215 protein-coding genes and 1 tRNA gene (2 of these 216 only partly in view) are annotated in these 230,686 nt (G+C 35.6%); 88 read left to right on the top strand and 128 right to left on the bottom strand.

Translation table 11 applies throughout. From position 1 onward, the window contains the following. Positions 1–97 carry the 5' portion of an APC family permease gene (locus FW780_RS04290; RefSeq protein WP_149832362.1) on the bottom strand. The gene continues 1,316 nt to the left of window position 1, outside the view, so 97 of the gene's 1,413 nt are visible here — the first part of the coding sequence; the start codon lies at positions 95–97; its stop codon lies off the left edge, out of view. 142 nt (positions 98–239) lie between these two features. Here FW780_RS04290 and FW780_RS04295 point away from each other — a divergent pair, with 142 nt between their 5' ends. Further along, the gene (locus FW780_RS04295; protein ID WP_149832363.1) at positions 240–737 is read left to right on the top strand and encodes a DUF4920 domain-containing protein; all 498 of its coding nucleotides are present in this window, start codon (positions 240–242) and stop codon (positions 735–737) included. 112 nt (positions 738–849) lie between these two features. Here FW780_RS04295 and FW780_RS04300 read toward each other — a convergent pair whose 3' ends face one another. Beyond that, positions 850–1,959: a M14 family zinc carboxypeptidase gene (locus FW780_RS04300; RefSeq protein ID WP_149832364.1), complete on the bottom strand. Its 1,110-nt coding sequence runs from the start codon at positions 1,957–1,959 to the stop codon at positions 850–852. A gap of 961 nt (positions 1,960–2,920) precedes the next feature. On the opposite strand from FW780_RS04300, the gene FW780_RS04305 reads away from it, so the two are divergent. After that, positions 2,921–3,457, top strand: a complete 537-nt coding sequence (locus FW780_RS04305; RefSeq protein WP_149832365.1) for a helix-turn-helix domain-containing protein — start codon at positions 2,921–2,923, stop codon at positions 3,455–3,457. A 465-nt stretch (positions 3,458–3,922) separates the two neighbouring features. Here FW780_RS04305 and FW780_RS04310 read toward each other — a convergent pair whose 3' ends face one another. From FW780_RS04310 to FW780_RS04475, 34 genes are all read right to left on the bottom strand, one after another. Next, positions 3,923–5,089 carry a proline dehydrogenase family protein gene (locus FW780_RS04310; RefSeq protein WP_142717986.1) on the bottom strand — a complete coding sequence of 389 codons (1,167 nt, stop codon included), beginning with the start codon at positions 5,087–5,089 and terminating at the stop codon, positions 3,923–3,925. A 64-nt stretch (positions 5,090–5,153) separates the two neighbouring features. Continuing rightward, positions 5,154–6,083 carry a UbiA family prenyltransferase gene (locus FW780_RS04315; RefSeq protein ID WP_149832366.1) on the bottom strand — a complete coding sequence of 310 codons (930 nt, stop codon included), beginning with the start codon at positions 6,081–6,083 and terminating at the stop codon, positions 5,154–5,156. Positions 6,084–6,093: 10 nt separating this feature from the next. After that, positions 6,094–7,020 carry a mevalonate kinase family protein gene (locus FW780_RS04320; RefSeq protein ID WP_149832367.1) on the bottom strand — a complete coding sequence of 309 codons (927 nt, stop codon included), beginning with the start codon at positions 7,018–7,020 and terminating at the stop codon, positions 6,094–6,096. 134 nt (positions 7,021–7,154) lie between these two features. Further along, positions 7,155–9,317 carry a M12 family metallo-peptidase gene (locus FW780_RS04325; RefSeq protein ID WP_241676845.1) on the bottom strand — a complete coding sequence of 721 codons (2,163 nt, stop codon included), beginning with the start codon at positions 9,315–9,317 and terminating at the stop codon, positions 7,155–7,157. A gap of 177 nt (positions 9,318–9,494) precedes the next feature. Beyond that, positions 9,495–10,985: an MFS transporter gene (locus tag FW780_RS04330; RefSeq protein WP_149832368.1), complete on the bottom strand. Its 1,491-nt coding sequence runs from the start codon at positions 10,983–10,985 to the stop codon at positions 9,495–9,497. Positions 10,986–11,091: 106 nt separating this feature from the next. Continuing rightward, positions 11,092–12,270: an acetyl-CoA C-acyltransferase gene (locus FW780_RS04335; protein ID WP_149832369.1), complete on the bottom strand. Its 1,179-nt coding sequence runs from the start codon at positions 12,268–12,270 to the stop codon at positions 11,092–11,094. A gap of 57 nt (positions 12,271–12,327) precedes the next feature. Then, on the bottom strand, positions 12,328–12,738 hold the full coding sequence (locus FW780_RS04340) for a hypothetical protein (RefSeq protein WP_149832370.1): 411 nt from the start codon (positions 12,736–12,738) through the stop codon (positions 12,328–12,330). 2 nt (positions 12,739–12,740) lie between these two features. Next, a complete protein-coding gene (locus tag FW780_RS04345; RefSeq protein ID WP_149832371.1) occupies positions 12,741–13,145 on the bottom strand; it encodes a hypothetical protein in 405 nt (134 codons plus the stop codon). Positions 13,146–13,294: 149 nt separating this feature from the next. After that, complete coding sequence (locus FW780_RS04350; protein WP_149832372.1) at positions 13,295–14,386, bottom strand: hypothetical protein; 1,092 nt, start codon at positions 14,384–14,386, stop codon at positions 13,295–13,297. 75 nt (positions 14,387–14,461) lie between these two features. Further along, positions 14,462–15,169, bottom strand: a complete 708-nt coding sequence (locus FW780_RS04355; RefSeq protein ID WP_149832373.1) for a hypothetical protein — start codon at positions 15,167–15,169, stop codon at positions 14,462–14,464. Beyond that, the gene (locus FW780_RS04360; RefSeq protein WP_149832374.1) at positions 15,135–15,689 is read right to left on the bottom strand and encodes an RNA polymerase sigma factor; all 555 of its coding nucleotides are present in this window, start codon (positions 15,687–15,689) and stop codon (positions 15,135–15,137) included. The genes FW780_RS04355 and FW780_RS04360 overlap by 35 nt, the downstream gene beginning before the upstream one ends. A 113-nt stretch (positions 15,690–15,802) precedes the next feature. Further along, positions 15,803–17,185, bottom strand: coding sequence for a nucleoside permease (locus tag FW780_RS04365; RefSeq protein ID WP_149832375.1), 1,383 nt, complete (start codon positions 17,183–17,185; stop codon positions 15,803–15,805). Between the two features lie 22 nt (positions 17,186–17,207). After that, positions 17,208–17,807, bottom strand: coding sequence for a bifunctional nuclease family protein (locus tag FW780_RS04370; RefSeq protein WP_149832376.1), 600 nt, complete (start codon positions 17,805–17,807; stop codon positions 17,208–17,210). Positions 17,808–17,996: 189 nt separating this feature from the next. Further along, the gene (locus FW780_RS04375; protein ID WP_149832377.1) at positions 17,997–18,944 is read right to left on the bottom strand and encodes an electron transfer flavoprotein subunit alpha/FixB family protein; all 948 of its coding nucleotides are present in this window, start codon (positions 18,942–18,944) and stop codon (positions 17,997–17,999) included. Between the two features lie 99 nt (positions 18,945–19,043). Continuing rightward, a complete protein-coding gene (locus FW780_RS04380) occupies positions 19,044–19,790 on the bottom strand; it encodes an electron transfer flavoprotein subunit beta/FixA family protein (protein ID WP_065398045.1) in 747 nt (248 codons plus the stop codon). A 198-nt stretch (positions 19,791–19,988) separates the two neighbouring features. Next, on the bottom strand, positions 19,989–20,696 hold the full coding sequence (locus FW780_RS04385; protein ID WP_047374432.1) for an SDR family oxidoreductase: 708 nt from the start codon (positions 20,694–20,696) through the stop codon (positions 19,989–19,991). 80 nt (positions 20,697–20,776) lie between these two features. Then, positions 20,777–21,700 (bottom strand): T9SS type A sorting domain-containing protein, encoded by a 924-nt coding sequence (locus FW780_RS04390; RefSeq protein ID WP_149832378.1) that lies wholly within the window; start codon positions 21,698–21,700, stop codon positions 20,777–20,779. Between the two features lie 209 nt (positions 21,701–21,909). Then, positions 21,910–22,830, bottom strand: coding sequence for a T9SS type A sorting domain-containing protein (locus FW780_RS04395; protein WP_149832379.1), 921 nt, complete (start codon positions 22,828–22,830; stop codon positions 21,910–21,912). Positions 22,831–23,040: 210 nt separating this feature from the next. Next, positions 23,041–24,420 carry a dipeptidase gene (locus FW780_RS04400; protein ID WP_149832380.1) on the bottom strand — a complete coding sequence of 460 codons (1,380 nt, stop codon included), beginning with the start codon at positions 24,418–24,420 and terminating at the stop codon, positions 23,041–23,043. A 157-nt stretch (positions 24,421–24,577) separates the two neighbouring features. Next, the gene (locus FW780_RS04405; protein WP_149832381.1) at positions 24,578–24,847 is read right to left on the bottom strand and encodes a hypothetical protein; all 270 of its coding nucleotides are present in this window, start codon (positions 24,845–24,847) and stop codon (positions 24,578–24,580) included. Positions 24,848–24,984: 137 nt separating this feature from the next. Next, positions 24,985–26,133: a class I SAM-dependent methyltransferase gene (locus tag FW780_RS04410; protein WP_167510642.1), complete on the bottom strand. Its 1,149-nt coding sequence runs from the start codon at positions 26,131–26,133 to the stop codon at positions 24,985–24,987. Positions 26,134–26,166: 33 nt separating this feature from the next. After that, positions 26,167–26,547, bottom strand: coding sequence for a GxxExxY protein (locus tag FW780_RS04415; RefSeq protein WP_149832383.1), 381 nt, complete (start codon positions 26,545–26,547; stop codon positions 26,167–26,169). Positions 26,548–26,622: 75 nt separating this feature from the next. Beyond that, complete coding sequence (locus FW780_RS04420) at positions 26,623–27,786, bottom strand: methylmalonyl-CoA mutase family protein (protein ID WP_149832384.1); 1,164 nt, start codon at positions 27,784–27,786, stop codon at positions 26,623–26,625. A gap of 82 nt (positions 27,787–27,868) precedes the next feature. After that, positions 27,869–28,225 (bottom strand): FtsB family cell division protein, encoded by a 357-nt coding sequence (locus FW780_RS04425; RefSeq protein WP_047374422.1) that lies wholly within the window; start codon positions 28,223–28,225, stop codon positions 27,869–27,871. 5 nt (positions 28,226–28,230) lie between these two features. Then, a complete protein-coding gene (gene udk / locus FW780_RS04430) occupies positions 28,231–28,845 on the bottom strand; it encodes a uridine kinase (protein WP_149832385.1) in 615 nt (204 codons plus the stop codon). A 209-nt stretch (positions 28,846–29,054) separates the two neighbouring features. After that, positions 29,055–29,360 (bottom strand): ATP-dependent Clp protease adaptor ClpS, encoded by a 306-nt coding sequence (locus tag FW780_RS04435; protein WP_099049883.1) that lies wholly within the window; start codon positions 29,358–29,360, stop codon positions 29,055–29,057. Between the two features lie 10 nt (positions 29,361–29,370). After that, complete coding sequence (locus FW780_RS04440; RefSeq protein WP_149832386.1) at positions 29,371–30,729, bottom strand: hemolysin family protein; 1,359 nt, start codon at positions 30,727–30,729, stop codon at positions 29,371–29,373. Between the two features lie 269 nt (positions 30,730–30,998). After that, positions 30,999–31,862: an ATP synthase F1 subunit gamma gene (gene atpG / locus FW780_RS04445; protein WP_149832387.1), complete on the bottom strand. Its 864-nt coding sequence runs from the start codon at positions 31,860–31,862 to the stop codon at positions 30,999–31,001. Positions 31,863–31,947: 85 nt separating this feature from the next. After that, positions 31,948–33,525 carry a F0F1 ATP synthase subunit alpha gene (gene atpA, locus FW780_RS04450; protein WP_149832388.1) on the bottom strand — a complete coding sequence of 526 codons (1,578 nt, stop codon included), beginning with the start codon at positions 33,523–33,525 and terminating at the stop codon, positions 31,948–31,950. A 16-nt stretch (positions 33,526–33,541) separates the two neighbouring features. Then, on the bottom strand, positions 33,542–34,081 hold the full coding sequence (gene atpH, locus FW780_RS04455) for an ATP synthase F1 subunit delta (RefSeq protein WP_149832389.1): 540 nt from the start codon (positions 34,079–34,081) through the stop codon (positions 33,542–33,544). Positions 34,082–34,083: 2 nt separating this feature from the next. After that, positions 34,084–34,581, bottom strand: coding sequence for a F0F1 ATP synthase subunit B (locus FW780_RS04460; protein WP_047374409.1), 498 nt, complete (start codon positions 34,579–34,581; stop codon positions 34,084–34,086). A gap of 84 nt (positions 34,582–34,665) precedes the next feature. After that, positions 34,666–34,860, bottom strand: coding sequence for an ATP synthase F0 subunit C (gene atpE, locus FW780_RS04465; RefSeq protein WP_002979108.1), 195 nt, complete (start codon positions 34,858–34,860; stop codon positions 34,666–34,668). A gap of 47 nt (positions 34,861–34,907) precedes the next feature. After that, positions 34,908–36,005 (bottom strand): F0F1 ATP synthase subunit A, encoded by a 1,098-nt coding sequence (gene atpB, locus FW780_RS04470; RefSeq protein WP_149832390.1) that lies wholly within the window; start codon positions 36,003–36,005, stop codon positions 34,908–34,910. A gap of 59 nt (positions 36,006–36,064) precedes the next feature. Next, positions 36,065–36,436 carry a hypothetical protein gene (locus FW780_RS04475; protein WP_047374405.1) on the bottom strand — a complete coding sequence of 124 codons (372 nt, stop codon included), beginning with the start codon at positions 36,434–36,436 and terminating at the stop codon, positions 36,065–36,067. A 157-nt stretch (positions 36,437–36,593) separates the two neighbouring features. Here FW780_RS04475 and ffh point away from each other — a divergent pair, with 157 nt between their 5' ends. Then, positions 36,594–37,955, top strand: coding sequence for a signal recognition particle protein (gene ffh / locus FW780_RS04480; protein ID WP_047425397.1), 1,362 nt, complete (start codon positions 36,594–36,596; stop codon positions 37,953–37,955). A 68-nt stretch (positions 37,956–38,023) separates the two neighbouring features. Here the strand turns inward: ffh and FW780_RS04485 are convergent, their stop codons facing one another. The 6 genes from FW780_RS04485 to FW780_RS04510 all read right to left on the bottom strand — a co-directional run bounded on the left by FW780_RS04485 (position 38,024) and on the right by FW780_RS04510 (position 43,002). After that, positions 38,024–38,689, bottom strand: coding sequence for a porin family protein (locus FW780_RS04485; RefSeq protein ID WP_149832391.1), 666 nt, complete (start codon positions 38,687–38,689; stop codon positions 38,024–38,026). Between the two features lie 73 nt (positions 38,690–38,762). Further along, positions 38,763–39,425 carry an outer membrane beta-barrel protein gene (locus FW780_RS04490; RefSeq protein WP_149832392.1) on the bottom strand — a complete coding sequence of 221 codons (663 nt, stop codon included), beginning with the start codon at positions 39,423–39,425 and terminating at the stop codon, positions 38,763–38,765. A 75-nt stretch (positions 39,426–39,500) separates the two neighbouring features. Further along, a complete protein-coding gene (locus tag FW780_RS04495) occupies positions 39,501–40,157 on the bottom strand; it encodes an outer membrane beta-barrel protein (RefSeq protein ID WP_149832393.1) in 657 nt (218 codons plus the stop codon). 458 nt (positions 40,158–40,615) lie between these two features. Further along, positions 40,616–41,116, bottom strand: coding sequence for a hypothetical protein (locus FW780_RS04500; RefSeq protein ID WP_149832394.1), 501 nt, complete (start codon positions 41,114–41,116; stop codon positions 40,616–40,618). 145 nt (positions 41,117–41,261) lie between these two features. After that, positions 41,262–41,924, bottom strand: a complete 663-nt coding sequence (locus FW780_RS04505) for a porin family protein (RefSeq protein WP_149832395.1) — start codon at positions 41,922–41,924, stop codon at positions 41,262–41,264. 118 nt (positions 41,925–42,042) lie between these two features. Further along, complete coding sequence (locus FW780_RS04510) at positions 42,043–43,002, bottom strand: PhoH family protein (RefSeq protein WP_149832396.1); 960 nt, start codon at positions 43,000–43,002, stop codon at positions 42,043–42,045. Positions 43,003–43,135: 133 nt separating this feature from the next. On the opposite strand from FW780_RS04510, the gene FW780_RS04515 reads away from it, so the two are divergent. The 6 genes from FW780_RS04515 (at position 43,136) to rplI (ending at position 48,567) form a co-directional block, all read left to right on the top strand. Beyond that, positions 43,136–43,963, top strand: coding sequence for an SAM hydrolase/SAM-dependent halogenase family protein (locus tag FW780_RS04515; protein WP_149832397.1), 828 nt, complete (start codon positions 43,136–43,138; stop codon positions 43,961–43,963). A 63-nt stretch (positions 43,964–44,026) separates the two neighbouring features. After that, the gene (locus FW780_RS04520; RefSeq protein WP_149832398.1) at positions 44,027–45,334 is read left to right on the top strand and encodes a dihydrolipoamide acetyltransferase family protein; all 1,308 of its coding nucleotides are present in this window, start codon (positions 44,027–44,029) and stop codon (positions 45,332–45,334) included. A gap of 417 nt (positions 45,335–45,751) precedes the next feature. Further along, complete coding sequence (locus FW780_RS04525) at positions 45,752–47,104, top strand: chloride channel protein (protein ID WP_149832399.1); 1,353 nt, start codon at positions 45,752–45,754, stop codon at positions 47,102–47,104. A gap of 170 nt (positions 47,105–47,274) precedes the next feature. Beyond that, entirely contained in the window at positions 47,275–47,616 is a 342-nt protein-coding gene (gene rpsF / locus FW780_RS04530; protein ID WP_047374382.1) for a 30S ribosomal protein S6, read from the top strand. 32 nt (positions 47,617–47,648) lie between these two features. Then, complete coding sequence (gene rpsR, locus FW780_RS04535; RefSeq protein ID WP_002979091.1) at positions 47,649–47,951, top strand: 30S ribosomal protein S18; 303 nt, start codon at positions 47,649–47,651, stop codon at positions 47,949–47,951. 112 nt (positions 47,952–48,063) lie between these two features. Next, positions 48,064–48,567, top strand: coding sequence for a 50S ribosomal protein L9 (gene rplI, locus FW780_RS04540; protein ID WP_149832400.1), 504 nt, complete (start codon positions 48,064–48,066; stop codon positions 48,565–48,567). Positions 48,568–48,870: 303 nt separating this feature from the next. Here the strand turns inward: rplI and FW780_RS04545 are convergent, their stop codons facing one another. Then, a complete protein-coding gene (locus FW780_RS04545; protein WP_149832401.1) occupies positions 48,871–49,674 on the bottom strand; it encodes a helix-turn-helix domain-containing protein in 804 nt (267 codons plus the stop codon). Between the two features lie 214 nt (positions 49,675–49,888). Here FW780_RS04545 and FW780_RS04550 point away from each other — a divergent pair, with 214 nt between their 5' ends. From FW780_RS04550 to FW780_RS04565, 4 genes are all read left to right on the top strand, one after another. Then, positions 49,889–51,145, top strand: a complete 1,257-nt coding sequence (locus FW780_RS04550) for a TolC family protein (protein WP_149832402.1) — start codon at positions 49,889–49,891, stop codon at positions 51,143–51,145. A gap of 5 nt (positions 51,146–51,150) precedes the next feature. After that, positions 51,151–52,197, top strand: a complete 1,047-nt coding sequence (locus FW780_RS04555) for an HlyD family secretion protein (RefSeq protein WP_149832403.1) — start codon at positions 51,151–51,153, stop codon at positions 52,195–52,197. A gap of 319 nt (positions 52,198–52,516) precedes the next feature. Further along, a complete protein-coding gene (locus tag FW780_RS04560) occupies positions 52,517–54,079 on the top strand; it encodes an MFS transporter (RefSeq protein WP_149832404.1) in 1,563 nt (520 codons plus the stop codon). 704 nt (positions 54,080–54,783) lie between these two features. Then, complete coding sequence (locus FW780_RS04565) at positions 54,784–56,145, top strand: aldehyde dehydrogenase (RefSeq protein ID WP_149832405.1); 1,362 nt, start codon at positions 54,784–54,786, stop codon at positions 56,143–56,145. Positions 56,146–56,198: 53 nt separating this feature from the next. Here the strand turns inward: FW780_RS04565 and FW780_RS04570 are convergent, their stop codons facing one another. Beyond that, complete coding sequence (locus FW780_RS04570; protein ID WP_149832406.1) at positions 56,199–56,771, bottom strand: thioredoxin family protein; 573 nt, start codon at positions 56,769–56,771, stop codon at positions 56,199–56,201. Positions 56,772–56,851: 80 nt separating this feature from the next. Between FW780_RS04570 and FW780_RS04575 the strand changes: the two genes are divergently transcribed. From FW780_RS04575 to FW780_RS04585, 3 genes are all read left to right on the top strand, one after another. Further along, on the top strand, positions 56,852–57,736 hold the full coding sequence (locus FW780_RS04575) for a lysophospholipid acyltransferase family protein (protein ID WP_149832407.1): 885 nt from the start codon (positions 56,852–56,854) through the stop codon (positions 57,734–57,736). A gap of 6 nt (positions 57,737–57,742) precedes the next feature. Further along, entirely contained in the window at positions 57,743–58,720 is a 978-nt protein-coding gene (locus FW780_RS04580) for a glycosyltransferase family 2 protein (protein ID WP_149832408.1), read from the top strand. 138 nt (positions 58,721–58,858) lie between these two features. After that, on the top strand, positions 58,859–59,413 hold the full coding sequence (locus FW780_RS04585; RefSeq protein ID WP_149832409.1) for a 3'-5' exonuclease: 555 nt from the start codon (positions 58,859–58,861) through the stop codon (positions 59,411–59,413). A gap of 48 nt (positions 59,414–59,461) precedes the next feature. Here FW780_RS04585 and apaG read toward each other — a convergent pair whose 3' ends face one another. From apaG to glgB, 7 genes are all read right to left on the bottom strand, one after another. Then, a complete protein-coding gene (apaG, locus tag FW780_RS04590) occupies positions 59,462–59,851 on the bottom strand; it encodes a Co2+/Mg2+ efflux protein ApaG (protein WP_002979078.1) in 390 nt (129 codons plus the stop codon). Positions 59,852–59,930: 79 nt separating this feature from the next. Next, positions 59,931–61,184: a 2-oxoglutarate dehydrogenase complex dihydrolipoyllysine-residue succinyltransferase gene (gene odhB, locus FW780_RS04595; RefSeq protein ID WP_149832410.1), complete on the bottom strand. Its 1,254-nt coding sequence runs from the start codon at positions 61,182–61,184 to the stop codon at positions 59,931–59,933. 39 nt (positions 61,185–61,223) lie between these two features. After that, the gene (locus FW780_RS04600) at positions 61,224–64,040 is read right to left on the bottom strand and encodes a 2-oxoglutarate dehydrogenase E1 component (protein ID WP_149832411.1); all 2,817 of its coding nucleotides are present in this window, start codon (positions 64,038–64,040) and stop codon (positions 61,224–61,226) included. Between the two features lie 125 nt (positions 64,041–64,165). After that, the gene (locus FW780_RS04605; protein WP_149832412.1) at positions 64,166–65,206 is read right to left on the bottom strand and encodes an SRPBCC domain-containing protein; all 1,041 of its coding nucleotides are present in this window, start codon (positions 65,204–65,206) and stop codon (positions 64,166–64,168) included. A 211-nt stretch (positions 65,207–65,417) separates the two neighbouring features. Further along, a complete protein-coding gene (locus FW780_RS04610) occupies positions 65,418–66,686 on the bottom strand; it encodes a glucose-1-phosphate adenylyltransferase (RefSeq protein WP_149832413.1) in 1,269 nt (422 codons plus the stop codon). A gap of 89 nt (positions 66,687–66,775) precedes the next feature. Further along, the gene (locus FW780_RS04615) at positions 66,776–68,182 is read right to left on the bottom strand and encodes a glycogen synthase (RefSeq protein ID WP_149832414.1); all 1,407 of its coding nucleotides are present in this window, start codon (positions 68,180–68,182) and stop codon (positions 66,776–66,778) included. Between the two features lie 4 nt (positions 68,183–68,186). Next, positions 68,187–70,133: a 1,4-alpha-glucan branching protein GlgB gene (gene glgB, locus FW780_RS04620; protein WP_174774442.1), complete on the bottom strand. Its 1,947-nt coding sequence runs from the start codon at positions 70,131–70,133 to the stop codon at positions 68,187–68,189. A 198-nt stretch (positions 70,134–70,331) separates the two neighbouring features. Here glgB and FW780_RS04625 point away from each other — a divergent pair, with 198 nt between their 5' ends. The 9 genes from FW780_RS04625 (at position 70,332) to FW780_RS04665 (ending at position 80,156) form a co-directional block, all read left to right on the top strand. Next, positions 70,332–71,453 carry an alpha/beta hydrolase gene (locus FW780_RS04625; RefSeq protein WP_149832416.1) on the top strand — a complete coding sequence of 374 codons (1,122 nt, stop codon included), beginning with the start codon at positions 70,332–70,334 and terminating at the stop codon, positions 71,451–71,453. Positions 71,454–71,543: 90 nt separating this feature from the next. Then, positions 71,544–72,959: a leucyl aminopeptidase family protein gene (locus tag FW780_RS04630; RefSeq protein ID WP_149832417.1), complete on the top strand. Its 1,416-nt coding sequence runs from the start codon at positions 71,544–71,546 to the stop codon at positions 72,957–72,959. A gap of 141 nt (positions 72,960–73,100) precedes the next feature. Then, positions 73,101–74,315 carry an ATP-grasp domain-containing protein gene (locus FW780_RS04635; RefSeq protein WP_149832418.1) on the top strand — a complete coding sequence of 405 codons (1,215 nt, stop codon included), beginning with the start codon at positions 73,101–73,103 and terminating at the stop codon, positions 74,313–74,315. Positions 74,316–74,611: 296 nt separating this feature from the next. Further along, complete coding sequence (locus FW780_RS04640) at positions 74,612–75,325, top strand: alpha/beta hydrolase-fold protein (RefSeq protein WP_149832419.1); 714 nt, start codon at positions 74,612–74,614, stop codon at positions 75,323–75,325. 44 nt (positions 75,326–75,369) lie between these two features. Further along, positions 75,370–76,323 carry an ATP-grasp domain-containing protein gene (locus FW780_RS04645; RefSeq protein WP_149832420.1) on the top strand — a complete coding sequence of 318 codons (954 nt, stop codon included), beginning with the start codon at positions 75,370–75,372 and terminating at the stop codon, positions 76,321–76,323. 29 nt (positions 76,324–76,352) lie between these two features. Next, positions 76,353–77,471, top strand: coding sequence for a carboxylate-amine ligase (locus tag FW780_RS04650; protein ID WP_149832421.1), 1,119 nt, complete (start codon positions 76,353–76,355; stop codon positions 77,469–77,471). A gap of 33 nt (positions 77,472–77,504) precedes the next feature. Then, a complete protein-coding gene (locus FW780_RS04655; RefSeq protein ID WP_149832422.1) occupies positions 77,505–78,338 on the top strand; it encodes a type 1 glutamine amidotransferase in 834 nt (277 codons plus the stop codon). 158 nt (positions 78,339–78,496) lie between these two features. Continuing rightward, positions 78,497–79,675, top strand: coding sequence for a hypothetical protein (locus tag FW780_RS04660; protein WP_149832423.1), 1,179 nt, complete (start codon positions 78,497–78,499; stop codon positions 79,673–79,675). A 22-nt stretch (positions 79,676–79,697) separates the two neighbouring features. Then, a complete protein-coding gene (locus FW780_RS04665; protein ID WP_149832424.1) occupies positions 79,698–80,156 on the top strand; it encodes a hypothetical protein in 459 nt (152 codons plus the stop codon). A 344-nt stretch (positions 80,157–80,500) separates the two neighbouring features. On the opposite strand, the gene cphA is transcribed toward FW780_RS04665, so the two are convergent. Continuing rightward, entirely contained in the window at positions 80,501–83,131 is a 2,631-nt protein-coding gene (gene cphA, locus FW780_RS04670; RefSeq protein WP_149832425.1) for a cyanophycin synthetase, read from the bottom strand. Positions 83,132–83,332: 201 nt separating this feature from the next. Between cphA and FW780_RS04675 the strand changes: the two genes are divergently transcribed. From FW780_RS04675 to FW780_RS04685, 3 genes are all read left to right on the top strand, one after another. Further along, entirely contained in the window at positions 83,333–84,220 is an 888-nt protein-coding gene (locus tag FW780_RS04675; RefSeq protein WP_149833807.1) for a cyanophycinase, read from the top strand. Positions 84,221–84,407: 187 nt separating this feature from the next. Next, complete coding sequence (locus FW780_RS04680; RefSeq protein ID WP_149832426.1) at positions 84,408–85,250, top strand: isoaspartyl peptidase/L-asparaginase; 843 nt, start codon at positions 84,408–84,410, stop codon at positions 85,248–85,250. Between the two features lie 99 nt (positions 85,251–85,349). Next, positions 85,350–85,586: a YtxH domain-containing protein gene (locus FW780_RS04685; RefSeq protein ID WP_149832427.1), complete on the top strand. Its 237-nt coding sequence runs from the start codon at positions 85,350–85,352 to the stop codon at positions 85,584–85,586. Between the two features lie 94 nt (positions 85,587–85,680). Here FW780_RS04685 and FW780_RS04690 read toward each other — a convergent pair whose 3' ends face one another. The 10 genes from FW780_RS04690 to FW780_RS04730 form a co-directional block, all read right to left on the bottom strand. Continuing rightward, the gene (locus tag FW780_RS04690) at positions 85,681–86,472 is read right to left on the bottom strand and encodes a class I SAM-dependent methyltransferase (protein WP_149832428.1); all 792 of its coding nucleotides are present in this window, start codon (positions 86,470–86,472) and stop codon (positions 85,681–85,683) included. Between the two features lie 58 nt (positions 86,473–86,530). Further along, positions 86,531–87,067: a PH domain-containing protein gene (locus FW780_RS04695; protein ID WP_149833808.1), complete on the bottom strand. Its 537-nt coding sequence runs from the start codon at positions 87,065–87,067 to the stop codon at positions 86,531–86,533. Between the two features lie 64 nt (positions 87,068–87,131). Beyond that, complete coding sequence (locus FW780_RS04700) at positions 87,132–87,779, bottom strand: GNAT family N-acetyltransferase (RefSeq protein ID WP_149832429.1); 648 nt, start codon at positions 87,777–87,779, stop codon at positions 87,132–87,134. Between the two features lie 21 nt (positions 87,780–87,800). Next, positions 87,801–88,646, bottom strand: coding sequence for a PH domain-containing protein (locus FW780_RS04705; protein ID WP_149833809.1), 846 nt, complete (start codon positions 88,644–88,646; stop codon positions 87,801–87,803). A gap of 226 nt (positions 88,647–88,872) precedes the next feature. Next, the gene (hisS, locus tag FW780_RS04710) at positions 88,873–90,222 is read right to left on the bottom strand and encodes a histidine--tRNA ligase (protein ID WP_149832430.1); all 1,350 of its coding nucleotides are present in this window, start codon (positions 90,220–90,222) and stop codon (positions 88,873–88,875) included. Between the two features lie 123 nt (positions 90,223–90,345). Next, positions 90,346–90,654, bottom strand: a complete 309-nt coding sequence (locus FW780_RS04715) for an HRDC domain-containing protein (protein WP_241676846.1) — start codon at positions 90,652–90,654, stop codon at positions 90,346–90,348. 9 nt (positions 90,655–90,663) lie between these two features. Continuing rightward, positions 90,664–90,801, bottom strand: coding sequence for a hypothetical protein (locus tag FW780_RS22625; protein WP_241676847.1), 138 nt, complete (start codon positions 90,799–90,801; stop codon positions 90,664–90,666). 15 nt (positions 90,802–90,816) lie between these two features. Beyond that, positions 90,817–91,149 (bottom strand): single-stranded DNA-binding protein, encoded by a 333-nt coding sequence (locus FW780_RS04720; protein WP_105682085.1) that lies wholly within the window; start codon positions 91,147–91,149, stop codon positions 90,817–90,819. Positions 91,150–91,583: 434 nt separating this feature from the next. Beyond that, a complete protein-coding gene (locus FW780_RS04725; protein WP_149832431.1) occupies positions 91,584–92,609 on the bottom strand; it encodes a methyltransferase in 1,026 nt (341 codons plus the stop codon). A gap of 125 nt (positions 92,610–92,734) precedes the next feature. Then, a complete protein-coding gene (locus FW780_RS04730; protein WP_149832432.1) occupies positions 92,735–93,526 on the bottom strand; it encodes a hypothetical protein in 792 nt (263 codons plus the stop codon). Positions 93,527–93,858: 332 nt separating this feature from the next. On the opposite strand from FW780_RS04730, the gene FW780_RS04735 reads away from it, so the two are divergent. The 8 genes from FW780_RS04735 to FW780_RS04770 all read left to right on the top strand — a co-directional run bounded on the left by FW780_RS04735 (position 93,859) and on the right by FW780_RS04770 (position 100,086). Then, positions 93,859–94,764 carry an arginase family protein gene (locus FW780_RS04735; RefSeq protein ID WP_149832433.1) on the top strand — a complete coding sequence of 302 codons (906 nt, stop codon included), beginning with the start codon at positions 93,859–93,861 and terminating at the stop codon, positions 94,762–94,764. Next, entirely contained in the window at positions 94,765–95,367 is a 603-nt protein-coding gene (locus tag FW780_RS04740; protein WP_149832434.1) for an HPP family protein, read from the top strand. A gap of 4 nt (positions 95,368–95,371) precedes the next feature. Continuing rightward, positions 95,372–95,716 carry a hypothetical protein gene (locus tag FW780_RS04745; protein ID WP_149832435.1) on the top strand — a complete coding sequence of 115 codons (345 nt, stop codon included), beginning with the start codon at positions 95,372–95,374 and terminating at the stop codon, positions 95,714–95,716. Between the two features lie 28 nt (positions 95,717–95,744). Further along, positions 95,745–96,650 carry a TIGR01777 family oxidoreductase gene (locus FW780_RS04750; RefSeq protein WP_149832436.1) on the top strand — a complete coding sequence of 302 codons (906 nt, stop codon included), beginning with the start codon at positions 95,745–95,747 and terminating at the stop codon, positions 96,648–96,650. A 46-nt stretch (positions 96,651–96,696) separates the two neighbouring features. Continuing rightward, complete coding sequence (gene nudK / locus FW780_RS04755) at positions 96,697–97,278, top strand: GDP-mannose pyrophosphatase NudK (protein ID WP_149832437.1); 582 nt, start codon at positions 96,697–96,699, stop codon at positions 97,276–97,278. Positions 97,279–97,384: 106 nt separating this feature from the next. Further along, entirely contained in the window at positions 97,385–98,059 is a 675-nt protein-coding gene (locus FW780_RS04760) for a DUF2306 domain-containing protein (RefSeq protein ID WP_149832438.1), read from the top strand. Between the two features lie 566 nt (positions 98,060–98,625). Continuing rightward, the gene (locus FW780_RS04765; RefSeq protein ID WP_149832439.1) at positions 98,626–99,390 is read left to right on the top strand and encodes a hypothetical protein; all 765 of its coding nucleotides are present in this window, start codon (positions 98,626–98,628) and stop codon (positions 99,388–99,390) included. A 249-nt stretch (positions 99,391–99,639) separates the two neighbouring features. Next, on the top strand, positions 99,640–100,086 hold the full coding sequence (locus FW780_RS04770) for a KTSC domain-containing protein (protein ID WP_149832440.1): 447 nt from the start codon (positions 99,640–99,642) through the stop codon (positions 100,084–100,086). Positions 100,087–100,551: 465 nt separating this feature from the next. Here FW780_RS04770 and FW780_RS04775 read toward each other — a convergent pair whose 3' ends face one another. The 5 genes from FW780_RS04775 to FW780_RS04795 all read right to left on the bottom strand — a co-directional run bounded on the left by FW780_RS04775 (position 100,552) and on the right by FW780_RS04795 (position 107,945). Further along, positions 100,552–103,740, bottom strand: a complete 3,189-nt coding sequence (locus FW780_RS04775) for an efflux RND transporter permease subunit (protein ID WP_149832441.1) — start codon at positions 103,738–103,740, stop codon at positions 100,552–100,554. Between the two features lie 7 nt (positions 103,741–103,747). Beyond that, positions 103,748–104,809, bottom strand: a complete 1,062-nt coding sequence (locus FW780_RS04780) for an efflux RND transporter periplasmic adaptor subunit (RefSeq protein WP_149832442.1) — start codon at positions 104,807–104,809, stop codon at positions 103,748–103,750. A gap of 9 nt (positions 104,810–104,818) precedes the next feature. Then, positions 104,819–106,171, bottom strand: coding sequence for a TolC family protein (locus FW780_RS04785; RefSeq protein WP_149832443.1), 1,353 nt, complete (start codon positions 106,169–106,171; stop codon positions 104,819–104,821). Positions 106,172–106,261: 90 nt separating this feature from the next. Next, positions 106,262–106,855, bottom strand: a complete 594-nt coding sequence (locus FW780_RS04790) for a TetR/AcrR family transcriptional regulator (protein ID WP_149832444.1) — start codon at positions 106,853–106,855, stop codon at positions 106,262–106,264. A 265-nt stretch (positions 106,856–107,120) separates the two neighbouring features. Further along, positions 107,121–107,945, bottom strand: coding sequence for a CvfB family protein (locus tag FW780_RS04795; protein WP_149832445.1), 825 nt, complete (start codon positions 107,943–107,945; stop codon positions 107,121–107,123). Between the two features lie 136 nt (positions 107,946–108,081). On the opposite strand from FW780_RS04795, the gene FW780_RS04800 reads away from it, so the two are divergent. After that, positions 108,082–108,528 carry a hypothetical protein gene (locus FW780_RS04800; RefSeq protein ID WP_149832446.1) on the top strand — a complete coding sequence of 149 codons (447 nt, stop codon included), beginning with the start codon at positions 108,082–108,084 and terminating at the stop codon, positions 108,526–108,528. A gap of 28 nt (positions 108,529–108,556) precedes the next feature. Here the strand turns inward: FW780_RS04800 and FW780_RS04805 are convergent, their stop codons facing one another. The 11 genes from FW780_RS04805 to recQ all read right to left on the bottom strand — a co-directional run bounded on the left by FW780_RS04805 (position 108,557) and on the right by recQ (position 119,118). Then, positions 108,557–109,348: an SDR family NAD(P)-dependent oxidoreductase gene (locus FW780_RS04805; protein ID WP_149832447.1), complete on the bottom strand. Its 792-nt coding sequence runs from the start codon at positions 109,346–109,348 to the stop codon at positions 108,557–108,559. A 44-nt stretch (positions 109,349–109,392) separates the two neighbouring features. Beyond that, positions 109,393–109,974 (bottom strand): TetR/AcrR family transcriptional regulator, encoded by a 582-nt coding sequence (locus tag FW780_RS04810; RefSeq protein WP_149832448.1) that lies wholly within the window; start codon positions 109,972–109,974, stop codon positions 109,393–109,395. 58 nt (positions 109,975–110,032) lie between these two features. After that, the gene (locus tag FW780_RS04815) at positions 110,033–110,953 is read right to left on the bottom strand and encodes an AraC family transcriptional regulator (protein ID WP_149832449.1); all 921 of its coding nucleotides are present in this window, start codon (positions 110,951–110,953) and stop codon (positions 110,033–110,035) included. Positions 110,954–110,970: 17 nt separating this feature from the next. Further along, positions 110,971–111,795 carry an SDR family NAD(P)-dependent oxidoreductase gene (locus FW780_RS04820; protein WP_149832450.1) on the bottom strand — a complete coding sequence of 275 codons (825 nt, stop codon included), beginning with the start codon at positions 111,793–111,795 and terminating at the stop codon, positions 110,971–110,973. A gap of 126 nt (positions 111,796–111,921) precedes the next feature. Further along, positions 111,922–112,773: a DUF4476 domain-containing protein gene (locus tag FW780_RS04825; protein ID WP_149832451.1), complete on the bottom strand. Its 852-nt coding sequence runs from the start codon at positions 112,771–112,773 to the stop codon at positions 111,922–111,924. 119 nt (positions 112,774–112,892) lie between these two features. Further along, positions 112,893–114,296 carry a dihydrolipoyl dehydrogenase gene (gene lpdA, locus FW780_RS04830; protein ID WP_149832452.1) on the bottom strand — a complete coding sequence of 468 codons (1,404 nt, stop codon included), beginning with the start codon at positions 114,294–114,296 and terminating at the stop codon, positions 112,893–112,895. A gap of 130 nt (positions 114,297–114,426) precedes the next feature. Continuing rightward, positions 114,427–114,813, bottom strand: a complete 387-nt coding sequence (locus tag FW780_RS04835; RefSeq protein ID WP_149832453.1) for a cupin domain-containing protein — start codon at positions 114,811–114,813, stop codon at positions 114,427–114,429. Between the two features lie 46 nt (positions 114,814–114,859). Next, positions 114,860–115,204, bottom strand: a complete 345-nt coding sequence (locus FW780_RS04840; protein ID WP_149832454.1) for a hypothetical protein — start codon at positions 115,202–115,204, stop codon at positions 114,860–114,862. A 66-nt stretch (positions 115,205–115,270) separates the two neighbouring features. Next, a complete protein-coding gene (locus tag FW780_RS04845) occupies positions 115,271–116,350 on the bottom strand; it encodes a glycosyltransferase (protein WP_149832455.1) in 1,080 nt (359 codons plus the stop codon). Between the two features lie 10 nt (positions 116,351–116,360). After that, positions 116,361–116,912 (bottom strand): hypothetical protein, encoded by a 552-nt coding sequence (locus FW780_RS04850; protein ID WP_149832456.1) that lies wholly within the window; start codon positions 116,910–116,912, stop codon positions 116,361–116,363. 1 nt (position 116,913) lies between these two features. Beyond that, entirely contained in the window at positions 116,914–119,118 is a 2,205-nt protein-coding gene (recQ, locus tag FW780_RS04855; RefSeq protein ID WP_149832457.1) for a DNA helicase RecQ, read from the bottom strand. 158 nt (positions 119,119–119,276) lie between these two features. Here recQ and FW780_RS04860 point away from each other — a divergent pair, with 158 nt between their 5' ends. The 6 genes from FW780_RS04860 (at position 119,277) to FW780_RS04885 (ending at position 128,685) form a co-directional block, all read left to right on the top strand. Beyond that, on the top strand, positions 119,277–120,236 hold the full coding sequence (locus tag FW780_RS04860) for a KpsF/GutQ family sugar-phosphate isomerase (RefSeq protein WP_142718065.1): 960 nt from the start codon (positions 119,277–119,279) through the stop codon (positions 120,234–120,236). A gap of 113 nt (positions 120,237–120,349) precedes the next feature. Next, the gene (gene tatC, locus FW780_RS04865) at positions 120,350–121,177 is read left to right on the top strand and encodes a twin-arginine translocase subunit TatC (RefSeq protein ID WP_174774443.1); all 828 of its coding nucleotides are present in this window, start codon (positions 120,350–120,352) and stop codon (positions 121,175–121,177) included. A 229-nt stretch (positions 121,178–121,406) separates the two neighbouring features. Further along, positions 121,407–124,367 (top strand): reprolysin-like metallopeptidase, encoded by a 2,961-nt coding sequence (locus tag FW780_RS04870; protein WP_149832458.1) that lies wholly within the window; start codon positions 121,407–121,409, stop codon positions 124,365–124,367. Positions 124,368–124,502: 135 nt separating this feature from the next. Beyond that, a complete protein-coding gene (locus FW780_RS04875) occupies positions 124,503–126,134 on the top strand; it encodes a M1 family metallopeptidase (protein WP_149832459.1) in 1,632 nt (543 codons plus the stop codon). 133 nt (positions 126,135–126,267) lie between these two features. After that, complete coding sequence (locus FW780_RS04880) at positions 126,268–128,124, top strand: M61 family metallopeptidase (protein ID WP_149832460.1); 1,857 nt, start codon at positions 126,268–126,270, stop codon at positions 128,122–128,124. A 348-nt stretch (positions 128,125–128,472) separates the two neighbouring features. Beyond that, entirely contained in the window at positions 128,473–128,685 is a 213-nt protein-coding gene (locus tag FW780_RS04885; protein WP_149832461.1) for a hypothetical protein, read from the top strand. Here FW780_RS04885 and FW780_RS04890 read toward each other — a convergent pair. The 4 genes from FW780_RS04890 to pepE all read right to left on the bottom strand — a co-directional run bounded on the left by FW780_RS04890 (position 128,677) and on the right by pepE (position 132,872). After that, complete coding sequence (locus tag FW780_RS04890) at positions 128,677–129,849, bottom strand: sensor histidine kinase (protein WP_149832462.1); 1,173 nt, start codon at positions 129,847–129,849, stop codon at positions 128,677–128,679. The two genes, FW780_RS04885 and FW780_RS04890, sit on opposite strands and share 9 nt — an antisense overlap. Positions 129,850–129,855: 6 nt before the next feature. Further along, the gene (gene dacB, locus FW780_RS04895) at positions 129,856–131,229 is read right to left on the bottom strand and encodes a D-alanyl-D-alanine carboxypeptidase/D-alanyl-D-alanine endopeptidase (protein WP_149832463.1); all 1,374 of its coding nucleotides are present in this window, start codon (positions 131,227–131,229) and stop codon (positions 129,856–129,858) included. 96 nt (positions 131,230–131,325) lie between these two features. Continuing rightward, positions 131,326–132,180, bottom strand: a complete 855-nt coding sequence (locus FW780_RS04900; RefSeq protein WP_149832464.1) for a hypothetical protein — start codon at positions 132,178–132,180, stop codon at positions 131,326–131,328. Further along, a complete protein-coding gene (gene pepE / locus FW780_RS04905) occupies positions 132,180–132,872 on the bottom strand; it encodes a dipeptidase PepE (protein ID WP_149832465.1) in 693 nt (230 codons plus the stop codon). Before pepE ends, FW780_RS04900 begins: the two co-directional genes overlap by 1 nt. A gap of 189 nt (positions 132,873–133,061) precedes the next feature. Here pepE and FW780_RS04910 point away from each other — a divergent pair, with 189 nt between their 5' ends. Next, a complete protein-coding gene (locus FW780_RS04910) occupies positions 133,062–133,604 on the top strand; it encodes a tetratricopeptide repeat protein (RefSeq protein WP_149832466.1) in 543 nt (180 codons plus the stop codon). A 161-nt stretch (positions 133,605–133,765) separates the two neighbouring features. Here the strand turns inward: FW780_RS04910 and FW780_RS04915 are convergent, their stop codons facing one another. Further along, on the bottom strand, positions 133,766–134,254 hold the full coding sequence (locus FW780_RS04915; protein WP_149832467.1) for a YdeI/OmpD-associated family protein: 489 nt from the start codon (positions 134,252–134,254) through the stop codon (positions 133,766–133,768). 249 nt (positions 134,255–134,503) lie between these two features. Here FW780_RS04915 and fsa point away from each other — a divergent pair, with 249 nt between their 5' ends. Beyond that, positions 134,504–135,157: a fructose-6-phosphate aldolase gene (gene fsa, locus FW780_RS04920; RefSeq protein WP_047374243.1), complete on the top strand. Its 654-nt coding sequence runs from the start codon at positions 134,504–134,506 to the stop codon at positions 135,155–135,157. 71 nt (positions 135,158–135,228) lie between these two features. Here the strand turns inward: fsa and FW780_RS04925 are convergent, their stop codons facing one another. The 5 genes from FW780_RS04925 to FW780_RS04945 all read right to left on the bottom strand — a co-directional run bounded on the left by FW780_RS04925 (position 135,229) and on the right by FW780_RS04945 (position 140,069). Continuing rightward, on the bottom strand, positions 135,229–136,095 hold the full coding sequence (locus FW780_RS04925; RefSeq protein WP_149832468.1) for a GLPGLI family protein: 867 nt from the start codon (positions 136,093–136,095) through the stop codon (positions 135,229–135,231). Between the two features lie 20 nt (positions 136,096–136,115). Next, on the bottom strand, positions 136,116–136,682 hold the full coding sequence (locus tag FW780_RS04930; RefSeq protein ID WP_149832469.1) for a sugar O-acetyltransferase: 567 nt from the start codon (positions 136,680–136,682) through the stop codon (positions 136,116–136,118). 97 nt (positions 136,683–136,779) lie between these two features. Beyond that, a complete protein-coding gene (locus FW780_RS04935; protein WP_149832470.1) occupies positions 136,780–137,670 on the bottom strand; it encodes a GLPGLI family protein in 891 nt (296 codons plus the stop codon). A 69-nt stretch (positions 137,671–137,739) separates the two neighbouring features. Continuing rightward, the gene (locus tag FW780_RS04940) at positions 137,740–139,698 is read right to left on the bottom strand and encodes a M56 family metallopeptidase (protein WP_149832471.1); all 1,959 of its coding nucleotides are present in this window, start codon (positions 139,696–139,698) and stop codon (positions 137,740–137,742) included. Between the two features lie 5 nt (positions 139,699–139,703). Beyond that, positions 139,704–140,069: a BlaI/MecI/CopY family transcriptional regulator gene (locus FW780_RS04945; protein ID WP_047385363.1), complete on the bottom strand. Its 366-nt coding sequence runs from the start codon at positions 140,067–140,069 to the stop codon at positions 139,704–139,706. Positions 140,070–140,404: 335 nt separating this feature from the next. Here FW780_RS04945 and FW780_RS04950 point away from each other — a divergent pair, with 335 nt between their 5' ends. Beyond that, complete coding sequence (locus FW780_RS04950; protein WP_149832472.1) at positions 140,405–140,986, top strand: hypothetical protein; 582 nt, start codon at positions 140,405–140,407, stop codon at positions 140,984–140,986. Between the two features lie 311 nt (positions 140,987–141,297). Here the strand turns inward: FW780_RS04950 and FW780_RS04955 are convergent, their stop codons facing one another. Continuing rightward, positions 141,298–141,744, bottom strand: coding sequence for a GNAT family N-acetyltransferase (locus FW780_RS04955; protein WP_149832473.1), 447 nt, complete (start codon positions 141,742–141,744; stop codon positions 141,298–141,300). A gap of 177 nt (positions 141,745–141,921) precedes the next feature. On the opposite strand from FW780_RS04955, the gene FW780_RS04960 reads away from it, so the two are divergent. Together FW780_RS04960 and FW780_RS04965 are read left to right on the top strand one after the other, a co-directional pair. After that, positions 141,922–142,635 (top strand): 2OG-Fe(II) oxygenase, encoded by a 714-nt coding sequence (locus tag FW780_RS04960; RefSeq protein WP_149832474.1) that lies wholly within the window; start codon positions 141,922–141,924, stop codon positions 142,633–142,635. 30 nt (positions 142,636–142,665) lie between these two features. Continuing rightward, a complete protein-coding gene (locus FW780_RS04965) occupies positions 142,666–142,920 on the top strand; it encodes an Ada metal-binding domain-containing protein (RefSeq protein ID WP_149832475.1) in 255 nt (84 codons plus the stop codon). A 119-nt stretch (positions 142,921–143,039) separates the two neighbouring features. On the opposite strand, the gene FW780_RS04970 is transcribed toward FW780_RS04965, so the two are convergent. Then, positions 143,040–143,112 (bottom strand) — tRNA-Met (locus tag FW780_RS04970). A gap of 101 nt (positions 143,113–143,213) precedes the next feature. On the opposite strand from FW780_RS04970, the gene FW780_RS04975 reads away from it, so the two are divergent. From FW780_RS04975 to FW780_RS05010, 8 genes are all read left to right on the top strand, one after another. Further along, positions 143,214–143,825: an L-threonylcarbamoyladenylate synthase gene (locus tag FW780_RS04975; RefSeq protein ID WP_034696488.1), complete on the top strand. Its 612-nt coding sequence runs from the start codon at positions 143,214–143,216 to the stop codon at positions 143,823–143,825. A 36-nt stretch (positions 143,826–143,861) separates the two neighbouring features. Beyond that, complete coding sequence (locus FW780_RS04980; protein WP_149832476.1) at positions 143,862–144,563, top strand: CPBP family intramembrane glutamic endopeptidase; 702 nt, start codon at positions 143,862–143,864, stop codon at positions 144,561–144,563. A gap of 4 nt (positions 144,564–144,567) precedes the next feature. Continuing rightward, positions 144,568–145,326: a peroxide stress protein YaaA gene (gene yaaA, locus FW780_RS04985; RefSeq protein WP_149832477.1), complete on the top strand. Its 759-nt coding sequence runs from the start codon at positions 144,568–144,570 to the stop codon at positions 145,324–145,326. Next, complete coding sequence (gene prmC / locus FW780_RS04990; RefSeq protein WP_149832478.1) at positions 145,327–146,175, top strand: peptide chain release factor N(5)-glutamine methyltransferase; 849 nt, start codon at positions 145,327–145,329, stop codon at positions 146,173–146,175. Between the two features lie 27 nt (positions 146,176–146,202). Next, entirely contained in the window at positions 146,203–147,216 is a 1,014-nt protein-coding gene (locus FW780_RS04995; protein WP_149832479.1) for a serine hydrolase domain-containing protein, read from the top strand. Between the two features lie 5 nt (positions 147,217–147,221). Then, positions 147,222–147,581 carry a DUF4180 domain-containing protein gene (locus FW780_RS05000; protein ID WP_149832480.1) on the top strand — a complete coding sequence of 120 codons (360 nt, stop codon included), beginning with the start codon at positions 147,222–147,224 and terminating at the stop codon, positions 147,579–147,581. 554 nt (positions 147,582–148,135) lie between these two features. After that, on the top strand, positions 148,136–148,708 hold the full coding sequence (locus FW780_RS05005) for a hypothetical protein (protein WP_149832481.1): 573 nt from the start codon (positions 148,136–148,138) through the stop codon (positions 148,706–148,708). Between the two features lie 7 nt (positions 148,709–148,715). Continuing rightward, positions 148,716–150,248 carry an L-type lectin family protein gene (locus tag FW780_RS05010; protein ID WP_149832482.1) on the top strand — a complete coding sequence of 511 codons (1,533 nt, stop codon included), beginning with the start codon at positions 148,716–148,718 and terminating at the stop codon, positions 150,246–150,248. Positions 150,249–150,301: 53 nt separating this feature from the next. Here the strand turns inward: FW780_RS05010 and FW780_RS05015 are convergent, their stop codons facing one another. The 7 genes from FW780_RS05015 to FW780_RS05045 form a co-directional block, all read right to left on the bottom strand. Continuing rightward, on the bottom strand, positions 150,302–151,324 hold the full coding sequence (locus tag FW780_RS05015; protein WP_241676848.1) for an NAD-dependent epimerase/dehydratase family protein: 1,023 nt from the start codon (positions 151,322–151,324) through the stop codon (positions 150,302–150,304). Further along, complete coding sequence (locus FW780_RS05020; protein WP_149832484.1) at positions 151,270–152,055, bottom strand: SDR family NAD(P)-dependent oxidoreductase; 786 nt, start codon at positions 152,053–152,055, stop codon at positions 151,270–151,272. Before FW780_RS05020 ends, FW780_RS05015 begins: the two co-directional genes overlap by 55 nt. Before the next feature lie 159 nt (positions 152,056–152,214). Next, positions 152,215–153,303 (bottom strand): helix-turn-helix domain-containing protein, encoded by a 1,089-nt coding sequence (locus tag FW780_RS05025; RefSeq protein ID WP_149832485.1) that lies wholly within the window; start codon positions 153,301–153,303, stop codon positions 152,215–152,217. 31 nt (positions 153,304–153,334) lie between these two features. Continuing rightward, positions 153,335–153,988 carry a rhomboid family intramembrane serine protease gene (locus FW780_RS05030; protein ID WP_149832486.1) on the bottom strand — a complete coding sequence of 218 codons (654 nt, stop codon included), beginning with the start codon at positions 153,986–153,988 and terminating at the stop codon, positions 153,335–153,337. A 5-nt stretch (positions 153,989–153,993) separates the two neighbouring features. Further along, positions 153,994–156,582 (bottom strand): DNA gyrase/topoisomerase IV subunit A, encoded by a 2,589-nt coding sequence (locus tag FW780_RS05035; RefSeq protein ID WP_149832487.1) that lies wholly within the window; start codon positions 156,580–156,582, stop codon positions 153,994–153,996. Continuing rightward, positions 156,557–157,066 (bottom strand): hypothetical protein, encoded by a 510-nt coding sequence (locus FW780_RS05040; protein ID WP_241676849.1) that lies wholly within the window; start codon positions 157,064–157,066, stop codon positions 156,557–156,559. Before FW780_RS05040 ends, FW780_RS05035 begins: the two co-directional genes overlap by 26 nt. Before the next feature lie 104 nt (positions 157,067–157,170). Then, positions 157,171–159,057, bottom strand: a complete 1,887-nt coding sequence (locus FW780_RS05045) for a DNA topoisomerase IV subunit B (RefSeq protein WP_149832488.1) — start codon at positions 159,055–159,057, stop codon at positions 157,171–157,173. Between the two features lie 355 nt (positions 159,058–159,412). On the opposite strand from FW780_RS05045, the gene FW780_RS05050 reads away from it, so the two are divergent. Next, positions 159,413–160,561, top strand: coding sequence for a methionine aminotransferase (locus FW780_RS05050; protein ID WP_149832489.1), 1,149 nt, complete (start codon positions 159,413–159,415; stop codon positions 160,559–160,561). A gap of 81 nt (positions 160,562–160,642) precedes the next feature. Here FW780_RS05050 and FW780_RS05055 read toward each other — a convergent pair whose 3' ends face one another. After that, complete coding sequence (locus FW780_RS05055; RefSeq protein ID WP_149832490.1) at positions 160,643–161,407, bottom strand: SDR family NAD(P)-dependent oxidoreductase; 765 nt, start codon at positions 161,405–161,407, stop codon at positions 160,643–160,645. Between the two features lie 89 nt (positions 161,408–161,496). Then, positions 161,497–162,435 carry a helix-turn-helix domain-containing protein gene (locus FW780_RS05060; RefSeq protein WP_149832491.1) on the bottom strand — a complete coding sequence of 313 codons (939 nt, stop codon included), beginning with the start codon at positions 162,433–162,435 and terminating at the stop codon, positions 161,497–161,499. A 289-nt stretch (positions 162,436–162,724) separates the two neighbouring features. On the opposite strand from FW780_RS05060, the gene FW780_RS22315 reads away from it, so the two are divergent. Beyond that, positions 162,725–162,883 (top strand): hypothetical protein, encoded by a 159-nt coding sequence (locus tag FW780_RS22315; RefSeq protein ID WP_167510643.1) that lies wholly within the window; start codon positions 162,725–162,727, stop codon positions 162,881–162,883. Between the two features lie 454 nt (positions 162,884–163,337). On the opposite strand, the gene ychF is transcribed toward FW780_RS22315, so the two are convergent. From ychF to FW780_RS05095, 6 genes are all read right to left on the bottom strand, one after another. Beyond that, on the bottom strand, positions 163,338–164,429 hold the full coding sequence (ychF, locus tag FW780_RS05070; RefSeq protein ID WP_149832493.1) for a redox-regulated ATPase YchF: 1,092 nt from the start codon (positions 164,427–164,429) through the stop codon (positions 163,338–163,340). A gap of 179 nt (positions 164,430–164,608) precedes the next feature. Next, positions 164,609–165,160, bottom strand: a complete 552-nt coding sequence (locus FW780_RS05075; protein ID WP_149832494.1) for a ferritin — start codon at positions 165,158–165,160, stop codon at positions 164,609–164,611. A gap of 241 nt (positions 165,161–165,401) precedes the next feature. Next, positions 165,402–167,018 carry a glycoside hydrolase family 10 protein gene (locus tag FW780_RS05080; protein WP_149832495.1) on the bottom strand — a complete coding sequence of 539 codons (1,617 nt, stop codon included), beginning with the start codon at positions 167,016–167,018 and terminating at the stop codon, positions 165,402–165,404. Positions 167,019–167,148: 130 nt separating this feature from the next. Then, positions 167,149–168,954 (bottom strand): translational GTPase TypA, encoded by a 1,806-nt coding sequence (typA, locus tag FW780_RS05085; RefSeq protein WP_047377475.1) that lies wholly within the window; start codon positions 168,952–168,954, stop codon positions 167,149–167,151. Between the two features lie 137 nt (positions 168,955–169,091). Next, positions 169,092–169,298 carry a bacteriocin-like protein gene (locus FW780_RS05090; RefSeq protein WP_149832496.1) on the bottom strand — a complete coding sequence of 69 codons (207 nt, stop codon included), beginning with the start codon at positions 169,296–169,298 and terminating at the stop codon, positions 169,092–169,094. Positions 169,299–169,407: 109 nt separating this feature from the next. After that, positions 169,408–169,659, bottom strand: coding sequence for a DUF1294 domain-containing protein (locus FW780_RS05095; protein WP_149832497.1), 252 nt, complete (start codon positions 169,657–169,659; stop codon positions 169,408–169,410). Positions 169,660–169,788: 129 nt separating this feature from the next. On the opposite strand from FW780_RS05095, the gene FW780_RS05100 reads away from it, so the two are divergent. Then, complete coding sequence (locus tag FW780_RS05100; RefSeq protein ID WP_149832498.1) at positions 169,789–170,145, top strand: hypothetical protein; 357 nt, start codon at positions 169,789–169,791, stop codon at positions 170,143–170,145. Positions 170,146–170,234: 89 nt separating this feature from the next. On the opposite strand, the gene FW780_RS05105 is transcribed toward FW780_RS05100, so the two are convergent. Next, positions 170,235–170,912 (bottom strand): YceI family protein, encoded by a 678-nt coding sequence (locus FW780_RS05105; RefSeq protein WP_149832499.1) that lies wholly within the window; start codon positions 170,910–170,912, stop codon positions 170,235–170,237. 210 nt (positions 170,913–171,122) lie between these two features. Between FW780_RS05105 and FW780_RS05110 the strand changes: the two genes are divergently transcribed. From FW780_RS05110 to FW780_RS05125, 4 genes are all read left to right on the top strand, one after another. Then, entirely contained in the window at positions 171,123–173,510 is a 2,388-nt protein-coding gene (locus FW780_RS05110; protein WP_149832500.1) for a hypothetical protein, read from the top strand. A 119-nt stretch (positions 173,511–173,629) separates the two neighbouring features. Then, on the top strand, positions 173,630–175,753 hold the full coding sequence (locus FW780_RS05115) for a Tex family protein (RefSeq protein WP_149832501.1): 2,124 nt from the start codon (positions 173,630–173,632) through the stop codon (positions 175,751–175,753). 42 nt (positions 175,754–175,795) lie between these two features. Next, positions 175,796–176,434, top strand: coding sequence for an HAD family hydrolase (locus tag FW780_RS05120; protein WP_167510644.1), 639 nt, complete (start codon positions 175,796–175,798; stop codon positions 176,432–176,434). A gap of 9 nt (positions 176,435–176,443) precedes the next feature. After that, positions 176,444–177,010 carry an RDD family protein gene (locus FW780_RS05125; protein WP_149832503.1) on the top strand — a complete coding sequence of 189 codons (567 nt, stop codon included), beginning with the start codon at positions 176,444–176,446 and terminating at the stop codon, positions 177,008–177,010. Between the two features lie 35 nt (positions 177,011–177,045). Here FW780_RS05125 and FW780_RS05130 read toward each other — a convergent pair whose 3' ends face one another. Then, on the bottom strand, positions 177,046–178,617 hold the full coding sequence (locus FW780_RS05130) for a M28 family peptidase (protein WP_149832504.1): 1,572 nt from the start codon (positions 178,615–178,617) through the stop codon (positions 177,046–177,048). A 256-nt stretch (positions 178,618–178,873) separates the two neighbouring features. Further along, positions 178,874–179,050 carry a histone H1 gene (locus tag FW780_RS05135; protein WP_047377485.1) on the bottom strand — a complete coding sequence of 59 codons (177 nt, stop codon included), beginning with the start codon at positions 179,048–179,050 and terminating at the stop codon, positions 178,874–178,876. Between the two features lie 380 nt (positions 179,051–179,430). Between FW780_RS05135 and FW780_RS05140 the strand changes: the two genes are divergently transcribed. The 4 genes from FW780_RS05140 (at position 179,431) to FW780_RS05155 (ending at position 183,976) form a co-directional block, all read left to right on the top strand. Then, the gene (locus tag FW780_RS05140; RefSeq protein WP_149832505.1) at positions 179,431–180,918 is read left to right on the top strand and encodes a M1 family aminopeptidase; all 1,488 of its coding nucleotides are present in this window, start codon (positions 179,431–179,433) and stop codon (positions 180,916–180,918) included. 136 nt (positions 180,919–181,054) lie between these two features. After that, a complete protein-coding gene (locus tag FW780_RS05145) occupies positions 181,055–181,570 on the top strand; it encodes a hypothetical protein (protein ID WP_149832506.1) in 516 nt (171 codons plus the stop codon). A gap of 194 nt (positions 181,571–181,764) precedes the next feature. Beyond that, positions 181,765–182,679 (top strand): helix-turn-helix domain-containing protein, encoded by a 915-nt coding sequence (locus FW780_RS05150; RefSeq protein WP_149832507.1) that lies wholly within the window; start codon positions 181,765–181,767, stop codon positions 182,677–182,679. Positions 182,680–182,767: 88 nt separating this feature from the next. Next, a complete protein-coding gene (locus FW780_RS05155; RefSeq protein ID WP_149832508.1) occupies positions 182,768–183,976 on the top strand; it encodes an MFS transporter in 1,209 nt (402 codons plus the stop codon). 97 nt (positions 183,977–184,073) lie between these two features. Here the strand turns inward: FW780_RS05155 and sph are convergent, their stop codons facing one another. Continuing rightward, entirely contained in the window at positions 184,074–185,648 is a 1,575-nt protein-coding gene (gene sph / locus FW780_RS05160; RefSeq protein WP_149832509.1) for a sphingomyelin phosphodiesterase, read from the bottom strand. Between the two features lie 245 nt (positions 185,649–185,893). On the opposite strand from sph, the gene FW780_RS05165 reads away from it, so the two are divergent. After that, positions 185,894–186,370, top strand: coding sequence for a MarR family winged helix-turn-helix transcriptional regulator (locus FW780_RS05165; RefSeq protein WP_149832510.1), 477 nt, complete (start codon positions 185,894–185,896; stop codon positions 186,368–186,370). Beyond that, positions 186,367–187,209 carry a universal stress protein gene (locus FW780_RS05170; protein ID WP_149832511.1) on the top strand — a complete coding sequence of 281 codons (843 nt, stop codon included), beginning with the start codon at positions 186,367–186,369 and terminating at the stop codon, positions 187,207–187,209. Before FW780_RS05165 ends, FW780_RS05170 begins: the two co-directional genes overlap by 4 nt. Positions 187,210–187,234: 25 nt before the next feature. On the opposite strand, the gene FW780_RS05175 is transcribed toward FW780_RS05170, so the two are convergent. Next, on the bottom strand, positions 187,235–187,831 hold the full coding sequence (locus FW780_RS05175; protein WP_149832512.1) for a Crp/Fnr family transcriptional regulator: 597 nt from the start codon (positions 187,829–187,831) through the stop codon (positions 187,235–187,237). A 102-nt stretch (positions 187,832–187,933) separates the two neighbouring features. Further along, positions 187,934–188,290 carry a winged helix-turn-helix transcriptional regulator gene (locus FW780_RS05180; protein ID WP_149832513.1) on the bottom strand — a complete coding sequence of 119 codons (357 nt, stop codon included), beginning with the start codon at positions 188,288–188,290 and terminating at the stop codon, positions 187,934–187,936. A gap of 117 nt (positions 188,291–188,407) precedes the next feature. Between FW780_RS05180 and FW780_RS05185 the strand changes: the two genes are divergently transcribed. Together FW780_RS05185 and FW780_RS05190 are read left to right on the top strand one after the other, a co-directional pair. Further along, complete coding sequence (locus FW780_RS05185) at positions 188,408–189,010, top strand: FMN-dependent NADH-azoreductase (protein WP_149832514.1); 603 nt, start codon at positions 188,408–188,410, stop codon at positions 189,008–189,010. Positions 189,011–189,164: 154 nt separating this feature from the next. Next, entirely contained in the window at positions 189,165–189,581 is a 417-nt protein-coding gene (locus FW780_RS05190) for a RidA family protein (RefSeq protein WP_149832515.1), read from the top strand. Here the strand turns inward: FW780_RS05190 and FW780_RS05195 are convergent. Then, positions 189,578–190,897: a M20 metallopeptidase family protein gene (locus FW780_RS05195; protein ID WP_149832516.1), complete on the bottom strand. Its 1,320-nt coding sequence runs from the start codon at positions 190,895–190,897 to the stop codon at positions 189,578–189,580. The two genes, FW780_RS05190 and FW780_RS05195, sit on opposite strands and share 4 nt — an antisense overlap. A 468-nt stretch (positions 190,898–191,365) precedes the next feature. On the opposite strand from FW780_RS05195, the gene FW780_RS05200 reads away from it, so the two are divergent. From FW780_RS05200 to FW780_RS05215, 4 genes are read left to right on the top strand one after another with little or no spacing between them, the layout of a single operon-like run. Next, on the top strand, positions 191,366–191,812 hold the full coding sequence (locus FW780_RS05200) for a hypothetical protein (protein ID WP_149832517.1): 447 nt from the start codon (positions 191,366–191,368) through the stop codon (positions 191,810–191,812). Then, complete coding sequence (locus FW780_RS05205; RefSeq protein WP_149832518.1) at positions 191,809–193,887, top strand: GMC oxidoreductase; 2,079 nt, start codon at positions 191,809–191,811, stop codon at positions 193,885–193,887. The genes FW780_RS05200 and FW780_RS05205 overlap by 4 nt, the downstream gene beginning before the upstream one ends. Before the next feature lie 4 nt (positions 193,888–193,891). Next, a complete protein-coding gene (locus tag FW780_RS05210) occupies positions 193,892–195,343 on the top strand; it encodes a ferritin-like domain-containing protein (RefSeq protein ID WP_149832519.1) in 1,452 nt (483 codons plus the stop codon). Between the two features lie 18 nt (positions 195,344–195,361). After that, a complete protein-coding gene (locus tag FW780_RS05215) occupies positions 195,362–196,888 on the top strand; it encodes a peroxidase, FMP-type (RefSeq protein ID WP_149832520.1) in 1,527 nt (508 codons plus the stop codon). 67 nt (positions 196,889–196,955) lie between these two features. On the opposite strand, the gene FW780_RS05220 is transcribed toward FW780_RS05215, so the two are convergent. From FW780_RS05220 to gndA, 5 genes are all read right to left on the bottom strand, one after another. Beyond that, positions 196,956–197,594, bottom strand: a complete 639-nt coding sequence (locus FW780_RS05220; RefSeq protein WP_149832521.1) for a TetR/AcrR family transcriptional regulator — start codon at positions 197,592–197,594, stop codon at positions 196,956–196,958. A 708-nt stretch (positions 197,595–198,302) separates the two neighbouring features. Further along, positions 198,303–198,941, bottom strand: a complete 639-nt coding sequence (locus FW780_RS05225) for a TetR/AcrR family transcriptional regulator (RefSeq protein ID WP_149832522.1) — start codon at positions 198,939–198,941, stop codon at positions 198,303–198,305. A gap of 659 nt (positions 198,942–199,600) precedes the next feature. Continuing rightward, positions 199,601–200,311 (bottom strand): 6-phosphogluconolactonase, encoded by a 711-nt coding sequence (pgl, locus tag FW780_RS05230; protein WP_149832523.1) that lies wholly within the window; start codon positions 200,309–200,311, stop codon positions 199,601–199,603. 28 nt (positions 200,312–200,339) lie between these two features. Continuing rightward, positions 200,340–201,821: a glucose-6-phosphate dehydrogenase gene (gene zwf, locus FW780_RS05235; RefSeq protein ID WP_149832524.1), complete on the bottom strand. Its 1,482-nt coding sequence runs from the start codon at positions 201,819–201,821 to the stop codon at positions 200,340–200,342. 11 nt (positions 201,822–201,832) lie between these two features. After that, the gene (gndA, locus tag FW780_RS05240) at positions 201,833–203,251 is read right to left on the bottom strand and encodes an NADP-dependent phosphogluconate dehydrogenase (RefSeq protein WP_149832525.1); all 1,419 of its coding nucleotides are present in this window, start codon (positions 203,249–203,251) and stop codon (positions 201,833–201,835) included. A 251-nt stretch (positions 203,252–203,502) separates the two neighbouring features. On the opposite strand from gndA, the gene FW780_RS05245 reads away from it, so the two are divergent. Then, positions 203,503–203,862: a hypothetical protein gene (locus tag FW780_RS05245; protein ID WP_047385417.1), complete on the top strand. Its 360-nt coding sequence runs from the start codon at positions 203,503–203,505 to the stop codon at positions 203,860–203,862. A gap of 164 nt (positions 203,863–204,026) precedes the next feature. Here the strand turns inward: FW780_RS05245 and FW780_RS05250 are convergent, their stop codons facing one another. After that, positions 204,027–204,779, bottom strand: coding sequence for a response regulator transcription factor (locus FW780_RS05250; RefSeq protein WP_149832526.1), 753 nt, complete (start codon positions 204,777–204,779; stop codon positions 204,027–204,029). Positions 204,780–205,497: 718 nt separating this feature from the next. Here FW780_RS05250 and FW780_RS05255 point away from each other — a divergent pair. Both FW780_RS05255 and FW780_RS05260 read left to right on the top strand, forming a co-directional pair. Continuing rightward, the gene (locus FW780_RS05255; RefSeq protein WP_149832527.1) at positions 205,498–208,320 is read left to right on the top strand and encodes a T9SS type B sorting domain-containing protein; all 2,823 of its coding nucleotides are present in this window, start codon (positions 205,498–205,500) and stop codon (positions 208,318–208,320) included. 45 nt (positions 208,321–208,365) lie between these two features. Continuing rightward, the gene (locus FW780_RS05260; protein ID WP_149832528.1) at positions 208,366–208,803 is read left to right on the top strand and encodes a hypothetical protein; all 438 of its coding nucleotides are present in this window, start codon (positions 208,366–208,368) and stop codon (positions 208,801–208,803) included. 87 nt (positions 208,804–208,890) lie between these two features. Here FW780_RS05260 and FW780_RS22765 read toward each other — a convergent pair whose 3' ends face one another. Continuing rightward, positions 208,891–209,040, bottom strand: a complete 150-nt coding sequence (locus FW780_RS22765) for a helix-turn-helix transcriptional regulator (RefSeq protein ID WP_149833812.1) — start codon at positions 209,038–209,040, stop codon at positions 208,891–208,893. 262 nt (positions 209,041–209,302) lie between these two features. Between FW780_RS22765 and FW780_RS05270 the strand changes: the two genes are divergently transcribed. After that, positions 209,303–210,442: a T9SS type A sorting domain-containing protein gene (locus FW780_RS05270; RefSeq protein ID WP_149832529.1), complete on the top strand. Its 1,140-nt coding sequence runs from the start codon at positions 209,303–209,305 to the stop codon at positions 210,440–210,442. A gap of 189 nt (positions 210,443–210,631) precedes the next feature. Here FW780_RS05270 and FW780_RS05275 read toward each other — a convergent pair whose 3' ends face one another. Further along, positions 210,632–212,071, bottom strand: a complete 1,440-nt coding sequence (locus FW780_RS05275; RefSeq protein WP_149832530.1) for a helix-turn-helix transcriptional regulator — start codon at positions 212,069–212,071, stop codon at positions 210,632–210,634. 423 nt (positions 212,072–212,494) lie between these two features. On the opposite strand from FW780_RS05275, the gene FW780_RS05280 reads away from it, so the two are divergent. Beyond that, positions 212,495–214,756, top strand: a complete 2,262-nt coding sequence (locus FW780_RS05280; RefSeq protein WP_149832531.1) for a T9SS type B sorting domain-containing protein — start codon at positions 212,495–212,497, stop codon at positions 214,754–214,756. 102 nt (positions 214,757–214,858) lie between these two features. Here the strand turns inward: FW780_RS05280 and FW780_RS22695 are convergent, their stop codons facing one another. After that, positions 214,859–215,095, bottom strand: a complete 237-nt coding sequence (locus FW780_RS22695; RefSeq protein WP_149833813.1) for a helix-turn-helix transcriptional regulator — start codon at positions 215,093–215,095, stop codon at positions 214,859–214,861. Continuing rightward, positions 215,011–216,309, bottom strand: coding sequence for a hypothetical protein (locus tag FW780_RS05290; protein ID WP_149832532.1), 1,299 nt, complete (start codon positions 216,307–216,309; stop codon positions 215,011–215,013). The genes FW780_RS22695 and FW780_RS05290 overlap by 85 nt, the downstream gene beginning before the upstream one ends. A 193-nt stretch (positions 216,310–216,502) precedes the next feature. Between FW780_RS05290 and FW780_RS05295 the strand changes: the two genes are divergently transcribed. Further along, on the top strand, positions 216,503–219,508 hold the full coding sequence (locus FW780_RS05295) for a reprolysin-like metallopeptidase (RefSeq protein ID WP_149832533.1): 3,006 nt from the start codon (positions 216,503–216,505) through the stop codon (positions 219,506–219,508). A gap of 551 nt (positions 219,509–220,059) precedes the next feature. Then, positions 220,060–221,295, top strand: coding sequence for a PKD domain-containing protein (locus FW780_RS05300; RefSeq protein ID WP_149832534.1), 1,236 nt, complete (start codon positions 220,060–220,062; stop codon positions 221,293–221,295). A gap of 56 nt (positions 221,296–221,351) precedes the next feature. Here FW780_RS05300 and FW780_RS05305 read toward each other — a convergent pair whose 3' ends face one another. Both FW780_RS05305 and FW780_RS05310 read right to left on the bottom strand, forming a co-directional pair. Next, complete coding sequence (locus tag FW780_RS05305; RefSeq protein ID WP_149832535.1) at positions 221,352–221,681, bottom strand: helix-turn-helix domain-containing protein; 330 nt, start codon at positions 221,679–221,681, stop codon at positions 221,352–221,354. Positions 221,682–221,816: 135 nt separating this feature from the next. After that, on the bottom strand, positions 221,817–223,250 hold the full coding sequence (locus tag FW780_RS05310) for a tetratricopeptide repeat protein (RefSeq protein ID WP_149832536.1): 1,434 nt from the start codon (positions 223,248–223,250) through the stop codon (positions 221,817–221,819). Between the two features lie 584 nt (positions 223,251–223,834). On the opposite strand from FW780_RS05310, the gene FW780_RS05315 reads away from it, so the two are divergent. The 6 genes from FW780_RS05315 to FW780_RS05340 all read left to right on the top strand — a co-directional run bounded on the left by FW780_RS05315 (position 223,835) and on the right by FW780_RS05340 (position 228,892). Further along, on the top strand, positions 223,835–224,533 hold the full coding sequence (locus FW780_RS05315) for a hypothetical protein (protein ID WP_149832537.1): 699 nt from the start codon (positions 223,835–223,837) through the stop codon (positions 224,531–224,533). Between the two features lie 92 nt (positions 224,534–224,625). After that, on the top strand, positions 224,626–225,048 hold the full coding sequence (locus tag FW780_RS05320) for a transposase (RefSeq protein WP_149833814.1): 423 nt from the start codon (positions 224,626–224,628) through the stop codon (positions 225,046–225,048). A gap of 300 nt (positions 225,049–225,348) precedes the next feature. Further along, a complete protein-coding gene (locus FW780_RS05325) occupies positions 225,349–225,936 on the top strand; it encodes a TetR/AcrR family transcriptional regulator (RefSeq protein WP_149832538.1) in 588 nt (195 codons plus the stop codon). A gap of 94 nt (positions 225,937–226,030) precedes the next feature. Then, positions 226,031–226,837, top strand: a complete 807-nt coding sequence (locus tag FW780_RS05330; protein WP_149832539.1) for an SDR family NAD(P)-dependent oxidoreductase — start codon at positions 226,031–226,033, stop codon at positions 226,835–226,837. 253 nt (positions 226,838–227,090) lie between these two features. Beyond that, positions 227,091–228,389: an epoxide hydrolase family protein gene (locus tag FW780_RS05335; protein WP_149832540.1), complete on the top strand. Its 1,299-nt coding sequence runs from the start codon at positions 227,091–227,093 to the stop codon at positions 228,387–228,389. A 44-nt stretch (positions 228,390–228,433) separates the two neighbouring features. Then, positions 228,434–228,892 (top strand): organic hydroperoxide resistance protein, encoded by a 459-nt coding sequence (locus tag FW780_RS05340; RefSeq protein ID WP_149832541.1) that lies wholly within the window; start codon positions 228,434–228,436, stop codon positions 228,890–228,892. A gap of 419 nt (positions 228,893–229,311) precedes the next feature. On the opposite strand, the gene FW780_RS05345 is transcribed toward FW780_RS05340, so the two are convergent. From FW780_RS05345 to FW780_RS05360, 4 genes are all read right to left on the bottom strand, one after another. Further along, positions 229,312–229,641: a helix-turn-helix domain-containing protein gene (locus tag FW780_RS05345; protein WP_149832542.1), complete on the bottom strand. Its 330-nt coding sequence runs from the start codon at positions 229,639–229,641 to the stop codon at positions 229,312–229,314. Then, positions 229,617–230,036 carry a transposase gene (locus tag FW780_RS05350; protein WP_149832543.1) on the bottom strand — a complete coding sequence of 140 codons (420 nt, stop codon included), beginning with the start codon at positions 230,034–230,036 and terminating at the stop codon, positions 229,617–229,619. The genes FW780_RS05345 and FW780_RS05350 overlap by 25 nt, the downstream gene beginning before the upstream one ends. A 42-nt stretch (positions 230,037–230,078) precedes the next feature. Then, positions 230,079–230,504: a hypothetical protein gene (locus tag FW780_RS05355; RefSeq protein ID WP_149832544.1), complete on the bottom strand. Its 426-nt coding sequence runs from the start codon at positions 230,502–230,504 to the stop codon at positions 230,079–230,081. A gap of 150 nt (positions 230,505–230,654) precedes the next feature. Continuing rightward, positions 230,655–230,686 carry the 3' end of a hypothetical protein gene (locus tag FW780_RS05360; RefSeq protein WP_149832545.1) on the bottom strand. Its footprint extends 856 nt past the window's final position, so the window shows 32 of its 888 coding nt (coding positions 857–888); its start codon lies beyond the right edge, outside the window; it ends in the stop codon at positions 230,655–230,657.

Here is a 230,686-nt window from a genome sequence, read left to right on the forward strand (position 1 = left end):
TTCGCGTCATATCAGCACTTACAATAAAGATCCCGCTTCCGATCATGGATCCCATCACCAGCATAATGGCATCCCATAGTTTCAGTTTTTTTTGCATAGTCAAGTATAGGGGTCAAATATAATCAAATCTGTCTTTGATTTTGAATTTTATTAAAAATTCCTTGAAACAGCTGTTTTTTATCATTTTTAAATCAGTTATGATTCAATATTAATTAGTATTTTTGGGAAAAATATTAAACATGAAATTTAAAGTGATATTATTGGGAGCAGCTTTAACGGCTTCTTCATTAGCATTTGCTCAATCCGGACCACCAGAAGGGAAAGCTTTGGTAGGTGATACTTACGGAGATCAGGTAAATTCTTCTGCTGAATCCAAGGCGATTACAGTAGATAAACTGAATAAGCAACTGAAAAAAGACAATAAAAAAGTTGAAAATGTAGCCGTTAAAGGAAAAGTAACGGATGTTTGCGATAAAAAAGGTTGCTGGCTTACCATTCAAACGGAGGACAATTCTAAGTTTTTTGTAAAAATGAAAGACTATGCTTTCTTTGTACCTACAGCTTTAAAAGGTAAAAATGTAGTATTGGAAGGTAATGCAGAAAGAAAAGTAACTTCTGTGAATGAGCAGAAACATTATGCAGAAGATGCTAAAAAACCACAGGCTGAAATTGATGCGATTACTCAGCCTAAAGAGGAAATCAGATTTGTAGCAAACGGAATTAAAGTAGTTAACTAACTTTAATCATTGAATACAATCTTAATTCTAAATTTCTAAGGTTTGGCCTTAGTCCATTCCTATTAAATATAAAAAAATAAAATCGGCTGTCCTTTGGGACAGCCGATTTTTATTAATCTTCAATCTTAAAATCCACTACGGAATCAAGTTTCGGATATTTAGTTGCAGAAATAAATTTCTTTCCGGTACAGTCTATTTCCAGCCAGCCTTTTCTCTTCTTGACATCTCCTGCCTCCATTACAAAAGGAATAAAAGAGATTTCATCTTTCCCCTCTTCTTTGATTTCTCTGTACTGAACCGCTATATCCAAAATACATTCATGCTCTGTATTCAGTTTTACATTTCTGTAAATAATATCATAATGCGTTTCCTGATTTTCAGGGATCTCTAAGTAAGTTTCCCAGCCTGTAATATCAGAATTCAGTTCACTGATAGCCTTTAGTGCATAATAAAGAGCAATAGTATAATATTTTCTTGTTCCTTTTCTGGTATAATCATCTACAAAATGTCCGCCTTCAAATAAAATAGTAGGCATTCCGGCTTTGATAAAATTATCTCCTGTGGAAGTAGGATAAAATTCATCAGAATATCTCCCGATCTGGTTCGGGATCATTTCCTTTAAATGGCTATATATATTTCCGATCACTGCCATACATTTCTTTCTGTTTTCAGTAACGGTACGTTCTACATTTTCAGAAGGTGCCAAAAAGGAAAGTGTAGCAGGATGAATACCGTCAGTGGTAAATATGGTTCTCTGCTCATGAAGGTTTAGTGCATAATCATATTTCTTTGAAGCCGCTGCATTTTTCAGAAACTTAATCTCTTTACTGGCTTCATTATGAAAATCTCTGTTCAGATCAATATCGGCAGCATTCAGTCTCGTCCATCTTTCAGATCCGTCCGGATTAAGCATGAATATAAAATCAAGCTGTATTTTACTGAACAAATCCTCTTTCATTTCAGGTGCTTTATCAAGACTTATTAAAAGGTCCAGCATGGCATGAGTTGCATTAGATTCATTTCCGTGCATTTGTGACCAGGCCAGTACCTGAATTTTTCCGGTTCCTACAGTTAACCGATAAATAGGTTTATCTAAATAGGATCTTCCGATCTCCTGAATATAATCGCTGAGATTGGTCTGTAGGTAAGAAAATAATTTTTCAGGGGAAATATAGCGATTTGAGAAATCGGGTGTCTGAGAATAGATCTGTTCAAAATTCATCTTGAGAAATAATTTACAAGAATCAAATTTAGCCATTTTTAGGCAAAAACTTTAATTAACATTTGTAAATAATGCAAAAATTCGCAAATTTACATTTGACACACGCATGAAAAGCAATTTACAAATATTAAATCTTATCTGTTTTCAATCTTTATAATAGATTAACACTTGTAACATTGTTAAACACCATCGAATGACATATTGTCTGTTGATAAAATTGTGGATTGCGAATAATTTAATTTATATAATTTAAAATGCATTAAATCAGTTATTTACAAAATTTATCTAAATGATATTTATAATGCTACTTGAAGTGTGAAAACAGCTGTTTTAGCCTATTTGATAGTTATTTTATTAAACATAATAATTGTGGAAAACTTTGTTGTTTACTATGATATACAAATGTAAATGACACAAAATACCAAAATCATCGTAAAAATTTTACTCTACTCTTGTTTTTCGTGATCAATTTAACAGACCCTAAAAATAGTTGTTTAACATTGATCTAATTTTCCCTCAAAAAAGAGATATATCGGCTTAAATTAAGGTATTTACATCAGTAATTTACCATTGTAATATCTATAAAATAGCCATTATACTGTTTAAAACAGACATTTATCAGTCTCTTGATACTGAAAAAAGGAATTAGGTGGATTAATTATGTAAACAGTAAAAAAGAAGTCATTTAAGGAACAAAATCGCCTTTGAAAATACTCCAATTTACATTTATAAACTATGATAAAAGGGTAAATAACGGAACAGTATTAATGCAGAAGAGTTTCTCAGGCAGATTAATATAATTATTAAGTACAATTGTAATTTAGCTATAATCTATTGATTTAAAATTATTTATTCTCTATTTACAAATGTATACGTATGATAATTTCAAATATTTACATTTGTATTTTGCATTTGTAAATTATATGAGTTACATTTGTAAAATAATTAAAGGCTTATTTTTATGAGTTTAAATGAAAGAATTTCCAAAATTATAGAGTATTCTAATCTTACTCCTTCTGAGTTTGCTGATGAGATTGATGTACAGCGTTCATCCATTTCGCATATCACGTCAGGAAGAAACAAACCGTCTCTTGAGTTTATCATAAAAATAAAATCCCGTTTCCCGGAACTTCTGTGGGACTGGCTTGTTACCGGTGAAGGTGAGATGCTGAAATCCCAGTTGCCAGAAACGGAAATTCCTGTGGAATATCCTGAAGAGGAAAAAATAAAAACAACTCCTCTCCCCGATTTGTTCACCATGATGAATGATGACGATGAATTCGGGAGTGATGAAGCAGAAATAGAAACTCCAAAAACAAGTCCTGGAGAATCGTTTATACCTGCCCAGGATAAAGTCCCGGAAAAAATATCCGATTCTCAGCGATTAGAAAATCCCAGTGATCAGATACTTGGCCAAATACTTGGTAATCAAGCCAATAAAATAAAACGTATTGTTTTGTTCTATGAAAACGGAAAATTTGAAAGTTTTGAACCTTAAAAATAAAAACCTGATCAAAGAGAATGATCAGGTTAAAAAATATTTGAAGAAGAAAACTAAAGCTATTGCTTTATTTTGTTTTTTGAAATTGAATAGGATATTCTGCTGATAGAATTTTATCATCTATCCCATTCTATTTTTTATAATTTAGGCTATTTATAAGGGTGATATTTTGCTTATGTATTTAAAGAGATTCTGTCACAGAGGGCAGTAAGTGAAAACATTTTCATGCATTGGTTTTTTATGGCTCTATCAAATATAAATATTTAAAATCAAATCAACAATAAAAAACATATTATTTTAACATATAATTAATGTAAATAATAATTGTATTAATTATCATTAATTCCGATTTATAATCCAAAGATCTATTTTCTCCTGAATAATGAGCTTCTATATTGAAGTTGACAGCAACAAAAAGGCCCGCAAATCTGCAGGCCTGATAGGTTTTTATTAGAAATATTATTATTTCTTTCTTCTTTCCAGTTCTTTTTTGATAAGTCCCAGCTCTCTTCCGGTTTGTCCGGCTACAGAAGTGTTTTCTCTGGCTCTTCTCGTCAGATATGGTACAACATCCTTTACAGGTCCATATGGAAGATATTTAGCCACATTATAGCCTTTATCAGACAAATAGAATGTAATATTATCACTCATTCCGTAAAGCTGCCCGAAATAAACGTGTGGATTATCAGTATCTAAAGATTTTGCTTTCATTTTATCCATAATTAACTCTGAAGAGATTTCGTTATGGGTTCCAAAGAAGGCAGACACTTTATCAAGATGATTCATAACAAAGTCAATTCCTGCATTGTAGTTCTTATCTGAAGCATCTTTGCTTGGCTGGATAGGATCTGCATATCCTTTTTCTGCTGCTCTGGCTCTTTCTTTTTCCATATAAGCACCACGAACAATTTTGTAACCGATAAAGTAGTTTTTCTCTCTTGCTCTCTGAAGATTAGCTTCCATATATTCCAGTCTTCCTGTTCTGTACATCTGGATGGTATTCCAAACGATAGGCTTTTGCTGGTTATATTTCTCCATCATTTCTTCACAAAGGTGGTCAGCTGCATCCTGCATCCAGGTTTCTTCAGCATCTACCATTACCTTTTTATCATTTTCGTGGCAAAGACTGCATACTTCATCAAACCTTTTTACCACTCTTTCCCATTCTTCTTTCTGGCTGGTAGTAAGCTCTGCTCCTTTTCCAACGGCTTCATAAAGATCAATTCTTCCGAAAGCCGTAGGTTTGAATACAATAAAAGGAATGGCCGGATTTCCCACTGAGAATCTAACAATATCTTTAATTTCTTTGCAAACGGCATCAAAAGTTTCTTCATCTTCTTTTCCTTCAATAGAGTAATCGAAAATACTTCCAACTCCTCTTTTGAACAGCTGTTTCACAGCCTTCATACTTTCTTCACGCGTTTCACCACCGCAGAACTGTTCAAATAAGGTATTTTTTACAATTCCGTTAACGAAAGGAAAATTGTTGTGTACTGTAAAATTCAGGATAGATGTTCCAAGGCTTGTAAGAGTGGGCTGTTCAATCATTTTAAACATCCAGTAAGCCTTTCTCAATTGTGCATCAGATTTGTCTGCAAATGCAACTTTAGTATCGTTAAAAATGGGCATTCCTATTTATTAAATTTAGTTATGCAAAGGTAATAATAACCTCAGCTTATTTAAAGATTTTTTTTTATAATTTATGCTCTATTCCGTTTAAAAGCATTGCAATAATTCCTACGAAAACCCAGAATCGTAATATATTCAGTGTAAAGAAGTTACTTCTCCGGGAATCATTGATAAGAAGATAAATACAGAGTATCATGATAAAAAGTCCTCCTGCAAAATAATAGGCCATGAATCCGGTAATGCCGGTTTTGGTAATGAGTTTCATTGAAACGGCCATGGTAACCATGAGTAAAGAAGTCAGGATAAGTTTTGTATTTCTGCTTTTAAAATAATTGGGAATTGTAGTATATCCAAACGTTTTGTCTACACTTTTGGTAAGAGTATCTTTCACAATATCAATGCATAACAAAATAAGGAACAGAAAAACAGCCATCAGGAATACTTTTTTTGAAAAAGTTTCGTAATATACCATCATTCCAAAGAACGGATATAAGGTAAGGCTGACGAAGGTAAGGTTGTTTACAATGAGTATTCTGCTCAATTTATGACTGTAAAACCACATAAAGAATTGATAGACCACAAAAAAAACAAATACATTATGGGATATCATCCATGCCACTCCCAAAGAAATAGCACTGAGCGCAAGATAAGCATATAAAAAATATTTCTGTTTGATAAAGCTCTGAACCCTTGTTCTGAATGGTTTTACGACATGGTCTTTCTCCAGATCATAGAACTGATTGATAATGCCGCCAGCCAGAATGGTAAGAACCGTACAGAAAATGATACCGTGTACTTTGAAATCAAAGACGAATTTTCTGAAGGATTCATCCTGATTAAACAGGAAAAAAGTGGAAACATAGAGGGCAAATGTCAGCAGAGCAGCTACAAAAAACCTTGCTCCGAGCAGAAAGCCTACGAATTGTGAAAATCTGTGTAATAAAGATTTTGGTACATAATTTTTAGATTGGAAAGTTTCCTTTTCAGAATTCATTCCAACCTGTTTAAAATCTGTAAATCACTTCTTTTTGGAAGCCTTCAAGCATTTTTTCTGCTTTTGCATAATCTTTGGTAAATCCTAAGATATAACCGCCTCCACCGCTTCCGCAGAGTTTAAGATAATAAGCGTTAGAATCCAGTCCTTTTTTCCAGATATTAAAAATACTTTCAGGAATCATAGGACGGAAGTGTTCATAGGCCCAGTGAGAAAGCTTTTTAAGGTTTCTGAAGAAAGGATTCATATCTTTTTTAAGGAAAGATTCAATGCATGCGTTGTTGTAACGGATAAATTCTTCTTTCAGGGTTTTGCGGAAACCTTCTGTTTTCATTTTTTCAAAGAAAATCTGAATCATAGGACCTGTTTCCCCTGTTATTCCAGAATCAATAAGGAAAATAGCTCCTTTTCCTTCTTCTCCTTCGGGAATATTTACCTTGTCTAAATTTTCTTTATTTTCGATAAGGATTGGCAGATTCATGTAACAGATCAGAGGATCCATTCCTGAACTTTTCCCATGGAAATAGCTTTCCATTTCACCGAAAACAGCTTTTAATTTTTTAAGATTATCTTTTGAGATGTTCTCAGGATTCAGCTTACTGATTGAATATTTTTCAAAAATAGCAGCTACCAAAGCTCCCGAACTTCCCACTCCGTATCCCTGAGGAATATTAGAATCAAAGAAAAGTCCGTTTGAAATATCATTTTTGAAGCTCTCAATATCCAACTTAAAATCGTCGGAAAGATCAAGTGCTGTAAGAAATTCAGAATATTTCTGCAGATGTCTGTTGGATTTAAGTTCAAATTCAGAACTCAGGTCTGAAAATTTCAAAGTTCCTTTATAGAAGCTGTAAGGTACTACAAGCCCCTGGGAATCTTCGATCATTCCATATTCTCCAAACAGGATTATTTTTGCATAAAATAGAGGGTTGGTCATATCGACAATAAATCTTTTTGCAAAGTTAAAAATTATTCCGCTGAATATAAGCAAAACTCAGGCCGAATTTTTTCTATATAAAGATAAGAAAAAAGCCTGATAATATCAGGCTTTTGCAAAGATTTATTTAAAAATTACTGTTTGATTAGCTTCTTATTAACCGTCTGCTTCTCTGTTTCTACAGTGATTACATAGTTTCCTGTCTGAATTGAGGAAAGATTTATTTCCTGTTTATAACCTTTCAGGGAAGAATCCGAAGCTAGCAGTCTTCCTGCTTCATCATAGATTTTATATCCTTTTAACCTTTCTTTAGAAGAGATCGTTATCATATTTTTGGCAGGATTCGGATAAATATCTATTGAATTATTTTTTGTACTGATATCTTCTACTGCTAAGACACTGCAAGAGAAATTCACATTCCATCCATTCCCTGTAGCGGCTCCATCTGAAACAAATTTCACTGTTATTGCTCCTGAAGGATCTGTTGATGTAAACGGACCTGGCACTGTATTTCCACTCAGATTATTTCCGTTAGCAAATAATGGTGAAGCTGTAGAAGGACCATTATACACATACATAAAGTCATAACCCTGTTCAAGATCAAATACTGTAAATGTCATTGTCATAGCGGAACCAGGAGTAGGATAAAATGTTTTTACAATTTCCTCATTATCTCCATACTGGCCAGTAGAACCTCCTGTATCTAAAAACTGAGTTCCATCACACCAAGCTCCATCAGTCAAAAAGATTTGTGATAGCTGGAACGCATTAGGTCCGCTGCAGTCTGTTCCTACATTTAATCTATAATAAGTGGCTGGCTGAAGGTTTGTAAAGTTAACAGATGGTGTAGTTGTATTTCCTGAAGATACTGCTGCTCCATTAGCTGTAGTTAATTTATACTTCCATGAGGTTGAGGATGCATCTGTAAAACTAGCATTGGCTGAAGTCTGCGTGATGTTATTAACTTTAAAGTTTGTGATGGATGTAAGACAAGATGTTGTACAGTTGGTACCAAGACATCCTTTTGAATCTACCGTATTTTTGATCAATGTTCCTGGCTGTACCCCAAATCCATTTGCAAAGTTAATTCCTACACTGCTTACCAAATGGCAATAACTCATAATAGTACCACCGCCCGCAGGAGGAAGAGCTGCTGTACATCCTTCGTTATTTCCTGAAGCAGGTCCACAGCCATCAATTGCTGTATTATTTCCGTTCCAGAAGCAAGAGTGAGTATGAGGTGATCCTAAATTATGTCCAAGTTCATGCGTCATAGCTTCAATATTCCATGAATAGGTTGGCACATTCTGATAGTTGAAATTCATACCACAATAAGAATATTTGTAATTGGTACATAATGAGTTTACATAAGCAATACTTGTTGTAGCAGGATTTCTTAATAATTGTGCCACATCACCATTAAAAGTAGTTCTGGTGGTTCTAAACTGGCTCAGAATTGCGCTTGGTGAGCCTGTATAGGGATCGGTACTTGTCCAGACAAAAACTTCACTTAAAGCTACATTAACATTCTCATTGGCGTACAAGGTTGCAACATTATTATGCATTGCAGTCACCCAATTAGTTGTAGTAGTGGTATTGCTTCCATTTTGGGTATAAGGACCGAAGCCTGCTTCATAGTATATTCTTACGCAATTATCTGTTTTTTTACTGGTGGTATTATTAGGATTAAAAACAGGTCTCTGAGTTTGGTTTTCCTTCAATCCGTCTACCTCACAGGCAAATGGATTAGCTCCTGTTAATTTAGAATCTGAATAGTTCACAAAATCTTCAGAATTTTTAGCTTTTCCCAGTACTATATTTCCTAATTCAAGAGTAGAAGCAACTCCTACGATATCGTTATTAAAAAAGCTAAATGCTACAATTGAGGCATTATCTCCTTTTACAATTCCCTGATAATAAACTCCCGGTGTATATTCTACTGTTTTGCCCTTGTCTGTTACAACTTTAAAATCGTTGGTTAAGATCTGATGTCTGTACATTTCAACCGTGATCTGCCTCCCGCCATCAAAGGGAAAAGATATTTCAAGAAAATCAGGTTTTTCTCTGATTAATCTTTTCAATTCTGCTGATTTCAAAGACATAACAGTAATATCTGTTGCTGCCTTTTTGTATTCAGCCAGTTTATCAGGATTTTTATTGATATCAAACAGATCATAGCTTTTAAGCTCTGTTTTTCCATTATGATATTCCGAAACTTTTTGAGCAATAGGTTTTAATTTCTGAGAAAAACCGAGAGCAAAACATTGTAAAAAACAAATTAATAGAAAATTTTTCATTATTTTGATAATTTTGTCATTTTTGCAAATAAACAAAAAAAATCAACATATAGTGAAAAAAAGCCAATACATTCTAATATTTGTCACAACCATATAAATAAATTAAATCAAATAGCTAAATGAATGTTTTTTATTCATTAAAATAAAAAAAGACGTTAAAAATAACGTCTTTCAATTTTATAAAGTTTCTCTGTCGGTTCTCATTTTAACCTTCAGGAATCTGATTAGAACTAATCCTGCTGCAAAGAATATGGTCATGGACAGTGCCGCAATACGCATATTATTAAAATGCTCAATCAATGTTGCAAAGATAAATGTTCCGATGATGATGGCAATTTTCTCCAATACATCATAGAAACTGAAGTAGGTGGTATTTTCCATAGAGTTTTCCGGAAGCAATTTTGAATAGGTTGATCTAGACATCGCCTGAAGACCACCCATTACAAGACCTACTACTGCTGCTACTCCATAAAATTGATATTCTACAGTTGGGTTTTCTTTATTAAGGAAATAAGCCCAAAGACAAGCTACAATCCATAGGATGATGGCAATTGAAATAACATTTTTGTTCCCGATTCTCTTAGATAGTCTTGAGAAAATAACTGCACCGATAATCGCTTCGATCTGAATTACCAAAAGGGTTCCGATCAGTTTATCTTGAGCCAGGTTGATTTCACTTTTCCCAAATAAAGTAGCCATCAGGAAAATTGTCTGCATTCCTACACTGTAAAAGAAGAAACTTGACAGGAAGAATTTCAGGTTTTTATCTTTGAAAAGCTCTCCTCCAACTTTAAAAAGCTCATGGAAACTTTCTTTTGCAATGTCTTTGTAAAAGCTCAGGTTATCTTTCAATACTTCAAAAAAGCCTCCCTGTTCTTCATGTTTTTTGAAGATATTCTTGTAGTTAAGTAATACAAGATCTTTAGGAAGTTTATCTTTCACATCCCCAAACTGAGGAAGGTGTTTGAATGTATATTGAGAGAAACCAAACCACCATGCTCCTGTTAAAAGGAAACTGATTCTGGTAAATAATAACTGCTGAGCTGCCCCTTTTGCAAAAACCTGAATCAATACTAAACAGATTACTACTAAAACTACAGAACCGATATATCCGTAGACATATCCTCTTGCAGAAAGTGCATCCTGCCTGTCCGGTGTAGCAATATCCGGAAGAAAGGAGTTATAGAACACCAAACTTCCCCAAAAACCGACACTGGCCGTTATACTGAAGAGAAGCCCCAGAAATACATTATGCATTCCCGTAAACATGGCTAAGCCCATACATGATGTTGCTCCCAGATAACAGAAAAACTGCAGGAAAGATTTTTTGTTTCCGATTGTATCTGCCAAAGAAGATAAAAACGGAGACAGCAATACTACAATAAAGAATGATATGGTAAGTGAATATCCGTAAACAGCATCCGGCTGATATCCTTCTCCAAAAATTTTGATTGTATGTCTTACAGGTACATCAATCCATGTTTTTGTTTCTGCTACATATTCCTTTTTCTCGTACGCTGTGGTAAGGATAGAGTAATAAATAGGGAAAATAGTAGAGGTAATAACCAGGGAATACACGGAGTTTGCCCAGTCATATACAGCCCAGGCTTTCATAATCTTCGGATTATTCTTTATGTTTTTAGGCTGTCGATTCTCAGTTTCAGACATTTCAAATATATATTAGTAGCACAAAAATAAAAAAACCATTAAGAAATGGATAAGTTTTTAAAAAAATTATCGATTCCTTAATGGTAATATATTCTTAAACAGAATATTAGATATTCTCAATAACGATAGCAGAAGCTCCACCACCTCCGTTGCAGATTGCTGCTGCACCGTATTTAGCGTTATTTTGCTTCAATACGTTAATTAATGTAACGATGATTCTTGAACCTGAACTTCCCAGTGGGTGTCCCAATGCAACAGCTCCTCCGTTTACATTTACTTTAGCAGCATCTAATCCTAAGATTTTGTTGTTTGCTAATCCTACTACAGAGAAAGCTTCGTTGAATTCAAAGAAATCAATATCTGAAACTTCTAATCCTGCTTTTTTAAGAGCGATTGGTAACGCTTTTGCCGGAGCAGTTGTAAAGTTTTCAGGCTCATGGGCTGCATCAGCGTAAGAAACGATTTTTGCAAGAGGCTTCAGTCCAAGTTCTTCCATTTTTTCTTTGGAAACAAGGATTAATGCAGAAGCACCATCATTCAACGTAGATGCGTTAGCTGCTGTTACTGTTCCTTCTTCTTTTTTGAATACAGTTGGAAGAGTTGAGATTCTGTCGAAGTTTACTGCTTTGTATTCTTCATCTTCAGCAAAGATTACAGGCTCTCCTTTTCTCTGAGGAATAGAAACCGGTACAATTTCTTCGCTGAATTTCCCTTCGCTCCAAGCTTTTGCAGATCTTTTATAAGATTCTACCGCGAAGTTATCCTGATCTTCTCTTGTGATATTATAGTCTACTGCACATTTTTCTGCACATACTCCCATATGTACTTTGTTGTATACGTCAGTAAGACCGTCAAGTACCATCCCATCAAGCATTTTGATATCGCCTAATTTTGTAGCCACTCTTGCATTGTAATAATGAGGAACTAAAGACATATTTTCCATACCTCCTGCAACAATTACGTCTGCATCACCAGCCTTGATCGCCTGGGCAGCCATTGTTACAGCCTTCATTCCTGAAGCACAAACTTTATTGACTGTAGTAGAAGGTGTATTGATTGAAAGACCTGCTCCTAAAGCTACCTGACGAGCCGGTGCCTGGCCTTCTCCTGCCTGTAGAACATTCCCCATATAAATTTCCTGAACAGCATTAGGATCTAAACCAATTTTATCTAGCGCTCCTTTTACAGCAGTTGCTCCCAGTTTTGTAGCCGGAACTGTTGACAAACTTCCCATAAAACTTCCCATAGGTGTTCTTACTGCGGAAACGATGAATACTTCTTTCATGTATATAATTTTTATTTTTAGCTAAACGGAATAAAGATTCCGTTTTATAGGTTAAATTTATTTCACTTTTACATAGACCACATCAAACTGAGTTCCTTCAATTTTAATATTAACTTTCAGAAGATTATCCTGAGTTGCCAATACTTTATTATTGAAGACATCCCCTATCTGTACGGGATTGTTTTTATCGGATTTCTCCATAATGATTGCTTTGTAGTTGCAGTCATCCACAAAAACCAATGTTGATTTGATATAGTCTTTTCCATTATTGAAATATTCAGTCTGAACATTATCTTTAATGGTCATATGCCATATTCCTTCCGGATAATTGGGTCTTACAAATTTACCTTCTTTTATATTGGCACATTTAGCCGGATTGTCCGGTTTTTTCTGATCTGCTGTCTGAGCGTTAGCCTGTACGGCTGCCACCAGCAAAATTCCTGCGGAAAATATTTTTAAAAGGTTCATTTTTATAATTGTGTGCGATTATTTACTTTTTTGTTTCCTCCTGCAAAAACCAAAAGGAAAGCACCTAAAAATTCTACAGCCCAGCCCCATTTCAGTTTAACGATTCCGGCAAAAGTTTCCTGCCAGGATTTGAAGGGTAAAAAGCTAAAGTATTGCAAAGACTGCATCTTCACAGCAAATAAGGTAAATGCAAATAAAAGGATAAGCAGAATACCAAAAAACCTTACGATTTTCACGCTGTTATTGACAATTCCAAAAACTGCACATGCAGCAAATATCCAGCACGCAATAGCCAGATAATGATCAAGTTTCCAATAGTTCCAGTTCCCGATGACAGGCACATGCACCAAGGGTAAAAAACTGCCTACAATTACCAACAGTAATCCTAATAACTGAATATTTTTCATATTTACTAAAGTGCCAAAATACAAAAAAAAACACACTTTTAAATAGTGTGTTTTAAAAATAGGATTTCTTTACCCGAACACTCGTTAGTTGCAAAAAAGCCCTAATATTATTATTTATTACACAAAGAAAAATAACATTTATTATCAAATTAAAAATTAACATTTGCGATCTCTATCCCGATCTGAAGTCCATATTTTTTCTTCAGCAAAGCATTGTCATTGAAAGCTGGCGTAAAGTCTTTCTGTACAAACAGATTAAACCCGGCATAACTGATTCCGAATTTCCCTCCGAAAACAAAATCGTTCACTCCATGCATTACTTTTTCTCTTTCAACAATTCTATCAGAAAATTCATTGGAATATTTGGTGGAATTCACACTTCCTACTTTAACTCCTCCATAAACTCCCAGAATAATACACAACTGATTCTTATTGTTATCCAGGTATTTAACACCCTCATAGTCTTTATATTTTGGATTTAAAACAAATTTCAGATCTACAGGAACTGTTAAATAGGTATTGTAAAGAATACTCTTTTTAAGGGTTCCACGGTCAAAATCACCAACAAATAAGTTGTATTTATCCTGTTTAAATGCCTGCCCGTATTTGGGTGTAAGCTGGTCTGATCGTAACCCCAACCCGAAACGATAGAAAAAAGGACTGGTATAGCTTCCGATCTGATTACCGTACCATAATGTCAGCTGCCAGGAGTTGATAACACTGTTTTTTATATCAGAATTCTTGCTGTAAAAATCGAAAGGCTTATTCTTTGAAGTTAATCCTGCTCCTCCCATGCTCACGGAAAGTTCCAGAGTTTCAAGATAGTTTTTCGGATTGTTCTTTTTCTTCTTCTCATTGAGTTTCATATTAAATCCATTGAGTCCCAGCCAAAGTTGGTTTCTTCCATTTTTTACGGAATCTTCAGATTTAAAAACAGCGTCTTTAACGAGTTCTTTGGTTGCCATTTCAAGATCCTGCTTTTGGGAATCTATTTTTTCATTAATAATCTGCTCATATTTGGAAGCGATTGCTGTACGCTGTTTTTGCTTTTCATCAGGAGTAATTTTCTTTTCTTTAAAACTTTTATCAATCTGATCCAGTTCTACATTCATTTTACCTTTTTCAGACATTACTATGCTGTCAATTTTTTTTGAATAGACATTCAGATTATTGGGAGTTTCCTGGCCAAACCCATAGCTAAAAGCTATTATAGCAGCCATCAATGGTAATTTTGGTTTCATATTTGATTAATTTTAAGACAATATTTGGTCGCTGTCCATGTTTCGGGGCAGTTTTTCTATGATATAAAAGTTTGCTTATTTGCTTTCTAATGAGTCTGTGTAGACTGTTACTCCAAAGATTTTAAGAGAATTGGGGCTTTTAACCTTAATTTTGGTCATATCAAGCGCTCCGAATTTTCTTGTATCTGTTCTGTTTTCTTCCCGCTTTTTCTGAAATTCTCTTCCCTGAAGAAGCTCATCTGCATTGATATATTCAGTCTTTTTATGCTCTACAAGGACGGGGTTATCTACTATGGAAATTATATTTTTATCCAATACCGGGGCTTTAATTTCATAATCAGCAACTATAATCTGTTGTTCTTTCCCCCTACTTATTCCTTCTTTCTGCAAAATTTCTTTCTGTTGATACATTGGGGGATTATCTGAAATTGTTTTTATACTCTCTTGGCTGGCATTGCTTTCTTTTATGTTATGCTGAGTAACCTCTATTTTCTGGCTCGTTAAAGAGGATTTTACATGTTTTTTTGATGATTTTGTGTGAACGATTGGATTGTCAGTATTGACGGGATGATTTCTATTAAAATACAGCAATATTCCTACTGAAACCAACAGAACTAATACAGCAGCATATTTCCACCACTGAAAAGCTTTTTTAGGACTCATAACAGCGCTTTTTTCTTCTTGTGGATCTATTTGTTCTATTCTGCTCCAAAGATCTGCGGAAGGCTTTATTTCAAGCTCTTCGTAATCAGATTTTAACTGTTTCAGTATTTCTCTTTTCATTTTCTTTTGCTTTTAAAAATTCAGCAAGCCATTTTTTTGCCTTGCTCAACTGGCTTTTGCTTGTTCCTTCAGAGATATTAAGAATTTCCGCAATTTCACTGTGCTTTTTATCTTCAAAGACGTATAGATTAAAAATCAATCTGTATCCTACCGGCATTTGGGAAAATATTTCTTCAATATTTATTTCCTCAGGATATTCTTCATCGGTTGATTCTCCATAGTCATCTGCAATTTCTACATCTGCGTAGAGGATATTTTTATTCTTCCGAATGAAGGAGATAGAATCATTAACAATAATTTTTCTAAGCCAAAACGGAAAGCTTTTCCAGTCTCTGCATTCATCTATTCTGGTAAAACATTTCATAAATACACTCAGCAGGATATCTTCCGCATCATGAAGGTTATTGACATAAGAATTTGCAATGGCCAGCATTTTGGGAGCAAACATCTCGTAAAGAGCTTTCTGCCCTCTCCGGTCTTGCTTTTTAGCCAATAAAAAATTCTCTTCGATGTTCTTCATGTTTCAGTTTCTATCTATAAGACAGTATATTTTACAAAAGGTTGCCTGAAAATAAAAAAAAATTGCATTTTTTTCAAAAATGCAATTTAATATCTAAAGAATGTTAGTTTTAATTAATGTTTTACTGACGAAACATCTTCCGGGTTGTGTTTGTGTTTAAACAATACAGCAAAGAATATAGCCAGTACCAGCGAATAAATAGCAAATGAAAGCCATATCTGCTGCCAGTCTTTTACCATTACCACAGATGAAAGGGTCCCATCTGAATTAATCACTGTATTGAAACTATTTTTAAGAATTTCCAGGAAAGTAGGATTATCTGGTGTAGTTTCCAAATAAGTAGATAATTCTGAAGCGGTTGCAAATTTATGGGTAAAGAATTTATCAATAGCCCAACCTGCAATATAACTTCCAAAAACAGCTCCGAAACCGTTGGTCATCATCATAAATAACCCCTGAGCTGAAGAACGTATTTTTTTATCGGTAGTTGTTTCTACGAAAAGTGATCCTGAGATATTAAAGAAATCAAATGCCATTCCGTATACAATACATGAAAGGATGATCAGAGAAAGTCCGAATCCATCCGGAACTCCATATGCAAAGAATCCGAATCTTAAAACCCAAGCCAACATAGACATCAGCATTACTTTTTTAATTCCGAATTTCTTTAAAAAGAAAGGAATTGCCAAAATAAACAAGGTTTCTGATACCTGAGAAATTGACATGATGATGGTGGATCTTTGCACTACAAATGAGTCAGCATATTTAGGGAAATGGGCAAATTCACTTAAGAAAACATCTCCATATGCATTGGTAAGCTGAAGTGCAGCTCCTAAAAGCATTGAAAATAAAAAGAACAAGGCCATTTTATAGTTTCCAAAAAGCTTGAATGCATTCAATCCTAATTGTTCGGATAGTGGCGAATTTTTGTCAATCAGCTTTTGTGGCGGACATTTTGGTAAGGTAAGAGCATAGATTCCTAAGAATATTGCTACAGCCCCACCAATATAGAACTGTCCTTCTGTGGCTTTGTTTCCACTAAGGTTAGTAATCCACATAGCCACAATAAAACCAATGGTACCCCATACACGAATCGGTGGAAAATCTTTTACTACATCCATATTATTATTTTTCAGGATCGTATAAGAAATAGAGTTCGCAAGTGCAATGGTAGGCATATAGAAACACATAGCCACAAGCATTACCGAAAAGAAAGAATTTGGGTCTGCAGAATGAGGCAATATGAAAAGAATAACCCCATACAGGATGTGTAATACTGAAAATATACGTTCCGCATTGATCCAGCGGTCAGCGATAATTCCAGTGATGGTTGGCATAAAGATGGAAGCAATTCCCATGGTTCCGAACACAGCTCCAAACTGAGTTCCTTCCCAATGTTTTGTGCCAAACCAGAAGTTCGCCATCGTAATCAGCCATGCTCCCCAAACAAAAAATTGGAGAAAACTGAGGATGGTCAGTCGTAATTTTAAATTCATAGTTTATATAAAAAGTATCTCTTTAGTCAATTGTCTTTTTCCTTCTCTTGATTTCTTCCTGAATTTCAAGAGCAGTATCATAGTCTTCTTCTTTAACGGCGTCATCCAGTAATTTCTGAAGTTCTTCCATAGAAAGAGATTTTAAGTTGTCTTCTGTCTGTACAGTTTCTGAGAAAGATTGGTCTTCTTTGGCAACATCTTCCAGTTCTAATAAAATTCCTGCTTCATTCAAAACCTGCTGTGTTGTAAATATAGGTGCATCAAATCTTACTGCCATTGCAACAGCATCGGAAGTTCTGGCATCAAGGATCAGTTCTTCGTCATTCACCTTATTTTTAAAGTTGATATTGGAGAAGAATACTCCGTCTACAATCTGATAAATAATAACAGAAATCAGCTCATAATTGGCAGAGACTATAAATTTTGTAAATAAATCATGAGTAAGAGGACGCGGTGGATGAATATCTTTTTCCAAGCCGAGAGAGATAGACTGGGCTTCGAAATTTCCTATAACAACAGGTAATTTTATGTGTGTTTCTTCATGCTCCAGTAACAATGCGTAAGCCCCCGACTGGGTCTGGCTGTACGATATTCCGCGAATAATTAGCTGTTTATAATCCATAGCTACAAATATAGATTAATTTTTCATTGTGATTTTACTTTTTTACGCAAAAATAAAAGCCCGGAAAGCCGAGCTTTTATCTGTATTGTTGATGATTGTCAAACGTCAATAGTGAATTTTGCTTCGCAAGTGAATTATTTAATTAAAAATTGACAAGCAAAGCGAATTGACTATTAACAATTCACTTTCTTATCCTTTTATTGCTTTAATTTTCTCTGTTAATGCAGGAATAATCTGGAAAGCATCTCCTACTACTCCGTAATCAGCAGACTTGAAGAATGGTGCTTCAGGATCACTGTTGATTACTACAATAGTTTTTGAAGAGTTTACTCCGGCAAGGTGCTGAATTGCCCCTGAAATCCCTACAGCAATGTAAAGATTCGGAGAAATTGCCTTACCCGTTTGTCCTACGTGTTCTGTGTGAGGTCTCCATCCGATGTCAGAAACCGGTTTAGAACATGCCGTAGCTGCTCCTAAAACGTTTGCTAAATCTTCGATCATTCCCCAGTTTTCAGGTCCTTTCATTCCTCTACCTGCAGAAACAACTACTTCAGCTTCTTTAAGGTCTAGTTTACCTGAACTCTGCTCGTGAGAAATCACTTTAGTATCTTCGTTAGCTACTGATAAGTTTTTCACTTCTTCTGAACCTGATACTGCATTTTCTTTAACACCGAAAGCGTTCTGAGAAACCGTAACGATTACTCCGTTTCCTTCAGCTTTTGCATGCATAAAACCTTTTCCGGAGAACGCTCTTCTCTTTACCTGGAAAGGAGAAAGGCTTTCAGGAGCTTCTAAAACGTTAGTAATTAAAGAGTAGTTCTTCATTACAGCAAGCATTGGAGCAATTGAAGAAGCATCAGTTGTGTGAGGGAAAACGATAATGTTTCCGTCTGCTACTTCACTTACAGCCTGTGCGAATGCTTTTGCTGAGAAGTTTTTAAGACCTTCGTCTTTGATATTGATTACGTTCGATGCTCCATATTTGTATAATAAATCTGAAGAATCTGTTGGGTTTACAGAGATTGCCGTAACGGTATCTCCCGCTTTATCAGCAACAGCTTTAGCATAAGAAACTGCTTCAAAAGCTGCTTTTTTGTAAACTCCGTTTATATTTTCTGCGTATACGAATACTGCCATTGTTTTAAATTTTTAGGTTGTAGGGTTTAGATTGTAGGGATTAGGCTTCAGAAGTATGTGTGAAAACTGCTACCTATCACCTCGTACCTGTTATCTTTATTAGATTACTTTAGCTTCTTCGTGAAGTAATCTTACCAATTCATCCAGATTGTCAGGAGAAACCATTTTCACAGCTGCTCTTGGCGGAACGCTGTCATAAGATACTCCCTGAACTTTTACTTCTGAAGAAGTAGGCTCTACTACCTGTAGAGGCTTTGTTCTTGCAGACATAATTCCTCTCATATTCGGGATGATAAGGTCTTTTTCATCTACCAACCCTTTCTGACCAGCAATGATAGCAGGTAATTTTACAGAAATAGTTTCTTTTCCTCCTTCAATTTCTCTTACTGCAGTAGCTTCGCTTCCGTTTACGTCTAATCCTACTGAAGCGTTTACGAAAGGCTGGTTCAATAACTGAGCCACCATTCCCGGAACGGAACCTCCGTTATAGTCGATAGATTCTTTTCCGCAAAGGATAAGATCATATCCTCCGTTTTGAGCTACAGCTGCAATTTCTTTTGCTGTAGAATAGCTGTCTTTAGGATCAAGATTTACTCTTACCGCATCATTTGCACCAATTGCCAAAGCTTTTCTGATCACAGGTTCTGTAGCAGCATCTCCTACGTTGATTACTGTTACTGTTGCTCCCTGAGATTCCTGAAGTTTAACCGCTTTTGTCAACGCAAATTCGTCTAGCGGGTTGATTACCCACTGAATTCCGTTCTTGTCGAAAGCAGATTTATCTGCTGTAAAGTTAATTTTGGAAGTAGTATCCGGAACACTACTAATACAAACTAATATTTTCATATGTTGTTCTTAATTTTTTTATTGGTCATATGTAACCTTAAGGTTTCATGTGTACTATTTTATTTTTTCCCTTTGGCGCATAAAATCATGACAGTTTATGCAGAGATTTTGTTTGAATTAATTTTTGCTAATATAAATAAAAAATATATTATGCATGCATAATACTTATTAAATTATTATTCAATACATTAGATGTAGTTACTTCGCTGGTTTTGTTGCCCTAAACTCTATTTTACTTGGCAAAACTCTTGGATTCATCTTTAAAATATCCAATATGAGATTCCCCATATCTTCGGGCTGAATCTTCCAACTGTCTTTTTCTGACGGAATGTTTCCGTTAAAATGAGTTGCCACTGACCCCGGCATAATAACCGTAGATTTAATGTTGTATTTCCTTAAATCAATCATTGCAGCCTGTGTAAAGCCTACCACTCCGAATTTTGAAGCATTATATCCTGTTCCGTTTTCAAAGAAATTGGCCCCTGCAAGACTTGAGATAGTAATATAATACCCTTCCGTCTTCTTCAGTTCTTCTACAGAAGCTTTTAAGGTATAGAAAACACCTGTAAGATTGGTTTCTATCATATCGTTCCACTCTTCTGCCGTAAGTTCGTCTACGGGTTTAAATATTCCCAATCCTGCATTCGCAATGATATAATCCAGTCTTCCGAATTTTTCAACGGTATATTTTACCGCTTCCTGCTCGCTTTCCAGGCTTCTTACGTCAGAAACAATCCCCAAAACATTTTCTGAATATTGTTTAAGTTCTTCTTCCGCCTTCATCACATCTTCTCTTTTTCTTCCTGAAAATGCTACTGAGATTCCATTTTCAAGTAAAATTTTAGCAATTCCGAAACCGATACCTTTGGTTCCTCCTGTTATATAAGCTGTTTTATTCTCTGACATTGATTCCCAAATTTTAATTCTCTAAAATAACAAAAACGCTCCAATTGGAGCGTTTTACTGATACTAAGATTTATCAGGAATTATTTTTTTATAAATTTCTCTGTGAAGTTCCTTCCTTCCGTTTCTACATTCAGTAAATAGGCTCCAGAAGATAAGTTTCTTACATTCACCTGGTCACCGTTCAATGTTACATCCACTTTTTTTCCTGACATGTCATATACTTCAACATGTTTTATCTTGCCAGGAGTTGTAATTTTTATCACTTCAGTAGCAGGGTTCGGATAAATGGATAATTTCACATCATTTTTAACAGCGTCTTTCGTAGACAGTGATGCTTCATTATTGATTTTGATATTATCAATATAGGCAGAACCTCCATAATTATCATGTACAAAATCCATCCTGTTAATATTGTTATTGCTATAAGGCTGTCCTGTATAGATAAGAGTATCATTCAGGAAATACTGGATACCTGTAGCCGTAGAAACTATTTTCACTCTGTACCACGTGTTCGCATTCCAGGTTTGGTTGGTATTTACTAAATTAGCTGAGCCGGCTGTAGCAATTAAAATTTTCCCGTCGTAAGAAAAATCAATATAAGTCACGATTCCTCCAGTTCCTACTGTATTCACTGTTCTGAAAACGAAATCTGAACTTGATGAACTTTTTTGGGTAAGTCTTACATCAAAAGATTGTGTAAAGCTATTATATGTTAATGGTGTTGCAAAAGTATAAAACCCACCCATAACAGGGCTTTGCTGTGGGCCATAAGGCACATCCGGAGTTATTTTAAGGCTATTTGAACCTTGGGTTGCCATTTCAGCTGAAACCAATTGAGTTGTCAAATATACCGGTGGTGTACCCCCATCATTTGTAGTAATCCAGCCCTGCTGGCCATTAATATTTCCTGTTGTAAATCCTTCACTGGCTTCAAATGAGATGGTTTGCTGGGCAAAAGATGAAATAGAAATCAACGAAATTGCGAAAATGTAAAGTTTCTTCATGATATTTTTTAGTTTTGACAAATATATGTCTTTTAATCAAAAAAGCAAAATCAACGAATATTTTAAACCTAATAAACAATTAACATAATATATTTTAACCTAAACAAATAAAGATATTAAACCTAAATAAAAGTGTCATTTTCAAAAAATCATCCATAAATACAGCCGTATACTAAAAAGAACATAGGTTTTCAGAATCAATGAATAATTTATTTAATCATCACTTTTTCTGTAAAATTCCTACCTTCAGTCTTGATATTAATCATATATACCCCTGAAGGCAGCCCTTTTACATCGATTCTATTACCATTTGTTTCAGTTTTTATCAGCTTTCCTGACTCATCATAGATCTCAATACTTTTTACAGTACTGAGAGAATTAATCTGTATAAAATCAGTTGCAGGATTAGGATAAACTGAAACTTCTTTGACGGCAGCCTTAGAATCTTTAATCCCCAATACCATTAGTTCACTATTCACTTTAATATGATCAATATAAGCAGCCCCCGACGCATTATTATGCACAAAACGCAGTTGATCTATATTCATTGAACTTGCGGCAGCGCCTGTATAAATAAGAATATTATTAAGATAATATCTGACATCGGTAGCAGTTCCTACCACTTTCACTCTATACCAGATATTAGGCAGCCAGGCTGAAGGTATGGAAATCAAATCCTGTACACCTGATACTATATTCAGAATCTTGAATAGTCCGGTTTTATCAAAATCTAATCTCACTACAAACTGATCATCAACATTACTTACTCCCTGAAAACCAAAATCAGAGCCGTTGAGCTGTGACATATTGATATCAAATGATACAGAGAAATTGTCGTAAGCAAGAGGGGTTGGCAGGTTATAAAAACCTCCGATAATAGGATCAGACTGGGTTCCGTAGGTTGGTTCTTTGACAATTTTGAGGGAACTGCTTCCGTCGCTGGCTTTCTCTACAGTAATGGTCTGATGAGTTACATTGGCAGGAATTCCTCCTGTGGGAGTACTGATCCACCCCGCCTGACCATGGATATTTCCCGTATTGAATCCTTCATTGAATTCAAAGGATACAGCCTGCTGTGCAAAAACGCATACCGACAATAATAAAATTGCAATTGAGTAGTATTTTTTCATAGTAAATCAAGTTTTGTATTAAAAATATAAACTTTCAATGAATGGTGAAATAACTTATTGCAAATAAAAATTAACGCTTTTATTCTCAGTGAATTTAATTTTTAAATCTATTAAAAATGTCTATCCATAAGGGTAAAACAGCTCAATTCAGAACAAAAAAATAAGGTATCTCTTTCCAGAAATACCTTATTGTATCTAATTTTTGTTAAATTATTTTGAATAATTCTCAAAGAACATCGGAATACTTTCAATTCCTTTATAGAAATTAAATAATCCATAATGCTCGTTTGGAGAGTGGATCGCATCAGAATCCAATCCGAAGCCCATCAATACAGACTTAGCTCCTAAAACCTGCTCAAACATCGCTGTAATTGGAATACTTCCTCCTCCTCTGTATGGAAGAACTTCTTTTCCGAATGCAGATTCCATCGCTTGTTTTGCTGCAGCAAATTCTTTAGTATTTGTAGGTAAAACGTAAGGCATACCTCCGTGGTGAGGCGTCACTTTAACTTTTACTGTATCCGGAGCGATTTTTTCAAAATATTTTGTGAACTTTTCCGTGATTTCCTGAGGTGTCTGGTAAGGAACCAAACGCATTGAAATTTTAGCAAAAGCTTTGGAAGGAATTACAGTTTTTGCCCCTTCTCCGGTATAACCACCCCAGATTCCGTTGCAGTCTAAAGTAGGACGGATAGAGGTTCTTTCTAAAGTTGTATATCCTTTTTCACCTTCTATATTACTTAATCCAATTGATTTTTTGAATTCTTCAGGATTGTCTTTCAATTTGTTCATATCGGCTCTGTCTGCATCTGAAACCGTTTCTACGTTATCATAGAACCCGTCAATGGTAATATGACCATTTTCATCAATCAGATTAGCTATCATTCTTGAAAGAACGTGAATAGGGTTTGGAACTGCTCCACCGTAAAGACCAGAGTGCAAGTCTCTGTTTGGACCTTCCACTTCTACTTCTACATAGCTTAAACCTCTTAATCCTGTTGTAACAGTTGGTTGCTCGTTGCTGTAAATATGGGTATCGGAAATTAAAATACAGTCGCAAGTTAATTTCTCTTTATTTTCATTCACCCAATCTCCTAAGCTTACAGAACCTACTTCTTCTTCTCCTTCTAAGATAAATTTAACGTTGCAAGGAAGAGCATTGGTTTTCATCATAGCCTCAAAAGCTTTCAGATGCATGAAGAACTGTCCTTTGTCATCCGCAGAACCTCTCGCAAAAATAGCTCCCTCAGGGTGTAGTTCCGTTTTTTCAATATAAGGTTCAAAAGGTGGTTTTGTCCATAATTCCAATGGATCTGCCGGCTGAACATCATAATGCCCATACACCAATACTGTAGGTAAACTTTTATCTAAAATCTTTTCCCCGAAAACAATTGGATAACCTTTTGTCTGGCAAACTTCCACATTATCAGCTCCTGCATTTTTAAGGTGTGCCGCCACTACATCTGCACATTTCAAAACGTCATCTTTATACGCCGGATCTGCAGAAATAGAAGGAATTCTCAATAACTCAAATAATTCATCCACGAAACGCTGTTTGTTTTCGTTAATGTAATTTAATGTCTCTTGCATTGTAAAAATTTATTTTGTTAAAATTAAAAAAAATGCCCGGCAGGGACAAACAAAAAGGCAGGATTTTCCCAACCTTATGTGAATGAGCTTTATAGCCATCTTTTTTAATAAAAAATGCCCTGCAAAAACAGGGCACTTGTATATTTTGTACTTCTAATTAGTGTTCAGCTTTTGGAGCCTTTTCAGCTTCAGCAGGTTTTGCAGCAGCAGTACTGTCTGTTTTAGGAGCTGCAGCTTCTGGTTTTGCGGCAACTTCTTCCTTATGCTCTGCAGCAGCTGCATGTCCGTGACCTTCTCCCTGAGCAGCATCAGAATATCTTTCTACTCCTTCTTCCAGTTTCAAAGTCCCTTTATTTCCACCAGCAGGTACTTTTTTACAGCTTACCGCTACTGTTGCAATTGCTAAACATATAACTAATTTTTTCATATGTAAAATTTATTTTTTTAAGATCATATGAAACCGCACTATTTTAGTCTATTCTGATTATCCAAACAGTGAGCGATTTCATGTTTAAATTTTTGATTGCCCAAAAGTAAGAAATCCTGCTTTTTTCGGCAACATTTTTATACTGATTTTAATATTATTTTCCCTTTTTTGGATTGTGTAAAAATAAGGTAATGATCTCCCCCATCTTTTAAACCATACTTTTTCTTGATTTCTTCAGGTTTTAAAGGGTAATTTTTTGAAATGATATTAAACTGTTCTTTTTTCTTAATATTTTTAGAATCAACCGATTCCATTTCCAAAATTCTCCCGGGAAAGTCTTCTTTCTTTTCGCTGGAAGCATAAAAATGACTGTTAGGATGAAGTTTTTTCAATCCGAATTGCTGTGAAATCAAATTAAACACTCCCGCTTTCAAAATAGCGTTATTAGGAATGTAAATGTATTTTTCAGGCTCAGAATATTCCGATTCCGCCCTTTCTTCTTCCCCGAATTTGAAAGTAAAGGCAGATTCTCCACTCTCAAGGTTCACACAATTGCAGATAATCTCATCTGTATTTTCGTTGGATAAAAAAATCACAACTTCTTTTACATCATTTTTCAGGGCAATAATCTCTATCCTTGAAATACCCGGCAGCACAGACACAAGATATTTAAGATCAATAAGCGGAGAGAGCTTAATGACTACCTGATGGGAAATAGACCGCAATGTGTCCTGAATTTCGAGAATATCAGGAGACAGGTCTTCTAAAAGAAAAACTTTGTTTTTTTGCTGATCTCTTCGGGCCGGATCAAGATAAATGACATCAAAATGTTCCTGATTTTGTTCCAGGAAATCTTCAAGCTTTTTGTTGATAAACCTTGCCTGACGTCCCAAAGTATTCCAGTTATGCTCAACAATCTCTAAAAGTTCTGTATTCTGTTCTACTAAGGTGATATGATCAAAGTTTTGAGACAGATAATAGGCATCAATACCAAAACCGCTCGTGAGATCAATGAATGTATTCCCCTTCAGGATTCTGGATTTATAAAGGGCAGTTTTTTCTGATGATGACTGCTCCAGATTAAGCTGTGGCGGAAAAATAATTCCTTCTTTCAGAAGAAAAGGAAATTTTCTTTCAGCAACCTGTTTCCCTTTGATCTGCTGTACAATTTCCTGCATAGAAACTTCCGGAAAGGGTGATTTCTTCAGCAGTAATGCATGTAAATCTGTATTCAGATTTGCATTGATGTAGTTTTGAATGTCTTTGTTTAATAGTTTACTTCCCACAGATTTCACAAATTGCACAGATTATTATCCTTATTAAATATTTCCGTTTATTTTTCGAATAATACTTTTATCAATATAATCAGTATTGAAATTAACCAGTATTCCTAATTTCAGGTTTGTCAATTTTAAATAGGTTAAGAGTTGCTTGTGATGAACATTAATTATTTCAGGAATTGATTTTATTTCGATAATAACTTTGTCTTCAACAATTATATCTGCAATAAAACTTGAATCAATAAAAATTCCTTTAAATTTTATTGGTATTGACACCTGTGTTTTAACATTTAAACCATTATTTTTTAATTCAAATGCCAAAACTCTCTCGTAAACTTTTTCCAATAAACCTGGTCCCAATTCATTATATACAGAAAAAATAGATTTCCTGATATAAAAACTTATCTCATTTTCATTCATTTGTGTATAATTTAGTTTCTACAGTTTACTTGTAAAAATCTGTGTTATCTGAGAAATCTGCGGGAACAATACAGTTTATTCAAACATTTCAGCCCAGCGAACGGCTTTTATTTCTTTTTCGTTGTAAAGATCTCCGATAGACTTTTTAACGTCTAATTTAGGGTATAAATTCACGCCAATCAGCTTTATTTTTCCTTCTTCAATCCATTGCTGCTCTTCAACAGCATGGTCGTAGATCTTTTTCTGAACAACTCCTTGTTTTAACAATTCAAGATACCCTCCTGCTTCTTCGATTTCAACAAATAATGCCCAGGATTTTTCTGCAAACTGTTTCGTAATATCTTCAACATAATAACTTCCGTTCGATGCATCTTCAAATACATTGATGATACTTTCGTAAGCCAGTACAATCTGTTGTTTGAAAGAGATTTCTTCCGAATTATCCGTACTTCTGCTTACAAGATAGTTATTGGTGAAAACAGCATCTGCTCCTCCAATCATTGCGGAAGCAAGTTCTAATGTAGAACGGATAAGGTTGTTTTCATTGTCAGAAACGGCCTTATTTCTCAGTGAAGTCTCTGCAAAGATATATGGAACTTCATCCATCCCATATTCCTTGGAAAGTTGGTTAAAAACGATTTTAAAGGCTCTTAATTTTGCCATTTCAAAGAAATAATTTCCTCCTACTGCTATTCTGAAGATCAGTTTATTCAAAATGTCAGCACCATACGCTTCTACCAGTTCCTTAGTTTTTGCCAGTGCAATCCCAAGTTGTTGATAAATAGCTGCTCCGGCATTCTGATGCAATGAAATATCAACACAGATATTTCTTTTAAAGTCTTTTGCCAGTAATTCTTTCGCCAGCTGGTCGTCTATACTTCCTTCTTTTTCATTAAAAATATCAATCAATGAAAAATATTGATCTTCTTCTTTAGGGCTGATGTGTCCTGCAAGTTCTTTGTTGTTGACAAAAAGGGTTTTTTGATCAAGATTTTCTACATTATGATCAAGGATAAATGCAAATACTTCTTCTTCTAAACTTTCATGGTATTTCGCTACCAAATGGGTACTTTCTTCAACTCTGGGCAGATTTACCAAAGGCTTCTGAACCTCTGTATAAAAAGGCTTCACCTCTACTCCTTCCAAATTCTGTTTTTCTAAAATAGGGTAAATATCCTCTGTTTTAAGTTGTTTTTTGACTAAATTTTCCCAGTTTGAAAATATATCTGTATTTGACATTAGTTTTTTTATTTGTGAATTGTCAATCATGAATTTTAAAAAAAATAAAATTTCACCATTGACGTAATTCTATTCAACTTTATTATTTTTTAGCAACTTTTGTGCTGTCTACCACCAAAATGAAGATCTCTTCATTCGGTTTTTTCATAAAATAATTTTCTCTTGCGTATTTTTCTTTCTCAGACTTGTTGTTCATCAGTTTTTTATAAAAAGCATCATTTTTTTCATATTCTTTTTTATAGAAGTCCAGCTGCTCTTCATATTTTCTGATTTCACCATTCAGTTCATTGATTACAAGAAATGAGGTTTTATCGAAAAAAATCATCCATACCAAAAACAGACAGATCGTAATGGTATACTTGTTCAAAACATATTTCTGTATAAGTTTGAATGTTTCAGATTTCGGCTGAATGTCTTTGATAAGGTTGTTTTCTTCCATTTTTTTTAATGTTTTTTCAACGAGTTTTTAATAACAGTAGTTAAAAAATCAATCGCTACGGAATTCTGCTTCATATTAGGGATAATAAGATCCGCATCATTTTTAGAAGGCTCTATGAATTCCTGGTGCATTGGTTTCAGTGTAGTCTGATAACGGTGTAAAACTTCGCTCAGATCTCTCCCTCTTTCCTGGGTATCTCTCCTGATCCTCCTGATCAGCCTTTCGTCAGAATCTGCATGAACGAATACTTTCAAATCAAATTCTTTCAGTAATTCTTTGTTGGTAAGAACAAGAATTCCTTCTACTACCAATACGTTTTTAGGTTCTACAGTGACATGATCTCCTGTTCTGGAATGAGTGACAAAGCTATAAATGGGCTGTTCAATAGACTCATTATTCTTTAAAGCTTTCACATGTTTTATCAATAATTCAAAATCTATTGACTTGGGATGGTCATAATTAAGAGCTTCTCTTTCTGTCAATGTAAGACCTTGGTTGTCGTGATAATAATTATCCTGAGAGAGGATATTCATTCCCTCAATATCAAGCTGCTGAAGTATCTTATCAACAACTGTAGTTTTGCCGGATCCTGTACCACCGGCAATTCCTATTACAAGCATTATTTTTTTGTTTCTTTATAGTTGGTACAAATATACTATTTTAGATAAAATATGACAATGTAAGAATATTGAGAAATTAAAAGATTAAAGCATTTAAAGATTAAAAGATATTCCTGAAGACTGCTACTCTTTGTCATTTATTGTTATTCCTGAACTTTCCCCTTCGGATTCAATAAAAAAAACCGACAATAAACTTGCCGGTTTTTATTTTATACGATTTCGCTTGTTAATTCGCGCGAAATTAATTTTTCATGCATAGGTTTCAAAACATCCATTGAGCCTGTTTTTACGGTACATTTGCCTTTGTAGTGAACAAGAATTGTACATTGCTCAGCCTGCTCCAGCGTATGTTTGCATATTTCGATCAGACAGTCTATTACATAATCAAATGTATGAATATCGTCGTTATGCAGTACCAGTTTATAGACTTCATCCGTATCATCCAGAACGAGGACTTCTTCCTCATACTGCCGTTTTGGGTTTTCGTAATCCTTTATGCTGTTATAAAAATTCATTCTAACTGTTTTAAACTTCTCCAATTTTATCTGCTAAATGATCTATAGCATTAGGTTCTTCATAGACAAGCTCCACAAGCTCTACACTTTTATTATTCATTTTCAGAATTTTGAAGTGGTAGTCTTCGAGATCAAACTCCTGGTTTTCTTCCGGGATGTCTTCCAACTCATAAAGAATGAATCCGGCTAATGAATTGTACTCACTTTCTTCTGAAAGCGGCAGTCTTTTAGGCAGGAATTCATTGATTTCATCCAAAGGCTGTGTAGCCTGTACCCAATAGGTGTTATCAGATATTTTATCAACAATTTTTTCTTCATCGTCTTCTTCATCCTGAATTTCCCCTACCAGTTCTTCCAGAATATCCTCCAGCGTAATAATTCCTTCAGTTCCACCAAATTCGTCAATAACGATAGCGATATGCTGTTTTTTAAGCTGGAATGTTTTCAGCAAGTCTGAAACTTTTTTACTTTCCACAACGAAAAAGGCATCACGCATTAAATCTTTAAGGTCTTCATGATCCAGATTTCCTTTCCTTTTGACAAATTCTCTGATGATTTCTTTTGTATAGAAAATCCCAATCACATTGTCAATAGAGTCAATATATACCGGAATACGGGAATACCCGCTGTCCATAATCTTATTGATGATATCAGTAACATCTTCCTCAAAATCTATGGAAGTGATATTTTGTCTTGGAACCATGATCTGTTTAGCAGAGTGATCGGTAAAATCAAATGCATTTTTAATGATTTCATAGTTTTCTTCTTCAATCTCTCCGCTATCAGCACTTTGTTTTACCAAAAGCTGAAGTTCTTCCGTAGAGTGAATTTCCTGTTCAGAAGCCGGGTGAATTTTAACCAATCTGAGGAATCCATTTGACATTGAGTTCATCAACCAGATAAACGGTTTAAAAATCGTGTAAAAAACCCTTAGCGGAACGGCAGTTGCCATTGTAGTAGCTTCAGATTTTCTGATCGCAATTGATTTTGGGATAAGCTCACCAAATACAATGTGCATAATGGTGATCAACACAAAACTGGTTACTACCGAAATTGTAGTAATTGTTGTCTGAGTTAAATCAATACTTAGAGATGTGAAAATATTTTCAACAATATGATGCAGGGCACTTTCTCCCACCCAACCAAGGGCAAGGGATGCCAATGTAATTCCTAATTGTGTAGCGGAAAGATATTCATCAAGATGCTTGATGATATGTTCTGCCTGTTTAGCCATAGAATTACCTTCTGCGGCTTTTAACTGAATTTGTGAGTAACGAACTTTAACAATTGAAAATTCTGCGGCTACGAAGAAGCCATTTAGTAAAACAAGAAATAAGGCCAGCAAAAGCCTGACTATGTCCGAGTCCATTTAGAGGTTGTATAAATTTTATTAAGTACAAAGATATGTAAAATAAAAATAACCTGAATCCGGGATTGATTATTTTGATGGAGGATTTTTTTGAAAGAAAATATGACATGATAAAACACCGTTCTTTTTCAATAAAAAAAGTAATTGAGGGTTCTATTTCATTTCTCTGCTAAAAGAAGCTTTTTGGATAGTAAATAACAGTTTCAGGATTATACAAACAAAAAAGCACCGATAATTTCGGTGCTTTAATTGTATCTTAAAATAATTCTTTATGAATTTTTCAAAGCTTCTGCTCCGGAAACAATTTCCAAAATTTCGTTGGTAATTGCAGCCTGTCTTGCTTTGTTGTAGAAAATCTTCAGATCATTTCTCAACGCTTCTGCATTGTCTGTAGCTTTGTGCATTGCAGTCATTCTCGCTCCGTGTTCAGATGCTACTGAATCCAGGATTGATTTGAAAACCTGAGTTTTGATCGATTTTGGAATCAAATTATCCAGGATCTCAGCTCTGTTAGGTTCAAAAATATAATCTGTTTCAACCTGCGGTTCAGTGTTTTCAGGCATTGAAATCGGAAGAAGTTTTTCTGTAATCACTTCCTGAGTTGCTGCATTCACGAATTTGTTATAAATAACATATACTTCGTCAAATTTTCCTTCTCTGAAGCTGGTCATTACTCCTTCGGTAATATTAGCTACCATATCAAAGTTCAGGTTATCATAAACAGAACTTCCATTAGCATATACCGTACGGTTTTTTCTTACAGCATCATATACTTTTTTACCTACCGGCAGAACTTCAATCTCGTATTGAGAATTGTTCTGGAACTGAAGGTTAAGCTCTTTTACGATAGAAGAGTTAAAAGCTCCTGCTAGACCTCTGTTTGAAGTAACAGCGATAAATAGAATTCTTTTAACCTCTCTTTTCTGAGCATATACAGAAATCTGATCAGGATCTGAGCTAGAATTTACATTCTGGATAAGCTCCTGTAATTTTTCAGAATAAGGTCTTAACATTACGATTGCATCCTGTGCTTTTTTAAGTTTCGCTGCGGAAACCATTTTCATAGCACGTGTAATCTGCATCGTAGATGAAATTGACGTAATTCTGCCTCGTATTTCTTTTAAGTTTGCCATATTGGGTTAGTTGTTGGTTGTTGGCTGTTGGTTGCTAGTTTTAGATATTTCTGTCAACTATCAACCAACAATCATCAACTAATTTTTAGTTATATTTAGAAGCTAAATCGTTAGCTGCCTGCTTAAGAACTGCTGTAATATCGTTATCGATTTTACCTGCTTTAATAGCTGCCATTGTTTCAGGGTGCTTAGATCTCAGGAATGCGATATACTCAACCTGGAATTCTTTCACCTTTCTGATAGGAACATTTCTTAGCAAGTTCTCAGTTCCAGCGTAGATCATTGCAACTTGGCTGTCTACAGGAAGTGGAGAGTTTACCGGCTGCTTAAGAAGCTCTACGTTTCTTTCTCCTTTAGAGATTACTGCTAAAGTAGAAGCATCAAGGTCAGAACCGAATTTAGCAAACGCTTCTAGTTCTTTATATTGAGCCTGGTCTAATTTCAAAGTACCAGATACTTTTTTCATTGATTTGATCTGAGCGTTACCTCCTACCCTTGATACAGAGATACCTACGTTGATTGCAGGACGAACCCCTGAGTTGAATAGATCAGACTCCAAGAAGATCTGTCCGTCTGTAATAGAGATTACGTTGGTAGGGATGTACGCAGAAACGTCACCAGCCTGAGTTTCAATAATTGGAAGTGCCGTTAATGAACCACCACCTTTTACAATTGGTCTAAGAGATTCTGGCAAATCGTTCATTTGCTTAGCAATGTTATCATCAGCGATTACTTTTGCTGCTCTTTCCAATAGTCTTGAGTGAAGGTAGAAAACGTCTCCAGGGTAAGCTTCACGGCCCGGTGGTCTTCTCAATAGTAGAGAAAGCTCACGGTAAGCAACAGCTTGTTTAGATAAATCATCATAAACGATCAATGCCGGTCTACCAGTATCTCTGAAGAATTCACCGATAGCAGCACCTGCCATCGCAGAATATACCTGCATTGGAACTGGATCTGATGCGTTAGCCGCAACGATTACAGTATATGCTAAAGCTCCTTTATCAGAAAGAGTTTTAACGATTTGTGCTACGGTAGAAGCTTTCTGACCGATAGCAACATATATACAATATACTGGCTGCCCAGCATCAAAGAATTCTTTTTGGTTGATGATCGTATCGATAGCAACAGTAGTTTTACCTGTCTGTCTGTCACCGATGATAAGCTCTCTCTGTCCTCTTCCTACAGGGATCATAGAGTCAATTGCAACGATACCTGACTGTAAAGGCTCAGTTACCGGCTGTCTGAAGATAACTCCAGGAGCTTTTCTTTCCAATGGCATTTCGTATAAATCCCCAGTAATAGGACCTTTACCATCGATAGGGTTACCAAGAGTATCTACTACTCTTCCTAACATACCTTCTCCTACTTTGATAGAAGAGATTCTGTTTGTTCTTCTTACTGTATCACCTTCTTTTACTAATTTACTTTCACCAAGTAGAGCAACACCTACGTTGTCTTCTTCAAGGTTAAGTACAATACCTTCTACATCACTAGAAAATTTCACCAACTCTCCGTATTGTACGTTTTCTAACCCGTATACACGAGCAATACCATCACCGATGGTTAAAACTGTACCTACTTCCTCAACGTTTGATTGAGTATCGAAGTTGGCCAATTGCTGTTTTAAGATCGCAGATACTTCTGCCGGATTTATTTCTGCCATTGTATGGTTGTTTTTCTTAATTTAATTGGAAATCTTTTTTAACTTGGTTCAATTTTGTCTTCACAGACGCGTCTACCTGCTGGTCACCTACTCTTAGAACATATCCTCCAAGAATTTCAGGTTTTACATTTACTTTCAGATCAAAGTTTGAATCAGCGTTTACAAGAGTGGTAGATCTTAAAATCTGATCAAGGTTTTCTTTTGAAAGCGGAGTTGCTGTAGTAAGTGTAACTCTCTGTACACCGCTAAGGTCTTCTACTTTATTGATAAATTCCTGAGCGATATTCTTCAATTGGTTTTCACGTCCATGTTTAATCACCAATCTGATCAAATTCTGAGAAGAAACAGATAAACCTTTGAAAATTTCAGTTGCTACTTCTATTTTCTTTTTAGAATCGATGTAAGGAGTAAAGAAAAATTTGTTTAAATCTTTAGATTCAGACATTACCTTTACTACATCTTTCATTTCAGAAAATACAGTAGCCGTTTGACCTGATTCATTTGTAAAATCAAGTAAACCTTGTGCGTATCTTTTAGCTACTTTAGATGTAAGCATTCTTAGTTAAGGTTTGATTTGTTTAAATAATTTTGAACTAATTCGTTTTGAGCTTCGCTGTTGTCTAATTTTTGTTTCAAGATAGACTCAGCAATGTTTACAGATAAAGTACCAATTTGAGTTTTGATATCTGCCATAGCAGCATTTTTCTCAGCATTGATAGTCTGTTTAGCAGCTTCGATCATTCTGTCTCCTTCAGTTTTAGCAACATCTTTAGCTTCCCCTACGATTCTGTCTTTAATTTCTCTAGCTTCTTTAAGGATAGCGTCTCTTTCGATTTTAGCTTCACGAATGATTCTTTCGTTATCTTCTTTTAAAGTTTCCATTTCTTTTCTAGCTAATTTAGCTTGATTAAGAGCGTCAACAATAGATGTTTCTCTGTCATTGATAGACTTTAAAATAGGTTTCCAAGCGAATTTACCTAACAAAAATAATAATGCTAGAAAAATAACAGACTGGATAATAAATAATCCTGACGAAAACTGATGAATTAATTCCATTATATAAATGTATAAATAATTATTACTTTTTTTTAAAGAACCATTATCTGTAACCAACCGTCACAGATAATGGTCTGATTTTAATTAGTTTACTGCGAATAGAGCAGCAAACGCAACACCTTCTACAAGTGCAGCTGCGATAAGCATAGCTGTTTGGATTTTTCCAGATTGCTCAGGTTGTCTAGCGATAGCTTCAAGAGCAGCAGCTCCGATTTTACCAAGACCGATACCTACACCTAGTACTACGATACCAGCACCTACAATTTTAGGGATTTCCATAATATATAATTTTAAAAAATTTGTTTTACTTTAATTTATAATTTCAATTAGTGAGCTGCATGATGTTCATGCTCATGCTCCTCTACTGCCATTCCGATAAACAGAGCTGATAACATTGTAAAGATATAAGCCTGTAGGAATGCTACCAATACCTCTAGTAAATAAATTACCAATGTAAGGAACGGGAATGCAACACCTGCGATAAAATTCTTGAATACATAGATCAGTCCAATCAAACTCATTACTACGATGTGACCTGCCGTCATGTTGGCAAAAAGTCGAATCATCAAAGCGAATGGCTTAGTGATTGTTCCTAATAATTCGATAGGAAGCATGATCAGTTTCATTGGAACTGGTACTCCTGGCATCCAGAAGATGTGTTTCCAATAATCTTTATTAGCTGAGAATGTTGTAATCAGATAAGTAAGGATTGCAAGGAAGAATGTCATTGTAATATTACCTGTAACATTAATTCCGAAAGGCATCAATCCTAAAACGTTAAGGAAAAGAATAAAGAAAAATACTGTTAATAAATAACCCATAAATCTCTTATACTTATGTCCGATGTTTGGAATAGCAACTTCATCTCTTACGAAAATGATTAATGGCTCTAAAAATCTTGCAGCACCTGTAGGAACCACTGATTTTTTATAAGACTTAGCCATACCTCCGAATAACACTAACATAAAGATTGATACTAATAAAATAATCAGTACACTTTTTGTAATTGAAAGATCTAATGGTTTCTCGTTAGTTGGGTGACCGTGATCATCAAGAGTTATAGTTCCAGCTGCATCAGTCTTGTAAATTTTCTCGTGGTGCAATACATAAAAAGAACCATCTACTTCAGTAGGCTCTCCGTGCATGAACCCTTCTTTGTTACTCATGAAAGAGTGAAAACCGTTGTCATATATAATAACAGGAAGAGGGAAACCAATGTGGTGACCGTCTTTATCAACCATCAATGTGAAATCATGTGCATCCAACAAGTGATGATCGATGAACTCTTTGTTTTCTTTGCTCACTTTGTCTTTCTCTGAAAGCTCTTGAGCAGGAGCTGCCCCAGCAGTAGCCTCACCGTGCTGTGCAGACACTAAGTTTAATACAAAAATACTGTAGAATAAAACTGCGAATTTCTTAAACATTGATAGGTTTTTTTCGTTGTGCAAAAATATGATATTTTTTCTAGTTTCAATAAATTATTTTACTGTTTTTTATCATGATTAATCAGCTTGATTGCATAGTATGTAAGCAGTGCTGTCAGGACAAAATAAGGGATGATAAAATGGAATTTATAGCCTGGAATCACTTCAAAGTTCAGTTTTTTTCTGATTAAGTACATCAAACCGAATTTTAAAAGAATCAAACCAATAACAGACAATCCTAAAAATTCCGGTGCTACTCTATTGATTAAGATAATAAGAGTGATCATCATCATAAACATAACACTTAGAAAAAGGTAAAATTTAATGATCACAATTTCATCCAGGTGAAAAACAAATTTCCAAAGAGAAAAATGTACCAGGAACGTCAGAAAGAATAAAATGACAACAAGAATATTGGGATTGATTTTCATTCTAAATTTTAATTGACCGCAAAAATAGACTTTTTCTATCGTATTATGATAAGATTTGATATATATCATTTTTTCTTATCTATATAATATTACGTTCCGGACACTTTAGATATGCTAAAAATTCCTTATTTTTGCAAACCTATAATTTACAATAAATATGTTTAATAGTTTACAGGATAAATTAGACAAGGCATTACATAATATTTCCGGTAGAGGAAAAATTACCGAAATCAATGTAGCGGAAACCGTAAAAGAGATCCGTAGAGCATTGGTAGACGCCGACGTTAACTATAAAGTTGCAAAAGATCTTACTAAAAGAGTTCAGGATAAAGCATTAGGAGAGAACGTTCTTACTTCCCTTACACCGGGGCAGCTGATGACGAAAATTGTTCATGATGAATTAGTTGACCTTATGGGAGGTTCTCAGGAGGGAATCAATCTTTCAGGAAAGCCATCTGTAATTCTTATTGCAGGTCTTCAGGGTTCTGGTAAGACTACATTCTCAGGAAAGCTTGCTAATTATTTACAAACAAAAAGAAATAAAAAACCTTTATTGGTAGCATGTGACGTTTACCGTCCTGCTGCAATTGATCAGCTAAAAGTTTTAGGTGGACAAATCGGGGTTCCTGTTTTCACAGAAGAAGGTTCTACAAACCCTTCTACGATTGCTGAGAACGCAATTAATTTTGCAAAATCAAATGGTCATGACGTTGTGATCGTGGATACGGCAGGTCGTTTGGCAATTGATGAGCAGATGATGAACGAGATTAAGTCGGTTCATTACTTCATTAAACCTAATGAAACACTATTCGTTGTTGACTCAATGACAGGTCAGGATGCTGTGAATACGGCAAAAGCATTTAACGATGCTTTGAATTTTGACGGGGTTGTTTTAACTAAATTAGATGGTGATACTCGTGGTGGTGCTGCTTTAACGATTCGTTCTGTGGTTGAAAAACCAATCAAATTTATTTCTACAGGAGAAAAAATGGAAGCTTTAGATCTTTTCTACCCGGAAAGGATGGCAGACAGAATCCTGGGAATGGGAGACGTTGTTTCCCTGGTAGAAAGGGCTCAGGAGCAATTTGACGAAGAAGAAGCTAAAAAACTTCACAAAAAAATCGCCAAAAACGAATTTGGTTTTGATGATTTCCTAAAACAGATCAACCAGATCAAGAAGATGGGTAACATGAAGGACTTAATGGGAATGATTCCTGGTGTTGGAAAAGCGATCAAAGATGTAGAAATCAGTGATGATGCATTCAAACACATTGAAGCGATTATCTACTCTATGACTCCTGAAGAAAGAAGAAGACCTTCTATTATCAATACTCAGAGAAAAGGAAGAATTGCTAAAGGTGCCGGAAGAAAAATCGAGGATGTAAATCAATTGATGAAACAGTTCGAGCAAATGGGTAAAATGATGAAGATGATGCAGGGACCACAAGGAAAGCAGATGATGCAGATGATGAGCAAAATGCCAAATATGCCTGGAATGGGCGGAATGTTTGGAAAATAAGAAAAACAAAATCATTCATAAAAAACTCTCAGAATTTCTGAGAGTTTTTATTTTATCTGATAGCAGGTTTATTTAAACTTATACCCTAGCCCAAGCTGGAAGAAACTCATTTTTAAGGTCTCTCCATCTACAGGGTTTTTGATCATATTGGTAAGACCAAAGCTATAGCGTGCATCTACAAATAATCCTTTATGAATGCTGTAATCCGCTCCTAAGAAAATACCAAAGTCTGTAGATTTCAACGTGTCATCCAGATAATTTTCTACATAACGCTCTCCTTCTCTCATCGCTGAAGGATTCAGCATACCTGCATTCGGACCGCTTGCTTCAAATTTCACTTTATTATTCGTCTTAAAACTTACATAAGGACCTGCATAAATTCCTAATTCCGGTGTTGCATAATATCTTGCAGATACAGGGATTACAATTCTGTTAAGGTTCATCTTTTGAGTTATAGTAACTCCAACGGGCGTTGCAACAGCGGCTTTTCCTCCAAGGTTGGCATATTCTACTTCTCCCTGAATAGCAAATTTATTATTGAATTTATGCTCAACCAAACCTCCTACATAAAACCCTGATTTGGATTTCATTCCTCCTTCAAATCCGCCAAATTGAAAACCATCCTCGCTGGAATTCAATTTTGATAAAGCATAACCCGCTTTTACCCCGAATGTAGTTTGCGCATTTAAACCTGCAAATAAAGCGATTGCAGACGCTAATAAGATTTTTTTCATGATTATTTTAAATAGTTTTTATTAAAGAAGTCCTAAGATAGCAATCTCAGGACTAATTCATCTATTTTATTTATTATTTTGAAAATACATATTTAACTCCAAAAGTCACGGAGGTTAAACTGATCCCAAATTTGTAGTCATCAGCTTTGTTTGCTCCGTCAATATCCCTTTTGTAAGTATTGTACCCAAACTCCCCTATTGTTGCTTCAATTGACCAGTTCTTCGTTATGAAATAATCCAGACCCGGCTTAATATTCACTCCGATATTGGTATAGTTATTTTTTTGCATAAACGGAGCGGAAAGTATAGGATCTCCGCCATTACCTCCACTGTTAAAATCCACTTTTTCCTGGCCAAATTCCAATGGAACCTGTAATTGGCCGAAGATGTATAATTTATCGGATAAAGTCCAGTATTTTCTTACAAATGGAGCTACTACAAATGCGTTATCTGTATTTTTGATTTCAACTGCATTATTGAATTCGCTTGCATTTACTTTGTATTTGGTAACAGCGCTTTTGTATCCTACTCCTAGTCCTACCGCCAGGTTTGTACTAACGAAATAACCTGCTGTAGGAAGAATCCTGATTACATTGTCCTTTCTGTTCCCACCAAATTCATTGGTTTCTTTGTGATAAAAACCTACCTGTCCTGAAAGATAAGAAGTTCCTTTAGCGATCTGTGCGTTTGATAAACCGAAAAGCGCAACAGCGCCCATCAATATGATTTTTTTCATGATTATTATATTAGTTTTTTATAGAAAAAAAGCCCTAAGAGTTTCTCAGGGCTTTCTTGCTATATGCTTTGTTTATTACTTTGCAAATACATATTTAACTCCGAAAGTTACAGAAGATAAATTCAATCCGAAGTTATAGTTGTTTGTAGCATCACCATCTTTTGGCTTGTAGTTGCTATAACCGAACTCACCGATAGTAGCTTCGATAGACCAGTTTTTGTTTAAGAAATAATCTAAACCTGGCTTCACAGTAACACCAATTTTAGTGTATTTAGCTTCAGTAGAAGTAGAGTTTGTAACAACTGTATTTCCAGAAGTAGCTACAGAGTTAGTTTCAGTTTCAGTTTTTCCAAACTGCATTGGCACTGCCAATTGTCCGAAGAAATATAACTTGTCAGATAAAGTCCAATATTTTCTTACGAATGGAGCTACAACGAAAGCAGGAGTTTTAACGATGCTCTCGTTTACAACTGTAGTGTTTCCTAAAGTTGCAGTAGTAGTTGTTGTATTTTTTTCAGTTTGGTAACCAATTCCTAATCCAACAGCTAAGTTAGTGTTTACGAAATATCCAACTGTAGGTAATACGTTGAAGTTTTCTTTTTTAAGGTTACCGTTGTTAGATTCCTCTTGAGAATAACCAACAGATCCTGATAAATATGTAGTTCCTTTAGCAATTTGAGCATTTGATAAACCAAAAAGTGCAACAGCACCCGCTAATAATATTTTTTTCATTTTAAAAAATTTTAATACTTTCTGAGGGCAAATTTACAGTGGCCTCCACTAATATTAAAATTTGTTAATGTGATTAATATCATTGTTAAAATTTAGCGTTTTGTAAAAATAAATCCTAGTTAAGAGAGGTTATTGAGTTTTTCACAATATTATGAATAAAAAAACTTCATTTTTTCAACAAGAGTCAAATATATTTACTTTTTCAAATTTTACACTTTTTTCCAAAACCCCATGAATTCTACAAAAATGCTAAAATTAATTAACCTAAACTATTAATATTTAAGTTATTAACTCTTAAAATTTAAACAAATGTTTATTAACCAGACTTAATTTTGGGCTTTCTAATCGCTGTAAATCCATTTTACCAAAAAATTCAGTCTGATTATCTGTACAGCCCGTTTATATGATATAAAAAAACTCCGGCCTTCGGCCGGAGTTCCTATATGCAATTGCTTTTCTTATTTCAAAAAGAAATTATAACCAATGTTAACAGCTCCTACATTCCAGCTATAGCTTCCCCATCCTGGTAAGTCACGCTTGTTACTGATTGACTGGTATCCGATGTACAATTCTCCTTTAGACATCTGATATCCAAATTTAGGCTGTGCATAGAAACCACCGTCTACTCCATCTTTTGTAGAGATACCATATCCAAGGTCCAATCCTACAAAGATAGGTGCTCCAGAGAATCTGTATTTTCCAGAAACTGCTACAGGAACAAATCCGAAATCATCAAAGTGATCTTTTCCGAAGAAATGAGAATATCCTGTTGTTACCCCAAGGTCAAGACCTTTAGCAATATTCCACATATAAGCGGCATCCACTCCTAATGTAAATGAAGATACATCACTTGCATCAGACACAGGAACCCCAATATGTCCACCAATTTTAAAACCTTCCTGCGCTTGAGCAGCACCTCCTAAAAGTGCAAAAGCACCTAGTAATAATAGTTTTTTCATTTTTTTAGTAGCTTTAAATTACCCTGCAAAAGTACTAATTATTTTCATCATAGGGATAATACCGGTTTCTGATATCTTTATAACGATAAAAAGCAGAACAAAAAATTGTCCTGCTTTTTATTATTTCTAAATAAGATTTCCAGAATTAGTTTCCTCCGAATTTGAAACCTACACCTACCTGAGCAAAGCTGTTTTTCACAGTACCTCCACTGTTATCATTAGATAGGTTGGATACTCCTAAGCTGTATCTTGCATCAAAGAAAAGCCCATTTTCCAACATATATTCAACACCTAAGAAAGGAGCAAGGTTTAATGATTTGATATCTTTTTTAATATCTACATCACCAGAATCTCCTTCCATTTCTACATCAAGGAAATCTGACCCGATTACTGTCTTTTGTTTAGCAGTAAGGATAATTCCTACGTTAAGACCCGCCGCTACAGAAAAACCTTCTGTAATGAAATATTTTGCAGAAACCGGAACCAAAAGAGTTCCAAAAGTTACTTTAGTTGATTCACCAAAATATATTCCTCCAGCGTTTACTCCATCAATTTTTTCTTTAGCTCCCAGTGGTGAGTATAAAACCTCTCCCTGAACAGCAAAGTTATCATTGAATTTGTACTCAGCCATCCCACCAATATAGAAAGTATATTTAGGAGACATTTTTCTTCCGTCAAGATCATCTTGCTTATCATCCAGTTTAATGGTTGACATTGCGAAACCAGCTTTTGGACCAAATCGAAATTCTTGTGCGTTTGCAGAAATTCCCATAACAGCGACCGCTGCAATAAGTAAAAGTTTTTTCATGTTTAGTTAGTTTTTACATTTAAGGTCTGCAAAACTAATTATTTTTTTCAAATTAACAAATTTTAACTAACCAATTTAAGGTTAATAAAAGGTTAACGGAAACTTTTACTTGTTTTTACTAGTCGTTTCTTAGTCTTTTCTCTTCATCATTATAAGCAAGAATAATCTTTCTCACCACTGGATGTCTTACTACATCCTCTTCTGTAAGATGTACAAACCCGATCTCTTTTACTCCGCTTAAAATCCTCATAGCTTCTTTCAGCCCAGATTGTTGTTTTGGTGGTAAATCGACCTGGGTAGGATCTCCTGTAATAATAAATTTAGCATTCATCCCCATTCTGGTTAAAAACATTTTCATCTGCGCATGAGTTGTGTTTTGTGCTTCATCAAGAATTACAAAAGCATCATCAAGGGTACGTCCTCTCATGAAAGCCAACGGTGCTACTTCGATCACTTTTTTCTCCATGAAACCCTCCAGTTTCTCATGCGGAATCATATCACGAAGTGCGTCGTATAAAGGTTGTAAATACGGATCCAGTTTTTCTTTAAGGTCACCGGGAAGGAATCCCAGACTTTCTCCTGCTTCTACAGCCGGTCTTGTCAGGATAATTCTTTTCACCTCCTTATCTCTTAAAGCTCTTGCTGCCAATGCTACACTGGTATACGTTTTTCCGGTTCCGGCAGGACCAATAGCGAAGACCATATCTTTTTTCTCCGTTTCCTTTACCAGCTTTTTAAGATTGGTTGTCTTAGCTTTAATAACTTTTCCATTAACTCCTTTTACAATAATATCCTGATCAAAAACCAATTGCTTCTCGTTTTCGTCTTTGATATTCAATATATTTTCAACGTCTTTCAGGCCTATTGAGTTATTTTTGGAGATGAAACTGACAATATCATCCAGTTTTTGTTTCAGTATGTCTAAAGCTTCCTGATTTCCCATGGCAAATACGAAATGATCTCTTCCTGTAATTTTAATGGTTGGAAAGCTTGATTTTATTAAGTTGAAATATTGGTTATTAACTCCATAGAAGATTTTCGCATCGATATCTTCCAAATCATATGTCAATTCAAACATGCAGTATTTTTATTTTTAGATTTTAAAATTAAAGCTTTTTTTCAAATTTATATCAAATTCTTTTCAACAATCTTTCGGGCTTTCTTTTTATTTTAAATAACTTTGCAATACTACACTATTCTATAAATTGCTCATGTCAATTATTACCCTTACTTCGGATTTCGGAAATTTAGATTACAGAGTTGCCGCTGTGAAAGGCAAAATTCTGTCTCTAAACCCTGAGGTTAATATTATTGATATAACCCACGATATCCAGGCATTCAACCTTATACAGACTTCGTATATCGTAAGAAATGCCTATAAATATTTTCCAAAAGGAAGCATTCACATCATTTCCGTAGACAGTTTTTACAACAAGTCAAGAAAAAATATCATTTATAAAGCCGACGGATCCTACTTTTTGGCGGCAGATAATGGTCTATTAAGCCTTATATTTTTTGATATTAAGCCGGAAGCTATCTATGAGCTTACCCTGAACAACCGTTTTGATGACATCATCAACTTTACTTCTACAGACATTTTTGTTCCTGCAGCGGTACATCTTGCCAATGGCGGACTCCCAGAGGTAATAGGCAGAAAAATACATTCGGCCAAGCAGCTGATGTTCCCAAGAGCGGTTTATAATGAATCGGAAGGCATGATTATCGGTGAAGTGACCTATATTGATAATTTCGGAAATATAATCTCAAATATCAACAAAGATTTTTTTGAAAATATCAGCAAAGGTTATGATAGTTTTACCATAAAATTCAGAAATTTAAGTCTTTCAAGGATATTTTCCAGTCATACGGAGGTTGTTTCAGACTGGGAAAGGGAGACCGAATTCCACGGACAGTCTGCTGCTATTTTCAATGATAGCCAGTTATTGGAGCTTACCATCTACAAAGGAAGCAAGAAAAACGGTGCCAAAAGCCTGTTTGGACTGAATGTAGGAGAAAATATCTACATCGAATTTAGCTAAGATTATATATTTCTTAAAAAAACCGATTTTTTTTATATATTTGTCAAAATCTAAAAATCAAAAATGGCAGAATACAAATTATTGCTTCCTTCCATGGGAGAAGGTGTTATGGAAGCGACAATTATCACTTGGTTATTCAATGAAGGTGATAACGTAAAGGAGGATGACTCCGTAGTAGAAATTGCAACAGATAAAGTAGATTCAGATGTACCGACACCAGTTTCGGGGAAAATTGTAAAAATTTTAAAGCAAAAAGATGAAGTTGCAAAAGTAGGTGAAGCCATTGCTATTTTAGAAATTGAAGGAGAAGGCACAGCTTCAGAGGAAGTAAAAGCTGAAACTCCGGCGGCTACTCCGGATGCTGACACTTTAAAAGCGATTGAAGAGCCTTTACAAACTACAGCTGCTTCAAGCGTAGAATTCTCAGGAGACCTTTATCTATCTCCACTTGTAAAATCTATCGCACAACAGGAAAATATTTCTGAAACTGAACTGAAATCCATCAAAGGAAGCGGTTTGGAAGGAAGAATTACCAAAGAAGATATATTAGCATATGTTGCTAACAGAGGAAACCAGCCAGTTCAGCAGGCAGCTCCGGTACAGGCGGCATCTACTCCGAAGCCAGCAGTATCTGCTCCGGCAGCTACCATTCCGGTAAGTGCAGGTGATGAAATCATTCCAATGGACAGAATGAGAAAAATCATCGCTGAAAACATGGTAAAAGCAAAACAAATTGCCCCTCACGTTACTTCTTTCATTGAAACTGACGTTACCAACGTTGTAAAATGGAGAAATAAAAACAAAGCAGTATTTGAAAAACGTGAAGGTGAGAAACTGACTTTCATGCCGATTTTCGTAAAAGCTGTAGTGAAAGCGATCCAGGATTTCCCAATGATCAATGTTTCTATTAATGGTGAAAACATCATCAAAAAGAAAAATATCAACATCGGTATGGCTACTGCTCTTCCAGACGGAAACCTTATCGTTCCTGTAATCAAAAATGCTGATCAGTTATCTCTTTCAGGCCTTGCAAAAGCTATCAACGACTTAGCTTACAGAGCAAGAAACAAGAAATTAAGACCAGAAGATACTCAAGGTGCAACCTATACAATTTCTAACGTTGGAAGCTTCGGAAACCTTATGGGAACACCAATCATTCCTCAGCCTCAGGTAGCTATTTTAGCCATCGGAGCTATCGTTAAGAAGCCTGCAGTTCTTGAAACAGCTGACGGTGATGTAATTGCTATCAGAAACTTAATGTTCATGTCTCACTCTTATGACCACAGAGTAGTAGACGGTTCTCTAGGAGGAATGATGCTGAAGCATGTTCACGACTACCTTGAAAACTGGGATCTGAACACAGAAATATAAGTAAAGAATAATCCGCGCTAAGTAATTATTGCAGATTTTAAATACTAAACCTCCGAAAATCGGAGGTTTTTTTGTTTTTATTAGTTAAATACAGTAAAATTTTAAAAGGACAAACAATAAACAAAATCAATATAAAATAATTAATAAAATGCGCGATTTATTGATAAAACCACAATTATTTAAGTCCAATTCTATATTGTAATAACTTTTTTGGAAGTTAGATTTATTAGCGCTATTTTTAAACAAATAATATTTAAATGGATCCAGATTACAGAAAGTATGACATGACTAAATTTTCTGATTTCACTAAGCAGGATGAAAAACTCATTGCTGAAGTTTATGAAATGATCTCAAAGTTTTTAAACGACCTATAATGTTCAAAATTTTACCGTAATTTCATCCCTCAAAACAAGACAAATGCTGAAAATTTTCATCCTGATAAGGAAATCCATCAAAAATTCCTTTGACAATATCCGAAACGAACAGCTGAAGCACAACCTTCTTCAGGCTATACCTTTTTGGATAGGATCTGTTATTACAGGTTTTTTTGCAGTCATGTATGCACAGGTATTTGCCTGGGGTGAACATTTGATGAATTTTATTTTTGACTGGCATGCATGGATGATTTTCATCATTGCTCCTATAGGATTTGTACTATCCTGGTGGCTGGTGAAAGAATTTGCGCCCAATGCCAAAGGAAGCGGTATTCCACAGGTAATGGCTGCAGTAGAACTCGCCAACCCAAAAGAACACCGCAAGATCAGAAATCTACTGAGCATTAAGATTATTTTCTTCAAAATATTATCTTCAGTTATTCTGGTCATCGGAGGAGGTGCGGTAGGACGTGAAGGACCTACCATTCAGATTGCAGGCTCTGTTTTCAGAAAAGTTAACGAGTATCTTCCCGAATGGTGGCCGAAAATCTCCAAGAAAAACATGATTATGACAGGAGCCGCAGCGGGTCTTGCAGCAGCTTTCAACACTCCACTCGGAGGTATTGTTTTCGCTGTGGAAGAACTGTCAAAAACTCATATCAATTACTTCAAAACAGCTTTGTTTACTGCAGTAATTATTGCCGGCCTTACAGCACAAACACTTGCCGGATCTTATTTATATCTGGGATATCCGAAGACCAACGATGTTTCTTTAATGGTGATGTTTCCCATAGTTCTTGTTGCTGCAGTTGCGGGTATTCTTGCCAGTCAGCTTTCTGTTGCTATGCTTAAAATCAACAGCTGGAAAAAGAATAAACTGAAAACCGATAAGGCCAATGTGATATTCCTGATCATTTGTGCTTTAATTATTGCTTCAGTCGCTTATTTTATCAACAGGGAAATTCTGGGTTCCGGGAAAGAAATTATGGAGCGTGTTCTTTTTACGAAGGATAAGCATGAAGACTGGTATGTTCCCATTCTCAGGATGCTTGGCCCTGCCCTTTCTTTTACTTCCGGTGGTGCAGGTGGAATTTTCGCCCCTGCTCTCACAGCAGGAGCAAGTATAGGATCTGTTATTTCAGGTGCTATTCATTTAACCCCCAATGAAACCAATGTTGTTGTTCTGGCAGGAATGGTGGCTTTTCTTACAGGAATTACCCGGGCTCCTTTTACTTCAGCTATTATTGTTTTGGAAATGACTGACAGGCATTCATTGATTTTCCACCTGATGCTGGCAGGAATGGTTTCTTCCATTGCCTCTATTTTAGTAAGCAGACATTCGTTATACGATGTATTGAAGGTGAATTTTCTGGCAGAATTAAGACAAAAAGATTAGAGAACAGCCAACTGAAAGTTTGTCGCTTTATAACCTTAAGCAATATCCCAAAACATTAAACTATAAATTCTAAACCATCAACACTCAATTATTTCACAAATCCTCTTGCATATAAGAAATATATTCTCTACTTTTGCACCTCGAAATAATTAACAAATTCATTTAACATTATGAACAATTACGAAACTGTTTTCATTTTAACTCCCGTTCTATCTGAGTCACAGGTAGAGGAAGCAGTGAACAAGTATGTAGATCTTATCAAAGAAAAGAACTGCGAAATCGTTGCTAAAGAAAACTGGGGATTAAAAAAATTAGCTTATCCTATCCAATTGAAAAAGAACGGGTTCTATACTCTAATCGAATTCAAAGGAGAAGGTAGTGTAGTAGCTGATCTAGAATTAGCATTTAAGCGTGACGAAAGAGTAATCCGTTACCTTACTACGAAACTTGACAAACATGCTGTTGAGTATGCTGTAACTAGAAGAACTAAAGTAAAAGCAGCTAAAGCTTAATTATTAACCCTATTTTTTAAAAAAGACAAGACATGGCAATAGATGAAATGGCTAAACAAGCCTCAGCTGGAGGAGAATCAGAAGTAAAATTCCTTACTCCGCTTGATATCAATACAAAATCTGAAAAGAAATATTGTAGATTCAAAAAATACGGAATTAAGCACGTTGATTACAAAGATGCTGATTTCTTATTACAATTTGTAAACGAACAAGGTAAAATCTTACCAAGAAGATACACTGGAACTTCTTTAAAATACCAAAGAAAAGTTTCTGCTGCTATCAAAAGAGCAAGACACCTTGCATTACTACCATACGTAGCTGACTTATTGAAATAAGACAAACAATAAATAAAAGAAGAGGGCAGCCTCTTCTTTTGTTGCTGAATAAATCATTAATTCTAACTTGATTTTAGATCATACAACTAAAATCTAAAAAAGGACAACAACAATGCAAATTATCTTAAAAAAAGACGTAGAAAACTTAGGACTTGAGTTTGATACAGTAAACGTAAAGCCAGGTTATGCTAGAAACTTCTTAATTCCTCAAGGAATTGCTCTTTTAGCTACACCTAAAAACAAAGCTGCTTTAGAAGCTACATTAGAAGCTAGAAAAGAAGAAGAAGCTAAATTAATCGCTGCTGCTAACGCTGTAGTTGAGCAATTGAAGAAAACTTCTATCACTATTCCTGCAAAAGTAGGTACTGGTGACAAATTATTCGGATCTATCAACAATGCTGATCTATCTGCTGCTTTAGAAAAAGCTGGTGTTTCTGTAGAGAAAAAATACATCAAGATTCCTGGTAACACGATCAAGAGAACTGGTAAATTCTCAGCTCTTATCAGACTTCACAGAAATGTTGAGTACAACTATGAGTTTGACATCGTTTCTGATGCTCCAGTTGTAGCTGCTCCTGCTGCTAAGAAGGAAGAAGTTAAATCTGAAGAAGCTTAATAAGCAACGAGAATTTCTCACAATACAAGACCACTTCAATTTATTGAGGTGGTTTTTTATATATAGTTCGGAAAAGATTGTGTATATATGACTACCCCGTCTTTTTGCTTTGCAAAAATCCACCCCTTCAGGGAAGGGGAATGTAGGAAATCTTAACTGCTATTACTCGTTACATTGGCTTTTTCACAACCTTACACGTTAGAACAGGCAAGAAAATTATCCCGTATCATAAAAACTACCAACGTAACACGCAACCCGAATCTCAAACCTTCACACCCTCAAACACTCTAACACTCCTACTCACTACTTATCCCCTCTCAATTTATGCTGATATTCCGTAGGAGCAATTCCAATTACTTTTTTAAAAATATTACTGAAAGATGACAGGCTATTGTACCCTACCATCATCGCTATTTCATACATATTGTATTTTCCTTCCAGCATAAGTTCAAGGGAACGGGTAATTCGCAATGCCCTTAGAAAACGGATGTAATTCATTCCCAGAATCTCTTTAAATTTCCTCGAAAGAGTTCTGGTACTCATTCCAAATTCTTTTGCCGTAGATTCTATAGTAAGAGGCTTCTCAAGATTAGCATGAATGTATCTCGCTATCTTCAGCAGTGTTTCATCTTTCGGGAAAGGATGCTGTATCGGGAATGCCAGATGTTTATTCTTTTTCTCCTGTAAAACACCTTTAAGAGCTTTAAGGAAATAATATTTAGAACCATCATTTTTTGTAATTTTCCCATCCCAGTCTTTAGTGTAAAAAATCATCTCCCGAAGCAAATTATTGACGGAATAAATATTAATTTCATCAAAAAAGCCATTTTCATTTTCTTCTTTCTTAAAATAAAAATTATATAAATCAACTTTCGGGCTGGTAGAAAAAATGTAGTGAGGTGTTCCGGCAGGAATCCACATAAAGCATCTTGCAGGAAGATACCAATGTTTCTGATCTGTAAAAACATGCACAATACCTCCTTCTGCATATACTAATTGTGCAGAACTGTGATAATGAATCTCTGTCGTTACATTTCCTGTGAGGACGTGATAGATATAAAATTCGGCATCATCCTCTTCCACTGCTGTAAAATGGCTGTCATTCATGAAATAAAGATAAGAAGAATTTTCAAATTGGCGTAAATGAGCAAATCTTTTTCTGTTTTCACAAATCAGGTACTATGCTTGTCGTCGTAACTTTGCTGCATCAAAATCATTTTAGCAAAAATCCTTTAATTAATTTATGAATATCATATTTAACGCATGCCGGTATCTGTGCATTGCGTTGTGCTTATTATTGAGCAGTTTTTTACATTCACAGATGACAGATTACCAGCATCTCGGCTTACAACAGGCTGTAGAGATTGGTCTGAAAAATAACAAAAATATACAGATAAGTCATCTAAAACAGGAAATGTCCGCTACCAAAGAGAAAGATCTCAAAATGGAAAAGCTTCCGGACATTGAATTTCATACCAGCTATACTCAGGTAACTAATTTGTATCAGCATCAGAATGGTGTATTTAACAAAGCTACAAAGTATGATGCTATCAATGGTATGTATGACTTTACATTATCTGCTTCTATTCCTGTGTACATGGGTGGTAAAATAAAAAATACCGAAAAGAAAGCGGCTATTGATACAGAAATTTCAGCTTTAAGGACGCATCTGGATGAGAGACAGCTTACGATGGAAATCATCACGGCTTTTCTGCAGATCCATCATTTGAAAGAACAGCAGGGGCTCATTAATGATAAAATGAAAGAAGATTCTGTGAATATCAAACAGGTAAAGGCCCTTAAAGCCAACGGAGTTGTAACGGTAAATGAGGTATTGAGAACTTCACTGCAGCTTTCTAATCATAAAATGAGCTGGACAGAACTGGATAATGATATTCAGATTGCAGAGCATAAGCTGAAAACTATTCTTTCTCTTCCGGAAGATCAGGAAATGCATGTAAATACGGAAGATCTTATTTCGGACAATGCAACGATTCCTTATATTGATGAATTGACTGAAACAGCTTTACATAAAAATGAATCTGTTGACATCACTCACAAAAATCTTTCACTGAAAGAATTGGATCAAAAAATCACCAAAGCGAATTATCTGCCTAAAATTACAGCAGGCGGAGAATATTTTTTAAAGTATCCGAATATGATGTTTTTCCCTCCTGAACCGTATGCATATCGTCTGGGAATGATAGGAGTAAATCTTACCTATCCTATCGAAAATCTGTATAAAAACAAATACAAAATGCAGGAAGCAAAGGAAAATATAGATCTCGCTAAGCTTCAGATTGAGGAAAATGAAGAAAAAATAAGACACAATGTATACGAAGCCTACAAAAAGTTTGAAGAAACAGACCAGAAAGTGAAAATTGCTGAAGAAGCGATTGATCAGGCGAAAGAAAACTACCGCATTGTAAGAACAAAATATGCGAACAAACTAAGTCTTATCACTGAACTGATAGACGCCGACAATACTTATCTGGAAGCAGAATCAAACCTTATTTCCGTAAAAATCAACAGACAACTTAAATATTATCAACTCCAATATACGATTGGAAACTTATAAAAACTATGGCACAGAAACAACTGACACAAAAGGAAAAAAGAATTAACAAGTCCATTACTCTACTGGCCTGGATCCTGATTATCAGCGGAATTACAGGTATGGTCAGTTTTTATCTTTTTTCAAGAAAGAATGTCACTACCAACGATGCACAGATCGAACAATATATTACACCTGTATCCAGCAAGGTTTCGGGGTTTATCAAAAAGATAAAATTTAATGAAAACCAGTTTGTTCATAAAGGGGATACTTTAATTATCATAGACAACAGAGAGTTTGTGAATCAGGTACAGATGGCAGAAGCCAATCTCAATGCCAATACAGCTACCATCAGCACTATTGAAAGCGGTGTCAATACCAAAGAAAGTGATACCAAGATCATTGATGCTAAAATTGCTTCTGCAAGAATTGATATCTGGAGAACGGAACAGGATTATAAAAGATATAAAAACTTACTGGCCGAAGATGCCGCTACCGAGCAGGAATTTGAGAATGTAAAGGCTTCATACGAACAGTCAAAAGCCAATCTTCTGGCACTGGAACAGCAAAAAAATGCAGTAAGAGCCGGAGCCAGTGAACAACAGACAAAAGTTGCACCCGTTAAAAGCCAAATTCAGCAGAGTTCCGCAAGTCTGAGTAATGCTAAACTTTATCTTTCTTATACTGTAATTACCGCTCCTTATGACGGCTGGGTGGGGAAAAAGACTATTCAGGAAGGGCAATTGATTAAGGAAGGTCAGGCTTTGATACAGATGGTCAGCAAAGAAAAATGGATCATTGCCAATTACAAAGAAACACAGCTTGGACAGATTGATCAGAATCAGGAAGTCATCATTACCGCAGATGCGTATCCCGATGTGGAATTTAAAGGAAAAATTCTTTCCGTTTCTCCAGCTTCAGGATCTCAGTTTTCTTTGGTAAAACCGGATAACGCAACCGGAAACTTTGTGAAAATTGAACAGAGATTTCCTGTGAAAATTATTCTTGACAATAATAAAGACAATGAAAAACTACTTTCCGGAATGAATGTTCTGGTGAGTGCGAAGAAGATATGAGTTTGAGTGTGGAAGGGTTTTAGAGTATTAGAGTATTAGAGTATTAGAGTATTAGAGTATTAGAGTATTAGAGTATTAGAGTATTAGAGTGCTAAATTACTTCCAATCAATACATTTCAGACTTTACAATTAAATTATTTTTTTAGCGAAAAGACAAGACTGCAAAATAGCGAATCTGCAAATTTTTTCTTAAGCATATTTGCCATTTTACCTTTTACTTTTACACCTTGCTCTTTTGTCTTTTCGCATTTTTAAACTCAGGCTGTAAATTTACTTACCTGCCTTTTCAGCATTCTTCATTTAATGCTTTCAAAAAATTATGCAACACAATACAGTTTATCATAAATGGGTACCACAATGGCTGAAACTGCCTCTTCTTATACTGGCATTGTTTCCCCACCTGATGTTGTTGTCGCTTTTACATTCAAACAGCGCCTTCACATCTTCTTTTATGGATGTTGATTCAGATGACATTCAGTATTTAATGATTTTGATGTATGGGACATTTGTGGTTACCCTTTTAGTTTTACAGCGGTTTATGGCCTATTTCAGTGTCAAATATTATGTACTGCTGATGGCATCTGTTTCTGTTATTATTCTTTACATTTTATCGGTAACTCACGATTATCATGTTATTTTGGTGATTCGGTTCTTAGAAGGGATTTTCGGGCTGCTGGAAGGGGCTATTTTCCTTCCTTTAATTATTGCTGAATTAAAAACAAAACACGCCAAAGTCTTAGCTTATCTCTTCATGTATACTATTATGCTCACCGGAGGTACCATAACCACTTCCCTGTTGAAATCAAGCATCGAGAATTACGATTTTCAGCATATGATCCTGATGATGGTCTATTTTCATGTATTTGTATTGATTATCGGTATTGCATTATTCAACAGAAACAGATTCTTTCCTAAGAAACCTTTGTATCAATTGGATATTACCAGCTGGTTTTTACTTTGGGTATGTCTGCAGGCTGGCGGCTATGCCATTATTTATGGTAAAAGACTGATGTGGTTTGAATCTGATACCATTATCATGTGTCTGTTTATATTCCTGCTTTCGGGGGGATTATTTATGCTTAAACAAAGAAATTCCAAAAGACCATTATTTCATTTTGAAGTTTTCAGTTCAAAAAATGTGATTGCCGGAATGATTCTGTTCTTCATTTTTTACCTGATCCGCTCCGGACTGAATAATGTATACAGCATCATGGCAACCGTATGGAAATGGCCTTGGGATTATATTGTAAACATCCAGTACTGGAATGTTGCAGGAACTCTTCTGGGCATATTATTATCAGGGATTTGTCTGGTTCGGGGAGTTTCTTCAAGAATTGTTTTCTTTACCGGATTTCTGCTACTTGCGATAGACTGTGCGTGGTTTACGTATACTTTTTATCCGGACACTACCCTTTCTACGATTTGTCCGCCATTATTTCTACAAGGTGTAGCCCAGGGATTATTATTTACACCGCTTGTTTTCTTTTTGATTTCAGCAACTCCGGAAGAATATGTCGCCAATGCTACAGCTTTAGGAACAACAACACGTTTCTGGACAACAGCTATCGGCTATGCTCTAATGCAAAATCTCATGTTATTTTTAACATTAAAACATTCTGATACAATTAGTTCAAACTTTACAGACACCAATCCCATTTTTTACAGCCAATGGAATCAGCTTTTCGGAAGTACTATTTCCAGACTACCGGTAAATGATTCTCTTTCTGTTACAGCAGGGGCTTTTAAGGCTAAAATTATAGCGCAATCCATCCTTCTTTCCAATATGGAAATTTTTACCGGACTTTTCTGGCTCGCATTCATTACTGCGATTTGTTTGTTGATTTATCACCCAGTAAAAATAGCAGTGCGAAATATTATGTAAAGAAGCTTGATTTTATAAGCTATCAAATAACAGACAGACTCGGATAATACGGTTTCTTAAACACTAGGAATACGCAAAAAGTATAAAATGATATGAATATTTTTCGCTTGCAAAGGTATTTCATTCAGCTATGTACACGATGAATGAACTTTGCTAAGTAACAACGCCTTTGCGAACATAATTTTTCATTTTTTAGTCAGATCCTTTGCGAACTCTGCGTTAAATTCAAATTAAATAATCTCTAAAGTCTCTTTAATTTAAGCTAATCATGCTAAATTCTTATTAAATTATCAGTATTTCTCAAAAACCAAAAGAAACTTGCTTAAACGCTAGGAATACGCAAAGAGTATAAAATGATATGAATATTTTTCGCTCGCAAAGGTATTTCATTTAGCTATGTACACGATGAATGAACTTTGCTAAGTAACAACGCCTTTGCGAACATAATTTTTCATTTTTTAGTCAGATCCTTTGTGAACTCTGCGTTAAATTCAAATTAAATAATCTCTAAAGTCTCTTTAATTTAAGCTAATCATGCTAAATTCTTATTAAATTATCAGTATTTCTCAAAAACTAAAAGAAACTTGCTGTTTTCAAACTCTCAAATTCAATCTCCCTTGCTCTCCCCACTTTGGCCGGTTTATTGTTCGTATTTTTGCTAGCAATATTGCACAGATCAATACGTTTAATACAAAAGCTTACCAATGGAAATTGAAAGAATTTTACTGAGCCAAAGGGATTTTTTTACAACACAGCAAACTAAAAGTCTTGCCTTTCGGAAAATGTATCTCGAAAAGCTTAAAAGCCTTATTATTTCTAATGAGAACATGCTGTATGAAGCGATTAACAAAGATTTTGGGAAATCAAAATTTGATACTTTTACGACAGAGCTATCCTTCATTCTGAATGATATTGATTATTACATCAAGAATTTAAAATCTCTTTCAAAACCTAAAAAAGTAAGCACCAATCTTGTCAACCAGCTTGGAAACAGTAAAGTGTATGCAGATCCGCTTGGCTGCATACTGGTAATCGGGGCCTGGAATTATCCTTACCAACTATCACTTTCTCCCCTTATTGCTGCAATAGCTGCTGGAAACTGCTGTATTCTTAAGCCCAGTGAAATAGCTGAAAATACAATGAAAGCAATGGCATCCATCATCAATGAAAATTTTCCATCCGACTATCTGTATGTGTACGAAGGCGGTATTGAAGAAACTACAGCTCTTTTAAGATTAAAATTTGATAAAATATTTTTTACCGGAAGCACAAAGGTTGGAAAGATTGTTTACAAAGCGGCGGCAGAATATCTTACCCCCGTAACACTGGAACTGGGCGGAAAATCTCCGGCTATCATAACCAAAAATGCCAATCTTGAAATAGCGGCCAAAAGAATTGTATGGGGAAAGTTCCTCAATGCCGGACAAACCTGTGTAGCCCCCGATTATCTGTTGGTAGAAGAAACCATTCAGGAGCAGTTTTTGGAAATGCTCAGGAAATACATCAAAGAATTTCAATACGGGCCGGATTCTGAACAGTACACAAGAATTATCAACCAAAGAAATTTTCAACGCCTTGTACACCTTATTGATAAAGAAAAAATCTATTCCGGAGGAAATTGTATTGAAGAAAAACTATACATTGAGCCTACCATTCTGAACCATATAAACTGGAATGACGAAATTATGCAGGAAGAAATTTTCGGTCCTCTTCTGCCTGTCATCAGTTTTCAGAGTTATAACGCCGCTCTCAACTCTATTTTAGAACTTGAAAAACCGCTTGCGGCTTATCTTTTCACCAATGATTCAGAAGAAAAAAAGAACTTTACCCGAAAACTATCTTTTGGAGGTGGCTGCATTAATGATACAGTGATGCATTTGAGTAATGATCATCTGCCTTTTGGAGGTGTTGGAAATTCGGGAATAGGAAATTATCATGGAAAATATGGTTTTGAAAGCTTCTCGCATCAAAAAGCGGTTCTTGAAAAAACCACCTGGGGTGAACCTAATATCAAGTATCCGCCCTATTCTGAGAAAAAATTAAGCTGGATCAAAAAATTAATGTAATCCTACTCATAGAAATAAAAAACTGCCTCATTTCTGAAGCAGTTTTTTCAATTTTATCCCTTTTTAGGAGCCCAGGTAGTAAAGAATTCTTTTACTTTCTCTTTACTGTACCCTTTTCCTTCTTCTAAAACATCACTTTGCTGAACCTTGATCATTTTACCATCTTTATCTAAAATAATAAAAACCGGATAACCAAATTTCTCACCCGGATTCCCGTACTGGGCAAAAACCTTTTCATTCTTATTGTCCGGAGAAAAATTCAGGTGGTAGTAGACATAGTTTTTATCCACTATTTCCTTCAGTTCAGGTGTAGTCTGTACATAATTATTAAAACGAAGACACCAGATACACCAGTTTCCACCAGCCTGGATCATTACATTCTTACCTTCTTTCTTAGCCTGAGCGACTAATTTTTTAATATCAGCCTCCGCATCCGCTTTTGGATCATAAGGCTTAGGAAGCTTGGCTTTTTCTTCAGCTGCTTTTTTCTTTGCTTCTAACTCTTTCTGCTCAGTAGACACTATAAGAGCTGTTTTTTGCTTTCCATTATCTGGGGAGTTCTTCACTTCCTGTGAAAAAGCAAATGCACTTAATCCAAGAGAAGCGAAAATTATCAATTTTTTCATAATATAAAAGTAAAAAAATAATACATATCCCTCTGCAAAAATAGAACCATAATTTTATTATCACTAAATTTGCGTGTTTTATGAATTTTCTAATCAAAATATTAAATCTGATCTCCAGGCTTCCGCTTAAAATATTATATATTTTTTCGGACGTTATCTTTTTCCTGAATTATTATCTGGTAGGATACAGAAAAGAGGTAATTACCCAAAATCTGAAAAATTCTTTTCCTGACAAATCGGAAGAAGAAATTAAAGAGATCCGCAAAAAATTCTACCTTAATTTTTCGGATTACCTGGTAGAAACTATCAAATCTTTCAGTATTTCTGAAACAGAAGCCAGAGTGAGAATGCAGCATATCAATCAGGAGCTGTTTCATGAGGCCAAAGCAGAAGGGAAAAATATTATTTTACTGGCAGGACATGTCTTCAACTGGGAATGGATCAATGCACTGGCAAAAATCATCCCGCAGGCTCACTGCCATCCCGTATACAGAAAAGTAAACAATGATTTTTGGGAAAATCAGATGAAAAAGGTCCGAAATAAATTCGGGAATGAAGCACTGGAAGCCAATGAAGTAATTCTGAATATCTTCAGATCTAAAAATAACGGGGATTCTGCTTATATGTTTGTAGCTGATCAAACCCCTCACCATGCTCATGTCACTTACGGATTAGAATTTTTGAATCAGCGTACTCCTGCTTTCATAGGCTACGACAGACTTGCCACAAGAATGGATCTTGTTTTCATCTATTGTGAGATGAAAAAGGTAAAGCGTGGTTATTATCAGGTAAATTATCACAGAATCTACCCTGATGGTGAAAAGTTTACTGAAAATGAAGTGGTGAGAAAGTTTCATAAATTATTGGAAAACACATTACACAAATATCCGGACAACTACCTTTGGTCACACAGAAAATGGAAATATCAGGATTCCATCAAAAACTTTGATTCCGAAAAAAAATAGATTGACATGCAGAAAAAACTGGCAGTTGCCATCTTAAACTGGAACGGCAGAAATTGGCTTGAAAAATTTCTTCCGGGTGTGGTTCAATTCTCTCAGAATGCAGATATTTTTGTTATTGACAATCTTTCTACTGATGATTCCATTGAGTTTCTACAAAAGAATTTCCCTACAGTAAGCATTATTAGAAACGATAAGAACTATGGGTTTGCAGGAGGCTATAATGAAGGATTGAAAGCTATCCCAAATGAATATTACTGCCTTCTCAATTCTGATGTGGAAGTTACCGAAAACTGGATAGAACCTGCTTTGGAATTATTGGAAAAAGATCTTTCCATTTCAGCGGTACAGCCTAAAATTTTATCATATCATAATAGAAACTATTTTGAGTTTGCAGGAGCAGCAGGCGGATTGATAGATAATCTTGGGTATCCTTATTGCCGAGGAAGGGTTTTTGATGATCTGGAAGAGGACAAAGGCCAGTATAATGATGAAACAGAGATTTTCTGGGCATCAGGATGCTGTTTTTTCATCCGTTCAAAAGATTTTTGGGAGCAGAATGGTTTTGATGCTAGATTTTTTGCGCACCAGGAAGAAATCGACCTTTGCTGGAGACTTATTAATTCCGGGAAAAAGATTTATTATACAGGAAAGGCCAGCGTATATCATGTAGGCGGCGGAACACTTAATAAACAAAGTGCTACAAAGACTTTTTTAAACATTAGGAATAACCTTTCTATGATGCTTAAGAACCTTCCCTTTCCTCAGTTGATCTGGCTGATATTTTTCAGATTATGTCTGGATGGTATTGCGGGGATTTATTTCGGATTCAAGCATGGTTTTCCACACCTTTGGGCTGTTGTAAGGGCTCATTTTGGATTTTATGGACAACTTCCGGGAACATGGAAACTTCGTCAGAAACACCAAAAGAATGACTTCTACCAATCAAAATGGTTGATTTTTAGACATTTTTTAGGAGGAAGGTAGCAGGTCGCAGATAATAGGTTGCAGGGATTTGCAGGGATTAGGGAAAACCAGCCTTTCTTTTCTTAAGCTTTAAACCTGAAACATTAAATTTAAAAAACTAGTAACTAGAGAACCAGCAACTAATTTAACTACAAAACAATGGATTTCTGTGCAATAGATTTTGAAACCGCCACTCACGAGAAAAGTTCAGCTTGTGAAATGGGGATTTGTGTGGTACAGGATTCTAAAATTGTTGAAACTAAGACCTGGCTGATCAAACCTCCAAGTTTTCCTTATTTTAATAAATTCAATATTGCGGTGCATGGGATTCAGCCGGAAGATGTAAAAGACGCACCTACTTTTGATGAAATATGGTATGAGGCTCAGGATATGATGTACGGAAGCCTTATGATTGCTCATAATGCAGGATTTGATGCTTCAGTTTTAAGAGGATGTTTACAGCATTATGGGATGTTTACTCCCCAGATCAATTATCTGTGCAGCATACAGCTTGCAAAAAAATCATGGAACTACCTTCCAAAATATGGTTTGAAACCATTGGCAGAATATCATAAAATTGATTTCACCCACCACCGAGCAGGGGCGGATGCTGAAGTATGTGCAAAAATCTCCCTACTGGCTTTTGAGAAACTGTTTCTCACCAGTAATGATGAAGTAAATGAATATTTGAAAGCGAAAATCAAAAGGCTTTAACAGGACAGATTATTGAACCCGGGCTCTTATTCTGCAATCCATAAATCATTAATTACTCAACACTTCAGACAACAGATTGAATTTTGGAATATCAATCTCAAAAGTCTCCTGTGTCTCCATGTTTTTTACCAGGTATTTTCCGCTCATATTACCTACTCCGGAACGAAGCATTACATTGGAGAAATAAGCGAAATTTTCACTTGTTCCTATTTCAGGAGTCAGGCCGATTACGCCATCTCCTATAATCTCTGTGTATCCAAATCCGACATCAAAGATCAACCATTTTCTTTTCAATACTTTGATAGGAAAGCTTCCGTCATTTTCTATCGTGATATTGTATTTAAAAACGTAACGGTTTTCGGATGGATAACTGTTTTTACTATCATATTCAGGTATTACTGAAACTTTGATATTGGAAGTCATTTTTGAAAACATCATTGTAGCATTTTCTTAATAAATACAAAAATCTCGCCTTTTTTAAGGCGAGATATATATTATGTTATAATTTTATTAAAAACTATAATCCAAGGCCTTTTCTTTCGTCACCTCCCATTAGTATTTCAACAGGATTGTCGATACCTTCTTTTACCGCTACTAAGAATCCTACAGACTCTTTTCCGTCGATAATTCTGTGGTCATAAGACATTGCTACATACATCATTGGTCTGATTACTACTTGCCCGTCAACAGCCACTGGTCTCTGGATAATGTTGTGCATTCCTAAGATTGCAGACTGAGGAGGGTTGATAATTGGTGTAGACATCATAGATCCGAAAGTACCACCATTTGTAATAGTGAATGTACCACCAGTCATTTCATCAACAGTAATTTTACCGTCTCTTACTTTAGTTGCAAGGTCTTTAATGTTTGCTTCAACTCCGCTGAAAGACATGTTTTCTGCATTTCTCAATACAGGAACCATTAATCCTTTAGGCCCTGAAACTGCAATTGAAATATCACAGAAATCATAGTTTACTTTGAAGTCACCGTCGATAGATGCATTTACATCCGGGTACATTTGTAATGCTCTTGTAACCGCTTTAGTAAAGAAAGACATGAAACCAAGTCCTACTCCGTGTTTCTGAGCAAATTCTTCTTTATATAGTTTTCTTAATCTGAAGATTTCAGACATATCCACTTCATTGAAAGTCGTCAACATAGCTGTTTCGTTCTTCACAGAAACCAGTCTTTGTGCGATTTTTCTTCTTAAAACTGAAAGTTTAGTTGTAGTGGTAGTTCTTGCTCCTGTAGCTGTCATTGGGCTTCCTCCTAATGCAGGAACAGCCGCTAATTCAGCATCTGTTTTAGTAATTCTTCCGTCTCTTCCTGTTCCTGAAACCTGAGCAGCATCCATTCCTTTTTCGTCAAGGATTTTCTTAGCAGCCGGAGATGGAGCCCCTGTTGCATAAGTTTGTGGAGCAGCTACCGGAGCAGCAGGTTTTGGAGCTTCTTGTTTTGCAGGTTCAGCAACTTTCGGAGCTTCTTCCTGTTTTGGAGCTTCAGCAGCAGGTGCAGCACCTTCTGGTCTTGCAGCATCCATATCAATTAAACAAACTACCTGACCTACCTGTACTACATCACCTTCTTCTGCCTTTAAAGTGATAACACCACTTTGTTCTGCCGGCAATTCAAGAGTTGCTTTATCTGAATCCACTTCGGCGATAGGTTGATCTTTTTCTACATAATCACCATCTTTTACAAGCCAAGTTGCAATTTCAACTTCTGTAATTGATTCGCCCGGTGAAGGAACTTTCATTTCTAAAACTGACATATCGAGTATTTTTTATTTTTTAATTGATTATTATTTAAATTAAGCTGTAACTGGTCTTTTTGCAGGAGCATCATCTCTGTCGAAAACTCTGTTGATCACTGCATTTTGGTTTTTCTCAAACATTTTGTGGCTACCTGGAGCCGGAGCGCCGCTTGGTACCGGAGCTACTACCTGGATTCCTGTATCTCTGAAGTTTCTCAGGATATAAGACCAAGCTCCCATGTTTTCAGGTTCTTCCTGAGCCCACACTAGTTGTTTTTTGTTCTCATATTTGTTGAAGATCGCTTCAATAGCATCTGTCTGAAGCGGATATAACTGCTCGAATCTTACTAATGCAATATTTTCACAGTTCAGTTCTTCTTTTTTCGCCAACAATTCAAAGTACAGTTTTCCTGAACAAAGAACTAATTTTTCTACTTTTTTAGGATCTGCAGTAGGGTCGTCTAAGATTGGCTGGAATGCTCCGTTTGCAAAATCTTCAATTGGAGAAACCACTTTAGGATGTCTCAATAAAGATTTAGGGCTCATTACGATCAATGGTTTTCTGAAGCCCCATTTCAACTGTCTTCTCAATAAGTGGAAGTAGTTGGCTGGTGAAGTAATATTAGCTACTACCATGTTTTCATTAGCACAAAGAGTAAGGAATCTTTCCAATCTTGCTGAAGAGTGTTCTGCTCCCTGTCCTTCTGAACCGTGAGGTAATAACATAACCATTCCGTTCTGGATTTTCCATTTTTCTTCTGCTGCGGCAAGATACTGGTCAACAATAATCTGAGCGCCATTCACGAAATCTCCGAACTGAGCTTCCCAGATTGTTAAGGTATTTGGTGAAGCCATTGCATATCCGTAATCGAAACCTAGAACCCCATATTCTGAAAGGTGAGAGTTGAATACATCAAATCTGCTTTCTGATACATGTCTTAATGGGATATATTCTTCTTCTGTATCTTCTGTTTTTACTACCGCATGTCTGTGAGAGAATGTACCTCTTTCTACATCTTCTCCGGAAATTCTTACGTTGTGACCTTCTACAAGTAGTGTTGCATAAGCTAACCACTCTCCTAGCGCCCAGTCTAATGAGTTTCCTTCAATAGCTTTGATACGGTTTTCAAAAAGTCTTGTAATCTTATTGATGAATTTTTTATCAACAGGAAGTGTTGACATTTTCAGCGCTAATTCTTTTAATTTTGCTGCATCATATTTTGTATCAACAGGCAACTGAACTGCTCCTCTCTTTCCGATTGGATAGTTAGTCCAGTCTTCAGCCATGAACAGATCCATTACGTTCTTTTCAATTTCTTTTGAAGCATCAAAATCTTTATCTAAAAGAGCTTTGAATTCCGTTTCCATTTTAGCAATTACATCATTGGAAGTAACGCTGTCTTTAAGTAATTTATCTTTATAAATTTCTCTTGGATTCGGGTGTTTTGAAATTGTTTTATATAAGTTAGGCTGAGTGAATCTTGGTTCATCTCCTTCGTTGTGCCCGTATTTTCTATATCCTAAAAGGTCGATATAAACATCTTTTCCGAATTTCGCTCTGAAATCAGCAGCAAAATGGATGGCATGAACAACAGCTTCAGCATCGTCAGCATTCACGTGCATTACAGGAGATTCTGTAACTTTTGCGATGTCTGTACAATATGTTGAAGATCTTGCATCCATATAGTTTGTTGTAAATGAAACCTGGTTATTTACAACGATATGAACGGTACCTCCTGTTCTGTATCCTTCAAGGGTCATCATCTGAGCCACTTCATAAGCAATACCTTGTCCGGCAATAGCTCCGTCACCGTGGATAATAATTGGCAATACTTTAGAGTAATCTTTGTATTTGTCATCTACTTTTGCACGGCAGATACCTTCTACCAGAGCAGCTACAGTCTCAAGGTGAGACGGGTTCGGAGTAAGATTAATGCATACTTCCTCTCCTGAAGCAGTTTTGATTTTTTTAGATGATCCTAAGTGGTATTTAACGTCACCTGAGAATACATCTTCTTCAAACTCCTTCCCTTCAAATTCTGAGAAGATCTGCTTGTAAGATTTCCCGAAAATATTGGTTAGTACATTTAGTCTACCTCTGTGAGCCATTCCTAATACCACCTCATCTACTCCTAACTGAGAAGATCTTGAGATCAACTGATCTAAAGCCGGAATTAATGTTTCACCTCCTTCTAATGAGAATCTTTTTTGTCCTACAAATTTTGTGTGAAGATAGTTTTCAAAAGCAACCGCCTGATTTAATTTTAATAAAATCTCTGTTTTTTCGTTTGCAGAAAGGCTTGGGTGGTTTTCATTTACCTGAAGCCATCTTTTGATGAAGTCTTTTTCTTCAACGTTGTTGATGTGCATGTACTCTACTCCGATAGAATCGCAGTAAATGTTTTCAAGGTGTTTGATAAGGTCTGCCAAAGTAGCAGGTTCTTTCATTCCTGTTTCTACAGCACAGTTGAATTTTGTATTTAAATCTTCTTTAGAAAGACCGAAGTTTTCGATGTCTAAAGTAGGTGTATAGTGTCTTCTTTCTCTTACCGGGTTTGTTTTTGTAAACAGGTGCCCTCTTGTTCTGTAAGCCTCAATAAGGTTTACTACTTTAAATTCTTTCTTGATATGCTCAGGAACTTCTCCGTTTGATACTGCCTGAGAAATCTGTTGTTGAACTGCCGGGGCAGCGCTGGCCGAAGCCTGAATAAACTGGATGTTATCGTCATCTCCATAGTTCTCTAAAGCAAAATCGAAGCCTTGAAAGAAGGCTTTCCATGATGGTTCTAGGGAGTCTGGGAATTTTAAGTACTGTTGGTATAAATCCTCAATTAACTGAGAATGAGCTGCGTTTAGGAATGAAAATCTGTCCATTATTACAGTTTATCTATTTATTAAAATTTATTTGTAGAATTAATCTTCAAATTTAATAAAAAAAACCGAGTTAGAACAGTCTGAAACCGTTAAAAAAACTTAAGAAAAAAATAAATAAAAAAAAATCACTTATACACTGATAATGAGAGCTTCATGTTTACCTCCTGTCCTTCCATGGGACGTTCAATAAAGGTCTGGCGGATGTCTCCGAAGCGCATCTCGTCTTTTTTGGCTTTCTGAATCAGCTGCTGAATTGCCCGAATTCGTCCCTCATAATTCCCTTTGTAGTAAATTACATAATTTTGAGACGGATTTACGGATCTAAAATTGAAATTATTGTCAGACACTCCTATTCTCTTAGAAAGCGGAATTCCCAGGAAATAAGAAACTTCTTTATCTTTATAATTGTCCGCGTCAGTGATCAGGATGGGATAGCCAAATTCATCATCTCTTTTTCCCATATCCATCGTCACGAAGTTATAAGTTTTGTTATAATTCATCACGATATTTTTGTAGAGCGCATCTTTTTTATTTGAAGTGCTTACATTGATCCCAAGCAGCAGTTTGTCTTCTTCATTCTCTACCATCAGGCTGTCATATTTAATCGCTGCCATCTGATTGTCTTTTTCTACTTTATTTCCTAAAGAGTTTTTAAGATTTGTCATGCTTTTGTTGATATTCTCAGCAAAACGGTCTTCAGTCCAAAAGTTTTCTACTCTTTTCCAGACAGGCAATTTGGGCGTATGTACGTACCAGATGATTTTTGTTTTTTCTGCAGAAACAGGCTTAAATTTAACATCAACGAGCGTTGGATTTTCGTTTTCATCCTCAAAAAGCTGATATTTCAAAGTTTTATTAAGGTTCTCATACCTGATGAACATTTCTCCATCGGTATTATTTTTAGGATCTACATAACTGATGGCACTCCCCTGTCCTTCGTAAGGCGTATAATAATCAATATCAATAGATTGCGAACTGGTAAAGAAGTTGTTCCATCTTGTAAAATTCTGTAGATTATTAAACTGGGCAAAAACCTTATCTACCGGATAATCAATCTCTTTTTCAATGGTGAAATTTTTACTTTCGTCTACAAAATAGTACATGGAAGCAGCATAAGCTCCCCCCAACAAAACAATGATAAAAGTTAATATCTTAAAAATACGCATCGCACAAAAATAGTATAAATAAAAAGAGTGAACAATATGCTGATCACTCTAGTTGTATGTTTAACAATAATTAACCTGGTTAAAGGCTGGAAGCTGGGTGAGGGAAGCTGGAGGTTACTATCCACCAGACAATCATTAATAATTTCTGTTTAAAAACATTAAGACCAGGCTAGTTCTACTCCGTTCTTAATAACTTCCATCTTCCTTTCTGTTATCCGACATGTGTTCCCGGAGCAATTACTGCGCCTTTCTTCACGACTACAATCCCATCCTGTACGGAATAAGTTCCATAATCACCATCCGGAATATGTTTTCCTCCGATGATTTTCACATTATCACCGATGTAACAGTTTTTATCCAGGATTGCTTTTTCTATATAGCAGTATTTCCCGATTCCCATATTAGGGCGACCAGCTCTGTCATTCAGCACAATTTCTGTAGTATTCTGGTAAAAATCGGCTCCCATTACATAGGAATTTACGATGGTACTTCCTTTGTCTATTCTTGTTCTGTTTCCAATCACGGAATTTTCAATTTTATCAGCCATAATGATACATCCGTCACCAAACACAGCCTTACTTACATAAGAACCGTTGATTTTTGATGGTGGAAGCATCCTTGCTCTGGTATAAATGGGTGAGGAAGAGAAAAGATTAAACTGCGGCAGGTCCAGACAAAGATCCAGATTGGCTTCGTAGAAAGATTCTATCGTTCCGATATCTGTCCAGTAGCCTTCATACTGATAGCTTAATGTCTTGTATTTTCCAATAGAACTCGGAATAATATCTTTTCCGAAATCATCACCAGCTCCTTCATCAAACATCTTTTTAAGGATAGTCTTGGTAAAGATATAGATTCCCATAGAAGCCAGGAACTCTTTTCCTGTATGCTTATTTTCAGCTGAAACTTCAGATTTCATGCCTTCCAGCATCTCATAATCAGGCTTTTCATAGAAAGAGGTGATATTTCCTTCATCATCAGATTTTAAAATCCCAAAACCTGTGGCATCTTTTACATTTACCGGGATTGTAGCAATGGTAAGATCTCCTCCGTTTTCAATGTGAAAATCCAGCATTTCTCTGAAATCCATCTGATACAGCTGATCTCCTGAAAGAATAAGGATATAGTCATAATCATACTTTTCAAGATGTTTCATCGACTGCCTTACAGCATCCGCTGTTCCCTGATACCAGCTTTCATTTTCTACATTCTGCTCGGCTGCCAGAATATCGACAAAGCCTTTGCTGAAAATATCAAAGTGATAAGAATTCTTAATATGCGAGTTGAGGGAAGCAGAATTAAACTGCGTTAAAACCAGAATTTTATTTAATCCTGAATTCAGGCAGTTTGAAATAGGAATATCTACCAATCTGTATTTTCCTGCGATAGGTACAGCCGGTTTTGATCTGGAATACGTTAATGGGAATAATCTTGTTCCCCTGCCTCCTCCTAAAACTATGGAGATTACATTTCGATTCATAAATATCTTGCGTTTTTTTATTTTATTGAGTTTACTGTTTTTTGTTCTTAGTGTTTATGCTGTTTTAAAGCATTCATTATTTTCATGTATCAGCTATTATATAAAGCTATGTATTTTTCTGCAGATTTCTCCCATGCAAAATCAAAATTCATGTTGGCATGTATAAGATCTTCCATCACTCCTTTCTGGTTATAAATGCCCAGCGCCCTGTTCATCGCATGTACAATATCATCTACGCCCGGATAAGTAAAGTTAAGTCCTGCTCCTCCGGTTGAAATATCTTCTACGGTATCTCTGAGCCCTCCCGTATATCTTACTACAGGAACGGTTCCGTATCTCATGGAATACATTTGATTCAATCCGCAAGGTTCTACTCTTGAAGGCATCAGAAGAAAATCTGCGGATGCATAGATCTTATGGGAAAGATGTTCTTTATACCCGAGATCCAGAGCAAAATTGGTATAGGTATAATCGTATTCCTTCAGCTTATTCTCAATATAGGTATTTCCAGAGCCTAAAATCATAATATTTAAAGCTCCGTAGCTTTGTTTAATACTTTTCCAGACTACATCCGGTAAAAGGTCGGCTCCTTTTTCCGTGGCAAATCTTCCTATGAATGCAAATAAAGGAAGTTCCGGCTTCAATCCATATTCTTTGCACAGTTGTTCTTTATTTTTCTTTTTTTGAGCAACTGCGTTTTTACTGTTAAAATTAAAGTCCAGCATCGGATCGGTTTCCGGATTCCAGACTTCGGCATCAATACCGTTGATAATTCCGTATGCTTTTCCGAATTCCTGACGAACGAGGCTTTCCAATCCACGGAAACTTATAAAAAGTTCTTCCAGATATCCTTCGGAAACGGTGGTAAAGGCATCGGCACATTTAATCATACTAGCCAGAGGATTCATAAATCCGTTCCAGTCCATCAGTCCCCATTTATAAGAATCAAAAGACGGCATATAGTTGGCCATCCCCCAGCTCATCATTCCCTGATATTCTCCATTGTGGATGGTTCCTATTGTTTTTACCCCTTTTAAGAATTCAAATTCCGGGCAGTGTTCTACCATAAAAGGAACCAGTCCGGTGTGATAATCGTGACAGTGTAAAACATCAGGACGGATTTCCATGGCACACAGCCAATGTAACAACCCCTGCTGGAAGGCCATAAACTGGAAGCTTTCATCCTGATAACCGTAAGGATTGTCCCTGTCTAATAATCCGGGGATTCTTACCATATACAGCTCAAACCCCAGCGCGTTTGTCTTTTCTTTCAATACCTGAACCTGCAGCATATTGGTTCCCTGATGAATAAATCCATCAAAAACCAAGTCAAATTCATGATCATAGATAAAAGGTTTGTTGTACCATGGCATTACTACTTTGGCTTCTATTCCTTTTATTTTATTCTGATATTTTGGCAGCGCTCCTACTACATCCGCAAGACCGCCTACTTTTGCTACAGGATAACATTCTGTACTTAAATGATAAATAACCATTCTTTTATCTCTTGTGTTTAATTCTGTGTAATTTATACTTTTTATCTTTCTTCTGTTTTAAAATAATTCCGGCCAATGGTGGTAGTTTTACAGTCATTGATTTCGGATATCCTCTCCATTGTTCATATTTCTCTTCCAGTATTTCAGGTTCTACACCGCTTCCGCTGTATTTTTCGTCATCGGAATTTAAAACCACTTCCCAATGAGTACCTGCAGAAATCCCAATTTTATAATCCAGTACTTTTGGGGCCAGATTCAAAACTACCATTGCAACATCATCTTTTCGTTTTCCTTTTCTCAGGTATACATACACTGAATTTTCCAGATCATCTGCTTCTATCCATTCAAAACCATGTTTATCAAACTGATTTTCATAAAAGGCAGACTCTGATGTATACAGGTGATTCAGTTCTTTAACGATTTCCTGCATTCCTTTATGAACAGGATATTTCAACAGATGCCAGTCGAGACTTCTGGTAAAGTTCCATTCACTCGTCTGTCCGAATTCATCTCCCATAAAAAGCAGTTTAGCTCCTGGATGAGTATACATATATACATATAAGGTACGCAGATTGGCAAATTTCTGCCATTCGTCCCCTTTCATTTTATAGATCAGACTTGCTTTTCCATGCACTACTTCGTCATGTGACAAAGGCATCATATAATTTTCATTATACATATACATAGAAGCAAATGTCAGTTTATGGTGATGGAACTTTCGATTAACAAAATCTTCCTTAAAATAATCCAGCGTATCATGCATCCAGCCCATCATCCATTTCATTCCAAAGCCGACACCTCCGTCATGAACAGGTTTTGTAAGCATAGGAAAATCTGAACTTTCTTCCGCTATCGTCATTATACTATTTCCAAATTCTTTATATACGGCTGTATTGAACTCCTGCAGAAAAGCTTTAGCCTCCAGATTCACATTATCGCCGTACATATTCGGTTCCCATTCTCCTTCATTTCTTGAATAATCCAAATGAAGCATTGACGTTACAGCATCTACACGCAAACCATCAGCGTGATAGCGGTCCAGCCAGAACATTGCATTGGAGATCAGGAAAGACTTCACTTCATTTCTTCCATAGTTGAAAATATGGGACTTCCAATCAGGGTGAAACCCTTTTCTGGGATCTTCATGTTCATAAAGATAGGAACCGTCAAAACGGTGAAGACCATTCGCATCTCCAGGAAAATGAGACGGAACCCAATCCAGTATAACACCTATATTATTTCTGTGAAGTTCATCAATGAGAAACATCAGATCCTGTGGTGAACCGAAGCGTGAGGTCGCCGCATAAAAACCGGTAATCTGATATCCCCAGCTTGGATCATACGGATACTCCATCACAGGCATGAATTCTACGTGGGTAAAACCCATTTCTTTGATATAGGGAACCAGCTTTTTGGCAATATCCCGATAATTTAAAAACTGTCCCGGATTATCACCTTCCCTTACCCATGAGCCAAGGTGCAGTTCATATACTGATATAGGAGCTTCCAGTTTGTTTTTTTCCCAGCGGTTATCCATCCATTCCTTATCATTCCATTCATACCAGGTAGTGGAAACCAGGGAAGCTGCCTGAATATTCTGTTCCCAGCTTACCGCATAAGGATCGCTTTTTTCCAGGATCTCACCTCTTGGTGTTTCAATGGCATATTTATATAATGTTCCCCAGGTTAATCCTTCAATAAATCCTTCCCAAATTCCAGACCCGTCCCATCTTGGAAACAAAATATGATCTTTATGATTCCAGTTATTAAAATTTCCGATAACGGAAACTTTCTTTGCATTAGGTGCCCATACTGAAAAATACACTCCTTTTATTCCTTCTTTTTCCGCTGAATGGGCTCCAAATTTACCATACAGCTTATAATGCCTCCCTTCTTTGAAAAGATACACATCATGATCGGTGAAAAGCGTGTAAGTTTTAACAGAATTCATCAAGATCGGTTTGTATTTATATTTTCTTTGAAACTACGAAAAATACTGACAATCTCGATTAATTATTCATCAAATAATTGCCAATTTAATTTCAGTTTTCGTCTATCTATCAAATATATCATTTTTTAACTCACATTTTTATCATTTCAAAACAATCTTTTTTTATACATTTAACATCAACATTATTAAACACACACGATGAGGTTTGAACTTTATACTGAAGAAAAAGACGACAGACCGGTATTTATTACCGGAAATTTCAACAGCTGGAATCCTAAAGACTGCAACTTCCAGCTTAAACAAACTGATCCTTCCCATTATTTTATAGAAATCGAGGATCAGATTCTTCCCGAAGAAATTGACTATAAATTCACAAAAGGAGGCTGGGAGAATGTAGAACTGGACCAATATGGAAATATCACTCCCAACCGAAAAGTAAAAAAATCTGTAGATAAAACCTCTGATACAATAGAGAAATGGAGGTTGAACTGGGGCCCGTTCAAAGAAGAATATTATCCCATTGCAGAGGTGATTTCCGAGAATTTTTATATCCCTCAGCTTGACCGTTACCGTAAGGTTTGGGCACTCCTTCCCTACGATTATCATTCAACGGATAAGCGATATCCTGTGCTATATCTTCAGGACGCGCAGAATTTATTCAACGAAGGAAGCGGCTTCGGTAACTGGGAAATTGATAAAAAACTGTCTATCCTTGCAGAATACGGACGTGGTGATCTTATCATTATCGCCATAGAACACGGCAGTGAGGAAAGAATTAAAGAATATATTTTTGATAATGACCATGTCGCTAACGGCTCAGAAGGAAAAAAGTACATCCGTTTTATTGCAGATACTTTAAAACCTTTTGTCGACGAAAATTACAGAACAAAAAAAGACCGGGACAATACCGGCATCGGAGGCAGTTCATTGGGGGCCCTGATCAGTATTTATAGCGGATTCCTTTACCCAGAAGTATATTCCAAGTTATTGATCTTTTCTCCTTCTCTTTGGGTAGAACCGAACAACAACTTCCCGATGATGAATTTCCGGGTTCCTTATAAAACAAAAATTTATCTCTATGGCGGCGGTCAGGAAGGGTCTAAAATGGTCAAAAGAATTCATATTTTTGAAGAATATCTGAAAAGATGGGAAGAAAAAAAGCTTTTTGATTTTGAATTTAAAACCAATATCAATCCTGAAGGGACTCATAATGAGTTTTACTGGTCACAGGAGTTTCCGCGGGCTATCGAATGGCTGTTCTACGACAATACAGAAAACCCTGTAGAAGTAAAACCACAACAACAAAGCATTAAAAACTAAAAATATAAATCACTGCAGAAAATTTTCAGGCAGACCAGAACAAAAATGAGGGCAGTGAGATTATGAATTTAGAAAATATAACATCTATTTATGAAACTAATCAATAAAAAAAACAAAAATTACACTCAGGTTTTTCACTTATTTACAGAAGAGGAATGGACTAAAACGAGTAAAAATTTCAATAAAAATATTTCCACTTTTTTCACAGGAAAGAAGCATGAGGTTTTTGTCAATGCCCATGAAGAGGGAATTACCTATTTCATCGGGCTAGGGAAATCTACCTTACAAAATTTTGAAATCCAGCAGGTGGCAGCTAAGTTTTCACAGACTCAAAAAGAAAAGCTTCAGGCAGTTCCAACGTTAGCCCTGGCAGATTTTCTGAATGAAAAACAATTTGAAGAATTTGCAAAAGGACTATTGAGCGGCACCTACAACTACCCTTTTGAAAAGAAACATGCTTTCTGGAATGCAAAATTTGAATTGCATTTTGAAAATTTAAGCCAGAAAAAATTAGATCATATTAATCAGAAAGCGGAAGCTCTTATTAACGGACAAACCGCCTGCCAGGACTGGCTTAACAAACCTGCCAATCTTAAAAAACCGGATATATTAAGTGCATACCTTAAAAATCTATCCAAAAAATATGATTTAAAATACACTGCATTCAACAGGAAAAAATGTGAAGAACTTGGATTGGGTGCTTATCTTTCTGTCAATCAGGGAAGCGCTTATGATGCAGCTTTCACTATTTTAGAATATAAAACGACAGTTAAAAACGCCAAGACTTTCGGGCTGGTAGGAAAATGTATTTTGTTTGACACAGGAGGAATATCAATAAAAAGCTCTGCCAATCTTCATTATATGAAATCTGATATGGGCGGTGCTACAGCTGTTTTGGGTACTTTAATTTACGCTGCAGAAATGCAGCTTCCTGTGAACATTATTGCCGTTCTTCCTATTACAGATAACGCCATTTCAGAGAAGGCTCTGCTTCCAAGTGATGTGATTACAGCCTATAACGGAAAAACTATTGAAGTGCTTGATACTGATGCAGAAGGCAGATTGATTCTTGCAGACGGATTATCCTATCTTTCCAAAAACTACAAAACAGATTATCTTATTGACCTGGCTACTTTAACGGGAAGCTCAGTAAGAATGTTTGGAGATACCTGTGCAGCCATGTTCTCCAATAATGATGAATTGAAAAATATGTTGATTAAAACTGGAGATCAGACCAACCAGAGAGTATGGAATCTTCCTTTATGGGACGTCTGGAAAGATGATATACAGTCTGATGTGGCAGATATGAAAAACATCTCTCTGAAACCTATTGGAGATTGTATTATCGCCGCTAAATTCTTAGAGCAATTCATTGAAAATCATCCTAAATGGGCACATTTAGACATTGCCGGAGTAGCCTTTGGAACTGTAGGGTACGCCAAGGAAAAAGCAGCAACAGGTTTTGGAGTTCAACTCCTTGTGAACTTAATTGAAAATTATCACTAAAAATTAGTTTTTTACAAAAAAACTCTGTATAATTGATTAGTGAATTTTCAAAACTGCACGATATTGCATTTTCTGATATTAATCAAATAACAAATAAATGTTTTTATTTTTGAAAATTCACCAAATCTTAAAAAACATTATATGGAGAAGAAAACTATTGTATGTATTTCGTGCTATTACAAAGGCTACGATTTTATGGACGAGATGAAGAAACTCGGCAATAAAATCATCCTTGTAACCTCTGAAAACCTCAAAGAAAAAAACTGGCCCTGGCATGCTATTGATGAAACATTTTATATGCCAGAACTAAAGCCGTCCGTATGGAATCTGGAGCATCTGATTCAGGGATTTTCCCACCTGATGAAAACCAGAAAAGTAGATGCTGTAGTGGCTTTGGATGATTATGATGTAGAGAAAGCTGCACTCATCAGAGAAACGTTCCGTATTCCGGGAATGGGACAGACTACCCACCGGTATTTCAGGGATAAACTGGCAATGCGCCAAAAAGCAAAAGATTCCGGGATCAGTGTTCCTGAGTTTACAGCTGTATTCAATGACAATGAAGTGGATGAGTTTACAAATCGTGTTCCTGCACCATGGGTACTGAAACCCCGCTCAGAAGCTTCCGCTTCAGGAATAAAAAAAATAACCTCCAAAGAACAGCTTCTTGAAGCCTTGGAAACACTTGGAGAAGAACGTCACCTTTTCTTATTGGAAAGTTTTAAACCCGGAGACGTTTATCATGTAGACAGCCTTACTTTTAATAAAAAAATCGTATTCACTTCTGCCTCAAAATATCTTGCTCCACCTATGCAGGTTTCTCATGAAGGCGGTGTATTCCGGTCCAAAACTTTAGGAAGATATTCCGAAGAATTCACAGCACTGGAAGAAATTAATGCCAGAGTACTTTCTAATTTCGGATTGATCAACGGAGCAACCCACACAGAATTCATCCGTGGAAAAGAAGATGGCAAATGGTATTTTCTTGAAACATCATCAAGAGTTGGCGGTGCCCATATTCCGGACCTGGTTGAAGCCTCAAGCGGCATCAATATCTGGAGAGAATGGGCTAATATTGAAGACGCCCTTCTGAGAGGCAATGATTATAGTGTTTCTCCGCCCACAGGATATTATTCCGGGCTTATTGTTGCTCTGATTAAAGATAAAGAACCCAACTACAGCAGTTTTGAATGTGAAGAAGTTGTAAAATTTCTTCCGATAGATTATCATGTCGGGATTGTTTATAAATCCGGTGATGCTTCCGTTGTTCAGGAAAGACTGGATTCTGCAGCAGAAATGATTCATGCGGATATGCTGAATATTCTTCCACCAAAAAGCAACAAGCTCAGCTCATAAATTATGAAACCTGATATTCAAAATATTATTGAATTCATAATATACAATCTGCCAGAAAAATCTATTGTAAAACGTAATTTAGAGAACATCAGTTCCGAAAAGTAGCAAAGCAAAGCGTACTATCAATTTATTGATGCTACTCATGTCATCAAACTGGGCTTAAAATGAATTTTTAAAGAAAATACTATCCTGAAACACCCAAAATTAGGGACAATCGTACTGGATATTTTAGAAAAAAATCAGCTTGGAGGAATTGAATTTATTGAAATACAGTATTAAAATTAAACACAAAAAAAATGCCTCATATAGAACATACAGACTATTATTCAAATATATTGGGAACAAGTCTCAAGGTAGAAGTGACCGGGCATTACGGCCATCCTATCATTATGTTCCCTACTTCCCAGGGTCAATATACCCAGAATCATGATTTTCATCTCAATGGAAGTATCAACTGGTTTATAGAGCAGGGAAAAGTAAAACTTTACAATGTACAGACCATCGACAGCTGGAGTTTTTATGATGATAAAATATCTCCCCAGCAAAGAATAAGGAATTATGAACGATATGTACAGTTTCTGATTCAGGAATTCGTTCCCTATATTCAGAAACTTCATAAAACTCATCGCGTAGCAGTGGCCGGAGCAAGTTTCGGCGGATATCATGCTGCTAATTTTGCATTCAGATTTCCGGATGTGGTTTCTCATCTGTTCTGCCTTTCCGGAGCATTCAGTATAAGGAATTTCATGGATGGCTATTCTGATGAAATGGTATACTTCAACTGTCCGAGAGAATTTGTAAGAAATGATGAAGCCTGGAAATACAAACACATGCATATTGTACTCAGCACTTCTGACCAGGATATCTGCAAAGAGAAAAACGTTGAAATGGCTGAAATTTTAAGACTGAAAGGCATAGATTTCTGGTATGATGAAAGAAAATGGATAGGACACGACTGGCCTTTGTGGAGAATGGTCTTCCCTTCTTTTATAGGAACATTCTTCTCTTAAAAAAAGACAAATAGAAAAAAATATACATTTTAAAAACAAAAATTATGACAAAAAAAGTAGGAATTCTTTTCGGTATGGAAGACACCTTTCCCTGGGCATTTATAGACAAAGTGAATGAACTGGGAGGCGGAGAAATCATAGCTGAACCTGTTACCATTGATAAATTAGAGCAGGGGGCAGATTATGGTTATGCGGTAATCATCGACAGAATTTCGCAGGACGTTCCCTTCTACAGAGCTTACCTGAAAAATGCCGCATTGAATGGCACGTATGTAATCAACAATCCGTTTTGGTGGAGTGCTGATGAGAAATTTTTCAACAATGCCCTGATGTCTAAGCTTGGTATTCCACTTCCTAAGACGGTTCTGCTACCTTCGCACGAAAGGCCGGAAAATACTTCGGAAACCTCATTCAGAAATCTCAAATTTCCACACGACTGGGAATATATCTTTAATTATGTAGGATTCCCGGCCTACATGAAACCTCATGACGGAGGAGGCTGGAAAAGCGTTTACAGAGTAGAGAATCCGGATGATCTCTGGAACAAGTTAGGAGAAACAGAGCAACTGGTGATGATGGTTCAGGAAGAAATTGTCTTTGATGATTATTACCGAGTTTACTGCCTGGGCAGAAAGTATGTTCATATTATGCCATATGAGCCCAGAAATGCTCCTCATCTGAGATATGCCACTACCCATCAGACACAGGGTGAAGAGCTTGAAAAACTATTGAAAACCATTCATGATTATACCATTACCATGAATGAAGCGTTAGGATATGATTTCAATACAGTAGAATTTGCTGTAAGAGATGGTATTCCTTATGCAATTGACTTCTGCAACCCGGCTCCGGATGCGGACAGAAATTCTGTAGGAGAAGAAAATTTTGCATGGATTATAGAGCATTCTGCAAAACTGGCTATAGAAAAAGCTAAAGAATATGTTCCGGGGAAACCCAATATTGCTTGGGGAACCTTTGTGAAAAATTCCATAAAATAACATTGAAAAAAACAAAAAACACAAGAAAAATGCATCAGTTTACTATTGGAATTGAAGAAGAATATCAGATTATCGATGTGGAAAGCAGAGATCTGGTTTCTCACGTTTCAAAAATCATTGAAGGTGGCAAAGCTGTTTTAAGTGAAAACTTAAAGCACGAAATGCACGAATCCATGATTGAAATGGAAACAGGGATCTGTCAGAATATTCAGGAAGCCAAAGCAGAATTAACGAATTTAAGACGTCATCTTATCAATATCGCGCATGAACAAGGGCTTCGCGTATCCGGAGGAGGTACCCACCCTTTTTCGCACTGGTCTGACAATAATATCACTCAGGGAGAAAGATACATCAAAATCGTAGATGATATGGGAGATGTAGCCCGTGAAAACCTTATTTTCGGATTGCACGTTCACATTGGAATTCCTAACCGTGAAGAAGGTGTGAGAATTCAGAATGTGATGCGTTACTTTCTTCCTCACGTCTATGCCCTTTCTACCAATTCACCATTCTGGATCGGAAGATATACCGGGTTTAAATCTTACAGACAGGAAATCTTCGTGAAATTCCCGAGAACAGGGATTCCGAGTTATTTTAACTCCCTGGCAGAATTCGACAGTTATGTGGATCTTTTGGTGAAAACAGGAACCATCGACAATGCTAAGAAAATCTGGTGGGATTTACGCGTTCATCCGTTCTACCCTACCATTGAATTCAGAATCTGTGATATGCCGTTGAGGATTGATGAAACAGTGTGCCTTGCAGCCATCATGCAGTGTCTCGTTGCTAAAATCTATAAGCTTCACCAGCAAAATCTGAGCTTCAGAAGCTACAGAAGACTGCTGTTGAACGAAAATAAATGGCGCGCTTCCAAAAGTGGTATCGAAGCTCATTTAATTGATTTCGGAAAAGAAGAATCTGTTCCTTACCCACATTTATTGAAAGAACTCTTAGAGTTTATTGATGATGTAGTAGACGATTTGGGATGTCGTAACGAAGTAGAATATGCTTGGAAAATTCTGGAAAACGGAACTGGTGCAGACAGACAGCTTCAGATCTATAAAGAAACAGGAGATCTTACGAAAGTCGTTGATTATATGATCTCTGAAACGGAGTATGGCATAACACATGGTGAACCTGCTTCATAATATTTTTGGTAACTTTACAAAAAATATGATGTAATGAAAGATATTCGAATTGCTCTGCTGGATATGAACAACAACCATGTGAATCAAGGTTTTAGAAACATTAAAGAAATTTCTGAAACATTTCAGCAGAACTCTGAAGAAAATGTTGTTATCAAGACATTTGATGTGAGATTTAAGGATGAAATGCCTGAGATTGGAGACTTTGATATTTTCATTTCTTCGGGTGGTCCTGGAAACCCACATCGTGAAGGTCTTGCCTGGGAAGACAGATTTGCCCATTTTTTAGACTCCGTTTTTGAACATAATAAATACAGCGAGGATAAAAAGTACCTTTTCCTGATTTGTCATTCATTCCAGCTGGCGAGTATTCACTGGAACCTGGGAAATATCTGCAAAAGAAAGTCTTATTCCTTTGGAGTAATGCCTGTTCATAAAACAGATGAAGGTAAAGATGAATTTTTGTTCAAAAACCTTCAGGATCCTTTTTATGCAGTAGATTCCAGAGCTTACCAGTTCATTGAGCCGGATCATGACCGTTTTGAAGAACTTGGAATGACTGTTATGGCCATAGAAAAATTCCGCCCTCATATCAATCTGGAAAGAGCGGTAATGGCGGTTCGTTTTTCGGAGGAGATATTCGGAACACAGTTTCACCCTGAAGCCAATCCTGAATCTTTGATCGAAAATCTGAAAGATGAAAAAAACAGAGAAGCCATGATCGAAAACTTCGGAATGGAAAAATATCTTGAAACCATGGACAGAATAGATGATGAAGACAAAATCATCCTCACCAGAAATCAGATTCTTCCGAGATTCCTTCAGTTTGCAAAAAAAAACATTTTGAAAGAAGCTGAATCTTTAGTTTAAAAGATTAAATCAGTATAATCCATAAAAGTCACAAAAGATTTGGACATTTAGTCTAATAAGCAATTATAAAGGCTGATAAAAAACTTTTGTGTCTTTTGTGGTAAAAAACAAATCGGGCAGAAATGTTCGATTTTTTTAACATCACAAAGAAAAAAAATATGATTCCAAAATACAGAAAACAGTACAATCAGGAGTTTTCGGATGAAAAGTACAATCAATTAAAAAACATATTGGCAGAAAAAGGAGGCACAGCACCTACGTTCAGGGTTTCAGAAAGTCCTATTTTTTTGACTAAAGAATTTGAGAACAAACTGATAGATGCCAGTGAAAGTATTATCAGCCAGATCAAAGCAATGCCTGCAGAACTCCTTCAGAAAGCCATCCCTGATAACTGCAGAGTTCCCAATGATACAGATCAGCCTCATTTTTTCACGATAGATTTTGGTATCTGCAAAAGTGAAAACGGTGAAATAGAACCTCAACTCATAGAACTTCAGGCGTTTCCATCTTTATATGCTTTTCAGAAAGTATATGAAGAAACTTACTGTGAAGTCTACCCTTTTCTTTCGGAAATCAAAAATCCGATGCCTCATGAAACCTTTAAAAACTATTTAAAGGAACTCATTGTAGGAGATGAGAATCCTGAAAATGTAATCCTGCTTGAAATATTTCCAGAAAAACAGAAAACAGCTATTGATTTTACTTTAACAGAGAAATTATTAGGAATAAAAACCGTGTGTCTGACCAAAGTAAAAAAAGAGGGCAAAAAACTCTACTATGAAAACAATGGAAATCTGGTAGAAATTAAGAGAATTTACAACCGGGTCATATTTGATGAACTGGACAACATTCCGGATCTTATCACTGAATTTAACTTCCGTGAAGAGGTTGATGTCAAATGGATTACCCATCCAAACTGGTTCTTTAAAATTTCAAAGTTTCTTTTGCCTTTATTAAAACATCAGTTTGTTCCAAAGAGTTATTTTCTGCACGAATTTCCGGAAAATGAAACCCTTGAAGATTTTGTATTGAAGCCTTTATTTTCATTCGCAGGAAGTGGAGTCAATTTGAATCCTACAAAAGAAGTTACAGACTCTATTCAGGATAAAGAAAACTATATTCTACAGAGAAAAGTGTATTACGAACCTATTTTTGAAGATATTAATGGTGAATTTTCAAAAGCAGAAATTCGTTTGTTGTATATTTGGCGGGAAAATGACGAACGCCCTGTTTTATTGGAGAATTTAGGGAGAATGACCAAAGCAGCAATGGTAAATGTAGATTTCAATAAAAAGGATGCCATCTGGATTGGAAGTTCAAATGCATTTTTTGGATAGACAATTTATAAACTAATAATACATGGAAGAAAAGCCGACAGCTTTTGCAGAATTTGAGAACAACATTTTAACACGAAGAAGAAACCTGTTACCCATCTGGATTAAGATTTTCTTATGGATTTTTTTAATTGGTGGTGCAATATCTGCTATTTTACTGATAGCGGGTTCTCTGCTCACTCATTTCTCTTTATCTCTATATGGCATAAATGCTAATCATCCTTATTCAATGACAGGGCTTTTGATCGGCTTTCTGTTTTTGTTTAAAGGTATTGTTGCCTATGGACTTTGGTTTGAACAAAAATGGGCAGTACAAGCAGCAATAGTTGATGCCATCATAGGAATTGCTATCTGTCTCATTATGACGGCAATTATCCCATTTACCACTCCAACGATCAGCTTTACAATTAGATTAGAACTTATTCCATTGTATTTTTATCTTAAAAAAATGCAGAACATAAAGAATATCTGGGAAAGCTTATAAAAACAAAACCTCCGAAAAATCGGAGGTTTTGTTTTTTATTTATTCTAAATACTTAACTATTGAATACTGCTGCAAAATAAAAAATCCTCCCTATAGGAGGACATTAAAAAAACTTGACTTGTACTTTTTGCTTATACAAAAACTTTGTAAATATACGGATAGGCTGTAGCCATAGCTCTACGGGAAACCGTAATGCAATATCAGAAGTTTTTCTAACAAAATAAATTTTAATGAAAATGATCACTACCAATGGTTTCGGTCAGACAAATTTCATAATGGAAATAAAAATTGCAATACGTTTTATTATCCGTATTGCAATTTTAATAAGTTTTATAAAGATTTATTTACACGTTCTTATCATCTTCCAACAACTCTTTGGCCTGATATTCCTGCACCAGATCAATGGCATTGGAAATAACATCACTTAAAGCCGTGATAAATGTCCCTTCTTCTGCCATCCCTATGGCGTGTTTTAAGGCTTCAATTTCTTTAGGAATAATCTCGTAGCTTACATCTCTGCCAGCTGCATTAATACCATCAATGATTAACCCGTTGATTTCCTCTTCGGTTCTGCCGCGAAGGTGTTTTTCGTTTCGGATGATAATATAATCAAACATTCTTCCCGCAATTTTTCCACACTCTCTGATATCATTATCTCTTCTGTCTCCAACTCCGGAAATAATTCCGATTTTCTTTGTAGACTCAACATTTTTCAGATAGTCTTCAATGGCTTCATATCCGGATGGGTTATGAGCGAAATCAATCAGTACCTTAAAGTTTTTAAATTTAAAGACATTCAGTCTTCCCGGAGTAAGCTGGGCACTTGGAATAAATGTTCTCAAAGAATTTGAAATATCTTCAATTCCAAATCCATAAAGGTAACTTGCCAAACTGGCCGCCAATACGTTTTCAATCATGAATCTGGCTTTCCCTTCCATCGTAATCGGGAAATCTTTGGCTTTTCCTATTCTGATTTTCCAGTCTCCTTTTTTAATAGTAACAAATCCTTCTTCATACACACAGGTGATTTTTCCTTCTTTCGCAAATTTTACAATATGAGGATTATTTTCATCCATACTGAATATGGCCACATTAGAATCAAGATCACTCACGATCTTCATAGAGTATTGATTATCTGCATTCAGCACACTCCAGCCACTCTTTTTAACACTGTCCAGTACAACACGTTTTACTTTGGTAAGATCCTTCAGGCTGTGAATATCATTCATTCCCAAATGATCTTCCTCAATATTGGTCAAAACCCCAATATCACATTGTGAAAAGCCCAGCCCGGAACGTAAAATTCCACCTCGGGCAGTTTCCAGTACTGCAAATTCTACCGTTGGATCCTTCAGTATAAATTCTGCTGAAAGCGGTCCTGTAGTATCTCCTTTGGACAACATGGTATTTTGAATGTAAATTCCGTCCGAAGTCGTGAATCCTACTCTGTAACCGTTACTTTTTACAATATGTGAAATAAGTCTTGTAGTGGTTGTTTTCCCGTTAGTTCCAGTTACGGCAATAATTGGAATGGTAAAAGGTTTCCCTTGCGGATAAAGCATATCTACCACCGGTGCAGCTACGTTTCTTGGAAGTCCCTCGCTTGGAGCCAGGTGCATTCTGAAACCCGGAGCCGCATTGACTTCAATAATAGCTCCGCCACTTTCTTTTAAAGGCTGAGTTAAGTTTTCCGCCATAACATCAATACCGCAGACATCTAATCCGATAATTTTGGAGATTCTTTCTGCCATCGTGATATTTTCCGGGTGTACCATATCTGTTACATCAATGGATGTTCCTCCGGTTGAAAGATTCGCCGTTGATTTTAGATAGACTACTTCTCCTCTTTGAGGAATAGTTTCCAGCGTATATTGAAGCTTTTCAAGAAGTTCCAGTGTATCTTTATCTACTTCAATCTCAGTAAGGACATTTTCATGGCCATAGCCTCTTCTTGGATCTTTGTTTTCTTTCTCAATAAGCTGCTGAAGATTCAGTTCACCGTCCCCTACAACATGGGCAGGAACTCTTCTTGCCGCAGCCACCATCTTATTATTAATCACCAATATACGGAAGTCGTACCCTGTAATATATTTTTCAACAATTACTTTTCTGGAATATTTTTGGGCATGTTCAAGACCTATTTTAGCAGATTCCCATTCGTTGACATTAATGGAAGAACCTTTTCCGTGATTTCCATCCAAAGGTTTCAACACAATTGGATAGCCAATTTTTCTGATCACAGCATTTAAGCCTTCTTCATCTACAACCAAATCGCCAATTGGCACTGGAATCGCTGCATCATGAAGCATTCTTTTGGTTAATTCTTTATTGCAGGCGATATCAACGGCAATAGAACTCGTTTTCCCCGTAATGGTAGCCTGAAATCTTTGCTGATTTACTCCATAACCCAACTGTACCAGAGAATTGGTTCCCAATCTGATCCAGGGAATTCTTCTGGAAGCGGCTTCTTCTACAATACTTCCTGTAGAAGGCCCAAGACGGACACGTTCTCTGATTTCTTTTAATCTATGAATACAGGCGTTTAAATCATAGTCCTTCCCTTCTATCAAGGCTTCTGCAATCTTAGTAGCTTCTTCAGCAGCGTAGATTCCTGCATTTTCTTCAATATAATTAAAAACCACATTATACACTCCTGGAGTTTTTGTCTCCCGGGTTCTTCCAAAGCCCACATCCATCCCCGCCAGGGTCTGTATTTCCAAAGCGATATGCTCAATAACATGCCCCATCCAGGTTCCGGTTTCCACTCTATGGAAAAAACCACCTTCCACTCCTTCCGAGCATCGATGGGTAATCAATGAGGGTATTAATTTTTCAATCCTTTCCCTGAATCCTTCGATTTTATTGGTAGGATAATTCTCCATTTCTTCTAAGTCTAACCTCATCTGTATCAGCTTCTTTCTTCTGATGCTCCAGATGTTTGGACCGCGTAGTGCCTGAATCTTTTCGATTTTCATAGTCTATTGGCATTTTAACAGTTAACAATAACTCCTTTCATAGCCAAAGATAATGTAAAACCCTAAACAAAACCATAGCAAATTTAAAGATTTGTTAAAAAAAAATTAATTTTAATTAACATTCCTAAAACATTAAAAATCAACGAAAGATGGCACGAAATTAGCCAATGAATGTGAATTATTTTTTAATTTTGTACAATGATGAAACCTGTTGGAAAATTAATAGTTATCGGAGGCGCTGTAAACAAAGGCAGTTTTGCTGAAACCGATTATGATCAGAATATCGAAAAGAATCTTAACTTTTTTGAACGAGGGATCTTAAGGAAGATCATCAATGAATCAAAACTCAAGGAAGATTCTGTTATTGAAATTGTAACAACCGCCTCTCAAATCCCTCAAATTGTAGGTTCTGAATATAAAAAGGCATTTGAATTTTTAGGTGCTAAAAATGTAAATGTTCTGGATATCCACAACCGTGAAGAAGCCAACTCTGATGCGATGGTGGCAAGAGCCAATGCTGCTGATGTCATGATGTTCACCGGAGGAGACCAGCTGAGGCTGACTTCTATTCTTGGAGGTACAAGATTCCATGATACAATTTTATTAAAATACCAAGAACAGGATTTTATTTATTCCGGAACTTCGGCGGGAGCTGCTGCTGCATCTGAGAATATGATCTATCAGGGAAGCAGTTCTGAAGCACTTTTAAAAGGAGAAATCAAAACTACTCAAGGATTAGGCTTGATTGATAATGTTATTATTGACACCCACTTTGTACAGCGTGGCAGAATCGGACGTCTTTTCCAGGCGGTAGTCAATAATCCGAGAACATTGGGAATTGGACTTGGAGAAGATACTGGACTTTTCATCCATAATGATGTGATGACAGCCGTAGGTTCAGGTCTTGTAATTCTGGTAGACGGAAGATTTATTAAAGATACCAATCTTACGAATATCAATCTTGGGGAACCTATTTCTATTGATAATTTAACGGTACATGTTATGTCTATGAATGATCATTATGATCTTACCACGAAGACATTAACGATTGAGAATTCTCAGTTTAATCCGATACCGCAGGATAAATAGTGCGGGTTGCGGGGTTTTGAGATTCGATTTTCAAAAGACAATAAACTCGAAATCCCGGAATATGAAACTCGTATTAATACAGGATATGAATAAATTTCTTATCTTTTCTTTCTATTTAATGACCCGGGCCTTGTAATAATTGACAGCAATAAACCCGAAGCCACGGAACACGAAACCCCTATCTATTATGAAAATCATTATCCACGGCGGATTTTTCTCAGAAAGCGACCAAAGCCATGAAGTAAAAACAGCAAAACAGAATTCTTTAAAAGAAATTGCTCAAAAAGCATTTGATTATCTTAAAACCCACTCGGCTTTTGATACTGTTGCTTATGCCGTTTCATTGCTGGAGGACGATCCGTTATACAATGCGGGAATCGGTTCTCAGATCCAGAGCGATGGCGTTATCCGTATGAGTGCTGCTATTATGAACGGAGAAACTCAAAAGCTAAGCGGAGTTATCAATATCCAGGATGTGAAGAATCCTATTTTTGTTGCTAAAGATCTTATTGGAGAAGACGATCGGGTTTTGGGAGGTCACGGTGCAAAAATCTATGCTACGGAACATGGTTTTGAGAATTTTTCTACAGAAATTCCTCAGAGAAGAAGTGAATATGAAGCTAAATTGGCCAACGGAGGCAAAGGAACAGTAGGTTGCGTAGCCATTGATCAGGATGGAAAGCTTGCCGTTGCTACGTCTACAGGAGGGAAAGGTTTTGAGATTCCTGGAAGGATTTCAGATTCTGCCACAGTGGCCGGAAATTATGCTAATGCCTTCTGTGCGGTAAGCTGTACTGGTGTGGGAGAAGATATTGTCAGCAATGCTACTGCCACAAAAATTGTAACAAGAGTTACAGATGGGATGAGCCTTCAGCAGGCTTTCAGCAAGACATTTGATGAACTTAAAACCATTGATGGATTTGCAGGAGCCATAGCTATTGACAAAGACGGAAACCTCTATCATCAGGATTCTTATCCTACTATGGTTTTTGCCAGTTTTGATGGTGAAAAATTTGAAGTCTTCTCTTAAATTTAACATTTTTTTATAAGTCAATTTATTTTTTTGGCACGTATTTTACATTATTAGTAATAACAAATTTTAATATTAATACATAAAAAAATAGAAATCATGGGAAACAAAGGAAAAGGTTTATTAGCTTTATTAGGTTTAGGTGCATTAGCTTATTGGAAATATAAGAATTCAAGCCCTGAAGATCAACAAGCAGTAAAAGATAAAATCAATACAGCAAAAGATAATCTTAACAAATGGGGAAATGACCTTAAAAACAAAGCCAATGATGTTGCTTCCCAGGTTCAGAATAAAGTGGACGAAGCTAAAACAAAGGCTGAAGATTCTTTGAACTAAACAAAAAGCAGTTTTTTTAACATTCATATATAGGAAAAGTCATCGTAATCAAGATTACGATGACTTTTTATTTTAGAAAAATTTCAATTAATATTTATTTTTTCCGGGCTGCCAAAGCAAAGACCAGCGGTATTTTATTTCCAAACTGTGGAATTCTCCATTTTCCTTTTTCAAATTCTTCTACATGTCTGAAACAAGGATATGGCGACCAGTCGAATTCCCGGAAAGTATCCAGCTTTAAATCTTTTTTAATCAGATTATCGAGAACTTCTGATAATGAATGATTCCACATTACATATTCCTGTACGATGGGTGCAGATTGATCTGCATAAGTTCCTTCATAGGTTTCTACGATCGGTTTTTCATTAAAATAGTTGTAAACCACTTTTGTAAAGTCATCATCAAACATCCAAACAACCGGGTGAAATTCTGCCATAATAAACTGTCCTCCGGGTTTCAAAAAATGGTTGATAATACCCGCCCATTTTTCAAGATCGGGAAGCCAGCCTATTGTGCCATAACTTGTATAAACGATATCAAATTTCTGATCCAGATTATTAGGCAGATCATAGACATCTGAACAGATAAATTCTGTATCCGTTCCGCATTTCTGAACAAGATCTCTGGCAGTATCAATAGCTTTATCAGAAAGATCAATCCCGGTAACTTTAGCCCCCATTCTTGACAGTGAAATAGAATCCTGCCCGAAATGGCACTGCAGGTGCAGAATACTTTTTCCTTTTATATCTCCAAGAAGCTCCAACTCTATTGTATTGAGCGAAGTTCTTCCGTTTAAAAATTCATCTATAAAGTAAAAATCCGACTTCAGATGTGGTTCTACTTTAGCATTCCATGAGTTTTTATTTATTTCTAAGTAATTTTCCATTGTTTTAGTTTAAAATAATGTTAGTTCTGCTTTTCATTAAAGCTTCTCAACAAATGGATCATAATTTGTCCATTAGTTTCTTCTTTTGATCCAAAAATTCTTCCTCACTTAGAACTCCGGATTCTTTTAATCTTCCTAATTGTTCGAGCTGGTCTAGAACAGTAGGTTCGGATTTACTTTGGAAGGATTCTTCAGGACGGGACATGAAGTCTCTTACCTTTTCACAAAACAGCTCTGCGTGATACTTTCCTACTCCATCTATTTCTACAATATCATCAGTTACCTGAATATCTATGGATGCCAGTAAGAATGCTGTTTCATATTGTATTGAACTTATTTTGCTGTAAGAGAAGTCTTCTACTTTCAACCCATACATGAATTCCTTATCCACAAAAATCAATCTTCTGTCCGTAGCTACTAAAATGATATGGTGATTGTTTATTTTATTTCTACCTTCAACGAGATAGACAATTTTTTCGTCTGCTGAAAGAATATCCGGCAACTCATGAATTTCTTTTCTGGCAAATATGGTAGGGCTGATATCCAGTTTCTTTAATTCCTCTCTTATTTCGTCAAGTCTTGATTTTTCACTCATAGTAACAGTTTATAAGCCTAAATTACTATTTCTTGGCGATTAAATATTTAATTTGGCTAAAATATTATGTTTCAGATGGGATTACTATAGAACTGTGCAGGCAATACATCTTCCAGCCTAATGTTTCATACAGGAGCTTTCCTTCTTCCGTTGCTACTAAAAGATTATTTGAAACCCCTTTGGATAAAGCAATCTTCTCAAGTTCTTTCAATAAAAATGAAGCAAGCCCTTTTCTCTGATGATTTTTTTCGGTAATAATCCTGTCATATATAGCTGCATCATTGATAAGAGAGACACGGCCTATAGAAGCCTGTTCACCATTCTCTGCTACAATTCTGACAACAAAAGTTGTGTTATACTCAGAAAATTCTAAGTGATATCCTTCTGCAAGACTGATTTCCGGAAAATTCATCGGGTGAAAACAGGTCATCATATATCCTTGGGACTGCAGTTTCCATCTTTCAGGGATCTTCCCTATAAATTCTTCAGGAGAAGTAGATACTTTGAGATAAATCCATGGCTCATCAATTGAATCTGCGAGTTGGAAAAAATCATTATTAAGGTGAGGAAATACAAAACGTTCTTTTTGTTTCTCATCTCCTACCATCACGTGGAATCCTGATTTATACTGAACAGGAAAAGATACTTCTCTTGATAAACACCACCCTTTAAGCCAGTTTTCTACGATTTCTGCCGATACTTTGTCCTTCATGATTTGGTATTAAAAGTTTTATTATAATTGCTCCAGCAGCTTCTTTTTCTGTTCTGCAAATTCTGCATCGGTTAAGATTCCGTTTTCTCTCAGTTTTCCTAATTTCTCAAGCTGATTAAAAATTTCTTCTGATGACACTGAAACACTTTTGCCTGCAGTATCAATTTGTTTCGGAGATTGCTCCTTAGGATTATTATAAGTGGCTTTTATAGTGTCATAGAACTTCTCAGCATCTTCCTTATCCATATAGCATTCAAACTCAACTACTCTTTCGTCCAAATGCAGTTTAATTATTGGTGATCTCGGATCTGTTACAAAGCTTACCGATTTTATGTTTTCATTAGGGTAATCGTTAATCTTTGCTGCGCCAAATATTCCTTTTGATACAGAAATCATTCTTTTTGGGGTTGCCACCAACACTCCAGCATCCAATGTATTAACAAACTGAGCATCTGTAATCGCAATTATTTGCTCTTCCTCGGAAATCAGATAAGGAAGTTCCTTGATTTCTCCTTTAGTAAACATGGAAAGGTTGGCATTCAGTTTTTCCAGTTCAAATTTTATTTTACGTTGTCTCCGTTTATAAACTTCTTTTGAAATTTGGCTTGAATCAGAATCTACCGTTGCAGGAAGAATTTGGTTTACCACTGCTGCTGGCGAAACGGTTTCCGTCTTCTCTGTTTTCAGCATTTTATTAATATCTTCAATACTGAATTTATTGAGATTGTACAGCAATTCTTCATTGATATTGCTCGTTTCATTCAGGCATTTATTGCATAAAACATTGCCATCTGAAAGCTTATTAGCCCCCAAAAGTGTATCCATAGAGGTTAATTCTGTTTTACACAATGCACAAATAGTGTTCATCCGGTTTTATGTTTAAAAGTTTTTTAATGAATTCAGAACATAATTTTTGCTCTGCTTGTATACATCAACCCAAATTACAAATTCTGAGTTGATTTTAAGGATCAAAAATATTTAAATCTTAACATCAATCAAAAAAAATCAACCACAAAAAGTTTTTATGGTTGATTTTTTCTTTTACCTATCCCAAAGCTTAATAATAATCTATGGGGTAGTTTTGGCAATACTGTTATCCTAAGAATTCTTCTAAAGAAACGGTTTTCTTTTCTCCAGCTTCAAGATCTTTATAAGTAACGGTGTTATTTTTAATTTCTTCTTCACCCAGGAAAACCATATTTTTTATCCCTTTCTTTTCTGCGTAAGTAAACTGCTTATTAATTTTTGCATTTTCAGGGTATAATTCTGCTGAAATTCCTTTTGCTCTTAACTGCATAATCAGTTTTAAGGCTTCTATTGTTTCTTCACCTCCAGAATTAGCAAACAAATACTCGATTTTGGATGAGGCTTCTTCAGGGAAAAGATTCAATTCTTCCATGACAAGATAAATTCTGTCTAACCCGAATGAAATCCCTATTCCCGGAATATTTTTAACTCCAAAAACTTCTGTAAGGTTATCATATCTGCCTCCACCGCCGATGGATCCCATAGCAACCTCATCTGCTTTCACTTCAAAGATAGCACCTGTATAATAATCCAGTCCTCTTGCCAGTGTAATATTGAATACAAGATTTTGAATATCAACACCAAGGCTTAGAGACTGTGTAAGAACATATTCAAGCTCTTCTACACCTTTCAAACCAATTTCATTTCCTTCAAATTTTTCCTTCAGCTGAAGAAGGTTTTCCAGTGCATCGTCAGACTGACTGAAAAGGAAATCCAGCTTATCAATAGATTCCTGAGAAATTTCTCTTTCCAGTAATTCTTTTACAACGCCTTCTTTACCGATTTTATCCAGTTTATCTAATGCTACCGTAAAGTCAATCAGTTTATCTGTGATTCCTGCATATTCTGCCAATCCGGAAAGGATCTTTCTGTTGTTCATATGAATGGTTACAGGAACTTTCAGATCAGCAAATGATTTTAGATACAGCTGAACCAATTCTACTTCCTGTAATAAGCTTTCACTTCCTACAACATCTGCATCGCATTGATAAAATTCTCTGTATCTTCCTTTCTGAGGTCTGTCTGCTCTCCAAACCGGCTGGATCTGAGAACGTTTGAACGGAAACGTCAATTTCCCATGATTCATAGCCACAAATCTTGCAAAAGGTACAGTAAGGTCATAACGAAGAGCTTTTTCTGAAATTTGAGAAACAAGTTTCTGATGGTTTTTATTATCCCAGTCTTCTTGATTGACTTCAGAAGTATAATCTCCCGAATTTAAAATCTTAAAGATCAAACGGTCACCTTCTTCTCCGTATTTCCCTGTCAATGTAGAAAGATTTTCAAAGCTTGGAGTTTCCAATGGCTGAAAACCGAATAATTCAAAATTATTCTGTAAAATATTAATGATATATTTTCTTCTGGAAACTTCCTGTGCCGTAAAATCTCTCGTCCCTTTTGCTAAACTTGGCTTCATTTTTTGTATGTCATTTTGATAAATGCAAAAGTACGGAATTGCATGGACTTTACACAGCATAAAAAGCTGAAGAAACAATCTTCCCCAGCTTTTTGCTGTTGTGTTATCAATTATTCTGAAAAATCAGACACTTCCAAGAATTTCAAGGATCTCTTCACCATAATTTTCAATCTTATGCTTTCCAAACCCTTTGATCTCCAGCAATTCTTCTTTTCTGGCAGGCTTATACTTGGCTACAGAGATTAATTCTTTATTGCTGGCGATGAAATACGTGGGAAGATTCTGTTCCTGGGCTTTTTCTGACCGCCAAAGCTTCAACGCATCCAGTATTTTTTCTTCATCTGTATTCAGGAAATCATTCTCTGCGGAATATTTAACTCCTTTTGGTTCTTTTACTGTACTCTTTGTTAGCTTTAACTCTTCAAAATACAATATTACAGATCAATACCGTTCATCATTTACAAAAGCTGTTTCTACTTTCATAATCTCATGGGCTTCCAGGAAATCATCCAGCATTTTCTGATCTTTGTACAGAAATTCTTCCGGAAGTCTTATTTTAAAAACTTTTACTTTCATCATTTGTGTTTTTTAGCATTATTTACCTCCTAATAATAGGATCTCATCTACACGAATTTCTGTGACATACCGCTTCACCCCGTCTTTGTCATCATATGATCTATAGGTAAGCTTACCTTCTATAGCAATTTCTTTTCCTTTGGGAACATATTTCTCAAAGATTTCTGCTGTTTTCCCAAAAGCAATAAGATTGTGCCATTGTGTTTCTTCTACTTTTTCTCCTTTGGCATTCGTGTAATGATCACTGGTTGCTAAGGATACACTTGCTTTTACATTTCCGTTATCGAAGTTTACCATTTCAACTTCTTTTCCTGTGTAACCAATTAATGTTACTTTGTTTCTTAGTGACATAACTTTTAGATTTTAAAGATTAATGATTCAGATAAGAGACGTTCACTGTTTTCTCAAATCTCTGTTGCAAAGATTGCGATCTTATCAATTCTCAGTCGGTTATAAACTATTTAAATCCGTTTGTAGTCGTTTACAAATGGATAGCAGAATAAATAGAATCCTGTAAAAAGAACTATTTATTAAGTTTAAAAAGCCGTAACCATCGCTTTTAAAGTAAAAATTTAATGATGAAAAACCGTGTTCTAAAATATTTTCCTCATTTAAAAAAGCATTGAAAAATAGAAATCATAAACTAAAAATACTGAAGTCAGAATGAGAATTGTTCTATTCTGACTTTCTTTTTTAAAGGAACCAACATGTTAAATGAATAAAAAAAGGCACTCAAAACAACTATTGAGTACCTTCACTTAATCATCTAAACTTAGCATTGGAATTTATAATTTTTCGCATTCAATAATGCTTTTAGCTTCCGTACCAATATCAACGACCCGGTTAAACTGAAGACCTGCTTTTTCAATGATCATTTTAAATTCACTTAAAGTTCTTTCTTTTCCGGTAAGACAGGCCAGCATAACAATATCCAGAAGTTTGGCCATATGGGGTTTATTTAAAGAATCATCAGGAATAACAGCGTCTATTATCAATAGTTTTGCTCCTCTAGGCATTGCATTATAGCAGTTTTTCAGAATTTGTACACATTCATCATCACTCCAATCATGAATAATCCATTTCATGGTATATAAATCTGCTCCTTCCGGCACTCTATCAAAGAAACTTCCAATAGCTACAGAGCATCTTTCTTTCAGATTTTCGGGAATCATTTTGACTGTTTTTTCAATCACATTAGCTTCATCAAAAATAATCCCGAAACTGTCTGGTGTACTATTTAGAATGGTATGAATCATTACTCCGTTACCGCCGCCTATATCTACAATTTTCTGATACGGTTTAAAATCATAGTTTTCTATAATTCCTTTCAGCTCCATACCGGACATTCCTGTCATTCCTTTTCCAAAATTTTCACCTATTTCAGGATATTCCTTATAATATTCCCAAAGATCTTTTCCATGAATATGCTCAAATGGAATTTTCCCTGTCTGAACAGCGTAGGTAAGATCTCCGTAGCCGGGGAAATGTTCATTCATAATTGTCAGGACAAAATTTTTTGCCGTTCCGGGAACATTGGATTGTAAGGCAGCTCCAAAATCATTCAAAATGAAAGTTCTATTTTCTGATTCTTCAAAAATTCCGGCACCACTTAATGCTCTCATAACCCTGTATAGCTGTATTTCATGTGATTGTGTTTCTTCAGCAAGTTTGGAAATGGTCATGGGGCCAGAAGCCAGCAAATCTGCAATATTGAGTTCAGCAGCTGTTTTTACACAGCCTGTCAGCCATAAACCACCTAATATTTCAAACATTTTAAAAGTAAATTCCGGCTTAACGGGTTGTCTTTCCATAGTAATCGTTTTAATTGAATATTATTTGATTGATTTTAAAAATCATAGAAAAAACAAGAACAAACTTGATGCGTTTGCTCTTGTTTAACATGCATCAGATTTGAAAATAAGCTTTAATAATGAGATTAATCTTTTGCCTGAGAAATCCTTGTTATACTATCAATAGTGGCATCCAATGAGGTATCAGATTTTATTTTAACAAGATATCCGCTGCCTATGGATAAAGGATCAGCAACACTCACCAGATAAAAAACCAGATTTCCGGATGTTACCCCATTGGGTGCAACGGCAGTCTGATCTATGGAAAATGTTGAAGGGGGAACCGGATTTGAAAGATTCACAGTTACGAAAGCTACAGATCCATTATTCTTATTGGCATAGCTTACAATAACCCTCCACATATGAACCTGTCCTGCAATAGGGTTTTCCAGAAACCTTCCGGTTGACGGAACAAAAATATCGTCAGGTATAGGAGTTATAATATTTTCCGGCCATGTAGTTGTGGGAGGAGCGGCAAAATCTGTCACAATATTAATCGGGGTCTGATAAGCAATGTTTTGATAAGTCATTAAGGGGACCCCTCCGGAAGACCTGAATGCAAATGAAGGTTTCACTCCTGCTCCACTATTAAGCTTAACTACTCCTTCGTTGGCTGTTGTTAATGTTTGCGAAGAAATTACTGTACTCCACTGGGTTCCATTATAATACCTTAAGGTTTTATTCGTGGAATCGTAAATAATCATTCCTGCTGTGGGTGTGGTTACATTTGCCGGAGGGTTGGCATTTCTGGTTAATACAACTGCTGAGTTAGCCGAGGTAACATCTAGAACACCTTGTGGGGAAGTTGTATTTATCCCTACCTGTGCAAGTGTGAAGGAAGAGCATAAAATACTCATCAATAAATTGGATTTTTTCATGGTTTGTTTTTTTGAATATTAAAATCAAATTTACAAAAAAACACTATAATGTGAAATAAAATTTAAATTTATTTACTGAAAATAAGATAGTTATGCATAACAATAAAACTTTATGAGTATAAAATTCATTTAAAAATTGATAAATAGTGTTTTTTTAAAAAGAAAGAGAATCACCAATTTAGTTTTTTCTCTATCCGAAGGATAATTTATAATATTGCTGAGTTAATTAAATATTTGATTCTAAGAAAAAGTTTGTTTTAATAAAATAACTGCCAGTCTCACAGCTAGCCATTTACAAACGGATAATTCCGTATCTTTGTCAAAATTCATGTATGAAAAGGAATATCAATATTTTTGAGTTTCCTCTCAATCTGGGACTTACAAAAAAGGAACATGAGACTGAGCCCGGGGTTAGAAAGCTTCCGGACTGGCTCAGGAAATTTGATTTTCATCGTAGAATTACCCCAAAAAAAGTTTTCAGACTTGATGCTCCGCAATATTCCATGGACTATGATGAAAAGTCAAATGTCAGAAATGCAGATCTTATTATTGAATATGCCAAAAAGCAGGCTGAATATATTCTTAAGAATTATGAAAAGAATACATTCAATATTATTCTGGGAGGTGACTGTAGCATCCTGATTGGAAATGCTATCGCTTTGAAAAAATTGGGACGTTTTGGACTCTTTTATCTTGACGGCCACACAGATTTTATTCCGCCGGAACTTTCAGAAACAGGAGGTGCAGCGGGAATGGATCTCGCCATTATTACTGGAACCGGACATGAGAAACTGACTAATATTGATGGTTTAAAACCATATTTATCCGAGGAAAATATTTTCTGCTGCGGGAATGCAGAAACAGATGATGAGGAATATGTTAGTCAAATCGTGAATTCCAATATTCATTATTATGATCTTTACCGTCTCAGAGAGAATGGCTTCAGAAAAACCGCTGAAAGTTTTCTGAAAATGGTAAATGATAAAGATCTGGACGGCTTTTTCATTCATTTTGATGTGGATATTCTGAGTGATGAGATAATGCCGGCCGTAGACAGCAGAACGGAAGACGGAATCAGTTATGATGATCTCAAAGAAATGCTGGAACCTTTATTTGAAAGTCCACTGTGCTTTGGGATAGAAATTACTATTTTAGATCCTGATTATGATGAAAACGGAACGTACACCCGGCCATTTGTAGAAAATTTAATTCAAATTATAAAAAATAAAGAAGAGTAAATGAAGAAGACTATAAAAAGAACATTCAGAGTTTCCAAATATGTGATCTATAAAGAAACGCTTGTTGATTACAAAGAGCATTTCTGGTCATTTTTGGGTGCATTTTTCGGAATTGGGATCATTGCGTTTATCCAGTCTCATTCTTTAATGGAAACTGAAAATATATTCCTGATTGGTTCTTTTGGGGCTTCAAGTGTTCTTATTTATGGAGCAATACAGAGTCCGCTGGCACAACCCAGAAACCTTGTAGGCGGGCATGTACTGTCTGCATTGGTAGGGGTTACAGTCTATCAGTTTGTTCCGGATACCATCTGGCTTTCGGCTCCTTTGGCGGTAGCCTTTTCTATTGTATTGATGCAGTACACCAAAACCCTGCATCCACCAGGTGGTGCTACAGCCCTGATTGCTGTAAGTTCTACCGGGAAAATTCCGGAATTGGGATATTGGTATGTCATCTCCCCCGTTCTTTCTGGGTGTATCATTCTGCTGTTGGTGGCTTTGTTTTTCAATAATATTACTCCTAACAGAAGTTATCCTACTCACAGCAGCTTCATGAGACTGTTAAGAAAAAGACATGCACATCCCCACAAAATAAAAAAATAAGAAAATGAATTGTCTGGAATGTGGCGAAAAAATCATCGGTAGGTCTGATAAAAAGTTTTGCAACGATGCCTGCCGGAACGCCTATAACAATAAGCAAAATAAGGATTCTAACAACCTGATGCGGAATGTGAACAACAAACTCCGCAAAAATTACCGCATCCTGATGGAAATCAATACTGATGGTAAAACAAAAGTAGCCAGATCCAGGCTGGATGGCTTAGGTTTTGATTTTGATTATTTTACCAACCTGAAAGTCTATAAAAATGGTTCTGAATACAAGTTTATTTATGATTATGGCTATAAGCTTCTGGATGATGATTTTGTACTGATTGTAAAGAACCAGGCATAACCACCACACACACCTTAAATAAAGTATTATGAAAGAAGTTGTTCTGATTACCGGAGCCAGCGGCATGATTGCCAAAGAGCTGGCCAAAAAGATTGGTAAGGAATATGAAATAAGATTTCTGACCCGAAAAAAAGAACATGATCATGAATATGAATGGGATATCAGAAAAGGAAATATAGATGAAACTGCTCTGGAAAATGTTTCTCACATTATTCATCTCGCTGGTGCCAACATTTCAGAAAAGCGCTGGACACCGGAAAGAAAAAGAGAATTGATCTCAAGCCGTGTTGATTCAGCGGAATTACTTCGGACTGCTTTAAGAAAAAATAACATAAGGCTTAAATCTTTTATTTCTGCTTCAGGAATTAATTTTTATGGTACTGAAACTTCAGAAAAGATTTATACTGAAAATGATCCTCCCGGCAATGATTTTTTAAGTGAAGTTGTGGTTTTATGGGAAAGAGCTGCAGATGATTTCAAAGAACAGAATCTGGCTGAAAGAGTGGTCAAAATACGAACGGCTGTTGTACTTTCTGAAAAAGACGGAGCTTTAAAGAAAATGATTCCTCCTATTCAATATTATATTGGATCACCTTTAGGAAGCGGCAGGCAATATATGCCCTGGATTCATATTGAGGACATCTGCTCTATTTATGAGCTTGCTTTAAAAAACTCAACAATGGACGGAGCGTACAATGCTGTTTCTCCACAACATATTACCAATAAAGATCTTACAAAAAACATTGCTAAAGTACTTGGAAAACCATTATTTATGCCCAATGTTCCGGGATTTGTCTTGAAACTCATCTTCGGAGAGCTGGCTATGGCTATATTGGAAGGGTCCAGAGCTTCTTCACAGAAAATTCAGGATGCTGGGTTTCATTTTAAGTTTCCAGATCTGAATGAGGCTTTAAGAGATTTATTAAACAAATAACTACAGGAACTTTAATTAAAAAATATTTCAATATCCTTTTATACTAATGAAAAACCCCAATATCACACTATTAAACACAGAAATCCTTTCAGACAACTGGTATACTTTAAACAAAGTCACCTATTCTGTTTCAAAAAAAGATGGAACTACAGAAACTCAGAGCAGAGAAGCTTACGACCGAGGAAACGGAGCTGTGATTCTTCTTTACAACAAACTTTCAAACACCGTTATTCTCACCAGACAATTCCGACTTCCGACTTATATCAACGGAAATGATACTGGAATGCTTATTGAAGCCTGTGCAGGACTTTTGGATAATGATAATCCTGAAGATTGCATAAAAAGGGAAACTGAAGAAGAAACCGGTTATAAAATTTCCAAAGTTGAAAAGATATTTGAAGCTTACATGTCTCCCGGATCTGTTACGGAAATCCTTTATTTCTTTATTGCAGAATATTCAAATGAAATGAAAATCACAGACGGCGGCGGATTGGAAGAGGAAGGTGAAAATATAGAAGTTCTGGAACTTTCTTTTGAAGAAACGCTGAAAATGATTGATACAGGAGATATCAAAGATGCAAAGACCATTATGCTTCTGCAACATTTACGAATTAAAGGAATCTTGTAGAATAAAAACATCATTGATAATTGATTAATGATAAATGATGAGTAAGATGTATATTTAACAGAAAGATTAAGTTCCCATCCTCGAGACTTCATAGAATAATTCATGAATGATGAAATTGTTAGGACTAAAAATCATTAAAGTAATAGCTGTATTTTCAGTCTTAATTTTCAGTATTCTAATGCTGAAAACGATTTCTCAATATACATCATTTGATAAAAACATCGGATTTCTGGCCTTTAAACAACAGGTGGTCGGGAATCCGTTCTGGATGGCTTTTTTCTACATTCATATTTTTTCCATAACGCTTTGTCTTCTGGCTGGCCTTACGCAATTTTCCAACCGATTTTTAGCGGAAAACAGAGACCTTCATAAGATCATTGGGAAAATATATGTTTACAATATTTTAATCATCAATGTTCCAGCATGTTTTGTCCTGGGATTGTTTTCAAACGGAGGTCTTATTGGGATTACAGGGTTTCTGATTCAGGATGTTCTTTGGGCTTATCTCACTGTGGCTGCTGTATTTTCTATTAAAAAAGGAAATGTGACCAGGCATAGAAATAATATGATTTTAAGCTATGCGGTAACTACAACGGCCATTACTTTCAGAATCGTTAAGAATCTGTTTTATAATGAAGCACACCACGATTATGAACTTTTTTATGGACTGAATGTCTGGGCTGCTCTTTTGATCAACCTTTGCATTGCTTATGTGATTCTAAGAAAAAATACAGGACTATCTGGAAAAATCAACAGTAGAGAAGAAAATACAAAGACTTAGAAATGATACCAGAAAAAATGATCCGATAAATATTAACGTGTTAAAAAGCAATTCATATTTACTATTCTTTGTCCATTTGCTGAAAAAACGCATGAGCAGATAAGCGATTCCTGCAAAAACAGCGATAATAAAAATAAAGAAAAGGTAAAAGGTCATAGTTTGTGTTAATTTTTGTAAATCTATTATTTTAAATCTAAAAAACAATCATCAAGACCAAGAAAAGGAGCTATAAATGATCATATTTTTAAACTGAACTCTTGAATTTATTCTAAACCCATTAAATTTGAAACGGAAACAATATAGAAGTTTGTAAAAATCCATCTCAATTATCAACAATATGGCCACTTCATAATTCTCATTATATTCCCTGTAAACCCCACTATAAAAAGCTTTCCATATAAATTACAGGCAAAATATAAACCCCAAATAAAATCATTTCTACAAAATCTTTATAAAATTTGCAAAATCAATTGAGAAAATCTATTTAATCCTTTATATTTTGAATTTAAAGCCTTAATTTTGCATTGAAATTCAGAAAATTCGGATTCTTTCAAGAGGTTATGTACATGAAAAAAATGATGATCGGGCTTGCTTTGGCCTTATCCATTACTATTTGGGGGCAAAAAACTCCTGCAAAAGCAAATAATCTGACACCTTACAGCTATCAGACTTTTAATTGTGACAATAAAGGGTATTTTGATTCGGCTAAATATAAAAAAGAAGAAATAGACGGAGTCAATAAGCTTTTGTATCAGTTCAATGGGGTTGTATTTGATACCCGCCCTGTTTTTAAACTTTCCCAGCTTGAAGAAATCCGTCAGAACAGAGAAGCCTACTTGCAAAATCTTGAAAGGCAGTATGAGGAAAAGAAAAAAGAATTGTACAGCATTAAAGTCATTGATCTTCCCAGATGGAAAAAATTAATGGAAGAGACCATTGATTCTTTTGAAAATGAATACCAGCTGAATAAAGAAGAAATCCTAGCTTATTCTGATCCCTCCACGCTTAGAAACAGCAAATATTACAATACCTGCAGAGAACAAATTGATGCAATATCATCTCCGGACAGAGAAAAGATGTTTATCGCATGGAAAAATTACACAGAGCTTAAAAGTAAAAATAATGCTGATCCTAAAAGTGTAATGGCGAGATTTGAGGCGAAAATGAATGATCCACAGAAAGAAGATTATGCGCTGATAGACCTTATTGGTTTGGGATTTCATAACTGTGCCAACAGCAGTTTCAGACAGAAACGTGAAGATGAGGTAACTTCTTACAAGGATTTTGATAAGATCTTTACAAAGCTAAAGAGAACTTGTGATGAACCATAGAATGATTAAAAAATCGAAAGATTTAATTATTGAAAAATATAGCAGCACTCAGATCGGGTGCTGTTTTTTGTTTTTTTAGAATGTAATAAAAATGTAATCAGAAGTTAATTAACTGTGAAAGTTAACTATACAATTTCTACCTGCCCGCAATCATGACCTATTTTACACTAAATAAATTAATAATGAATAAGTTATGGTTTTTTAAATTTAATTGCTTAATTTTGCACCCCGAAAATAAGGGTTAGAGATATGAAAAAAATTGGTGAACACAGAACACTTCTTGGAGTAGATAAAAATGTTACTTTAAAAGAATTAAAGACCATTTACAGAAATGTGATGAAAGACACACATCCTGATAAATTCATTAATGATGAAGCCGGAAAAATAGAAGCTGAAGAAAAAAGCAAATCTGTGATTGAAGCATATCACTTTTTGGTAAGCATTAATTCTGAAACACAGGAAAAATATAAAGAAGAATACACTGAAACGATTACAAAATCTAACATCCAGGATTTTTATCTTGAGAAATCGATTTTAACGGTTCAGCATCTGAACGGAAATATGTATGAGTATATGGGAGTTCCTAAAAACACTTACATCAAAATGATCAACGCTGATTCACCAAGCCGTTTTGCAAGAAGACACATCTATGGAAACTTTATCTACAGAAAGTCCGGAGAGGCTATGGCAGATTAATTTTTCGCATTACAATATATAGGGGCTTTCAGTTTTTGCTGGAAGCTTTTTTTATTTGTTTTTGGACTAAAGCCATCATTCGATCTTATAGAATTGAGTGAGCTAAAGCCCGCTCCTATTGATATATCTTAAAAGTCAACAGTTTACGCTTGTCATTCTGACGAAGGAAGAATCTCAATTGTAATCAAACCAATGAGATTCTTCACTACATTTCATTTCGTTCAGAATGACACCAGCCGATAATTCAACTTAAAAACAGTATGTTTTCTCTTAACAAATATCATCCGGCATTTATTGCTATATAATTAATTATCAATAGAAATGGGCTTTAGTCCATTTACAATAACAAATATTATCCAACGGATTTAGCCAAAACCTATATAACCCAATTTTAAATCATCAAATATCAATAAAAAAGCGCCTCAGATTTTCTAAGGCGCTTTCGGTTAATTAAAGGTTTAATTTTTATTTATCTAAATGTTTCGGAGTAAACCCGTCTTCATTCAGTTCTCTGTGTACGTAATCTGCTTTCATTTCAGCTTCATAGTCTACTTTGGTATCTTTACCCATTCTTCGTAGAACAGAGTCAAATAGAGAGTATACTACCGGTACAATGATCAAGGTAAGGAAAAGAGATGATGTCAAACCACCGATTACTACCCATGCAAGACCTTTGTTCATCTCAGCTCCGGCCCCTGTTGCCAATGCGATCGGTAACATACCGAAGATCATCGCAATGGTAGTCATCAGGATTGGACGAAGACGTGCGTGGTTAGCTTGTACCAAGGCGTCATGAGTGTTCGCTCCTGCTGCCTTTCTTGCATTGGTAAAGTCAACGATAAGGATTGCATTCTTCGCTACCAGACCAATCAACATGATCATCCCTAGCATCGTAAAGATGTTCAGTGAGTTGGCAGTTAACGCAAGGATTACCATTACCCCGATCATCGCTAACGGGATTGAGAATAATACCACGAAAGGATATACAAAACTGTCATATAGTGATACCATTACTAAGTATACCAATACGATAGCGGCTAATAAAGCGATTCCTAACGTACCGAAACCTTCCTGCTGGTTCTCCATATCCCCACTCCAGATATAATCTACACCTATAGGTTTTTTGTTGCTGTTCATGAACTGGTTTGCCCATTCATTAGCTACGTCCCCTACCGGTCTACCTACTGCTTTTGCTCTTACTTTTACAGAAGGAGATTTATCTCTACGTTCAAGTAAGCTTGGTCCTGAACCCATTTTTACATCTGCAAACTGGCTCAGACGAACCTGCTGCCCCTGAGGGTTTGTAAACATAAGGTTTTTCACATCATCAATAGACTGTCTGTTGACATCTCCAAAACGGATATTGATATCATATTCATATTCTCCTGCTCTGAATTTTCCGTCTGTATTTCCGTTGAATGCAGTCTGCATTGTCTGTCCTACACTTGAAAGGTTTAAACCCAGAGAAGACATTTTATCTCTGTCGATACTTACCTGAACTTCCGGACTACCTGTATCTGTAGATAATTCTGCATCCACTGCTCCAGGAACTTTCTTCAATAGTTCTAAGATTCTTGTTGCTTCTTTTACAGCTGTTTCGTTATCAGGTCCTGTTACTACCATTTCAATAGGAGCATTTTCCGCACCCATGATACCGATTGGAGCAGTTTTAAACTCAACTCCTGTGAATTTCTCTTCCAGCTGTCTTTTTATTTTCGCAGCTTTGATGTTCGTACTTTCAGAACGTTCAGATTTATCTGTTAAGTTTACCTGAACCTCAGACTGGTACGTTGTTGCCTGAGCCCCACCAAAACCTGTAGACTGCTGTCCAACGGTTGTAATAAGGTCTACAACATCTTTATCGTTTCTTAAAAACTTCTCAACATCTAATGTTAATTGGTTTGTTTTTTCTACAGTTGCATCTTTTGATAATTCCATTTGTACAAGGAACTGACCACGGTCAATTGGCGGGAAGAATTCACCTCCAATGAAACCGAATGCTACTAACATAAATGAGCTGATTAAAACAATAAACGTGATCACTACTGTTGAGATTCTTCTTAATGTCGTTTTCAGACACCATTCAAGAATTCCTGTGATCCAGTGTGTAAACTTGTCAATTAATCCTTCAAACCAAAGAATGAATTTCTCAAACCAGTTTTTACCTGTTAAATGTTCCAGCTTACCAAATCTTGATGATAACCAAGGAATAATGGTAAATGAAGCCAACAAGGATAATAAAGTGGCAATAACTACCGTGACGCAGAACTGTGCCAAGATGTTTGCTACAAGACCCGAACTCATCGCGATCGGTAAGAATACCACCACAATTACCAAGGTAATCGCAGCAACGGTAAATCCGATCTCTGAAGCACCGTCATAAGCTGCTCTGATCTTGCTTTTACCCATCTCCATGTGACGGTAAATGTTTTCCAGTACTACGATCGCATCATCCACCAGGATCCCTACCACAAGGGACAGCCCCAGTAAACTCATAAGGTTCAAAGTATATCCCATTAAGTTCATTCCGATGAACGCTGCCACCAATGAAGCCGGGATAGAAACCATTACAATGAATGCGTTTCTGATACTGTGAAGGAATAATAACATCACAATTGCCACGAGAATAATCGCTAAGAATAAGTCGAAAATAACGTGGTTGGCTGATTCAAGGGTAAATTCTGTTGTATCGTTTACGATTTTTACTTTTACTCCCTGAACTTTGTATGCTTCTTCTACTGTTTTAATTGTTTTCTGAACACTTTCAGATACTGCTACCGCATTGGCGTCAGATTGTTTTTTAACCTGCATCAAAATGGTTGGGAACTGATTAAATCTCGCTACTTTTTCAACATCTTTCTGAGAATCAAAAACAGTTGCGATATCAGACAAACGTACCTGCGCTCCGTTTTTATTGGAAACTACAAGGTTGTTCATTTCTTCAGTAGACTTATACTTTCCTGATAATCTGATCGTAGATTTTGTAGTTCTCGTTTTCAGACTCCCTGTTGGGAAATCAAGGTTTGATGAAAGAATAGACTGTTGCACGTCTCCAATTGAAAGTCCGTATCCCTGTAGTTTCTTCTCATCAAGGTTCACCTGAATTTCTCTTTCCTGTCCACCCACAAGATCTACTTGTGCCACACCATTCACACGGGAGAAAATAGGTTCTATCTTTTTATCTAATAAGTCGTAAAGGTCTTTACTGTTTAGTTTATCAGACGAAATACTCATCGTGATAATCGGTAAGTCATCTAAGGAGAACTTATTCAGAGAGGGTGCTTTTACATCTTCCGGAAGGTCCGCAAGGATAGCATTTACCTTTCTCTGGGCATCATTCAAAGCATAATCCACATCCGCTCCATCGTTCAGCTGAACCATGATTACGGATAGACTTTCGTATGAAGAAGATTCTACCTTTTTAACGTTTTCCAAGGAACCTACGGCATCTTCAATCTTTCGGGTCACAGATGTTTCCACCTCTGCAGGGGAAGCTCCGGGATATACCGTAGAAATGGTTACCATATTGGTTTCAAACTTCGGAATCAATTCGTATCCCATGAGCGTATAACTCAGGATACCTCCCAACGTCAGAATTGTAAATAATACAATTACCAGCGAGGGTCTTTTAATCGATATTTCTGCTAACTTCATAAACCTTTTACTTTATAATGTTCACTTTAGATCCATTATCCAGGTTGATCTGTCCGCTGGTTACTACCTGCTCTCCTCCATTCAATCCGCTTAATACCTGAACTTTATCTCCGTAAACTTTTCCGATGGTTACTTTGATCAATTTGGCAACTCCATTCTGAACAACGAATAATTGTCCTGAGCTTACCCCGTTTACAAATGCTTCCGCAGGAACTGTCAGCATATTCTGAGTTTCTGCACCACTGTTTGTACTGAATTTAGCCGTTGCATACATCCCTGCTTTAAGGTTTCCTCTGTTCTGAACTTCAATTTCAACAGGGAAATTCAAAGAAGCATCACTTTTAGGAGCGATAAATGTAATTCTACCAACGAAAGAATCTTCGGGTAAAACATTTACTTTAATAGGCACTTCCTGACCTAACTGGATTTTCCCGATCTGGCTTTCATCTACTAAAACAGAAAGTTTTAAGCTGTTGATATTAACAATCTCAAACATTGCTGTTCCCGGAGAAACTACGGTTCCCGGCTCAACCATTTTCTTGTTAACTGTACCACTGATTCCTGCACGGATGCTTGTATCGTTTACTTTTACTCCTTGTGCTTTAACTGCTGCCTGCATGTTTTTCAGCTGTAATCTTGAGTTATCCAGCTGTTGTTTTGTAACTCCACCAGTTTTATATGCGTTTTCATAACGTTGGTTATCAATAATAGCATTCTGTAAGTTGTTCTGAGCCTGAGTAACATCCACTTCGATAGCATCTCTTTTGATAGTTGCTAACACCTGACCTGCTCCTACTCTTGAACCTTCTTTCACCAAAACATTTACAATACGTCCTGAGATTTCAGAAGACTGGTTCATTTCCTGCTTAGGAATAAATGTTCCGTTAGCTGAGTAGTCTGTATCAATATTTTCTCTTGTAACGGTTACAATATTAACGTTGATTTTATCTACCTGCTTGGCAACTTCTTTTACTTCCTTAGTCTGCTTTTCTTTGTTACCGGCAATCTTGTAAGCGGCTAAACCTACAAGTACAGCTGCTACGATGATATATATTAAAGTTTTTTTCATTTTAGTTTATTATAAGTTTTGTAGTGTGTTTAGTTCACCCTTAGCTTTTATCAGCTTGATCTCTGCCTGTTTATAATCCAGCAATGCATTAGAATAGTTCTGTTTTGCCTGTGTCAAAGCATTTTCAGAATCCAGCACCTCTGTAAGGGTTGCCAGACCATACTGATAATTTGACTGGGTATTTTTCTGAACTCTTTCTGCAAGATCTACATTATCTTTCATGCTCTGGATATTGATAAGGGCATTTTCCATATTGGTGATGGCATTTTTATAATCCAGATCCAGACTTAGCTGTGTCTTCTGAATATCCTGATCTATATCCTGAATATCAATTTCTGCCTGATTGATCTTCGCTTTTGTAGCTCCTCCCGTGAAAATAGGAATATTCACATTCAGACCAATTGCTGAATAATCGCTCCAAAGAACTCCCTTACTAAGACCATTTGTCAAAGGGAATTTTGCTCCGTTAGCCCCCCATCCGTAGTTTGCAGTAAGATTTACTGATGGATAAAGATAAGCTTCGGTGGCTTTTTTATTGAAAACCAACAGTTCTCTGTTTTTATTTAAAACTTTGATCTCTGTACGGTCATTAAGATTTACATTGCTCGCAATCAGTTCAGGTTTTGGTTCAATCACTTTTTCTTCAAGCTCAATGTCTGTAGAAATCGGGATTCCCATATAAAATTTCAGTGCATTTTTTGAAAGCTCAACAGAGTTGATTAAAGTCTGCTTATTGGAACCAATATTCGTAAGTTGAACATTTGTTCTGTCTAAATCGATTGATTTTGCCAAACCATTATCAACAAGACTTTTAATAACATTTCTTACTTTTTCAGTATTGGCATAGCTTGCCGTTACCGTTTTAAGATTTTCTTCCTGTACAAACACCTGATAATAAGCGGTTGCTACATTTTCAATAATCTGTTCATTGGTTAACTGAGCATTCAGTACATAAAACTCTCTTGTTGATTTTGCAGCTTTAAGTCCTGTAAATACTCTTTGATCAAAAATTGCCTGCTGAAGTTGTACAGAAGCTGTAGACCCCCAAGGCTGTCCAAACTGAGCCCTGATTTTCTCTCCTCCAAATTCCAGCAAAGATTCCTGAATAATCGGGTTATAGGTTAAGCCCGCCGTTGCACTCACCTGTGGCAAAGCACCGGCTCTGGCCTCATCAATCTTATATTCGGCTTTTTTGATCTGTAAAGCAGCTTTTTTAGCTTCTGCCTTATTTTGAAGTGCCTGTTTTATAGCTTCCTGCAGGGAAACTTGCTGCTGGGCAGACATCAATGTAGAGCCGAAAATCATAAATGCTGAAGCTATCCCAATTTTTAGCTTTGTAGCAGTTATACGTTTTCTATTCATAATTTTATACTTCGTTTATTTTTTATGTAATTTTCAGTCATTATTTACTTCTAAATGACGAATCATTTTCAGAAATACTTTAGTTTTTTTTTAGTTTTTGAACAACATATTGATAATAATCTCTTTTCGTTCAGAAATAATCTTATCATATTCTTCATCATTAATCAATAAATTTTCCATAAATAATGGTCTTATGGCACTTGGGAATACTAAAAGCGAAACCATATTCAGAATAAACTGAACCGGAGCCATTTTTTCTATATTTCCCAATTCCATTTCTTTTTCGATGTCACTATACATTTCGTTCAGGATATCCTCCTCAATTTCTCTGTGATGGCAGGTCCCTTTATTGATCTGTGACACAATATACGTTTCAAGATAAGGGTACTGAAGGCTTGTAGAAAGGCTGCTTTCTATGAATTTGCTGATCTTCTCTTTAAAAGGCAGATCAGAATTCTGAATGATCTTCGATTTTTCCTGTTCTACTCTTTGCGCTTCATCAAAGATGATCTGGATAAGTTTATCCCTTGAACGGAAATAATAATTAATAAGGGTTCTATTCACTCCTGCTTCATCTGCGATCTCCTGCGTAGTAGCATCAAATTTTCCTTTCACAAAGAATAAATTCTTCGCTGTCTCCTTGATTAATTCCTGTGTTTGGTCTTTTTTTGCTTGATTTGACATTTTTGTTAAACAAATTTGTGCAAATTTATAGTAAAATTTATTTTTGACAAAATTGTTAAACAAAAAAATTAAACAAAAATGTTATGACATCCATCATGTTTATTCTGATATTTTACATTTAAAATGATTACAAACAGATAATTAAAGAAGTGCATGACAAGCTAATCCAGTCAAAAAACGACCAGATAATCATGCTAAAAGAACAAATTTCATTTTTGAAAGAAAGAAAATAAAAAACGAGCAGAAATTTCTGCTCGTTTTTATTTTATAATAATTTGATTTTATCGTCTAAGATATCAATGATCTTATCTTTATAAAGTCCTCCGATCGCTTTCTTGAAGTTTTTCTTACTCATCTGAAGTTCATCTTTGATCTCTTCAGGAGAAGATTTATCGGAAACATACAGAAGTCCATAGTTTTCTTCCAGTCTGTTAAGAATTTTTTGTTTGAACTCGTCAATATTTTCAAAACCATCCGGCTGCAAGGAAACATCTATTTTCCCGTCTTCACGAATCATTTTAATATATCCTTTCTCTTCAGACAACGGATACAGTTTTTTGAAAACATCTGAAGCATATATCAAACCTATGTATTGTTTATTGATAACCACATTCCAGCCCAGTTCACTTTCGTTCATCATAAGCAGATCTACCTTGTCTCCTTTCTGAAACGGAAGATCTTCATACTGCGGGTTTCTCTTGAATTTTGTAGTACCCGTTATCAGCTCCAAATCTTCATCTACATAAATATAAACCAAATATCTTTTGCCTTCGATAATTTTGGTTTTCTGTTGTTTGTAAGGGATAAATAAATCCTTAATGATTCCCCAATCCATAAAAGCTCCACTTGGAAGACTCTGTACACAGCTCATCACCGCAAATTCTCCTACTTCAGCCAATGGAATTTCAGTAGTTGCCTTTAATTTATCATCATCCTGATATACAAAAACTTCAACTTCATCGCCTGTTTCTTTTTCATCCTGAATAAAGATTTTAGACAGAAAAGCTTTTTCTCCGGATTCGTCTACGAGAATCCATCCTGAATTAATTTGTTCTGAAATTGTTAAAGTCTGAGTTTTTCCGAGTTGCATTGATGATAAAATTAGCTGACAAAGGTACGGAAATTTGAAGATGCCAACCTAGTCAATACCATTATAATCTTTCGATGATTCTTATTAACCTTTTATAAAGGTCATAAAACATGTACATTTGAATAAAAAACAAAACATGAAGCAATATTTCATTCTGTCATTGATCTTTTCGGTTATCTTTTCAAAAGCTCAGCTACTTGAGAAAACAGCAGTGAATATTTCTTACCGATATACCGGAAGAAATGTTCTACAGGCAGGATTAGAATACAGATTGGGAGATAGCTATGATGGTTCTGTTATTCTAGGCCCCTCTTTGCTTTATACCCATGTTAATAATACAGATAAATTTATTCCGGAGATGAACATCAACTTTCTCCGTGCCGGCCTGCTGTTTGGAATATCTGGTAATCCCTATTCATTGGAACCAAGAATAGGTGTTTCTTTATTTAATGTGATATTTCTGAATACCGGATATGCTTTTCCTATTCACAGAGATAAATATTTTAAAGGAATAACCTTTGGAATACAGTTTAATATTGCTCCTAAACATTCTAGGTTTTATGATAACCTGAAAATAATGTAAAAGAACAACTACAGATGTATTTTATTGATCAGATAACCTTTAAAACTCCACTATCTGCTCTTAAGCTTGCTCCATTTACCGCAACAGAAAGTGGACTGGAAAGGTATACAGCCAAACTTGCAATTTCTTCAGGATTTATAAATCTTTGTAAAAGAATATGTGGATTGGAGGTCTGGATAATAATTTCTTTCATTTGATCCACAGTCAGATTTTGAACTTCTGCTATTTGATCCACAGCATTAGCAACCCCATCGCTATAGGTAGGTCCGCCTAAAATGGTATTAACTGTAACGGCACTTCCTTTTGTCAGTTTGGATAAACCATTACTTAATGCTGACATCGCTGCTTTTGTCATTCCATAATGAATCATATTTTCAGGAACATTGACCCCTGATTCGCTGCTGATAAAAATAATTCTACCTGAGTTTTTTTTGATCATCCCAGGTAGCAGCTTTCTTGATAACCGCATCCCGCTCATCACATTGATTTCAAAATAATGATACCAGTCTTCATCCTGCAATTCATAAAAATCACTAATTCCGAAAATACCTACATTATTAATAAGAATATCAATATCTTCCAACTCGTCAAGCAGCTTGTTAATATCTTCTTTTTTAGCAAAATCTGCAGCAATTCCAAACACATCTGCCTCTGGAAATTCCTGTTTGAGTTTTGTCTTTGCCCATTCAGTTTTCTCAGCATTTCTTCCATTGATTACCACTGATGCTCCTTCCTGTAATAATTGTTTTGCAATTGAAAATCCTATTCCTTGCGTAGAGCCACTAATAAATGCCCTTTTTCCTTTTAGTTGTAAATTCATTGTTTTATTTTTGTAATGATCGTTAAATAAATAATTAAAAAAATTTAATGCAGCAACTGCAGTTGTAATTCAATCTGAGTTTTCAAAATCTTCTTGTCCGGATAAATTCTTCGAAGAGAATTAATCCCACACCAAAAAGTAATCAGATATTTACCCAAAATATCAGCTGGTAATGATGACTTCAGGTTTCCATTTTTTTGCTGAGTTTCTATGATAGAGGTATATAGTTTCTCTGTTTCTTTTAATATTTCTGCAGCTTCCTCTTTCAAGTCTTCATCTACGAATGTCATTTCAACAAGCGTATTGGCAACGATACAGCCTTTCATATGCTCATCGTATTCAGCATTGGCAATATTTATAAAGAAGTTTTTGATGACTTCAATGGGGTTCTCACTCTTTTCCAAGGTGTGTTTAAAAGTTTCAAAATCTTCTCTTCGCTGTTCCAGACTTTTCTTAAAAAGCTCTTTTTTACCTCCTTTGAAAGTATTATACAAACTACCGGCTCCGGCTCCTGTTGCATTGCTCAGGTCAGAAAGTGAGGTAGCAGTAAAGCCTTTTTCCCAAAATAATTTCTGAGCTTTTAGAATCAATTCTTTATCTTGATAAATATTGGGTCTTCCTTTCATTTATTTTTGTAATAATTACTACAAAAATATAAAAAAAGAAATTATCTGACTTATTTTTTTAATTAAAAGATTTCCGGAACTCCAATGGAGTTTGTTTTGTACTTTTTTTGAATAATTTACTGAATGACTGAGGATATTCAAATCCTAGTTGATAAGCAATTTCTGTAACTGTTAAATTGGAAGCCGCTAATAGTTCTTTAGCTTTTTCAATTAAATGTTCATGAATATATTGTTGAGTATTCTGCCCTATCGTATTGCGCAGCAGATCTGTCATATAATTGGGTGAAAGGTGAAGTTCATCAGCAAGAAACTGAACTGTTGGCAAACCTTTGGCAAAAGTTTGTTCATTATTAAAATAATCCTTCAATATTTGTTCAAGCCTGGTAAGAATATCATTATTTACTGATTTTCTGGTAATAAACTGTCGGTTATAAAAACGATTGGAATAACTCAACAAAAGATCCAGGTGAGATACTATAACATCTTGACTATAATGGTCTATATTATTCTTCAGTTCCTGTTGTAACTGTTGTAGTAAAGATGAAATTACAATATTTTCTTTTTCTGAAAGATGCAGTGCTTCTGCTATGGAATAAGAGAAAAAACCATATTGATCTATATTCATCCCTAAAGGATATGAACGGATTAACTCAGCCTTGAATACTAACATATATCCTTTAACAGGATTATCTTTTATTGATGTTACGGAAAACACCTGTCCTGGTTTTGTAAAACTCATCATTCCTTCATCAAAATCATAATCTTTAAGACCATATTTAAAATTCCCATTGCTTCCTTTTTTAAGAACAATGCAATAAAAATCATTGGTAAAATGATTCCATATATCGCTATGCTTATAGCTTAATGATTCAAAATCAATTACACTTATTAAAGGATGATCCGGTTGAGGAAGAGCAAACAAACGATGCAGTTCTGAAATAGATCTTATGACATAAGGTACTGAATAAGGCTTTTTCATTTATTCAAATTTACACATTATTTAAAATCCGTAGAAAAGGAAAGGTGTTTCCATTGCTCTAGTTCTTTTGTTTCATTTTTTCTATGTTCAATAATTGATTCATAACTATCTTTTCCTAATATCAGATGTAATGGCGGAGTGCTTAAAGTACTAATATTATAAAGTATTTGAGCTAGTTTTGCGGGATTACCAGGCTGATGGCCATGGAAGCTTTGAAGTGTATCAATATGTTTGTCCAAGTAATAATCTTCAATCTTATTTTCTGCAGCCATCAAAGTTGCCTCACTCATAAAATCTGTACGAAACATTCCGGGAGCCACTACTGTAACATTTACCCCAAAAACTTTGACTTCCTGTGCAAGAGCTTCCGAAAGTCCTATGACCGCAAATTTTGAGGCATTATAACTTCCGGTATTGGCATAGCCAACGTATCCCATATTGGAAGAAATATTGATAATATGTCCTGATCGCTGTTTTCTTAGAAATGGCATAGTATGTCTTATAACATTAACCATCCCAAAAACGTTTATATCCATTGTTCTACGGAATTCTTCATCATTTATTTCTTCTATGCTGCCTGCTAAATAATAGCCTGCATTATTAAGAATCACATCAATCCCACCAAAATACTTAACCCCTTTTTTTACAGCATTTTTTACATCCTCGTCATTTGTAATATCAACCTGTAAAGAGAGTAAATTTTCTGTATCTCCATTATTTGTATGCTGCATGTTCCGGGAAATGGCTATTACCTTGTCTCCTTTACGTAAAACTTCTTTTACCACTTCCTGTCCCATTCCTCTTGATGCTCCGGTTATAAACCAAACTTTTTGCTTATTCATAATATATCTTATTTAATGATGCAAAGTTCGGATTTCGAAAAGATCAGGACGTGTTCAAATCATCGTTTGTTGTATTCAAATACAGGATATAAATTATTCTAGAGAGAAAGATGAAAAAGAGTCTTATTATAAATTAGAAATATAATCCATCAGTTCCCGTTTACTGCTCTCAAAATCAAAGGCGTCATATACCATAAAATACCTGTTTTTATCAACGCAGTTTCGATACATAGACTTCGCCAATGCCAATTTTTTATTATCAAAACTGAGGGCTTTTACCAAATCTCTTATTTGTGCAGAAGTAAACATAGAAGTACGCATTTGCTGATTGATCATGGCAACTTTCCCATCATCAAACTTCTCATTTCTCATCATCATATCAAAAAACTGGCGGAAAGAATTATTATCCATTACATTTCCCTGATTATATCCATCTCCGGGCTGGTTTCCATAAGGATTATTCCATACATCATTCCAGTCATTGAATCCATATTGGCCCTGAATGGGATAAGAATCCAGAAGATATAAGCCTTCATTGGTGAAAAAATCCAATACCATTCTGTTGTTATTACGAAGCATCAATGTAGTTCTGTAGATTAGAAAACCATTTTCATAGATTGAAATAGGTATTCTTCCTGACGACAAATCAAAGAATCTGTATTTTCCGGAACCGTTTGCCATCATCTGGTCTCCAATTTCAACAGTAAAAAAGCCTTGCTCAGGAATTCTCAGAAAAACTTCTGCATAACCATAGTTTCTGTTCCATTGATAGGATGGATTGGTATTTCTATTTCTCTGAGGAGGAGTATTTCCAGGTCTCATTCCATCAGGAGTTCTATTTCTTTCATTTAAACTCTTGGAAGATCTCATTTCTGTGACAGAAGCTTCATTTTTTAATAATTCTCCTGCCTTTCCTGCTTCCTGCGCAAAAGAGCTGATCCCTGCTAAAAGCATCCAACTGATAAAAATCTTTTTCATACATGAAATTTCAAAAATTAATCTCCATTTTCATGCCAAAAACCATATAAAAAGGCTGTCTCAAAAAGAAACAGCCTTTAATTTTTAAATATTTAAATGATTAAATCTTTAATCAATCATTACATATGGATTGGTCTTTTCCCTGTAGCATCCAATGCAGCTTCTTTAATTGCTTCTGCATACGTTGGGTGAGCGTGAGAACTTCTTGCAATATCTTCAGCACTTGCACGGAATTCCATAGCAATTACTCCTTCAGCAATAAGGTCAGCAGCTCTGGCCCCGATGATGTGCATTCCTAAAACCTCATCTGTTTTTTCGTCTGCGATAATTTTAACAAGACCATCAACATCACCACTTGCACGGCTTCTTCCTAATGCTCTCATTGGGAAAGAACCTACTTTGTAAGCCACCCCTTCTTCTTTCAGTTGCTCTTCAGTTTTACCAACTCCTGCAACTTCCGGCCAAGTATAAACAACACCAGGAATCAGGTTATAATTGATGTGAGGCTTTTGTCCTGCTAATGTTTCAGCAACAAAAACTCCTTCTTCTTCAGCTTTGTGAGCCAGCATCGCTCCTTTGATAACGTCACCGATCGCGTAGATATTAGCTACGTTAGTTTGCAGGTGATCGTTTACTTTTACTCTTCCTCTTTCGTCAAGTTCTACCCCTGCTTTTTCAAGGCCAAGACCGTCAGTATAAGGTTTTCTTCCTACAGAAACTAAACAGTAATCTCCTTCTACTACTACTTCTTCTCCTTTTTTATCTTTAGCGGTGATCTTTACAGTATCTCCGTTTCTTTCAACCGCAGAAACAGCAGTAGAAAGCATAAACTTCATTCCTTGTTTTTTAAGAACTTTAGTCAATTCTTTGCTTAAAGCTCCATCCATTCCAGGGATGATTTTATCCATAAATTCTACAACAGTTACCTGAGCCCCTAATCTTAGGTACACAGAACCTAGTTCAAGACCGATAACACCTCCACCGATTACTACTAAATGCTTAGGAATTTCTTTAAGGTTTAAAGCTTCCGTAGAAGTAATCACTCTTTCTTTGTCTAAAGAGATGAAAGGCAATACAGATGGTTTAGAACCTGTTGCAATAATTGTATATTTAGATTCAATAGTTTCAGAAGAACCGTCGTTTTTTGTAACTTTAATCTGAGTAGCAGAGTCGAAGCTTCCTACACCTTCAAAAACAGTAATTTTGTTTTTGTTCATCAGGTAGCTGATTCCATCTGTATTTTGCTTGATCACTTCGTTTTTACGTTCGATCATTCTTGCGATATCTGCCTGCGGCTCATTGATGATGATTCCGTGACCTGCAAAATTGTGTTTTGCATTTTCGAAATGCTCAGAGCTGTCAAGAAGTGCTTTTGACGGAATACATCCAACGTTAAGACAAGTTCCGCCTAAAGTTGAATATTTTTCAATAATTGCTGTTTTGAAACCTAACTGTGCTGCACGGATAGCAGCAACATAACCACCGGGACCAGAACCTATTACGGTAACATCGAATTGACTCATGTTATTCTATGAATTTGTTTATTATTATCTATCTTAATTCTCACAAATTTACATATAAATTACCAAGCACCAAAGTGAGTTTTATCAATTTTAAAAATGATAATTATATGCTTTAGTTTTATGAAAAATGCTATTTTATGAATTTTATATTTTCCTCACTCCCCTCCTTCAGGTAAATTGCTGTAAAAATGAGTGGTTTTTCCGCTGAGGCATTATCAAAATGAAGAATATTCACATTTTTAGGTTCATAAAAGGCATCTCCTGTATGAAGTATAACCTTCTCCTGCCCTTCTATCTGAAAAACAGCTTCTCCCGATTTTATAATTCCTAAAACCGGACAGGGATGCAGATGTTTCGGGGCTCCTTGTCCTGCAGCCATTGTTATTTCCTGAATTTCCGCCGATTTAACACTCTGATCAAGAACAGTTTTTAACAATTCTTTTCTGGAGATGGTTTTCTGCTGAGCCATTATTACCACAGAATTCAGTATCAAAATAGCAATTATAAATGGTTTCATTGATTGGGTATTTAATTTTACTGATTATTTAAATCAGCGTGAAATATTATACATTCAATTTTCCTTGTCCAAATGTACCTGTACTATCAAAAAAAGAACCACCGTATACATACCATTCAAGGCTTTCCAGGTACTCTACTGCATTTTCCGGGGTTATCTGTGAACGGTCTTTTTTAGAAACAATTCCTTTGTACCATCTTCCTGACTTGGAAAAACTTTCATTTTCTACAAAATAATGAATCCATATTCTCTGACACAATTTGCACTGTTGAATAGAAACTTCGCCGTATCTTCCGTTAGTATGATCTATACCTAATTCTGAGCTTCTAAATTCTGTATAATTGAAGTCTGGTTTTTCACAAGCGCATCCTATTTTCGGGATTTTATTCATTATAGTCTATTTTATCACCCCAAATCTAAGAAAATAATACTCCATAAGGCAAATAGAATGGCAATACTACTTCATTAGATCCAGCAATACCTTTTCGTATTTATCCAAAATAATATTCTTTGAAAACCTGGATTTAATTGAGTTTCTTATCGCATCTCTATTATAATTATTCTGCAGTACTTTTACAATCTGCTGGGCAAAACCATCATAGTTTTCAATATTGGAGACTTCACCATTTACATTATGCTGGATAATTTCATTGATTCCTCCCGGGCAGTTGTTGGCCAGCGAATAAGTTCCGCAGGCTCCCGCTTCCAGAAGTACATTCGGAAATCCTTCGTATCTTGAAGAAAGGACAAATAAATCTGCATATTTCAGATATTGGTAGGGATTATCCTGTCTGCCGTGAAAAATCACTTTTTTTAATCCTAAAAGTTCTTTGGTCTGATGTAAGAGTTCTTTATCTTTTCCATCACCCAAAATATGAAGCAGAATGTTTTCATTCTTCAGTCTGGAAAAAACCTTCAACAGATTATCAAACCCTTTTCTGGATGACAAGTTGCCAATAGCTACTACATTTTTATAATTATATTTGAAGCATTCGGGTTTTAAAGAGAGTGCCATTTTATCTTCAATAAAATCAAAATCTACAGGATTATTGATCTTGACAATTTTTTTCTTTTTAATATTAAAATTATCAACAAGATCCGTCATCATATCATCACTCTGAGCAATGATTTTCTGATAATTATTGTAAAAATTATAGAAAAATTTAATCTCTTTACGGGTAACATGCTGGGTAACGACGTTGGTTTCCCGGGCAATGAATTTAGTTCTTGGAAAGAGTTTGATAAATAGGGACAAATAAGCATTCACTTCTCCGAAACCTGAGAAAACAATATCTGGTTTTCTTCTGTAGATTTCTCCTAAAATGGGCTTTAAAGAATGTCTTATCCTTTCGGTATTGATATCGATAATTTCGACGTCTTTTTTCAGAAAATTCAAATATCCGCCTTTCTTACGTAACAGCAAAATCTTGGGCTCAAACCGATCTCTGGAAAGATGATTCGCTATAGTAGTAACAATCCTTTCTGCACCCCCGGTTTCTAAGTCCGGCAGAATAAATATGACAGATATTTTTTTCATCAGTGTAAAGTTAGTAAAAAGTTTTATTAACATTCAAGCCCAAATCGTTAAATAAAGGGATGATTTCGTTAATATTTTCCACACTTATAAATGCATATTTATCTTCAGCAAAATTGACTCCTCTTCTTCTAAAAAAAGAGAAATTCTCATCATCTTTGCCAAACATACTTTCTGGCTCTCCAAAGATGATGTTGCCAAAATATTTTGAATTCATTTCAGCATTCACCTGATCTATTTCATTTAATTCTTTGTATTTTAAAATCTTTCCATTTGCCTTTTCAACAATAGCTATTCTTTGATTTGTAATTACATAATAATTTTTTTTCAGTCTCCGATATTTTAAAATCCATCTGAAAAAAGTAATGTACAAGGCATTACAAAAAATTCCAATTCCTATTATTGAAAAAAGCCCAAAAGTGGAGCTTAAGCTCATAATAAAAAATATTCCAATTGCTAAATAAAATATAGAAAAGGCTGTTCTCAGCTTTTCTGTCATATTAAAAAAGAAACTCTTCCCTGGAAGAATTTCTTTTAAAATTATCTCGTTATTGTTTAAAATCATATTAATTTGCTACGTCACTGATAAATTTAATCCTCAGCATTCTTACTTCTTCATCAGACAGTTCATCCCCGAATTCATCCAGTAATACCTTCATACTGTCACTTTCAGATTCGGTCATAAACTCCATGAATCCGTCTACGATGTCTTCGTCAAAGTTATCTTCAATATAATAGTCGATATTCAGTTTTGTTCCCTGATATACAATCCTTTCCATTTCTTTCAGAAGTTCATCCATAGAAAGGTTTTTGGCTCTTGCAATATCTTCAAGGTCAATCTTTTTATCAGTACTCTGGATAATGAAAACTTTATGGCTTGATTTATTGGCCACCTGCTTCAGTACCATATCCTGAGTTCGTTCTATGTTATTGTCTTCTACATATGTTTTGATGTAATCAGCGAATTCTTTCCCATATTTTTTAGCTTTTCCTTCGCCTACTCCATAGATTTTGGTAATTTCCTCTACTGTAATCGGATACTGAACGGTCATATCCTCCAAACTTGGATCCATAAATACGGTATATGGTGGAATTCCATGTTTTTTGGCCACTTTCTTTCTCAGTTCTTTCAACAGATTAAAAAGGTTCTGATCCATACCTCCGCCAGCCTGCTGCTGTACCTGATCGCTTTCAGCTTTTGCCTGGGTAAGATCAAATTCTCTGTCTTCAGCAATTAAAAATACGTCTTTAGAAGTACCATTCAGGACGGTTTTCCCTTTTTCTGTAATCTTTAAAACACCGTAAGTTTCAATATCTTTTTGTAAAAAATTCTGAACGGTTGCCTGTCTCAGGATTGTTTTCCAGTAATTATCTTTTTCTTCTTTTCCAAAGCCAAAATAAGAACTTTGTTCAAGTTTGTAAGATTTTGTCACTGCATTTTCTTTCCCTACAATAACGGAAATCAGATCTTTAGATTTGAATTTCTCTCCTGTATCATTAATGAGTTCCAGTGATTTTTTTAAATCTGCAGTAGCATCCTTTACTTTTGGAGGATTGGATGAGTTATCACACATATTGGCTCCGTCTCCTTTTACCGGATCGAAACTTTCTCCAAAATAATACAGGATATATTGTCTTCTGCTCATTGAAGTTTCAGCATAACCTACCACTTCATTTAAAAGCTGCAATCCGATTTCTCTTTCTGAAACGGGTTTTTGTGCCAGAAATTTTTCTAATTTTTCAATATCTTTAGGATCATAGAATGCCAGACAGTGGCCTTCTCCTCCGTCTCTTCCCGCTCTTCCGGTTTCCTGATAGTAGCTTTCCAATGATTTTGGGAAGTCGTAATGGATCACAAAACGTACATCCGGCTTATCAATTCCCATCCCAAAAGCAATGGTGGCAACAATTACATCCACTTCTTCCATCAGAAATTTATCCTGATTGGCGACTCTCACTTTTTGGTCAAGACCCGCGTGGTAAGGAAGTGCGTTGATTCCGTTTACCTGCAGAAGCTGGGCAAATTCTTCAACTTTTCTTCGGCTCAGGCAATATACAATTCCTGATTTTCCTTTATGCTGATTGATAAACTTAACGATTTCCTTATCTATATTGATTTTAGGACATACTTCATAATATAGATTAGGACGGTTGAAACTTTCTTTGAACACCAATGCGTTAGTCATTCCTAAAGTCTTCTGGATATCATCCTGAACCTTAGGAGTAGCAGTAGCCGTTAAAGCAATCACCGGTACATTGGCGATTCTGTCTATAATCTGTTTCAGATTTCTGTATTCCGGTCTGAAATCATGCCCCCATTCTGAAATACAGTGGGCCTCGTCGATAGCAAAGAAAGAAATTTTCACATCTTTCAAAAAATCCAGGTAATCATCTTTTATTAATGATTCAGGAGCTACATACAGAAGTTTTGTTTTTCCGCTTTTAATATCGTCAAAAACCTGCTTGGTCTGCGTTTTGTTTAATGAGGAATTTAATACATGTGCTACCCCATCATCAGATGAAAGTCCGTTCACTGCATCTACCTGATTCTTCATCAACGCTATCAAGGGCGAAACGACGATTGCCGTACCTTCCGAAATAAGTGCCGGAAGCTGATAACATAATGATTTCCCACCACCTGTAGGCATTAAAACAAATATATCCTTCCCATTCAAGAGGTTGTCTATAATTTGTTCCTGCTGGCCCTTAAATGTAGAAAACCCAAAATACTTTTTCAATTCGCCTGATAAATTGGCTTTTTTTGCGCTCATCTAATTTTCTATTGCTAAATTTGCATCACACCCAAAGTTATAAAAATTCTGCTTAAAATAAAAGCGAACGAATTTATAAAAAATAAAACTTATATTAAATATTCTTTTTAAAATATAACGTTTTTAAAGAACTTTTTTGTATACCTTATCATTATAAAATGGATAGAACCAATATTATATCAATTGCAAAAACCACTTTAGAAATAGAGATTTCTGAACTCGAAAAATTAAAAAACAGAATTGATGACCAATTTGCGCAGGCAGTAGAGATCATCAACTCGGCAAAAGGAAAGCTTATTGTCGTAGGAATTGGGAAATCAGCCCATGTAGGCAATAAAATTGTAGCTACCTTAAACTCAACGGGAACCCCTTCACAGTTTCTTCATGCTTCGGAAGCTATCCATGGAGATCTGGGAGTAATTCAGAAACAGGATGTTGTTTTATGTATCTCAAATTCCGGAAATTCTCCTGAAATTGCCAATCTTGTTCCTTATTTAAAAGATTATTCGTCTGCTCTGATCGGAATGACGGGAAATAAAAAGAGTAAACTGGCAGAATTTTCTGAAGTTATTTTAGATACTCACGTTGACGTTGAAGCCTGTCCGAATAAACTGGCACCTACCAGTTCTACTACTATCCAAATGGCTTTGGGAGATGCTTTGGCTGTTGCTTTAATGGAGCTGAATGATTTCAAGGCTAATGATTTTGCCAAATTCCATCCCGGAGGAAGCTTAGGGAAAAACCTTACTTCTAAGGTAGAACAGTTTCTTTCTTCTCAAAAGCCTCAGGTTGCGGAAGATTCATCAATAAGAGATGTCATTATCTCCATCAGTGCATCAAGCCATGGAATCACAGTAGTTACTAACTCTGATCAGATCATTGGTGTCATCACAGACGGGGATTTGAGAAGAATGCTGATGAAAGGAGAAGATATCAGTAAAGTATTGGCTAAAGATATTATGTCTTCCCACCCGCGAACTATTGAGAAAGATGCGTTGGCCAAAGAAGCCATGAAAACGCTGAAAGAAAACAATATCGGCCAGCTTATTGTAACGGAAAACGGAAAATATTTCGGAATTATAGATCTGCATAAACTGCTGGACGAGGGAATTAATTAGAAATTAGTGAATGATAGATAATTTGCAGATTGAAAGTAAAATCTAACTAATAACCTGCAGACTCTCTCTTCTGTCATTTTTTTTATAAATTTGCGCTTTAAAAATTTTATTCTGTGAGTGATGGTAAAGACATGTCCTTTCTTGGGCATATAGGAGAATTAAGAGGGCATCTGATCCGTTCGATTATTGCTATCATAATTGCTGCTTTTGTGGTTGGTTTTAATATCAACTGGATTATGGACCATGTTTTTTTTGGACCTACCAGAAATGATTTTCCAACCTTCAGAATTGTAAATCATTTTTCAAGAATGATTCTTGGGGAGGACAGTATTCACCTTCCCAAAGACTTCCCTGTTCGTGTACAGAGATTGTATCAGCAGTTCAATGTAATGATGGCTGTTTCTATTTTTGGAGGAATGGTAGCGGCGTTTCCTTATATTGTATGGGAGTTGTGGCGTTTTATCGGTCCTGCTTTACATCCGAGGGAGAGAAAAAATTCCATTTATATTATTAATGCGGTATGGATTCTTTTCATGACCGGAGTGATGTGCGGTTATTTTTTAATCCTTCCGTTCGCGGTTAACTTTGGGGTTATTTTTAAGATTTCCGACATTATTGTTCCGCTTTATGACTTAAGTGATTATACCACTTTATTTTTACAGGTAGTTTTAGGGATGGGGGTTATTTTTCTGTTTCCAATTCTGATCTATTTCCTTACCAGTATCGGAATTCTTACTCCAACATTTATGAAAACATATCGTCGCCACGCTATTGTTTTGATTATGGTAGTTGCAGCAATCATTACTCCGGCAGACGTTTTAAGTATGCTGATGGCTGCATTCCCACTGCTTATTCTCTATGAATTCAGTATCATGATGTGTACTTTCACTTATAAAAAAGTACAAAAAAGCAACGGAAATCTTCCGGCAGTACAGAAATAATCAGTATCTTTTACTAATAAAAAGCCTAAGCGCTACTATTCGCCCGAATGGTAGCGCTTATTTTATATAAAAATATCAACCTTAATTATATTTATTCTTAATTTAATTTAAACCAATGATAAAATTTAACTAATAATATAAAGTTAGGAACAATTAACACCACATTGGTAATATTTTTTTTAATAAAATATACTATCTTTAAAAAATTCAACTTCAATCAATAATATATATGAAAAAGAAAATTATTTTTGTGTGTGCGCTAGCTTTAAGTCTAAGCGGTTTACAGGCACAACGCTGGGAACCGGTCTCGGAAAAAATCACACCGGTAAGAAAAGAAGTTAAGGTAGAATATGCCTACAAATTTGATCTGTCCGCATTGAGAAATCAACTCAAGAATGCTCCTGAAGCAGGACAAGGAGGAAACCCGGTAATTGTTTCTATCCCTACTGCGGACGGAAAAATTGAAAGGTTTTCAGTATACAGCTCGCCGGTAGTAGAAAAAGCAATGGCGGAAAGGTATGAATTAGGTGCCTATTCAGGGATAGGACTGGATAATCCTCATAAACAAATAAGATTCAGCACTGCTCCGAACGACTTCCAATCTATGGTATTCAATACCGATACAGGAAAGTACGAATTTATAGAACCTATAAACAAAGAAAAGGATGTATATGGAGTCTTTTTCAAATCCAACAAATCTCACGAAGATCCTTTTGAATGCCGAACTTCTGAACCTGAAAAGGTAAAAAAGGAGATGAATAAGCTGCTTAAAACAAAAAACGTTTTAAAAGGCCTAGGCAACTCTAATAAAAGTAATGAACAAAAATACAGAACCTACAGAATTGCCATCTCCGTAAACGGTGAATATACTCAGCTTGCCGGAGGTGTTCCTCAGGCTGCAACCCGTATTAATGCAACAATGAACCGTGTAAATGGTGTCTTTGAAAAAGATTTTGGAATCCATATGATTGTACAGGATCTTCCACAACTTATATTTGCAGATCCAACGACTGACCCCTATTCTAATGTAATTACCAATCCAAACGGATCATATAGCGCTCCAAGTGCATGGAATCTACAGCTTCAGCAAACCCTTTCCAATACTGCCGGTGTAGGTAACGCCGCCTATGATATAGGACATTTCTTTGGCCATAGAGGGGGTGGCGGAAGTGCAGGAGATGTAGGAAATGTCTGCAGAAATCCTGCAAACAACAATGATGCAACTTCTAAAGGAGCAGGTATTACATCACCTTCCACTCCGGATCAGCCATTCGGAGACAATTATGATATAGATTTCGTAGCGCATGAAATTGGCCACCAATTTGGTGCAGCACATACTATGTCTATAGCTTTGCATGGCGCTCATATGGAGCCGGGATCCGGATCTACAATTATGGGATATGCCGGTATTACCAACTATAATGTTCAGATGCATTCTGATGCATATTTTCATACCAAAAATATTGAAGAAGTAGGAACCTATGTCAATTCCCAAGACTGTGGTACTATTACAGCGGTAGCAAATACACCTCCTTCAATACAGCCAATGGCTAATAAAATGATCCCTAAAGGAACAGCTTTTGTGTTAACAGCTTCAGCAGTAGATACACAAAATGATCCAATGACTTACACATGGGAACAATATGATCTGGCTACTTCTACTTTTGGGCCGGTAAGTGCAACCAGAAATAATGGGGCAAATTTCAGATCTATAATGCCTACAAATTCTCCTACACGTTATTTCCCTAAATTGTCAAATGTTCTTAATGGTGTGCTTACAAGTGCTGCTGATTGGGAAACCGTTTCTAATATTCCGAGAACAATGAATTTCAAGGTAACGGTAAGAGACAATAATCCGGATGCTGCACAGCAGCAGACGCAGAGCAGTCTGATGAAAGTGGATATAGGAAATGAAGGTCCTTTCAAAGTAACTTCAACCACAGTTTACAATAATACACCAGGAGCTGTTACCTGGGATGTAGTAAACACGAATAACGCACCATATAATGTACAGAACGTTAAATTAGACTATACTACAGACAATGGAACTACATGGACGGTAATTAATGCTTCCACACCTAATGACGGAGCCGAGCCGTTTTCGTTCTCTTCTTTAGCAACAGGTGCCAGTGTAAAAATCAGAGTAAGTGCCATTGATAATGTATTCTACGCAGTTGGAAATGCTACTGTTTCTGCATCTGCCAGTGCCTGTACAACATCTGCTCCGGCAGGGATTACGGTAACAGGGATTACAAGAACTTCAGCATCTGTAAACTGGACAGCGTTAGTAGGAGCAACTTATTCTGTAATGTATAGAAAAGTAGGAACAGCTACATGGACTACTGTTCCTGTTTCAACAAACTCTTATAACATTTCAGGTCTTACAGAAGCCACTCAATATGAAGTACAGATAGCTAATGTGTGCGGATCTTCTGTGGGTTCTTATTCTGCATCAACAAATTTCACAACGGCTTCATTTGCTAAATGCTCCATTACCGGAACAAATGCAGCTGACGAATACATCTCCAATGTTACAGTAACCGCTGCAGGAGTGGGCCCTGTCTCGAATAGCAGCAGCAATACACCTTATACAGATTATACTGCAGATCCATCTAAACTAATCACTCTTATGGCCGGATCTTCAGGAAACAATGTAAGCATCAGCAAAGGATGGACAGGTTCTCAGTACAATGACGGAGTAACAGCATGGATAGATTTCAACAGAGACGGAGTATTCTCCTCTTCTGAAGTCATCTACACCAGCGCACCTAGTATTGCAACACCTGTTTCCGGAACATTCTCAGTACCTGCAAATGCTTATACCGGAGGAAATGTAATTATGAGAGTTGTACTAGGCTATGAAAGCCAGCCAAACAGCGGTTGCAGCAACCAACAGTATGGTGAAGTTGAGGATTATCCAGTATTGATCCAGCAACAGCTTTCCACAAATGAAACCGTGAAAGACAAGAGCGCAATTCAGATCTACCCTAACCCGGCAAGTGATGTATTAAATGTAACTCAGATTTCATCGAAAGCTCAGTTTATCATTACCAATATGGCAGGTCAAAAAGTAATGAACGGCCAGATAAATGATAATAAAATCTCTGTTTCCAAATTAAATACAGGAGCTTATATTATTTCAATTGAAGATAAAGGAACGACTACGAACCTTAAATTCATCAAAAAATAAAACCTAACAATTTTTACAGCCCGGCATTGACCGGGCTTTTTTTATGCCTTCCCAAAATCTGTATTTAATTGTATTTCCAGTATGTGCTATTGATTTAATTTTATACTTTTGAAAAGATTATTAATAAAAGTTTAAATGAAAAAGTTATCATATACCCTGTTATTTGCATCAGGACTTGTTTTCGGACAGTTCTTTGAAAAGGATAAGGTTTTCACCAAACAGGATACTTTAAAGGGCTCCAATACTGAATTCAGGAATTTTTGGGACGTCAAAAAATATGATCTTTCCGTAGAACCGGATTTTGAGCAGAAAAGTATTAAAGGAAATAATATCATCAGCTTTGAAATTATCAAAGATGTTACCAATCCTGTTTTCCAGATCGACCTTCAACAGCCTATGAAAGCTGATAAAGTAGAGGGAAGCTTTCCCATTGCCAATTATAAGCAGGATGGAGACTTTATTTTCATTACCACCAATAAAAAATTCAGAAAAGGCGAAAAATACACCATCAATGTTACTTATTCCGGAAAACCTACCATTGCTAAAAAAGCTCCATGGGACGGAGGCTGGGTTTTTACTAAGGATGAAAAAGGAAATCCATGGATGACTGCTGCTGACGAGGGAATAGGAGCTTCCATATGGCTTCCTACGAAAGATATCTGGAGCGACGAACCTGATAACGGAATCATTATGAAAATTGTAACTCCTAATGATCTGGTAGGTGTAGGTAACGGCAGACTAACTGATAAAAAAACAACTGGCAGCAAAACAACTTATACCTGGGAGGTTAAAAATCCTATCAACGCCTACTCCATTATCCCGAGTATAGGAAAATATGTAAATTTTAAAGATATATTTGAGGGTGAAAAAGGAAAACTTGACCTGGATTATTGGGTACTTGACTATAATCTAGACAAGGCAAAAAAACAATTTCAGCAGGTAAAACCTATGCTTTCAGCATTTGAATACTGGTTTGGTCCGTATCCGTTTTATGAAGATTCATACAAACTTGTAGAGTCTCCTCACCTTGGTATGGAACATCAGAGTAATGTAGCCTATGGAAACAAATATCAGAACGGCTATCTTGGAAGAGATCTTTCAGGGACAGGAGTTGGATTAAACTGGGATTTCATTATTATTCATGAAAGCGGCCATGAATGGTTCGCCAATAACATTACAGCAAAAGACCAGGCTGATATGTGGATCCATGAAAGTTTCACCAACTATTCCGAGACTCTTTTCACGGAAAAATATATGGACAAAAAATCTTCTGAAATCTATGTTCAGGGGATCAGGAAATTGATAGACAATGATGTTCCTATTATTGGTCAGTACGGAGTAAGAAATGAAGGCAGCGGAGATATGTACCCGAAAGGAGCCAACATGATCCATACGATAAGACAGGTGATTAACAATGATGAAAAGTTCAGACAGATTCTGAGAGGGCTGAATAAAGATTTCTATCATCAGACTGTTACCACCCAGCAGATTGAAAATTATATCTCCTCAAAATCAGGAATTGATTTCTCCAGCGTTTTTGATCAGTATCTGAGAACAATAAAAATTCCTACTCTGGAATATACTCAGAATGGTGATTCTTTAAAATTCCGTTATACAGATGTGGTAAAGAATCTGAAATTACCCATAATTATCAATGGAGATCAAACCATAAATCCAACGGAAGAATGGCAGACCGTTAAACTTAAAAAGAATAGTCCGGTTGAGCTTAATACTAATTATTATATCAATTATACTAATATTAAATAAAGAAAAAAGGCAAATTTGCACACCAGCAGATTTGCCTTTTCACTTTTTATTTTAAAACTTTAAGAAAAGTTTAATACTTCTTTCGTAACAAAATGACAAAAAGAGCAACTATTTAACTATTAATGTAAACCTAATGAGAAAAACAGTACTTAGTCTTGGTATTTTTGCTTCTTTTTTAGCAAATGCTCAGTCTATAAAAACAACCATTGATCTTGTCAATGTAAAAGATGATAAAGTAGCCGTTACCATGGAATTTCCGAAAATGAAATCCGGGGATGTTAAATTTCATTTCCCAAAAACAGTTCCGGGTACTTATTCTGTAGACGACTACGGAAGGTTCATCGAAGGGATCAAATTTTATGATAATAAAGGAAAAGAACTTACTTTCACTAAAGTAAATGATAATACTTATTCATTGAAAAATGCACAGGGCCTTTCCAAGATCTCTTATCTTGTGAATGACAGTTTTGATGATGAATTAGATACATCAAAACATAAGGCCGTATTCTCTCCGTCAGGAACAGATATTGAGGCGGGTAAAGTATATATGATCAATACTCACGGGTTTATCGGATATATTGATAATATGCAAGACGTTCCTTATCAGCTGATCGTTCAGAAACCAACAGATTTCTATGGAACAACGGCACTGGTAGATCAGGACAAATCTGATGCTACAGACACCTATACTCTTGCCAACTATGCTAAGGTGACAGATTCTCCTCTTATGTATACAAAACCGGATTATATTACCTTCAATGCAGGAGGAATGGATCTGGTGTTGGGAGTATATTCTCCAACAGGAAAATACAAAGCAGCCGATTTCAAAGAGAATCTGGAAAAAATGGTGGTTGCTCAGAAGAAATTCCTGGGTGATATGAATACCAATAAAAAGTATGCGATCATGCTTTATCTTTCCGGAGGTGACGGGCCTAGAGTGAAAGGTTTTGGGGCACTAGAACACCATGAATCTACAAGTGTAGTACTTCCGGAAGCTATGCCGAAAGATGCTATTGACAATACCATTACCGATGTGGTTTCTCACGAGTTCTTCCACACAGTAAATCCTCTGAAGACCCATTCTGAAGAGATTCACTATTTCGATTATGCAGATCCGAAAATGTCTCAGCACCTGTGGATGTACGAAGGAGGAACAGAATATTTTGCCAACCTGTTCCAGATTCAGGAAGGTTTGATTAATAAAGATCAGTTCCTTCAAAGAATTGGTGAGAAGATTGCCAACTCCAAGAGTTACGATGATACGATGCCGTTTACGGTAATGAGTAAAAATGTATTGGTAGAGCCTTACAAAGATCAGTACAGAAATGTTTATGAAAAAGGAGCCCTTCTGGCAATGTGTCTTGATATTGAGCTTAGAAAGCTTTCCAATGGAGAGATGGGATATCGTGATATGATCAGAAAATTGTCTCAAAGATTTGGAGAAAACAAGCCTTTCAAAGATGATAAACTGATTGACGAACTGGTAACGGTAACGGGATATCCTCAGGTAAAAGATTTCTACAATAAATATATTGCCGGAAACCAGCCGACTCCTTACGCAGAATATCTGAAAATGGTAGGGGTAGACATCCAAAAACAGGAAAGCCATCCTCTTTTCTGGTTTATCAAAGACCCGAACCAAACAGGTTTTGATGAGAAGACCAATGCTTTTGCTTTTGACGAAAACTCTGCACTGTCTCCTTTTGCAAAAAGTATAGGATTTAAAATCACAGACCAAGTACTTGCTCTGGATGGAAAAACAGTAGATATCAAAAAAATACAGGATTTTATTGGATATACAAGAACCATCAAAGACGGACAGGATGTTACAGTAACGATTTTAAGAGATAATGCTGGTAAGAAAGAAAAAATGACACTGAAAGGAAAGGCTATTCTGGATAAAATGACAATGGAAACTCCTACATTCAAGGCGAATCCAACACCGGAAGAACTGAAACTACAGACACAGTGGCTCACTGGTAAAAAATAATAAAAAAAGCGGGGAAATTTCCCCGCTTTTTTGTTTTCTTTAAGTTGATCTTATATTCTTAAATATTCAAATCTTATAGTTTTCAGAAAACTATAAGATTTATTTTTTATAAAAAGTTTTCAGTTAGAAGTATTTTCTATCTGTTATTATTTCATTTTGTACGCCAGACACTTATTTAGGTTCAATAAATTATTCTTCTTTTCAAGTTTAAATATTAATGTTATATAATCAAATAAAATGATTGCAAAACAAAAGACATAAAAAATAAAAATTAATTGTAAAAAGTGGTGAATTTTAGATTCAAATAATAAAAATACTATATTTAAACGTTAACAAAAACACACACTTATGAAAAATCTAACAAGAAAGCAAATGCTTAATTTTTATGGAGGACTTTTAGACGGAGGAAGGTACAAAGTTAAAACAACAATGTTTTATGGATATTGCTCAGGCACTCCTGGAGGTCAAATGATATATAGTAAATACTATGCAATTGACTGGTCTGATGGCTCTGTCACCTATTTTAATGTTATTGGAAACCCAGTTTATTCATCAAACTAATTTCTTTAAAATAATTCTAAAAGTAGTGCCCTTACCTACTTCGGTTTGGGCAATTTTAATATCTCCATTATGATATTCGTGAATTACTCTTCTAGCCAGTGACAGTCCTAGTCCCCAACCTCTTTTCTTAGTAGAATAACCTGGTTTAAAAGCATTTATAGACTGTTGTTTTGTCATTCCACTTCCATTATCCTTTACTTCAATTAAAATATTTTTATTCCTTTCAAATACAGATAAAGTAATAGAGCCCTCACCTTTCATTGCATCCACAGCATTTTTTATCAAATTTTCAATTACCCAACTTATTAGAATTTTATTATGGGGAACTAGAACTGTATATGTAGGTAGATTGAGTGTAAAATTGATCTTTCTGGAAATTCTTGTTTTCAAATAATCATAATTCTCCTGAATGGTTTCATTGAAATTCCTGTCATTCAATTCAGGGATAGAGCCTATTTTTGAAAATCGTTCCGAGATGGTTCTGAGTCGTTCAATATCTTTTTCTATCTCGTGTACTCCTTCTGATTCAGGATTATCCAACTTCATAATTTCCATCCAGCCAATCATGGAAGATAAAGGTGTTCCTATCTGATGGGCTGTTTCTTTTGCAAGGCCCGCCCAAAGATAACCTTCATCAGTTTTCTTTATTGTTCTTAAAAACCAAAACGAAAACAATAAATAAGCTAATATGAATAATCCTAAAAAATAGGGATAGTATCTCAAATTATTAAGCAATTCTGAATTATCATAGAAAACGAGTTGTTTATCTCCATTGGCAACCTCTATTTCAAAAGGATCATAATGGCTTTCCATTTTAGTAATAAGCTTGTTCAATTCATTAGGATTCGCTAAAATCTCCTTAGCAATATTACGGGAACTTCCTTCAAATAAAAAAGGTTGTTTATTTTCGTCTGTAAGTATTGATGGAATCTGATCATTTTCAGTAAGTATTGCAAAAAGCAGTTCTTGAGTCTCTGAACTTTTTTGCTGATTATCCTGCAGAATTCGGATTGCAGTAGCAAAGACTTTTATTCTTTCAGCTTCTTTTTCTCTTAAGTTTTTAATAAGAAAATTAGATGAAACAATTAGCCCTACAACCACAACTGTAAGCAACGCAAAAACGAAAAAATTATTGATTCTTGATAGAAGCGGACGATTTTTCATTAATTTTTATTTTAAAACATTCAGAATTTTCTGCAGTTCTGCATTTCCACTTCCCTGGTAGTTGTTGATAATAATCGAAAATACATATTTTTTGCCATCTTTTGCCGTGTGATATCCTGCAAAAGATTTAGTATCTCTCATTGTACCGCTTTTCATCTTCATCCCATTGTCCTGAACCGGAAAACCATCGTAATATGCATCAAACCAGGATTGTTTTTTAGCATATAAAAGCGCCTGTACTTCTGCTTTTGCTGCTACATAATTCTGTGGTGAAAGCCCGCTTCCGTCAGCAAAATTGATCATATTAGGATTGATCCCTTTTGATTTCCAGAATTCTTTCAGATAAGAAACTCCGCTTTTAAAACTTGAATTCCCTTTTTTCTCTTTTCCTAAGGTTTTAATCAATGTTTCTCCATACAGATTGATACTCTTCCTTAGAAACCAATACACAATTTTATCCAGCGTCGGAGATTGGTAAGTCAAAAGAATATTATTTTTAGGGGCTTCCAATTTTTGTTTCCCTTCTATTTCAAGCTGAGAATTCGTTACTGTTTTTCCTGAAATCTCAATTCCAGATTCTTTCAGCCATTGCTTTACCTCCGCTGCCAGTTGTAAGGGAGGATTAGGAGTAGAACCGGAAACCGTAACCGTTTTTCCTGCCGGAAGCATTCCGTTAATCAATGCTACTTCGGAATGAGGTGCGGTAAAAATAAGACTCTGATCAGAACTGCCGCCTGCTTTCAGATCATTCAGCCATTTTACTCCTTCTAAAGGATAAGAAAAATTTTTAAAATCTGTCCCGTTAATATTGATATCAAACTGGTTTTCTTTCCAGTTGATTCCCCACACACCGGCTCCGTAGTAGTTGCCAAGATCATCCCAAGGCCAGCCTCCGGGAATCGTCTGATGGTCAAAATAAGAATCATCAATCACAAGATCACCTGATATTTTGGTAATTCCTGAGTTTTTAATGGCCTCAATCAGCTTCTTTTTAAAATTTTCAGGTTTATAGGCGTCATATCTCCAGCTTCCTAATGTAGGATCACCATTGGAACTGATGAAAAGATTTCCATTCAGTGTTCCTGCGGAGATGTTTCCGGAATAGCTTGAAGTAGTTGTAAAAGTATAATTTTTGCCTAAAGTTTCAAGGGCAGCACCAGCAGTAAAAATTTTCTGTGTAGAAGCTGTAGAAAGCCCTTTACTTCCCTGATATTCGTATATAAAGTTGCCATTTTCATCTGAAACATAAAATGATAAACTGGAAGAAACCGCTCCTGAAGAATCCATAAGATCCTTCGTTGCTTTATCCAGCTTCTGTGCAATATTCTGCGCAGTAACCATCTGTACAGAGAGTGTGAGAACAGCAAGTGTTTTTTTCATGAAATTGTTATTTGGGTCTGAATGCAAAGGGCTCCAATAGAGTTCACAACCCGTATCTGAACCTTTTTCATTAATTTAAATTCTAATCAAATATAGTTAAAATAAAAGCTTTTCATATTCCCTGAGATCATCGGAACTGAAAAGAATCTGATGGTCAGGAGATTTCTCAAATGACCGGTCATAGGTAAAATACTTTTCGTAATCATCTTCATCCATGAAAATATCCATCTGGCATTCTTTTATATAATTTGATTTTTCTCCGTAATCTTCTATAAAATATCCGGATTCATTCCATGGTTCATTATGACAGCGCAGACAGTTTTTTTGATACATAGCTTTATAACCACAGATCTCACAGTTCTGTAAGCTGTGGAATAGCCCTCCAATTTCATTTCGCCTGTCTTTCGGAAAAAGTGAGAGGGGAATTGTTTTTAAAAGCAGATAATAATTAGGTTCCTGCCATGAAAAATAAAACATTTCTTCTTGTCCTTTTGTATGAACCCACATTCTTTGAAGGTCATATTCCAGATCGGCTTTTACAATCTCTTTAATATTCAGAATGGTTTTATTACTTCTCCTGATATTCTGTTTATGATCAATTTCAATAACAGGCTGCTGTTCCAGAAAATGATTCAGGCACAGCGTGGTCTGCCAGGAATCTATGGTTCTCATTTTACCTTCATTGCCACAGATTTCACAAGTCTTTACTGACAATTCTGAATATTTGTCTTTGATCGCTTTAAGCTTATTATTAAGTGCTTCGTCTTCGGAATAGGTATAACATCTCAACCCACCAAATTTTTCCTTTCCAAAAACACGGTGTTCCATATTCCAGCCTGCAATGGCAAATTCAAAGAGCAATTTCCGGATCAATGATTCCCATCCGGTACTGTTCACTGAAAAATTGGTCAGATTGCGTTCTACAAAAAGGCTGATCTCTTCTTCGTTCATTAAAGTCTGCTTCCTGCTTCTATTTCGTAAGGTTCTTTACCTTTTTCAAAAATTCTTGTCAGCTCATTTCCTTCCACCGTAATGGAATCTGCTGTTCTTCTGATCCAGTTTCCTTCTCTAAGACCTACTACTTTAATGTCATTCTGAGTAAGAAACTCCTGAATACGGGTTTCTCTGGTTTCTCCATTATGTTTCAGATCCGGATTAGGATCAAGATAGTGCGGATTGATATTGAAAGGAACTAATCCCATACAGTCAAAACTTGGCGGATATACGATCGGCATATCATTCGTTGTTTTCATATTCTGACCTCCGATATTACTTCCTGCACTGCATCCAAGATATGGTTTACCTCCTGATATATTTTCTTTTAGGACAGACATCAATCCTTCTTCGTGTAATGTTTTAACCAATAAAAAAGTATTTCCACCACCGGTAAAGTATCCTTTTGCCTGGTTAAGGGCTTCTTTTTTATCTTCAAATTCATGAAGACCTTTTACTTTTATATGGATGGTTTCAAAGAAAGAGCGTGCTTTTGCTGTATAATTATCATGTGAAATTCCACCTGGTCTTGCGAAAGGAATAAACACAATTTCGTCAACTCCTTTATAAAGTTCAATTAATTCTTCTCTTAAGTATTCCAGATATTCACCTCCAAAAAGGGTGGATGTTGAAGCTAATATGATATTCATACGATGAAATTATATTTATTAATAAAAAAATGAATGACAAAGATAGCTTCAAAGACTAACGAATCAAAAATTAAATTAAAAAAAACATATTTCCCGTTAATATTTTCTAAAAAAACTTAAAGCTTCTAAAATTTAAGATTTTGTGGAATTATTATTGAATTTTAGATTTCGACTTTAAAATATAAGATTATGAAAATGAGTACAATTAATAGTAGAAATCTATTTTTAGGTTTGATACTGGCAGGAAGTGTAAGTCTTGTAAACGCACAAACGACTCAACCGGAGACTTCGGCAGCAACGAGTCAAACAAGTAATCCAACAATTGATGGTCTTAAAAAACAGATTGAGGCCAATCCAAAGGATACAGAATCTTTAGCAAAATTAGCAGCAGCTTATCAGGAAGCTTCAGACTGGCCTAATGCCATTGATACCTGGAAGAAAATTTCTGCTCTATTACCGGACTGGGCTCCATCTTATTACAGCCAGGCTTATGCTTATCAGTCTGCAAAAGATGATGCCAATGCAAAACTGGCTTATGAAAAGTATATTGCAACCGTAAAACCGGAAGAAGTAGAGCAAAATAAGAAAAACCTGGCCTATGCTTATTTCTATATTGCCTTTGCAGAACAGCAGACAGATCCTAATAAGGCAAAAGAGCATATTGCTAAATCTATACAGTATGACCCTACCAATCAGGACGCTATAAAACTTAGCAAAGCTTTAAATTCTTAGTAAAAATAAAATACCGGAAAAACTTCCGGTATTTTTTATTATATCTAACTTCAATTTAACACAAAGGTTTATTTTTACTTACTTTTTATTTTAAGGGAGCAAAGATAAAATCAACTTCATTGATTCTTTCTAAGCTTATTTTCCTTTAGCTTCAGGTTCTCTCATTCAATCATCTTTCCGAAAAAATCTGTTTCACCATGTAAATGACGGATGATTTTCTCGATATTTCGCTGGATGCTGGCTTCGGTTTTTAAATTGTTGATATAACGAACCAGTTCATGTCTTCTTGAGGGAATTAGATTTTCAAAATTTTCCGTTGCCAGAGGACTTCCTTTAATTGCTTTTTCTAATTGGGGATGAATAGAAATACTTCTGTCAGAACCATCATATTCCAAAACAACTTCAATGATTTCTCCGATTCTCTTCGGGGAATTTTTCAACATGATAAGATTGACATACAGCCTCCATTCACCCAGATATTTCATCAGGTTTTGTTTAAATTCCTGCCCGTTTATGGTTCCTTTTACCGGAATCGGACTTTTATTTCTTCCTGATTCATCAAAAATCCTGTCCAGAATCTCTTCCGGAACAAATACAAAAGGATTAATTCCTATGATTTCCAATGTGGCTGTAAAACTGTTGTTTTTCATGGATAATATTTTAGGTGCAAGGTGCAAGGTGCTAAATTAACTATTTGTTTAAGATCAATATAAATTATTTTTTACTGTGTATAATTCATCCCATTCTCAAACCCGAAACTTTCAAACCTCCAACTTTATCACACGTATACCCGAAATCCTGAATCTCATAACTCGAAATCCCGAACCCCGTAACTCAAAATTCATATCCCAGAACCCAATTAATTCCCTATCTTTGTATCAATAAATCTATTTAACAAAATGAAATTTTTTATTGACACAGCTAATTTAGAGCAAATCAAGGAAGCGAGAGATCTTGGAATTTTAGATGGTGTAACAACGAACCCTTCATTAATGGCTAAGGAAGGAATTCAGGGTGCTGAAGCAATCAAGAACCACTACAAAACGATCTGCGAACTTGTAGACGGAGATATTTCTGCGGAAGTTCTTTCTACAACGTATGAAGAAATGATTAAAGAAGGAGACGAATTGGCTGCTATTCACCCAAATATCGTTGTGAAGATCCCGATGATCAAAGACGGTATCAAAGCTTTAAAATATTTTTCTGATAAAGGAATCAAAACGAACTGTACATTAATTTTCTCTGCAGGACAGGCTCTTTTGGCAGCAAAAGCGGGTGCTACTTATGTATCTCCATTTTTAGGAAGATTAGATGATATTTCTACAGACGGTCTGAACCTTATTCAGGAAATCAGATTGATTTTTGATAACTATATGTTTGAAACTGAAATCTTAGCGGCTTCTATCCGTCACTCAATGCACATCATTGACTGTGCTAAAATCGGAGCTGATGTAATTACATCTCCACTGCCTCCGATCTTGAGTTTATTGAAGCACCCATTAACAGACAGCGGATTGGCTCAGTTCATTGCAGATTCTCAGAAATTAGCATAATAACTGATTCTTATTCAGATATAAAAAATCCCGGAACAATGTTCCGGGATTTTACTTTTATAATGATTATTTTATTTCAGCAGATCCAGCTCAAGAATATTATTTTGTTTTTTCAGATCATTCTTTCTTTTTATTTCTTTTTCTTTTTGTGCTTTATCAGCAGGAATCAATTTCCCTGATTCATCTATTTCCTGAATTTCAATTCCCTGAGCCAACATCTGTTTTTCACTTTTCATAGGATCTGCAAGGTAGTCTTTAAAAGCTTTTCTATACTTGGTTTCATTTACTGTAACGAGGGCATTAAATCGTTCTTTTTCTTTGGTACTCTTCCACTCATATCCTTCAGGGAGTTTTTTATTGCCTTTTAATTCAAATGAATGGGTGTGGGAAGCATCTTCAAGCTTTACAATTAATCCCGGAAGTCCATGAAATTTATACGGGCCATCCTGAATGGGAAGATCAGTGGTAAACCAGGCTGTCCATTTTCTTCCGGCGAAGCTGCCTATTGCTTTTTGTACTCTAAACCCGCCTATCTCTGCTTTATCTGAAAATATTTTCCATTCCTGTTTTCTGGCATCCTGCACCATATATTCGTCAGCCGCAAGATTAGTGAAAAAGTTCACTGAATAATCCGGATACATCTTTTCAACACTATAGTTGATTTTACCTTTGAATTTGATTCCTGAGAAATCTAATTCTTTAACTCCCATCTGAAGCTGTTTTTCCATAGAAGCAGCCATAAGAGAATCCGATTCAAAAGAATCTTTACTGTAAAATTTTGATCCTTTGGCAGCAACGTCTAAAAGCATAATTTCTACTTCCGGTTTATCTTTAGCAGTAGAATCCAGGGCATATTTGTATTCATAAATAAATCTTTGATTCTGGGCATTAATGATTACAGCCCATATAAGACTCAAAAAAATGATCAGTTTTCTCATGGTTAGTTTGATATAGTTTTTTAATTCTGTTCTGTAATTTTCTTAACAACTTTACACGGATTTCCTACAGCGACTACATGATCCGGAATATCTTTAGTAACAATACTACCAGCACCAATCACCGAGTTATTCCCAATGGAAACTCCGGGAAGCACAACGACATTTCCTCCCAGCCATACATTATCTCCTACTTTAATCGGGTTTGCATATTCCAGACCTTCATTTCTTTGTTTTGTATCAAGCGGATGACCAGCAGTATAGAAACTGCAATTGGGACCTATAAATACATTATCACCAAACTCTACTTTGGCACAATCTAAGATAACAAGGTTATGATTGGCATAGAAATTTTCTCCTACTTTTATATTGTATCCGTAATCACACCAAAAATTGGGTTCTATGCAGATATTTTCTTTAATACTTCCGATTATTCTCCGGAGCAGTTCATCTCTCCCTTCCGTATCTGAGTTTCTTAGTCCATTATATTCCTGACACAGATCTTTGCAGGCAATACGCTCCTGAATCAGTTCTTTGTCGTAATTAGCATTGTATAAAAGTCCTGCTGCACATTTTTCCTTTTCTGTCATAATATGGAATTTTAAGTCCCGGATAAAGATACACAATACAAAAAAAATACAGTAAGATTATGATAATCTTACTGTATTTTAATCAAATAGAAACTTCTTATTTAAAAAGATCCGGTTCTATTTTATTGTTATTTTTTGCCTGGTCTTCTTTTGCTCTTTTTTCGATATTTCTGTACATCTCATTGACATCAATACTTTTCCCATCCTGATTTTTCATCTGTACAACAGCTCCTGCAGGAAGAGTACTCATAGTTTGTTTCATGTCTTTTGTAGGGTCAATTAGATAATCTTTCCAGGCTTTTTTAAACTGCTTTTTGTTTATCTCTATTTCTTTCCCTCCAAAACCAATTGTCGTAAGACCTGGTATTTGAATATTTTCTTCTGACACCGCTTCCGTTTTCTTATTACCGATTAATGTCATGATATGGGAACCTGTTTTATCTTCGATTTTAACGATAAGCCCTGGCAGTCCATAAAATTTATACGGGCCATCCTGGAAAGGAATATCTGTAGAAAACCATGCCGTCCAGCTTCTACCACCAAAATTTGTGGTTGCTTTTTGTGTATTGTAATCTCCAATTTTCTGTTTTTCAGGAAGAATTTTCCATTCAGGTTTTTGGTCTTCCGGCATTTTATAGGTTGTATTTCCGATATTTTCGGAGAATGAGACATTATAATCCGGATATTTTTTCGTGACCGTTGAAGAAATCATCCCCGGCTTTATATTTCTCTTGATATTAATACTTCCTCCGAATCCACCTTTCATCTGCTTGGCGATATCAGCTTTCATTGTTGAATCTGCAACAAATTTTTCACGGCTGTAATATTTAGATCCATTTTTATCAATATCCAAAAGCATAACATCACTTTTCACATCTGCTTTATTGGTAGAATCTGAAATATATTTGTAGTCATAGAAGAATCTGTTCACTTGTGCATTCATAACTACACTTAAAAATGCTAATAAAATAAAATAACTTTTTTTCATAATTTATGTATTATTAAAATAATAAAAAGCCCTGTCAATTGAGTACTGACAAAGCTTTTTTTGGAACTTTTATTTTTTTGTCTCAATTCTTACTTCTCCTTTCTTCACCTCTCCATTCTTCTGGCTGTTGACCATTACTTTTGAAATATTGGCGGAATTCAAAGCATTAACCTCATCTTTAGAGACTTCTCTTCCATCAATATAATACTTGTATTTCAGATCATCATCTCCATTTATGCTAAACTTTTTCACTCCATTCATTGCAATGTTTCCGTTGCCGTCTTTTTTGATGAAATCAGCATGCATTACCATAACGTTAGGTGCAGAAGTTGTCATGGTAAAGTTACCCGCTCTGAAATTCTGTGCTGCTTTTTCTGCTTCTACACGTATTTTTTCGCTTTCTCTTCTTATTCTCTCCCCATCAATTCTTATGATTTCCCCTTCTTTTCTGATTCGGGCTCCTTCTGCTCTCGCCTTCTCGCCCTGTATACGAGCTATAGCACCTTCTGCTCTGGCTTTGTCGCCTTCTTTTCTGGCTTTTTCACCTTCTATTCTAGCTTTTTCACCTTCAATTCTGGCTTCCTTCATAGCTTTTCTGGCCTCTTTCATTGCCTTACGTATTTCATCTTTTTCTTTAGGGCTAAGATCCTTATAGTAGACTGTATTATTATTTTTAAAATAAACTACTTTGGGTGCTTTTGGAGCTTGAGGTTCATCCGGTGCATCAGGCGGTGACGGTGCAGGAAGAATTGACACTTTTCCTACCATCTTAGCAGCCTCTCTCCCTGCTTTTTTAGCCTCTCTTTTTATTTTACGAATTTCTTTTTTATCAAGAGGATCCATATTTTCAAGTTCCTTCATCTGATTTTTCCATTCAGCAGAATTGAAATATTCATCCACTTTAACATTGGCAGCTATCTCTCCTATCTCTGAAGCAAGAGTACTTATTTCTTCAATTTTATCACTGAAGGCATCACTTTCCGGATCCAGTCCTTTCAGCTCTTTCTCTTTTTCTTTTATCTTTTTCTCAAGCTCAGCCACTTTTGTATGATCTTCCGGTGAGATAGGTTTCAGATCCGTAATTTTTTCCTGACCCGATGGTCTTACTGTATCTTTTTTGATTTCTGAAACTACTTTTTTTATGGAAAGATTGGTTTCTTCAATTTCTCTGTTCTTCGCATTTACCAGATAAGCAAAAGCTACGGTAAATACTACCGGCAATGCAAGAATTCTTCGCGCATATCCGAACTTGGTTTTTGGTTTTTGTAACATTTTAAGTCTTTTTTTAAGGTTTGAACTTAGAAACGGACTGGCAGCAGGCAACTGTGTTCCGGAAAAGTGGCTTGCTAAAAGCATCTGCGCAAATGCTTTGGTGTCCGATTGTTGTACGGCTTTTTTATCAGCCAGGTACTCGTGGATGAGATTAATTTCTTTTTTGATGATATGAAAAAACGGATTGAACCAGAAAACAGAAGTAATAATCTCGATAAAGATCTTATCAAATGAATGTTTCTGCTCAATATGTACCATCTCATGCTTTAAAATCTGTTTCCCGATATCAGAATGCAGTGTAATGGCATTCTTCCAGAAAAGGTTCTTAAAGTATGAAAACGGAGCTTCGCTAAGGTCTGTACGGTAAAAGTTGATCCCGTCAAAACTCTCTTTCTGAAACTGTTTTTTAAACTGCTGGATTTTGAAAATCCCGTAGATAAGCTTCCCTAAAAAATAGAGAGAAACCAGTCCCAGAGCTGAAAAAATAATGTTAAAATAAAGGTTACCATTGTTTATATTTTTTTCTGAATTAAAATTCTGAATCTTATCAAGAAGCATATACATATCATTATTTACCTCTATCGTAAAATCATCTACTTTGATGAGTGGCAGCAGCAGTGATATCACAATTGCGGCCAACAGATAAAATCTGTTATAATGATGGAATGTCTTGTCTTTTAATGACAACTGATAATACAAAAATGTTACACCCGAACATAAAATTGTTTTCCCAAAGTATAAAAGTATGGCTTCCATAGGTACTAGTCTTTGTTTTTGAGTTCATCCAATAACATCTCAAGATCTTCTACTGTCATTTCGTTTTTTTCTACCAGAAACGATACGGCACTTTTGTAGGATCCTTTAAAATAGTTTTTCACAAGACTTTTCATGGTCTTTCCGGAATACTGTTCTTTTGAAACCAACGGAAAATACTCATGCTGTCTTCCATGTACACGATAGTCTACAAATTCTTTGTCTTTCAATACTTTTAAAATGGTGGAGACCGTATTGGTATGCGGTTTCGGATCCGGAAAAAGATCAAGAACATCCTTTAGAAATCCTTTTTCTATTTTCCATAAATACTGCATTACCTGCTCTTCTGCTTTTGTTAAAGTCTGAATTTTCATATCCTGTTCATTTATCAATTATCGTGATATAAAGTCATCCAATTCTATATCACTAAGAAATTAGTTATACAAATGTAGAAATAAAAATGAATCAAACAACTATTTTTTTAGTGATAAACATAGACTGCAATTTAACCAACTGTAAATCAATCAAATAAAATTAGTTAAAATATATTAATTTTTTAAAGGAGTGAAATCTTCACCTGCTTAATCCACAGAAAAAGAGTCATTTCAGGTATAAATTCTTAAAACTTGTTAAATTTTATTAAATAAAATTAAAATGTATTTGTTTTAACCGGGAAATTATATTTATTTTAGTGCTTTAAAAATTTCTCATGAAAAGATATAATTTATTGATTGTACTATTACTGCTTATTTTTAACGTTACTACAGCACAAAAGAAGGGTTCTCCTGCTGCTGATCTCAGTATATTAAAGGATACAAAATCAAAAATCGAAGCTACTGTTCCCTTGGTGATTCAACATCTTCAGACCATTGCTACTAAAGAAGGAGATAACAATATTGTCAACAACGGAAAAATTGCTTTAGGCAGAGAATATGGTATTTTGGAATCTGAATGGTTTTTATACAGAAACAATATGAAAAACTGTATTCTGAACAACTCTTCCAAAAAAGCAAAGAAATGTATGGAATATCATAACAATATGATGAGAGGTACAATGATCAATTATAACAATTATATTACCAATCTTACAAGAAAGAATGGCTATCTGGGAGTTGAAGGTGATACTAAATTTGATTTTAAGCCTGCTGATATCTCTACAAAACTAAGTGAAGCTTACTTCAATGCCAATGATGCTGCAGGAAGAATGAAAGCAGATCAGAAAAGAGACTTTTTGGGACAGACAATGTCTGATGACAACAAGCTTACTCCCTACGCTCAATTAGCTCAATAATATTTAAGTCCTATTCAAAAATATAAAAAAGAGAACTGCAATTGCGGTTCTCTTTTTTTATTCAAAAGCAAAAAATCTCCGCCGGAAAAAGCAGTTTTGTGGTACTAATCATAAAACTTGGGGAAAAAGTAGAAAATTCGGCAGAGATTTTTTTGCATACACTCTACAGATCAACTGTCCTACCCATGATCTGTAAGAGTATTACAAAAATAGGACTATGCCCTCTACTGACGGGAGAATACCTGTAGAATTAAATGTCCAGAATTGTAGAAGTAATACTACTTTCTAAAAATGGTTTACAACTTTCATATCTACTTCCACCAATGGTAGTAATTGTGCTGGCCGTCATATTCAAATCCGCAACGCGGATATAACGTATTTCCGATATCATTTGTTTTTTCTGTTTCAAGCATCAATCCGCATGCTCCTGTTTCTTTACACCATTGTTTACTACGATCAATTAATGCTACAGAAAGACCTTTTCCTCTGTAATCCGGATGAACAAACAAATCGCTTAGCAGCCATTGTTTCTGTAGTTTGGTATAATGAAATAGCTTATAAAGCTGTACAAACCCCACAGCCCTTCCTTCAGCTATCACAAGAAAGATATCCGATTCACTGTTTAAAAACCGTTCCTTTAGAAAAGCTTTTCCTTTTTCAATGTCTGATTCCTGTCTGTAAAAAACACGGTAAAGATTGAATAATTCTGCCGTTTCATCAAGATCCTCAAGGCTAGCCTTTTTAATAATGTAATTCATTGTTATTTATTTTAGTTAACAAGGCAAAAGTAGCCTTAAACAGGACTATCCCAGAGATCCAGATTAATATTATACAGATAGTCCAGTAGATATATTCATTATAAAAAGATAAATATCGCATGTTTCGGATTTTCTCATTCTGGACAACTTCAGAATTTTGCAGTATAAAATCAACCAATGAAAGATATCATTCATAAAATTAAAAACACAGATTGGCAGCATCTTACGGAAACAATGCATGAAAACGGATATGCAATAGTTTCTAACCTGTTATCAGATGAAGAATGTGAAATATTAAAATCAGACTATGAACATTCTTCTCTGTACCGAAAAACAGTGGTCATGGCAAGACATCGTTTTGGTCTTGGTGAATATAAATATTTTGATTATCCGCTTCCTGAAATTATTCAGACCATACGAACGGGTATTTATCCGTATCTGGCTCCTATTGCCAATTCATGGTTTAAAGCCTTACACATTGATACTCAATTTCCCTTAGATCATCAGAAATTTTTACAACAATGCCATACTAACGGCCAGCAGAAAGCAACTGCTTTAATTTTGAAATATAAAGAAGGTGGTTTTAATACTTTGCATCAGGATTTGTATGGCGAGGTGTACTTTCCTATCCAAATTGTATTAATGCTCAGCGAACCTGACAAAGATTTTACAGGTGGGGAATTTGTGCTTACTCAGCAGATTCCGAGGGCACAGTCTAAAGCGATTGTGCTAAAACCTAAAAAAGGAGATGTACTCATTTTCACGACTCAGTTTAAGCCGGAAAAAGGAACCAAAGGCTATTACAGACTCAATATGAAACATGGAATAAGCGAAGTGAGAGAAGGAAACCGATATGCTTTGGGAATTATTTTCCATGATGCATCAAATTAATCATTGAACATTATCTCATTACTAAACACCATGATTCAGCATTCCCAACTATCAGCCAAAAGCTTAAGAAGTAAAATCCATAGCCGGGATATTCTTTTCGGAGGAAATAAAAAACTGAAAATCTACGGATTGCTTAATTGCAGCTCAGGAAAAAGAATGAAAATAGAAAACAGAATTTTCTTTAAGGATGAAAATGAAGCTTTACAAAACAACTACCGTCCCTGTGGACATTGTATGAGAGCAGCATATAAGCAATGGAAAAAATCTTCATTTATTATCTCATAAAATTTTGCGTACCCCACATTAGAAAACCTGTATTTATTCTAACCTGAGATTGATTCACTTTGTTGGCAATGACAGAATAAAAAAAAGAGAAGCAATAATATATTGCTTCTCTCGTTTAGTAGCGGGAACCGGACTCGAACCGATGACCTTCGGGTTATGAGCCCGACGAGCTACCTACTGCTCCATCCCGCGATATTGGATTGCAAAGGTACGAATATTTTTTACAAATCCTAATTTTTCTTTTAAATAAAGGACTTTTATGAAAACTATTTTATTATTTGTATCTTTGTTTTATGGCAAAAATATTAAAAATTTACCCAGATAACCCACAGGAAAATCTTGTGAATGAGGTTATTAAAACTCTCAATAATGGCGGACTGATTATCTATCCATCTGATACGATATATGCTTTAGGCTGTAATATTTTTGATATAAAAGCCATGGAAAAGCTGGCTCAGCTCAAAAAAATGAAACTTGAGAAGTCAAAATTCTCAATTATCTGCAATGATCTCAGCCATCTTTCTGACTTTACAAGACCTATTGATACCTCGGTTTTCAGATTTCTGAAAAGTCATCTTCCCGGGCCATTCACTTTTATCCTTGAAGCGAATAAAAGTTTACCCTTAGCGTATAAAGGTCATAAAACAATTGGTATCCGTGTTCCGGATCACCCGATTCCGCAACTGATTGTTGAAAAACTGGGACACCCTATTGCTTCCACATCCATTAAGGATGATGATGAAATCATTGAATATTCCACAGATCCGGAGCTTATTGCTGAAAAATATGATCATTTGGTAGATATCGTTATTGATTCAGGATATGGAGATAATGTGGCATCCACTATTGTAGACCTTACTTCCGGAGAACCGGAGATTATCCGTCAGGGAAAAGGAATTATTTAATTCAAATGTAAAGTTCAAGGTTTAGGGTTATTGGTTATGGGGGTTAATGGGAAATATTCTATAGGAATTTTACTCACTTTTGTTCTTTTGGCTGCGGCAATGCTTTATTCTTTCCCTGTTATCACCCTGATTACAGGAATAAGAGGAATTACTGCGGACAGCTTTTTTACCAGCAGGATTATAATCTGGATTGTTTTGATCATCATATTTCTATACAATATGATCATTGAGAAAGGTCCATTTTTATTAAAAAAAGAAACTTCATACTCTACCTTATTTTATGGTAAAGCAGTTTTGAGCTTATATTTCATCTGTATCATTGGTGGAGCAGTTCTGAACGCAATAATTCTGTTTTTTGTCCCTGAAAAAATAAGTGATAAACTCCTTAATCTTGTACCTGTTTTTAAGCACAATTATTTCTTAATTATGGTCACATGTCTTACGGCTGCCGTTGTAGAAGAATTTCTGATGCGGGGCTATATACAGCCCAGGGTTGAAAAAATTTATAATAATCCGACTTTAGGAATTATTATTTCAGCTGTCTTATTTGGAATTCTGCACAGCACTTACGGTACCATAGGTCAGGTTCTCGGACCTTTCTTTATTGGAATTGTTTTTGCCCTGTTTTATAAACGCTATTCAAATATTAAAATTCTGATCATCTGTCATTTTATGATTGATTTTATCTCTCTGATGGCTCTGAATTTTATCGATATTAAACATTTATCTGTATTTTAACATTATGAAAATTATAACATCTCCTGCAAAATTAATGAACGTAGAAAACTCAACAGATCTGTTGAAATCTTCTACCCCAAGATTTATTGAAGAAGCAGCATTTATACAGTCTTATTTAAAAGAAAAATCACCAAAATACCTTTCCGAGCTGATGGAAATATCACCCAAACTGGCTGATGAAAACTGGGAAAGAAATCAAAAATGGAAATCCAAACCTACTGCAAAAGAATCTGCTCCAGCCATGTTTGCTTTTACAGGAGAAGTTTATAGAGGTCTGGATGCCAAAACGCTGGATAAAAATGCGGTAGATTACCTGCAGAAAAACTACAGAATGCTTTCCGGGCTTTATGGTCTTCTGAAACCATCTGATAAAGTGATGCTTTACAGGCTGGAAATGGGACGTCCTTTTGAATTTGAACAGTACAAAAATCTGTATGGATTCTGGAGAGAAAAGATTACAGAACAATTGAATTCTGAAATGAAAAAAGGAGAAATACTTCTTCACCTTGCCAGCAATGAATATGGAAAAGTAATCGACAGAAAAAAACTGAACCACAAAGTGATCGATTTTGATTTTTATGAATTAAAAGACGGAAAACTGAAAACCATTGTGGTATACACCAAGCATGCAAGAGGTCTTGTGGTAAGATTTTGTGCTGAAACTAACGCCAAAACGCTGGAAGATGTAAAAGCATTCAACTATGAAGGTTACAGAATTGATGAAGAAAAGTCTACAGATACTAAACTGGTTTTTACAAGATAAATGACAATTTCAGCATTTAAAAAATATTTCAAAACAGAACTTTCCGATCTTTATACTGAGTCGGAAAGTGTTTTTTTATCTTCCCTATTTATTCACCAGATTGTAGGTTTTGATCATTTTCAGCAGAGAAGATTTTCAGAGCAGGAACTTCTGATAGACGATGAAGAAAAACTTTGTCATTTAGTTGCAGAACTTAAAACCGGAAGACCTTATCAGCAGATTCTGGGAGAAACTGAGTTTTATGGAATGATGTTCTTTGTAGATGAAAATGTACTGATTCCCCGCCCTGAAACAGAAGAACTGCTGGAGATCGCTATCAGAGAGATTCAACGTTTGAAGTTTACTATTCAAGGTTTAAAGATTTTGGACATAGGAACCGGAAGCGGAGTAATTCCTTTAGTTTTAAAGAAACATTTTCCTGAAGCTGTAGTTTCATCAATAGATTTTTCTGAAAAAGCATTGAAGACCGCCCAAAGAAATGCCGATTACCATCAGTTGGAAATACAATTCATTCATGCTGATTATCTGAATTTTGAGCTTGCTGAAAGTTTTGATATCATTATTTCAAACCCTCCGTATATAGGTATTGAAGAAGAGATTGAAATTGCAGACTCTGTGAAAGAATTTGAACCTAAAATGGCCCTTTTCTCCCCTACTTCCGATGCTTTGATCTTTTACAAAAAAATAGCAGAAGATGCTAAAAAGCACCTGAATGAAAACGGGCTTTTGTTCTTAGAAATCAATCAGAAATTAGGTCCGGAAACGCTGGAACTGTATCAATATTTCTCTAACGCTCAATTATTGAAGGATTTATCGGAAAATGACAGGTTTATTTATGGAAGAAAATAAGTAATTTAGCTTCCAGACATCTAACCTATGAAAACTATGATATGGAATGCCTTGCTTGGCATTTCGCTGATTCTGCAATTAATATCCTGTAAACAGCATCCTCAGGATGTTGTGAATAAGTATTATAAGAAAGGAGAGTTCAACGGCTCTGTTCTGATCGTGAAAAACGGCCGTGTTGTATGTGATACGGCTCTGGGCTTCCGTAATATTGAAAAAGGACTTCAATCTGATAAAAATACTTCTTTTTATATTGCCTCTCTCAGCAAGCCTTTTACTGCTGCAGCGATTATGATTTTACAGCAAAAAGGTTTATTAAAGCTTGATGATAAGGCATCTCAATTTATTGAACTCCCTGCATATGCTAAAAATATCACTATCAGGCAGCTTTTGCACCATACATCGGGAATCAGTGATTATGAGAGTTTATTTTCAAAAAAAGGATTGACTAACAAAGATGTGATTGACTGGCTGTTTAGTCTTAAAAACCTTGATTTCATTCCAGACAGCAGGTTTAAATACAGCAACAGTGGCTATATCATTCTTTCTCAGATCATTGAAAAAGTTTCAGGAAAATCTTACCGTACTTTGATCAATGATCAGATTATCATTCCTTTGAAAATGAACAATACTTATGTGTATGAATCTTCTGCAATTATTCAAAATAAGGCATTGGGATATAATCAACAGAAGAATCCTGATGATTATTCAATTTTAACAACAGGTGACGGCGGAATTTATTCTACGCCTGAAGATCTGTTTAAATTTGATCAGGCCCTGCGGAATTATACCTTGATCAGCAAAGAAAATACAGCTCTTATGTTTACTCCCGCAAAACTCTCCGACGGCCAGATTTCAAACTACGGATTTGCCTGGTTTATAGAAGATGAAAAAACGGCAATGCATACAGGCGGGCTGAATGGTTTTAAAGCATTATTCTGGAGAGATCTGCAGCATAACAGCTGTATTATAGCATTGACCAATCAGGGAGAAGCGTTCCCTTTGGGTAACTTTTTAAATGATATTAAAAAAACAATTCAATAAGGAAAATGATTATTCAATCTCACGAAATTAATACGATAAAAATTGCAGAAGTTATTTCTGATACCATGATCATCCAATCTGCACAAGACGGACTGGATCTTATGGGGAATGTCTATTATCAGGATTTTGACAAAGTTATTCTTTATGAAAAAAACATCACTCCTGAATTCTTCGATTTAAAAACAAAAATAGCAGGTGAAATTCTTCAAAAATTTTCAAACTACCGTATCGGACTGGCTATTGTAGGTGATTTTGACAAATATGAGAGTAAAAGCCTGAAGGACTTTATTTTTGAAAGCAACAAAACAAAACATGTAAATTTTCTGAAATCACTGGAAAATGCATTAGATCATTTATCAAAATAAATTCTTTTTCAGCTGATTACGTCCAAAATATGCCACTTATCATTTTTTTTAACATCTATAACTTTTTAAAAAACAGCATGTTTCAGAAAAATATGGTGATTGAATAGTAAAAATAATCTATTTATATTATCATATTCGTAAAAAAATTAATTCAATAAGCGATGATTTAACTAAAAACAAAGTTAAATTAAAATTAATCTCATAAAACACACATAATTAGTAGTTTATTCGTATATTTGCAAAAACACAAGGGATTATGAATTTTACTATTCTAAAAGCTTATATTATATATAATAAGGCTACTTAATTTAACTCAATTCTCTTTTTTGACTCTTTCAGATAAAACATAGATGGCCTCTATGGCACATGCTTGTTGTATCTGTTATTTTGGAAACTCAAGTCTCCTCATACTATTTTATGAGTATAATCCATTGTTTGGATGAATTACAGGAGTATTTATTTCCAATATGAATTAAGCTGACAGGAAAGTATTTTCATAAAAACACAACACAAAAAAACATATAATACACAGATAAAAAATTATTAAAGACATCATGATTAAAAAATTATTTCTACCAATCGTTTTAGTAAGTTCGTTATCATTCGCCCAAGTAGGGATCAACACACCCACACCTGATGAAAGCGCGATTCTGGATGTTTACAGTCAAAATAAAGGGATGCTGATCCCAAGGCTTACTACTGCAAAGAGAGATGCCATTTCTAATCCGGCCAACTCACTTCTTATTTATGATACGGATAAAAAATGTTTAAGCCAGAATATTGGAACACCTACCAAACCAGATTGGTTATGCATCAGCAGCAATGCTGTAAAAATGTTTTACATGCCTAGTGTTTCTTTTGACACTTCTGCCAATGCCCTTGGAAGAACTAAAGATTTATATACATTGTATAAAACACAGTTCGGGTCTCCCAAAGCGAAGAGTACCAGTGCTCCTGCCTCTATTCCTTTTTTCCCGTCAAGCAAAGACCTTTATTATTATGTAACAGATGCTGATCCTAATGTATTCAATAATATTTCTATTTCTGATGACGGTGTAATGACATATGATGTAAAAGCAGCTGCAACAGACTGTTCTTTTATCAATATCGTTTTTGTTGTTAAATAATTGAGTTATGATAAAAAATACTCGAATTAACAGAAACAAAAGACTTTTGTTTATTTTCTCATCGTTTATTTTCTCCCAAAGCATTCAGGCGCAGAATCAGCAGGGAACCGGATATCCGTATTTTGTCAACTTTACACAGGGGTTACAGCCTCAGGAAGCCTATAAAGTAGCCACCAGCGGAGTCCAGAATGATGCCACCTTTACCACAGACGGATTGAGGCTTACCCGAAGTGTGAACAATATTTCGGGAGGTGTGATACTCGCTGATAAGATATTCAAAAGTGACCAGGGAATTAAGTTTGAATTTGAATTTGCCATTTATGGAGGAAATACTAACGGAGGAGATGGTATCTCCATATTCTTAGTAGATGGATCTATTCCTAAAGACCAACTTAATCTGGGATACTTTGGTGGCGGATTAGGATATAGTTTTGTACGTGGAGGCGAATCCACGGAAGGGTTAAGAGGCGCTTATCTAGGGATAGGATTAGATGAATTCGGAAATTTCAAAACAAGCTTTAACCAGGGTGAAAGAGTCAGAAACGGAATTTTTGGGGTAACATTAGCTGATGGACGAAATAATGTTTCTTTAAGAGGAAAACGTGGAAATCAGTACCTTTCATCATCTGAACCTGCAGGATACAATGGTTATCCGTTGCTTTACAGTACCGCAACCAATGCATCTCCTTCCAGCAACAACCGGTCTGCTTATCTGAATACCACGACAGGAAAATATATTGGTATTCAAAACCCGAATCTTAAGCAGTTCAGCATTGAAAGTGGAGGAACTACAATTCCTCAGAATGAAAATGACGCCAGATTCCGTAAAGCTTATGTTACATTGATTCCCAATCCTTCCGGAGGTTACAATATAACACTGGAAATACAACATGGAAATGTGAAAGAAACAGTGATTGATAATTATTATTATCCAACATCCCTGAAATATACAGAGACTACAATATCTAACAGTACGGTAAGAACTCTGGACACTTCACCTCCTGCTACTTTCAGAATTGGTTTTGCGGCTTCTACCGGAGCTGCTAAAAATATACATTTATTGAAAAATTTAGGGGTAACAAGACCTTATGCTGCGGAGGTAACGGATGATCTGTTTGCAGGATGCCCGGGCATAAAATCAACGTATTCTCCTTTACTCAATGATGCGGCTTATAGCGGTCAGAACCCGCCAACGCTTTCTTATAATAATCTGGATTTTAATTCATTCCGATTTTTGGACATCAATGGCAGTGTAATCCCGAATATCGTAAATGGCACTTATACAAGCAATGAAGGTACTTGGGTCTATTCTTATGCTACGGGAAAACTTTCTTTCAGGCCTGCAATCGGATTTACCGGAACTGCACAGATAAAATATGATATCAAAGGCGGAGGAAGCAATGGTACTGAAGCTCCTTATAATCTTGAAGAATACAGATCAATGCCTGCATTGATACAAGTGAATGTTTCAAGTTCAAATAACTGCAGCAAAGCCTGTGTGATTTCTAATAAAAATGTAACTCAGAAAATAACACGATAAATTGAAAACCAGCATTAAAAAGCTGGTTTTTTTATGATTTGCAGTATTAAAAATTACTGTGTATTATTTTTATCAAAATACTGAATTGCATCTTCTATCGCTTTATCCACAGACTGGTAGTGAAGTCCTAGTTCATTGACCGATTTCTGATTAGAATAATAATTACAAATCTGAAGTGCTTTCATATTGGAAGCACTGAGATTTGTTTTTATCTTTAATGTTCTTAATCCCTCTCCTATCAATCCCAAAAAATTCAACAACCCGTTTGGAATAGCTATCATGACCGGATTTTGATGGGTAATCCTGTTTATTTTCTTAAAAAATTCTTTGTAGCTTATGTTTTCATTAGCTAAAAGGTATTTTTCACCATTTCTTCCTTTTTCAACACCACTTAATATCCCAGTGGCTGCATCTTCCACATGTACAAAATTCTTTCCTCCTTTCGGATAGAATATTATTCTCTTTTTCCAGGCCCAGAAGATGATTTTCCCGGAACTGGGTTTACTGTCATAGGCTCCGATCATAAAGGTGGGATTAACAATAACCACTTTTGTATTTTTACGGTACTTTAAAAGGTAATCTTCAGCTTCAAGTTTACTTTGAGCATATAATGAATGAGTAAAGGGATAAAGTTGCAACGATTTTTCATTTCCACTGAAAGCTGTATTTCCATAGCCTAAGGTGTTTGCTGTGCTTACAAATAAAAACTTTTTCACACCCATTAATTCTGCCTGGGTAAACAGGTTTATGGTTGTCTCATAATTCACTTTTCTGTATTCATCATAGCTTATGAGATTCTGGCGTGTTTCCGCAGCAATATGAATGATACAGTCAAGTTCTTTGAGCAATAATGAAAGATCGGATGAAAGATCTGCTTCCACCAGTTTCAGATTTTCGTTTTCTTCACTCAGCCAGCTGCTTCTTTGGCGCACCAGAGCAATAACAGAATAACCATTTTGTAATAATTTAAGGATAACATTAGTTCCCAGAAGCCCTGTTGCTCCGGTGACACCTACTTTTTTCATGCTTCGATTTCTCTTTTTATAGCCTGGGTCATCAATGGCAGTTTGATCCATATGGGTAAAATTTTCATTATCAGCCAGCTGATTGGGTTCACCATAATTACGGAATCTTTTTTAAATAGCTGATGAATACAGTAAGAAGCTACTTTATCAGGATTTAAAAGCGTTAATCTTCCCATAAACCCCTGCTTTTCTATTCTTTTGCATACATCGGTATTGGTTTTCATTGCTCCGGGATTGACAACGCTTACAAAAACATTTGTATCCTTCAACTCTTCATGCAGACCTCTGGAAAATGAATGAATAAAACTTTTAGATGCGGGATATACTGTTTTGAAACCTATCGGAGAGAAAGCAGCCATACTTGAAACATTAAGAATATAAGCTTTAGGCTGTCTTAAAAGATTGGGAAGCAACTGGTGGGTAATCAGGGAAGTTGCCGCAACGTTGACCTGCAAAATGGTATTGATATAATCAGATGATGCTTCTGTAAATTTTTTGGTCCCCCCAAGTCCTGCATTATTGATCAGGATGTGAATTTCAAAAGAGCTGTTGAGCCATTTTGTAAGTTTCATGACATTTTCGTTGACAGAAAGATCTGTCTCATAATAATGGGTTTTTATTTCATACTGTCTCTCAAGCTCACTGGAAAGTTCTTTGAGATTCTGATCCGGTAGACTTATAAGAATGACGTTGATCTTTTTTCTGGCCAGATGTTCAGCAAATGCTTTGCCCAGTCCCTGGCTTGCTCCTGTGACTACTGCATATGATTCTTTGGTATCCATACGTTTAAATTTTACAGGACAAAGCTATGCCGGAAAAGCACCTTTAATGTTCAGGATTATCTGAACGAACCGATTTTAAACAAGGAAAAACAAAACATACAATCAATTATAAATCAAATCATTAAATACAAAAAAAAGTAAAAGTTTATAACTCGGAACTTATTTTTTGAATTCAGAAGGAGTTTGTCCGGTCACTTTTTTAAAGGTGGTATTAAAAGAGGTTTTGGAATTGAACCCAGATTCGTAAGCAATTCCCAGAATGGATAATTTGCTGTCTGATTTTTTCAGAAGTATTTTGGCATATTCAACCCTGAATTCATTGACATATTGGAAGAAATTTTTCTCAAAACCTGTATTGATCACATAGGACAAATGATGGGTAGACACGGAAAGCATTTCTGCCAGCCTGATCAGATTCAGTTCACTATCAAGATAAGGTTTTTGTGTTTCCATAAGATTTTCAAGAGAGGATTTAATCTTCATCAATTCTTCATCCGAGATCAGTTTTCTCTTTACTTCTTCCGAGCCGGAATCTTCATCAATAGAAATAAGTTCTTCTCTCTGTTTTTCTTCTAAAGGATAAATTTCTCTTTGTTTCAGGGAATAATATCCTACCCAGTATACCACAAGTAAAAAGACTGTATTGATAAAGAAGTTGAGTGATTTTGGATCGTAAAACAGATTATAAATAATATAAATAATGTTTACGATAAGCATTACCAGAATAATATATTCCAACCAGTTCAGATTGATCCCTTCCGTATTGGACGAAAACTGTTGAATTCTCTTTTGATGTTTTCTGATCGTAATGTAGGAAAGTAAGGTATAGAAAAGAGCCTGAATCAGAATCAAAATAATACTGATATATTCAAATGGTTTCTTATAGCCTAATGCCACCAGTATAAGACATCCCAAAAAGGCTGCTGGAAGTAATAAAAACTTTACAGCATTAGTTTTGAAAGTAAAAGAAGGATTGGTATAGAACAGTACACTAAAGTAAAAAACAATGGGTGTAAAAAACTGAATACATCTCACAAAGAACAAGGAATGTACCTCCACTACTGAGCCTGTAATCAGAAATAAAACTTCATCCAGCCAAAAGGTAGACCACAGAAACAGAAATATCCCGAACCATAGATTGGCTTTATGATTTACTTTTAAAGGATTAGCCAGCTTTAACAGAGAAAGCAAAACCAATGAACCATAGATAAGTATCACGATGAAACTGTTTAACTCTGATGTGTTCATTGGTTTTGATATTTTAATTAAAAATAGTCTTTTATCCTATTCGTTTCCTTACAAAAATTTCATATCCTAAATAAATAAGCGGAAGTGACATGATTCCTATATAAATTCCATTATGCATTGCGTGTTCAGGTGCATTAATCACAGCATATATTAATCCCAGAAAAGCTCCTCCTAAATGAGCTGCATGCCCGATATTATCATGGGCTCTCGGATTCAGCATCATATATACGGAATATCCAAAATATATCAGTCCGAAAATGTATCCCGGAATACCAATCGGAATAAAGAAAAGATAGATATCGAGATCGGGAATCAATGCTATGGAAGCAAAAAGAATTCCTGAAACTCCCCCACTGGCTCCTACTGCAGAATACCATGGCTGCTTTTGGTAAATGTATAATGAAAGAAAGTTACCCAGTAATATTGCTCCCAGATATACAATAACAAAGCCTATATTTCCAAACCCCTGAATTACAATAGGTGCAAAGAAATACAGTGTAAGCATATTAAACACCAGGTGCATGATATCAGCATGTAAAAATCCTGATGAAAGCAACCGGATATATTCTTTTCTCTGAAGAATAGCACCTACACTAAATTTATATTTTTCAGTAATGGCCGGATTATTAAAAGCTACAAAACTAATAATAGCCGTTATTGCAATAAATAATATTAAAATATTCATTCTTTTTAATTTTCAGGTTCATCACCTTGAAACAGATCTCCAATAATTCCCCCGTCTTCATCCACATCTCCTCCTGTAGGCTCCGGATCTTCATATACTTCAGGTTCTTCTTCCACAGGTTCAGGAATGGTAATATTGATTGCTTTTACTTTGAACTTTGTAAATTGGTTTCCGATGGCTTTTATCCCTTTTACAGCGATAAATTCATCAATATTTACTGTTTCCGGATCACGTTCTTTTCCTTTATCTTTCGCGAAAATGATTTCTGCAGTTACATCGTTTGCAACAATTACATTTTCAATGAACGATTTCGGATGTTCAGATGGCATGAAAGTCTGTACATTTACCGTGTTTTCCAGTAAGAACCTCTTGATAAAGTAAATGTCTTTTTCTCCATCATAATAGATACAGGTAATAGGCTGTGCGGGTCTCCATTTTTCCAGTACCAGATATTCATCATCGAAACGGTTACCCAAATCAAAAGAAACAAGCTTTACTTCACCGTTTGTATTGATTGTCAGGATTTTATCATCTCCTTTGAAACTTCCCAGTAATGTTCCTCTTACATCAGCATTCAGTCTTCTTACCGTATCGTCAAACCAGATTTTTCTAGGTGCCAGAGTAGAAACTCCTTCTTCCTTCATATCTACTTTTTTCACGGCGTATTTTGTTACCAGGTTTCCTTTGGAATCACGCCCTTTGATGGCAAGTTCGGAGAAATTGATCTCCATTTTGTTCTTTCTGATCCTTGGATTTGGTTTTAAAAGTACAGTTACTGTTTCTGCTTCTCCATTAGGATTTGCTGAGAAATATAAAGTTTCTGATCCTTTTTTGTCTGAAGCTAACGGATAATCTGTATTTCTGGTCACTCCGGTTACAGAGAAACGTTTCATATAATATGGACCTTCCCTACCTTCACGGTAGATCATGTTATATACTGTTCTTTTATCGTTTTTCTTCCATATAGCAACATGCAGAATATCCTTTCCAACAAATGTTTTAGCCTCTACTTTCACCACTTTCATACTTCCGTCTTTTCTGAAAATGATGATATCATCTATGTCAGAACAGTCAAATAGATACTGGTCTTTCTTCAGGGATGTTCCGATGAAGCCTTCTTCAAAATTGGCATAGAACTTTTCATTAGCCACAGCAACTTTTGTAGCATCAATGGTATCAAAAATTCTAAGCTCTGTCTTTCTCTGTTTGTCTTTGCCGTATTTTTTCTGGATATTTAAATAATAATCAATGGCATAAGCGATCAGGTTGGCCAAGTGATATTTCACCTGTTCTATCTTACCTTCCAGCGAAGCAATATTTTCTTTAAATTTATCTAAATCGAATCTTGAAATCCTCTTGATTCTGATCTCTGTCAGTTTTAAGATATCCTCTTCTGTAACGGCTCTTAAAAGATGTTTGGTATGAGGTTTTAATCCCGCATCAATAGTTTTTAATACATCTTCCCAGGTTTTTACCTCTTCAATATCGTGATAGATTCTGTTTTCGATGAAAATTCTCTCCAATGAAGAGAAATGCCAGCTTTCCTGAAGCTCATGAAGCTCAATTTCCAGTTCTTTTTTCAATAATGACACGGTATGGTCCGTATTCGTTTTCAGAATATCAGACACCGTCAAAAACATGGGTTTATCTCCTACAATTACACAGGCATTCGGAGAGATGGTCACCTGACAGTCTGTAAATGCATACAGAGCATCAATGGTTTTATCCGGCGACACATCATTATGGATATGAATAAGGATTTCTACTTTATCTGAAGTATTGTCCTCAATCTTTTTGATTTTGATCTTTCCTTTCTCATTGGCTTTTAAAATAGAGTCAATAAGATCCGTTGTGGTTTTTGAATAAGGAAGTTCGGAGATAACCAGTGTATGTTTATCCGTCTGGGTAATTTTAGCTCTTGCTCTTACCTTTCCTCCTCTGTGACCGTCATTATATTCGGAAACGTCAAGATAACCGGCTGTTAAAAAGTCCGGGTACAGTTCAAATTTCTTACCTTTTAAATACGCTACAGAAGCATTAATAAGCTCGTTAAAGTTATGCGGAAGTATTTTTGTGGAAAGTCCTACCCCAATACCTTCTACTCCCTGTGCAAGAAGCAGAGGAAATTTTACCGGCAAATCAATAGGCTCATTATTTCTTCCGTCATAAGACTTTGTCCAATCTGTAGTTTTAGGATTAAATACTACTTCCAGAGCAAAAGGAGTCAGTCTTGCTTCAATATATCTTGCTGCAGCCGCAGAATCTCCTGTATAAATATTACCCCAGTTTCCCTGTGTATCTATTAACAGCTCTTTCTGCCCAATCTGTACCATGGCATCTGTAATGGAAGCATCTCCGTGCGGGTGATACTTCATGGTATTTCCCACGATATTGGCTACTTTATTGTAACGGCCGTCTTCCAGTTCCCGCATAGAGTGCATGATTCTTCGTTGAACGGGTTTCAAGCCGTCATAGATCGAAGGGATAGCTCTATCCAAAATTACATAGGAAGCATAATCCAGAAACCAGTCTTTGTATAAACCGGAAACTTTCTTCAAGCTTTCACCCTCATGCGAATATTCTTCTGTCGTCATCTGTTTTTTTATCTTTTTTCTCTTTATTAGCTTTCACTACTTTGTTTAGAGAGAGTTTTAAATCATTTACTTCTTTATTGTTCAAATAAGAGATTTGGTACTTTAGTATCGTAGAACCATTATTCTTACTAGAAACGGTGATATATAATCTTTTGAAAAAGAGAATACTGACCACGTCATATTTTATCAATTTGTATTTTGGAAATTCGTCGTGAAGAGGTTTGTCTAAAAAGGGAATAACATTCCTGTTTTTAAAGTTCAAAGCTTCTCCATCGCTGTCATATTCAAAAATCTGTCTGCCGCTGATATAAAATATTATCAGCAGTAGAATGGGAACAATAATCAACAAATAACTTTCTTTACCTAATGCATTAAATCTGTATTCATTAGCGGCAAATACGATTATACCAAACACTGTTATCATAAGAAGCAGTGTACTCAAAGAGTTATAAATTGATGCTTTATTACGGTTACTTAGTCTCATTGTTATTTTTTGGTTGCGTAAGTTTTATAATTCTTACTTCATCCAAAATTGTGTTTTTTTTCAGTAATGGTTTTTACAACCTGTTTTTTTAAGTTTTAAATCTTTTAATTCTCTACTTCATCCAGTATTTCTTTTTTATCAATATCAGAATCATCTTCCACCACAAGGTTTTCAAGAATGAAAGTCTGTCTGTCCGGAGTATTTTTCCCCATGTAAAATTCCAGAAGCTGATCAATCGTCTGGTCTTTTCCTACTACTACAGGCTCTAAACGGATGTCTTTTCCAATAAAATGCTTAAACTCATCTGGAGAAATTTCTCCTAATCCTTTAAATCGTGTGATTTCAGGATTTTTCCCCAGTTCGTTCAATGCTTTTACCCTTTCGGCTTCTGTATAACAATATCGTGTTTCCTTTTTATTTCTTACTCTGAATAACGGAGTCTGAAGGATATAAAGGTGTCCGTTTTTAATCAGGTCCGGAAAGAATTGCAGGAAGAAAGTGATCATCAGCAGACGAATGTGCATTCCATCCACATCGGCATCGGTAGCAATAATCACCTGGTTGTATCTCAGGTCTTCTAAGCTTTCTTCAATATTTAATGCGGCCTGAAGAAGGTTAAATTCCTCATTTTCATAAACAACTTTCTTGGTTAGACCATAACAGTTCAACGGTTTACCTTTCAGTGAGAATACTGCCTGCGTTTCTACATCTCTGGATTTTGTGATAGATCCTGATGCGGAATCCCCTTCGGTAATGAAGATTTGGGTATCTCCTTTTCTCTCGGCTTTCTGATCATTATAGTGCTGTCTGCAGTCACGAAGCTTTTTATTGTGGAGAGATACTTTTTTTGCTCTTTCCCTTGCCAGTTTCTGGATTCCCGAAAGTTCTTTTCTTTCTCTTTCGGAAATTAATATTTTTCTTTGAATTGCCTCTGCAATTTCCGGATTTTTATGAAAGAAATTATCCAGTTTGCTCTTAAGGAAATCAATAATGAATGTTCTCACAGTAGGCCCGTTCGGTCCCATATCATTAGACCCTAATTTTGTTTTGGTCTGAGATTCAAATACCGGTTCTTCTACATTGATTGAGATTGCGGCGATGATTGACTTTCTGATATCAGAAGCATCAAAACTTTTATTGAAGAATTCACGCACTGTTTTTACATACGCTTCACGGAATGCATTAAGGTGTGTTCCCCCTTGTGTTGTATTCTGTCCGTTAACGAATGAAAAATAAGTTTCTGTTTGTGATTTATCAGAATGGGTAATTGCTACCTCAATATCATCATCCTTCAAATGAACGATCGGATAAAGGATATCGCTTTCCAGTTCTTCTTCCAACAAATCTTTAAGACCATTTTCAGAAAAATAGGTTTCTCCGTTGAAAAGTATTTTAAGTCCCGGATTCAGATAAGCATAATTGCGGAGCATTCTTTCGATATACTCTTTTCTGTATTTAAAGTGCAGGAAAATCTCTCCATCAGGGATAAAAGAGATTTCAGTACCGTTTCTGTCCGAAGTTTCTTTCTCATCAAAGTTTTCTTTGATCATACCTCGGGAGAATTCAGCAACTTTCATTTTTCCATCACGGAAAGAACGGACTCTGAAGTAATCTGAAAGGGCATTTACCGCTTTGGTACCAACCCCGTTCAGTCCTACAGATTTTTTAAACGCTTTACTGTCGTACTTTCCTCCGGTATTCATTTTTGAAACGGCGTCTACGACTTTCCCCAACGGGATACCACGTCCAAAGTCACGGATCGTAACTTTACCGTCGTCCAGTTTTATTTCAATTCTTTTCCCTGATCTCATCCTGAACTCATCAATAGAGTTATCAAGGATTTCTTTTAACAGTATATAAATACCATCATCAGCAGAAGAACCGTCACCGAGTTTCCCGATGTACATACCGGGGCGCAGACGGATGTGTTCCTGCCAATCGAGGGTTCTGATATTATCTTCGGAGTAGGTTGGATTTATTTCTTGTGACATATATGATTTCAGCAAACATACAAAAGTACAAAATTGTCCAAAATTATCCGAATTTTTTCAACTTGTTTTTTTTAATATTTCGCTATAAACATTGCATTATTATCAATCAAATTATATATTTACAAAATTATCAACACCGTGTGAAAAATTTATTTACTTTCCTTATATTCTGAATAATTTTATTATTTTCTACACTCTTTATATTCACAAATGGGTCGTTTATTTGCTAAGGGTTACTATTTAACTATAGAAATTGCTGTATATCATGTTAAACCCTGTCTTTTCCTAATATTTATTTCCATAAGTTCAATACGTTTTAAATATTTCATTAAATTCGACCAACAAAACTGTTTTTATGATACAACTTCCTTTATCAAAACTTTCTAATGTAGGAACTACTATTTTCAGTCAGATGACTCAACTGGCCAATGAAAATGAAGCCATCAATCTATCTCAGGGATTCCCTGATTTTATGCCTGATTCAGAATTATTGAATCATGTGGATCATTTTATTAAAAAGGGCTTCAACCAATATGCTCCCTTAGGCGGAATGATTGGATTAAAGGAAGAAATTGCCCGAAAAATAGAGAACAGCCATCAGGCGATCTACCACCCGGATTCTGAAATAACAATTACAGCGGGTGGAACTCAGGCTATTTTCACCGCTATTGCCTCTTTTGTTAAAAAGGATGATGAAGTGATCATTTTTGAACCGGCTTATGATTGCTATGAACCCACAGTAGAACTTTTCGGAGGTATTGTTAAACGTTTTGAAATGAAAGCTCCGGATTATGAAATCAACTGGACTGCTGTAAAAAACCTTATCAGTGAAAAAACGAGAATGATCATTCTTAATAACCCTAATAATCCTTCAGGAAAAATCCTGAAAGAAAATGATATTCAAGAGCTTATCAAACTGGTGAAGGGAACTTCTATTCTTATTTTAAGTGATGAAGTGTATGAAAATATTGTTTTTGATGGAAAACAACATTTAAGCATCTGCAAGTATCCGGAATTAAAAGAAAGAAGCATTCTTGTTGCCTCTTTTGGAAAGCTTTTCCACGTTACCGGCTGGAAAGTAGGCTACTGTGCTGCACCTAAAAATTTAACGGACGAATTCAGAAAAGTTCATCAATTCAATGTATTCTGTGTAAACACTCCTATACAGCTTGCACTGGCAGAATACATGAAAAATGATGAACATTACACTTATCTGAATCAGTTTTTCCAGGAAAAAAGAGATTTTCTGAGAAAAGGACTTGGGGGAACTTCGTTTGAGCTTCTGGATTGTGAGGGAACGTATTTTCAGGCAGTAAAATATGATAAGATTTCTGATAAAAATGATTTTGATTTTGCATCTGAACTTACTATTAATCATAAGGTGGCTAGCGTTCCTTTTTCTTCTTTTTATAAAAGCAAGCTGAATGAAAATGTGATCAGATTATGCTTTGCCAAGAAGCAGGAAACATTGGAAAAAGCACTTGAAAACCTGTCAAAGATTTAACCAACAATATTGTGTAAACAGAATCCGCCGGCTCAAAAATGAGCCGGCGGATTCTGTTTTAATGTATACGTTTTTGAAATGTTATAAAAACATCCCACCTGAAACTTCAATTCTTTGTCCATTGATCCATCTTGCATCTTCAGTACATAGGAATGCTACCACACCACCGATATCATCAGGAAGTCCTACTCTTCCCAAAGCTGTGGCACCCGCTACTACAGCGTTGATCTCTTCATTATCTCTCACTCTCCCTCCACCAAAGTCTGTCTCAATAGCTCCCGGAGCCACCACATTGGCTTTGATTTTTCTTGAGCCCAATTCTTTAGCCATATATTTTGTCAGCATTTCTACCCCAGCTTTGATTGACCCGTAAATAGAAGATCCCGGTGTTGCAAATCTTGCCAGTCCTGAAGATACATTGATAATTCCTCCTCCATCATTAATGAATGGCAAAAATTTTTGAGTCAGGAAAAAAACTCCTTTGAAATGGATATCTACCACATCGTCCAGCTGTTCTTCCGTAACTTCCGTAATGGGTGAATACAAAGCTGTTCCTGCATTATTGATCAGATAATCAATATGAGTACTTCCTGTATTTTCCTGCAAGTGATCCGTAACGTCTTTTACAAAGGCATCAAAACTTTTGAGGTCTTTTGTATCCAATTGGAAAGCTACAGCATTACGTCCCATTGCTTTTATTTCGTTTACAACAGCTTCAGCTTCTTCCTTATTGCTTCTGTAAGTAATAATAACGTCTAATCCTTTTTGAGCAATCTTTAGTGCTGAGTTCTTTCCCAATCCACGGCTTCCTCCGGTTACCAGTGCGATATTTGTTTTTGTGTTCATTGTATTTTGATTATTTTGATGGTACAAAGTTGGGACATTTTCAGACCGAAGTGTTTGCTTGAATCAATCTGAAATTTGCAAAATTCAAATCAGGAACGAAATTCCAGCGGAGTAAAGGAAGTTTTCCTTTTAAAGAAATTAGAAAAATGGGCAATTTCCTCGAAACCCAGTGCATATGATATTTCTGAAACGTTCCATCTGGTCTGCTTTAAAAGTATTTTTGCTTCCTGAGTAATTCGGTCTGAAATAAATTCCGTAGTCGTTTTTCCGGTACTCTCTTTTAATCTTTTATTTAAATAATTGACATGAACTGCCAATCTGTCTGCATAATCTTTCGCAGTCTTCAGCTGCAGTCTCTGATCCCAGGATTCAATAGGAAATTGTCTTTCCAGCAGCTCTATAAATAGAGAAACCACTCTCATAGAAGCATCATTTGATTCAGATATTTTGCTAGCCGGCTGCAGTTTCTGCCCATAATGGATGAGTTCAAGAACATAGTTTCTGATCAGATCATACTTAAAAACATAATCAGAATCTATTTCTTTTTTAATTTTTTTAAAAAGGCTTTCTATTTCTTCTGCAAGTTCACCATCGATTTCAAATATTGGTATGCCTCCAGGTTGAAAAATAGGGAGATCTTCGAGGTTATAATAAGATTTATCTTTAATAAAAAAGTCCTCTGTAAATACACAGAAACTCCCCGACTGATCAGGATCTTCAGGAACCCAATGATACGGAACTTTAGGAGTGGCGAATAATAAGGCGTTTTGTTTTATTGATATTACTTTGTCAGCGTATTCTGCCCTGTTTCGTCCCCTTATAAAGCTTATTTTATAGTATTTTCTTCTGTTATAAGGCATTTCGGATGTAGCCTTTGCTCTTTCAAGTGTCTGGGCAATATCGAAAACATTAAAGTGCCCGATATCTTTATGAAGACCCTTGGGAAAAATACTTTCAAGATCTTTGCCCAGTTTGGCAGCCATCTCTTTGTAAAAGTCTTCCAGTGAAGTATGCGCTACTTTTTCCATTGCAGATGATTTGTAAAATTCAAATATACGAACTTATGAGACAGACTGCTTACATTCATTACAAATTATCCGCCACAGTTCCAAATTCCTCTATTAATAAAGCTAATTTTCAACATAAAAAATCTTATCAACCTGTTAAAAACTCCACATATTTATTGATTTGGATTAAAATTAATGATCATATCAATATATTTCATTTAATAATTTCTTATTTTTTTTCTAAACACAGTGATATACTTCATTTATTTTTCTTACATTCGTCAAAACTAACCCATTAAAAATCAAACCAATGGAAAACAAAAATTTAACTAACGGAAAAAAATTGAACAAAAAGCAATTAAGAGTAATTACCGGAGGAAAAGAAATGTGTCTTCTTCCAGATCTGACTTGTAAGAAATTTTCTTTTGCCTGCGCAGAAATACAATGTCAGCCAGGTATTGAACTTTAATAAGCACAATAAAAACTAAAACCATAAAAACTTTTAACGAATGAAAAATCAGCATTTAAATAATGGAAAAAAACTCAATAAAAAAGAGTTGAAAACTATCCAAGGGGGTGTAATGATATGTTCCCATCAGGGTATTTGTACACAAATTCACCCGTCATGTTATGAACCCAAGTGTCGAACAGGCGAGGCAGAGTTAAGATGTACAGATATAGTTGGTAACTGCGTTATGATCTCCATAAGTTGTATGGAACCAAAATGCCGATTTGAAACTATTCCACTTTAAGGATAAAATAGCAGAACTGCTCTCTGATTTCAGGGAGTAGTTTTTTTAAGCAGTAGCATTTGTTTTAAATTTCAAATAAGAAATACAAATCCAACTTGTTGCAAATAAATGCAAAAAACGCTCCCAAATACATGGAAGCGTTTTTTATTATAAACGAACTTTAATATTTTCTTATACATTGAATCTGAAGTGCATGATGTCTCCATCCTGTACTACATATTCTTTACCTTCCACGGAAAGTTTTCCGGCTTCTTTGATTTTTACTTCAGAACCGTAATGGATATAATCATTATACTTGATTACTTCTGCACGGATAAATCCTTTCTCGAAGTCTGTGTGGATTACTCCTGCAGCTTGTGGAGCTGTCCAACCCTGTCCGATAGTCCAGGCTCTTACTTCTTTCACTCCAGCAGTAAAATAGGTCTGAAGTTTCAAAAGATCGTAAGCTTTTCTGATCAAACGGTTAACTCCCGGCTCAGTAAGACCTAGCTCTTCAAGGAAAATTTCTCTTTCTTCAAAAGTTTCAAGCTCATTGATATCAGCTTCGATTTGTGCTGCTAATACAACTATTTCAGCACCTTCACCTTTAGCCATTTCTTCAATCTTACCAATCCAGTCATTTCCGTTTTTGATAGAATTTTCGTCTACATTACAAACGTAAAGTACAGGTTTATTGGTTAGCAACTGAACTTCTCCTATAATTGATTTTGTAAAATCATCGGTAGCAAATTCTCTTGCATTTTTCCCGTCTTCAAGGAATTTCTGTAAATTTTGTAGTGTTTCGTAAGTAAGAATATCTTCTTTCTTTCCTGACTTAATGAATTTCTTAGCTTTTTCAACTGCTTTCCCTACCGTTTCAAGGTCTTTCAACTGCAGTTCGATATCAATAATTTCTTTATCTCTCAAAGGATCTACAGAGCCTTCAACGTGGATGATATTTCCGTTATCAAAACATCTTAAAACGTGAATAATTGCTTCACATTCACGGATATTAGCCAAGAACTGGTTACCCAATCCTTCTCCTTTGCTGGCTCCTTTTACAAGACCTGCAATATCAACAATCTCAACTACAGCTGGTAAAACTCTCTCAGGCTTTACGATTTTCTCCAGTTCAAACAATCTCTGATCCGGTACAGAAACCGTTCCAAGGTTCGGCTCAATAGTACAGAAAGGATAGTTGGCTGACTGAGCTTTTGCATTACTCAAACAGTTAAAAAGAGTTGATTTACCTACATTCGGCAGGCCTACGATTCCACATTTCATATTGTAAAATTCAAAGTTTAAGGTTTAGGGGTAACTCAAGGTTTCTCCAACTTTAAACATTGAACTCTGAACCTTGAATTACGAGTGTGCAAAGATAGTGATTTTTGAGGGAGTTTCATAATAAAAAAATCTGCCAATATTCTGACAGATTTTCTAAAGGTTTGGATTCACCGGCTGTTTTATGGATTATCTCCCGTAGCATTCTGAGCCAGCGGAACATCATTCGGTGCTTCCTGTAAAGTTTTATCTAAAGTAAATAAAGATTCATCGGTAGCCCTGTCACCACCAGCGATTTTTAATTTATCAATTAAGTTTTGAGCTAATGTTTCTTCTTCAATCTGTTCCTGCACAAACCATTGCATGAAATTCCAGGTCGCCCAGTCTTTCTCTTCCATAGAAAGATCTACAATTTTGTAAATCGCGGTTGTATTGTCAACTTCATGTTTAAAAACTCCATCAAAACAGGCTGTAAGGTTTTTGGGATCTGCCGGAGGTGCCGGAATAGCATTTACTTTTGGTTTTCCACCCCGGTTTAAAATGTATTCCATGAATTTGATTGAGTGATTTCTTTCTTCCTGAGCATGACGGTAAAGAAAGTTGGCAATTCCCTGATAGCCTTTATCATCAGCCCAAATTCCATAAGATAAAAAAACGTGTGATGCATGAATCTCCTTATTCATTTGGTCACTAAGTGCTTTTTCCATGTTCTTGGAAAGTCTGTTAGTATTCATAATGTTATATTTTGGTGATTATGGGATGAATCATGCAAAAATGATTCCGATAAGATTATTATTTTACTTAAAAAATCAAAACCACATTTAAAATACAATTGATTTTCAATAATTTAAATTAATAATTTATAGTTATTCTAAAATAAAAACCAGCTCTGTTGAGAACTGGTTTTAAGCTTATAGTTGAGATTGTTTCACCTTACGGTTCTCAGTCACTATCTTTTACTTATTTATAAAAATATTATTTAATTTTTCTGGCGGTATAATCACTTTCATTTCCTAATCTGTCGATAGCTTTTATAGCAACTGCGCTCAGTTTTTTACCGTCTTTAAATTTAGGAATATCTTTTGAAAGAGTATCCAGCGTTAGGATTTCGGTTTGCCATACTCCATTGTATTGCGTAAAAAGAACCCACTGGAAAACATCTGCAGCATTTTTTGTACTCCAGCTTGTCTGTACAAAACTTCCGTTGTCTGCAATAAACAATGTAGGAGTCTGTAATGGAGCAGCCTTTATCCATGGAGATCTCGGCACTAATGCTTTTTCACTGTACGGTCCGTTTTTCAAAGCAGGCAGCATATTGGGATTTTTCGTAAGTCCGGCAATACTCCAGTGAATTTCTCCGGCATCATTTTTCAGTATATTTCTGGAGATTGCAATCTGATTTTTGATTTCTGTCGGGCGGTCTGATACTTTAACCTCAACGGTATTCAAGCCTGGCCACAAGTGACGGTTCATCGTATTTTCGGATTGCCACCAGCTTAACAGGGCTTCAAAGCTTTGTCCTTTGGAATCAATTGGCCAGTAAAGCTGTGGTGAAAAGTAGTCTACCCAGCCTTTATTTAACCATAATTTAGCATCTGCATAGAGTTCGTCATATTGTGAAGAGCCTATAACTCCTGCAGGATATCCGGGTTTCCATATTCCGAACGGACTGATTCCGAATCTTACATTATTTTTTTCTGCATGAATTTCTTTATAGATCCGCTCTACGAATTTATTAACATTATCTCTTCTCCAATCTGCTCTGGATAAAGTTCCACCACTACTTACGTAAGCATTCCAGGTTGCATTATCTGGAAAATCAGCGCCTTTATTATAGGTTGCGTAGGGATAAAAATAATCATCAAAGTGTACGGCATCAATATCATACCTTTTTACAATATCTCTCACCACGTTGGATACATGTCCCTGTGTTTTTGGATTAGCAGGATCAAACCAGTACATTCCGTTTTTTAATCTTAAAACAATATCGGAAAGTTTATTGGCCATAGACAGATTATTCACGGCTCCACCATTCGTATGATGCGCGCGATAAGGATTTAACCAGACATGCAGTTCCAAGCCTCTTTTGTGAGCTTCTTCTATCCAAAACTGAAGTGGGTCATAGTTTGGCGAAGGAGCCTTTCCTGTTTCACCGGTCAAAAAGTAAGACCAAGGTTCAATATTACTTGTATAGAGAGCATCCGCGGAAGGTCTGATCTGAAAAATAGCAGCGTTAAAATTGTTGTCTCTCAACATATCAAGCATACTGATTGCTTCTGCTTTCTGTTGTTCCACTGTAAGATCATTTCTTGAAGGCCAGTTGATATTGGCCACACTTGCGATCCATGCTCCACGGAATTCTCTTTTGATTTCCGGCAGATTGGTTCTGAAATTATCTTCGGTTGAAGCTGTGGTTCCTGTGGTTGGTTTTGTTGTTACAACAGGTACTTTTGGTGGAGTCGTATTATTGATAGGTTTTGTCGGATTCTTCGTGGAAGGTGTTTTTACAACATTGTTCTGAACGGAACATGAGGTAGTGTAAGATGCAAAAACGCCCAATAAAACGATAAGTTTTAATTTATTCATTCTCATAGTCACAAAACTACTTTAAAATTTATTTTTAATTTTCAGAGATTATTATGCCAAAATAAGCATTTTAATGGGTTGACATAGAAAAAAAGCCTCGAAAATCGAGGCTTTGATTTTATATATAAGAGTTTTATTATGCTTTTGCAGATCTTTCTACTCTTTTTCTTTCTTCTTCTGAAAGAATTTTCTTTCTCATTCTGATGAAGTTTGGAGTTACCTCAATAGCTTCATCACCCTGGATGTATTCCATACATTCTTCAAGAGAGAATAAAATTTTCGGAGCAACACCAGTATCTTTATCTTTTCCAGAAGCTCTCATGTTATTCAACTGTTTTGCTTCTACGATGTTTACTACCAAATCTCCCGGCTTGTTTTGCTCACCGATGATCATTCCTGTGTAGATTTCCTCACCCGGATCAACGAAGAACTTACCTCTATCCTGTAGTTTAGCAATAGAATATTCTGTAGCAGGACCTGTAGTTTTGCTGATCAAAACTCCATTGTTTCTTCCAGGAATAGTTCCTTTGAAAGGCTTATATTCTGTGAAACGGTGTGCCATAATAGCTTCCCCTGCAGTAGCTGTCAACATTTGAGAACGTAGTCCGATCAAACCTCTTGAAGGAATTTCAAACTCCATGTGCTGCATTTCACCTTTAGTTTCCATGATGTGAAGGTCACCTTTTCTCTGAGTTGCAAGGTCGATTACTCTTGAAGCAAATTCTTCAGGAACGTCAACAACCAATGATTCATAAGGCTCACATTTTTCACCATCAATTTCTTTGAAGATAACCTGTGGCTGACCAATTGTCATTTCGTATCCTTCTCTTCTCATTGTTTCGATCAGAACTGATAAGTGAAGAATACCTCTACCGAATACTAAGAAAGTGTTTGCATCATCAGTCTGCTGAACTCTTAATGCTAAGTTTTTCTCTAATTCTTTAGTTAATCTTTCTTTCAGGTGGTTTGAAGTAACATATTTACCATCTTTACCGAAGAAAGGTGAGTTGTTGATAGAGAACGTCATGTTAAGCGTAGGCTCGTCAATTGCAGTTCTTTCCAATGGCTCAGGATTTTCAAGATCAACGAAAGAATCACCAATCTGGAAAGCATCAAAACCTACTACAGCACAGATATCTCCTGCTTTTACTTCAGTTACTTTTTTCTTTCCTAATCCTTCAAAAACGTAAAGTTCTTTTACTTTTCCTTTTACAATTTTACCTTCTGCCTGAGCAAGACCAATCCATTGAGATTCTTTGATCTCACCTCTTGTCACTTTCCCGATTGCAATTCTTCCCAAGAAAGAAGAGAAATCAAGAGAAGTAATCTGCATCTGAAGATTTCCTTCTGTTACTTTCGGTTCAGGAACATATTGTAAAATACCATCTAAAAGTGGCAAAATGTCTTCAGTCTGTTCTAATGAAGTGTTGAACCAACCTTGTTTTGAAGATCCGTAGAATGTAGGGAAATCCAATTGCTCTTCTGTAGCCTCAAGGTTGAAGAATAAATCAAATACCTTATCGTGAACTTCGTCAGGACGGCAGTTTGGTTTATCTACTTTATTGATTACCACTAATGGTCTCAATCCTAGTTCCAATGCTTTCTGTAGTACGAATCTTGTTTGTGGCATTGGTCCTTCAAACGCATCTACCAACAAAATAACTCCATCAGCCATTTTCAATACTCTTTCTACTTCTCCACCAAAATCGGCGTGACCAGGAGTATCAATTACGTTAATTTTTGTGTCTTTATAAGTAACAGAAATATTCTTGGATAAGATGGTGATCCCTCTTTCTCTTTCAAGATCGTTGTTATCCATAATTAACTCCCCACTCTCCTGATTTTCTCTGAAAATGTTGGTAGCGTGAATGATCTTGTCAACCAAAGTCGTCTTTCCGTGGTCAACGTGTGCGATAATCGCAATATTTCTAATGTTTTGCATAAAAGATTTTTACGGGTGCAAAAGTAGTGATTTTTAATGAAAAAATATTTACTTATGAAAATATTTAATATTATGTTTAAAATACTTATTTACAAGACAATAAAAAAAGAGTGTTAAAAAAACACTCTTTAATCTATCTATATACAGATTTGTATTTCACATGGATCTACTGCAGGCGGTTCTCCACATATAATGTCAAATTCACCACAATTGCTGGAGAACCCTGTCCCCCAACCCCATCTTACAGCACATGTATCGGCATCTTTACATCTTACCATTCCTTTAACAATTCCTCCCTGAACTGATTTCATTTCAGATCTGGAAATTTTTCTAAGATTTCTCATATTGTTTTATTTATTTGTTATTAGCATGATAAAAATATTAAAAAAAACGCAACAACAATTATTTAATACAATATTTAACATTTAAAAAAATAACATAGCTCATTTTAAATCAATGCCTTATAAATCTATAAAACAAAACCAGATCAATTAAGACTACAATAAAAAATTTTACAAGAAATGATTTTTTGGAGACTTTATGATTGAAAATAATCATTCCGGAGGCTGCTCCTACAATACCTATAAGAGAAATTCCTAAAAGAGTATTTTCTGAAATTCTCCATTGCTGTTTTTTAGCCTGCCATTTATCAAAACCAAAAACACAAAATACAATCAGATTAACTATTAATAGAAAGGGAATCATTTTAAAATTAATTTAAAACAAAAATAAAGTTTAATTTATATACAGAAAAATCCAAAAAATTAAAAACAAGGTATTAACAATAGTATCAGAATAAGATTTTATAAATTTGCCCTCCGTAAAAACAAATCAATGACAATAAAGGATCTGGCAGGAAGTTATTCTATTGAAGGAAGTAATCAGGAAGAATCGTCCCAGGCTTCTTATCACGGCATACTGACCTTAGCTATTGATGAAAACAACCGTATCATTGCCCAATGGATTATTGGTGATCATTTGCAAAATGGTACAGGGTTTTACAAGGACCATATCTTAGTCATCAATTTCAATTACGAAGGTGACGATCACGAAATCTATAAAGGAGTTGCTGTATACCGTTGCCTAAGTAAGGATATATTAGATGGTTTCTGGTCTGAAAAGCATGGTAATCCTTTGTATCTCGGGAGTGAATATTGTGTGAGAATTCAGAATTCGGGGATTTTGAATTGAATTCTTTGCCACAAGGATAAAAAACGGTTTTAAAATAAAAAGAGCTGCCTTTATAAAGACAGCCCGGTAGTTATTACAATTTCAATAACTTATTTTTTAGCTTTTACATCGATAGCAATCTCGATATCTTTGCTGATCATCCATTCTGCAGGATCTGCTTCTGAAGTACCAAACTTAAGTCCCCAATCTGCTCTGTTTACTGTAAATTTAGCCTGAATAGCAGCTGAGTTATCTACTACGTCTACTTTAGCCGGGAAAGTAACATTCATTGTTTTTCCTGATAATGTAAGGTTTCCGCTTACTGTTTTATTAGCTCCTGCTACAGCATCTTTTGGTGCTTCTTTCAAATCTGTAACACTGGTAATTTTAAAATCTGAAGTAGGGTTTTTCGCTGTATCAAAGAAATCAGGATTTTTAAGGTGAGCTTCAAGATCTGCCGGTTTTTTATCTTTTTCTGTTACTGAAGCCGGATCAACTTTGATAGAGTTCATATCGATTACAAAGTTCCCCGCAGAAACCTGACCTCCGTCAACGCTAATATCTCCTGATTTTACAGTAAGTGTTCCCCAACGAGGTGCCATCCCTCCTTTGTGGAATGCTTTCCAGTTTACTACTGAAGTTACTGTATCTACTGCAAGGATTTCACCTTTGCTCTCCGCTACTGTTTGTTCCTGAGCCGTAGCAGCAGTATCTGCAGTTTTCCCCTTATCACATGATGCTAAAAGTAATCCTATTCCTACTAATGCAATTACGCTAATTTTTTTCATATTGAACTGTTTAAAAAGTTTGTTGAAATTTTGTTGTTTTCGGGTACAAAAATAGAAAAACCTATTTGGAGGCACCTTATCATACATCAAGAAATGGCTTTTTTTTGTTTTTTTGATGGAGAGTTATATGTTTTGATATTTTCATTATTGTACCTCATAATAAAAATGTACTTTTGGCGCTTTGTAGAAAAACGCAAATATTCATGAAATATGTCAAAAAAACTAATAACATTATTAGCAATAAGCGCAATCTATTGTCTTAATGCACAAACCAATGCTGAAGAGGCCCTCAAAACATTTGAAAAAAAATATCCTCAGGAAAAAATACATCTTTTACTGGATAAAAGTAACTATATAGCAGGCGAAACCCTATGGTTCAAGTCTTTTGTATTTGACGGTTATACTACTTCTGCTATTTCTACTACTCTATTTGTAGAACTGTATGACAGCAATAAAAATCAGATCAGTAAAAAGCTAATCCCATTAATTAATGGAGAAGGAAGTGGTAACGTGGCTCTACCCAGTTCTTTAAAGGAAGATGTTTACTATATCAGGGCTTATACCAGTTGGATGGCTAATTTTAATGAAGATTTCCAAATTTTAAAGCCTGTTGCTGTTTACAACCCTTCATCTCCCGAAAAATTAACATCCAATCCTACTCCATGGACAGTCTCTGCCTACCCGGAAAGTGGAACCTTCATAGATGGAATTAATACTAAGGTAGCTGTAAGACTACAATCCAATGGAACAGCACCTTCTGATTGGGAAGGATATGTGACGGAAATAGATAATCCTGATACTAAAATTACAACATTCAAAGGGTTTGATCAAAATATCGGGTCATTTAACATCATTCCTAAAAGTGGAAAAAGATATCAACTGATTGTTCAGGATAAAAACGGACAAAAACAGAACATATCATTACCTGAAGTTTCTGCATCAGGGATCAATCTTCAGGTAAGCAGTGATAAAGACCATGTAAAATATACTATAAAATCCAAAAACCTGGCTCCGGATTATCAATATTATACTGTTTTGGGAACTATTAACAACCAGCTTGTTTATAAAGCCAAGATCAATAAAATCAATAATGAAACTCAATATTCTATTTCCAACAGCCAGCTTGTTAATGGAATTTTACAGCTTACCGTTTTTGATGATAAAGAGAATGTTGTTTCCAACAGGCTTGTTTTTGTGCAGCCTCAGTTATTGCAGTTCAAACAGCCTTCACTTCAGTCTGTTTTATTAAAAGACACCCCACGTGGGAAAAACTCATTTGAGCTTCCAAAAGACACCAATTATTCTAATTATTCTGTTTTAGTACTTGATGCCAGTACTCAGAGTCCTGAGGAAGATCAAAGTTTATTAAGTTCTTTATGGTTAACCGGAGACATTACGTCACCCATTATCAGTCCTGCTCAATATTTTACAAAAAACCGTAATACAGAAGCATTGGATGCTCTTCTCATGTCAGAGAAATGGAAACGTTTTGAATGGAAATCTATTATGACAGGAAATTATCCGATGATCAAATATCAACCGGAAAGCTATTTATCTTATAAAGGAAAGGTAAACATTCAGGGGAAACCAGCCCCCAACACGGAAGTGAACTTAATTTTCGGTTCAGAGCCTGGATCCAGAATGTCTCAGATAAAATCTGATAATAACGGATTTCTAACTTTGAATAATTTGGTTTTTGAAGATACTATGAAGTTTTTTTATCAGTTAAATTCTGAGCCAAAAGATCTCAATAACAATTATTCAATTTATTTCCAGCCTACTTCCAATTTTGTTCCTTATAAAAAGAATATCCCGCCAAGCCCTTACAAACTGATTCCACGTCCGGCTGATGACAAGCCTTCTAATGAAGTCAGCAGATCATTTACCGCGCTTAATGCTCAAAAAATCATTAGGGAGAATATTACAAATATTGAAGAGATAAAATTAAAGGGAGAAGTAAAGAATAAGACCAAGAAACTAAATGATGAATTAAGCAGCCCAGGATTCAAAAGTCTCAATGAACAGATTTTTGACTTTGTCAATGACTCTCCTTTAACTACATCATCCAATGTTCTGAAATGGCTGCAGGGAAGAGTCGCGGGCTTAACCATTCAAATGCAGGGTGGAAGCTATAAAGCTACCATGAGAGGAGGCCAAGTGGGAATCTATCTTGACGAAATGCTTGTCGACCCAAGTCATGTAGATAATATGTCTACTTCAGATATTGCCATGGTAAAAGTAATAAAAGGATTTTTTGCAGGAGGTTTTGGTGGTGCTAATGGTGCAATTGCTATTTATAGCCGTCGTGGCACCTCTTCCAATAGAACTGCGTCATCAAAGTTAAGACAGATTAGTTTACAAGGATATGATAAAGAAACTCCATTTGAAAATCCTGATTATGGAAATGATAACTTTAAAAGTATCACACAGGACACCCGAAGTGTTCTGTATTGGAGTTCTTTTCTTGAAACACAACCTAATGAATCTTCAAAAGTACAGTTTTACAATAATGATGATACAAAGAAATTCAGAGTAATTATTATGGGATATGATAAAAACAATGATACTCCACTTTATTACAATGAAATTTTACCTTAAGAAATCTTAAATTTATTATACAGCCTGATTGCATTTTGTCGTAGTCAGGCTTTTTTTATCAATATATTTCAATTTTTTCTCATTCCAAAACCCTATTTTAGCTATCCGAAAACAGAACAATGACGACCGTAGAATTTATACAGAAGCAGCTCAATATTTCTGAAAAGAGCATCAACAATACTTTACAATTATTAGCAGAAGATTGCACCATTCCTTTTATTTCCCGTTACCGAAAAGATAAAACAGGAAATCTCGATGAAATACAGATCGAACAGATTTCAAAAATCAGCAAACAGTTTGAAGACATTGTCAAGAGAAAAGAATCTATCCTGAAATCTATAGAAGAACAGAATGCTCTAAGTCCTGAGCTTCAACAGAGAATTGAAGACAGCTTTGATATTCAGGAACTGGAAGACCTATATCTGCCTTTCAAAAAACGTAAGAAAACAAAAGCTGATACTGCTAAGGAAAAAGGATTGGAACCTTTGGCAAGGATCATTATGAGTCAGAAAAGTAATGACATTCAATTTCTGGCTTCAAAATACCTGAATAATGAAGTTACCTCCGAAGAAGAAGCACTTCAGGGAGCGAGAGATATCATGGCTGAATGGATCAACGAAAATATGTATGTCCGTAAGAATCTCCGCAGGCTATTTCAGCGTAAGGCAGTGGTTACCTCCAAAGTTGTAAAAGCTAAAAAAGATGAGGAAGATGCCCAAAAATTCTCCCAATATTTTGACTGGGAAGAAAGCCTTAGTAGAACTCCTTCTCACAGACTTCTTGCCATGTTACGAGCAGAAGCGGAAGGCTTTGTAAAAACAAATGTAGGAATAGATAAGGAAGAAGCTGTTGATTTTATTGAAAAGGCGATTATAAAATCTAACAATGAAAGTTCGGACCAAATTGCACTGGCCATAAAAGACAGCTATAAAAGACTTCTGGAACCTGCTATTTCTAATGAAGCACTACAGGAAGCGAAAGAAAAAGCAGACAAAAAAGCAATTGAAATCTTCTCCGAGAATTTAAGCCAGCTTCTGCTTGCACCGCCTTTGGGAGAGAAAAGAATTCTGGCAATAGATCCGGGATACAGAAGTGGATGCAAAGTGGTTTGCCTGGATGAAAAAGGAGACTTACTACACAATGAAACCCTTTACCCTCACGCTCCGCAGAATGAAAGCGGAATGGCTATGAAAAAGATCCGATCTATGGTGAATGCTTATAATATTGAAGCAATCTCTATCGGGAACGGAACGGCAAGCCGTGAAACAGAATTTTTCATCAAAAAGATTGCCTTTGATAAACCTTTGCAGGTTTTCGTAGTTTCGGAAGCCGGGGCTTCGGTTTATTCTGCCAGTAAAATTGCAAGAGAAGAGTTTCCAACCTATGATGTAACGGTGCGTGGAGCTGTTTCCATCGGAAGAAGACTTTCTGATCCGTTAGCAGAACTGGTAAAGATTGATGCCAAATCTATTGGCGTTGGACAATATCAGCATGACGTGGATCAGACCCAACTGAAAAATGAGCTTGATTCTACGGTGATGAAATGTGTAAATTCTGTGGGAATTAACTTAAATACAGCAAGTAAATCGCTTTTAAGTTATGTTTCCGGAATTGGAGAGAAAATGGCAGAAAACATTGTTAATTACCGTGCTGAAAACGGTGCATTTGAAGATCGAAAACAGCTTAAAAAAGTTCCGAGGCTTGGAGAAAAAGCCTTCCAGCAGGCGGCTGCATTTGTAAGAATTGCGAATGCTAAAAACCCACTGGATAATTCCGCTGTACATCCGGAAGCTTATGGAATTGTAGAAAAAATGGCCAAAGATTTAGGTATTAAAACCCATGAACTGATTGCCAACAAAGAAAAAATAGCTCAAGTAAAACCGGAAAGTTATATCACGGGGGAAATCGGAATCTTAGGCATCAAAGATATTTTAAAAGAACTCGAAAAACCGGGGCTGGATCCAAGAAAAGCAGCCAAAGTATTTGAGTTTGACCCTACCGTTAAAAGCATTAAAGACTTAAAAACAGGTATGATTCTTCCAGGAATTGTAAACAATATTACCGCGTTTGGATGTTTTGTGGATCTTGGAATTAAAGAAAGCGGATTGGTTCACATCTCCCAGTTGAAAGACGGGTTTGTATCAGATGTAAATGAAGTGGTAAAACTTCACCAGCATGTGCGTGTAAAGGTAACGGAAGTAGATGAGGCAAGAAAAAGAGTGCAACTGAGTATGATTTTGTAATCTTTTAACTGCAGATTAAATATAAACCATAAAATATTTGTTTTGAACACAAAGAATTTAATTTTCGATCTGGATGGCACATTATGGGATCCCAGAGCCACGATTATCAAAATATGGAATGAAGTACTGGGCAGACATCAACTGATTCAAAGAGACCTTAAGCCCGAAGATATGGATCAATATATGGGATTACTGGCCCATGATATTGTAAAAGATATTATTCCCGGTATTTCAGACCTGCAGGCTCAAGAACTTCTTTCCGAGATTGTAGCCGAAGAAAATAAAGTACTCCGCATACAGGGAGGGATTTTATATGATGGCGTAGAAAACACGTTAAAAAGTCTGGCTAACACTCATTCTCTGTTTATCGTAAGCAATTGTCAGGATGGCTATATCGAATCATTTTTAGAATATTATAAATTCAACGATTTGTTTGTTGACTTTGAATCTCACGGAAGAACAAAAAAACCAAAATCTGAAAATATACAGCTCCTTATGGAAAGAAATCAACTGTCCATCGAAGATTCTGTTTATATTGGAGACACTCAAACCGATTATGATTCCGCAGACTCTAATGGGTTGCCGTTTATTTTCTGTCAATATGGATTTGGAAAGTTAGCTGATTCCCTTTATGAGCCATCAATTCTTACCTTCTCGGACTTAATAACCCATATCCTATAGTACTAAATAATGAAGATTTCTGATCTTAAAGAGAAGAGAATTATTCACAGACCTACCCGATCCTTTGATGAATGGGGAAACAGGATTTATAACGAATTTGAGTATGAATTCACTTACAATCCTACACATAAGGGAAATGAAAGAGAGCGTCTTTTTGCCAAGGTGATTGATATGATTCCCTTTTTCATACTATTCATTTTCATATTCCATTTACCTGTTATTCTTGGTATTATATTTTCTATTCCCTGTGTGATTATTTCCGGTATCTTTTGTGAATGGTATTTCGGAACTACTTTAGGCAAGAAAATTTTTAAACTTAAAATTCTCGATGACAATGGAAATCAACCGGATTTTGTCAAGTCATTGCAAAGAAATATTTTAGTTCTGGTCAACTTATGGCCGGTTTTTACAGATTTTACACCGCCGCCCACACAAACCTGGAATGCAGGAGGTACTCAAATGAATTTCAGCATGCATTTGAATAATAAGATATGTAAAACTTATATTGTAAAAGAAAGTAAAGTAATAGAAATCAAAGAACTATTAGCACAAGAAAACAAAAAGGCTGTCCATTGAGACAGCCTTTTTACTTTATGTAAAGTAGAAATCTTTTATTTATAATCCTTAGAGCTTCTTCTAGGCTCTTTTACTTCCGGCCATTTTACCGTTTCTCCTTTATCATCCTGAGGCATTGCTCTTTTTTCTCTGTTGGTGAATTCCGGATCTTCAGAAGCCATATAAGCTAGTGCAGCCGTTAAAATCACATTATTTTTCACCTCATCAAAAACAATTTTATCATACGTATCTTTTGTGGTGTGCCACGTATATCCAAAATAACCCCAGTTCAGAGAACCTAAAGAAAATCCTGGTACTCCTGCTGCCACAAACGAAGCATGGTCAGAACCACCGCCGCCCGGCATTCCGGGAAAGTCAGTTTTTATATGACTCTTTACTGATTTTGGAACCCCGTCAAGCCATTTTCCGATATAATCATAAGCTTTAACAAATCCCTGACCGCTGATATTCACAACACGTCCTGTTCCGTTATCCTGATTAAAAGCAGCCTGAACTCCTTTTATAATCTGAGGATTATCCACCACAAAACCTCTGGAACCGTTTAATCCCTGCTCCTCACTTCCCCAAAGTCCGATCACGATTGTTCTTTTGTTGTTCGGATAATATTTTTTAAGGATTCGCATGGTTTCCAGCATCGTAATGGTTCCTGTTCCGTTATCTGTTGCTCCTTGCGCTCCGTCCCATGAATCAAGGTGAGCCGAAAGAATTACATATTCATCCGGTTTTTCCTTTCCTTTGATCATACCAATAGTATTGAAACTTTTGGCTTCAGGAAGTATTTTAGACTGAGCATCAATTTTAATTTTAGGAAGAGTGCCTTTCTCTGCCATTCTGTAGAGCATTCCATAATCTTCCACATCAATATCAATCATGGGGATTTTGGTTGTTTTTGCTCCGAAGATTCTGTTAGCTCCCATAATTCCAGTCCAGTTTGAAATAGCAATTCCTGCCGCTCCTGCTTTTTCCAGGGCCTCCGGAAGACTGTTGTTGTCATATCCTATATTCTTTACATACGCAGTGAAATCTTTAGCCGCCTGCTCTTTTTCTGCTTTAAGCTTTTCATACAGTTCAGGAGTAGCAAATTCTTTGATTTGTTCATCAGAACGTCCGATTTTTTGGTATTGTGCCATCAGCACTATTTTTCCTTTTGCAGAAGGAAGCCATTGATCAAACTCTGCTTTGGAAGATACTTTCGGAAGAATAATGACTTCTGCCTCAATTGCTTTTTTAGTAGCAGGACTCCATGCAAGCTGTGTAGCCGCAAGAGATTTTACACGTGGAAATGTCATATCCACATGAGTAGTCCCTCTCTGCCATCCTTTCCATGTTCCAAACTGCTGAAGATTGGCATCTACTCCCCATGAGCGAAGTTTACCTGCACTCCATTCGTTGGCGGCAAGCATTTCGGGAGTCCCTACAAGACGCGGTCCGATACCGTCCAATAGCTCATACGCCAGGTTTTCAAGCTGGGAATTATTATTTACTTCATCTACAAAACTTTTTACGATAGGGTTTAGCCTTTCTTTTGGGTCAACCTTTACCTGAGCCCAGGAAAACTGAGCAGCCAGCACTACTGCAGGCACTGCAAAAAATCTATTTATCCTCATAATATATATTGATTGGTTTAAAGATAAAGGAAATTAGGGAGATGGTGAAAGATTGGGCCTAAAAAAGAGGTTTTCCAATGATATTATCAACGTTTTTCTCCAAATACGTTAACAAAATCAGCCATTAACCTCAAATCAAGTGGTATATAATGTTAGATATTGAATGTTAGCAGAATTTTTCCTAAACTGGAAAATCGAAAAACGTCTTGTATTAAGGGGATAAAAAAAGCCGGCTTCAAAAGCCGGCTAAAGTGAATTATTTTTTAGCTTCTTCTACAGAAACTTTTCTGAAGTCTTTGAACAATTTGCTTAGTTCTAAAGCTGCTTTACGAGCTCTTGTACCAGCTGCTTTGTTTCCTTTTTCTGCTTGTTGGTTTGCCTCAGTTGTGAACGCTTCAAATTCTGCGTTGATTTTTTCAATTAGTTCTTTCATTTATTTAAAAATTTAGGCTGCAAATATAGGTTTTATGGTGATTCCAGCCTAGCTGGAGTGAAAAAAGTTTAAGCGAAATGGCTAAAATATTCACTTTCATCTCTATAAAAGTGCTTTTTCGGATGATTCAGCCCCTTAAAATGATCATAGAATACTGTTTCAACCCTTAATCTGAAGTCTTCTGAAAGGAATCTCATTTCGTTTATTTCCTCATTATTTTGGTTTCGCAAATCTTCATTTTTCAGAAAAAACAACGTATCAACAAAAATAAGAGTTTCCGAACTTTCGTCTTATCATTTTAAGATTACTCATCGTATAAAAGCACCAAGAATACTGAAGTTTTGGAATTTTATTATAAATTTGAAAAAAACGACTTATCCATGTTTAAAAAATTATTCATCCTTACTTTATTATTACCTCTGCTCGCCTATTCTCAAAACAAAATAAACTATAAAATCTATTATGATGCAGATCTTGAGCAAAACGGATTAAAAGTTAAGGTTGATTATATCTTAAAAAAACCATCAGATACCATCTCCTTTTATTTTGCCAATGAAAACTGGGGTGAAAATAATCTCTTCAACAATCTTACAATATCAAAAGACGAAAATCCTGGTATTACTTTTGAAACACTGCCGGAAAAGAGCAAAATAAAGGTCAGGATGAAGATGGGAAACAAAATTTCCCTTGTTTATCATATTAAGCAGGATTTTAAAGATCCTGATTATAAAATATTCAACCGTCCCAGGATTAACAATACATTCTTCCATGTCTTGGGTAAAAACCTGTTCATCGTACCTGTTTCATTTACAAAGATTCCGGAAGACAGGGAATTTGAATTTTCTCTTGAATGGATAAATTTCCCTATGAAATTCAGGCTTCATAACAATTTTGCCACACAGGCTAGAGCCCAGAACATTAAAACAACACTTTGGGAAGGATTGTACAACTCATTGTTTATAGGAGGCGACTATAGGTTTTATTCTTTTAAAATACAAAACAAGCCTGTTTATCTGGCGTTAAGAGACCAGTGGCAAAACGGTTTTACAGATGATTTCCTATTTTCAAACCTTAAGAAAGCAATACAGTCGCAAAGAGATTTCTGGAAAGATTATAATCAGGATTATTATACTGTTACCTTAACCCCTACCGTTTCACAAAAAGACAGTCTTTTCAAAGGATACAGTTCAACAGGGTCTGCTATCAGAAATGCATTTATGATTCAGGGAACCAATAATCCTTTTAACAACAAAAACGCCTACCTTTATCTTCTTCATCATGAGTTGATGCACGAATGGATTGGAAATAAAATTCAAAATAAAAACGAAGAACTTAATTATTGGTTTAGCGAGGGCTTTACGGATTATTATGCTTATAAAAACAGGCTGCGAATCAAAGATATTTCTACGGATGAATGGCTAAAATTATTCAATACTGAAGTCATTCAAAATCATTGGAAGAACCCACAGCGAAATATTCCGAATTATAAAATAAAAGATGATTTCTGGAAAAGCCGTGATGTAGAAAAAGTACCTTACAGACGGGGTGCTATTTTCGCTTTCTGGCTGGATAATCAGATTTTATTGAAATCTCATTACAAAAAATCTCTGGATGATCTGATGCGAGAATTATTGAAAACATGTACGGAAAAGAAGCTCAAGTTTACAGATGAATTTTTCCTCGATATAGCTCAGCGATATATGGATAAAGATATTACTTATTTTTTTCAGAAACATATCATTTCAGGGGAAGATATTGACCTTACCAAAGAAAAATGGATTGATGGTTTTAATTTTAAAATGATTGACAATATTCCACAATTGGAAATTGACAGAAGTAAGAAAGTACTATTATATGGTCTTAATTAAACTTTATCCGGAAGGATAGATAAACATATCAACTGTACTGAACAAATTCAAAAAATATTTTCTGTATCGATGATATTTTAACGAACTGTATCCCTTTTGAATGGATTAATCTTATAATTTTGAATAAAAAAATCCCATGGATATCATTTCAAAATTTACAGTAGGTTCTGAAGAGGGAATTTCTGATCTTATAACCATTATTGATTCTTCCGTTTATGCCTTACACAAGGAGTTTGTTACTGAAGAGGAGATTAAAAAATATATTCACAACGAAATAGATCCGAGAAAGATGATCAATGATCTGAATGATCTTTCCAACCAGCTGATCATGACATATGCAGATCAAAAGCCTGTCGGGTACAGTATTATCAAAAGCGGTTCTCTGCATCCGGAGATACCGGAAGGAAAAAGAGCAACAGAAATCAGTTTTGTGATTCTTTCAGAGTTTGATCTTCCTGAAATAAGGCAATCACTTTGGAAAAAATGCAGGTCAGCAGTAAGCTTTACGGATATCATATGGACCAATATGCTGGATCATGATCCGCTTTCGGAGTTTTTAAAAGAGTGTGGTTTTGTACCTGCTGTCAGTTCAAAAGCTGGCCCATTCCAGCTACCCTCACATATTTTAGAATTGGAAATTAATAAAAGCTAGTTCAATCTTTTTAACTACTGATTTTACCGATGTTTGCTTATATTTTATAGTGCTTACGTATATTTTATCATCAATAGTTCCTTTTTATCCTGAGGATATTGAGGGAAACTATTATTCATATTTTTATTATCTCACTTAAAATAATTTTAAGTAAGCAATAGTTTGCATATCTTTGATTTTTATAATTTTTACTTATGAGTGATCAGCTGGAAACTATAGAAGATTATTACAAACGTATCCGTAAGAACCAGATCAAAATGTTTGATTCTGAAGATTTTGAAATGGGTAAATCTCATTTCAATATTTCTATGCGGAAATACTGCAGTTTTAAGAGTCCATACAACCGACGTGATTATTATAAAATCAGTTTTATCATTGGAAAAGGAACTATTCATTATGGCACCAATAAGCTGTATATTGACCGCCCGGCTTTATTCTTTCCTTCTCCAAGCATTCCCTACTCATGGGAGTGTGACAGTGATTTACAGGAAGGATATTTTTGTCTGTTCAACCAGGAATTTTTTAATGGAAACTCAGAATTTAATCTGTTTAAAAAGACTTCAATGTTCAAAGAATGGAGCAAGCCTGTAGTTTTTCTGACTGAAGAACAGACTCAGCTGGCCACACTTTATTTTGATCAGATTTACAGAATGAATAATTCTGCTTATCCTTTCCGTTGCAGCAGCATCAAAAGCAATCTGGCATCCGTTATGCATCTGGCCATGGAAAACCGCGTGGAAGACATCAATCCTAATGAACTTCCTGCAAATGTGCGTTTATACAAATTATTTGATGAACTGCTCAACAAACAGTTTCCTTTAGACTCCCCGGCTTATCCGCTTGCATTAAAAACTCCTTCAGACTTTGCCGAACATCTTAATGTGCATGTGAATCATTTGAACTCTTCGGTAAAATCTGTAACCCATCTTACTACAACACAGATTATTAAAGAAAAGATGTTTGAAGAGTCTAAAAATCTGCTGAAGTATACCAATTGGGATATCGCCCAGATTGGTTATACATTAGGTTTTGATCAGCCCGCTCATTTTAATAACTTCTTTAAAAAGCATGCCCGGACCTCACCATTAAAATTTAAGAATTTATCTTAATATTTGATTTTTGTAATTTTTACTTTGTCTTTTAAAATTCACTTTTCTATTTCTTGACTTATTTTTGCATTGTAAAAAATGAATGAACATGTTGAGAGAAGCATCTGAAAAAAGAATCAGATTAATTACCATTATGGCTTTCGTGTCTATCCCGCTTTCGGGGTTTGTCACGGATATATATTTACCATCATTCCCTTCTATGGCCAAAGAAATGATGGTTTCAGAAAAAGATATCCAGATCACGCTGACTTCCTATCTTCTTAGTTACGGAATTTCCCAGTTATTTGTGGGAGGTATTCTGGATAGTATCGGCCGCTACCGTCCCAAATTGATTGCATTGTTCCTGCTGATCCTGACCAGTATTTTAATTACGATGACCAACAGTATTTTATTGATCTGTCTGCTTCGTATTCTTCAGGGAGCTGCTGTTTCGGTACTTGTGGTGGCTACACGTGCTATTTTTGTAGACATTTATGACTCCGAGAAAGTGAAGCACTATTTGAGCTATTTCACAATTGTATGGTCCTGCGGACCTATTCTTGCTCCTTTTCTTGGTGGTTATCTGGAAAAAATATTTAACTGGCATGCTAATTTTTATTTCCTAGCTCTATACGCGGGATTCCTTTTCTTATTTGAGTGGTTCTTCAGTGGAGAAAGTCTTCCTCAGAAAAAGAAACTGGATCTGTCAGAGAATATCAGCCTTTACAAAATGATGCTTAAGAACAGGATTTTCATGTTGGGAATTTTCATATTAGGACTGAGCTACTCTATCGTTATGCTGTTTAATATTACCGGACCGTTTATTATTGAAAATACATTTCATTTTACACCGGTAGTCATTGGATATTGTACATTGATATTAGGTTTCTCTTGGATGATCGGAGGTTTTATCGGGAAACGCAGGCTGACATTGGATTTTAAGCCAAGAATTCTACAGCCTATCCTTTTACAGCTGATCCTTATTGCAGGATTGATTATCATCAGCTATTTTGCAGAAAGTCTTTTCATTATGATTCCTTTTGCCTTTTTCATTCATATCTGTTCCGGAATTTTATTTACCTCATTCTTTACGACAAGTATGCTTTACTTTCCTAAAAATGCAGGAACTGCCGGCGGGCTTATGGGTGGATTGGTCTATGTGATCACTTCTGTAACAAGCTTTATCATTTCGGTAAGCGGAAATGTAAGTGAGCAAAAAGATCTTTCCTGGCGTTATCTTATCATAGCCTGTTTACTTTTAGGGATTATCCTTATTATGCATCAGGCCGTAAAAAAAGAAAAAGCAGAGAATAATTAATCTCTGCTTTTTTATAATTATTCTATATTCCGAGGCATTAAATTAAAAAACGACCGCCAAAAAGGCAGCCGCTTATTTAAGTTTATTGTGATTAATTCTAAAAAGGATCTGCAACCGTATAGTTCATTTTAACTTCAAATTGAACATCAGGAGTTAAGCTTGTTCCATTCAGATAGATCCAATCTGTTCCTGACTCATTATAAACCTGAAGATAATAGGTATTTCCAACTCCTGTAGTATCCTTGAAAGCAACAATGTCTCCATCTTCGATACTTGTAGAAAAGTTCCCAGCCTTTTTCTTTACAATCTGAATCATCATGTTGTAAGTAGTCTTTCCATATTTAGGATAAAAATAATAACTTCCACTGCCTACAGAGTACCAATACCAGAAATGATTGAGCCTCTCACTGGTCTCTACTCTTACATACCCTTCTTTCAGATCAAAATAATTGTCATTGTCTCCAATGTTTACAATGTTGAACCAGGTCTGTGCGTCCGGCTGTGCAGAAGAAACCGTCAGCCAGTCATTAGGCGTTGAAAGATTTGAGGTGATATATTTTCCTGTAGCTACAGATTTCAGTGAAATACGGTCGTGTTTTCTGAATTTTAAACTTTGTGTTGGTGTTTTCTGATCCGAATAAACATTAGCTTCTACAGGATAATGATCTGAATATTCTGCCCAATGATATTTAATTCCGGCTATATTGGTATATGTCATGAGATTTGAAGACACAGGATCAAAAACGATATTTTGCCAGGTTGGCGGTACAAGATGATCATTAGAAACCAAAATATAATCAAGATACTCTCTATTATTTTGCGGATACGGGTAATGATAGGAAGCCATTATATTGGTTTTTGTATCCCATGAATATTGTAATCCTTTATATGTAGGAGCATTTACATTCAGGGTTTGAAGCATATCAGCATATTCGGGAGTATCTTTTATGATATTAAAATCCCCACCATAGATCACCATTTCATCTTTTGGGATATTCAAATTATCTACAAATGATTTCATCATTTGCAACTGCTGTTTACGAACTTCCACCTCTTTACCGTTGCAGGAAGGCTGTGTAGACTGTGCATGAGTTGCTATAAAATGAACATATTTACCGTCTTTTAAGATTTTAACATACACAAGACCTTTCAGACAGCTCCCATCATAGGAACATCCTGCCGGAAAAATATATTGTTCCTTTCTCTCTATAGGATATTTGCTGGCAATCATCACCCCTCCATCCTCGAATCCTCCTGAGATAAACTCACGCCAATAACCTGAAGTCTTATCCCAACCATCTTTCGTCTGCCCCAATACCGGAGTCTGATAAGGAAAATTGGGAAGAAGTTTTTTACGTAGTTTAGCAGCCGCATCATTATCAAAACACTCCTGCAACATCAGAACATCATAGTTTCTCAAAAAGGAAGCTCCTCCAAGCCTCTCTGCCCTATCCTGTTGTGCCCATTGTGTCATACCAGATACCAGGAGTTCTTTCAACAAAAATGTATTATAAGATAATACTTTGATATTCGGAAAAGCACTTCTCATGGCATTTTCCTGTGCATTTGGCAGCGTTTCATCTGGCTGAAACTGATCTGACCTACACGATAAAAGGGTTAAAAGACAAAGTACCGGAAGAAACCGGAAGAATGAAAATTTCACTTGATTCATAAGTTTTTAAGTTAAAATTGTTTTGTTTTTGCTGCGGCCAAAGTATGATTTACTGTAGTAACTAAAATGAACCCAATATTATCTAAATGATAATTTTCTGATACACGATTTAACTATTAAAAAAAGCAATAATCTAACGGCCTAATTAGTTTTAATTAAAACTAATTTTTCGTATATTTGTTAGGGTAAGTAAAGCTATAAAGTCCATTTGGATATGCTTCTTATCCTATCAATATTATAAAAGTATGCCTGAAAAACAGAATAATATTTCGGAACTTGCTCTGGAACTTGGCCTGGCGATGAGTGAAATGAAAAGCCGTCTCCGCCAGAAGATCCAGACTATCGTGAATGAATATGATCCCGATCTTTCTTTTGAACTGATTGAAATTCTGGGACTGCTTTCACGTAATAATGGGATTAACCAGCAGGAAATAGGAAATAAAGTCAGCAAAGACAAATCAAGCATTACTTACCTCATCAACAGTCTCGTAAAACGGGAACTTGTTGAACGGATAGCTGATAAAAATGACCGGAGAAACAAGCAAATCTTTTTGACTCCGAAGGGTAAAGAGATTGTAGAAACCGTTTATCCGTGGGCATTGGATCTTTATAAAAAAGCGGTTGACAATATTGAAGAAGAAGAAATCATCAAAGCTTTGCTCTTAGTAAAAAAAATGACAGCCAACCTGGAAGAATCAGGATCAAAATATGATACATTATGAGAACAATCCTTGTACCCATTGATTTTACATCAACTACGGAAAATGCAGTAAGAGTTGCCGCAGATTGGGCAAAAACCTACGAATATCAAAATATTATCTTACTAAAAACAGCAGGAGAATCTGAATTTGATTATCTGCATATTGCAGAAGGACATTCATTTGTGAATGAAGAAAGTGTCAACAATCTGTTGCAGAGAACGGAATTATTATTTGATCAGTTGACAGACATTATTACAGAAAAGTCACCAGAAGTAAAAGTTTCCAGGATATTAAGTGATTGGGCTCTTACCAGAAGTATCAATGAGCTTTTAAAAAATCAGCCTTCTGTAGAACTGATTATTTTGGGAAGTGACGACCAAACATCCTCCACTGAGAGCTTTGTCTCTGACAATATTATCAGCATTGCAAGAACAAGTCCTGTGAAGACCTTAATTGTTCCCAACAGCTATCACTATACTCCTATCAAAAATATATTTATTCCTTGTGATATAAAGGGAATTAAAAGATTAGAAAGATTATTTCATCACAAATCTGTTATTCATAAACAGGATGTACGTCTGATGTTTTTGAATATCAATACCCGTGAAAAAGAGGATGAGGACAAGAAAAAAGAACTGGAAGACTATATCCGTGAGCATTTAACGGAAATCCCAAGCAGCATTCATTATTCTCATGATGAAAATGTTATTAAGGGGATTCTTACCTTTGCAGCCTCTAATGACACGGATCTTATTATTGCTTTACCAGGCCAGCATAGCTTCCTGTATTATCTGGCGAGCAGAAGTATTTCCGAAGGAATTTACCAGAACACCCAGCAACCTGTATTAATTTTAAAATAATAAGAAATTTTAAAGTGATCGAAAGCTAATAGTAAATTTTGGAACTTTCGATTTTGACAAGTTTCAGTTCCTGCATTTTTTTTACATATCTGATTACCGTCTCCACCCGAAGACCGGTTAAAGTTGCGATTTGCTGTCTGGTATAAGGAATTAGAAATGAATAGGCTTCCTCAAATCCAAAATACTTTTTAAGATGATCAAAAAGCTTCGTGAGTTTTACGATAGGATCTGAAATTGCGAGAAAACTGGAAATCATATACCTAAAATGCAGTCTGTCGGCAGTGTATTTATTAATCTCGAGCATTAGTTCGGGCTTTTCCAATAGCAGCTGCAGAAACTTGGTCTTGGAAATTTTAATAATCTCACAGCTGGTAACCGCAATAGCATTGATGGCATAATGATGACTGGTAAATAAGTAACTTTCACCAATGCAGTGACCATCAAAAGGAAGACCGTGAACAAATTCTTTCCCGTCTTCTAAAAAAGTATTCATTTTCACAGTACCGTGCCTGATCTGGAAATAATATTTAGCAGCAGTCCCTTCTTTAAAAACAGAATCTCCCGCATCATATTTTTCCAGAATGGCTCCCCGGGAAAATAATAAATCTTCACATATGATCATCTTACCATTATTTTTGAGTAAAAATACTTAAAGTATAAGCTATATTGCAACTTACCAAATACCACAAAAAACAGTATTTGCTGATATTGACACTCTTTTTTATTAAGCTGTAATTTTCTTTTTATGTTTTACTCCCCAGTCAGCAAGAGCTGCAATAACATCCTTCAGCGACTCGCTGTATTCTGTAGGAACATATTCTACCAACACCGGTTTCTGATCGGTAAGAACAGTTCTCTCAACTAAATGATTAACTTCCAGTTTTTTCAACTCGCTGGAGAGGACTCTTGCTGAAATCCCATTGATTGTCCGCTGCAACTCGTTGAAACGTGTATGCCCACCCAAAATAGCAATCATTACCCGGATGGTCCATCTTCCTCCCAAAACATACAAAGCATCCTCAGTAGCAGACAGATGCGTGCTGCATTGCGGCCTTGAATACACTATTTTTTCTTCTTCCATTGTCTCTGTTTTATCTGATTACTAACCTAAATGTTATTACTAACCTTTTGGTAACTACTATCTTTTTATTAGTAAATATAGATAATTTTGAAACATCAATTTTAAAAAAAATAAAAAATGAAACGAGTACTTCATATTATCTCAAGCCCAAGAACCGAATCATCAATCAGTAAAAAACTGGGGAATGCCGTTGTAGAAAAAATCACAGCAAAGTATCCTGACAGTATTTTTAAAAAACGTGATTTGGCGAATCCTCTTTTTCCTCATTTAGAAGAAGCCCATATCAATGCCTTTTTCACTCCTGCTGAAAATCGTACTGCTGAGCAATTGGAAACTGTAAAGCTTTCGGATACGGTAATTGATGAACTGCATGAAGCCGATATTATTGTTATTGAAGCTCCATTGTACAATTTCAGCATTACTTCTACCCTAAAATCATGGCTCGATCATATTGCCAGAGTAGGAAAAACTTTCAGTTACAGTGAAAACGGTCCTGAAGGTTTAGTGAAAAACAAGAAAGTATATCTTGCTTTTTCAAGTGGCGGAGTATATTCTGAAGGTGAAAGACAGGCTTACGATTTTGTTGTTCCTTACTTAAAACAAACACTTGGTTTCATGGGAATGACGGACATTTCTGTGGTCCGTGCAGAAGGACTCTCTGTTCCTGTAATTCAGGAAACAGCTCTGCAAAAAGGGATTGAGAGTATTGTTGTTGAGTAAAAAATAAAATGCTGTTCTTCTAGAGCAGCATTTTTATTTTGAGGTTTAATCGTCAAAATGAAAAGTTTACACAATCAAAAGAATATTCTTCTCAACATATGTAAAGACTTTTTCAGTTTTTATCTCTCATTTTTACTTTATTAAATGAAAGATTATGGAAAATAATAAAAACCCCAGACTCATCAATCCCACAGAATTGTTTAATCCAAGCCCTTATGGCTTTTCGCACAGTATTTCTGTAGAATCCCCTTCTCAAATATGTTTTATATCCGGACAAAGCGGTGGTGTAGGAGAAAATCATCTGTTGGCGGATGATTTTAAAACTCAGGTTCAGGATGCTTTGCAAAACTTGAAAATCGTTTTACAGAGCCATTCTATGACGTTTGAGAATGTTGTCAAAATCACCCTTCTCATTGTTGATCATGATCCGGAGAAGCTTGAAATTTGGGCAGAAGAAGCGAAGAAAGTATGGTCACAATCATTCTTACCCACAAGTACGCTTATTCCCGTGAGCCAGCTTGCTTTACCCGGAATGTTGTTTGAGATAGATGCTATTGCTGTGAAAAATTAGTTTCTGCTAAGACGTTCTATCATTAGTGATGAAAAGCTTTTTACCCCAATTCTGATACTTTCTTCATCCACCTGAAAATTAGGAGAGTGATTCATCGCAATCACTCCTTTTTCAAAATTGGATCCACCCAGAAAAAAGTAGACTCCCGGGATTTTCTGTTGAAAATAGGCAAAGTCATCATTAAAAAACGGAACCTGACCATAGTCTGAGGCTACAGCATTTTTTCCATAAAGATGCTGCAGGATTTCTATTGCTGATTTTGTCAGTTTTTCATTATTGATAACCGTTGGATTTTCCTGAACAAAAGAAACAGAAAGCAGCTGATTTCTATATCCGCTCTCTTCAACAATTTTCTGAACTTCAGGAATTATTTTATCTAACTTGGAAGAATTGGTCTCATACAAGTAGGCTTCAAGAAAAGATTCATTATTTTTAGAATAGATATTGAATTTTCCATCTGTGAAAAGATAATCTTTGAAAATAGTATCAGGATTCGTCAACCCAATTTTAGGATCAACAATAGATTGTATTTCCCAGGGATTGCTTCCCGGAGAAGCCCGAAATAAAGAAGTGCTGATCTTTTTTGTTAATCCGTTGAGTTCCTCCTCAGACAGTCCTTTTTTTAACTGAATTCTTATTTTCTTCTGATAGGCAAACATTTCGCCGGGTTTCACCATGATCTGTCCAACAGGCGTAGCTGTTACATGAAGGCCATAGATTTCATCAGGATTTATTTTGGAAAGTAATCCGTTATTAAGCATTTCTTTTGCTCCTTTGAATGCTTCCTCTTCAGGTTGGAATATAAAATATATTGTTCCTTTTAAAGATTTTTTATTTTTGGAAAGAACCTCAGCAATTCCTAACCCAATTGCCATGTGTATGTCATGACCACAACCATGTTGAATCCCCTTTATTTTTGATTTGAAAGCCTCAGGATCGGGATAATCATTAGGTAGTGCATCCATATCTGCTCTCCAGGCTATCTTTTTCCCTTTTTGATCTCCTTTCAGAATCCCTATTACACTATGTCCGTAATGATCTGTTTGAACTTCCAGTCCTAAATCCAGCAGATACTGCTTAATTTTTTCCTGAGTTTGCTTTTCCTTACCTGCCAATTCAGGATTTTCATGAAACACTCTTCTGATCTTCACCAATTTATTAAATACTTTATCTGTCTCCAGCTGAACAGATTGATGTACTGTCTGTTCGCTTATACTTTTGGAAGATTGAGCAACTGCTTCTTTTTGGTTGTTCAGCCTCTGTGCAGGCAAAAGAGAGGAAATTAAGCACAATAAAGCGAGTGTAAGTTTTCTCATGGTTAATGGTAATTGGTTTTGGGTAACTATTTAATGAAAAGTTAGCTTATACTGATTAGACGGCTACCACCTCACATTCGTTACATGTTGATCATCAATTTATTATTATTTTTTAAACTTAAATAAATCTATCTTGCTTCAATATATTATCCTGTTTTCACTACCACATTATTTAAAATAATTCTAAACTAGGTGAAAACGCAACACTTTAAAACCTCCTTGAATAAAGGGTTTGTTACAAAAAATTAAAATTACATCACTATAAATTACGTAGAAATACTGAATCTTATCTGAGGGGATCTGATTAATTTCGGATAAACAAAAACTGACAACTATGGATAGCTTGAAAAGCATGCATTCATTTCTGAAAAAGAAGTGGTATCTGAAAATCCGGCAGCTATAGATCAATCGGTATGATAACTTCCTGTTGAAAGGAGTTGAAGATATCTAACCCAAATTTTTAACGAAATGAATATTATTAACAAAATCCTCAACGTCGACGATTATTATTTCGACGTGTTTATGTCTATCTCGGAAGCGCTTGCCGGGTTTACCGTAAACGAGTTACAGTCTACAGGTTTGGCAGAAACCTATTACACCTACATTCTCAAAAACTTAGATGCAGCTACTTTCGTAGAATTCCTTACTGTATCTAAAAACATTCTTGAAAAATCTTCCGGTGAAGATGAGCTGAATAAGGCCATTCAATCCGAAATTATAAAGCATCCAGGAATGAATGATATTGCCGGAAAAGTAATCACCATGTGGTATTTGGGAACCTGGGAAGGGACTTATATCAATGATCTTTCCTACAAAGAAGGTCTTGTCTGGAATCTCATGCATTCTCATCCTCCCGGAGCAAAACAACCTGGCTACAAATCGTGGAAAATTAAACCTGTAAACAGCAACTCATGAACCAGACCAATACTAAAAAAGATGTGATCATCGTAGGAACGGGGATCGCAGGATCATTGATCGCAAAGCTACTGTCTGATCATGTATTTGATGTGACAAAAGGTAAAATGATCCATCGTGCAGATGCAGGAAAATCTGACAATATTAAAGAAATATCAATCCTTATGTATGAAGCGGGACTGGAAGCTGGTATTGAACTGGATTCTGTATCCTCAATGACCACTTACAATGAGTACATCCGCACTTTTTATAAAGAAGAGGCCAAAGTTCCCAACTCTCCTTATCCGAATTTGAAGCAGGCACCTTCTCCAAATGTTCTGGATATGGAGCATATTGTTCAGCCGTTTCCTGATAAAAAAGGATACCTGGTTCAGTTTGGACCGATGCCGTTTGCAAGTGATGCCATCAGAGTGGGAGGCGGAACTACTCTTCACTGGCTGGGAACTACCCCAAGGATGCTTCCGAATGATTTCAAACTTACAGAGAAATATGGGATTACCATTCCTCAGCCGAATTCTGACAAGCCAAGTCCGGTTAACTGGCCGATAGACTATGAAGAATTAAGACCTTATTATGAAATGGCAGAATTTGAAATCGGGGTTTCCGGAGATGTTTCAAAACAGGAATATCCAATTGTTGAGAATATGAAGGAATATTATGGAGACTATGTATTTCCGATGGAAGAAATTCCTCAGAGTTATATGGATCATAAAATCATTGATGGACTTAAGGGAACAAGCGTAAAGCTAAGCTCCGGAGAGATTTCTTTAATGATGGTGCCTTCCCCACAAGGAAGAAACTCTATTCCAAATCCAAAATATGGAAAAACAAAGATCATCAAAGCCGAACCAAAAGAATCGGGATATAAACTGGTTTTAGACAGTTCTGAAAAAGAAGAATACAAGGCTCTCGGTTCTGTGTGGAATCCTTATATGGGAGAGCGTTGTGAAGGAAATGCATCCTGTGTTCCGATCTGTCCGGTCCAGGCGAAATACAATGCTTTAAAAACATTGAAAAAAGCTCTGTATAAAGTTAATGATAATGAAAACCTTAAACGTAATCCATACATGCAGATTCAGGCTCAGAGTGTGGTGTACAGATTAAGCGTTGACCAGAATGATAAAGAGAAAATCTCCAAAGTTCATCTGAGAAGATATACTTCAAAAGAGAAAACAGATTTTGTTGAAGAGTCAATAGACACTTCAGACGCTATTGTAATTCTTGCCGCCAATGCTTTTGAAAATCCAAAAATTCTACTGAATTCTAAATATACAGTTAATAATGTTGTAAAAACGGCCGCTAACAGTAGTGACCAGGTGGGAAGAAACCTGATGGATCATATGGTAATGCTTACCTGGGGACTTTTCCCTGAACCGGTTTACCCATACAGAGGTCCTGGTTCTACCACTAATATTTCGTCTTTCCGTGATGGAGATTTCAGAGGTAAATTTTCTGCATGGATCTCACCTCTTGACAATTGGGGCTGGGGCTGGCCGGCATTTTCTCCGGGATCTGATGTTGCCTATTTTATCAGCAAGGAGAATCTTTTCGGAGCAAAATTAAGAGAAGCCCTTACGAACAGACTTTCAAAACAGGTTTTATTCCATTTTGAAATAGAACAATTACCTAACCCAAATAACAGAGTAACCATTAATGATCAATATCTGGATGTTCTTGGAATTCCGCGTCCTGTTATTCATTATGAACTGACAGAGTACGAAATGAAAGCTATGGAGCAGGCAAAAGATGCTTCTGATCAAATGTTTAAAAGATTAAACATTGAAGATTTCACAAAATATACTGAGGAAGACAAAAACTCTGTGATATACAATGGGAAAAGATATTCTTATAACGGAGCAGGTCACATAGTAGGAACTCACAGAATGGGTTCTACAGCAGAAGATTCTGTCACCAACAGCTATTGCAAAGCCTGGGACCATCCTAATTTATACATTGTAGGAGCAGGAAACATGACCACTTTAGGAACTTCAAATCCTACTTTAACATTATCAGCATTCACCATCCGTTCGGTAGAATCTATCCTTGCTGATCTTGAAATTCAACTAAAAAAATAACAACATGAGACAAAGACTTATCAATAAAACAGCACAACCACAGGAAACATTAACAGCAGGAAGAATGGCAGCAAGAAGCGCAGTTGTTACAGAAGCCGTTTCATTGCCTTCTTTATTATTTGATTCAACACTTAGCAGAGAAGACTGGATTGAAGGATTAAAACATCACAGCAAAACACTGACTAATCTTTTACTGACTGATCAGATCAAAGAATTTAATGCTTATTTGGAATCTCAGTTCGGTTCAGAAATTTCTGAATTAAAAAAAGGATTAACCGAAATTGATTATAAACCTATTTTACAGGATCTTTTACAGACAGCCATTCTCATTGAGCATTCTACCATTCCTCCTTATCTTACAGCTTTGTATTCGATTAAAGACGGAACCAACGCTCTTGCTTCTCAAATCATCAGAAGTGTTGCCGTGGAAGAAATGCTTCACCTGATCATGGTTTGTAATGTACTGAATGCTATTGACATTCAACCTTCTGTAAACAAACAGGAGAACTACCCTACTTATCCGATGAAATTACCGATGAATGTTGATTTCTATATAGGTCTGGAAACATTCTCGAGTAACAGTATTGCAACTTTTATTGCCATTGAAAGCCCAACCAAACCTTTGGTAAAAGCTCCGAAATATGACCACGAAATTGACACTTCGGCATTATATTCTCAAAGAGCGGCTGTGCAGGAAAACAACTTCTGGACTCTTGAAAATATGAAGGGATTCATCATGGAAAACGTTCATACTATTGGTGAATATTACGATGTTTTATTCTTCTATATTGTTATTTTCCAGATCATTGCTTATTATAAAGAACATGGAACTCTTCCGAAGAGTTTTGAAGAATTAAATACCGGAGGAATTTTCACAGGAAAGCCATCCAAACAAATCCGTCCTGAGCAATATTACGGAAGTGGTGGCAAATTACATTTTGTAGAAGCTCTGGATGGAGTAATTGCTGTTTTCCAGGAGATTAAAGGACAGGGAGAAGGTGCTGATGATTCAATTTTTGATGTTGATCCGTCCCAATTTGAAGAAGGAATGGAACTGGCTCATTATTTCAGATTTAAAGAAGTTTTCCATGAGCATTTCTATCTCGGTGGAAACTACGAGCCTTTTATGGATGAAAACGGAATGATGCCTGTCACTACCCCGCCTACAGGAAAAGATTTACCTGTAGAATGGGATGAAGCCTATCCTATGAAGCCTAATCCAAAGGTAGAAGATTATATTAAAAACAAAGAATTACATGCACAGGGCGTTGAATTTAATAAAACCTACAGACGTTTATTAGACGCTATCCAAAGTGCTGTGGAAGGAAATCAAAGAGAACTGGAAAAATCCATTATGTACATGTATGCCTTGAAAGAACAGGCTGTTAACCTGATGAAACAGCCACTGGACTCACAAAATAATGCAGGTCCAACTTTCCAATACACTGAATTATAACCATAAAAACGATATATCATGCTTAAAAGAAAAAAAGAGAGTCCCAAAACGGGAGAAGAACAATTGTTCCGTAAAATGCCAAGCCAGGATGAAGTTAATCTGGCTGAGCTAATGGATGGATATTCAAAACTTCTTATTGATGATCCGGTAAGACCATTCCGGGAAGACAACCTTCAGGCAATAGAGAATAATGTAGATTATGGAATTCTGGCTGCATTGGCTGGTACATGGGTAAGTTATAATGTTAATTACAATAAAGATATTACTAAACCTTCATTAGCAAGCGGAGTGCATACTACAATTATGCCTTCCCCGGGAACCAATTCTGGAACGATACCGGGAAAATTTGCTTTTGATAGTGAAGAATATATTGAGAAGTTAACATTTTCAATTGTCCCGGGCGGAGTTCGTAACCGCGGTGGTGCCAGCGAACTCTTCTGTGGAGCTGTTAAATATGAGCAAAGCATTAAGAGCGTTAATTCCGTACAGGGACAGGATGCTTTAAAATATACTCCTATCCATGAAGAAAATGGCATGTATCTTTGGCTGAGTGATGTCTACAACCATGCGGCAACCAAGGAATCTATTGAAAGAGACCGTGGTATCCATGCTGTTTCAACAGAAGATGCTAAGTATGGCTATACAGGAGAATACAGAGATGAGCCTTTGGTGAGGATAACACCAGACGGAGAGGCAAACCCTAAATATATTCTTTTAAGCCAGCTGCAGCCGGGACAGCCTTATTATGAAATCATTCCGGCTCAGGAAATAAAGCCGGGAGCGGGAATTGACGGACCCTATTTTATTCCGGACTACTCTATCTCAAGAAGTGGTGTTATTCCTCATGGAAGCACCATTACTTTACTTGGAGATATTGTTCCTCAAAATAAAGATAACCAAACGTTCTATTTAATTGAAGGTTCACCTCAATTCCCTTATGGTAAGGAGGCATGGGATACCAATCATCTTTCCATTTCACGTACCATGGGAAATGCAGGGGTAACACCAGATAATATCATTGATCTTGATAAACCAGCACCGGATTGGGTACATGAAACACTCAATGATGATAATGATCAGGGATCAAACAAGATTTATACCCAGCGAATACTTGCAGACAATTTATATCCTTATTCTGTACGACCTGATCTGAGGCTCAGAGATACATTAAGAGGCCAGAACGTAAGTAATTATGTACATGTAAGAATGTCTTCCAAAATGAAAACAGGGGCACAGGGAGGGATTTTAAATGTTCCTTTTGTAAACCGTTTTGTTCCGACTGTTGAAGTGGATATGGATATGTGGATTGAAACCATTATTGAAGATGGGAAAGAAATTCTTCAGCTGCAGTATGAGCAAATTGTATTCTTTGAATTTGATTTTGGGAATGACGGAGGTACCACAAGCTGGCCTCATATTCAGGTTAATACACTTCGTAAGTTAGCAGATATTCCTGAAGATCAGAGAAAGGTAATTGAAGATCAGTTCTTTAATACTGGTGAAAATTCCGGTACAGCTTCAGGATGTCCTTATCATAAAGGATAGAATTATTCATCAATAGATACAAAAAAGGGACAGATTACTGTCCCTTTTTTACGTTTTCTAAGATATATTAAAGATTTTCGTACGTTTGATCTACCATAAAGGAAATTGCTTTTTTGATTTTTTCACGTCCTTCAGGAGTATTGGTATCTATTCCACAGAAAATACTGCCGTTCAGAGAAGCGAACATATTCAGATAATAAAGCCCGGAAACCATGATCGCCATGATAGAACGATAGGTATCCATTTTATCCTTAAAACGGGATTCCATTAATAATTTGAAGATATATTCTCCGTTTTCTTCCTGGGTATCGATCAGTTTTTTTAATGATTTTCTAGGTTCAGAAATGGTCCACAATAGTAATTTTTGAGCTTCTTTATTGGTGTAGACGTAATCAAATTGTGACTGAAGCATGTGCTGAATAAAATCCCGGCCTCCATCTTCAAGATTAGGTTTCATCTTTTCAACTTCTTCGCTGGTTGCTTTCACCCAGAAATCTTGTGTACGAACATATTCGTCCATCAATCCATCCATTCCGCCAAAATAAGTGTAGATCATTTTTTTGTCTACTCCGGCAGTAGCAGCGATATCATTGATCTTCAATCCTGCATGCCCTTTGGTTTTTAGAATTTTTCCAACTGCATCTAAAAACTTTTTTTTACTTCTTTCTTTGTTCCTAATACTCCCTGATGCTGACTTTCTTTCCATGACTAAACATTCAATATACAAGTTTAAGAAAATTTTTTATCATTTTAGACACCTATCAGTGTCTAATTTCAACTATTTGTATATATTTGTACAAACTAAGAACCATTCATTATATAAAACGCTATCGATTGAAAAATTAAAAACTATTCAGATTGTATCGTTAGTTCCCTCAGTTTAAAATATTTCGAACATTAACGACTGAGGTAAAAACACAACCGAACAGCATCAATTTCTATAATGGTGCTGTTTTTATTTTCAAAAAAGACTTTTCAATAGATATTTTTTATTGATTTATTCTTTTTAATTGCTGGAAGGTATGTTTTTATGTTGAAGAGAATTTTTGGCTGTTATTTTAGGCTTAAACTGGAATATAGTTATCATTTAAAGAAGAGTTTGCTTCTTATTATAAAAATTAATAATCTGAAAATCAGATAATTAAACCAAATTAAGAAAAATTTTATTATTTTAAACACTTTACAGTGTCTTATTTTATATATTTGTACAAACTAAAACCATCTATATATTTTAAAACACTTTTAGGTTGAAAAATAAGACAATTCAGACTGTTTTATTTACGTTCCCTTACTTTAAGACAATTTCGGACACGAAACAGCTAAGGTAGAAACACAACAACACAATTTACCATTAGAGATTTCTAATGGTTTTGTTTTTTCCAGAATACTCTTTGAGACGATAACAAACTGAATTTTATAGATTCTCATAGGTTTGGTTCAATAAAAAGGAGATTGCTTTTTTGATTTTTTCACGCCCTTTAGAAGTGTCAACATCTATCCCACAGAAAATACTTCCATTCATTGCAGCATACATATTCAGATAATAAAGTCCGGAAACCAGGATAGCCATTATAGAACGTACTTCTTCTGCATTTTCTTTGAAATGAGGATCCATCAGCAGTTTAAAGATATATTCTCCGTTTTCTTCCTGGGTATCGGTGAGTTTTTTTAGTGATTTTCTGGGTTCTGAGATACGCCACAGAAGTAGTTTTTGCGCTTCTCTGTTTTTGTAAACGTAGTCAAATTGTGACAAAAGCATTTCTTCCATAAAAGACTTTCCTCCGTCATCCAATCTTGGTTGTATCTTACCTACTTCATCTGTGGTTACTTTGCTCCAGTAGTCCTGAGACCGGATATATTCATCTATAAGCCCGTCTATCCCCCCAAAATAAGTATAGATCATCTTTTTGTCTACCCCGGCTGTAGCAGCAATACCACTTACTTTCAAAGCAGCATGTCCTTTTGTTCTCAGTATTTTTCCCACTGCATCCAAAAACTTTTTTTTACTGCGTTCCTTGTTCCGGATACTTCCCGCCACTGACTTTCTTTCCATGGTAAACTTTTCAATCATACAAGTTTATGAATTTTTTTTCATTTTAGACACTTTTTAGTGTCTAAATGTATATATTTGCATCAACTAATAACCATTTATATAAAACGAACGATCAAAGTTGTGAGATTGAGAGAGGTAAGATTGTACCGTTAGTTCCCTCAGCTTAAATGTTTTTAGTACTCCATGCTGAGGTAAAACTTTACTTTACAGCACCATTTTATTGGTGCTGTTTTTATGTAAGAGTTATAAATACCCGCGCTGTTTGATTTTTTTTGAATTTAATTTTGCTTTCAAATGCCTTCTAGCACTGGGTTTTTATAATTTAGTTACGCATTAAATAAAAATAATTTAATTTTTTTTTCATTTTAGACACTACGAAGTGTCTTATTTTGTATATTTGCTTCAAACTAATAACCATTTTACATAGAAGCACTATTGAGTTGAGAAAAATTAAAAAATTTCGAAGACAAGCAACTAAGGTAAAAACACTAAATGCAACAGTATCATTAGCTCTTTAATGATACTGTTTTTTAAATTTAAAGTTCAGATTTTTTGATCTTGAAGTACAGAAAATTATATATACCGGTTTCGGTATAGAATAGTTGATATGAAGAGAGACTGTCCCAGGACAGTCTCTTATTTTTTAAAGTCAAAATGTGTTACCCTTTTGCTTTTTCGTCAGTAAAGAAATGATATCCATCCTTTTTTTCAATAAGCTGTAACGGATATAATGATGGATTATACTCACCATTCAGCACTTCATTCAATGCATGTTTTTTTGATTCACCAAATGCGATAACCAAAATATTTTCAGCGTTATTGATGACAGGTGCAGTCAAAGTGATTCTGAACATTTCCTGAGGCTTCAGATAATAGGCAGAAACCCACTTTTCTTTTTCATTTAAAACCTCCTCACCAGGAAATAAAGAAGCAGTATGCCCATCATCTCCCATTCCTAAAAGGATAAAATCAAAAACACCTTCATTGCCAAGAACACTTCTGATCTGCTCTTCATAAGTCTTTGCATAATCCTCAGGAGCTGTTCCTTCAGCATACATAGGAAAAATATGTTGTTTATCAACAGGAACCTGACTAAGAAGCGCCTCATCCGTCATTCTGAAGTTGCTTTTATCATCATGTAAAGGAACCCATCTTTCATCTACCCAAAAAAAGTAGACTTTATTCCATTCTATCTGTTCTGCATATTTCTGAGTTGCTAATAGTTTAAAAATAGCCTTAGGAGAAGATCCTCCACTCAATGCAACCACGAAACGGTCATTCTTCCGAATAGATTTTTTTGAAAGGTCAACAAATGCATCTGCAGCTTCTGTGTACAGTTTTTCCAGATCGTCAAATACTGTAATATTCATTTTTTGTCTGTTTAAATTTTATATTGTTTTATACCCAGCTGTGCCCTTGTCTTTCTACCAAAGCATTAACGTCTTCCGGTCCCCAGCTTCCAGCTTTATAATTCGGAAAAGATAAATCTTTGTTATTTTCCCAGGCTTCCTGTATTGTTGTAACAACATCCCAGGCTTCTTCCACCTGATCGGAACGCATGAATAAAGTAAGATCTCCTAAAAGAGCATCCTGCAGCAAGGTTTCATAAGCTTCCGGGGTATCATCCTGACAGGCAAAATTATCAAAAATCATTTCTGCAGGTTTCAGATCCAAGGTCAGTCCCGGTTTTTTCGTCATAAACTGCAATCTGATATCCATCATCGGCTGAATATTAATAATCAATCTGTTAGCTGATAAAAGATGCGGACTGTCTGAGAATGTGGAATGAGGAAGCGGCTTAAACTGAATGGTAATATAAGAATGCTTTTCTTTCATTTTCTTTCCTGTACGAACATAGAAAGGAACATCCTGCCATCTTTCGTTATCCAGATAAAATTTTATCGCTGCAAAAGTTTCCGTATTGGAATCTCCTGCAATACCGTTTTCCTGACGGTAGCCTTTGATATCTACCCCGTTTATTGTACTTTTTCCGTATTGGCCTCTTACAGCATAATGATCAACCTGATCCGGGGAAATTCTGCGAATTGATTTCAGCACATCAACTTTACGGTCCCTTATTTCGCCTGATTTTAATGAAGCGGGTGGTTCCATAGCGACCATGCACAGGATCTGCAGCAGGTGATTCTGAATCATATCCCTCAAAGCTCCGGTCTGTTCATAAAAAGCACCCCTTGTCTCCACTCCTACTTCTTCTGCTACTGTAATCTGTACTGATTCTATATATTTATGATCCCATAAAGGTTCAAAAATTGAATTTCCAAATCTGAATGCCAATATATTCTGTACCGTTTCTTTTCCCAGATAATGATCAATACGATAGATCTGTTCTTCTTCAAATGTTTTTGCCAAAAGACTATTCAGCTCAATCGCCGACTGTTTATTATGGCCAAAAGGCTTTTCAATAATAATACGGTCTTTTTTCGGATCGGAAGCTAATGCTGTCATTTTGATATGATTGGAAATGGTTGAGATGAAATTAGGCCCTATTGAAAGATAAAATAACCTGTTGGCCCTCATTCCGTAAACTGCATCAAAGTCCTGCAATTTCTGCTGCAGATTCTGATAAGAACCCTCTTCATCCAATTGATGCTGAAAGTAAGTAATATGAGCCTGAAACCCAGCCCAGTCTTCGGAAGTTACTTTTTTTCTGGAGAAACTTTCCAGATTTTCTTTGATGTAATTTCTAAAGAGTTCATCGGTATTTTCAGCTCTCCCCAATGCTACAATATTGAAGCCTTTGGGCATTCTGCCATCGATGTATAAGTTATAAAATGCCGGAAAAAGTTTTCTTTTTGCCAGATCTCCTGTAGCACCAAAAATAACAATTGTTGTTGGCTGCAAGATTCTATTTTGATTCATTTTTCCGAGTTTTAATTGTTTGCTGTTTGCCAAGAAGTATGAAATACTCCTTCCCTGTCAGTACGTTGATAGGTATGAGCGCCGAAATAATCACGTTGAGCCTGGATCAAATTCACAGGAAGAGATTCTGTGGTGTAGGCATCAAAATATCCCAAAGCGGTCTGAATTCCCAAACTTGAAATACCGTTTGCAGCAGCATATCCGGCAGTTTTTCTTAGGGCTTTGATTTTTGATTTTACCAATTCAGAAATTTCATGATCAAGGAGAATATTAGAAAGATCAGGGTTTTGAGTATAGGCAGCATAGAATTTTTCCAGCAATACGGAACGAATGATACATCCTCCTCTCCAGATTTTCACAACGTCTTTCAGTGGAATTTCAAATCCGTATTCTGCGGATGCTTTTACCAGTAAAGATAAGCCTTGTGCATAACTTATTAATGTTGAAAGAAAAAGAGCATCACCTACTTCCCTGATAAACAATTCTGTATTTTCCGGCTTTGTAATTTCTTTTTCAGCATATATCTTAGATGCCTGAACTCTTTCATCTTTATAAGCGGATAAAATTCTTGAAGTTACCGCAATATCAATAGTAGGAATAGAAACCCCGATTTCCATGGCCTGTTCAGAAGTCCATTTTCCGGTTCCTTTTGCTCCTGCTTTATCTAAAATCTGATCAACAAGATAATTTTCTGTGAATGAATCTTTCTGAGTAAAAATATCTCTGGTAATTTCAATAAGGAATGAATTCATTTCTCCATTGTTCCAGTCTCTGAAAACTTCGTATAGCTGTTCGTTATTCAGACCTGCTCCTCTTTTAAGCAGATCATAAGCTTCACTGATAAGCTGCATAATGGCATATTCAATACCGTTGTGTACCATTTTCACGTAGTTCCCTGCAGAACCTTTCCCCATATATGCTGTACATGCTTCGTTGTCTACTTTTGCAGCAATGGCTTCAAGCATGGGCTTAAGAAGTTTGAAGGCTTCAAGATCACCTCCTGGCATTATACTCGGACCTCTTCTGGCTCCTTTTTCTCCTCCTGAGACTCCCATTCCCATAAAATGCAGTTTTTTTGATGCCAGATCAGCAACACGTCTGTTGGTATCTTCAAAATAAGAATTCCCTGCATCAATTACGATATCACCTTCATTCAAAAGCGGGGTAATGTTTTCCAGCACTGCATCTACAGGTTTTCCTGCAGGAACCATTAGAATAATTTTCCTTGGGACTTCTAATGCAGGTACAAAATCTTCTAAAGAGCCTGTACCTTTTACTTTCATTTCTGAACCAGCACCATCCTCTAATTCTTTTACTTTTTCCTGATCAAGATCAAATCCTGCGATTGAAAATCCGTTGTCAGCGATATTATAAAGAAGATTCCGCCCCATTACTCCAAGGCCAACTATTCCATAACTATATCTTTCCATTATATTGGTATTAATATGAATTTTTAATTACAGAGAATAAAATTACGTAAATGCCTATAAGGAAAAAAATAAAGAAAGAAAAAAATTCATAAGACTTCCGTTTTCTCCTCATTTATAAGCTACTAATATTCACATTTCCAAATGATTTTCATTCAATAGAATAAAATTCAATCATTATTATGGTAATGATCTATTAAAACAGTCTGTTTTTTGGTATAATTAAACTTATATTTGCCAAAATTTATAAAGTAATGAACTATAAACTTGAACTCAACACTCAGGAGCCTAATTCTAAAATCGTTTTTAATACCATCAAATTTGATTCGTTCAAGATTAATATAGTTGAAAGATATATCGGGTCTATGAAGGCTCGTCCTACATTATGCGAAGTTTTATTTAAGGTAAGAACTTTGGATGATGTACTAATCAACAGAAGAGATGGTAATATAAGAGTAAAGATTAAAGGTGATGATTTTGAAACATATCAGAAATTATCCAGAGACCTGAATTCTTATGAGTACAAAAACAAATTGATCAACAGAAAAGAGGTAGAAGAGAATTATGTTCATTTTATCCTGAGTTTAGTGATCACAAATTATCAGCTTAATTAAGCTGTTCTGGAGATTGTCTCTCTATATTTTTTTGCGGAGAGACAATTTTCAAACAACATACTGCAGAAGGCGCAGAGACTTTTTATTATTAAAAACTGTAAAACTATCCGGAAAAGGATTTTTTTGTTTTTCAGTAGTTTCAGCCTGAAAAACATTAAAAAAGTTTAAATCAAATTATTTGTTATTACGTAGGATATTGCTTCGATAATATTTTTTACGCCAATTCTCTCGAACAGTTTACTCCTGTGAAACTTTATGGTGCTGGGTGATACAAACAACTGTTCTGCTATTTCTTCTATTTTCAATCCCTGAAGATACAGTCTTATAATCTCAATTTCTCTTATTTTCAAGGTAATTTTACATTCTTCCGTCCATTTTCCCGTAAAGAGATCATATTTCCAATATATTTCTGAAGTATTGGATATAATCCGGATATTTCCTGCAGCCCGATTAAGGGAATAGGACACCACACAGACTATTTTAGAAATCTTTCCATCTTTGTCAAGTTCTATTGGGGTAATCTTGTGATTGACAAGCACATCCACACTATTGGCATATTTAAGATGGAAATCATAAGTAATGGTATGTACTTTTTTTTCTTCCGGTGAAAGACATTCAAAGAATTTAAGACCATACGTGCTTACTTTTCTTAAAATTTCAAAATCTTCCTTTTTAGTGTATTTCCTGAAAAAATTATACCCCATCTTTTCAATTTCAGCAGCCCGAATGCCCGAAAAAAGAAGAGGATTTTCTGAAATAAATTCTAATTTCCTTGTTTTAAGATCTGCAATATACACAGAACCTAAATTGGTTTCTGATACTGCTTTGAGTACATTAAAGTATTTATTTTTGCTTTTTTCTTCAATTGATGCTCCACACATACTCCTGGGAGACACTGAATTTATTTTATCACTCATATTTTAACATAATAATAGGGGTGAAAAACTATTTTTTATTAGATTACTGTTTGCAAACCCATCCACAATTAAGTTAAATATTAAAATTCATCAAAGCTTAATCGTAATTGTCTAAAACTACAAAACATTTATTTCAATAACAAAAAAATCTACGATTCATTATTTTTATTATATTTTTCACATTCGGGAATACATTTTCCCCTGTTATACGCCTATAGAAACAGGATTAAGTGTAAAAATCCAGTAATGAATTTTCGGGATTTTTTTTAATTCTTAGAAGAAAAATCAAGTAATATCTTTCCCGAAAGCGCTTCAGTAACAGTTTATTTAAAATTAATTCATTAAACTTTGATTTAAAACTATACGAAAGTATAGTCATTTTATATTTTTATTAAATTATTTTTACACTAACCATAAAGTAAAAATTATTCTAAGAAGCTAATAAGAATGAAAGAAATCCAAACCTATTAAAAACTACTCATCTAATGGCATTAAAGTGAACGTTTTTATATCTGAAAATATCAACCTGACACTCATCTGCCTATGAAACCACTCCCACTTACTTAGTATCCTATTATTTTTTTATGTTTATTCATTGATCATTTTTTTGATAGAAATAACAAATGGAAACATAACAATTCATAAAAAATTAATAAAGGAATCATAATCATTTTTTTAAAAAAAATTCGTAATTTTTAAAATCAAAATTCAGCAATGCATGAAAAGCTTTATATTTAGTTTATTGTTCCTATTATTAGGTATTCCTATTTGTGCCCAAAGAGACACAGACCACTGGTTTGCACCGTATTACGCTTCTACAAGTTATACACAGGCATTATACCTTTCTACCGATTCTACAACTCCTTTTACTGTTACAATTAACAGCAACAACGTTCCGATTGGTAATGTAACCATTAGTAAAGGTGCTTCTCAGACTTTTGTTGTACCCATCGGTAGTATAGCTGCTAATGTTACATCAGATGCTTTCACTACTATCAATAAAGGTTTATATGTACAAGGACCAAAACCATTCTACTGTTCATTAAGAATGGTAAGCAGTACTACACACGCTGAAATTATAACCAGTAAAGGAAAAGCAGGGATTGGAAAAGAATTTTTTGTAGCCGGAACCCCAACTACCTCATCACTTACCGGATATAACTTCACGGCAGGTATATTGGCAACAGAAAACAATACAGTTGTTACGACTACATGGAACGGAAATGTAACTTTTTTTGGAGGAATGCCGGCAAGCAATTCGCAAACAATTACTCTTAATAAAGGACAGTCTTTTATTTTTGCAGGAGGTGCAGGAGCAGGCGGTCAAAATCTATCGGCTTTTATTGGAGCTAAAATTGTTTCTGATAAACCCATTACCCTTACCAACGGAAATGTTAATGGGAATTTCGGAAGTAATACCAGTACAGGATCGGATGCAATTCTTGATCAGTCTGTCCCTACAGATAGACTTGGAAGCACTTTTGCCATGGTAAGAACCAGATCTACCAATGCTGATCTGGAAGGCGGTATTGTTGTAGGAACAGAAAACAACACCCAAATATTCATTAATGGTTCTAACACTCCTATTGCGACTATCAACAGTGGGGAATTTTATAGGATTTCAGGAAGTAACTATGTTCAGCAGGGAACTTCCGGGCACTTTAATATGTTTGTTACGACTTCAAAAAATGTCTATTTATATCAGTTGGTTTCTGTGAATAACAGCAGTGCAACCTGTGGTTTCAACTATATCCCTCCATTAAACTGTTTTCTACCCCGAAAAATTGAAGAAATCGGGAAAATCAATGAAATGCCGACAGGACCGGGCACAACAAGTACTGTCCCAACCGGAACTGTTGTAAAACTGAATATTTTAACGGAAACCGGAGCTAATGTAACGGTAAACGGAATTTCTCCTACAGCTGCAGAAGGGCCTTTCCCATTAACAGGAAATAGCACTTGGGTGACCTATGCCATCCCATCTATCACCGGAAATGTAACGGTTGTTTCTGATAAGGCTGTAACAGCAGGTATTAACGGTGGTTACAGCACCTCCGGATACGGAGGTTATTTTGCAGGTTTCTCTTCCATCCCACTTATTTCCAAAAAAACTGGAGAATGTATTCCGGGGATTGTACTGGAAGTGAGTGACAGTTATGACACCTACCAATGGTTCCTGAACGGAAATCCGATTGCCGGAGCCAATGCCAATACATATACTCCGCTGACTGCAGGAAATTATACAGTGAAAATCTCAGTAAGTACTTGTAGTCCGGCAACTACTCCGGTTTATAAGGTATATACATGTCTTCAAGAGTCTACCAAAGCAATGATTGTTTGTGAAGGATACCAGACTATTGTCCCTGAGTTTACCAATTCTACCCAAACTTATGTTCCAAGCACGGTAACTATTATTACTCCTCCGGCAAACGGTACAGCTACTATTGATGCGGCAGGAGTGATTAATTATGTTCCCAACTTCGGTTATCTGGGTACTGATACTATTGTTTATAAATTTTGTGGAAACAACCCTGACTTTACAGATTGCGAGCAGGTAACTTTAACATTAACGGTTTCTGAAAGCCCGATTGTCAAAGATGCAGCTTTAAAATCATGCTACCAGCCTTCTAATCCTATGCTTGGGGTATTTAATTTAACATCTGCAGGAGTGAATGTACAACCGGGAACGGTTAAGCATTATTATCCATCTCCTACTGATGCGCATAATGGGACAAACGAAATTCTGACTCCAGCCAATTATATTGCTCCTACTGGTGTGGTTTACGTTAAGGTAAGTAATGCCAATGGGTGTTATAAAATTGCAGAAGTAACTCTTACAGTGATTCCTCCTATGTATTCAGATATATTAAAGGATAAAATTATCTGCATGGAAAATAAAACCACATTAGATGCGGGACCAGGTTTTGTTTCTTATGAATGGAGTACGGGAGCGACAACACAGTCTATCAAGAATGTAGGAGTAGGAACGTATTGGGTAGATCTGAAAACCAGAGAATGTACCACCAGACAAACCGTAAAAGTGTATGCTTCTGAAAACCCAGTCATTTCAGATATTAATATTAACAATAATACGGTTACAGTGACAGTAATTGCAGGAACGGCACCTTATCAATATTCGATGGATAATATCAACTGGCAGAATGAAAACATATTTACCAATATCCCCCGCGGAAGCAATACTTTCTACGTAAAGGATTCATACAACTGTACTTCTGTGCAGGTAGAAATTACTGTTCCTAATCTGATCAACATCATCACCCCGAATGGTGACGGAATAAACGATATCCTTGATTATTCTGCTTTAGCATATAAACCTAATTTTATATTCAGTATCTATGACAGATATGGAAGTAAGATTCATGAAGGAAATAAATTGAACGGATTCAGATGGAACGGAACTACTGGTGGTAAAAACGTACCTACCGGAACCTATTGGTTTGATATGGGCTGGAATGAAACCAACAGAACACAGACTCCAATAAAATTCACAGGATGGATTACTGTAAAAAACAGAAATTAATCCTAATCTTCAGTAAATTATTGGACATTTAAACATCTATTTATTATGAAAAAGCTATTATATATATTCCTCATTATTACTTCAGGTTTACTTTGGGGCCAAAAAAACAGCAGTGTACAATTTGCCGTTTACAATGATGCCATAGGAACTGTCAGTATGTTTGATCTTTACAAAAACAGTATTGAAAAAGTAAACGTTTATAAAACCAAAGCCAGCCTGCCCTCTCATTTAAAGAAATTCGATTATATCTCTGATAACGGATTAATAGAAATTAAGTTTAAAAAGAATGAAGGTTATCCTGATAGTTTATCATTGGAAATGCTCAATGAGCAAAGTAATCTTCCAAAAGACAGACCCGTATTTATTGAAGGATACCAGTTTAATGATACCACTACCCGGGTCTATAATGACATGATCAGCAATATTGAAATTAAAGACTTTAATGGACAGAAGTGCCTCCATATTTCCACCATAAGAAATTAATGACTGGCATTAACAGGATGTTAATTTAAAAAACAGAGACTATTTCACTTATGAAATAGTCTCTTTTATTTTGGTATCTATTATTCTTTATTTCAACAATTTGGAAAACCAAACATCAATGTCCATATCACCGGGAATATTCAGCTTTTTCCTTATATTATATTTTTTCGTCTGCACCATTCTCACTGAAATAAATGTATACTCTGCAATTTCTTTGGTAGAGAAATTCAGGTAGATACAAGCACTTTAGTTTGTGTATCATAAAATCCATTCTTAATCTTAAATACAATATTAATACTATCCTTCTACCATTGAACTACGTATCACATACACAACATGTAAAAGGTACAAATAAGCATCATTCAAATTATAGAATTAGCAATTACTTTTGTCCCAAAATATTCTATTCTCCAAAATAAAATGAACTGATCATCATCAAAAAAACAATAACTCATTATAGAATCTCATCAGTTAACCATTTAAACTCGACTAAATTAGTATGAAAAATTTATTACCCTGTGTATTTTTATTTGCGGCCCTATTTGTAAAGGCACAAAATGACAACTGCTCAGAAGCAACATCTCTGACGACAGGAACGAACTTTGTTTCAGGAGCTGTTAACTCTTCCAATATAGGTGCTACAACAGATGGTAATCTTCCTTCCTGTAATGCTGATGCTGTTGAAAATATATGGTTCAAAGTAGTAGTTCCGGCAAGTGGAGTCATAACAATAGAAACAAGAGAAGTTTCAGGTTCTTCATTTGATGATTCTGTGCTTACTGTTTATAACGGGTCCTGTGGTTCTTTAGCAGAAATTGCCTGTGATGATGACAGCGGTCAAGATAATTTTTCCCTGATTTCATTAACGGGGCAGACTCCAGGTACAGTATTATACATAAGTGTATGGAAATACAATTCATCTATCGACAATGGAGAATTTCAGATTTCTGCTTATGAACCATTACCAGCTTTAAATGACAACTGCTCAGAAGCAACTCCTCTTAGCTTAGCATCAGATTTTATTTCGGGAGCAATTACTGCAACTAATATAGCTGCTGTTACGGACGGCTCTTCTCCTGCCTGCAACCCAGATGCGATTGATAATGTATGGTTTAAAGTAATCGTTCCGGCAAGTGGAAACTTAACAATAGAAACCAAAGAGCTTTCTGGTTCTTTATTTGATGATACTGTACTCACTGTTTATAATGGAGCATGTGGTTCTTTAGCAGAGATTGCCTGTGATGATGACAGTGGAGAAGGTAATTTTTCTTTGATTTCATTAACGGGGCAGACTCCTGGTTCCACATTATATATAGGGGTCTGGAAATATGAATCAATAACAGGGAATGGAGAATTCCAAATATCTGCGTATGACAACAGCTTATTATCTAACCATGAGGTTTTGAATAACAAAAATAATATTACAATATTTCCTAATCCATTCAGTGATGCTATTACCATTTCTGATATCTCAAAAGTGAAATCGGCTTCGGTTTTAGATGCTTCAGGAAAAGCTGTTAAAACCATTGATAAACCCTCGTCCCAACTATATTTGAATGATTTAAAGGCAGGATTATATCTGATTACTTTAAAAATGACGGACGGAACTATAAAAACAATAAAAACGATCAAAAAATAATACCTATTCAGAATCAGAAAATAGTTTTTAATAATTAGGAGATCGTGTACCTGCAGTTTTCGTGTTATTTTCCTGCAGGTGCTTTTTTCAAGGTTTTATCATTCAAAACAATTATACTTTTTCACATTTGCAACAAAGGTTATTTCATAAAAACGGAATAGCCTTTGTTTTTTATAGATATCTCAGCCTTTATTTCAACAACTTAGAAAACCAAACATAAATATCCATATCACCGGGAATATTCAGCTTCTTTCTTATATTATATTTTTTCGTCTGCACTGTTCTCACTGAAATAAATGTGTACTCTGCAATTTCTTTGGTAGAGAAATTCAGGTAGATATAAGCACAAAATCTTATTTCCGATATTTTTAAAGGAGAAACTTTCAGCAGCTCTTCTGAAAAACGTGGGCAATACTCATTGAAACGGGTTAAAAACTCAGGATTGTTTTCTTTGGCAAGCTGTATGACTTCTTTAAAAATACTTTCCTGAACAGGTGACTGATGAGGTATATCAATCTTATCCAGATTTCTACTTTTATGCTTTCTATAATAATACAAAAAAAGAAATATAAAAAGAATGCATACTACCACACTCACAGACAAAATGAAAAAAAGGTTTTTTGATTCTTTCTTGATATTGGTCGTTTCTATTTCATTTTGTTTATCAACAGCATCATTCAACAATTGATTTTGCTCACTGTTTGATGCTTCTATCTTCAATAGCCATTGAGAATAATAACTGAGACTATCTTTTTGCCCAAGGCTCTCATACAGGCTTTTCAGTTCTTCAGCTACTGCAATTTGATAGTTTTCACTTTTATAATAATTATTGGCAATATTTTTACATATCCATAAATAATGCTGAGTTTGTTCAATATTTTTTTCCGCTCTAAAATAGCGTGCAGCGTAAAAAGCAGTGATATATTGTATACCAATATCATCAATCTTCTTTTCATTCCTGAGAGCTTCATCAATATAGATTTTTGCTGAATCCATTTTATGGAGGTCTGTATAGACTCCCGCAAGATAGGCAGAAGTTTTATAGCTGTTACTCAGTCGGTTTTTGTCTATCCTGTAACGCTTATCTTTATTTTCTCTGTAAATTTTAGAATATTTGTAAGCAATTCTGGAATATTTTAATGCCAGTTCTTTTTTCTTCAGATCATCATATTTACTTGCATATTGTCGGTTGATCAGATAAATAAAATAGGCATTACCCGTTTTCATGGTCTCATCATAAATTTCATCCAACTGCTTTAAAGAAGCTACCCTTTCATTGAGTTTCTGGTATAAAAAAGATTTTTGAATATGAAGGTAAAATATAACTTCAAAATCTGTATCCGAATTAATAAGATTCTCTTTTTCTACTTTATTGATATAATAAAAAGACTTCTTGAAATCATTCATTCTATCATAGACATTCGCAATTTTAAGATACCCTAATGCAACACAATCATTATAAGAATTTTTTCTACAGATCTCAATAAGGCTGTCAATTTTTTTTATTTCTTTTGGCCCGGCGGTAGAAAAATCGACGTCAAAAATAATGTTTTTGAGTTGCTCCTCGGTATGCTGAGAATAGAAAAAAGAAAACACTAAAAAAAAGAAAAAGGATAAATTTTTCACCATACTCCACTATAATTTAAAATACAATATTACTACTACATCACCCTACACTACGTAAAACGCCTACGTATCATATACACAAATCAACAAAAACACATTAAGACACTATTTGCATTATAAAATTAGCAATTAATTTTGAATACCTAAATATTATTTGGAGCCTCAAAACAAATTGTTAAATAATTAAATTTTTTTATGATAAAAACTCTACGATCTTTTATTAACATCAATCTTCGGCTTTTCCAAAATATATTTCTAAATAATTAAGTTTTCATAATCATCCTTGCGTACCTGTAGTGTAAATAAAGTCTGCAGGTACCTTTTAAAAGAATTACATTTTTGAAAAAAACAACTTTTTTCATCCTTATCATTTTCTCAGTCTGCCAATAACTACAGTAAAATAATTAACATTACAATCTATCTACTATGACAAAAACTATACTCATTTTATTATTGACTATTTTAACATGCTGCCTCCCCGAGAAATTACAATCACAAACCTATCAGCTTACCGGAAACCCTGTAAATACCGCAGGCTGGGATCTTGTATCAGATGCTGCGGTGAACGGAGATTTCATAAGACTTACCGAAGACCAAACAGGAAGATATGGAGCTATAAAATTAGCAAATCCTATCAAGCTTAGTTTTTGTGATAAATGGAAAGTGGAATTTGACTTCAGAATTGACGGAAACGGAACTGCTCAATTAGGTAGAGGAGACGGTTTTACATTCTGGTATCTCGCCAATCCTCCTGCAGGTTTTGTAAATGGAGGGGGGCTGGGAATTCCTGCTAATGCCAACGGATTAATGGTAGGCTTTGATATTTTCAATAACACCAACAATGGTCAGATGAGTAAAGTACATATTCTTTATGGCACTAATAATACCGCTGGAAACAATATTGAGTTCAATAATACACCTGGAAGCACATTTCACTCTCCAGATCTTATTACCACGCAGCCTTTTGTCGGAAACACCTACAAACATGTTGAAGTAAACGGAGAAACAGATCTTAACAATCCTGTAAACTGGATCATCAAGGTAAAAATAGATGGTGTACTTATTGTGGATCAGTCTTTTGCTCCCTCTGGTGGCGCAATAGGAATGAATCAAGGCTTTTTTGGGTTCTCTGCTGCAACAGGGGCTGCCAGTGCAAGACATTCTATTAAAGATGTTAAAGTATATGTAGATAAAGTTCCTATTTTAAATAATACGATAATTCCATTTGTGTGTGCCAATCCTGCTAACGGAAATGGTGTGGTAGATCTTACTTCCTATAATCCTCAATTTGTAAATAATCCCGGAAATTATATTTTCACCTATTATGTACAGGGAAACCCAGTTCCGATTGCCAATCCTGCCAATTTCGCCTATAACGGAAACACAACCATCACAGTAGTTATTAAAGACCCGACTTCTACTCTTTGTGATAATGGCGACGGGATCATCCAGCTTAATCCTACTCCATTTGCCGCCACAGATGCTAATCTTACCGGATGTAATAATAACAATGCCGGAACAGCAACCTTTGATCTCAATACTGCTGCAGTAACAAATATCGCAGGGGTTACCAAAGAGTTTTATTCTACCTTAAATGATCTTAACAATGACATTAATAAAATTACAAACCCTTCTGCCTATGCTTCTGCAGCAGCTACAGTATACGTAAAGGTAACTACTCCTCAGGGTTGTGTAAGCACAGCGAAAATCACGCTGGATATTTATCCTGTTGTGATTGTTAATGACACTGAATTAAAATCTTGTTTTATTGAAAGTACCCCATCTTTAGCCTCATTTAACCTGTCACAAGCTGTTGTTTCACAAGGCGGGCTTACCAAAGAATATTACCCATCATTGACTGATGCCATCAGTGGAACTAATGCCATAGCAAATCCGGCAGCATACATTGCTCCTAACGGAGTAGTCTACATTAAAGTATTAAGCGTAGATGGATGCTACTCTATTGCTAAAGTTACATTAACAGTAATACCTCCTGTTTTCTCAAGAACTTTACATGATCAGACTATTTGTATTGAAAACACAACAACATTAGATGCAGGAGCCGGTTTCAATAGCTATGAATGGAGTACAGGAGCTACTACACAATCTATCAATAACGTAGGAGTAGGAAAATACTGGGTAAAACTAAAAACCGGAAATTGTATTACCACTCAAAAAGTGACTGTGTATCCTTCCGATAACATGGTCATTACAAGTGTTGATATTACAGAAACTACTGTTACCATATATGCCAATGGCGGAACTCCTCCTTATCAATATTCTATGGATAATATTAACTGGCAGGATTCTAATGTCTTTACCAATATTCCCAGAGGTGAATCTAAAGTATATGTAAAAGACAGCTACAATTGCGTTCCAATAGAAGTGAATATCACGGTCCCTAATCTCATCAATATGATCACTCCGAATGACGATGGTGTTAATGATTATATTGACTATTCTGCCCTTTCAAATAAACAAAATCTGGAAATATCAATTTTTGACAGATATGGATATAAAATATTTCTGGCAGATAAATCTAACAATTATAAATGGAGAGGAACTACCAGTGACAGCAGAAAAGTTCCTACAGGAAACTACTGGTATTCTGTTTCATGGAATGAAAATAACAAGAATAATACTCCTATAAAATTCTCAGGCTGGATTGTTGTAAAAAACAGAGAATAATTACCTTTAAGTATCACGTTACAGTAATCACCTCCTACAGCCGGAGGTGATTTTTTGTTTAGATATTTTTATTTTAAATATAATATACTGTATACGGTCTAATTATTCTAAATTATCAGATAATAATTTAGAAAACCATATATAAATATCCATATCACTGGGAATCGTGAGCTTTTTTCTTACATTATATTTTTTGGTCTGCACAGTCCGCACTGAAGTGAATGTATATTCTGCAATTTCTTTGGTAGAAAAGTTTAGATAAATGTAAGCACAAAATCTGATCTCTGATATTTTAGCGGATATACTTTTAAAAGTTCTTCTGAAAAACGGGGACAGTATTCATTAAATCGGGTCAGGAATTCAGAATTATTCTCTTTGGCAAGCTGTATGACTTCCCTGAAAATACTTTCTTGAACTAAAGAATGATGAGGGATATCAATCTTATCCAGGGTCTTACTCTTATGCTTTCTGTAATAGTACAGGAAAAGGAATATAAAAAGAATGCAAATTACAACACTCACAGACAGAATGAAAAAAAGATTTTTTGCTTCTTTCTTGATGTTGGTCTTTTCTATTTCATTCTTTTTATCAACAGCATCATTCAGTATTTGATTTTGCTCACGGTTTGAAGATTCAATATCTAATAACCATTGTGAATAATAATTGGCACTGTCTTTTTGCCCCAGGCTTTCGTATAAACTCTTAAGTTCCTCAGCAACACCTATTTGATAATTTTCACTTTTATAATAGTTTTTAGCAATACTTTTACAGATCCATAAATAATGCTGAGTTCGTTTAACATTTTTTACCGCTTTAAAATACTGTGCTGCATAAAAATAAGTATTAAATTTCATCCCAATTTCATTCATTGTTCTTTCGTTCCGGAGAGCTTCTTCAATATAGATTTTAGCAGAATCCATTTTATTTAATTCTAAATACATCCCTCCCAGATAAGCAGAAACCATATAACTGTTACTCAGTCTGTTTTTATCTATCCGATAGCGTTTGTCCTTATTTTCTCTATAACTTTTGGCATATTTATAGGCTATTTTATAATTTTTTAATGTTTCTTCTGTTTCATTTAATTCATCATAGACATATGCGTACTGTAAACTGAGCAGATAGATAAAATAGGCATTATTGGTTTTCATAGTCTCTCCATGTATTTCATCCAACTGCTTTAAAGAAGAAACCCTTTCTCCCAATTTCTGATATAAAAAAGATTTTTGTAAATGAAGATAAAATATAACCTCAAAATCTGTATCTGAAGTGATGAGATTCTCTTTTTCTACTTTATCAGTATAATAAAAAGACCTTTTCATATCATTATTCCGGTTATAAATATTGGCAAGCTTAAGATAGCCTAACGCTACACAATCATTGTAAGAATTTTTTCTGCATACCTTAATCAGGCTGTCAATTTTTCTTATTTCTTTTGGTCCGGCACTAGAAAATTCTATATCAAAAAGAATGTCCTTGAGCTGTTTCTCAGAATGCTGCGAATAGAAAAAAGAAAACATTAAAAAGAATAAAAAGGATAAAGTTTTTACCATACTCATTTAAATTTCAAAATACAATATTAGTACTACAACAAGCCCATCCAAACAAAATTACATACGTATCACATACACTATTAAGAATAAACGCAATTAAACATGATTTACATTATAAAATTAGCAATTACTTTTGACATCGGAATTTATTCCCAGTGTTAAAAAACATTGTTCAATACCTAAATTTTTCAACATGAGAAAAACTCTATTATCATTATTCCTGGTATCAGGTTTCTGTCTTTCTAATGCCCAGAGATGGGAGCCTTCTTCACAGAAAGTTTCAGAGATCAGAAGGGAAGTAAAAATCCAGTATGCTTATAAAACTGATATTAATACATTAATTCAGCTGTTAAAAAATGCTGAGGAAACAGGTCCTACAGCAAAGTCTGTCACTATACAATTACCCACTGCTGAAGGAAAGATTGAAAAGTTTGCTGTATACAGCAATCCTGTGATGGAAAAATCATTAATGGAAAAATACGGACTAGGCTCTTATGTAGGGGTCGGGATAGATGATCCTTCCAAATATATAAGATTCAGTACATCCCCTAACGAAATACAGTCCATGATCATCAAAGATGGTGTATTTCAGTTCATTGAACCTATTACGACAGATAAAAAAACGTATGGAGTATTTTATAAGACTCAAAGAACAGACTCCGAACATGGCTTTAGCTGCAGCATGGAAGGAAACAAAGGGAAGGATATTAAATTTTTAAAAAATACCGGAAAAAATAAACTTCCGGGGATTGACATTACAGGAAGACCTGCTGCTTCTAGATATAGAACCTATAGGCTGGCTCTGTCTGCAACGGGTGAATACACACAACTGTTTGGAGGTGTTGCCGGGGCTCTTGCTCAGATGAATAATACCATGACCCGAGTAAATGGTGTTTTTGAAAAAGAATTTGCAATTCATCTTACTATACAAAATCTTCCCAATATCATTTTCGCGAACTCTGCTAATGATCCTTATACAGATGACCTGAATAGTCAGCTGCAACAAACCCTAACTGCTCAGGTAGGGGATGCCAATTATGATATAGGACACGTCTTTAATGCTGCCGGAGGAGATGGAAATGCTGGATGTATAGGATGTATATGTACTGACCCAACAGCAGCAGAACCATTAGGTAAAGGTTCTGGATATACACAAAATGGCAATCCTGTGGGAGATACTTTTGATATTGATTATGTAGCCCATGAGATGGGACATCAGCTTGGAGGTAACCATACATTTTCTACCGTTACGGAAGGTTCAGGAGTTAATATAGAACCTGGAGGAGGAACAACGATCATGGCTTATGCCGGAATTACCGCCAATAATGTACAAATGAACAGTGATGCTTATTTCCATTATTCATCTATCAATCAGATCCTCAACAACCTTGAAGGTAAACCAGCTTGCGGAGTTGCCGAAAATATTGCCAACAATAATGCACCCGTTATTGCTCCGCTTATTTCCTATAATATTCCTAAAGGGACAGCATATTACCTGGATGCCAATGCAGTAGATGCCGAAGGGGATCAGTTCACATATAATTGGGAACAATATGACAGCGTAGGCTCTACCAGTTCAATCTCAGGAGACAGCGGCTGGGGGTTCAATCCTGAAGGATCACTTACACGTTCTTTCCCTGCAGTGGCTTCCGGCAGAAGATATTTCCCAAGTCTGCCTATTGTTATGAGCGGTAAATTGACCAATAAAGACACCTGGGAAACAGTTTCATACATCCCAAGAGTGTTACATTATGCTGTATCTGTAAGGGATAATAACCCGAACAGGCCATTGAATATTTCAGCAGAAAATACAGTGACAGTAGGAAACGATGGCCCGTTCAAATTCAAAGGACTGAGTAATTCTTCTGTTCTGTATAATAATGCATCCAATACCATTTCATGGGATGTGGCAAATACAAATCTTGCCCCATACAACACAGCCAATGTAAAGATTGAATATACAACCGATCTGAATAACGGAGCAGCATGGACAGAACTGGTGGCTTCAACTCCTAATGATGGAAGTTTTGAAATGCAGATGCCTGCAGCTCTTCAGGGAAATATTAAACTGAGAATTTCAGCGGTTGGAAATGTATTTTATGCTGTTTCCCCTACAATAACCGTAGGAAGCGCACCAGCTTCTGTAAATAATGCTCCTACAGGAATCGCAGCATTTGACAATGACATTTTAAAAACCTCAGCAACCGTTTCATGGAATCATGTCCCGGGAGCTACTTATTCTGTCAATTACAGAAAAACAGGAACAGCCAATTGGTCTAATGCAGCCAGTGCAACAAATTCAGTTTTGTTGAATAACCTTGAGGATGAAACGTCTTATGACGTAAGTGTAGCATCAGTTATTAATAATGTTGCCGGAGCATTCTCTCCTACTTACAATTTTAAAACCAAAGGTTTACGCACAGGATATGATTACTGTCTGATGACTACCGGAGGGAATACGCTTAACACTTCTCTTTTCAGCGGTATACAAAAGATAGCTTTATCTAATGTTGATTTAACAGCTAACTCAAGTGTAGTTCAGCATGCTTATAAAGATTATTCGGAAGACCCAGCAAAATTAATTCAGCTTACTCAGGGCGCTCAATATACTTTAAATTATATCGTTCACGCCAACCGTGCAGGAGGAAATTATCAGGATTGGATACAGGTATGGATTGATTATAACCGAAACGGAATATTTGAAAACTCAGAAAGAATAGGTTTTAATGGAGCTGCTCCCAATGCCAATAAAAAACATCAGGGCAACTTTGTATTTTCAGTTCCGGCAAATGCCTACAATGGAGATAAGACATTAAGAATGAGAGTTGCAAGTGGCTTTTTCAATGCATCAGCTGATGCGTGTACAAGCCCTTTTGTTAATGTGAATGGAGGCGGTGTTCTTTCTAGTGGTTCGGTATGGGATTTCTCTGTAAAGATAGCTGCTGCCCTTGGAGCTAAGGAATCCGTTCAGCCAACATCAGATATCGGGATCTATCCTAATCCGGCAGACACCTTTGTAGAAGTAAGAAATATGAAAGGTAAAGCTGATTACAAAATCTACAGTGCAGACGGAAGATTGGTTCAGGAAGGAAAACTTGACGGACAAAGAATTAATGTTACTTCTCTGATAAAAGGAATGTATGTGATCACCATCAAAGATGACAAGAATACCTACAATACAAAATTAATAAAAAAATAGTGTAATAAATTAGTATACCCTGTACCTGCAGGACAAACCTTATTCCTGTAGGTACTTTTCTTCAACATCTTAAAAAAAATATAGCCCAGTCAATAACACATTATAAAACAAAAATCTCAAACAAAGTAAATAAATTAACATTTTCATTAAAATACCTTTAATACTGTACCTGCAGCATAGATTGGGTTTCCTGCAGGTGCTTTTCAAATCAGTATTAAAGCACATTTCATAAGTAAATCATTTTTAATCATCCTTAGTATGTGTATCTGCAGTATACCTTATTTCTGCAGATACCATTTTAAAAGGTTAATAAAAAGTAACTCATAGCAATATCGTAAATTAACAAAAAAGAATACATGTAAATTAACATCTTTAATCATCGTTTGTATTGTGTACCTGTAGTGTGAGTGGTTCTCTACAGGTACCTTTTTAAAAAACATGAATATCAAACCTGTGAGTAATTTTTTACATTCAATAAAATATAAGAAAAGTTCAATGCTTTATTCTTAAAAGAATTATTTTAATTTACAATTCAAAAAAACAGAAATAATATGCTAAAAAAACTACTTCTTCTGATATGTACTGGTTTTTCAGTCTTATCTTTCTGCCAATCCGATGAGGTTCTGTTTATAGGAAACAGTGTCACGTATTTTAATGACATGCCTGAAATTTTCAAAAATATAGCGGCTTCAAAAGGTAAAAATGTTTCCATAACGACCCATACTCCGGGAGGAACCGGATTTGTTAATCATGTAGATGATCCTACACTGTACCAAAAAATAAAATCAAAAAACTATAAATATGTTATCATGCAGCCCGGAACTGGTGAATCTGCAGGTCATTCTTATCCTGTTTCAGTGACAGCAGAACGTGGCCGTAAGATTAGGGATTCCATCCGAAAATACAGCCCATGTTCCAAAATTTTCTTATATGAAATTCCGTATGGAGTACCATCGGCTAATGAGTATAACGTCTATTTTACTTTTCAGCAGAAAATAAAGGATTCCGTTACTAAGATGTCTAACCTGATGCAGGTAGAAATGGTTCCTGCCGGAGAATCTGCAAGGAATTATTACAACTCTTCTCCGGATCTTGCCCTTCATGGATCTTACAATGACATTCATCCGGGGCCTAAAGGAAGTTATCTTGTGGCAGCTTCTATGTATTCTGCAATTTTCCAGGATCATGTTTTTCCTTCTACTTTCTACAATGGACTGCCTCAAAACACTGCTGAAAATTTTCAGAATATTGCAGATCAGGTTTTTTTTAATAATCCTGCCCAGTGGAACAGTAATGTATTTCATCTTCATTCGGATTTCACAGCGGGCATTAACGGAACAACAGTAAACTTTACCAATCATTCCGCAAATTACACTTCAGTATTGTGGAATTTTGGAGACGGTATAACAGATCCTTCATTGAATCCGGTTCATCAATATGCGTCTCCCGGAACTTATACCGTTTCCCTGACTGTAAATAAAAACGCCTGTGCTGAAACCTATAATAAAATAATTACTATTAGCTCCCTTGGAACTATGGATCAGCAAGTACAGCCTGAACTTACATTTTACCCCAACCCTGTTACAGATTTTTGTTATATCAGGAGTAAGGAGAAAATTAAGAATATCACCATTTATGACATGGCACAAAGAAAGATTAATGATTTGAAAAACCTTCATGTTCATGATATAAAATTAGATTTTTCAACATATAGCAAAGGAGGCTATATCATCAGTATTCTTTATGAAAGCGAACATAGAGAAAGTATTAGTATCATAGTTAAATAATTAAAGAACTGAAAAAAATCAGGCTGTCTCAAAAACCGAGGCAGCCTGATTGTGTATTAAACCTGAAATTGTTTTTTCCATTTGGTAACCGTATTACGGCTCAGTTTAAAATACCTTGCTAACTGACTATTATTAAGATTATTATTTTTCTGATAATCCAGAATTTCAAGAATTGCTGATTTGTCATAAGAACGATGCCTTTGATTTTCAAATTCGGTTTTCTTATCCGCTTTCGGAAAAATAATATCATTAATGGCAATAACATCTTTCACTGAAAATATGGGCTTAGATAATAGGGATTCACATTGTTCTTTTTTCCCCGGATATCTCAATCGCAAGATATCTTCATATATCTTTTTATAATCAGGAGTTTTTGTTTTTTGCATAGATATTTATATTGTTTTTTGAGGTCACAAAGCTGCTATTTTTTGCTTCATCAAACAAAAAAAGAAATATGACTTAGGTATGACATATAAAGAAAGTTGCGTGCCTGTTTTTTTTTGTGTTATTTCACTCTCCTATTATTGGGTATAGGTATTTTTCATCCATAGGTAAATATCCTCATCGGATGGAATTCTTAACCTTTTACGAATACGATTTTTTCTGGTTTGTACAGATTGAGGCTGAACAAAAGTATAGGTTGCAATGTCTTTAGTAGAGAAATTAAGAAATAACAGGGCGCAAAATTTCAGTTCTGTACTCTGCAGCTGAGGTTCTATTTTCATTAAGTTTGGAAAAAAATTGGGATATACTTCCTGAAATCGGGTAAGAAATTCAGGATCGTTATTTTTAGCCAGCTGAATGACTTCTTCAAAAGCAAAATTCAGTTTCTGATTAAGTTCCTGAGCTTCTTTTTCTTTTATGTTTAGTACTCTATTTTTGTTTTTGATCCTTTTATGTACAAAAAAGATGATAATAATTGCACCCACAGATCCTATAAGTATAACGTATATTAAAAGGTGGGTTTGATGCTCCAAAGGTCTCTTTTTTTCATCTACAAGAAGGCCTACAGTATCTTCCAGATTTTCATCATCTATCCTCTTTAAGCTATCGTTAAGACTATTATATTTAAGCTCATATCTATTTCCGGTATCTATCTGGCCGGTTTTTTCATATGACTTGGCTATTAAACGGTATAACTCTGATAATTTTTTGAAATTCTTTGCATTTCCGGCAAGCTTTATTGCCTTTTCATAATCTATAATTGCGGAATCATATTGCTTTCTCGCATCATGAATTTGTCCCCAAAGCTTTAATGTTGCAAAATCATTATTCCCCCACCCGATTGGTACAGATTGAGCGGATCTAATATAAATCTCAGCAGAATCAATCTTGTTTTCGTTGAGTTTTGTTTCAGCTAAAAGTAACATGGCTGCTTTTAAGCTTGTATTCATACCCGCATCCATTTTTTTGGATTTCTTCAATTCATCAACAATCCTCTTTCCATAATAAGCAGCAGAGTCATATTGCTTTTTCTCAAAATAATTTTTCCCTATCTGCACGAGGATCATTCCTTTTATAGCACATTTGGTAGAATCATTTTTTAAGCCATTGGCCATCACAAGATCCTTCTTTAGTTTTTTCAGAGCTTCGTCATACATTTTAATTCCTCTGTAATTAATACTGTATAATATATTCATGGAAATTTCCTGATCTTCAGCTTCCGAATTTTTAAATTCTGGTTCCATCATCTTTAAGAAGTAATTGCTTTTATTATACTTGTATTGCATAGAAAAAGCAAGGGCTAAATTATAATATGCAGACAATTTACCTTCTGCATAATTAATATGCTTAGCATCATCAAGTATCGAAAGATTCAATTTGACCATTTCATCTGTCTGCCCTTCAATAAGAAGAGCGTTAGATTTCTCCAGTCTTTTTTCAATTGTTTTGGTAGTAATTTTAGACTGTGCAAAAAGCAATAAAGGAAAAAACAAAAAGATAAATTTCATCATATAGTAAGTGAGCGTGTAATAATTTATACATATAACAAATATAACAGTAAAACAAAACCAAATTAAAATAAAACAAATGATTTAATTATTAAAAAATCAACAATAATAAAAAAAATCAACATCCAATTAATAACAATACAAGAACTACTGCCTATTGTAAGAGCAATGATAAAATATTTAAAGAAAAAAGAAACCAATATGGACACGACATAGGTATGACACAGATATGACATAGAGGATTATTGTTGTTTTTAGCTTGTTTATCAGGGATATAATTTCATCGTCAGGAAAACGTCCATATCATTATTAAAATCTTGTATTCTAAACCCAAAATTATAAACACATTTTATACATGATGACAGAATAGATCATAAATAAAAAGCAAGTATCTGATTAAATATAACATCTGATTATCAGAAATTTAAAACCATGTCATAGCCATGTCATAGATGAAATTTTGCACCATATACAGCTACGAATGTAATATTGTGACAACAAAATGTATCCAATTGATTTACAGCACATGCAACTTACATACCTGTGAATCTTAGGTGAAAAAAACAACATAAAAAATCTTTACATCTATGAAAAAATTATTATTACCCATTGTTCTGTTAACCTCATTGAATGCGTATTCACAGGTTGGGATGAATACTTCAACCCCCAGCGCTACACTTGATGTAGTGAGCAAAGGAACAACAAGTACTACAAAAGCTTTAGAGATTAATGACAGCACTAATAAAGAGCTAGTCAGCATATCTGATGATGGATCTGTACGCCTGGAAAATTATAAAAATTTCAGTTTATTAGGAACTGATACTAATGGTAATCTGGTAAACGGGACAACAGCAAGTATTCCTTCTATAGTAGGAATTGCCACAGGAATTACCTCAACCAGTGATCTTTCTGCCAATACAGAGGCTAAATACACTTTTACTACTGATAAAATCAATGCTGCAAACTTATCATATAGCTCAGGGAATTTTACCGTATTGAAAGCAGGATATTATGGTATTTTACTTTACACAAAAAAGAATGTTGGCATGAACTTTCCTAATACAGGAGGAACAGTACAAACCTTTATAAAGAAAACGGCTTCTAGTACTACAACTGAACTTTCGGTAAATCAAAGTAGCTTAACTGACAATCTTACTTTTGAAGCAAATACTATAGGAGTGACTGCTTATTTTAATGTCGGTGAAATAATAAGTTGCAGAGCTAACTATACAAGACCTCACAGATTAACTACAGCTTCATTGAGTATTGTATATTATGGTACTTAATATATAAGCTGAACCATAAAATATTTATTTTTCAAATTATAAAAACCACTTTTGCCCTATTACAAAAGTGGTTTTATCCCAATTCTTTTATGATGCTTTTTAAAGATATCCACATCGGTGAATTGATACAAAAACGTGTGAAAGAAACTGGCTTTTCTTCAGACAGACTCCTGAACTTTATGCAATGTAGCCATAACGAACTTTCAGAAATGTATAAAAGTAAATCTCTGGATGCAGAGGTTCTTCTTAAATGGAGCAAGCTCTTAACATATGATTTTTTCAGGATCTATTCTCAACATCTTTTACTCTATTCACCTCCTTTATCTTCGGATTATTATCAAAAATCAAAACAGGAAAAAACACAGCTTCCGGAGTTCAGAAAAAATATTTATACCGTAGAAATGATTGATTTTATTCTAAACCTTTTAAAAACAAATGAAAAAACAAAACAACAAATAATAGAAGATTACAAAATCCCAAAAACTACTTTATACAAATGGATCAAAAAATACTGACCCGCCTCCCTGAGTTCTCATAAATCAAAATTTAGTTGCTGTATACATTATAATATCCCTCTATTGAATGTATGTTACCCTTTTTAATCTTTGTTATAAACTTACGATTCTATAACACAAATGGAAAATGAGTTACTTAAGGATTTTAGTCAAGCCTCTGAATAGAGGCTTTTTTATCATCACAAACACAAATTTCTCAGCACTTTTTATTACTAGTCTAATTCTTTTTTAAAAAAATATAAAAAAGTTTTGTTTTTATGACCAATCGGTCATATATTTGCATTGTTATTTAGACACATCATGGCAAAAGGAGAAGAAACCAGACAGTTCATTATAGAAAAAGCAGCACCTATTTTTAATACAAAAGGGATTGCAGCTACTTCTATGAGTGATATTATGGAAGCGACCAAGTTGTCTAAAGGCAGTATGTATGTTCACTTTGAAAATAAAGACGTTCTTGCCTGTGCAGCTGTTGAACATAACATGAAGCTATTAAGTGACAAGCTCCAAAAAGTTTTGAGCGGACATAAAACCTCTGAAGAGCAATTATTGGCTTATATTGATTTTTTTAGTGATCCCAATCACCCACCGGTAGTCGGAGGCTGTCCTTTATTAAATTTTGGAATGGAAGCTGATGACACCAATCCTGTAGTTAAAGAAAAGGTAAACCGTGCCATTAAACAGGGGCAGGAATTACTTTCCGGTATTATAGAGAAGGGAATTGCCAATAAAGAATTCAGAGCAGACTGGAATCCGACCGATTTTGCAACAGTTCTTTTTGCAATGCTTGAAGGAGGTCATTTGATGTCCAGAATGTCTGGTAAAAATGATAGAATGAAGGTTATTGGCAATAGCCTGAAAAAAATGATAGAAGAAAAAAAAGTGTAATTTTTTTTATTAAAAATATGACCGATCGGTCATTTAAAATAAATAGAAGACTTTAAAAAGTATAATCATAACAATTAATTAAAAAACAAAAAAAATGTCAAAAACAGTTTTAATTACAGGTGCATCAAAAGGTTTCGGAAGAGCATGGGCAGAAGCATTTTTAGCAAAAGGATACAAAGTAGCGGCAACAGCCAGAAATGTAGAAACACTTCATGATTTAAAAGAAAAGTATGGGGATTCTGTATTGCCTTTAACATTAGATGTAGACAAACGGGAAGAATCTTTGGCTGTAGCTCAGAAGGTAAACCAGCACTTCGGCAGTATTGATATCCTGATCAATAATGCAGGATACGCGCTAACAGGAGCAATTGAAGAAACAAATGAGCAGGAAGCAAGGGCACAGTTTGAGACCAATTTCTTTGGAACTTTATGGCTTACACAGGCAGTACTTCCCATCATGAGAGATCAAAAAAGCGGGCATATTATTCAGGTATCTTCTATTCTGGGATTGGCAACTTTACCCACAATGGGACTTTACAATGCTTCTAAATTTGCACTGGAAGGACTAAGCGAAACTCTGGCTACGGAAGTGAAAGAATTCGGTATTCATGTTACTTTGGTAGAACCTAATGGTTATGCATCCAATATCTGGCATACAGGAATTAATACCCAAAGCAATCCTGTTTATGATGGTCTTAAAAAAGCCTTTTCGGAGGCTGAAACTTCTTTCGGAAGTGTAGAAGCTACAGTACCGGCATTGATAAAATTAGCAGAAACGGAAAATCCTCCATTGCGTTTATTACTTGGGAAAGTAGCATTGCCATTTGTAAAACATAATTATGAACAGCGTTTAAAAGTCTGGAAAGAATGGAATGATGTATCCGTAGAAGCCCACGGATAATTTTCTAAAGAATACAACCATAAAATAAGCTCCGTTTTTATAAGAACGGAGCTTATTTTTTATCCTTTTTTGGATTGAACAGCTTAGCTTTTCCTTCATCATTATTCCATTTTCCTGTTCACCACCTGTAATGTCTATTTCGCTGCAAAATATGACTGTTTGAACAAATTACCTGTTCAGCAACCGTTTTTCAGGACCTAATTTTGTCTCATCAAAAAAGAAAAACAGATTTAAAATCTAAAACAATAAAGCAATGAAAACAACAATTTCGACCATCCTGTTAGCAGCAACTTTTATTCTAAGTACTCCTGCAGTCTTCAAAGCACAAGCTAATACTATTCATACTGCATCGTCAACAACTGACACGAGTATCCGTCCTTTTCACATCAATATCCCGCAATCTCAGCTGGATGAACTTAAAAGAAGAATCTCCGAAACCCGTTTTCCGGATAAAGAAACGGTAAAAGATGCTTCCCAGGGAATTCAGCTCGCTCAGTTAAAAGAACTGATTACCTATTGGGGGAATGATTATGACTGGAGAAAAGTGGAGAATAAATTGAATGCACTTCCACAATTTGTAACAAAAATTGACGGAATTGATATTCAGTTTATCCACGTCCGTTCCAAAGAATCCAATGCAATGCCGGTGATTCTTACTCATGGCTGGCCGGGTTCTCCTCTTGAATTTATTGATGCCATAGGTCCTCTGACAGATCCCGTGAAATACGGAGGAAAAGCAAGTGATGCATTTGATGTGATCATTCCAGCCATCCCTGGATATGGTTTTTCAGAAATTCCAACTGAACTTGGCTGGAATCCTGACCGTGTTGCCCGTGCATGGGATGTATTAATGAAAAGACTTGGCTACAAAAAGTATGTTTCCGAAGGTGGTGACCACGGCTCTGTAGTATCTGATGCTTTAGCAAAGCAAGCTCCTTCTGGTCTTTTAGGAATTCACCTTACGATGCCGGCTACTATTCCTGCAGAACTTGTAAAACCTATCAACGCAGGTGATCCTGCTCCTACCGGACTTTCTGCTTCAGAAACACAAGCATATAATGCGATGAGTACTTTCTTTGGAAGAAATGCCGCGTATGGAGGAATGATGGTAACGCGTCCGCAGACGACAGGATATTTACTTTCTGATTCTCCAACTGCTTTAGCTTCATTCCTGTACGAGAAAATCGCTGAATGGAGTGAAAGTAACCTTCATCCGGAAAATGTAATAGGCCGTGATGCAATTTTGGATGACATTACCCTTTACTGGCTTACCAATACAGGAGCATCTTCTTCCCGTTTCTATTGGGAAAACAACAAAAACAACTTCAGTGCTGATGCTCAGAAGACGAAAGATATTAAAGTTCCTGTAGCTATTTCGGTATTCCCTCACGAAATTTATCAGGCTCCCGAAAGCTGGTCAAAACGTGCCTACCCTACTTTATATTATTATCACAAAGCATCAAAAGGCGGACATTTTGCAGCCTGGGAACAGCCACAGGTCTTTACGGAAGAGCTTAGAGCAGCTTTCAAAGATTTAAGAAAAAAACTTTAATAACAGATCAATCAACAATATTGTTCAATCTAAATAATAAAAATATGGAATTAAATACCATTCAGGAAGTAGAAAATACAACAGTAGTTAACATCAGTAAAGTGTTGTATTCCGGTAACGTTGTAGTAACCGGAGGCCGTAACGGGGAAGCAAAAAGCAGTGACGGAAAACTGGATATTGAACTGACCTCTCCCGGAGCAAAAGGAAACGGAACCAATCCGGAACAGTTATTAGCAGCAGGATGGTCTGCTTGCTTTATTGGAGCTATGCATTTGGGTGCTGTAAAAACGGGAGTTAATCTTCCTTCAAATCTGTCTGTCAATACTTCAGTAGATCTGGCGGCTAATGATGATGGATTTTTTCTACAGGCTCATTTACAGGTTATTTTACCGGGTCTTCCCATAGATGAAGCCAGAAAAGTAGTGGAAACGGCTCATGCAACGTGTCCTTATTCAAAAGCAACCCGTGGAAATATCAATGTGAAGATAGATGTTGTGGTATAGTTATCAGAATGTTTTATAACATTTTGACTGAAAATCTTCCTTGCTTTTGGTAAGGAAGTTTTTTTTAATGAAAAGGGAAATATTCAAAACGCAAATGAAATACCTAGAAAGAAAATAATCTCTCTAGATATTTCATCCTTAGTCTTTAGAATCGATATTAATTAAATGCGATTATAAATTTAATTTAATCATTAATGTGTCTCCAAAGGTCCAATAATTAAGATAAAAGACAAAACAGATCCCGTAAACATTCTAAGCTTATTCTGTAAAAAGAAATCTCAGGTATTGTAGATAAAATACTACTCAATGCTGTTATAGAACCAAAAAAAAGAGCATATCTACAATAAGATATACTCTAAAAACTTAGAAAAAAACAAAATATAAACAACATTACTTTAGTGGAAAATATGTTCTTCTCTTTATATTAAAAATGTACGTTTCCATTTAGTCACCGTATTTCTGCTCAGCTTAAAATGACTGGCCAATTGGGTATTATTTAATCTGTGTTTTTTCTGATAATCGAGGATTTCAAAAATAGTCTGTTTATCATAGGATTTAAATTTTTGACTTTCAGATAATTCATCAAAAATGATTGTATTGATTTTCAGCACATCAGATACAGACAGACTGTTCTTAGATAAAAATCCTTTTACATATTCTCTTTTATCAGGACATTTGGCCTCAATAAAATCATGATAAATCTGTTTATAATTGGGGCCGGCATTTATGATCTGTATTTGCTTATCCATTTATTGAGTGTTGATTTTGGAATTCTATATTGATTCATGATTTCTGAAGGGGTCATCTGCTTATTTTTCAGAAGTTCCAGCATAAAATCTATAATCTCTTTGGTATATAAATTTTTCCGGAATTGAGGCAGCTGAGACTGTTTCTCTTTTTTATTAGGGCCGGAAGACGGAGCATATAAAATCAAATGATTGGAATACAGTCGGAAAAAATCATATTCAAGCAGTTTACACCATTTTAAAAGTACATCTGCTTCTACAGATTTTTGAGAATACATATCTGTAATTTCCTTTTCTGTTTTCTGCAGGAATTTACAGATTCTGGTTATTTCTATTTCTTCTTCCTTTACTCTTTTATACAGCAGATCTCCGATATGAATATCTTTTAAATTTTCCATCCTATATTAATTTATTTACTGTTCAAAACATCATTATCTCCTTCAGGAAATAACCTCCTGATCTTTCATGGTCATATTTTTTTTAATATCTATGAAAAGTAAATTCACCTGATTTTCATTGCAAAAAGTAATATCAATATCCATTCTTAATACCTTTCCAGAAGAATTTGAGAATAGAACAACCAGATATTTTTTTAGAATACTCTCCTTGATTTTGATATTTAAGATTTTGCTGTGTGGCATTTCAAAACGAGGTTTTTTACCTGCTGAAAGCCATTGATAACTTTTTATGGAAAGGATCTCCCCGGAATTTTCGTATTCAAAGATGAATCTGTTTTTTAGTTTCCCGTATAGCAATATCAAAAGAGTAATAAAAATAAACAACATTGAAAGCAAATGATAATCAAAGAATCTAAGCGTAATGATAGTTCCTAGGAGTAAAACAATTACCACCAGCTGAAAAATCATATGATTAATTACTTTTTTCTTATTGCTTATTTTCATTGAACTCTCAAATTGTGAAGATTGTTATGTTAATATATTGCTTTATAAAAAAGTGGTCTGAATTCAAATGGCGGAATATTTCTACTCCGCTCATTTTAAAATGTAATTAAAAATTTAATTCTTGTAAAAACTATATCCTGTAGACT

Source organism: Chryseobacterium sediminis, from assembly GCF_008386505.1.
Lineage (GTDB): Bacteria > Bacteroidota > Bacteroidia > Flavobacteriales > Weeksellaceae > Chryseobacterium > Chryseobacterium sediminis.

Bases quoted from the DNA above. Each gene is read 5' to 3' on its own strand.
- FW780_RS04295 (WP_149832363.1), top strand. From the start codon at position 240: ATGAAATTTAAAGTGATATTATTGGGAGCAGCTTTAACGGCTTCTTCA.
- FW780_RS04300 (WP_149832364.1), bottom strand. From the start codon at position 1,959: ATGAATTTTGAACAGATCTATTCTCAGACACCCGATTTCTCAAATCGC.
- FW780_RS04305 (WP_149832365.1), top strand. From the start codon at position 2,921: ATGAGTTTAAATGAAAGAATTTCCAAAATTATAGAGTATTCTAATCTT.
- FW780_RS04310 (WP_142717986.1), bottom strand. From the start codon at position 5,089: ATGCCCATTTTTAACGATACTAAAGTTGCATTTGCAGACAAATCTGAT.
- FW780_RS04315 (WP_149832366.1), bottom strand. From the start codon at position 6,083: ATGAATTCTGAAAAGGAAACTTTCCAATCTAAAAATTATGTACCAAAA.
- FW780_RS04320 (WP_149832367.1), bottom strand. From the start codon at position 7,020: ATGACCAACCCTCTATTTTATGCAAAAATAATCCTGTTTGGAGAATAT.
- FW780_RS04325 (WP_241676845.1), bottom strand. From the start codon at position 9,317: ATGAAAAATTTTCTATTAATTTGTTTTTTACAATGTTTTGCTCTCGGT.
- FW780_RS04330 (WP_149832368.1), bottom strand. From the start codon at position 10,985: ATGTCTGAAACTGAGAATCGACAGCCTAAAAACATAAAGAATAATCCG.
- FW780_RS04335 (WP_149832369.1), bottom strand. From the start codon at position 12,270: ATGAAAGAAGTATTCATCGTTTCCGCAGTAAGAACACCTATGGGAAGT.
- FW780_RS04340 (WP_149832370.1), bottom strand. From the start codon at position 12,738: ATGAACCTTTTAAAAATATTTTCCGCAGGAATTTTGCTGGTGGCAGCC.
- FW780_RS04345 (WP_149832371.1), bottom strand. From the start codon at position 13,145: ATGAAAAATATTCAGTTATTAGGATTACTGTTGGTAATTGTAGGCAGT.
- FW780_RS04350 (WP_149832372.1), bottom strand. From the start codon at position 14,386: ATGAAACCAAAATTACCATTGATGGCTGCTATAATAGCTTTTAGCTAT.
- FW780_RS04355 (WP_149832373.1), bottom strand. From the start codon at position 15,169: ATGAAAAGAGAAATACTGAAACAGTTAAAATCTGATTACGAAGAGCTT.
- FW780_RS04360 (WP_149832374.1), bottom strand. From the start codon at position 15,689: ATGAAGAACATCGAAGAGAATTTTTTATTGGCTAAAAAGCAAGACCGG.
- FW780_RS04365 (WP_149832375.1), bottom strand. From the start codon at position 17,185: ATGAATTTAAAATTACGACTGACCATCCTCAGTTTTCTCCAATTTTTT.
- FW780_RS04370 (WP_149832376.1), bottom strand. From the start codon at position 17,807: ATGGATTATAAACAGCTAATTATTCGCGGAATATCGTACAGCCAGACC.
- FW780_RS04375 (WP_149832377.1), bottom strand. From the start codon at position 18,944: ATGGCAGTATTCGTATACGCAGAAAATATAAACGGAGTTTACAAAAAA.
- FW780_RS04380 (WP_065398045.1), bottom strand. From the start codon at position 19,790: ATGAAAATATTAGTTTGTATTAGTAGTGTTCCGGATACTACTTCCAAA.
- FW780_RS04385 (WP_047374432.1), bottom strand. From the start codon at position 20,696: ATGTCAGAGAATAAAACAGCTTATATAACAGGAGGAACCAAAGGTATC.
- FW780_RS04390 (WP_149832378.1), bottom strand. From the start codon at position 21,700: ATGAAGAAACTTTACATTTTCGCAATTTCGTTGATTTCTATTTCATCT.
- FW780_RS04395 (WP_149832379.1), bottom strand. From the start codon at position 22,830: ATGAAAAAATACTACTCAATTGCAATTTTATTATTGTCGGTATGCGTT.
- FW780_RS04400 (WP_149832380.1), bottom strand. From the start codon at position 24,420: ATGCAAGAGACATTAAATTACATTAACGAAAACAAACAGCGTTTCGTG.
- FW780_RS04405 (WP_149832381.1), bottom strand. From the start codon at position 24,847: ATGAAAAAATTAGTTATATGTTTAGCAATTGCAACAGTAGCGGTAAGC.
- FW780_RS04415 (WP_149832383.1), bottom strand. From the start codon at position 26,547: ATGAATGAAAATGAGATAAGTTTTTATATCAGGAAATCTATTTTTTCT.
- FW780_RS04420 (WP_149832384.1), bottom strand. From the start codon at position 27,786: ATGTCAAATACAGATATATTTTCAAACTGGGAAAATTTAGTCAAAAAA.
- FW780_RS04425 (WP_047374422.1), bottom strand. From the start codon at position 28,225: ATGGAAGAAAACAACCTTATCAAAGACATTCAGCCGAAATCTGAAACA.
- udk (WP_149832385.1), bottom strand. From the start codon at position 28,845: ATGCTTGTAATAGGAATTGCCGGTGGTACAGGATCCGGCAAAACTACA.
- FW780_RS04435 (WP_099049883.1), bottom strand. From the start codon at position 29,360: ATGAATTTTTATAACAGCATAAAGGATTACGAAAACCCAAAACGGCAG.
- FW780_RS04440 (WP_149832386.1), bottom strand. From the start codon at position 30,729: ATGGACTCGGACATAGTCAGGCTTTTGCTGGCCTTATTTCTTGTTTTA.
- atpG (WP_149832387.1), bottom strand. From the start codon at position 31,862: ATGGCAAACTTAAAAGAAATACGAGGCAGAATTACGTCAATTTCATCT.
- atpA (WP_149832388.1), bottom strand. From the start codon at position 33,525: ATGGCAGAAATAAATCCGGCAGAAGTATCTGCGATCTTAAAACAGCAA.
- atpH (WP_149832389.1), bottom strand. From the start codon at position 34,081: ATGCTTACATCTAAAGTAGCTAAAAGATACGCACAAGGTTTACTTGAT.
- FW780_RS04460 (WP_047374409.1), bottom strand. From the start codon at position 34,581: ATGGAATTAATTCATCAGTTTTCGTCAGGATTATTTATTATCCAGTCT.
- atpE (WP_002979108.1), bottom strand. From the start codon at position 34,860: ATGGAAATCCCTAAAATTGTAGGTGCTGGTATCGTAGTACTAGGTGTA.
- atpB (WP_149832390.1), bottom strand. From the start codon at position 36,005: ATGTTTAAGAAATTCGCAGTTTTATTCTACAGTATTTTTGTATTAAAC.
- FW780_RS04475 (WP_047374405.1), bottom strand. From the start codon at position 36,436: ATGAAAATCAATCCCAATATTCTTGTTGTCATTTTATTCTTTCTGACG.
- ffh (WP_047425397.1), top strand. From the start codon at position 36,594: ATGTTTAATAGTTTACAGGATAAATTAGACAAGGCATTACATAATATT.
- FW780_RS04485 (WP_149832391.1), bottom strand. From the start codon at position 38,689: ATGAAAAAAATCTTATTAGCGTCTGCAATCGCTTTATTTGCAGGTTTA.
- FW780_RS04490 (WP_149832392.1), bottom strand. From the start codon at position 39,425: ATGAAAAAAATCATATTGATGGGCGCTGTTGCGCTTTTCGGTTTATCA.
- FW780_RS04495 (WP_149832393.1), bottom strand. From the start codon at position 40,157: ATGAAAAAAATATTATTAGCGGGTGCTGTTGCACTTTTTGGTTTATCA.
- FW780_RS04500 (WP_149832394.1), bottom strand. From the start codon at position 41,116: ATGAAAAAACTATTATTACTAGGTGCTTTTGCACTTTTAGGAGGTGCT.
- FW780_RS04505 (WP_149832395.1), bottom strand. From the start codon at position 41,924: ATGAAAAAACTTTTACTTATTGCAGCGGTCGCTGTTATGGGAATTTCT.
- FW780_RS04510 (WP_149832396.1), bottom strand. From the start codon at position 43,002: ATGTTTGAATTGACATATGATTTGGAAGATATCGATGCGAAAATCTTC.
- FW780_RS04515 (WP_149832397.1), top strand. From the start codon at position 43,136: ATGTCAATTATTACCCTTACTTCGGATTTCGGAAATTTAGATTACAGA.
- FW780_RS04520 (WP_149832398.1), top strand. From the start codon at position 44,027: ATGGCAGAATACAAATTATTGCTTCCTTCCATGGGAGAAGGTGTTATG.
- FW780_RS04525 (WP_149832399.1), top strand. From the start codon at position 45,752: ATGCTGAAAATTTTCATCCTGATAAGGAAATCCATCAAAAATTCCTTT.
- rpsF (WP_047374382.1), top strand. From the start codon at position 47,275: ATGAACAATTACGAAACTGTTTTCATTTTAACTCCCGTTCTATCTGAG.
- rpsR (WP_002979091.1), top strand. From the start codon at position 47,649: ATGGCAATAGATGAAATGGCTAAACAAGCCTCAGCTGGAGGAGAATCA.
- rplI (WP_149832400.1), top strand. From the start codon at position 48,064: ATGCAAATTATCTTAAAAAAAGACGTAGAAAACTTAGGACTTGAGTTT.
- FW780_RS04545 (WP_149832401.1), bottom strand. From the start codon at position 49,674: ATGAATGACAGCCATTTTACAGCAGTGGAAGAGGATGATGCCGAATTT.
- FW780_RS04550 (WP_149832402.1), top strand. From the start codon at position 49,889: ATGACAGATTACCAGCATCTCGGCTTACAACAGGCTGTAGAGATTGGT.
- FW780_RS04555 (WP_149832403.1), top strand. From the start codon at position 51,151: ATGGCACAGAAACAACTGACACAAAAGGAAAAAAGAATTAACAAGTCC.
- FW780_RS04560 (WP_149832404.1), top strand. From the start codon at position 52,517: ATGCAACACAATACAGTTTATCATAAATGGGTACCACAATGGCTGAAA.
- FW780_RS04565 (WP_149832405.1), top strand. From the start codon at position 54,784: ATGGAAATTGAAAGAATTTTACTGAGCCAAAGGGATTTTTTTACAACA.
- FW780_RS04570 (WP_149832406.1), bottom strand. From the start codon at position 56,771: ATGAAAAAATTGATAATTTTCGCTTCTCTTGGATTAAGTGCATTTGCT.
- FW780_RS04575 (WP_149832407.1), top strand. From the start codon at position 56,852: ATGAATTTTCTAATCAAAATATTAAATCTGATCTCCAGGCTTCCGCTT.
- FW780_RS04580 (WP_149832408.1), top strand. From the start codon at position 57,743: ATGCAGAAAAAACTGGCAGTTGCCATCTTAAACTGGAACGGCAGAAAT.
- FW780_RS04585 (WP_149832409.1), top strand. From the start codon at position 58,859: ATGGATTTCTGTGCAATAGATTTTGAAACCGCCACTCACGAGAAAAGT.
- apaG (WP_002979078.1), bottom strand. From the start codon at position 59,851: ATGATGTTTTCAAAAATGACTTCCAATATCAAAGTTTCAGTAATACCT.
- odhB (WP_149832410.1), bottom strand. From the start codon at position 61,184: ATGTCAGTTTTAGAAATGAAAGTTCCTTCACCGGGCGAATCAATTACA.
- FW780_RS04600 (WP_149832411.1), bottom strand. From the start codon at position 64,040: ATGGACAGATTTTCATTCCTAAACGCAGCTCATTCTCAGTTAATTGAG.
- FW780_RS04605 (WP_149832412.1), bottom strand. From the start codon at position 65,206: ATGCGTATTTTTAAGATATTAACTTTTATCATTGTTTTGTTGGGGGGA.
- FW780_RS04610 (WP_149832413.1), bottom strand. From the start codon at position 66,686: ATGAATCGAAATGTAATCTCCATAGTTTTAGGAGGAGGCAGGGGAACA.
- FW780_RS04615 (WP_149832414.1), bottom strand. From the start codon at position 68,182: ATGGTTATTTATCATTTAAGTACAGAATGTTATCCTGTAGCAAAAGTA.
- glgB (WP_174774442.1), bottom strand. From the start codon at position 70,133: ATGAATTCTGTTAAAACTTACACGCTTTTCACCGATCATGATGTGTAT.
- FW780_RS04625 (WP_149832416.1), top strand. From the start codon at position 70,332: ATGAGGTTTGAACTTTATACTGAAGAAAAAGACGACAGACCGGTATTT.
- FW780_RS04630 (WP_149832417.1), top strand. From the start codon at position 71,544: ATGAAACTAATCAATAAAAAAAACAAAAATTACACTCAGGTTTTTCAC.
- FW780_RS04635 (WP_149832418.1), top strand. From the start codon at position 73,101: ATGGAGAAGAAAACTATTGTATGTATTTCGTGCTATTACAAAGGCTAC.
- FW780_RS04640 (WP_149832419.1), top strand. From the start codon at position 74,612: ATGCCTCATATAGAACATACAGACTATTATTCAAATATATTGGGAACA.
- FW780_RS04645 (WP_149832420.1), top strand. From the start codon at position 75,370: ATGACAAAAAAAGTAGGAATTCTTTTCGGTATGGAAGACACCTTTCCC.
- FW780_RS04650 (WP_149832421.1), top strand. From the start codon at position 76,353: ATGCATCAGTTTACTATTGGAATTGAAGAAGAATATCAGATTATCGAT.
- FW780_RS04655 (WP_149832422.1), top strand. From the start codon at position 77,505: ATGAAAGATATTCGAATTGCTCTGCTGGATATGAACAACAACCATGTG.
- FW780_RS04660 (WP_149832423.1), top strand. From the start codon at position 78,497: ATGATTCCAAAATACAGAAAACAGTACAATCAGGAGTTTTCGGATGAA.
- FW780_RS04665 (WP_149832424.1), top strand. From the start codon at position 79,698: ATGGAAGAAAAGCCGACAGCTTTTGCAGAATTTGAGAACAACATTTTA.
- cphA (WP_149832425.1), bottom strand. From the start codon at position 83,131: ATGAAAATCGAAAAGATTCAGGCACTACGCGGTCCAAACATCTGGAGC.
- FW780_RS04675 (WP_149833807.1), top strand. From the start codon at position 83,333: ATGAAACCTGTTGGAAAATTAATAGTTATCGGAGGCGCTGTAAACAAA.
- FW780_RS04680 (WP_149832426.1), top strand. From the start codon at position 84,408: ATGAAAATCATTATCCACGGCGGATTTTTCTCAGAAAGCGACCAAAGC.
- FW780_RS04685 (WP_149832427.1), top strand. From the start codon at position 85,350: ATGGGAAACAAAGGAAAAGGTTTATTAGCTTTATTAGGTTTAGGTGCA.
- FW780_RS04690 (WP_149832428.1), bottom strand. From the start codon at position 86,472: ATGGAAAATTACTTAGAAATAAATAAAAACTCATGGAATGCTAAAGTA.
- FW780_RS04695 (WP_149833808.1), bottom strand. From the start codon at position 87,067: ATGAGTGAAAAATCAAGACTTGACGAAATAAGAGAGGAATTAAAGAAA.
- FW780_RS04700 (WP_149832429.1), bottom strand. From the start codon at position 87,779: ATGAAGGACAAAGTATCGGCAGAAATCGTAGAAAACTGGCTTAAAGGG.
- FW780_RS04705 (WP_149833809.1), bottom strand. From the start codon at position 88,646: ATGAACACTATTTGTGCATTGTGTAAAACAGAATTAACCTCTATGGAT.
- hisS (WP_149832430.1), bottom strand. From the start codon at position 90,222: ATGAAGCCAAGTTTAGCAAAAGGGACGAGAGATTTTACGGCACAGGAA.
- FW780_RS22625 (WP_241676847.1), bottom strand. From the start codon at position 90,801: ATGATGAAAGTAAAAGTTTTTAAAATAAGACTTCCGGAAGAATTTCTG.
- FW780_RS04720 (WP_105682085.1), bottom strand. From the start codon at position 91,149: ATGTCACTAAGAAACAAAGTAACATTAATTGGTTACACAGGAAAAGAA.
- FW780_RS04725 (WP_149832431.1), bottom strand. From the start codon at position 92,609: ATGGAAAGACAACCCGTTAAGCCGGAATTTACTTTTAAAATGTTTGAA.
- FW780_RS04730 (WP_149832432.1), bottom strand. From the start codon at position 93,526: ATGAAAAAATCCAATTTATTGATGAGTATTTTATGCTCTTCCTTCACA.
- FW780_RS04735 (WP_149832433.1), top strand. From the start codon at position 93,859: ATGAAAAGGAATATCAATATTTTTGAGTTTCCTCTCAATCTGGGACTT.
- FW780_RS04740 (WP_149832434.1), top strand. From the start codon at position 94,765: ATGAAGAAGACTATAAAAAGAACATTCAGAGTTTCCAAATATGTGATC.
- FW780_RS04745 (WP_149832435.1), top strand. From the start codon at position 95,372: ATGAATTGTCTGGAATGTGGCGAAAAAATCATCGGTAGGTCTGATAAA.
- FW780_RS04750 (WP_149832436.1), top strand. From the start codon at position 95,745: ATGAAAGAAGTTGTTCTGATTACCGGAGCCAGCGGCATGATTGCCAAA.
- nudK (WP_149832437.1), top strand. From the start codon at position 96,697: ATGAAAAACCCCAATATCACACTATTAAACACAGAAATCCTTTCAGAC.
- FW780_RS04760 (WP_149832438.1), top strand. From the start codon at position 97,385: ATGATGAAATTGTTAGGACTAAAAATCATTAAAGTAATAGCTGTATTT.
- FW780_RS04765 (WP_149832439.1), top strand. From the start codon at position 98,626: ATGAAAAAAATGATGATCGGGCTTGCTTTGGCCTTATCCATTACTATT.
- FW780_RS04770 (WP_149832440.1), top strand. From the start codon at position 99,640: ATGAAAAAAATTGGTGAACACAGAACACTTCTTGGAGTAGATAAAAAT.
- FW780_RS04775 (WP_149832441.1), bottom strand. From the start codon at position 103,740: ATGAAGTTAGCAGAAATATCGATTAAAAGACCCTCGCTGGTAATTGTA.
- FW780_RS04780 (WP_149832442.1), bottom strand. From the start codon at position 104,809: ATGAAAAAAACTTTAATATATATCATCGTAGCAGCTGTACTTGTAGGT.
- FW780_RS04785 (WP_149832443.1), bottom strand. From the start codon at position 106,171: ATGAATAGAAAACGTATAACTGCTACAAAGCTAAAAATTGGGATAGCT.
- FW780_RS04790 (WP_149832444.1), bottom strand. From the start codon at position 106,855: ATGTCAAATCAAGCAAAAAAAGACCAAACACAGGAATTAATCAAGGAG.
- FW780_RS04795 (WP_149832445.1), bottom strand. From the start codon at position 107,945: ATGCAACTCGGAAAAACTCAGACTTTAACAATTTCAGAACAAATTAAT.
- FW780_RS04800 (WP_149832446.1), top strand. From the start codon at position 108,082: ATGAAGCAATATTTCATTCTGTCATTGATCTTTTCGGTTATCTTTTCA.
- FW780_RS04805 (WP_149832447.1), bottom strand. From the start codon at position 109,348: ATGAATTTACAACTAAAAGGAAAAAGGGCATTTATTAGTGGCTCTACG.
- FW780_RS04810 (WP_149832448.1), bottom strand. From the start codon at position 109,974: ATGAAAGGAAGACCCAATATTTATCAAGATAAAGAATTGATTCTAAAA.
- FW780_RS04815 (WP_149832449.1), bottom strand. From the start codon at position 110,953: ATGAAAAAGCCTTATTCAGTACCTTATGTCATAAGATCTATTTCAGAA.
- FW780_RS04820 (WP_149832450.1), bottom strand. From the start codon at position 111,795: ATGAATAAGCAAAAAGTTTGGTTTATAACCGGAGCATCAAGAGGAATG.
- FW780_RS04825 (WP_149832451.1), bottom strand. From the start codon at position 112,773: ATGAAAAAGATTTTTATCAGTTGGATGCTTTTAGCAGGGATCAGCTCT.
- lpdA (WP_149832452.1), bottom strand. From the start codon at position 114,296: ATGAGTCAATTCGATGTTACCGTAATAGGTTCTGGTCCCGGTGGTTAT.
- FW780_RS04835 (WP_149832453.1), bottom strand. From the start codon at position 114,813: ATGAAACCATTTATAATTGCTATTTTGATACTGAATTCTGTGGTAATA.
- FW780_RS04840 (WP_149832454.1), bottom strand. From the start codon at position 115,204: ATGAATAAAATCCCGAAAATAGGATGCGCTTGTGAAAAACCAGACTTC.
- FW780_RS04845 (WP_149832455.1), bottom strand. From the start codon at position 116,350: ATGAAAAAAATATCTGTCATATTTATTCTGCCGGACTTAGAAACCGGG.
- FW780_RS04850 (WP_149832456.1), bottom strand. From the start codon at position 116,912: ATGATTTTAAACAATAACGAGATAATTTTAAAAGAAATTCTTCCAGGG.
- recQ (WP_149832457.1), bottom strand. From the start codon at position 119,118: ATGAGCGCAAAAAAAGCCAATTTATCAGGCGAATTGAAAAAGTATTTT.
- FW780_RS04860 (WP_142718065.1), top strand. From the start codon at position 119,277: ATGGATAGAACCAATATTATATCAATTGCAAAAACCACTTTAGAAATA.
- FW780_RS04870 (WP_149832458.1), top strand. From the start codon at position 121,407: ATGAAAAAGAAAATTATTTTTGTGTGTGCGCTAGCTTTAAGTCTAAGC.
- FW780_RS04875 (WP_149832459.1), top strand. From the start codon at position 124,503: ATGAAAAAGTTATCATATACCCTGTTATTTGCATCAGGACTTGTTTTC.
- FW780_RS04880 (WP_149832460.1), top strand. From the start codon at position 126,268: ATGAGAAAAACAGTACTTAGTCTTGGTATTTTTGCTTCTTTTTTAGCA.
- FW780_RS04885 (WP_149832461.1), top strand. From the start codon at position 128,473: ATGAAAAATCTAACAAGAAAGCAAATGCTTAATTTTTATGGAGGACTT.
- FW780_RS04890 (WP_149832462.1), bottom strand. From the start codon at position 129,849: ATGAAAAATCGTCCGCTTCTATCAAGAATCAATAATTTTTTCGTTTTT.
- dacB (WP_149832463.1), bottom strand. From the start codon at position 131,229: ATGAAAAAAACACTTGCTGTTCTCACACTCTCTGTACAGATGGTTACT.
- FW780_RS04900 (WP_149832464.1), bottom strand. From the start codon at position 132,180: ATGAACGAAGAAGAGATCAGCCTTTTTGTAGAACGCAATCTGACCAAT.
- pepE (WP_149832465.1), bottom strand. From the start codon at position 132,872: ATGAATATCATATTAGCTTCAACATCCACCCTTTTTGGAGGTGAATAT.
- FW780_RS04910 (WP_149832466.1), top strand. From the start codon at position 133,062: ATGAAAATGAGTACAATTAATAGTAGAAATCTATTTTTAGGTTTGATA.
- FW780_RS04915 (WP_149832467.1), bottom strand. From the start codon at position 134,254: ATGAAAAACAACAGTTTTACAGCCACATTGGAAATCATAGGAATTAAT.
- fsa (WP_047374243.1), top strand. From the start codon at position 134,504: ATGAAATTTTTTATTGACACAGCTAATTTAGAGCAAATCAAGGAAGCG.
- FW780_RS04925 (WP_149832468.1), bottom strand. From the start codon at position 136,095: ATGAGAAAACTGATCATTTTTTTGAGTCTTATATGGGCTGTAATCATT.
- FW780_RS04930 (WP_149832469.1), bottom strand. From the start codon at position 136,682: ATGACAGAAAAGGAAAAATGTGCAGCAGGACTTTTATACAATGCTAAT.
- FW780_RS04935 (WP_149832470.1), bottom strand. From the start codon at position 137,670: ATGAAAAAAAGTTATTTTATTTTATTAGCATTTTTAAGTGTAGTTATG.
- FW780_RS04940 (WP_149832471.1), bottom strand. From the start codon at position 139,698: ATGGAAGCCATACTTTTATACTTTGGGAAAACAATTTTATGTTCGGGT.
- FW780_RS04945 (WP_047385363.1), bottom strand. From the start codon at position 140,069: ATGAAAATTCAGACTTTAACAAAAGCAGAAGAGCAGGTAATGCAGTAT.
- FW780_RS04950 (WP_149832472.1), top strand. From the start codon at position 140,405: ATGAAAAGATATAATTTATTGATTGTACTATTACTGCTTATTTTTAAC.
- FW780_RS04955 (WP_149832473.1), bottom strand. From the start codon at position 141,744: ATGAATTACATTATTAAAAAGGCTAGCCTTGAGGATCTTGATGAAACG.
- FW780_RS04960 (WP_149832474.1), top strand. From the start codon at position 141,922: ATGAAAGATATCATTCATAAAATTAAAAACACAGATTGGCAGCATCTT.
- FW780_RS04965 (WP_149832475.1), top strand. From the start codon at position 142,666: ATGATTCAGCATTCCCAACTATCAGCCAAAAGCTTAAGAAGTAAAATC.
- FW780_RS04975 (WP_034696488.1), top strand. From the start codon at position 143,214: ATGGCAAAAATATTAAAAATTTACCCAGATAACCCACAGGAAAATCTT.
- FW780_RS04980 (WP_149832476.1), top strand. From the start codon at position 143,862: ATGGGGGTTAATGGGAAATATTCTATAGGAATTTTACTCACTTTTGTT.
- yaaA (WP_149832477.1), top strand. From the start codon at position 144,568: ATGAAAATTATAACATCTCCTGCAAAATTAATGAACGTAGAAAACTCA.
- prmC (WP_149832478.1), top strand. From the start codon at position 145,327: ATGACAATTTCAGCATTTAAAAAATATTTCAAAACAGAACTTTCCGAT.
- FW780_RS04995 (WP_149832479.1), top strand. From the start codon at position 146,203: ATGAAAACTATGATATGGAATGCCTTGCTTGGCATTTCGCTGATTCTG.
- FW780_RS05000 (WP_149832480.1), top strand. From the start codon at position 147,222: ATGATTATTCAATCTCACGAAATTAATACGATAAAAATTGCAGAAGTT.
- FW780_RS05005 (WP_149832481.1), top strand. From the start codon at position 148,136: ATGATTAAAAAATTATTTCTACCAATCGTTTTAGTAAGTTCGTTATCA.
- FW780_RS05010 (WP_149832482.1), top strand. From the start codon at position 148,716: ATGATAAAAAATACTCGAATTAACAGAAACAAAAGACTTTTGTTTATT.
- FW780_RS05015 (WP_241676848.1), bottom strand. From the start codon at position 151,324: ATGGATCAAACTGCCATTGATGACCCAGGCTATAAAAAGAGAAATCGA.
- FW780_RS05020 (WP_149832484.1), bottom strand. From the start codon at position 152,055: ATGGATACCAAAGAATCATATGCAGTAGTCACAGGAGCAAGCCAGGGA.
- FW780_RS05025 (WP_149832485.1), bottom strand. From the start codon at position 153,303: ATGAACACATCAGAGTTAAACAGTTTCATCGTGATACTTATCTATGGT.
- FW780_RS05030 (WP_149832486.1), bottom strand. From the start codon at position 153,988: ATGAATATTTTAATATTATTTATTGCAATAACGGCTATTATTAGTTTT.
- FW780_RS05035 (WP_149832487.1), bottom strand. From the start codon at position 156,582: ATGACGACAGAAGAATATTCGCATGAGGGTGAAAGCTTGAAGAAAGTT.
- FW780_RS05040 (WP_241676849.1), bottom strand. From the start codon at position 157,066: ATGAGACTAAGTAACCGTAATAAAGCATCAATTTATAACTCTTTGAGT.
- FW780_RS05045 (WP_149832488.1), bottom strand. From the start codon at position 159,057: ATGTCACAAGAAATAAATCCAACCTACTCCGAAGATAATATCAGAACC.
- FW780_RS05050 (WP_149832489.1), top strand. From the start codon at position 159,413: ATGATACAACTTCCTTTATCAAAACTTTCTAATGTAGGAACTACTATT.
- FW780_RS05055 (WP_149832490.1), bottom strand. From the start codon at position 161,407: ATGAACACAAAAACAAATATCGCACTGGTAACCGGAGGAAGCCGTGGA.
- FW780_RS05060 (WP_149832491.1), bottom strand. From the start codon at position 162,435: ATGGAAAAAGTAGCGCATACTTCACTGGAAGACTTTTACAAAGAGATG.
- FW780_RS22315 (WP_167510643.1), top strand. From the start codon at position 162,725: ATGGAAAACAAAAATTTAACTAACGGAAAAAAATTGAACAAAAAGCAA.
- ychF (WP_149832493.1), bottom strand. From the start codon at position 164,429: ATGAAATGTGGAATCGTAGGCCTGCCGAATGTAGGTAAATCAACTCTT.
- FW780_RS05075 (WP_149832494.1), bottom strand. From the start codon at position 165,160: ATGAATACTAACAGACTTTCCAAGAACATGGAAAAAGCACTTAGTGAC.
- FW780_RS05080 (WP_149832495.1), bottom strand. From the start codon at position 167,018: ATGAGAATGAATAAATTAAAACTTATCGTTTTATTGGGCGTTTTTGCA.
- typA (WP_047377475.1), bottom strand. From the start codon at position 168,954: ATGCAAAACATTAGAAATATTGCGATTATCGCACACGTTGACCACGGA.
- FW780_RS05090 (WP_149832496.1), bottom strand. From the start codon at position 169,298: ATGAGAAATCTTAGAAAAATTTCCAGATCTGAAATGAAATCAGTTCAG.
- FW780_RS05095 (WP_149832497.1), bottom strand. From the start codon at position 169,659: ATGATTCCCTTTCTATTAATAGTTAATCTGATTGTATTTTGTGTTTTT.
- FW780_RS05100 (WP_149832498.1), top strand. From the start codon at position 169,789: ATGACAATAAAGGATCTGGCAGGAAGTTATTCTATTGAAGGAAGTAAT.
- FW780_RS05105 (WP_149832499.1), bottom strand. From the start codon at position 170,912: ATGAAAAAAATTAGCGTAATTGCATTAGTAGGAATAGGATTACTTTTA.
- FW780_RS05110 (WP_149832500.1), top strand. From the start codon at position 171,123: ATGTCAAAAAAACTAATAACATTATTAGCAATAAGCGCAATCTATTGT.
- FW780_RS05115 (WP_149832501.1), top strand. From the start codon at position 173,630: ATGACGACCGTAGAATTTATACAGAAGCAGCTCAATATTTCTGAAAAG.
- FW780_RS05125 (WP_149832503.1), top strand. From the start codon at position 176,444: ATGAAGATTTCTGATCTTAAAGAGAAGAGAATTATTCACAGACCTACC.
- FW780_RS05130 (WP_149832504.1), bottom strand. From the start codon at position 178,617: ATGAGGATAAATAGATTTTTTGCAGTGCCTGCAGTAGTGCTGGCTGCT.
- FW780_RS05135 (WP_047377485.1), bottom strand. From the start codon at position 179,050: ATGAAAGAACTAATTGAAAAAATCAACGCAGAATTTGAAGCGTTCACA.
- FW780_RS05140 (WP_149832505.1), top strand. From the start codon at position 179,431: ATGTTTAAAAAATTATTCATCCTTACTTTATTATTACCTCTGCTCGCC.
- FW780_RS05145 (WP_149832506.1), top strand. From the start codon at position 181,055: ATGGATATCATTTCAAAATTTACAGTAGGTTCTGAAGAGGGAATTTCT.
- FW780_RS05150 (WP_149832507.1), top strand. From the start codon at position 181,765: ATGAGTGATCAGCTGGAAACTATAGAAGATTATTACAAACGTATCCGT.
- FW780_RS05155 (WP_149832508.1), top strand. From the start codon at position 182,768: ATGTTGAGAGAAGCATCTGAAAAAAGAATCAGATTAATTACCATTATG.
- sph (WP_149832509.1), bottom strand. From the start codon at position 185,648: ATGAATCAAGTGAAATTTTCATTCTTCCGGTTTCTTCCGGTACTTTGT.
- FW780_RS05165 (WP_149832510.1), top strand. From the start codon at position 185,894: ATGCCTGAAAAACAGAATAATATTTCGGAACTTGCTCTGGAACTTGGC.
- FW780_RS05170 (WP_149832511.1), top strand. From the start codon at position 186,367: ATGAGAACAATCCTTGTACCCATTGATTTTACATCAACTACGGAAAAT.
- FW780_RS05175 (WP_149832512.1), bottom strand. From the start codon at position 187,831: ATGATCATATGTGAAGATTTATTATTTTCCCGGGGAGCCATTCTGGAA.
- FW780_RS05180 (WP_149832513.1), bottom strand. From the start codon at position 188,290: ATGGAAGAAGAAAAAATAGTGTATTCAAGGCCGCAATGCAGCACGCAT.
- FW780_RS05185 (WP_149832514.1), top strand. From the start codon at position 188,408: ATGAAACGAGTACTTCATATTATCTCAAGCCCAAGAACCGAATCATCA.
- FW780_RS05190 (WP_149832515.1), top strand. From the start codon at position 189,165: ATGGAAAATAATAAAAACCCCAGACTCATCAATCCCACAGAATTGTTT.
- FW780_RS05195 (WP_149832516.1), bottom strand. From the start codon at position 190,897: ATGAGAAAACTTACACTCGCTTTATTGTGCTTAATTTCCTCTCTTTTG.
- FW780_RS05200 (WP_149832517.1), top strand. From the start codon at position 191,366: ATGAATATTATTAACAAAATCCTCAACGTCGACGATTATTATTTCGAC.
- FW780_RS05205 (WP_149832518.1), top strand. From the start codon at position 191,809: ATGAACCAGACCAATACTAAAAAAGATGTGATCATCGTAGGAACGGGG.
- FW780_RS05210 (WP_149832519.1), top strand. From the start codon at position 193,892: ATGAGACAAAGACTTATCAATAAAACAGCACAACCACAGGAAACATTA.
- FW780_RS05215 (WP_149832520.1), top strand. From the start codon at position 195,362: ATGCTTAAAAGAAAAAAAGAGAGTCCCAAAACGGGAGAAGAACAATTG.
- FW780_RS05220 (WP_149832521.1), bottom strand. From the start codon at position 197,594: ATGGAAAGAAAGTCAGCATCAGGGAGTATTAGGAACAAAGAAAGAAGT.
- FW780_RS05225 (WP_149832522.1), bottom strand. From the start codon at position 198,941: ATGGAAAGAAAGTCAGTGGCGGGAAGTATCCGGAACAAGGAACGCAGT.
- pgl (WP_149832523.1), bottom strand. From the start codon at position 200,311: ATGAATATTACAGTATTTGACGATCTGGAAAAACTGTACACAGAAGCT.
- zwf (WP_149832524.1), bottom strand. From the start codon at position 201,821: ATGAATCAAAATAGAATCTTGCAGCCAACAACAATTGTTATTTTTGGT.
- gndA (WP_149832525.1), bottom strand. From the start codon at position 203,251: ATGGAAAGATATAGTTATGGAATAGTTGGCCTTGGAGTAATGGGGCGG.
- FW780_RS05245 (WP_047385417.1), top strand. From the start codon at position 203,503: ATGAACTATAAACTTGAACTCAACACTCAGGAGCCTAATTCTAAAATC.
- FW780_RS05250 (WP_149832526.1), bottom strand. From the start codon at position 204,779: ATGAGTGATAAAATAAATTCAGTGTCTCCCAGGAGTATGTGTGGAGCA.
- FW780_RS05255 (WP_149832527.1), top strand. From the start codon at position 205,498: ATGAAAAGCTTTATATTTAGTTTATTGTTCCTATTATTAGGTATTCCT.
- FW780_RS05260 (WP_149832528.1), top strand. From the start codon at position 208,366: ATGAAAAAGCTATTATATATATTCCTCATTATTACTTCAGGTTTACTT.
- FW780_RS05270 (WP_149832529.1), top strand. From the start codon at position 209,303: ATGAAAAATTTATTACCCTGTGTATTTTTATTTGCGGCCCTATTTGTA.
- FW780_RS05275 (WP_149832530.1), bottom strand. From the start codon at position 212,071: ATGGTGAAAAATTTATCCTTTTTCTTTTTTTTAGTGTTTTCTTTTTTC.
- FW780_RS05280 (WP_149832531.1), top strand. From the start codon at position 212,495: ATGACAAAAACTATACTCATTTTATTATTGACTATTTTAACATGCTGC.
- FW780_RS05290 (WP_149832532.1), bottom strand. From the start codon at position 216,309: ATGGTAAAAACTTTATCCTTTTTATTCTTTTTAATGTTTTCTTTTTTC.
- FW780_RS05295 (WP_149832533.1), top strand. From the start codon at position 216,503: ATGAGAAAAACTCTATTATCATTATTCCTGGTATCAGGTTTCTGTCTT.
- FW780_RS05300 (WP_149832534.1), top strand. From the start codon at position 220,060: ATGCTAAAAAAACTACTTCTTCTGATATGTACTGGTTTTTCAGTCTTA.
- FW780_RS05305 (WP_149832535.1), bottom strand. From the start codon at position 221,681: ATGCAAAAAACAAAAACTCCTGATTATAAAAAGATATATGAAGATATC.
- FW780_RS05310 (WP_149832536.1), bottom strand. From the start codon at position 223,250: ATGATGAAATTTATCTTTTTGTTTTTTCCTTTATTGCTTTTTGCACAG.
- FW780_RS05315 (WP_149832537.1), top strand. From the start codon at position 223,835: ATGAAAAAATTATTATTACCCATTGTTCTGTTAACCTCATTGAATGCG.
- FW780_RS05320 (WP_149833814.1), top strand. From the start codon at position 224,626: ATGCTTTTTAAAGATATCCACATCGGTGAATTGATACAAAAACGTGTG.
- FW780_RS05325 (WP_149832538.1), top strand. From the start codon at position 225,349: ATGGCAAAAGGAGAAGAAACCAGACAGTTCATTATAGAAAAAGCAGCA.
- FW780_RS05330 (WP_149832539.1), top strand. From the start codon at position 226,031: ATGTCAAAAACAGTTTTAATTACAGGTGCATCAAAAGGTTTCGGAAGA.
- FW780_RS05335 (WP_149832540.1), top strand. From the start codon at position 227,091: ATGAAAACAACAATTTCGACCATCCTGTTAGCAGCAACTTTTATTCTA.
- FW780_RS05340 (WP_149832541.1), top strand. From the start codon at position 228,434: ATGGAATTAAATACCATTCAGGAAGTAGAAAATACAACAGTAGTTAAC.
- FW780_RS05345 (WP_149832542.1), bottom strand. From the start codon at position 229,641: ATGGATAAGCAAATACAGATCATAAATGCCGGCCCCAATTATAAACAG.
- FW780_RS05350 (WP_149832543.1), bottom strand. From the start codon at position 230,036: ATGGAAAATTTAAAAGATATTCATATCGGAGATCTGCTGTATAAAAGA.
- FW780_RS05355 (WP_149832544.1), bottom strand. From the start codon at position 230,504: ATGATTTTTCAGCTGGTGGTAATTGTTTTACTCCTAGGAACTATCATT.